203 protein-coding genes, 1 tRNA gene, 1 pseudogene and 1 riboswitch (2 of these 206 cut by a window edge) are annotated in these 230,686 nt (G+C 60.9%); of the genes and pseudogenes, 88 read left to right on the top strand and 117 right to left on the bottom strand.

Annotated features, from left to right (window positions below; translation table 11 throughout):
• A protein-coding gene (locus QQF73_RS14120) for a CidA/LrgA family protein (protein WP_219867862.1) crosses the window boundary here: on the bottom strand, nucleotides 1-179 show its beginning. 187 nt of this gene lie to the left of the window's left edge; the window shows 179 of its 366 coding nt (coding positions 1-179); its start codon is at nucleotides 177-179; its stop codon lies off the left edge, out of view.
• A gap of 75 nt (nucleotides 180-254) precedes the next feature.
• On the opposite strand from QQF73_RS14120, the gene QQF73_RS14115 reads away from it, so the two are divergent.
• On the top strand, nucleotides 255-791 hold the full coding sequence (locus QQF73_RS14115) for a YaeQ family protein (protein WP_285368597.1): 537 nt from the start codon (nucleotides 255-257) through the stop codon (nucleotides 789-791).
• Nucleotides 792-815: 24 nt separating this feature from the next.
• On the opposite strand, the gene QQF73_RS14110 is transcribed toward QQF73_RS14115, so the two are convergent.
• The 13 genes from QQF73_RS14110 to QQF73_RS14050 form a co-directional block, all read right to left on the bottom strand.
• The gene (locus QQF73_RS14110) at nucleotides 816-2,201 is read right to left on the bottom strand and encodes a phosphohexomutase domain-containing protein (protein ID WP_285368596.1); all 1,386 of its coding nucleotides are present in this window, start codon (nucleotides 2,199-2,201) and stop codon (nucleotides 816-818) included.
• 71 nt (nucleotides 2,202-2,272) lie between these two features.
• Nucleotides 2,273-3,763 (bottom strand): mannose-1-phosphate guanylyltransferase/mannose-6-phosphate isomerase, encoded by a 1,491-nt coding sequence (locus QQF73_RS14105; protein ID WP_219867859.1) that lies wholly within the window; start codon nucleotides 3,761-3,763, stop codon nucleotides 2,273-2,275.
• 97 nt (nucleotides 3,764-3,860) lie between these two features.
• Complete coding sequence (locus QQF73_RS14100) at nucleotides 3,861-5,039, bottom strand: alginate lyase family protein (RefSeq protein WP_219867858.1); 1,179 nt, start codon at nucleotides 5,037-5,039, stop codon at nucleotides 3,861-3,863.
• A gap of 29 nt (nucleotides 5,040-5,068) precedes the next feature.
• Nucleotides 5,069-6,505, bottom strand: a complete 1,437-nt coding sequence (locus QQF73_RS14095; protein WP_228743379.1) for an alginate O-acetyltransferase AlgX-related protein — start codon at nucleotides 6,503-6,505, stop codon at nucleotides 5,069-5,071.
• A gap of 14 nt (nucleotides 6,506-6,519) precedes the next feature.
• A complete protein-coding gene (locus QQF73_RS14090; RefSeq protein WP_219867857.1) occupies nucleotides 6,520-7,167 on the bottom strand; it encodes an alginate O-acetyltransferase AlgF in 648 nt (215 codons plus the stop codon).
• 11 nt (nucleotides 7,168-7,178) lie between these two features.
• The gene (locus QQF73_RS14085) at nucleotides 7,179-8,330 is read right to left on the bottom strand and encodes an alginate O-acetyltransferase (protein WP_285368592.1); all 1,152 of its coding nucleotides are present in this window, start codon (nucleotides 8,328-8,330) and stop codon (nucleotides 7,179-7,181) included.
• Nucleotides 8,331-8,339: 9 nt separating this feature from the next.
• Nucleotides 8,340-9,758, bottom strand: a complete 1,419-nt coding sequence (locus QQF73_RS14080; RefSeq protein ID WP_219867855.1) for an MBOAT family O-acyltransferase — start codon at nucleotides 9,756-9,758, stop codon at nucleotides 8,340-8,342.
• Between the two features lie 2 nt (nucleotides 9,759-9,760).
• Nucleotides 9,761-11,311, bottom strand: a complete 1,551-nt coding sequence (locus QQF73_RS14075) for a right-handed parallel beta-helix repeat-containing protein (RefSeq protein ID WP_285368590.1) — start codon at nucleotides 11,309-11,311, stop codon at nucleotides 9,761-9,763.
• A gap of 9 nt (nucleotides 11,312-11,320) precedes the next feature.
• Nucleotides 11,321-12,703 carry an alginate export family protein gene (locus QQF73_RS14070; RefSeq protein ID WP_285368588.1) on the bottom strand — a complete coding sequence of 461 codons (1,383 nt, stop codon included), beginning with the start codon at nucleotides 12,701-12,703 and terminating at the stop codon, nucleotides 11,321-11,323.
• 46 nt (nucleotides 12,704-12,749) lie between these two features.
• Nucleotides 12,750-14,126, bottom strand: coding sequence for a tetratricopeptide repeat protein (locus QQF73_RS14065; protein WP_285368586.1), 1,377 nt, complete (start codon nucleotides 14,124-14,126; stop codon nucleotides 12,750-12,752).
• Nucleotides 14,127-14,140: 14 nt separating this feature from the next.
• Nucleotides 14,141-15,310: an alginate biosynthesis protein Alg44 gene (locus QQF73_RS14060; RefSeq protein ID WP_285368584.1), complete on the bottom strand. Its 1,170-nt coding sequence runs from the start codon at nucleotides 15,308-15,310 to the stop codon at nucleotides 14,141-14,143.
• 59 nt (nucleotides 15,311-15,369) lie between these two features.
• Entirely contained in the window at nucleotides 15,370-16,854 is a 1,485-nt protein-coding gene (locus tag QQF73_RS14055) for a glycosyltransferase family 2 protein (RefSeq protein WP_285368582.1), read from the bottom strand.
• 80 nt (nucleotides 16,855-16,934) lie between these two features.
• Nucleotides 16,935-18,245 carry a nucleotide sugar dehydrogenase gene (locus QQF73_RS14050; protein WP_219867849.1) on the bottom strand — a complete coding sequence of 437 codons (1,311 nt, stop codon included), beginning with the start codon at nucleotides 18,243-18,245 and terminating at the stop codon, nucleotides 16,935-16,937.
• 697 nt (nucleotides 18,246-18,942) lie between these two features.
• On the opposite strand from QQF73_RS14050, the gene QQF73_RS14045 reads away from it, so the two are divergent.
• The 5 genes from QQF73_RS14045 (at nucleotide 18,943) to QQF73_RS14025 (ending at nucleotide 23,811) form a co-directional block, all read left to right on the top strand.
• Nucleotides 18,943-19,019, top strand: a tRNA-Arg gene (locus tag QQF73_RS14045).
• Nucleotides 19,020-19,366: 347 nt separating this feature from the next.
• On the top strand, nucleotides 19,367-20,143 hold the full coding sequence (locus QQF73_RS14040) for a glycosyltransferase family 25 protein (protein WP_219867848.1): 777 nt from the start codon (nucleotides 19,367-19,369) through the stop codon (nucleotides 20,141-20,143).
• The gene (locus QQF73_RS14035; RefSeq protein ID WP_219867847.1) at nucleotides 20,143-20,880 is read left to right on the top strand and encodes a glycosyltransferase family 32 protein; all 738 of its coding nucleotides are present in this window, start codon (nucleotides 20,143-20,145) and stop codon (nucleotides 20,878-20,880) included. The genes QQF73_RS14040 and QQF73_RS14035 overlap by 1 nt, the downstream gene beginning before the upstream one ends.
• Nucleotides 20,873-22,114: an O-antigen ligase family protein gene (locus QQF73_RS14030; protein WP_219867846.1), complete on the top strand. Its 1,242-nt coding sequence runs from the start codon at nucleotides 20,873-20,875 to the stop codon at nucleotides 22,112-22,114. Before QQF73_RS14035 ends, QQF73_RS14030 begins: the two co-directional genes overlap by 8 nt.
• 626 nt (nucleotides 22,115-22,740) lie before the next feature.
• The gene (locus QQF73_RS14025; RefSeq protein WP_219867845.1) at nucleotides 22,741-23,811 is read left to right on the top strand and encodes a helix-turn-helix domain-containing protein; all 1,071 of its coding nucleotides are present in this window, start codon (nucleotides 22,741-22,743) and stop codon (nucleotides 23,809-23,811) included.
• Between the two features lie 9 nt (nucleotides 23,812-23,820).
• Here the strand turns inward: QQF73_RS14025 and QQF73_RS14020 are convergent, their stop codons facing one another.
• The 7 genes from QQF73_RS14020 to QQF73_RS13990 form a co-directional block, all read right to left on the bottom strand.
• The gene (locus tag QQF73_RS14020) at nucleotides 23,821-26,262 is read right to left on the bottom strand and encodes an efflux RND transporter permease subunit (protein WP_219867844.1); all 2,442 of its coding nucleotides are present in this window, start codon (nucleotides 26,260-26,262) and stop codon (nucleotides 23,821-23,823) included.
• A gap of 3 nt (nucleotides 26,263-26,265) precedes the next feature.
• Nucleotides 26,266-27,222, bottom strand: coding sequence for a WD40/YVTN/BNR-like repeat-containing protein (locus QQF73_RS14015; RefSeq protein ID WP_219867843.1), 957 nt, complete (start codon nucleotides 27,220-27,222; stop codon nucleotides 26,266-26,268).
• Between the two features lie 60 nt (nucleotides 27,223-27,282).
• On the bottom strand, nucleotides 27,283-28,638 hold the full coding sequence (locus QQF73_RS14010; RefSeq protein ID WP_219867842.1) for a DUF1329 domain-containing protein: 1,356 nt from the start codon (nucleotides 28,636-28,638) through the stop codon (nucleotides 27,283-27,285).
• Nucleotides 28,639-28,661: 23 nt separating this feature from the next.
• Nucleotides 28,662-30,512: a DUF1302 domain-containing protein gene (locus QQF73_RS14005; RefSeq protein WP_219867841.1), complete on the bottom strand. Its 1,851-nt coding sequence runs from the start codon at nucleotides 30,510-30,512 to the stop codon at nucleotides 28,662-28,664.
• A 135-nt stretch (nucleotides 30,513-30,647) separates the two neighbouring features.
• On the bottom strand, nucleotides 30,648-32,030 hold the full coding sequence (locus QQF73_RS14000; RefSeq protein ID WP_219867840.1) for a WS/DGAT/MGAT family O-acyltransferase: 1,383 nt from the start codon (nucleotides 32,028-32,030) through the stop codon (nucleotides 30,648-30,650).
• On the bottom strand, nucleotides 32,027-33,418 hold the full coding sequence (locus tag QQF73_RS13995; RefSeq protein WP_219867839.1) for a WS/DGAT/MGAT family O-acyltransferase: 1,392 nt from the start codon (nucleotides 33,416-33,418) through the stop codon (nucleotides 32,027-32,029). The genes QQF73_RS14000 and QQF73_RS13995 overlap by 4 nt, the downstream gene beginning before the upstream one ends.
• Entirely contained in the window at nucleotides 33,415-34,422 is a 1,008-nt protein-coding gene (locus tag QQF73_RS13990) for an alpha/beta hydrolase (RefSeq protein ID WP_219867838.1), read from the bottom strand. The genes QQF73_RS13995 and QQF73_RS13990 overlap by 4 nt, the downstream gene beginning before the upstream one ends.
• A 206-nt stretch (nucleotides 34,423-34,628) precedes the next feature.
• Between QQF73_RS13990 and QQF73_RS13985 the strand changes: the two genes are divergently transcribed.
• Together QQF73_RS13985 and QQF73_RS13980 are read left to right on the top strand one after the other, a co-directional pair.
• The gene (locus QQF73_RS13985) at nucleotides 34,629-35,681 is read left to right on the top strand and encodes an NAD-dependent epimerase/dehydratase family protein (RefSeq protein WP_219867837.1); all 1,053 of its coding nucleotides are present in this window, start codon (nucleotides 34,629-34,631) and stop codon (nucleotides 35,679-35,681) included.
• Between the two features lie 46 nt (nucleotides 35,682-35,727).
• A complete protein-coding gene (locus QQF73_RS13980) occupies nucleotides 35,728-36,807 on the top strand; it encodes a zinc-binding dehydrogenase (RefSeq protein ID WP_219867836.1) in 1,080 nt (359 codons plus the stop codon).
• A 47-nt stretch (nucleotides 36,808-36,854) separates the two neighbouring features.
• Here the strand turns inward: QQF73_RS13980 and QQF73_RS13975 are convergent, their stop codons facing one another.
• The 3 genes from QQF73_RS13975 to QQF73_RS13965 all read right to left on the bottom strand — a co-directional run bounded on the left by QQF73_RS13975 (nucleotide 36,855) and on the right by QQF73_RS13965 (nucleotide 40,090).
• A complete protein-coding gene (locus QQF73_RS13975) occupies nucleotides 36,855-37,826 on the bottom strand; it encodes a VOC family protein (protein ID WP_219867835.1) in 972 nt (323 codons plus the stop codon).
• Nucleotides 37,827-37,838: 12 nt separating this feature from the next.
• Nucleotides 37,839-39,464 (bottom strand): AMP-binding protein, encoded by a 1,626-nt coding sequence (locus tag QQF73_RS13970; protein WP_219867834.1) that lies wholly within the window; start codon nucleotides 39,462-39,464, stop codon nucleotides 37,839-37,841.
• Nucleotides 39,465-39,559: 95 nt separating this feature from the next.
• Nucleotides 39,560-40,090 (bottom strand): 2,4'-dihydroxyacetophenone dioxygenase family protein, encoded by a 531-nt coding sequence (locus QQF73_RS13965; RefSeq protein ID WP_137437001.1) that lies wholly within the window; start codon nucleotides 40,088-40,090, stop codon nucleotides 39,560-39,562.
• 166 nt (nucleotides 40,091-40,256) lie between these two features.
• On the opposite strand from QQF73_RS13965, the gene QQF73_RS13960 reads away from it, so the two are divergent.
• On the top strand, nucleotides 40,257-41,318 hold the full coding sequence (locus QQF73_RS13960) for an AraC family transcriptional regulator (RefSeq protein ID WP_219867833.1): 1,062 nt from the start codon (nucleotides 40,257-40,259) through the stop codon (nucleotides 41,316-41,318).
• A 241-nt stretch (nucleotides 41,319-41,559) separates the two neighbouring features.
• Here QQF73_RS13960 and QQF73_RS13955 read toward each other — a convergent pair whose 3' ends face one another.
• Nucleotides 41,560-42,243 (bottom strand): Crp/Fnr family transcriptional regulator, encoded by a 684-nt coding sequence (locus QQF73_RS13955; RefSeq protein WP_219867832.1) that lies wholly within the window; start codon nucleotides 42,241-42,243, stop codon nucleotides 41,560-41,562.
• Between the two features lie 114 nt (nucleotides 42,244-42,357).
• On the opposite strand from QQF73_RS13955, the gene QQF73_RS13950 reads away from it, so the two are divergent.
• The 7 genes from QQF73_RS13950 (at nucleotide 42,358) to QQF73_RS13920 (ending at nucleotide 50,147) form a co-directional block, all read left to right on the top strand.
• Nucleotides 42,358-43,905, top strand: coding sequence for an arylsulfatase (locus QQF73_RS13950; RefSeq protein WP_219867831.1), 1,548 nt, complete (start codon nucleotides 42,358-42,360; stop codon nucleotides 43,903-43,905).
• A 71-nt stretch (nucleotides 43,906-43,976) separates the two neighbouring features.
• Entirely contained in the window at nucleotides 43,977-44,951 is a 975-nt protein-coding gene (locus QQF73_RS13945) for an AAA family ATPase (protein WP_219867830.1), read from the top strand.
• A gap of 11 nt (nucleotides 44,952-44,962) precedes the next feature.
• A complete protein-coding gene (locus QQF73_RS13940) occupies nucleotides 44,963-45,910 on the top strand; it encodes a DUF58 domain-containing protein (RefSeq protein WP_219867829.1) in 948 nt (315 codons plus the stop codon).
• Nucleotides 45,907-46,401, top strand: a complete 495-nt coding sequence (locus tag QQF73_RS13935) for a DUF4381 domain-containing protein (RefSeq protein WP_219867828.1) — start codon at nucleotides 45,907-45,909, stop codon at nucleotides 46,399-46,401. Before QQF73_RS13940 ends, QQF73_RS13935 begins: the two co-directional genes overlap by 4 nt.
• Nucleotides 46,388-47,395: a VWA domain-containing protein gene (locus tag QQF73_RS13930; protein ID WP_219867827.1), complete on the top strand. Its 1,008-nt coding sequence runs from the start codon at nucleotides 46,388-46,390 to the stop codon at nucleotides 47,393-47,395. The genes QQF73_RS13935 and QQF73_RS13930 overlap by 14 nt, the downstream gene beginning before the upstream one ends.
• On the top strand, nucleotides 47,392-48,885 hold the full coding sequence (locus QQF73_RS13925) for a VWA domain-containing protein (RefSeq protein WP_285368574.1): 1,494 nt from the start codon (nucleotides 47,392-47,394) through the stop codon (nucleotides 48,883-48,885). The genes QQF73_RS13930 and QQF73_RS13925 overlap by 4 nt, the downstream gene beginning before the upstream one ends.
• Nucleotides 48,882-50,147, top strand: coding sequence for a BatD family protein (locus QQF73_RS13920; RefSeq protein WP_219867825.1), 1,266 nt, complete (start codon nucleotides 48,882-48,884; stop codon nucleotides 50,145-50,147). Before QQF73_RS13925 ends, QQF73_RS13920 begins: the two co-directional genes overlap by 4 nt.
• A gap of 63 nt (nucleotides 50,148-50,210) precedes the next feature.
• Here the strand turns inward: QQF73_RS13920 and QQF73_RS13915 are convergent, their stop codons facing one another.
• Nucleotides 50,211-51,911 (bottom strand): carboxypeptidase regulatory-like domain-containing protein, encoded by a 1,701-nt coding sequence (locus tag QQF73_RS13915; protein ID WP_285368573.1) that lies wholly within the window; start codon nucleotides 51,909-51,911, stop codon nucleotides 50,211-50,213.
• Between the two features lie 283 nt (nucleotides 51,912-52,194).
• Between QQF73_RS13915 and budC the strand changes: the two genes are divergently transcribed.
• On the top strand, nucleotides 52,195-52,977 hold the full coding sequence (budC, locus tag QQF73_RS13910) for a meso-2,3-butanediol dehydrogenase (protein ID WP_219867823.1): 783 nt from the start codon (nucleotides 52,195-52,197) through the stop codon (nucleotides 52,975-52,977).
• A gap of 34 nt (nucleotides 52,978-53,011) precedes the next feature.
• The gene (locus QQF73_RS13905; protein ID WP_219867822.1) at nucleotides 53,012-54,001 is read left to right on the top strand and encodes an NADP-dependent oxidoreductase; all 990 of its coding nucleotides are present in this window, start codon (nucleotides 53,012-53,014) and stop codon (nucleotides 53,999-54,001) included.
• 96 nt (nucleotides 54,002-54,097) lie between these two features.
• On the opposite strand, the gene QQF73_RS13900 is transcribed toward QQF73_RS13905, so the two are convergent.
• Nucleotides 54,098-56,395, bottom strand: coding sequence for a tetratricopeptide repeat protein (locus QQF73_RS13900; protein ID WP_285368572.1), 2,298 nt, complete (start codon nucleotides 56,393-56,395; stop codon nucleotides 54,098-54,100).
• Between the two features lie 157 nt (nucleotides 56,396-56,552).
• Here QQF73_RS13900 and QQF73_RS13895 point away from each other — a divergent pair, with 157 nt between their 5' ends.
• The 5 genes from QQF73_RS13895 to QQF73_RS13875 all read left to right on the top strand — a co-directional run bounded on the left by QQF73_RS13895 (nucleotide 56,553) and on the right by QQF73_RS13875 (nucleotide 64,306).
• Nucleotides 56,553-57,587 carry an AraC family transcriptional regulator gene (locus QQF73_RS13895; RefSeq protein ID WP_219867820.1) on the top strand — a complete coding sequence of 345 codons (1,035 nt, stop codon included), beginning with the start codon at nucleotides 56,553-56,555 and terminating at the stop codon, nucleotides 57,585-57,587.
• 108 nt (nucleotides 57,588-57,695) lie between these two features.
• Nucleotides 57,696-59,318 (top strand): AMP-binding protein, encoded by a 1,623-nt coding sequence (locus tag QQF73_RS13890; protein ID WP_219867819.1) that lies wholly within the window; start codon nucleotides 57,696-57,698, stop codon nucleotides 59,316-59,318.
• A 155-nt stretch (nucleotides 59,319-59,473) separates the two neighbouring features.
• Nucleotides 59,474-61,078 (top strand): arylsulfatase, encoded by a 1,605-nt coding sequence (locus QQF73_RS13885; protein ID WP_219867818.1) that lies wholly within the window; start codon nucleotides 59,474-59,476, stop codon nucleotides 61,076-61,078.
• Nucleotides 61,079-61,375: 297 nt separating this feature from the next.
• Entirely contained in the window at nucleotides 61,376-62,944 is a 1,569-nt protein-coding gene (locus QQF73_RS13880; RefSeq protein WP_219867817.1) for a parallel beta-helix domain-containing protein, read from the top strand.
• 75 nt (nucleotides 62,945-63,019) lie between these two features.
• Complete coding sequence (locus QQF73_RS13875) at nucleotides 63,020-64,306, top strand: SO2930 family diheme c-type cytochrome (protein WP_219867816.1); 1,287 nt, start codon at nucleotides 63,020-63,022, stop codon at nucleotides 64,304-64,306.
• 64 nt (nucleotides 64,307-64,370) lie between these two features.
• Here QQF73_RS13875 and katG read toward each other — a convergent pair whose 3' ends face one another.
• Nucleotides 64,371-66,599: a catalase/peroxidase HPI gene (gene katG, locus QQF73_RS13870; RefSeq protein WP_219867815.1), complete on the bottom strand. Its 2,229-nt coding sequence runs from the start codon at nucleotides 66,597-66,599 to the stop codon at nucleotides 64,371-64,373.
• A 349-nt stretch (nucleotides 66,600-66,948) separates the two neighbouring features.
• Between katG and QQF73_RS13865 the strand changes: the two genes are divergently transcribed.
• Entirely contained in the window at nucleotides 66,949-67,899 is a 951-nt protein-coding gene (locus QQF73_RS13865; protein WP_285368571.1) for a hypothetical protein, read from the top strand.
• Between the two features lie 106 nt (nucleotides 67,900-68,005).
• On the top strand, nucleotides 68,006-68,323 hold the full coding sequence (locus QQF73_RS13860; protein WP_219867813.1) for a hypothetical protein: 318 nt from the start codon (nucleotides 68,006-68,008) through the stop codon (nucleotides 68,321-68,323).
• Nucleotides 68,324-68,336: 13 nt separating this feature from the next.
• Here the strand turns inward: QQF73_RS13860 and QQF73_RS13855 are convergent, their stop codons facing one another.
• From QQF73_RS13855 to QQF73_RS13830, 6 genes are all read right to left on the bottom strand, one after another.
• Nucleotides 68,337-70,139, bottom strand: coding sequence for an AMP-dependent synthetase/ligase (locus QQF73_RS13855; protein WP_219867812.1), 1,803 nt, complete (start codon nucleotides 70,137-70,139; stop codon nucleotides 68,337-68,339).
• Nucleotides 70,136-70,945, bottom strand: a complete 810-nt coding sequence (locus tag QQF73_RS13850; RefSeq protein ID WP_219867811.1) for an ABC transporter ATP-binding protein — start codon at nucleotides 70,943-70,945, stop codon at nucleotides 70,136-70,138. Before QQF73_RS13850 ends, QQF73_RS13855 begins: the two co-directional genes overlap by 4 nt.
• A 9-nt stretch (nucleotides 70,946-70,954) precedes the next feature.
• Nucleotides 70,955-72,163, bottom strand: coding sequence for an ABC transporter substrate-binding protein (locus QQF73_RS13845; protein ID WP_285368570.1), 1,209 nt, complete (start codon nucleotides 72,161-72,163; stop codon nucleotides 70,955-70,957).
• A gap of 73 nt (nucleotides 72,164-72,236) precedes the next feature.
• The gene (locus QQF73_RS13840; protein WP_219867809.1) at nucleotides 72,237-73,280 is read right to left on the bottom strand and encodes a branched-chain amino acid ABC transporter permease; all 1,044 of its coding nucleotides are present in this window, start codon (nucleotides 73,278-73,280) and stop codon (nucleotides 72,237-72,239) included.
• Between the two features lies 1 nt (nucleotide 73,281).
• Nucleotides 73,282-74,160 carry a branched-chain amino acid ABC transporter permease gene (locus tag QQF73_RS13835; protein ID WP_219867808.1) on the bottom strand — a complete coding sequence of 293 codons (879 nt, stop codon included), beginning with the start codon at nucleotides 74,158-74,160 and terminating at the stop codon, nucleotides 73,282-73,284.
• Nucleotides 74,160-74,972, bottom strand: coding sequence for an ABC transporter ATP-binding protein (locus QQF73_RS13830; protein ID WP_285368569.1), 813 nt, complete (start codon nucleotides 74,970-74,972; stop codon nucleotides 74,160-74,162). The genes QQF73_RS13835 and QQF73_RS13830 overlap by 1 nt, the downstream gene beginning before the upstream one ends.
• Before the next feature lie 208 nt (nucleotides 74,973-75,180).
• On the opposite strand from QQF73_RS13830, the gene QQF73_RS13825 reads away from it, so the two are divergent.
• Nucleotides 75,181-75,975 (top strand): enoyl-CoA hydratase-related protein, encoded by a 795-nt coding sequence (locus QQF73_RS13825; protein ID WP_285368568.1) that lies wholly within the window; start codon nucleotides 75,181-75,183, stop codon nucleotides 75,973-75,975.
• A 25-nt stretch (nucleotides 75,976-76,000) separates the two neighbouring features.
• Here the strand turns inward: QQF73_RS13825 and eutC are convergent, their stop codons facing one another.
• The 3 genes and pseudogenes from eutC to QQF73_RS13810 all read right to left on the bottom strand — a co-directional run.
• Nucleotides 76,001-76,831, bottom strand: a complete 831-nt coding sequence (gene eutC / locus QQF73_RS13820) for an ethanolamine ammonia-lyase subunit EutC (RefSeq protein WP_219867805.1) — start codon at nucleotides 76,829-76,831, stop codon at nucleotides 76,001-76,003.
• On the bottom strand, nucleotides 76,824-78,236 hold the full coding sequence (locus QQF73_RS13815) for an ethanolamine ammonia-lyase subunit EutB (protein WP_285368567.1): 1,413 nt from the start codon (nucleotides 78,234-78,236) through the stop codon (nucleotides 76,824-76,826). Before QQF73_RS13815 ends, eutC begins: the two co-directional genes overlap by 8 nt.
• Nucleotides 78,237-78,273: 37 nt before the next feature.
• A pseudogene (locus QQF73_RS13810) lies at nucleotides 78,274-78,531 on the bottom strand (GGDEF domain-containing protein); the annotation flags it as partial.
• 143 nt (nucleotides 78,532-78,674) lie between these two features.
• Between QQF73_RS13810 and nfsA the strand changes: the two are divergent.
• The gene (nfsA, locus tag QQF73_RS13805) at nucleotides 78,675-79,412 is read left to right on the top strand and encodes an oxygen-insensitive NADPH nitroreductase (RefSeq protein WP_219867803.1); all 738 of its coding nucleotides are present in this window, start codon (nucleotides 78,675-78,677) and stop codon (nucleotides 79,410-79,412) included.
• A gap of 16 nt (nucleotides 79,413-79,428) precedes the next feature.
• Here the strand turns inward: nfsA and QQF73_RS13800 are convergent, their stop codons facing one another.
• The gene (locus QQF73_RS13800) at nucleotides 79,429-80,184 is read right to left on the bottom strand and encodes a putative 4-mercaptohistidine N1-methyltransferase (protein ID WP_285368566.1); all 756 of its coding nucleotides are present in this window, start codon (nucleotides 80,182-80,184) and stop codon (nucleotides 79,429-79,431) included.
• A gap of 120 nt (nucleotides 80,185-80,304) precedes the next feature.
• Here QQF73_RS13800 and QQF73_RS13795 point away from each other — a divergent pair, with 120 nt between their 5' ends.
• Entirely contained in the window at nucleotides 80,305-81,081 is a 777-nt protein-coding gene (locus tag QQF73_RS13795; protein WP_219867801.1) for a crotonase/enoyl-CoA hydratase family protein, read from the top strand.
• Here QQF73_RS13795 and QQF73_RS13790 read toward each other — a convergent pair.
• Nucleotides 81,047-82,027: an Nmad3 family putative nucleotide modification protein gene (locus QQF73_RS13790; protein WP_285368564.1), complete on the bottom strand. Its 981-nt coding sequence runs from the start codon at nucleotides 82,025-82,027 to the stop codon at nucleotides 81,047-81,049. The two genes, QQF73_RS13795 and QQF73_RS13790, sit on opposite strands and share 35 nt — an antisense overlap.
• Between QQF73_RS13790 and QQF73_RS13785 the strand changes: the two genes are divergently transcribed.
• Both QQF73_RS13785 and QQF73_RS13780 read left to right on the top strand, forming a co-directional pair.
• Complete coding sequence (locus QQF73_RS13785; RefSeq protein ID WP_219867800.1) at nucleotides 82,026-82,655, top strand: metallophosphatase domain-containing protein; 630 nt, start codon at nucleotides 82,026-82,028, stop codon at nucleotides 82,653-82,655. The genes QQF73_RS13790 and QQF73_RS13785 overlap by 2 nt on opposite strands.
• Before the next feature lie 31 nt (nucleotides 82,656-82,686).
• The gene (locus QQF73_RS13780; RefSeq protein WP_219867799.1) at nucleotides 82,687-83,679 is read left to right on the top strand and encodes an LLM class flavin-dependent oxidoreductase; all 993 of its coding nucleotides are present in this window, start codon (nucleotides 82,687-82,689) and stop codon (nucleotides 83,677-83,679) included.
• Here QQF73_RS13780 and QQF73_RS13775 read toward each other — a convergent pair.
• A complete protein-coding gene (locus QQF73_RS13775; RefSeq protein ID WP_219867798.1) occupies nucleotides 83,676-84,218 on the bottom strand; it encodes a glutathione peroxidase in 543 nt (180 codons plus the stop codon). The genes QQF73_RS13780 and QQF73_RS13775 overlap by 4 nt on opposite strands.
• Before the next feature lie 151 nt (nucleotides 84,219-84,369).
• Here QQF73_RS13775 and QQF73_RS13770 point away from each other — a divergent pair, with 151 nt between their 5' ends.
• The 5 genes from QQF73_RS13770 (at nucleotide 84,370) to QQF73_RS13750 (ending at nucleotide 88,575) form a co-directional block, all read left to right on the top strand.
• Nucleotides 84,370-84,909, top strand: a complete 540-nt coding sequence (locus tag QQF73_RS13770; protein WP_219867797.1) for a YqiA/YcfP family alpha/beta fold hydrolase — start codon at nucleotides 84,370-84,372, stop codon at nucleotides 84,907-84,909.
• Between the two features lie 140 nt (nucleotides 84,910-85,049).
• Nucleotides 85,050-86,078 (top strand): TRAP transporter substrate-binding protein, encoded by a 1,029-nt coding sequence (locus tag QQF73_RS13765; RefSeq protein ID WP_219867796.1) that lies wholly within the window; start codon nucleotides 85,050-85,052, stop codon nucleotides 86,076-86,078.
• A gap of 107 nt (nucleotides 86,079-86,185) precedes the next feature.
• A complete protein-coding gene (locus QQF73_RS13760) occupies nucleotides 86,186-86,779 on the top strand; it encodes a TRAP transporter small permease (RefSeq protein WP_219867795.1) in 594 nt (197 codons plus the stop codon).
• A 34-nt stretch (nucleotides 86,780-86,813) separates the two neighbouring features.
• Complete coding sequence (locus tag QQF73_RS13755; RefSeq protein WP_219867794.1) at nucleotides 86,814-88,100, top strand: TRAP transporter large permease; 1,287 nt, start codon at nucleotides 86,814-86,816, stop codon at nucleotides 88,098-88,100.
• Nucleotides 88,101-88,134: 34 nt separating this feature from the next.
• Nucleotides 88,135-88,575 (top strand): universal stress protein, encoded by a 441-nt coding sequence (locus tag QQF73_RS13750; protein ID WP_219867793.1) that lies wholly within the window; start codon nucleotides 88,135-88,137, stop codon nucleotides 88,573-88,575.
• Nucleotides 88,576-88,577: 2 nt separating this feature from the next.
• Here QQF73_RS13750 and QQF73_RS13745 read toward each other — a convergent pair whose 3' ends face one another.
• Entirely contained in the window at nucleotides 88,578-90,848 is a 2,271-nt protein-coding gene (locus tag QQF73_RS13745) for a diguanylate cyclase (RefSeq protein ID WP_285368563.1), read from the bottom strand.
• 217 nt (nucleotides 90,849-91,065) lie between these two features.
• A complete protein-coding gene (locus tag QQF73_RS13740) occupies nucleotides 91,066-92,130 on the bottom strand; it encodes a TRAP transporter substrate-binding protein (RefSeq protein WP_219868138.1) in 1,065 nt (354 codons plus the stop codon).
• 186 nt (nucleotides 92,131-92,316) lie between these two features.
• Between QQF73_RS13740 and QQF73_RS13735 the strand changes: the two genes are divergently transcribed.
• Nucleotides 92,317-93,513 (top strand): response regulator, encoded by a 1,197-nt coding sequence (locus QQF73_RS13735; protein WP_285368562.1) that lies wholly within the window; start codon nucleotides 92,317-92,319, stop codon nucleotides 93,511-93,513.
• Here QQF73_RS13735 and QQF73_RS13730 read toward each other — a convergent pair.
• Nucleotides 93,503-95,179 (bottom strand): methyl-accepting chemotaxis protein, encoded by a 1,677-nt coding sequence (locus QQF73_RS13730; RefSeq protein WP_285368561.1) that lies wholly within the window; start codon nucleotides 95,177-95,179, stop codon nucleotides 93,503-93,505. The genes QQF73_RS13735 and QQF73_RS13730 overlap by 11 nt on opposite strands.
• 223 nt (nucleotides 95,180-95,402) lie before the next feature.
• Here QQF73_RS13730 and QQF73_RS13725 point away from each other — a divergent pair, with 223 nt between their 5' ends.
• Nucleotides 95,403-96,755 (top strand): CHAD domain-containing protein, encoded by a 1,353-nt coding sequence (locus tag QQF73_RS13725; RefSeq protein WP_285368560.1) that lies wholly within the window; start codon nucleotides 95,403-95,405, stop codon nucleotides 96,753-96,755.
• Nucleotides 96,739-97,122: a thiol-disulfide oxidoreductase DCC family protein gene (locus tag QQF73_RS13720; RefSeq protein WP_285368559.1), complete on the top strand. Its 384-nt coding sequence runs from the start codon at nucleotides 96,739-96,741 to the stop codon at nucleotides 97,120-97,122. Before QQF73_RS13725 ends, QQF73_RS13720 begins: the two co-directional genes overlap by 17 nt.
• Here the strand turns inward: QQF73_RS13720 and QQF73_RS13715 are convergent.
• Genes QQF73_RS13715 through QQF73_RS13705 form a run of 3 tightly spaced genes read right to left on the bottom strand, consistent with a single transcriptional unit; the run spans nucleotide 97,113 to nucleotide 98,867 of the window.
• Entirely contained in the window at nucleotides 97,113-98,126 is a 1,014-nt protein-coding gene (locus tag QQF73_RS13715) for a DUF2235 domain-containing protein (protein ID WP_285368558.1), read from the bottom strand. The two genes, QQF73_RS13720 and QQF73_RS13715, sit on opposite strands and share 10 nt — an antisense overlap.
• Nucleotides 98,127-98,175: 49 nt before the next feature.
• Nucleotides 98,176-98,385, bottom strand: coding sequence for a DUF3565 domain-containing protein (locus QQF73_RS13710; RefSeq protein WP_219867786.1), 210 nt, complete (start codon nucleotides 98,383-98,385; stop codon nucleotides 98,176-98,178).
• The gene (locus QQF73_RS13705; protein WP_219867785.1) at nucleotides 98,382-98,867 is read right to left on the bottom strand and encodes a YchJ family protein; all 486 of its coding nucleotides are present in this window, start codon (nucleotides 98,865-98,867) and stop codon (nucleotides 98,382-98,384) included. The genes QQF73_RS13710 and QQF73_RS13705 overlap by 4 nt, the downstream gene beginning before the upstream one ends.
• A 112-nt stretch (nucleotides 98,868-98,979) precedes the next feature.
• Between QQF73_RS13705 and QQF73_RS13700 the strand changes: the two genes are divergently transcribed.
• Entirely contained in the window at nucleotides 98,980-99,711 is a 732-nt protein-coding gene (locus QQF73_RS13700; protein ID WP_219867784.1) for a sulfite exporter TauE/SafE family protein, read from the top strand.
• Nucleotides 99,712-99,714: 3 nt separating this feature from the next.
• On the opposite strand, the gene QQF73_RS13695 is transcribed toward QQF73_RS13700, so the two are convergent.
• On the bottom strand, nucleotides 99,715-100,392 hold the full coding sequence (locus tag QQF73_RS13695) for a hypothetical protein (protein WP_219867783.1): 678 nt from the start codon (nucleotides 100,390-100,392) through the stop codon (nucleotides 99,715-99,717).
• A 136-nt stretch (nucleotides 100,393-100,528) separates the two neighbouring features.
• Here QQF73_RS13695 and QQF73_RS13690 point away from each other — a divergent pair, with 136 nt between their 5' ends.
• Entirely contained in the window at nucleotides 100,529-101,917 is a 1,389-nt protein-coding gene (locus tag QQF73_RS13690; protein WP_285368557.1) for a cyclic di-GMP phosphodiesterase, read from the top strand.
• A gap of 9 nt (nucleotides 101,918-101,926) precedes the next feature.
• Here QQF73_RS13690 and QQF73_RS13685 read toward each other — a convergent pair whose 3' ends face one another.
• The 3 genes from QQF73_RS13685 to QQF73_RS13675 all read right to left on the bottom strand — a co-directional run bounded on the left by QQF73_RS13685 (nucleotide 101,927) and on the right by QQF73_RS13675 (nucleotide 104,583).
• Nucleotides 101,927-102,358 (bottom strand): hotdog fold thioesterase, encoded by a 432-nt coding sequence (locus QQF73_RS13685; protein ID WP_219867782.1) that lies wholly within the window; start codon nucleotides 102,356-102,358, stop codon nucleotides 101,927-101,929.
• Between the two features lie 93 nt (nucleotides 102,359-102,451).
• Nucleotides 102,452-103,834 (bottom strand): ribonuclease J, encoded by a 1,383-nt coding sequence (locus tag QQF73_RS13680; RefSeq protein ID WP_219867781.1) that lies wholly within the window; start codon nucleotides 103,832-103,834, stop codon nucleotides 102,452-102,454.
• A complete protein-coding gene (locus tag QQF73_RS13675; RefSeq protein WP_219867780.1) occupies nucleotides 103,831-104,583 on the bottom strand; it encodes a substrate-binding periplasmic protein in 753 nt (250 codons plus the stop codon). The genes QQF73_RS13680 and QQF73_RS13675 overlap by 4 nt, the downstream gene beginning before the upstream one ends.
• A 195-nt stretch (nucleotides 104,584-104,778) precedes the next feature.
• Here QQF73_RS13675 and QQF73_RS13670 point away from each other — a divergent pair, with 195 nt between their 5' ends.
• On the top strand, nucleotides 104,779-105,462 hold the full coding sequence (locus QQF73_RS13670) for a type 1 glutamine amidotransferase domain-containing protein (protein WP_219867779.1): 684 nt from the start codon (nucleotides 104,779-104,781) through the stop codon (nucleotides 105,460-105,462).
• Here the strand turns inward: QQF73_RS13670 and QQF73_RS13665 are convergent, their stop codons facing one another.
• The 10 genes from QQF73_RS13665 to QQF73_RS13620 form a co-directional block, all read right to left on the bottom strand.
• Nucleotides 105,463-105,930: an acyl-CoA thioesterase gene (locus QQF73_RS13665; protein WP_219867778.1), complete on the bottom strand. Its 468-nt coding sequence runs from the start codon at nucleotides 105,928-105,930 to the stop codon at nucleotides 105,463-105,465.
• Nucleotides 105,931-105,975: 45 nt separating this feature from the next.
• On the bottom strand, nucleotides 105,976-107,154 hold the full coding sequence (locus tag QQF73_RS13660) for a benzoate/H(+) symporter BenE family transporter (RefSeq protein ID WP_219867777.1): 1,179 nt from the start codon (nucleotides 107,152-107,154) through the stop codon (nucleotides 105,976-105,978).
• 115 nt (nucleotides 107,155-107,269) lie between these two features.
• Entirely contained in the window at nucleotides 107,270-108,619 is a 1,350-nt protein-coding gene (locus QQF73_RS13655; protein ID WP_218636434.1) for an MFS transporter, read from the bottom strand.
• Between the two features lie 62 nt (nucleotides 108,620-108,681).
• The gene (benD, locus tag QQF73_RS13650) at nucleotides 108,682-109,461 is read right to left on the bottom strand and encodes a benzoate diol dehydrogenase BenD (RefSeq protein WP_218636433.1); all 780 of its coding nucleotides are present in this window, start codon (nucleotides 109,459-109,461) and stop codon (nucleotides 108,682-108,684) included.
• Nucleotides 109,458-110,486, bottom strand: a complete 1,029-nt coding sequence (benC, locus tag QQF73_RS13645) for a benzoate 1,2-dioxygenase electron transfer component BenC (RefSeq protein WP_218636432.1) — start codon at nucleotides 110,484-110,486, stop codon at nucleotides 109,458-109,460. The genes benD and benC overlap by 4 nt, the downstream gene beginning before the upstream one ends.
• A gap of 20 nt (nucleotides 110,487-110,506) precedes the next feature.
• On the bottom strand, nucleotides 110,507-110,998 hold the full coding sequence (benB, locus tag QQF73_RS13640; RefSeq protein ID WP_218636431.1) for a benzoate 1,2-dioxygenase small subunit: 492 nt from the start codon (nucleotides 110,996-110,998) through the stop codon (nucleotides 110,507-110,509).
• Complete coding sequence (locus tag QQF73_RS13635) at nucleotides 110,995-112,371, bottom strand: Rieske 2Fe-2S domain-containing protein (protein ID WP_218636430.1); 1,377 nt, start codon at nucleotides 112,369-112,371, stop codon at nucleotides 110,995-110,997. Before QQF73_RS13635 ends, benB begins: the two co-directional genes overlap by 4 nt.
• A 123-nt stretch (nucleotides 112,372-112,494) precedes the next feature.
• Nucleotides 112,495-113,436, bottom strand: a complete 942-nt coding sequence (gene catA / locus QQF73_RS13630; RefSeq protein ID WP_219867776.1) for a catechol 1,2-dioxygenase — start codon at nucleotides 113,434-113,436, stop codon at nucleotides 112,495-112,497.
• Between the two features lie 69 nt (nucleotides 113,437-113,505).
• Entirely contained in the window at nucleotides 113,506-113,796 is a 291-nt protein-coding gene (gene catC, locus QQF73_RS13625) for a muconolactone Delta-isomerase (RefSeq protein ID WP_218636428.1), read from the bottom strand.
• Nucleotides 113,797-113,830: 34 nt separating this feature from the next.
• Nucleotides 113,831-114,952 carry a muconate/chloromuconate family cycloisomerase gene (locus tag QQF73_RS13620; RefSeq protein WP_285368556.1) on the bottom strand — a complete coding sequence of 374 codons (1,122 nt, stop codon included), beginning with the start codon at nucleotides 114,950-114,952 and terminating at the stop codon, nucleotides 113,831-113,833.
• Between the two features lie 106 nt (nucleotides 114,953-115,058).
• On the opposite strand from QQF73_RS13620, the gene QQF73_RS13615 reads away from it, so the two are divergent.
• Complete coding sequence (locus tag QQF73_RS13615; RefSeq protein ID WP_218636426.1) at nucleotides 115,059-115,961, top strand: LysR family transcriptional regulator; 903 nt, start codon at nucleotides 115,059-115,061, stop codon at nucleotides 115,959-115,961.
• Here the strand turns inward: QQF73_RS13615 and QQF73_RS13610 are convergent, their stop codons facing one another.
• Entirely contained in the window at nucleotides 115,962-116,741 is a 780-nt protein-coding gene (locus tag QQF73_RS13610) for an IclR family transcriptional regulator domain-containing protein (protein WP_218636425.1), read from the bottom strand.
• A 198-nt stretch (nucleotides 116,742-116,939) separates the two neighbouring features.
• On the opposite strand from QQF73_RS13610, the gene QQF73_RS13605 reads away from it, so the two are divergent.
• From QQF73_RS13605 to QQF73_RS13555, 11 genes are all read left to right on the top strand, one after another.
• Nucleotides 116,940-117,755 carry a CoA transferase subunit A gene (locus tag QQF73_RS13605; RefSeq protein ID WP_218636424.1) on the top strand — a complete coding sequence of 272 codons (816 nt, stop codon included), beginning with the start codon at nucleotides 116,940-116,942 and terminating at the stop codon, nucleotides 117,753-117,755.
• Nucleotides 117,755-118,543, top strand: a complete 789-nt coding sequence (locus QQF73_RS13600; RefSeq protein ID WP_219867774.1) for a CoA-transferase subunit beta — start codon at nucleotides 117,755-117,757, stop codon at nucleotides 118,541-118,543. The genes QQF73_RS13605 and QQF73_RS13600 overlap by 1 nt, the downstream gene beginning before the upstream one ends.
• A gap of 8 nt (nucleotides 118,544-118,551) precedes the next feature.
• On the top strand, nucleotides 118,552-119,754 hold the full coding sequence (gene pcaF, locus QQF73_RS13595; RefSeq protein ID WP_285368552.1) for a 3-oxoadipyl-CoA thiolase: 1,203 nt from the start codon (nucleotides 118,552-118,554) through the stop codon (nucleotides 119,752-119,754).
• Nucleotides 119,755-119,769: 15 nt separating this feature from the next.
• Entirely contained in the window at nucleotides 119,770-120,558 is a 789-nt protein-coding gene (locus tag QQF73_RS13590; RefSeq protein WP_218636421.1) for an alpha/beta fold hydrolase, read from the top strand.
• Between the two features lie 238 nt (nucleotides 120,559-120,796).
• Nucleotides 120,797-121,972 (top strand): ABC transporter substrate-binding protein, encoded by a 1,176-nt coding sequence (locus QQF73_RS13585; RefSeq protein WP_285368550.1) that lies wholly within the window; start codon nucleotides 120,797-120,799, stop codon nucleotides 121,970-121,972.
• Nucleotides 121,973-122,057: 85 nt separating this feature from the next.
• Nucleotides 122,058-122,921 carry a branched-chain amino acid ABC transporter permease gene (locus tag QQF73_RS13580; protein WP_218636419.1) on the top strand — a complete coding sequence of 288 codons (864 nt, stop codon included), beginning with the start codon at nucleotides 122,058-122,060 and terminating at the stop codon, nucleotides 122,919-122,921.
• 13 nt (nucleotides 122,922-122,934) lie between these two features.
• Nucleotides 122,935-123,891 (top strand): branched-chain amino acid ABC transporter permease, encoded by a 957-nt coding sequence (locus QQF73_RS13575; protein ID WP_218636418.1) that lies wholly within the window; start codon nucleotides 122,935-122,937, stop codon nucleotides 123,889-123,891.
• A 2-nt stretch (nucleotides 123,892-123,893) separates the two neighbouring features.
• The gene (locus tag QQF73_RS13570; protein WP_218636417.1) at nucleotides 123,894-124,661 is read left to right on the top strand and encodes an ABC transporter ATP-binding protein; all 768 of its coding nucleotides are present in this window, start codon (nucleotides 123,894-123,896) and stop codon (nucleotides 124,659-124,661) included.
• The gene (locus tag QQF73_RS13565; protein WP_219867769.1) at nucleotides 124,658-125,371 is read left to right on the top strand and encodes an ABC transporter ATP-binding protein; all 714 of its coding nucleotides are present in this window, start codon (nucleotides 124,658-124,660) and stop codon (nucleotides 125,369-125,371) included. Before QQF73_RS13570 ends, QQF73_RS13565 begins: the two co-directional genes overlap by 4 nt.
• 95 nt (nucleotides 125,372-125,466) lie before the next feature.
• Nucleotides 125,467-126,465: a porin gene (locus QQF73_RS13560; protein ID WP_285368547.1), complete on the top strand. Its 999-nt coding sequence runs from the start codon at nucleotides 125,467-125,469 to the stop codon at nucleotides 126,463-126,465.
• A gap of 117 nt (nucleotides 126,466-126,582) precedes the next feature.
• On the top strand, nucleotides 126,583-127,392 hold the full coding sequence (locus tag QQF73_RS13555; RefSeq protein WP_285368545.1) for an IclR family transcriptional regulator: 810 nt from the start codon (nucleotides 126,583-126,585) through the stop codon (nucleotides 127,390-127,392).
• Here the strand turns inward: QQF73_RS13555 and QQF73_RS13550 are convergent.
• Nucleotides 127,389-128,345 carry an AraC family transcriptional regulator gene (locus tag QQF73_RS13550; RefSeq protein ID WP_285368543.1) on the bottom strand — a complete coding sequence of 319 codons (957 nt, stop codon included), beginning with the start codon at nucleotides 128,343-128,345 and terminating at the stop codon, nucleotides 127,389-127,391. The two genes, QQF73_RS13555 and QQF73_RS13550, sit on opposite strands and share 4 nt — an antisense overlap.
• A gap of 161 nt (nucleotides 128,346-128,506) precedes the next feature.
• Here QQF73_RS13550 and QQF73_RS13545 point away from each other — a divergent pair, with 161 nt between their 5' ends.
• Both QQF73_RS13545 and QQF73_RS13540 read left to right on the top strand, forming a co-directional pair.
• Complete coding sequence (locus QQF73_RS13545) at nucleotides 128,507-129,235, top strand: MotA/TolQ/ExbB proton channel family protein (protein ID WP_218636412.1); 729 nt, start codon at nucleotides 128,507-128,509, stop codon at nucleotides 129,233-129,235.
• Nucleotides 129,232-130,257: a peptidoglycan -binding protein gene (locus QQF73_RS13540; RefSeq protein ID WP_218636411.1), complete on the top strand. Its 1,026-nt coding sequence runs from the start codon at nucleotides 129,232-129,234 to the stop codon at nucleotides 130,255-130,257. Before QQF73_RS13545 ends, QQF73_RS13540 begins: the two co-directional genes overlap by 4 nt.
• 43 nt (nucleotides 130,258-130,300) lie before the next feature.
• Here the strand turns inward: QQF73_RS13540 and QQF73_RS13535 are convergent, their stop codons facing one another.
• Complete coding sequence (locus QQF73_RS13535) at nucleotides 130,301-131,413, bottom strand: S-(hydroxymethyl)glutathione dehydrogenase/class III alcohol dehydrogenase (protein WP_219867763.1); 1,113 nt, start codon at nucleotides 131,411-131,413, stop codon at nucleotides 130,301-130,303.
• A gap of 245 nt (nucleotides 131,414-131,658) precedes the next feature.
• Between QQF73_RS13535 and QQF73_RS13530 the strand changes: the two genes are divergently transcribed.
• The 9 genes from QQF73_RS13530 to QQF73_RS13490 all read left to right on the top strand — a co-directional run bounded on the left by QQF73_RS13530 (nucleotide 131,659) and on the right by QQF73_RS13490 (nucleotide 140,336).
• The gene (locus tag QQF73_RS13530) at nucleotides 131,659-132,984 is read left to right on the top strand and encodes a DASH family cryptochrome (RefSeq protein WP_219867762.1); all 1,326 of its coding nucleotides are present in this window, start codon (nucleotides 131,659-131,661) and stop codon (nucleotides 132,982-132,984) included.
• Nucleotides 132,981-133,469: a DUF6231 family protein gene (locus QQF73_RS13525; RefSeq protein WP_219867761.1), complete on the top strand. Its 489-nt coding sequence runs from the start codon at nucleotides 132,981-132,983 to the stop codon at nucleotides 133,467-133,469. The genes QQF73_RS13530 and QQF73_RS13525 overlap by 4 nt, the downstream gene beginning before the upstream one ends.
• Entirely contained in the window at nucleotides 133,448-134,071 is a 624-nt protein-coding gene (locus QQF73_RS13520) for a tRNA-uridine aminocarboxypropyltransferase (protein ID WP_324125173.1), read from the top strand. The genes QQF73_RS13525 and QQF73_RS13520 overlap by 22 nt, the downstream gene beginning before the upstream one ends.
• Before the next feature lie 95 nt (nucleotides 134,072-134,166).
• Nucleotides 134,167-134,601, top strand: coding sequence for a YkvA family protein (locus tag QQF73_RS13515; RefSeq protein ID WP_219867759.1), 435 nt, complete (start codon nucleotides 134,167-134,169; stop codon nucleotides 134,599-134,601).
• A 318-nt stretch (nucleotides 134,602-134,919) separates the two neighbouring features.
• Nucleotides 134,920-136,128, top strand: coding sequence for an ammonium transporter (locus QQF73_RS13510; RefSeq protein ID WP_219867758.1), 1,209 nt, complete (start codon nucleotides 134,920-134,922; stop codon nucleotides 136,126-136,128).
• 199 nt (nucleotides 136,129-136,327) lie between these two features.
• A complete protein-coding gene (locus QQF73_RS13505; RefSeq protein WP_219867757.1) occupies nucleotides 136,328-137,761 on the top strand; it encodes a circularly permuted type 2 ATP-grasp protein in 1,434 nt (477 codons plus the stop codon).
• Nucleotides 137,755-138,693, top strand: coding sequence for an alpha-E domain-containing protein (locus QQF73_RS13500; RefSeq protein WP_219867756.1), 939 nt, complete (start codon nucleotides 137,755-137,757; stop codon nucleotides 138,691-138,693). The genes QQF73_RS13505 and QQF73_RS13500 overlap by 7 nt, the downstream gene beginning before the upstream one ends.
• Nucleotides 138,690-139,475: a transglutaminase family protein gene (locus QQF73_RS13495; protein ID WP_285368538.1), complete on the top strand. Its 786-nt coding sequence runs from the start codon at nucleotides 138,690-138,692 to the stop codon at nucleotides 139,473-139,475. The genes QQF73_RS13500 and QQF73_RS13495 overlap by 4 nt, the downstream gene beginning before the upstream one ends.
• 96 nt (nucleotides 139,476-139,571) lie before the next feature.
• Nucleotides 139,572-140,336, top strand: coding sequence for a proteasome-type protease (locus QQF73_RS13490; RefSeq protein WP_219867754.1), 765 nt, complete (start codon nucleotides 139,572-139,574; stop codon nucleotides 140,334-140,336).
• Here QQF73_RS13490 and QQF73_RS13485 read toward each other — a convergent pair.
• The 5 genes from QQF73_RS13485 to QQF73_RS13465 are packed head-to-tail and all read right to left on the bottom strand — an operon-like array spanning nucleotide 140,303 to nucleotide 148,775.
• Nucleotides 140,303-141,388, bottom strand: coding sequence for a lipocalin-like domain-containing protein (locus QQF73_RS13485; protein ID WP_219867753.1), 1,086 nt, complete (start codon nucleotides 141,386-141,388; stop codon nucleotides 140,303-140,305). The genes QQF73_RS13490 and QQF73_RS13485 overlap by 34 nt on opposite strands.
• A complete protein-coding gene (locus tag QQF73_RS13480) occupies nucleotides 141,385-143,670 on the bottom strand; it encodes an FtsX-like permease family protein (protein WP_285368537.1) in 2,286 nt (761 codons plus the stop codon). The genes QQF73_RS13485 and QQF73_RS13480 overlap by 4 nt, the downstream gene beginning before the upstream one ends.
• A 4-nt stretch (nucleotides 143,671-143,674) precedes the next feature.
• Entirely contained in the window at nucleotides 143,675-144,358 is a 684-nt protein-coding gene (locus QQF73_RS13475; RefSeq protein WP_285368536.1) for an ABC transporter ATP-binding protein, read from the bottom strand.
• 14 nt (nucleotides 144,359-144,372) lie between these two features.
• The gene (locus tag QQF73_RS13470; protein ID WP_285368535.1) at nucleotides 144,373-147,537 is read right to left on the bottom strand and encodes an efflux RND transporter permease subunit; all 3,165 of its coding nucleotides are present in this window, start codon (nucleotides 147,535-147,537) and stop codon (nucleotides 144,373-144,375) included.
• Nucleotides 147,534-148,775: an efflux RND transporter periplasmic adaptor subunit gene (locus QQF73_RS13465; RefSeq protein WP_285368534.1), complete on the bottom strand. Its 1,242-nt coding sequence runs from the start codon at nucleotides 148,773-148,775 to the stop codon at nucleotides 147,534-147,536. The genes QQF73_RS13470 and QQF73_RS13465 overlap by 4 nt, the downstream gene beginning before the upstream one ends.
• Nucleotides 148,776-148,859: 84 nt before the next feature.
• On the opposite strand from QQF73_RS13465, the gene QQF73_RS13460 reads away from it, so the two are divergent.
• Complete coding sequence (locus QQF73_RS13460; RefSeq protein WP_219868135.1) at nucleotides 148,860-149,303, top strand: potassium channel family protein; 444 nt, start codon at nucleotides 148,860-148,862, stop codon at nucleotides 149,301-149,303.
• A gap of 27 nt (nucleotides 149,304-149,330) precedes the next feature.
• On the opposite strand, the gene QQF73_RS13455 is transcribed toward QQF73_RS13460, so the two are convergent.
• The 11 genes from QQF73_RS13455 to atpD form a co-directional block, all read right to left on the bottom strand.
• Nucleotides 149,331-152,561 carry an efflux RND transporter permease subunit gene (locus QQF73_RS13455; protein WP_219867748.1) on the bottom strand — a complete coding sequence of 1,077 codons (3,231 nt, stop codon included), beginning with the start codon at nucleotides 152,559-152,561 and terminating at the stop codon, nucleotides 149,331-149,333.
• Complete coding sequence (locus tag QQF73_RS13450) at nucleotides 152,558-153,613, bottom strand: efflux RND transporter periplasmic adaptor subunit (protein WP_228743376.1); 1,056 nt, start codon at nucleotides 153,611-153,613, stop codon at nucleotides 152,558-152,560. Before QQF73_RS13450 ends, QQF73_RS13455 begins: the two co-directional genes overlap by 4 nt.
• 132 nt (nucleotides 153,614-153,745) lie before the next feature.
• The gene (locus QQF73_RS13445) at nucleotides 153,746-154,645 is read right to left on the bottom strand and encodes a F0F1 ATP synthase subunit gamma (RefSeq protein ID WP_285368533.1); all 900 of its coding nucleotides are present in this window, start codon (nucleotides 154,643-154,645) and stop codon (nucleotides 153,746-153,748) included.
• A complete protein-coding gene (locus tag QQF73_RS13440) occupies nucleotides 154,629-156,161 on the bottom strand; it encodes a F0F1 ATP synthase subunit alpha (RefSeq protein WP_219867745.1) in 1,533 nt (510 codons plus the stop codon). Before QQF73_RS13440 ends, QQF73_RS13445 begins: the two co-directional genes overlap by 17 nt.
• Nucleotides 156,161-156,922, bottom strand: a complete 762-nt coding sequence (locus QQF73_RS13435; protein WP_285368532.1) for a F0F1 ATP synthase subunit B family protein — start codon at nucleotides 156,920-156,922, stop codon at nucleotides 156,161-156,163. Before QQF73_RS13435 ends, QQF73_RS13440 begins: the two co-directional genes overlap by 1 nt.
• 3 nt (nucleotides 156,923-156,925) lie before the next feature.
• Nucleotides 156,926-157,213, bottom strand: coding sequence for a F0F1 ATP synthase subunit C (locus QQF73_RS13430; protein ID WP_219867743.1), 288 nt, complete (start codon nucleotides 157,211-157,213; stop codon nucleotides 156,926-156,928).
• On the bottom strand, nucleotides 157,213-157,905 hold the full coding sequence (locus QQF73_RS13425; protein WP_219867742.1) for a F0F1 ATP synthase subunit A: 693 nt from the start codon (nucleotides 157,903-157,905) through the stop codon (nucleotides 157,213-157,215). The genes QQF73_RS13430 and QQF73_RS13425 overlap by 1 nt, the downstream gene beginning before the upstream one ends.
• A complete protein-coding gene (locus tag QQF73_RS13420) occupies nucleotides 157,896-158,201 on the bottom strand; it encodes an ATP synthase subunit I (protein WP_219867741.1) in 306 nt (101 codons plus the stop codon). The genes QQF73_RS13425 and QQF73_RS13420 overlap by 10 nt, the downstream gene beginning before the upstream one ends.
• A complete protein-coding gene (locus tag QQF73_RS13415; RefSeq protein WP_219867740.1) occupies nucleotides 158,188-158,508 on the bottom strand; it encodes an AtpZ/AtpI family protein in 321 nt (106 codons plus the stop codon). The genes QQF73_RS13420 and QQF73_RS13415 overlap by 14 nt, the downstream gene beginning before the upstream one ends.
• On the bottom strand, nucleotides 158,505-158,915 hold the full coding sequence (locus QQF73_RS13410) for an ATPase (protein ID WP_219867739.1): 411 nt from the start codon (nucleotides 158,913-158,915) through the stop codon (nucleotides 158,505-158,507). Before QQF73_RS13410 ends, QQF73_RS13415 begins: the two co-directional genes overlap by 4 nt.
• Entirely contained in the window at nucleotides 158,912-160,303 is a 1,392-nt protein-coding gene (gene atpD, locus QQF73_RS13405; RefSeq protein WP_219867738.1) for a F0F1 ATP synthase subunit beta, read from the bottom strand. Before atpD ends, QQF73_RS13410 begins: the two co-directional genes overlap by 4 nt.
• A gap of 799 nt (nucleotides 160,304-161,102) precedes the next feature.
• On the opposite strand from atpD, the gene QQF73_RS13400 reads away from it, so the two are divergent.
• Both QQF73_RS13400 and QQF73_RS13395 read left to right on the top strand, forming a co-directional pair.
• Nucleotides 161,103-161,750, top strand: a complete 648-nt coding sequence (locus QQF73_RS13400; RefSeq protein ID WP_285368530.1) for a hypothetical protein — start codon at nucleotides 161,103-161,105, stop codon at nucleotides 161,748-161,750.
• A gap of 206 nt (nucleotides 161,751-161,956) precedes the next feature.
• Entirely contained in the window at nucleotides 161,957-162,352 is a 396-nt protein-coding gene (locus QQF73_RS13395) for a phosphate-starvation-inducible protein PsiE (protein WP_228743375.1), read from the top strand.
• Nucleotides 162,353-162,575: 223 nt separating this feature from the next.
• Here QQF73_RS13395 and QQF73_RS13390 read toward each other — a convergent pair whose 3' ends face one another.
• On the bottom strand, nucleotides 162,576-164,582 hold the full coding sequence (locus QQF73_RS13390; protein ID WP_285368529.1) for a TonB-dependent receptor domain-containing protein: 2,007 nt from the start codon (nucleotides 164,580-164,582) through the stop codon (nucleotides 162,576-162,578).
• Nucleotides 164,583-164,710: 128 nt separating this feature from the next.
• Here QQF73_RS13390 and QQF73_RS13385 point away from each other — a divergent pair, with 128 nt between their 5' ends.
• The 3 genes from QQF73_RS13385 (at nucleotide 164,711) to QQF73_RS13375 (ending at nucleotide 168,787) form a co-directional block, all read left to right on the top strand.
• On the top strand, nucleotides 164,711-165,976 hold the full coding sequence (locus tag QQF73_RS13385) for an ATP-binding protein (RefSeq protein WP_345782963.1): 1,266 nt from the start codon (nucleotides 164,711-164,713) through the stop codon (nucleotides 165,974-165,976).
• Nucleotides 165,969-166,502, top strand: coding sequence for a response regulator transcription factor (locus QQF73_RS13380; protein WP_219867735.1), 534 nt, complete (start codon nucleotides 165,969-165,971; stop codon nucleotides 166,500-166,502). Before QQF73_RS13385 ends, QQF73_RS13380 begins: the two co-directional genes overlap by 8 nt.
• Nucleotides 166,503-166,648: 146 nt before the next feature.
• Nucleotides 166,649-168,787: a putative bifunctional diguanylate cyclase/phosphodiesterase gene (locus QQF73_RS13375; RefSeq protein WP_285368528.1), complete on the top strand. Its 2,139-nt coding sequence runs from the start codon at nucleotides 166,649-166,651 to the stop codon at nucleotides 168,785-168,787.
• Here QQF73_RS13375 and QQF73_RS13370 read toward each other — a convergent pair.
• The 8 genes from QQF73_RS13370 to QQF73_RS13335 all read right to left on the bottom strand — a co-directional run bounded on the left by QQF73_RS13370 (nucleotide 168,723) and on the right by QQF73_RS13335 (nucleotide 177,946).
• Nucleotides 168,723-169,382, bottom strand: a complete 660-nt coding sequence (locus QQF73_RS13370; protein WP_219867733.1) for an energy-coupling factor ABC transporter permease — start codon at nucleotides 169,380-169,382, stop codon at nucleotides 168,723-168,725. The genes QQF73_RS13375 and QQF73_RS13370 overlap by 65 nt on opposite strands.
• Nucleotides 169,383-169,464: 82 nt before the next feature.
• Nucleotides 169,465-171,198 (bottom strand): SulP family inorganic anion transporter, encoded by a 1,734-nt coding sequence (locus QQF73_RS13365; protein ID WP_219867732.1) that lies wholly within the window; start codon nucleotides 171,196-171,198, stop codon nucleotides 169,465-169,467.
• 7 nt (nucleotides 171,199-171,205) lie between these two features.
• Nucleotides 171,206-172,072, bottom strand: coding sequence for an MBL fold metallo-hydrolase (locus tag QQF73_RS13360; protein ID WP_285368527.1), 867 nt, complete (start codon nucleotides 172,070-172,072; stop codon nucleotides 171,206-171,208).
• Between the two features lie 78 nt (nucleotides 172,073-172,150).
• The gene (locus tag QQF73_RS13355; RefSeq protein ID WP_219867730.1) at nucleotides 172,151-173,617 is read right to left on the bottom strand and encodes a diguanylate cyclase; all 1,467 of its coding nucleotides are present in this window, start codon (nucleotides 173,615-173,617) and stop codon (nucleotides 172,151-172,153) included.
• 89 nt (nucleotides 173,618-173,706) lie between these two features.
• The gene (locus QQF73_RS13350; protein WP_285368526.1) at nucleotides 173,707-174,327 is read right to left on the bottom strand and encodes a tetratricopeptide repeat protein; all 621 of its coding nucleotides are present in this window, start codon (nucleotides 174,325-174,327) and stop codon (nucleotides 173,707-173,709) included.
• Nucleotides 174,324-175,106: an SDR family oxidoreductase gene (locus QQF73_RS13345; RefSeq protein WP_218636374.1), complete on the bottom strand. Its 783-nt coding sequence runs from the start codon at nucleotides 175,104-175,106 to the stop codon at nucleotides 174,324-174,326. The genes QQF73_RS13350 and QQF73_RS13345 overlap by 4 nt, the downstream gene beginning before the upstream one ends.
• Nucleotides 175,093-177,264: an AMP-binding protein gene (locus QQF73_RS13340; protein WP_285368524.1), complete on the bottom strand. Its 2,172-nt coding sequence runs from the start codon at nucleotides 177,262-177,264 to the stop codon at nucleotides 175,093-175,095. Before QQF73_RS13340 ends, QQF73_RS13345 begins: the two co-directional genes overlap by 14 nt.
• Complete coding sequence (locus QQF73_RS13335; protein ID WP_219867727.1) at nucleotides 177,248-177,946, bottom strand: thermostable hemolysin; 699 nt, start codon at nucleotides 177,944-177,946, stop codon at nucleotides 177,248-177,250. Before QQF73_RS13335 ends, QQF73_RS13340 begins: the two co-directional genes overlap by 17 nt.
• Before the next feature lie 168 nt (nucleotides 177,947-178,114).
• Here QQF73_RS13335 and QQF73_RS13330 point away from each other — a divergent pair, with 168 nt between their 5' ends.
• From QQF73_RS13330 to QQF73_RS13310, 5 genes are all read left to right on the top strand, one after another.
• The gene (locus tag QQF73_RS13330) at nucleotides 178,115-178,798 is read left to right on the top strand and encodes a response regulator transcription factor (RefSeq protein ID WP_219867726.1); all 684 of its coding nucleotides are present in this window, start codon (nucleotides 178,115-178,117) and stop codon (nucleotides 178,796-178,798) included.
• Nucleotides 178,795-180,204, top strand: coding sequence for an ATP-binding protein (locus tag QQF73_RS13325; protein ID WP_218636370.1), 1,410 nt, complete (start codon nucleotides 178,795-178,797; stop codon nucleotides 180,202-180,204). Before QQF73_RS13330 ends, QQF73_RS13325 begins: the two co-directional genes overlap by 4 nt.
• A gap of 95 nt (nucleotides 180,205-180,299) precedes the next feature.
• On the top strand, nucleotides 180,300-181,067 hold the full coding sequence (locus QQF73_RS13320; RefSeq protein WP_218636369.1) for a glycosyltransferase family 2 protein: 768 nt from the start codon (nucleotides 180,300-180,302) through the stop codon (nucleotides 181,065-181,067).
• A gap of 1 nt (nucleotide 181,068) precedes the next feature.
• Nucleotides 181,069-181,737, top strand: coding sequence for a TVP38/TMEM64 family protein (locus tag QQF73_RS13315; protein WP_285368519.1), 669 nt, complete (start codon nucleotides 181,069-181,071; stop codon nucleotides 181,735-181,737).
• Between the two features lie 9 nt (nucleotides 181,738-181,746).
• On the top strand, nucleotides 181,747-183,495 hold the full coding sequence (locus QQF73_RS13310) for an ArnT family glycosyltransferase (RefSeq protein WP_285368517.1): 1,749 nt from the start codon (nucleotides 181,747-181,749) through the stop codon (nucleotides 183,493-183,495).
• A 26-nt stretch (nucleotides 183,496-183,521) separates the two neighbouring features.
• Here QQF73_RS13310 and QQF73_RS13305 read toward each other — a convergent pair whose 3' ends face one another.
• A complete protein-coding gene (locus QQF73_RS13305; RefSeq protein WP_285368516.1) occupies nucleotides 183,522-184,082 on the bottom strand; it encodes a lipid-binding SYLF domain-containing protein in 561 nt (186 codons plus the stop codon).
• A gap of 249 nt (nucleotides 184,083-184,331) precedes the next feature.
• On the opposite strand from QQF73_RS13305, the gene cobS reads away from it, so the two are divergent.
• Nucleotides 184,332-185,096, top strand: coding sequence for an adenosylcobinamide-GDP ribazoletransferase (cobS, locus tag QQF73_RS13300; protein ID WP_285368515.1), 765 nt, complete (start codon nucleotides 184,332-184,334; stop codon nucleotides 185,094-185,096).
• Between the two features lie 13 nt (nucleotides 185,097-185,109).
• Here the strand turns inward: cobS and QQF73_RS13295 are convergent, their stop codons facing one another.
• The 10 genes from QQF73_RS13295 to cbiB all read right to left on the bottom strand — a co-directional run bounded on the left by QQF73_RS13295 (nucleotide 185,110) and on the right by cbiB (nucleotide 195,523).
• Nucleotides 185,110-185,778, bottom strand: a complete 669-nt coding sequence (locus QQF73_RS13295) for a DNA-3-methyladenine glycosylase I (protein ID WP_218636364.1) — start codon at nucleotides 185,776-185,778, stop codon at nucleotides 185,110-185,112.
• A 13-nt stretch (nucleotides 185,779-185,791) separates the two neighbouring features.
• On the bottom strand, nucleotides 185,792-186,490 hold the full coding sequence (bluB, locus tag QQF73_RS13290; RefSeq protein WP_285368514.1) for a 5,6-dimethylbenzimidazole synthase: 699 nt from the start codon (nucleotides 186,488-186,490) through the stop codon (nucleotides 185,792-185,794).
• Entirely contained in the window at nucleotides 186,487-187,962 is a 1,476-nt protein-coding gene (locus tag QQF73_RS13285; RefSeq protein WP_285368513.1) for a cobyric acid synthase, read from the bottom strand. The genes bluB and QQF73_RS13285 overlap by 4 nt, the downstream gene beginning before the upstream one ends.
• 3 nt (nucleotides 187,963-187,965) lie before the next feature.
• Complete coding sequence (cobO, locus tag QQF73_RS13280; RefSeq protein ID WP_285368512.1) at nucleotides 187,966-188,577, bottom strand: cob(I)yrinic acid a,c-diamide adenosyltransferase; 612 nt, start codon at nucleotides 188,575-188,577, stop codon at nucleotides 187,966-187,968.
• Nucleotides 188,578-188,615: 38 nt separating this feature from the next.
• A complete protein-coding gene (locus tag QQF73_RS13275; protein ID WP_285368510.1) occupies nucleotides 188,616-189,395 on the bottom strand; it encodes an ABC transporter ATP-binding protein in 780 nt (259 codons plus the stop codon).
• Nucleotides 189,395-190,366: a FecCD family ABC transporter permease gene (locus QQF73_RS13270; protein ID WP_219867720.1), complete on the bottom strand. Its 972-nt coding sequence runs from the start codon at nucleotides 190,364-190,366 to the stop codon at nucleotides 189,395-189,397. Before QQF73_RS13270 ends, QQF73_RS13275 begins: the two co-directional genes overlap by 1 nt.
• Before the next feature lie 18 nt (nucleotides 190,367-190,384).
• A complete protein-coding gene (locus QQF73_RS13265; RefSeq protein WP_219867719.1) occupies nucleotides 190,385-191,278 on the bottom strand; it encodes a cobalamin-binding protein in 894 nt (297 codons plus the stop codon).
• Nucleotides 191,279-191,332: 54 nt separating this feature from the next.
• Nucleotides 191,333-193,195 (bottom strand): TonB-dependent receptor domain-containing protein, encoded by a 1,863-nt coding sequence (locus QQF73_RS13260; RefSeq protein ID WP_219867718.1) that lies wholly within the window; start codon nucleotides 193,193-193,195, stop codon nucleotides 191,333-191,335.
• 134 nt (nucleotides 193,196-193,329) lie between these two features.
• Nucleotides 193,330-193,547, bottom strand: a riboswitch (cobalamin riboswitch).
• A 15-nt stretch (nucleotides 193,548-193,562) separates the two neighbouring features.
• A complete protein-coding gene (gene cobD, locus QQF73_RS13255; RefSeq protein WP_285368508.1) occupies nucleotides 193,563-194,591 on the bottom strand; it encodes a threonine-phosphate decarboxylase CobD in 1,029 nt (342 codons plus the stop codon).
• Nucleotides 194,588-195,523, bottom strand: coding sequence for an adenosylcobinamide-phosphate synthase CbiB (cbiB, locus tag QQF73_RS13250; protein WP_285368507.1), 936 nt, complete (start codon nucleotides 195,521-195,523; stop codon nucleotides 194,588-194,590). Before cbiB ends, cobD begins: the two co-directional genes overlap by 4 nt.
• A gap of 126 nt (nucleotides 195,524-195,649) precedes the next feature.
• On the opposite strand from cbiB, the gene cobT reads away from it, so the two are divergent.
• Both cobT and QQF73_RS13240 read left to right on the top strand, forming a co-directional pair.
• Complete coding sequence (gene cobT / locus QQF73_RS13245; protein WP_219867715.1) at nucleotides 195,650-196,705, top strand: nicotinate-nucleotide--dimethylbenzimidazole phosphoribosyltransferase; 1,056 nt, start codon at nucleotides 195,650-195,652, stop codon at nucleotides 196,703-196,705.
• 3 nt (nucleotides 196,706-196,708) lie between these two features.
• Nucleotides 196,709-197,335: a histidine phosphatase family protein gene (locus QQF73_RS13240; RefSeq protein ID WP_219867714.1), complete on the top strand. Its 627-nt coding sequence runs from the start codon at nucleotides 196,709-196,711 to the stop codon at nucleotides 197,333-197,335.
• Here QQF73_RS13240 and cobU read toward each other — a convergent pair.
• Nucleotides 197,332-197,877, bottom strand: a complete 546-nt coding sequence (cobU, locus tag QQF73_RS13235) for a bifunctional adenosylcobinamide kinase/adenosylcobinamide-phosphate guanylyltransferase (protein ID WP_285368506.1) — start codon at nucleotides 197,875-197,877, stop codon at nucleotides 197,332-197,334. The genes QQF73_RS13240 and cobU overlap by 4 nt on opposite strands.
• A gap of 154 nt (nucleotides 197,878-198,031) precedes the next feature.
• Between cobU and QQF73_RS13230 the strand changes: the two genes are divergently transcribed.
• Nucleotides 198,032-199,909 (top strand): DUF294 nucleotidyltransferase-like domain-containing protein, encoded by a 1,878-nt coding sequence (locus tag QQF73_RS13230; RefSeq protein WP_219867712.1) that lies wholly within the window; start codon nucleotides 198,032-198,034, stop codon nucleotides 199,907-199,909.
• On the top strand, nucleotides 199,899-200,624 hold the full coding sequence (locus tag QQF73_RS13225) for a 3'-5' exonuclease (RefSeq protein WP_219867711.1): 726 nt from the start codon (nucleotides 199,899-199,901) through the stop codon (nucleotides 200,622-200,624). Before QQF73_RS13230 ends, QQF73_RS13225 begins: the two co-directional genes overlap by 11 nt.
• Here QQF73_RS13225 and msrB read toward each other — a convergent pair.
• The 5 genes from msrB to QQF73_RS13200 form a co-directional block, all read right to left on the bottom strand.
• Nucleotides 200,621-201,796: a peptide-methionine (R)-S-oxide reductase MsrB gene (msrB, locus tag QQF73_RS13220; RefSeq protein WP_285368504.1), complete on the bottom strand. Its 1,176-nt coding sequence runs from the start codon at nucleotides 201,794-201,796 to the stop codon at nucleotides 200,621-200,623. The two genes, QQF73_RS13225 and msrB, sit on opposite strands and share 4 nt — an antisense overlap.
• Before the next feature lie 99 nt (nucleotides 201,797-201,895).
• A complete protein-coding gene (locus QQF73_RS13215) occupies nucleotides 201,896-203,371 on the bottom strand; it encodes a sensor histidine kinase (RefSeq protein WP_285368503.1) in 1,476 nt (491 codons plus the stop codon).
• A gap of 3 nt (nucleotides 203,372-203,374) precedes the next feature.
• Complete coding sequence (locus QQF73_RS13210; protein ID WP_219867708.1) at nucleotides 203,375-204,076, bottom strand: response regulator transcription factor; 702 nt, start codon at nucleotides 204,074-204,076, stop codon at nucleotides 203,375-203,377.
• Between the two features lie 35 nt (nucleotides 204,077-204,111).
• Nucleotides 204,112-204,396: a hypothetical protein gene (locus QQF73_RS13205; protein WP_285368501.1), complete on the bottom strand. Its 285-nt coding sequence runs from the start codon at nucleotides 204,394-204,396 to the stop codon at nucleotides 204,112-204,114.
• Nucleotides 204,397-204,581: 185 nt separating this feature from the next.
• On the bottom strand, nucleotides 204,582-205,559 hold the full coding sequence (locus QQF73_RS13200) for an NAD(P)H-dependent flavin oxidoreductase (RefSeq protein WP_219867706.1): 978 nt from the start codon (nucleotides 205,557-205,559) through the stop codon (nucleotides 204,582-204,584).
• 55 nt (nucleotides 205,560-205,614) lie between these two features.
• On the opposite strand from QQF73_RS13200, the gene QQF73_RS13195 reads away from it, so the two are divergent.
• Complete coding sequence (locus QQF73_RS13195; protein WP_285368499.1) at nucleotides 205,615-206,196, top strand: QsdR family transcriptional regulator; 582 nt, start codon at nucleotides 205,615-205,617, stop codon at nucleotides 206,194-206,196.
• A 121-nt stretch (nucleotides 206,197-206,317) separates the two neighbouring features.
• Here the strand turns inward: QQF73_RS13195 and QQF73_RS13190 are convergent, their stop codons facing one another.
• The 6 genes from QQF73_RS13190 to QQF73_RS13165 form a co-directional block, all read right to left on the bottom strand.
• Nucleotides 206,318-207,733: an aldehyde dehydrogenase family protein gene (locus tag QQF73_RS13190; protein WP_285368497.1), complete on the bottom strand. Its 1,416-nt coding sequence runs from the start codon at nucleotides 207,731-207,733 to the stop codon at nucleotides 206,318-206,320.
• Between the two features lie 15 nt (nucleotides 207,734-207,748).
• Nucleotides 207,749-208,855 (bottom strand): zinc-binding dehydrogenase, encoded by a 1,107-nt coding sequence (locus QQF73_RS13185; protein ID WP_219867704.1) that lies wholly within the window; start codon nucleotides 208,853-208,855, stop codon nucleotides 207,749-207,751.
• 28 nt (nucleotides 208,856-208,883) lie between these two features.
• Complete coding sequence (locus QQF73_RS13180; protein WP_285368495.1) at nucleotides 208,884-210,686, bottom strand: acyl-CoA dehydrogenase; 1,803 nt, start codon at nucleotides 210,684-210,686, stop codon at nucleotides 208,884-208,886.
• Nucleotides 210,687-210,695: 9 nt separating this feature from the next.
• Nucleotides 210,696-211,880 (bottom strand): acetyl-CoA C-acyltransferase, encoded by a 1,185-nt coding sequence (locus QQF73_RS13175; RefSeq protein ID WP_285368494.1) that lies wholly within the window; start codon nucleotides 211,878-211,880, stop codon nucleotides 210,696-210,698.
• Nucleotides 211,881-211,900: 20 nt separating this feature from the next.
• On the bottom strand, nucleotides 211,901-213,994 hold the full coding sequence (locus QQF73_RS13170) for a 3-hydroxyacyl-CoA dehydrogenase NAD-binding domain-containing protein (RefSeq protein ID WP_285368492.1): 2,094 nt from the start codon (nucleotides 213,992-213,994) through the stop codon (nucleotides 211,901-211,903).
• Nucleotides 213,995-214,179: 185 nt separating this feature from the next.
• Entirely contained in the window at nucleotides 214,180-215,007 is an 828-nt protein-coding gene (locus tag QQF73_RS13165) for an IclR family transcriptional regulator (protein WP_219867700.1), read from the bottom strand.
• 274 nt (nucleotides 215,008-215,281) lie between these two features.
• Between QQF73_RS13165 and QQF73_RS13160 the strand changes: the two genes are divergently transcribed.
• On the top strand, nucleotides 215,282-216,211 hold the full coding sequence (locus QQF73_RS13160; protein ID WP_219867699.1) for a 2-hydroxyacid dehydrogenase: 930 nt from the start codon (nucleotides 215,282-215,284) through the stop codon (nucleotides 216,209-216,211).
• A gap of 7 nt (nucleotides 216,212-216,218) precedes the next feature.
• Here QQF73_RS13160 and QQF73_RS13155 read toward each other — a convergent pair whose 3' ends face one another.
• Nucleotides 216,219-217,562, bottom strand: a complete 1,344-nt coding sequence (locus QQF73_RS13155; protein WP_285368490.1) for a hypothetical protein — start codon at nucleotides 217,560-217,562, stop codon at nucleotides 216,219-216,221.
• A 200-nt stretch (nucleotides 217,563-217,762) separates the two neighbouring features.
• Here QQF73_RS13155 and QQF73_RS13150 point away from each other — a divergent pair, with 200 nt between their 5' ends.
• Nucleotides 217,763-218,968, top strand: coding sequence for a 3-oxoadipyl-CoA thiolase (locus QQF73_RS13150; RefSeq protein WP_219867697.1), 1,206 nt, complete (start codon nucleotides 217,763-217,765; stop codon nucleotides 218,966-218,968).
• A gap of 21 nt (nucleotides 218,969-218,989) precedes the next feature.
• Entirely contained in the window at nucleotides 218,990-220,156 is a 1,167-nt protein-coding gene (locus QQF73_RS13145; protein WP_219867696.1) for an acyl-CoA dehydrogenase, read from the top strand.
• Here QQF73_RS13145 and QQF73_RS13140 read toward each other — a convergent pair.
• From QQF73_RS13140 to QQF73_RS13125, 4 genes are all read right to left on the bottom strand, one after another.
• A complete protein-coding gene (locus QQF73_RS13140; protein WP_219867695.1) occupies nucleotides 220,129-220,449 on the bottom strand; it encodes a hypothetical protein in 321 nt (106 codons plus the stop codon). The genes QQF73_RS13145 and QQF73_RS13140 overlap by 28 nt on opposite strands.
• Before the next feature lie 78 nt (nucleotides 220,450-220,527).
• Nucleotides 220,528-221,868, bottom strand: coding sequence for a DUF1329 domain-containing protein (locus tag QQF73_RS13135; protein ID WP_416383214.1), 1,341 nt, complete (start codon nucleotides 221,866-221,868; stop codon nucleotides 220,528-220,530).
• Nucleotides 221,869-221,917: 49 nt separating this feature from the next.
• Nucleotides 221,918-223,810, bottom strand: coding sequence for a DUF1302 domain-containing protein (locus QQF73_RS13130; RefSeq protein ID WP_285368489.1), 1,893 nt, complete (start codon nucleotides 223,808-223,810; stop codon nucleotides 221,918-221,920).
• 118 nt (nucleotides 223,811-223,928) lie between these two features.
• A complete protein-coding gene (locus tag QQF73_RS13125) occupies nucleotides 223,929-226,904 on the bottom strand; it encodes a hypothetical protein (protein WP_285368488.1) in 2,976 nt (991 codons plus the stop codon).
• A 282-nt stretch (nucleotides 226,905-227,186) separates the two neighbouring features.
• Between QQF73_RS13125 and QQF73_RS13120 the strand changes: the two genes are divergently transcribed.
• From QQF73_RS13120 to QQF73_RS13105, 4 genes are read left to right on the top strand one after another with little or no spacing between them, the layout of a single operon-like run.
• Nucleotides 227,187-227,774 carry an RNA polymerase sigma factor gene (locus QQF73_RS13120; protein WP_285368487.1) on the top strand — a complete coding sequence of 196 codons (588 nt, stop codon included), beginning with the start codon at nucleotides 227,187-227,189 and terminating at the stop codon, nucleotides 227,772-227,774.
• Nucleotides 227,761-228,444 (top strand): zf-HC2 domain-containing protein, encoded by a 684-nt coding sequence (locus QQF73_RS13115; protein ID WP_285368486.1) that lies wholly within the window; start codon nucleotides 227,761-227,763, stop codon nucleotides 228,442-228,444. The genes QQF73_RS13120 and QQF73_RS13115 overlap by 14 nt, the downstream gene beginning before the upstream one ends.
• Nucleotides 228,441-228,911, top strand: a complete 471-nt coding sequence (locus QQF73_RS13110; RefSeq protein WP_285368485.1) for a hypothetical protein — start codon at nucleotides 228,441-228,443, stop codon at nucleotides 228,909-228,911. The genes QQF73_RS13115 and QQF73_RS13110 overlap by 4 nt, the downstream gene beginning before the upstream one ends.
• Nucleotides 228,912-228,941: 30 nt before the next feature.
• Nucleotides 228,942-230,261, top strand: coding sequence for a tetratricopeptide repeat protein (locus QQF73_RS13105; protein WP_285368484.1), 1,320 nt, complete (start codon nucleotides 228,942-228,944; stop codon nucleotides 230,259-230,261).
• A gap of 11 nt (nucleotides 230,262-230,272) precedes the next feature.
• Here the strand turns inward: QQF73_RS13105 and oadA are convergent, their stop codons facing one another.
• Nucleotides 230,273-230,686, bottom strand: partial view of a sodium-extruding oxaloacetate decarboxylase subunit alpha gene (oadA, locus tag QQF73_RS13100; RefSeq protein WP_285368483.1) — the final stretch only. Its footprint extends 1,383 nt past the window's final position; the window shows 414 of its 1,797 coding nt (coding positions 1,384-1,797); the start codon falls outside the window, past its right edge; it ends in the stop codon at nucleotides 230,273-230,275.

Raw genomic sequence — 230,686 nt, 5'->3', positions numbered from 1 at the left:
ATCAGCCCCTGACTGGCCGCTGCCAACGAGTCGCTGACACTGCCTTTTACCATCAGGGTCAGGGTCATCCCGATCATACCGAGCACGCCACCACTGACCGGTATCAGAAACACCAGACGCAGGGCTTCACCGAACAGGAAAAACAAAACCAGAATCAAAAAACCGCGCAACATCGGCATGTCATCATGCTCATCCGGGGGAGAATTGCACTACACTAGCGCATACTTATCGCCCCATACTATTCCGGAAGGCTCATGGCGCTCAAAGCAACAATCTTCAAGGCCACGCTCAGCATTGCCGACATGGACCGGCATTACTACGCGGACCACCATCTCACCATCGCCCAGCACCCGTCGGAAACGGACGAGCGCATGATGATCCGCCTGCTGGCCTTTGCCCTGAATGCCGATGAACACCTGGAGTTTACCAAGGGCCTGAGCACCGACGACGAACCCGAGCTGTGGCGAAAAAGCCTGAGTGACGAGATTGAACTCTGGATTGAGCTGGGGCTGCCGGAGGAAGGCCGGTTACGAAAAGCCTGCAACCGGGCGAAGCAGGTCATTCTGTACACCTACGGCGGGCGCGCCGTTCCGCTATGGTGGGAAAAGCATCACCACAAGCTGGAACGCTTTGGTAACCTGACCGTCATCGACCTGCCCCAGGAGTCAACCGCGGCACTGGCCAGCCTGGCCCAGCGCGGCATGTCACTGCAGATCACGGTGCAGGACGGTGTCGTCGGCGTGGCCGACGACACCCAACACGTTCAGGTCGAGCCGGCGCCGCTGACCTAGCGGGACGCCGCTCCGGCGCCGGGATCAGAGCGTAACCGCTTCCCGGTGACCGGGAATGGGTTCCGAGAGCTGTTCGATCTGACGCAGCAATGCCTCGGTTCGCTCCTCCATCAGCGTCTGGTCGCCGCGGCTTTCCACGTTCAGCCGGATGACCGGTTCCGTGTTCGACATCCGCAGATTGAACCGCCAGTGCTCGAACTCCATGCTCAGGCCATCAATGTGATTCACCGACATCGCGTCGCGCAGGTAAATCCCCTCGATAGCCTCGAGAACGACCGAAGGATCGTCCACGGTCCGATTGATTTCACCACTGGCCGGGAATGCCTCGATCCGGGCATCGATCAGTGACGACAGGGTCTGGCCGGACTGGCACAGTCGCTCGGCGACAAGCAACCAGGGGATCATGCCACTGTCGCAGTAGGCAAAGTCTCGGAAGTAATGATGGGCGCTCATTTCGCCGCCATACACTGCATCCTCCTCCCGCATCCGCTGCTTGATGAACGCGTGTCCGGTTTTGCTTTCCACCGCGACGCCGCGGGCGGAGGACACCAGTTCGCGGGTGTTCCAGACCAGACGGGGATCGTGGATCACCTTGCCGCCGCCAGACTTGCGCAGGAACTGATCCGCCAGCAGACCGACAATGTAGTAGCCCTCGATGAAACGCCCTTTCTCGTCGAAGAAGAAACACCGGTCGTAATCGCCGTCCCAGGCGATACCCATGGCGGCATCACTGGCGAGCACGGCCATGGACGTCGCCGAACGGTTCTCTTTCAACAGCGGATTGGGCACGCCGTTGGGAAAGGTCCCATCCGGCTTGTGATGGACCTTGTAGAATTCGAACGGCAGGTGGGGTTCGAGCGCATCGATAACTTCGCCGGCACCACCGTTACCGGCATTCACCACGATCCGCAGTGGCTTGAGGCTGGTCCGGTCAACATAGCCGAGCAGGTGTTCCACGTAGGGCCCGGTGACATCCAGACTCTTCAGGGTCCCCGGGTCTGCCGCATCCGGCAAGTCATCCTGGGCACCGTCGCGGATATCGGTCAGGCCGTTATCGGAGCTGATTGGCCGGGCACCGGGACCGACCATCTTCATGCCATTGTAATCCTTGGGATTATGGCTGGCCGTGACCATGATACCGCCGTCCAACTGGAAATGACTGGTCGCAAAATAGATTTGCTCGGTGCCGCACAACCCAATGCTGTAGACATCGGCCCCCGCAGCCATCAGGCCCTGATTCAGGGCATCGGCAATCTGTGGACTGGACAGTCGGATGTCGTAGCCCACGACCACCTTGCGGGCCCCTGTCACGGCCACGTAGGCCTTGCCAATGCGCTCTGCCATTTCGGCATTCAGTTGATCCGGCACCCGACCACGGATGTCGTAGGCTTTGAAACATTTAAAATCCACCAGATTTCTCCTCTCGGTAACCAAAGCATGGGCACGCCGACGGACCTGAGCCCGGCCCATCGGCCCGAAATTTATCCAACCCGGCTCTCCATCACCGGAATTTCCTCTTCTTCCTGGGGTTCCTGTACCGGCTCCCGCGTGTCCTGTGCCGGTTCCGTTCGTCCATACCGGTCATCAAGGCGCTCGATGTCGTCCTCTCCCAGGTAGGCACCGGACTGGACCTCGATCAATTCCAATGGAATCTTTCCGGGATTGAACAGCCGATGCACCGAACCAATCGGGATGTAGGTGGATTCGTTTTCCGATAGCAGAAAGGTTTCGTCATCCCGGGAGACTTCGGCGGTTCCGCGCACGATGATCCAATGCTCGGCCCGGTGGTGATGTTTCTGGAGCGACAGCCGTTCCCCCGGCTTCACCGTGATGCGTTTGACCTGGAAACGGTTTCCGTTGTCGATGCTGTCGTAACTGCCCCAGGGCCGGAACACTTCCCGGTGGATGCGGGTTTCCGGGCGCCCCTCCGCTTTCAGCTTCTGAACCACACCCTTGACCTCCTGGACACGGTCGCGGGGGGCGATCATCAGGGCGTCCTTGGTATCAACAACCACCAGATCGTCCACGCCCACCATGGCTACCAGCTTTTCCGGGGCATGGATCAGGCAGCCGGAGCTGTCTGCCAGGCAGGCATCGCCATACACGGCGTTTTGCTGTTCATCTTTTTCGCTGATGTCCCAGATCGACGACCAGGCCCCCACATCGCTCCAGCCGGCATCCAACGGAACCAGGGTGGCACGGGTGGTCTTTTCCATCACCGCATAGTCGATGGAATCGTCCGGGCAGTGTTCGAAGATCTCCGGCGGGATCCGGCTGAAGCCGAGGTCTTCCGACAGGCTGCGCGAAGCCAGCAGTGCCGTGTCGTAGATATCCCGGCTGTGCCGTTTCAGTTCCCGAAGGTAGGCATCGGCCCGGAACATGAACATCCCGCTGTTCCAGAAGTAGCCACCTTCGTCGAGCAACCGACGCGCGGTAGCCTCGTCCGGCTTCTCAATGAACTTCCGGACCGGTCGTGGGCCGCCCGGATCATCCTCGCGGCCTGCGGCAGAAATATAGCCGTAGCCGGTTTCCGGGCGATCCGGTGTGGTACCGAACAGGACCAGGGCGCCATCTTTGGCGACCTTCAATCCCTTCGCTATTGCTTCATGGAAGGGCTTGGTCTGGCTGATCGCATGGTCTGCGGGCAACACCAGCATAATGCTGGCGGGATCCTTCCGGGCAATCTGGATCGCCGCAAGGGCCACTGCCGGAGCGGTGTTCCGGCCAAAGGGTTCCAGCAAAATAGACTGCGGCTTCTGGCCAATGGCATCCAGCTGTTCTTTCACCAGGAAACGGTGTTCGTCATTGGCGACCACAACCGGTGCTTCCACGTCGTCTTGTGGCAGTCTGGCCAGAGTCTGCTGAAACATGCTGTCCTCATTAAGCAACGGCAGAAACTGTTTCGGATAGGCCTGACGGGAAAGCGGCCAGAGCCGCGAACCGGAACCGCCTGACAGTATGACTGGTATCATAATCCTGCTCCTTCACTTGCTTGGTTGATGCCCCGGAAACAAACTCCCGGGGGCGGGGACCGTCATGCGCGAGCACGACCATCCTTTTCTGAGTCGTTTAAAAATCGAGGCGAATTTCGCCGGGGGGAAAGGGATCCCGGCCGGTTGGCCAGCGCGGATCCACCCGATACAGAAACTCGATGTCACCGCCCAGCCGGGTGTTCTTGACCGGGCCGTACGCCGTCATGAACGCGTTCATACCGGGTAGATCGCCCCAGATTTCAGTCCAGGGACGCATCCAGGCAAGGCCCCAGGCCGTGTGCAGACCGTCGGTGATCTGCGGGTACCCGGTGATGGCTTCGATGGCGGAGGAATCGTCCAGCCCGGTCACCACATTCTGGGCCAGCGTCGCGAAGCCATTGCCATACTGCTCGTGTACCGAGACACCATTGACCTCGGCAAACACCGCAATCGCGGTGAGCGGTTGCATGGCGTAGTTGAGGTATTCCAGGGCCCGGTCCTGGCGGCTCAGTTCCTTGGGCAGGTAGCCGTCGCTGCTGATCTGGCCCATGGCTTCCTCGAACTTGCTCATGGACCAGTTCCAGTGGTCGCAATTTTCCGTGGCCACCGAGGTGGCCATCACCGCCCAGGCGGCCCAGTAATCGTGGTTATTGACCTTCCGGGGTTCACGGTCGGTGTAGTAGCCGCGAACCCCGTTGGCGACCTCGTCGAACCACGCTTCAATGCGGTTCAGCCGGTCGGTGGCCAGCGCTGAGTCGTCGGAGGACAGCTTGACCCGAAGATAGGCGTTGGCAGCGGCGGCCAGCGCCCACTTGCGCACCGCCTGACCCACGTGGTTGATCTCATCGGGCAGAAGCGCATCCGCCTGGGCCCAGGTATCAAGATTTTCCAGGACACAGTCCCGTGCGGCCGGACCGTCGCCATCCACCTGGTAGTCATCGGCACCGGCAATGACTGTTTTTTCAAAGCCCCGGATGGTCTTGGTGGCATCCAGATAAGCCTGATAGGCGTCCTCGTTGAGTTCATTGCGGGCGCTGTCGCTGCCTTCGTATTTGCTGGTGAAGCTCATGCTGCCCTGATACGGCTCAATCACTTTGCAGTCATACGAGCCGCCATCCCGGGCTTCCGGTATCTGGTAGTAGCCGATCGGTGCGCGTAAGCCGTCCTCGTAGCACTGTGCGGCCTCAACCGAGGCCACTCCCAGGGACGAGACCAGTGCCGTGGACAGTAGGACTCGTCCGGCATTTCCAACCATGTCTGTTTGTCCGATCCTCATACCAACTCCCAATTACGGGTGGGTTTGCTTCATTTGTCCTGGCGACGGCACACCTTGGCCGTCACCGTCAAGCCGTCGCTGACCTGCTCTGGTTCGAGCTCCAGATCGAGCGACATGAACAATTCGTCGTTCCAGCTCTCGCCGGCGGGCAGCTCGAACATGAACCGTCCGGTGGTTTCGACTCGGGCGCCATACTCCAGGTCCACCCGGTCCTTGCGACCAAACACATACCAGATGAAGGCATCGACCTCTTTGACGCCGGGGTCGCTGAACTGCAGTTCAACCAGGTACTCGTCGCTGGGCAGCTCCAGGAATTGGCCACCGCCGTTGTAGAGAACTTCGTTGGTGCCAGCCTTCACCGGCGTGGTTTCCTGCAGAACCGGCTGTTTTCCCTGACAACCGTCGCTCACCATCGGCACGATCTGCCGATAAAATTCAGCGCTGTCCAGGGTGTGGTAGGCGGGTATCTCCCAGATGATGATTTTGGGAGGCGACTGCCTAAAACTGTCCGACATCAGGTACTCGAACATCGAGCCATCGTAGCTGCCCCCGGCGACAGCCACGTTCAGGATTTCCACGCCGAGGAACTCCTGCAGTGAACCCGCAAAGTTGTAATCCTGCGCGCCCTTACTGTTACTGGTGCCGACCAGTGTGATCGGGGGCAGGCTCTCATCACCAAACAGGGCATTCGCCTCGCCAGCGGCGGCATCGCCGGCAAGCTCAGTGCGATACTCATCGACGTACTGGGTCGGCCAGGCTTGCCCGCAGATCCGTTCTGCGGCGTCCTGTAGTGAACCGTTTTTGCGAATCAGGCCGGTGCGCCGAGTCTCGAAGCTCTTTTGCGACAACGACTGATAGGCCGGCATCTGGCGAATGCGGTCAGCTACAATGCGCGCCGTCCGCCGGGCACCGTAGGGCGTCCAGTGGTGGTCACGCTTGAAGTAATACGCCTTCTCCCGGTCAGGCTCGTCCAGCAATGGCCCCAGGTCCGGAACCACCAGGCCCGCCTGGCGGAACTTCGCAAGCGCGTCCAGATAATTGCTGCGGGCATAGGGCCAGGAAAACTTCACTGACGAGTGCTCCGGCAGTTTGTTCGGGTGCACCAGTCCCTTGGTGGGCTGGAACACCAGAACCAGCTCGGTTCCTGTGGTCCGTTTCAGGTGACGGGCGAAGCGCTCAAGGTGCCTCAGCCCCTCCTGAGTCGGCCCGTACTGTTCCGGAAGTTCCGCCTCCGAGCGGAACAACCAGTCATCCTGACCCTGCACCAGTATGTTGAAATTCTTAAGATAACTGGTGTCGTAGGCGAACGACTGCGACGCCATGGGACACAACCGGATCTGCGAATTAACGTCGTACTGCGGGAGCTCCGCTGCCGCGACCGATGCGGTGCCGATGCCGCCAACGAACAGCGCCATGATGCGAGCGTGTCGACCCCAGCGGTGCATTACCGCACTGAACCGTGCCATTGACCCCGTCTCCCTCAAACCGAAGTGTCCACACGGTTTTCAGCCACCAATAGACGCGGGCTTCCGCCGGCATCAATCACGAAGAAGCTGAAAACCTTGCCGCGCTGAAGGTTGACCGGCGGCGTCTGGGCAACGGCCTCACCGCCCGAGAATGCACCCAGCGAAATCTTGACCGCGTTGATTTCCCGATTGCCGACACTGATCGGGTCCAGGGGATCAATCACGGCTACCTTGCCGTCAGCCGTCTTAAGGCTGATGCCACCGTCACCCGTCAGGTTGTAGAACGAGACCAGAGCCTTTCTGGGATTCTTGAAGGTTTTGTCGGACAGGATTTCCAGCTCGCCGGAATCCAGCACGACCGCCGTGTAGAAGCGGTCCTTTTCCATGGTGACCGGCGCAGCCTGGTTCCCGACACTCAGCTCATAGGTGCCGTCCGGCAGGTAGATGTAGGGACTCGCGTCCATCGGAGCGATATCCTTGATAGCCTTGCCACCAATCTCGGCCAGGGGAATGCTTCCGCTGACATCGGCATTCACCACCCGGATGAACGCGGCGCCATCCGGTGCTTCGGCGGCGTAGAGTGCGTCCTCTCCTGCCTGGGCGGCCAGGGGGACAAGCAGACTGAGCAGAACAGCAAACGCGGTTTTGATGGTTAATTGCATGGTATTTCTCCTCAATGGATTGTTTGGTGGCCCTGCTCATTTGCCTGGGCCAACAGGTTTTCCCGGCGGTCAAACCAGGCCAGCGTGTCCTTCGATTTCACAGGCTGGGCGAGGTACCGTTCGGGAAATTCCCAGACCACGAGTTCCGGAGGGTTATCCCGGAACTCGTCGGACTTGAGATAGTCGGTCATGGGTTGGAAGGGCCCCTGCCCCTCGTCCGAGACGTTGATCAGGTCCCGGCCAAGGTGGCGCTTGAGGGCACCCGGGAAATCCCAGAGTGGATTGGCGCTGTAACTGGTGCCGACCAGAACGATGTCGGCCGAGGTCTCGGCAAACAGGCTCTGCGCAGAGGTGTCTCCAGCACCTTCAACGGCCGTTGAACGCTCGGTGAGCCTGTCCGGCTCCGGCCCCAGGGATGGAAACAGCGGTTCCAGAGGCAAGTACGTGAGCAGATCACCTTCGTGGGTTCGGGTTTCACCGAGCGCCGTGACAAATCTGGTGTCGCCCCAGGATTGCCCGTCGAAAGACGCCTTGATCTCACCCGCTGCGTTGCGGGCAAACACTTCCGCGCCCTCGGGCGACCAGTGCGTGTCCGTACGCAGGAACACCTGGTTGCCCTGGTCGCGAGCCTCCGCCAGGTCCGGCATCAGATCCGGAGCCAGTATCTGCTCGGACGACATGCGGTCCAGGAAACGGCCGTACAGAGATTCCATCAGGGGTGCCGGCTCCTGATCGCCCAACTGTCCGGCGTATACGCGGGCTTTGGCGGGCACCACCAGTACCGCCACGGGCACACCTTCCGCCCGGAGGTAGTCGGCCACGGCCACAACCCGGTCGAGATTGGTCTCGACCACGGCGGAACTCTCCGCACCCGGGAACATTTCCTCGTCGGTGAACAACCAGCCCTGCTCGCCGACGGTCACACCGGGACGCCCTTCCTTGAACAGGGTGTAGTTGATCGCAGCCCAGAGATTGGTGCCCAGATCCCGAACCGGGAAGCCGTCGTCGTAGTGACTTTCAACGTCGCGCGCCAATTCTCCGGTTACCGGGTCGAGCCCCTCCTGCGCCCCGTAATCGCCGAAGGAGCGGAGCGAAAGGGCACCCAGGCCGAGCACGATCGCGATGAACACACAGGCCGTCATTTTTCTCGATGTCGCGGTCATAAGGCCCCCTCAGAACTGGAAGTAGAGAAACGGTGAGAAACTTTCCGCCGACAGTTTGAGAACCGCCAGCAAGAAGACCGGCACCAGCAACGTCGGCAACGCTGCCCGCATCCGGTTCACAAAGGCCGGATCGGGTGACCAGGGCAGCCGTTCCCTGAGGCCCATCACCAGTACCACCAGATACGCGAGTGCCAGGATCGCCAGGTTCAGTCCCCGGATTTCCTGCAGGTAGACCGCACTCAGGCTGAAGCCCTCGAAGCTGAACATCGCCTGGTAGAAGCTGAAGGCATCGCCAATGCTCGCAGCCCGGAACGTGACCCAGCCCAACATGACGAACAGGAAGGTCATGACCCAGCGACTGACCCGGAATCTACGGTCACCCGCATCAACACCCAGGACACGCTCGATGGCCAGCAACCCCCCGTGCCATGCCCCCCAGAGCAGGAACGTCCAGTTGGCGCCGTGCCAGAGACCGCCAAGCAACATGGTCAGAATCAGGTTCCGGTAGGTCCCGAAGACACCTTTGCGGTTCCCTCCCAGGGGGATGTAAAGGTAATCCCGCAGCCAGCTCGACAGGCTGATGTGCCAGCGCCGCCAGAATTCGGTAATGCTCTGACTGATGTAGGGCTGGTTGAAGTTCTCGGGAAACCGGAACCCCATCATCAGCCCGAGACCGATGGCCATGTCCGAGTACCCGGAGAAGTCAAAGTAGAGCTGCGCGGTGTACGCCAGGATCCCCAGCCAGGCGTCCGCCGTGGAAGGATCGGAGAGCGCAAAGGCACCATCAGCCAGAGGCGCGATGGAATCCGCGATGAACACCTTCTTGACGAACCCCTGCATGAAACGAGTCGCCCCCTCACCAAACTTCTCAAGGGTGTGGGTCCGGTAGGTGAACTGGTCCGCCAGATCCTTGTAACGAAGCACCGGCCCGGCGATCAGCTGGGGGAAGAGCGCAATGAATGCCGCGAAATCCACGAAGCGCCGGGTCGGCTCGGTATCTCCCCGGTACACATCCACCACGTAGGAAATGGCCTGAAAGATGTAGAAGGAAATTCCGATCGGCAGGATGATGTGCGCCAGCTCAAGCGGCTGGTATCCCAGCGACAGGAAAATCTCGTTGAGGCTGCCCACGCCGAAATTGGCGTACTTGAAGTACCCCAGCGTGGCAAGGTCTCCCGCCACCCCGACACCGACCCACTTGCGGGCCCGCGCGGTACCGATGCCGGCGCGGTGTATGCCAAGCCCGATCACATAGTTCCAGACGGTGACCGCAACAAACAGCAACAGAAAGTCCACCCGCCACCAGGCATAGAAGGCGTAACTGCCCAGCAGGATGACCAGAGAACGATGTCGGAACGGCGTCAGGTAGTACAACCCCAGAAACGCCGGCAGAAACAGGAACAGAAAGATGTTGGATGAAAAAACCATAGTCAGTCTCCGACGGGCGTCAGCCGCACCGCACGATGGTTGTTCAGCAAGGCATCGAAGATTTCGGTCTGGTAGGCACCGAGGACACCGTCAAAGTGAATCCCCACATCGGAACGCGGGAAACGCATGTCGACGTCATAGAGCTCGATGTACTGGGGATTGTCGGTGGACAAGGGGCCACTGGCATTAGAGGCCAACTTGCCGCCAACAACGGTGAGGGACACCGCCTGGTGGTAGAAGTCCTCCTCAAAGTTCCGGTCCGTGGCGGAAAGATCCTTGATCTGGCCCAGCACCCCGAAGGTCCCGTTCAGTGCCGCAATGTTGTGATAGACGCCAACATTGGTGCTGTTGCGTACCCGGATACCGTTGCGCAGGTTGTTGATCAGCCGGTTGCCCCACAACAGGTTGTCCGGCGATTCATACAGCCCGATGCCATCGCCAGCGTTGTCATGCACCACATTGTTGGCCACCACGTTGTTGCTGCTCTGGCGGTCAAGAACGATGCCGGAGAGGCCGTTGTCATGGCTGCGGTTGTTCAGGATCCAGCTGTCATTGACCTCGCGGGAGATGATGATTCCGTGCTTCTCCAAGGTTCCATACACGTGATTGCCGGCAATCAGCAGGTTGCTCGAATAATCGTGGGGATCAATGCCGTAAACGATGTTGTCGCGGTACGTGTTGTTGACGATCGCGACGTCTTCCGCCTCGTAGCAGTAAAAGCCGTAGTAGATGTCCCGGAACGTGGATTCGATCAGCCAGGCATGGGGAGCCGAGCGTTTGAGCCGGGCGTTGTCGTACTTCGAATACTGGGCAATGGAGAAGCCGTAGGACTTACTCTGGTTGTAGCCCAGGCTGGCGAAGTCGGAACCGAGCACGAACGTTTCGCTGCCGCCCCAGCCCACAAAGAAAGGCCGGAAGTTGGACTTTTTCTGGAAGGTCGCCGGGCCGTTCGCCTTTTCCCGCCAGCCGATGATGGTGCTGTCGATCACGAACAGCCAGCTATCATTGGCGAGGAACGCGCCCCGTTCCTCGGACAACCGCAGCGTCTCATCGCGGATTTCCAGAGTCGCGCCGGGGCGCACCACCAGCGGAAGCCGGATGATGTACGAACCATCCTCGTTACGCTCCATGTAGCGGGCATCGTCCACCTGGCGAAACACATCGTCCAGGGTTGCCTTGCCGCTATTGACCAGGATCGCCTGGGGATGGGAATACTGGCGAATGACCCATTCCCGGGCGCGCCCCTCATCCACGAAGTCCCCGAGGGCGCTGACCCCGGCTATCCTTTCAACACTCACATTCGGCCGCTCGTCCGGCCGTTCGGACAGCCGTTCTTCTACCGCTTCGCGGTTGTATTGGGAGACGTCCGGCAGCTCCGGATCCGGCCGGGTGATGGACTCGCCGGAGGCCATCTCGATACCGTAATCCTCGACCTCAAACATCGGCGCTGGCTCGGACGGCTTCAGTGCTTCCGTCAGCCGGGCTTCAACGGTCATCGGCAACGCCGCAATAATGGCGGCCGCGGTTACTGTCAGGACCCAATGGTGTTTCATGGCCACTCCCTAGAAACGTTTGGTCACATCGAGGACAACCCGATGCCGGGCCGAGTCGGCGTCGTCACCGTAGGCGTCGCCAGGAAAAAACACGCCCGCCCGAATCCGGGCATCGATGTCGGACCAGGTGCCGGTATCCCGGGCGCCGTAGTAACCGAGCACCATGTCCACGGATTCCCCCAGGTTGTCACTGGTACCGGTAAAGTCGGGTTCGACCAGATCGGAAATCACGGTCCCCGAGACGTCGCTCACCCAGTACTTGTGGTACAGCAGGTTGGCGGCCCACCAGTCCCGGTCCGTCAGCGCGGTGTAGACGGTCGCGACCTTGAGGTTGCTCCACTCGGGCTGGATTGCCTCGCCAAAGCGGGCCACCTGGGATCGGGTGCCGGTGAACCGTGACCGGTTGCTTTCCATCTGGGTCTGGCGAAAGGCGTCGGACTCTCCGGGCTTCTCCCCGCCGGACGCCATGGCACCGTGCACACCCACCACCCAGCGCGGGCTTTCCACCAACTGGGCCCGCAAGCCGAGGTCCGCCGCCCAGCCGGACACATCACGCTCTTCCCGGGTAAACCCGTTCGCTGCAGCCGGATCCTCGCTCAGCCGCGCATCCGTGCCGGCCACTGCGCCAAACGACGCCAGATACTGGACCGTGCTGCGCGAATGCCAGTCGAAGTAGGCCTGATCTGCCCGAAAACCGACCCAGGTCAGCGATTCCGGAACCCGCGCCGGGGTCCCGCTTTCCGAATCGGGCCTGAGGTCCTCACCGTTGCCGTAACGTTCGGCATGAGTGGTGAGGAAGGTGAGGTAATGATCTTTCCGCCATTGCCATCGGGTGGAGGCAAAGAACCGGGCAATGTCCTGCTCCTCTTTCGGCAGTTCATTGACGTCGGTGCGGGCTTCCGACATCTTGTCGGCAACCCCCACCGTGGTATCCAGCAAGGTGGTATCGAAGATCCAACGCACCAGGGTGATGTCGTCGTCCCACCAGGTACCGGTGCCCTCTTTCAGGCGTTCCCGACCGAAGCGGATCGATTCGCCCGGATAGTCGGTCAAGCCGTTGTAGTCGAACCAGGCTTCCCGAAGCGCGAAGAAGCCGTCGGTCTCGGTGCCGCCGATCTCATCACTGACATCCACCTGACCGGTGGCCGCAAAGGCCTGGAGCCTGAGTTTCGAACGCCAGTGCGGTGACAGTTGCCACACCCACTCCGGTTTGATGTCCAGGCCAACTTCATTGGACTCGGTACTGCGGTCCGTCAGTCCGAGACGACGGTCGCCTTCGCTGATAGCACTGGCCTTGGTGCTGGTCGAAAAGTCCAGCAGTTCCGGGTAGGAAACGTCCTCGGACTCGTCCTGGGCCACCGCCGGCAGTGCCGCCAGGCAACCAACAGCCATCAGCAGTGGCCGCAAACCTGTTGTTTCGTAAAAAACCATTCTGTTCTTACCCCCCTTGGGTGGTGTTCGTTCGGGCGTCGGCGGTTTCCCGCTTCATCAACTGACGTCGGGCGGACAATTCCCGGTTGGCGATGGCCTCGGCTTCGTTCTCCAGAACCTTCGGCATATTGGGCACCATCTCGAGCAGCAGGTCCTTGCCCCGCTGGACGCCACCTTCCAGCGCAAGCAGCGCAAAAGCCCCGGCGTAGGTTTTGTCGACCTTTATGCCTTTGCCCTCCAAAAACATCTCGGCCAGCAGGTAGTCGGCTTTCGGGAACCCGCGCCGGGCGGCCCGGAGAAGGTAATCCCGGGCCTTGTAAGGATCCGACTCACCGAGATAACCCCGCTTGTAGATGCGACCCAGCAGGTAATCCGCCGATGCGTACTTTTCCCGGGCTTCCTCGGCATACTTCACCGCTTTTTCCGGGTCCAGAGGCACAATCCGGCCCCTCTCATAGATCCGGGCGAGCACCAGTGAAGCCTTCAGATCACCTTCCGCCCTTGAGGCTTCCAGCAACTTGATCACCTCCTCGGAATCCGCCAGGTAGGTGTTATCCATGATCAGCCGGGCTCGCCCGGTCATCGCCGGCACGTAACCAGGGATCAGCATCTGGTAGAGTTCGTTGGTGAGGGTGACCTGTTTGGCCGGCGACTCGTCGTCGGACATCCAGCGGGCAAAAAGATAGAGATCGCGGTCGGTGATACGGCCCGCTTCCCAGGCTGACCTGGCCCGGTCAACCAGCGCCTCAAAGGCGTCAGTCCGGTTCTGGCGGAGGTAAACCTGGCCCAGAATCATCAGACACTCGGGCTGGGCTTCCACAATCGGCTCGCAGAGGGATGCGATCTCGCCACCTCGGGCATCCGCCTGCCCCGCCATCAGGTAATACCGGGCCAGCGCCAGGTCACCCGCCGGATCACCCGCCGCACGGGCCCGCTCGATCCACTTGCGCGGCTGTGCGCCGGGAAACTCCTTGGGATATTCGAGGTACAGCTCCACCAGCGGCATCAGGGCACTGTCGTCGCCCTCGGCGAAAGCCTTCTTCAGGTACTGTTCACCCCGGGCCCGCTGTGCCGGACTTCCACCTTCCCGCGCCAGCAATTTCCCCAGCCTTACCCAGGCGCGATCACTGCCTTGCTCAGACGCTTCGCCGTACCAATGCAACGCCTTCTTCAGAGCCACATCGGAATCCTTCTCCGCGTACAGATCGCCCAATTCCACCTGGGCATCGGCGATACCGAAGCGTGCCAGTTCTTCCAGTTGCGCCCGCGCGGCTTCAATGTTGCCGGCCGCGGCTTCCCGTTCAGCGCGCTCGATGTCTGGCACGCCGCTGCAGCCGGCAAGACCGATCATGAGAATGCTGATTACGCCTGCTTTCCGAGACATCACGCCAGCTCCGCTCAATTTCCTGACACGCGGTCGACCAGGCCTTCAACAGCCGCCAGCTGGAAAACATCGACGGTGACGCCGATGGGCCGACCGACCGATTCCATCGGCAACGGCTTTTCTGCCTGAATCAGGGCGTTGATTGAGTTGCCCGGCTGGTTGGGTGTTTCCGAATCCACAAAGAGCGACTCGATTCGGCCGGGCTGGGTGTCACCGCCGGGCAGTCGCAGGGTGACCGACTGCCCTTCCTCGAGCTCCCCGCCGTCGGCGAAGTTGAAGCGGGCAATCACATGGGCGGAGGCATCGGTGGGGGCGACCACGGCCAGTTTCTCACCTTTGCTCATGTACTGGTCTTCAGCCGGCAGCAGGTTCAGCACCTTGCAGTCGCAGGGACTGGTCAGGGTGCCCCGGACGCTCTGGCCCAGAAGTTCCTCAATCTGCTCAACCGTGTAGTTGCCATTACCCACCAGCTCGTTGACATAGGACAGCATGGGCGCGTCAAACGTGGCGATGGCCTGGCCGGCCTCCACCTGCTCCCCGGCTTCCACCAGCGTGGTGACCTTCGCATCTTTGGGCACCCGAACCGGTATGTTTTCGGACGCCACCATGGCGGATTCTGCAGTGGTTACGAAATAGATCTGCCACAGCTGATAGCCCACGAAGGCCACCGCGATGAGGCCAATCCCCATCGCCACCAGGCTGACAATCATGGCCCTGGCGCTGGCAAAGAAACCCAGCGCCTGATTGGTTTTGCCCTTGCGGGACTTGGTGAAGTTCTCCCGGGAAAGGGTATTGAGCACATCCCCGGCAGACACCAGCTCACCGCTGAGAAAGGAGGTGATCAGGTAGCGCAGAACAGACACCTCGTTGGCGCCCAGATTCTGGAATTCGCAGCCGCAACGGTCGCCCTGCCCACCCATGTTCCTGGGCACGAAATCGACATCGACCGCGAAGTCGAAACCGTCGATCTTGAAAACCAGTCGCCCGTTGTAAACATGGCCCTGTCGCAGCGATTCATTGCCGAGATGGATGCTGACGCCGCCGGCAGACACATCCGCTACCGGAAACTTCATCATGGTGCCATCGAGTTTGATGAACAGCTTGGCCGGCATTCGGACCCGGGCATACTGTCGCTGGGCTTCGGATTCATGGACAAACTGCGGTGCTATCGCTGCCGTATTCATTGCTTAACCCTTACTTGTGTGAGTTCTCTGTAAAACGTTCTGCCCTGATAAATGACGACTCAGACGATGAACATCACGGTCGCCAGAAAGACACTGGCGGCGGAGAAGGTCATCACCCGCGACGACCAGCGGTTCAGGCGTTGCTGGAACGACGCCGAATCGGTGCTGAAACTGGTTTTCTGGCGCGTCCACGATTGCCGGTCGAGCCGGAAGAACACGTAGATCTTCATCAGGGACCCGAAGATCTGGTTGAAGTAGAGGATGACCGGGTAGGCCGGCCCCACCGGATGGCCGGACGCCATCAGCAATGCACTCAGCACCAGACGGGTCAGACCAATCCACAGGAGGTAGGCCACCAGAATCACGCCCGAATACTTCAGCGAGGCGACGATGGCTGCGGTCAGGCCCAGGATGCTGGTCCACATGGAGATGCGTTGGTCCCAGAGCACGTACCAGGTGAACCACCCAAGGCGACGGGGCCCCAGCTTGGTGGCCCGGCTGTTCTGGCGGAGGTTGTTGCCGTACCACCGGAACATCAGCTGTCGGGCCGACCGGATAAAGCTCGGATCGGGCGGATGCTCCACGGTGTGAATGGACGCATCGGGCACATAGAAGGTGTCGTAGCCCAGACGCATCATGCTGAACCAGCTGGACTTGTCATCGCCGGTCAGAAACCGGAAACGACCCAGGCGCCAGTGTTTCAGGGAGTCGTATTCGACATCGCCAATGAACTCCGGACGGGTGATCACGCTGGCGCGAAACACGGACATCCGGCCGGTCAGCGTCAGCACCCGGCGGGCCAGCCCCATCGAACACATGTTGATGTGGCGCTGGGCAAAGCGGAGCTTGTGCCACTCCGACATCAGGTAACTGCCATGAACCTCGCAGAACTCATTGGTGGTCAGCGCGCCAACATTCGGCATCAGGCGGAAGTAGGGAGCCGTGGCCCGCACAACGCCCGGGTTCAGAACCGTGTCGCCATCGACCACTGCCGCTACGGCGTTATCATCCGGCACGTCCCGGGAAATGGCCCGGAACCCGTAGGCCAGACCGTCGCGTTTACCGGTGCCGGGAATCCGGACCAGCCGCAGCTTCACCCGCTCGGGCGGATCCAGACGACGCCAAAGCGCCCGCATCAACATCTCGTCTGAGAGTTCGACGATGGACGCCACTACCGTTGTCGGCCAGCCGCAATCAATCGCCTCCTGAATGATGGAGGCGTACACCTTGGCCGTCGTCTCCGCGTCAATCCGGAAACTGGTCACCATGAGATAGACGTGGGAAGGCGCGGCCTCATCGCCCAGCTTCCTGGCCTGGGCCCGGATTCGGGGGTAGGCAACGTGCAGAAAGTACATGCCCCGGACAAAATGGATGATGCCCACCGAATAGCGCCAGAGGCCGATGCCACCCACCAACAGAATAAAGTGCGCCCCGCCCGGCACGATGAACTCCCGCGGCAGCGAGACCGCAAGGGCACCAAGAATGGCCACGTAAAACAGCCAGCCTGCTGCCCGCGACAGGGCGTTATCCGTCATCCACGACATGCTCATGCTCTCCAGATACCTGCATACATCTCATTCGAACCGGTTCCCCGACCCCGCCGGTGCGGGGCCGGGGCGTGCCTTTACCAGCAGATGCCTTCGAGCACGTCATTGGTGGTGGTCTTCATGAAGCCCACCAGGTCCACCACGCGCTTGCCCTCGGGCACGTCCGCGATGATGGTTTCGAACAGCTCATCGTTGTTGCCCACGACGACAACATCGCCGTGCTCCACCACGCCGCGGAGGTCACTGTCCATGAGGTTGGAGAGATGGGGGATTTTCTGGTTGATGTATTCGCGGTTCGCGCCATGGGTGCGGGCGTAATCCACGTTGCGATCGAAGATCTTGAGGTCGTAGCCTTTGCCAATCAGCATCTCGGCCAACTCAACCAGCGGACTTTCGCGCAGGTCATCGGTGTTGGATTTGAAGCTCAGGCCCAGCATGCTGATCTTGCGACGGCCGTAGCCGGTCACAATATTGAACGCATGGGTTACCTGCTCGTCGTTGCTGCTCATGATGGAACTGAGCAACGGATTGCGAACGTCCAGCTGGTTGGCGCGGTAAGTCAGTGCCCGCACGTCCTTGGGCAGGCATGAGCCGCCGAAGGCAAAGCCCGGGCGCATGTAGTAGCGGGAGATGTTCAGCTTGTTGTCCACGCACATCACGTCCATGACGTCCCGGCCATCGACGCCCATGGATTTGGCGATGTTGCCGATCTCATTGGCAAAGCTGACCTTGGTGGCGTGCCAGACATTGCAGGTGTACTTGATCATTTCCGCCACTTCGATGGGCTTGCGGATCAGCGGCGCATCCAGATCCGCGTACAGCTCCGCCAGCAGCTCACCGGAACGCTCGTCCAGCTCGCCAATGACCGTCATGGGCGGCTGGTCATAGTCCTTGATCGCCGTGCTTTCGCGCAGGAACTCCGGGTTCACACACACGCCAAAGCCTTCGCCGGCCCTCTTCCCTGACACCTCTTCCAGAATCGGGATGACCAGGTCACGGACGGTGCCCGGCAGGACAGTGCTGCGTACCACCACCAGGTGCCAGTCAGGCTTTTCCTTCAGAGCCAGGCCGATATCGCCAGCAACCTTCTCGACGAAAGTCAGGTCGAGGTCGCCATTGCTCTTGCTGGGCGTACCGACACAGATCATGGAAAGATCGGAATTCTGGACAGCGTCATAACCGTCCGTGACGCCACGAATGCGACGACTGCGAACGCCCTCACCCAGCAACTCCTCGAGGCCCGGTTCAACGATCGGGGAACGGCCACTGTTAATCAGATCAATCTTCACCGGCGATACATCCACACCGATCACCTCATGACCGCGGCGCGCCAGACTGGCTGTACACACAGCGCCAACGTAACCCAATCCAAATATGCTTACTCTCATCGCACTCGTCCTCTTCTCGTTACATCAACGATTCATGTATTTGACGTCTTTACCGGACCACCGTCTGGTTTCCGTCGTTCTCAGGCTGGAACGCCTGTATTGGCTCGCCAACTCCAACGTGTTGCCGGTAACAGCACACCTTTACACCGGCTGTCTCAGAAAACTCCTGCAGATCGGAACTGACATTCGGCGCACCCGTACTGCGCTTGAAGTCGGGTGTAACCGTTGCGTTACAGTGCAAAAACGTACAGAAACAAAACCTTAAACTCCTGTTACAAAAGGATAATTTTTTTGAGGTGCCGACATTGACATGTCTTCGATGCGGTTCTGGCGTTGAAAAAGACAGACTGGTGCGCAAACTTATGTTTTGAGGGGAATGAACTGTGAAACTGCGCCAGAAACAGTGGCGGTGCTTGCGGCAGATTTTTGACTTTCGAGGGAATCTTTAATTCAAAAGGAATTAGAAAAGCAGAGAACTATGCATAATTGATATTAGGGTGCGGAGCTATCCATTACACACTTGTGGCGGTTTCCAAATCGTCATAAACAAGAAACATCTTTTATTCAGGATTCGGATTTTGCAGTCGACCAACCGTAACTGGTGGAAAAGACGGATCGGCGGGAAGGGCTGGACAGAAGGGAGCTTCGCACGTAAGATTGCGCACTCGAAATTGACGCACTGCCGTCAACTTTCGTTCCGCCCGTAGCTCAGCTGGATAGAGCGCTGCCCTCCGGAGGCAGAGGTCAGAGGTTCGAATCCTCTCGGGCGGGCCATTTTTCACTCGAAAACAACTCACACTCTCCTTTCGCAATAGCGACATTTCCTTCGGCAACTCTCAAACATCTTGGGAAGCCTTCTTGCTGCATGGCATAAAAGAATAAGATCAACGTTCAATCGCAGTGGGCATCATCATAAACTCCAAGCTGCCGATCGGTAGTGACCTTAATCCTGAATCCCCCGGCCCGTCTTGATGCTCTTCCGAATGCTATGCTCTGCGATAAGGAAATCGTTATTTCCGCTCATCGCCCTCTGCTGAAATACACTCTAAAAAGCCGGGAACGGTTAAGCTAGAGGGACCCAAGTCAGCTTGGATTAATCGTACGGAAGCGAGTAAGGCCTTGTGACCAAAATCATCGTAATCAACATCGACGAAGCCAAGGACAGATGGGAGCATATCTCGCGACAGCTCAGCGAGATGGGCCTCGTCGCTGAGCGATTTGCTGCAATTGATGGAAGAAAACAAAATCACCCCCTCTTCGATCGCTATGACGATCGCCTGAGAAAGAAGATAAAGGGTGATTCATTGAGCCTTGGACAGCTGGGATGCTTCGCAAGCCACTTCCTTGTCTGGAAGCGTTGCCTGGAGCTTGGTGAGCCCGTGATTGTGTTAGAGGACGACGTTACCGTAGTCGGCGAAAGACTAGAGGAGTTTCTGGAAGTAGCGGGCAAGCTTGACGATCGAATTGAATGTGTTCGCCTTTTCAAAAACAAGACAAAGCACCATAAGGTTCTCCCCTACGCTTCCTGTGGCGACCTGGCCATCGTCAAATATACCAAGGGCCCGATGAGTGCTATGGGTTACTATTTAACGCCCAAAGGTGCCCACAAGCTCATCTCAAACGCCGACAAATGGTATCTTGCTGTTGATATGTATATGGACCGTTTCTGGGTAAATAATGTGGAATGCTTCGGGACCGTACCCGAATGTATAAAACACGATTATCTTTTCGACTCCATGATTGGCTACGAGGACAAACCGAAAAGAGCCCTTTCAACAAAAACTAGAAGGGAGCTGTTTTCGCTCACTGAAAACACTCGTCGCTTTTTTCATAACCTGAAATTCCGGATCTATCATTCCGGTCACCCCTACCCTGTTCGTAACGAAAGAACCGTTTGATGGCGGAAAAAAAGCAGAAAATCCCGAAAAAACTTCATTTCATCTGGGTCGGTGACGACAAGCTTCGCCCCAACGCCTACATCGAAACCTGGCGAAAAATGCACGAGGGCTTTGAAGTAAAGGTTTGGGATAACGATGATCTTCGTGATACTCCCTGGAAGACGAAGCATTTAATGGAGCATGCCCTGAAGGTCGGGGGGCAATATGCCGCGATTGCCGACCTCATGAGGTGGGAGATTCTTTTGGCTGAGGGCGGAATAGCCCTCGATGCTGACTCGGTATGTTTGGAAACGCTACCTGACTGGTTATTGGAGTGTGACCTTTTTGCAGTCTGGGAAAATGAATATAGCCGACCGGGTCTTGTCGCAAACGGGTACGTTGGATGCGCACCTCAACACCCGGTCATTCAGAGTATCGTCGAGGATCTGTCAGAGCTCGAACGCTGGCCAAGAAGATTCTCTTTCTCAAGAAGGGCGTGGCGTTATTCGCCCGCGTGGAAATTGACGGGACCCGGCGCATTTACAAAAGCCTTGATGTCGTCCACTGACAAGACTGCAACGATTTTGCCGAGCCATTTTTTTATACCAGTTCATTACTCCGGGATAAAATATAAGGGCAATGGACCTGTCTATGCGTGCGAGTTCTTCTCCAGCACACCTCAATCTTCTCAAATGATGGACCTTTCCTTATCCGCTGACGAATTAATTGCAGTAGCCAAAGGCTTGCTTAATGAATGATTTTACCTTGAGGAGGCTGGAGGGGCTTGTCGCCGCAGCCGTCTTGTTGTTTTTCGCATGTTCAATACTATTTCCCTGGGCAGAAATTGCTCGTTTCTTTTTCTTCGGGTTGTCGCTCCCGTTAGCTTTTTATTATGTCTACAAACGAAAACTACCCAGTGAGTTTTTGTCTTTTCCAATACTGATAATGATCGCCCTGGTTGGTTATTTGGTCGTTAACTCTTTCCTTTTAAGTGATGTGAGCGGTTATCAGGATTTTCGTCGGCTTCGTTGGGGATTAGAGATCGCTCTTTTCTTACTCGCGATCACGATAGCTTGCCGTTACTGGGTCGCCAACCCTTGTACGATGGGTCGAAGTTTTGCTTTAACCTCGGGTCTGGCCGCTCTGCTACCTGTTGCGGTCTATGTCGTGGACGGGGATTTTTCTCAGAGGATCACCGGCGCGGGCTTCCTCGATCATCCGATCCGGGGTGCCTCGACATTGTTGGTGTTGTGGGCTTTTGGAGCAATTGGGTTCTTGCTGGCAAAAAATCGAGTGGGGCTACTTGACTGGATTCTTCTGGTTATTTCGGGTGCCCTGGTTTTTTTATTCGTTGTGCTCTCACAAAGCCGAGGCCCGATAGGGTCTGCCGTTCTGCTGTTTGGGCTACTGCTGTTCAGTATTTCCATAAAAACCGCGAACAGAAAGAGTCTTTTCCTCTGGGGAAGCGGTCTGCTGGTGGGGCTTGCCGCCTCGTTATGGTTTTCTGGCGCTTATGAATCGATTGTAGAGAAGGCCAGTGATCGAGGGCTCTCATACCGGCTGGAAATCTGGACGGCAGTCATTCAGCATGCTTCGTCGTTCTGGACATTTGGCGTGGGACAGGCGACAGCCTTCAGCGACACGCTTCCTGGAAAGGATCTGGTGACAAGTGTCGGCGTGACGTTTGATCATACTCATAACATCTTCCTTCAGGCACTATTGGTTGGCGGGGTCCCCGCACTGGTGTTGGTTGTCGTGATTATCGGCTCTTTGATGCTCAGGCTCGCATTAATGAAGCAGGAACCACTGGAGGTGCGCGTGGGGATGTTGGCGCTGGTGCTGTTAGTCGTCTCTATTAACGTAACGGATACCGTCCGTTTCCTATCTTCGCCGAAGCCTGACTGGGTTCTTTTTTGGGCGCCCTTAGCATTTTGTGCGGTGTTCACAGGTGCAGCACCAAAAACGGCCTCAGGGTCTGGCGATCATGATTGATCCATCATTGGACTTTCACCACTATAGTGGGACCATCCGGAGTAGGGTTTTACAAACGAATCTATAGACCATCTAATCGCTTGAATCACCTTGTGGCAGCCCAATTAGAGACTCACTAGAACACCCTAAAAACACCCCAAAATAGAGCCCTCCGGAGGCAGAGGTCAGAGGTTCGAATCCTCTCTGGGGGCATTTTTTTGGATGTGTCCACGGTATTTCCAAGCAGTTCAAATCTTCTGCCAACTCTAACCACCATTGACCCTTCCCCAGCTTGTCAATCGCTATCCGGGAACTCTCATAACTTGAACCTTTTTGTGTTAACAAGCGGTTTTTTGGTAGTCACTTTGCATGTATTTCGTCAGCAAATTCAACGAGTAACAGGCCATAGAAATTCGCAACAAGGCCCGGACCCGCCGTTTATGGGCAAAAGTCTGTAAGTAATAAGTTTTCAATTGACGGTCGGTTCGTGATTTACAGGACAGAAACGAACGAGCCGGGTTTCCGTTTTTGGCACCTACATTTCAATCAGAGCAAAATAATGGACCCGAATCCCCTGCTGTAAAATCTCACGTCTTGCAGTAAGCTCGGCTCACACAACAAGAAATGCGGCACTAGAGGGAAACGTTTTGCTCATCCTGACGGGATTTGGTCTCGGCTGTCTGGTTTGCCTGTTCTTCATTATCCTGCGGGATTTTCGACATCAGCTGGTGGGGCAGATCTTTCTGCTGATTCTTCTCTCCGCCACGGCCTATCTCGTTGCTCCGTTGGTTCCACAGGACTGGCGCTGGATTGCCTCCGACCTCCAAACCGCCATGCCCGGCCTGTTCTGGGTTGTCTGCCAACTCATATTCGCGTCGCGCCCCCGATTTCGCTCGGTCTGGGGATTCCTGGCGCTTTACAGCTTCGTGGTCCCGGCCCTGGCAAGACCCCATGTGATCGCTGGCGAATCTTCTGACCTGGCGGTCTTCTTTGGCTGGGAACTGGGCCGGTGGTTTGAATACATAGTGGTCCTGCATGCGCTCATGCACGTCATCCGACACTGGCGAGCGGATCTGGTGGAGTCCCGCCGACGCGCCCGGCTGGCGTTCCTGCTGATTGTTGGCGGCTCCGTCGGTATCGCGACCGTCAGCCTGAACTTCGGCCTCTACCACGAGTATTCCCGAAGCATCATCGTCAGCTTTGCGGCCCTGACCACCCTGCTCTGTTTCGTGTCCGCCCGCGAGGGCATTCTTGAATTGTCGCCCGAAACCCAGACTGAACAGGCGCAACCGTCAGGACACGCGGTTGCGCCCGCCTCGGGGGCAACCGCCGATTTGGAGAACAACGAGGATCTGACTGCCTTGAACAGGCTGATGGACGAAGGGTTTTACACCACCGAGAAACTGACACTAAAGCGGCTGGCCGAATCCCTCCAAATTCCCGAGTACCGGGTGCGCAAAACCATCAACCAGACACTCGGGTATCGCAACTTCAATGACTACATCAACCACCTGAGAATCGAAGACGCCGCACGACGGTTGGCCCGGGAACCGGAAACGCCCATTCTCAACATCTCTCTTGATGTCGGGTATCGCACCCTCAGTTCCTTTAATCGGGCCTTCCGGGACATCATGGAGACCACACCAACTGAATTCCGCCTGGAAAACCATCCTGACAAAAAAAAGCCACCCCTGGGGGGTGGCAAAGGTCAGAGATAACTCTTCAGGTCAGCTTCTGGAATAGGCTCCGGCCCCCGAGAAACCATCCTGAGCCGTCGAGGTTTCCTTCCGCTGGCTCTGGACGGGGCATTCCGGTTCGTCTGGTTGCTTTGCAAGCGAGCGGTCGCGGAACAACACCGCCGCGATCGCCGGCAACAGCAGAATGGCGCCGAACAGGTTCACCAGGAACATGAACGCCAGCAGGATCCCCATATCGGCCTGGAACTTCAGGTCCGAGAAGTACCAGGTCGCCACGGAGACGGTCATGGTCAACGCCGTAAACGCCGACGCCGTGCCACGCTGCTTCAGTGCTTCGAAAAACGCCTCCTGAATGCTGCAGTCGCGGGCATCCAGCTCGTGCTTCATGCGCTCGAACAGGTAGATGCCGTAGTCGATACCACTGCCCACACCCAGGGCGATGACCGGCAGGGTGTTCACCTTCAGGCCGATGCCCAGCAATGACATGAAGGCGTTGCACAGCAGCGTCACCAGGGCCAGCGGCAGGATGATGCACAGGCTGATCCGGAGACTGCGGAACATGGCCAGACACAGCAGGGTCACCGAGGCGAACAGCGCGCCGTTGACCCACGGGTTTGCCGCGGTTACCGCTTCGTTGGTGGCGGCCATCACCCCGACGTTGCCGGAAGCCAGACGATAGGTCAGGGTGTCGTTGTCATAGACGGACTTGAACTCCTTAATGGCCGTGACAATGCCGGATATGGTCTCGGCCTTGTGATCGCTCAGGAACACCGAAATGGCCATCGCGTCACAGGCGGTGTTCATCAGCGTACTGCCATCGCGGGTCGCAAACGCGACACCCTGGGCTACCTGGGCGCGGTTGCCCGGCACCACGTGCCACTTGGGGTTGGTTTCCGCGTAGTTCTGGGTAACGCCCTTCACAAACCCCGGCAGCGCACCGACAGAAGCCACACCCGGCTGCTGACGAAGGAACAGTTCAAATTCTTCCAACTGCTGCATCAGCTCAGGCTGAACACAGGGCATGTTGTCGCCGTCGGCTTCAACCACGACCTGCAGTACGTCAACACCGACGGAATACTGCGAGGTGACCGCCCTGACGTCCTGGTTGTAGCGGGCGTCATCACGTAGCTCCGGTACGCCGTCCCCGAGATCCCCCACGTGCATCTGGTCCGCCTGGTAGATGCCATAGCCCGTCAGAGCCAGAGCGCAGACAATGGGCACCCACGCTTTCGGTGTGGTTGCCAGTACGCTGAGCTTTTCCCAGAACCAGTAGTGAGAGCCTTTACCCGTCAGTCGGTCCAGTGCGTGCTGATCCATCTTGGTAAACGACAGGAGAGGCGGCAGCACCAACGAGTTGGTGAGAATCATGACGCCAACCCCCAGGGTCGCGGTGACGGCCAGCTCATGCACCATCTGGATATCGACGAATGCAATGACCAGGAAACCCAGTACGTTGGCCGCCAACGCGACCACACTGGGAACCACCAGATCGGTCAGGCTGTCTTCAGCCGCGGTGCGGATATTGGCACCGGCCAGCACATCAAGTTTCCAGGAATTGCACATCTGCACCGCGTGCGACACGGCGATGGCAAAGATCAGGAAGGGCACCAGAATCGACATCGGGTCCAGGCTGAGCCCCAGCAGCGGCAGCAGGCCCAACAGCCAGACAACCGGCAGCGATGCGGTGACCAGGGTGAGCAGGGTCAGGCGCTTCGAGCGGGTGTACCAGTACAGCAACACCGCGATAATAACGACCGCAACGGCGAAGAACACGAGCACACCACGGGCGCCGTTGGCGATATCACCAATGGCCTTGGAGAAACCGATGATGTTGACTTCAAGGGACTCGTTCTCAAGTTCGGAACGGATGTCCTCGAGGTTGTTCGCAACGGCTTGCAGGTCAATCTTCTCACCCGTGTCCGGATTCACTTCCTGAAGGGTTGCGACGACCATTGCCGATCGCAGGTCATTGGCGACAATCTGGCCAACCCAACTGGATTTGAGGGTCCGCTCCCGGATTTCTTTCAGTTCTGCCTGTGTACCGGAGTAGTCGGCTTCAATCAGGTTACCCCCGACAAAACCTTCCTCAACCACCTCGGAGTAGCGAACATTCGGCGTGAACATCGACGTCACAGAGCTTCGTTCAACGCCCTCCAGATAAAACACGGATTCGGTCGCCTGCTTTAACGAGCTCAGGAATTCCTTGTCGAACACCGTGCCATTTTCGTTGCGCAGGGACACCATGATCCGGTTCGCGCCCACAAACTCGCCCTGGTAGTCCAGGAAGGTGCCCATGTACTCGTGACTGAGCGGGATCATCTTCATGAAGCCCGCATCCACGCGCAAATGACTGGCGGAGTAGCCGAGGGCCAGCGTGATGGCCGCCATGACCACCAGCAAGGTAATACGGAATCGGAACACCCCGCGGGCCAGTACTCGGGTCAAGCCCGTTTTCTTCTGCTCTGAATTCATGACTTATTCTCCCTGACCATTCCAAAGGCGAACGCCCGCGGTGCCGGCCACCAGCCACTTGCCGTTGATTCTGGTCGCGGCGGTAATATCACCCGGCAACCCACTGCGTGAAGCAGGCGAGAAATGACGGCCGTCGTCCTCGCTCACCAGCACCTGTCCGCCATTGCCGAACAGGAAGACCTGGCCCTCGGGCCCGGTTTCATGGGCATTGATGGCGGTGGCGAGGTCCACTTTCGCCTTCTTCCAGGTCGCACCGCCGTCTTCGGTACGCCAGATCTGCCCACGCATGCCATAGAGCAGCCAGGCACCATCGGGCGTCTGCAGGCCGCCAAAGAAGGATCCCTCGTACGGCGACGCGAGTTTTTCCCACTGCTCGCCGCCATCGGCGCTGACAAACAGCGAACCGCTCTCGCCGATCAGCAGCCAGTCATCACCCGCCCGGGCGATGCTGTACAGGTGCCGGTCGAAGTAGTCCTCGGAAATGCTCGCGGGCTGCCAGGTTTCACCGCCATCCACTGATTCCATGACCAGTCCGAACGCACCCACCGCCAGGAACCGCCCGCTTCCCAGGTAGGCGACATCCATGAACGGATCCCCTCGCCCATGCTCGGACACATCCACCGGCGTCCAGGTGGTGCCATGGTCAGTGGTGTACAGAATCATGCTGCCGTGGCCGACCACGACGCCCCGGCCATTCTCCCCGAAGGCGATACCCATCACCGAGTCGGTGGCGGGCAGACGTTGGCTCTGCCACGCATCCGGCACAGGCCCGGTGCTGGTCAGCAGAACGCCCCGCTCACCGACGGCGTAATAGACCTGTTCATTGCTCGCGAGGTCGAAGATGGCCACCCGGTCGGCGGAAATGTCGTAAGACAGGGGCGGCTTTTCAGCCCAAACAGCAGGCGCACACGCCCCCAGAGCCAGAGCGACGGCCCCGGCCCGAAAGTTTGAATTAGCCATGAGAGGTTTACCTGATCGGAAAAGAAGAAACGGCGGGCGTTGAACCCCCGCCGTGGTCACTCAGCGCCCGCTACGACGAAGCGCGTCCGGCTGGAACTCAATGTAGCGACCCTTGACACCAAACTCCCAGGGTTCGTCAATTTCGTTGGCCAGGTTCGATACCAGGTAAGAGCCGTTATTCAGATCGTGGTAAATATTGGCCCGGTACCAGGGCACCATGACATCGTAGAACTGGATGAGCGGGTGGATCGCGACGCGCCACAGGTCACCGCGGGTGTCGTAGGCGTCTTCCATCAGAACGTTCCAGGAGTCCTCATCGAGGTAGAAGGTACGCTTGCCATAGATGTGGCTGCTGTTCTCGCGCAGCGTCGCCTCAACCACCCACACCCGGTGCAGTTCATAACGCATCAGATCCGAATTGATGGTGTTGGTGCGAAGAATATCCTTCTCGTAGTTCAGGGACTTATCGCTCAGCTTATAGGCGTTGTAGGGAACGTAGATTTCCTTCTTGCCCACCAGCTTCCAGTTGTAGCGATCGGGCGCACCGTTGTAAGCATCGAACTGGTCGGTGACACGAATCCCCTCGGTACCGTCGTTGGCGTTGTCGTAGGCCAGATCCGGAGCGCGTCGCACCCGGCGCTGCCCGACATTGTAAATCCAGGCAGACCGTACTTCCTCGACCTGGTCAATCGGTTCGTGAACCAGCTGGACCGTGCCTTCCAGCGTCGGTGGCGAGGTGTACTTCGCGGTGTAGTTCAACAGGCGGTTCTCGGACTGACGGTCCATGTTCTCATCGAAAATCCGCTTCTCGAGGAAGCCCACCTTGTAGAAATCGCCGTCGCCCTGCACCGGGAACCAGTGGTACTGACGCTCAACGCCGCCACCCAGGTAACGGACGTTGTGGTTCCAGATTGCTTCCAGTCCGTTTTCCGGAATCGGGAACGGCACGTTGGCGCCATCCAGGTTCTTGATGCCAAAACCCTCCAGCTTCACGTCCGGCGCCTCGGCCTTGATGGTGTCATACACCTTCTGGGGCAAGGCCGCGGTACGGCGGGTTTCGTACACCGGCATCCGGAAGTTGTCGTACTTCTCGAGCAGGGCAATCTGACCGGCGCTCAGCTTGTCACGGTACTGGTCGAGGTTGTCCCCCGTGATGGTGAACTTCACCTCGTCCTGCGGGAACGGATCGATATACCCCTGCTCCGGCTCCCAGCCTTCCGGGGGCGACGTCAGCCCTCCGGTCCACGCCGGGATGGTGCCGTCGTCGTTGGCATTCGGGTTGGCACCCACCGGCGTCAGTTCCGTTCCCAGCTTTGCCACTTCCTCAGGGGAAAGCTCGGCCATGGCGGGAGCGGTAAAGGCGAAGGCGGCAGAAACCGCCAGCGCCCGATACAGTCTGTTTCTGGAAAATTGCATGTCAGTATCCTCGGATTTTTGTTTTAGAAGGTGTAGCTGTAATTGACGGAGGCATAGTCACGGTCGCGCAGATCGTTGTAATCCGCAGAGTCCGCGAAGTGCACGTAGCTTGCGCCAAACTTGTGTCGCTTCAGGTAGGTGAAGTCGGTCGCCAGGGTGGTTGAGATCCGGCCTTCCTGGAACTGACCATCAAGAGAGTTACCCTTGACGTCGTGACCGACGAACAGGGAGGGCTGCACCAGGAGACCCAGACCAAACGGGTTCTGGTAATCCAGCGAGCCGCGCACCCGGTAGCCCCAGGAGAAGTCCGTGACATAGCCCTCGTTCTTGCAACCGGCCGGGGAGGTGTTTGCGCCCACCGAGCAGGGATCGGCGCCATCGAAAAAGTCTTCGTGCTGGCCGAAGCCGAAGGTAAACCCGCGACCATGCCTAACACCGGTATAGGTGTCAGGCACATCGCCGTACTGGAATCCCACCTCGGCAATCAACAGAGCCGTCTGCGCGCCCAGAATGTTGGACCAAAGGTTCAGACCGTTGATCTGGAACTGGGTCTTGTTGTAGCGCCGGAACCCGTCGACACTCTCATTGGCCTCAGCCGTGGCGAAGGTTTCCCCCAGTGGCCCCACACCCTGGGCCGCACCAACAACCAGGTCTGCGCCGTTGAGGATGACAGGAAAGTTCCTGGAATGGGTCAGTTCCGCGCCCACCGACCAGCTGGCGATGTTGGCGGCAGCACTGATGCCGTACAGCTGAATATCTTCCGGATAGACCCAGGAGACATCCCCCGGCGTGGTGCCGAACTGGGAATCCAGCTGCATGGGAATCAGGGTCGCTACGCCGGTACCGGGACCACTGCCGGTATTGATGCCCAGTACCGGCATCTTGGAGTGGTAGTTAATGGCGTAGAGACCGAATTCAGTGCCGATGGCATCGGCCGGGAAGCGCAAGGCAACACCGAACTGGCCCTGGTCACTGGTATCGTTTCGGGCGGCCTGGGGATAATAGGTGCCGCCCTGCAAGTCATCCGGGGAACTGCCCGGTCCCACGCCCACGGCGCTCACGCAGCCACTGAGGTCAGGCGAGATCAGGTTCTCGGTGACCGCCCAGTAATGGCCACAGCCCTCAATCGGGGAATTCTGCCATTCGAACTGATAGTAGGCTTCAACGGACACGCCACTGCCAAGCCCCATGTTCGCGTAGAGCATGTTCGTGGGCAGCAGTACCTCGCGCAGTTCTGTGCCGGGACGGCGGAAGGCGGGCACGTCAATGGGGTTGATCCCCTGGTTCACGCCCTGGATGAACAGGCTTTCACCCCAGTTCACTACCTGTCGCCCCAGGCGAATCTGCAAGGGCTTGTAGTTAATGTCCCAGGTGTTATAGACAAACGCGTCCATGAGCTGGACACCAGAGAATTTCTGGAGATTCTGATAGCCGCGATCCGACAGCGGTTCACCCTGCTGGTAGCCGTTGGCCTGGTTGCCGAAGCGGACATCCTCGTCCTCCAGGGCCTGGTCGTACCAGCCCTTTACCCGGACGAGCGCGCCCATGTAGTCTTTTTCGAGGGAGAATTCGGTCAGAAACTTGGCCACGGTGGAAAACCGGTCGCCCTTGTCGTAGTTCAGGTTACCGCCATCCGACTTGCCACCGGTGCCCGGCTCTTCGCCAACCAGCGCAGCATTCTGTGCGCTGTACAGGGCAGGATCAGGGTCCTGCATACGCCAGCTCGATCCGAACGAAATGGTGGTATTGAGGCCGCCATCCCACTCGCCCGCATCGAAATTGAAGGCGGTCGCCGTATTGGCACCACCGAGGGTCAGCGCCATCACAATACCCGCACTGAGTCGGTTAACCCGGAAAGACTTCGCATTATTCATGTTTTGATCACTCCGCCACACACCCGATGGGATGCATGGAATGTTGTTTTTGTGTTTCAAGCGAGCGTCAGTATTCCGTAGAAATACCTAGGCACGTTTGCTCTTCAGTGCCACAAATTTGGCTTTTAGCGCCAGTCAGGCCGAATGGTTCTCCCCGCGCTTGAGGAGATTGTTTTCGAGCTCCTCCAGGGCATCAACCATGCCCACAGCCAGCCGCTGCACATGGGGCACCCGGTCCCGGCAGGCCACCATGCCGAAGTTCAGGAAATCGCCGTGACTGACGCAGGTGAAGTTCAAGGGAATGCCCGGCATGATCAGGCTGACGGGGTAGACGTGAAGCAATTCAGCACCATCCAGATAGCGGGCTTCGCGCTGTCCGGGGACGTTAGAGACTGTGGTATTGAACAGCTGACGCCCGGCCCTGCCGATGCCAAGCACCACGGACGACAGAAAGGGACCGGTCGAAAGCAGTGAATAGACATTGACGGCATGGGCAGGAAGCTCGTTCAGCATGGCCTTCCCGGCTTGTGTCGACCGTTTGACGTACTCCAGACGAAGGGCTGGATCAGCAATGTTGGTTCCCAGGCTGCCAAATAACAGGCTCACCTGATTGCCAATACTGACGTCACCGGGTTTTCTCGTGGACACCGGCAGCGCTGCGGTGAGCGAATCCTCAGGCAATGCATTTGCCTCGAGCAGGTACTCGCGCAAGGCGCCACCCACAATCGCCAGCACCACATCATTGACCGTGGCTCCTGTCGTCTTCGCCAGCGTTTTCAGCCGTGCCAGTTCAAAGTGCTGGGTGGCCACCCGGCGATGGGCGCCAATCGGGCCATTCAGGATGGTCTCGGGCGTCGATCTGAACGTTGTCAGGGTCTCGTTTTTGGTGCGCAGCTTCAGGGACGCTGCGACACCCGCCTTCAGGTCTGAGAGGCTTGGCAACGCGCCTCTGTCCGACGCTTTGGCCCCGCCCGTGTCGATCTCCGCCTGCACCTTGGCCCACATCGGGGTACTCAGTGAGTCCGCGTCCGTCGACAGGCTGCCCACCACCAGACGGGTGCCACTGATGCCGTCGACAAGCGCGTGATGGATCTTTACGTAGAGAGCAAACCGGTTGTCGGAGAGCCCTTCGATGAAGTGGCACTCCCAGAGCGGCTTTTCCAGATCCATCGGTAATTCGTGAATCCAGGCGATCATGTGGCCCAGCTCTTTTTCACCACCGGGCGCCGGCAAGGACCACTGCCTCAGGTGATATTCCAGGTCCAGATCGTAGACTTCCCGGGTGGCAGGCCTGAGCTGCCAGCGGGTGGGACGCGTGAGCACCTGATTCCAGGGATAGACGACCCGGGTTTCCTCTCGCCAGCGAGCGATCAGGCTACTGACGAACGTTTTGCGTTCGTGATCGGTCAGCGAGGTGGGATAGGAAAAGGTCATCAGCGCCGCAATGTGCATCGGCATGTTCTTGCCTTCCAGTTGCAGGGACGCGGCATCCAGCAACGGCATTTTTCTCAGGGTCATACCGCCTCCTCGACAGCGTGGGCCACCGCCGCTTTCGCTGGCTCACCAACGCCCAGTTTCTCCTCGAGCTCCCTACATGCCTCCTCCATTCCGAGCGCCAGTTTCTGCATGTGCGGAACGGTATCCCGACAGGCGGTGATACCCACGTTGAGGGTTCCCGCATGGCTGTAGCAGGTGAAGCTCACCGCCATCCCCGGGAACACGATGTTCGCCGGATACAGATTCACCAGGCGCGCGCCCCTGAGGAACTTTTCCTCGCTGCCGCCAGGCACGTTGGACACCACCGTGTTGAATAGCGGACGGGTTTTTCCGGTGACACCAATGAGCATCCGGAGCACCGAAGGCATCATGCTTACCAGGGAATAGGGCACCCGCATTTCCTGGGGCAGACCCAGCACCTGCTGTTTGGCCAGGTCGGTGGACTGATGAATCTTCTGCAGGCGCACCACCGGGTCCGCAATGTTGGTTCCGAGAATGCTGAAGATCATGCCCACGGCATTGCCGCAACTCTGATCGCCCTCGGCACGCAGGGAGATGGGGATGGCCGCGGTCAGGCTATCCCCCGGAAGCGCGGTAACGCGCTGCAGATATCGGCGGAGCGTACCGCCGACGAGACAGAGCAGCACATCGTTGAGGCTGACCCCCGCCTGTCGGGCCACGGCCTTGATCCGATCCATCGAAAAGCTCTGGGTGGCGAAACGCCGCTGGGCTGCAATCGGGCCATTCAAGGGCGTGTAGGGCGCCGAGCGAAAGGTGGTGAGCTCATCATCTCTGCCGAACAACTTGAGGACGTTCGCCGCGGTACTCATCAACGCCTGGGCGGAGGGAATCTGGAGTGGTCCTGGCTGGAACGGTTTTTCCGGTGCCGAGTGAACCCAGAACGGCGCCGTTTTATTGTCGGCGCGGCGCTCTGACAGCCCCTTCATCAGCAGGATATTCGCGCTGATGCCATCGACCATCGAATGGTGGAATTTCATGTAGATGGCGAAGCGGTTGTCGGCCAGGCCCTCGATGATGAAGCATTCCCACAGCAGTTTTCTCAGATCCATGGGCTGGCTGTGCAGGCGGGCAACCAACTGCCCCAGCTCCCTCTGGCCACCCGGCTTGGGCAAGAACAGGTGGCGGACATGGTATTCGAGGTCCGGGTCGTGGCAGGTCTTCAGCCTTGGCGCCAGCTGCCACCGGGACGGAGACACCAGTTTCTGGTTCCAGGGGGCCTTGATCCGGGTTTCGTTACGCCAGTCCTCGACCAGCCGGGTCACGAAATCGGCACCGGCTTTTGCCGGCAGCTCGAAGATCATTAATCCGGCCACGTGCATGGGCGCATTGGGGTTTTCCAGCTGGACAAAGGCCGCGTCCAATGGCGTCAATTTCTTATAATTTGTCATCTTCTCTCTCCCGAGCATCCGGCTCCTTTCTGGAGCTGCTCTTTCATAAACGTTGTTATTTGTTGTCTGGCACCGGAGGCTTCCGGAAACCAATCCTCCAGCAGCGGGAAGGCGTGCGGGAGGTGGGGCCACAGGGCCAGTTCGGTAGGAACGCCGGCCGCGGCGAGTCGGCGGGCAAACAACACACTGTCGTCCCTCAGCAGTTCCGCCTCGCTGGCGACGATCAGGGTCGGTGGCAAGCCCCGGCATTCGCCCAGCAGCGGTGATATTTCCGGGTTGGCGCTGTCAGCGCCGTCCAGGTACCAGTCCAGGGCTTGCGCCAGCGAGGCAACTGGAAGCATGGCGTCGCGACCGGCATTGGCGAACCGGGATGGCGAACCGTGCAGACGGCCAAGGTCAAGCGCGGGCGAGACCGCGATGGCACACGCCGGCATCGGCATTCCGCGACCCCGGATTCGGTACAGCAGCGACACCAGCAGATTACCTCCGGCCGACTCGCCGCCCAGCACAATCCGCTCAGCGGGAATCCCGGAATCAAGCAGCAGACGGTATGCGGCCTCACAGTCGTCGAGGGCGGCGGGAAAGGGGTTGGCGGGCGCCAGCCGGTAATCCGGAATAAAGGCGCTGGCCGCCAGGGGGTCACAAAGGCGCTCTGTGAAGGACAGGTGTCCCCTGGGCATCGCCGGAAGAACAAACGCGCCGCCATGCAACCACAGAAGTACCGGATCACCGGTACTGGTAAACGGTGTACCCAGCGAGTGGCCTGCTACCGCCCCGCCCTCACCCCAGTGGTAGTCATAGCGAAACCGCTCCCTCTGACGGGCGCTTGCCCAGCGACCGGCGATGCCAATCTGCGCACGGGCTACGCGTCGGGGGTGCCCGCGCAACAGGTAGGCCATAAACGGCCGCAGCAGCCAACGCAGCACAAGGAGTTTGCACCGAGTCGTGAATGAGAGTTCGAGCGGGCGCGTTGAATACTTGGTGGGGTCAGGGCCTGAATTCATGTAAAGCCAATCCGTTGGGTAATTTCTGCCCACACTATGACCAATTAGTCGTACTTGCTCCTTGGCTTACAACGTCAACAGCTTGTTATTTCACGCCATAAAATAACTGGCGTGTTTTACCTGTAATTTGTCGTGAATTGAAAAATACGGGCATCAAAAACTACGCACGATAGGAACAACACAATAAACAGAACAGGAGCCACCCCATGTCTCTTCCAACTGGTCGGGACGGGCAGAAGCCCTCCCTCCCCTCAAAAGTCTTCATAACCGGCGCCAACGGTTTCATTGGTCGCACCATCTACCGCCGCTACCGCGAGCTGGGCTGCGAGGTCTGCGGCATGGATTTGCAGGCGGATGAAGAGCGCAACGTCATAGCCGGAGACCTGACCAATCCATCAGGCTGGCGCGATCATGCCAAAGGCTGCGACCTCTTTATCAACACCGCGGCGGTGGTGTCGCTGGCCGCCGACTGGGAGACTTATTCCACCACATCGCTGGTCGGCGTTCGCAACGCCCTGGACGTCGCCATTGCCGGCGGTGCACAGCGCTTCGTGCATTTTTCATCCATCGCGGCCATGGGCTACGACTACGAACCCGGAGCGGACGAGACGGCTCCCGTGGTGATTGGTGAACACTACCGCTACGGCGTGGCCAAGGGCGCCTCCGAACACACGGTGCTCGCCGCCCACGCCGCCGGTGAAATCGACTGCACCATCATCCGCCCGGGTGACGTCTATGGTCCGGGCTCCCGCCCCTGGTTGCTGGAACCCTTGAAGATGGCCCGGGCCGGCCAACTGATCCTGCCCAACCGGGGCAAGGGCATCTTTACCCCTGTGTACATCGATGACCTGGTCGACGGCACCCTTCTCGCCGCCGGCCTGCCCGCGGGAAGCGGCCGTATTTTCATTCTCTGGGGCGACGAGCCCGTGACCTGCCGGGAATTCTTCATGAATCACTGGCGCTGGGCCGGCAACTCGGGTTTCCCACCCAGCATGCCTCTGGCAGCTGCCCTGAAACTCACCCAGGGCATCTGGTGGCTGAACCGCACGCTCAAGCGCCCCAACGAGGTCACGCCCGACGCCATGCTGATGTTCGCGCGCAAGGGCGGATTTTCCATTGAGAACGCACGGAAACACCTCGGCTTCGAACCCAAGGTCAACCTCGAAGAGGGGATGAAACGTTCCGAAGCGTGGCTCAGAGAGATGGGCGAGCTGAGCGGAACCGAGAGTCAGTCCTTTGACAAGGAAGCCCGCACCTAACGCGGGCTTCTGACTATGCCACCAAAAAACACCAAGGAGACACCCAATGCGTAGTGCCATCGTTGAAAACAACAACCTGAAGATCGTGGATCTGCCGGAACCCAAACCACGTGAGAACGAGCTCCTCATCAAATCTCTGGTTTGCGGCATTTGCGGGTCCGACCTGCATTGCCGGCACCACACCCATGAGCTAGCCGACAGCTCCCGCGAGGTCGTCGGTAGCGCCATCATCGACGCCGACAGACCCATATTGATGGGACACGAGTTTGTCGGGGAAGTCCTGGAGACTCGGCAAGGCTCGACGTTCAAGGCTGGCGACCAGGTCGTCTCCCTGCCCTTCCTGATGCGGGAAGAGGGTCTTGCCATGATTGGCTTCAGTTCCGCCGACGTTCCCGGGGGCTTTTCCGAGCAGATGCTGGTCGACAGCCGGCTCACCATGAAAGTCCCCAATGGCCTGAGCCCGGACATGGCGGCCCTGACCGAGCCCATGGCCGTTGCCCTGCACGCGGTCAACCGGGGCGAGCCAACCCGGAACCACGTACCCCTGGTCATCGGCTGCGGCCCGATCGGTCTTGCCGTTATTGCCGTGCTGAAGATGATGAAGATTGGCCCCATCGTGGCGTCGGATTTCTCGAGAGCGCGTCGCGACCTTGCCAGAAAAATGGGCGCGGATGTGGTGGTCAACCCGGCCGAGCATTCACCCTATGACAGCTGGAAAGAAGCAGCCCAGACCGCGAATCCGGAAGAGGCCGGCCCGATCTCTCCCCTGTTCGGAGGCGCGGACCTGAGACCCTCGCTGATTTTCGAATGTGTGGGTGTACCTGGCCTGATCCAGAATGTCTGTGCTGGCGCACCCTACGGGGCTCGGGTCGTGGTTGTGGGTCTGTGCATGGAAAAGGACACGATAATGCCATCCTACCCGGTCATGAAAGAAATCGATCTCCGCTTTGTCAGTTTCTACAGCGGTGAGGAGTTCGGAGCGACCTTGAACCACCTTGCCAACGGCGAGCTCGATGCCGGTGGGTTGATTTCCGACACGGTGGGCCTGAGTGATATCGAATCCGCCTTCGACCGATTGGGCAAGCCTGAAAACGACGTCAAGATTCTGGTAAAACCGTCAGAATAAGCCGTCGAATACGACAAAAAAGCCGCTGTTTCCAGCGGCTTTTTTGTTTATTGCTCCCGCCGGGCCAGCCATCGGCGCAGCAACCGGAGGAGCGCGTCCAGGCGAAGGCTCGGAAGAAACCCGGTCACCCGGTAGGCAAATTTTCGGGGGTACAGAAGCTCTATGCTATTACCGTCCGGATCATTGATGTACATGACTTTGAATATGCCCGCCTCCAGAGCCTTTCCATTAGCCCGAAACCCCGACCAGAGGGCTTGGGCATACACCTCGTCCCATTCAATACGGGACTGGGTGTTAAGGGCAAAGTTCATGAAACCGTGCTGGTACAACGGCGGACGTTGACCTCCCGGAAACGGCTCAGCGGTGCGACAGATTTCCACCACAACGCCGCCGCCACGCAGGTACCTCGGTTCTGACAGACCCTGCTTCACCACGGAAAGACGCTGAGCCCACCCCTCGGGCATCTGCACCGGCGTCACGCCAAGTGAGCCAGACCAGGCACGCGCCACGCCTTCGGCATCGTGGGAATTGAGCCGGATCAGCCGCACTGCGCACGGTTGCTTCCGGCCATTCCAGCCAGCGTCCGGCAGCGGATCCCGTTCATAGATTTCCAGCGCGTTACCCTCGGGGTCACTGGCGTACGCCACCCTGCCACCGGTTTCTCCCTCCACGGCCTGCAGACGCTGCTGGGCCGACAGGGCATCAACGCAACACTGGAACCGTTGGCTATAGATTCCGATACAGGCATAACCCGGCATCGCCGGGCTCCAGTGTTCCGGGCGGGGCCGCATTTCCGGCGACCGGAAGTCGAAGAACTCCAGCTGGAACATATCGGCATTGCCATCGAGAGACCAATAGCAGCGCGTATTTACGCCGTCGATTCCCATCACCCGGGTAGACAGCTTGCCCGCATAGATGGTCCGCCCCGACGACACAAAACCGAACAGGGCGCCGTACCAAGACCGGAGGGCCCTGGCATCCTGACACACGAAGGCAATCTGACTGCAGTATGTGCTCATCGGAATCCCACCTCAGACAACGCGCAGATCCTTCCTCAGGATCTTGCCAACGTTTGACTTGGGCAGCTCCTGCAGCACCTCGATTTCCTTCGGAACCTTGTAGGCGGCGAGACTCTGCCGGCAATGTGCCATCACCGCGTCTTTGTCGATCGCTGATCCCTCGGTCGGCGCCACGAACAGGCGGATGCGCTCACCGGTTTTCTCGTCCGGCACACCGATACAGGCCGCTTCAGCAACCTCGGGCAACTCACTGGCAACGGCTTCCACCTCGTTGGGGTAAACGTTGAAACCCGAGACAATGATCATGTCTTTCTTGCGATCAACAATCTCGAACTGACCGTCCGGGTGCATGACCGCCACATCACCGGTTTTGAAAAAGCCATCTTCGGTGAAGGTATCGGCCGTTGCCTGCTCGCGGTTCCAGTACCCCTTCATGACCTGGGGGCCACGGGCACAGAGTTCGCCCGGCGTTCCGGCAGGCAGGGCGTTGCCCTGCTCATCGATGACCTTGACCTCAGTGGACGGTACCGGATAGCCCACTGTACCGCTGAATGCTTCCTTCCCCATCAGGTTCAGGGTGAGGATCGGCGAGGTTTCGGACAAACCGAAGCCTTCCAGGATGTGAGCGCCGGTGAAAGCCTTCCAGGCCTTGGAGGTGCTCGGGAAGATCTTGGAGCCACCCCCAAATGCCACTTTGTAACGGGACAGGTCCACGTCCTTGAACAAGGGATGCTGGGTCATGCCCGCGTACAGGGTATTGACGCCACCAATAACGGTGAACCTGGAATCCTTGATGGCCTTCAGGTAGGCGTCCATGTCACGGGGATTGGGAATCAGGATGGCTTTGGCGCCGATTGCCGCGTAGGCCACGAAAATCATCAGGCCAAAGATGTGATACATCGGCAGTGCCAGCACCAGCACCTCCTCCCCCGGCTCGTTCGCCTCGGGCATGAAGCTCCGGAACTGGAGGCTGTTGGCAATCAGGTTACGTTGAGTCAGTGTCGCGCCCTTGGAGGGGCCTGTGGTGCCGCCGGTGTATTGCAGAAACAGGACATCATCGCCGGACACTGGTACCGCAGTGGGTTTATTACCCGCGTTGCGCGCCAACAGGTCCGCCATGCCGGTAAACTCGCCCAGTTCGGCGGAAACGTCTCCACCCGGAATCGGGAGGCCGGCCCCATCACCGGGATTGACCACAATCACCTGCGAAACGGACGTGGCGTCACGGATCGGGGTCAGCGACGCCACGGATCCCGAATAGATAAACATCGTTTCGGCGCCGGAATCATTCAGCTGGTGTTCCAGCTCCCTCGACGTGTACAGAGGGTTCACGTTCACCTGGATTGCGCCCACCTTGAGAATCGCCAACATGGCCACCGGATAGGCAAAGATATTCGGCAACATAACCGCGACCCGGTCGCCCTTCTTCACCCCGTATTGCTGCTGCAGGGCGCTGGCTAGGGCATCCGAGGCTTCATCAAGCTGGCCATACGTCATGGTGTGACCAAAGCACTCCAGCGCGGCGTGCTCCGGGAAACGCTTGATGGCGTCATTAAACAAGCTGGTAACGGAGGCGTGGGTGTCAGGGTCAATCGTGGGGGGAACATCCGCGGGGTATGAATCAAGCCAGGGTTTCATGGTTTTCTCTACCTTTATTGACTGTTCGGATACAAAAAAACGCCCTACCCGGGAAAACCTGTTTTGGCCGGGAGGGCGCTTCTGTACTGGCTGTCTTACTTGACGTTACGGACCCGGGCATTGTGGTCCGGCTGGGGCGGCGTAATGTAGTTCGCCGGCTCCAGGCCTCGTTCCCGGATCAGGTTGTCCAGCATGATCATGATGTCGCTGGCATCCATGATGCCCAGGTAGTTGCCATCGTCGTCGAAATTGACGTTGGCGCCGTGCACCACCATCAGGGTCTCTGTCGGCCCGGTGTTGGTCGCTGGCGTGGTGAACTGGTGAATGGAACCGCCCGGCTCGTACAGGTAGCAACCGTCGGTCTGGGGATCGTTGGGGTATTCCTTGTATTCCCAATGACCCGAAATCGTGAACAGGTGCACCGTGCCCGTGTGGTAGTGACGGGGCAGCGTCACACCCGGATGGAACCAGACTTTCAGCACCCAGACACCGTTATGCGGATCAAGGAAAAGCGGTTGTACATCAATGCCTGGCACGCCGGGCATGGCGTCTTCATAAACAGGCTGATTCTTGGAATTCACATAAAGCAGTTCGTGGTGCTCAAAAACCTGGTTTGGCGTCGTCATGGTCGACCTCTCTTGTAGATTGTTTTGCCGTTGGCAATACCTGCCAGATTTCATGGTCACCCGATTCCGATGACGGCACATGATAGAAAATGCCGTTTTCTTGTTATTTCCCGCCAATGCAGCTAGCGTTACCCGTTACAATCGTGAACAACAATTACACCTCATTATGGTTACGACAGATCTCACCAGAGCCTCGTCCCTGGCACGACTGGACGAGTTTTGCGCCAAATACGGCCTGGATTACCGGGCGATGCTCCGTGAAGCCAGGTTGCCCGAGGACGTTCTCGAACATCCCGAAAGCCTGATTTCCTATTCCCGGATGGCAACACTGCTCGAAAACTGCGCCAACCGGACAGAGCACCCATTGTTCGGGTTGGAATACGGTATCTTCCAGGGCACGACCATCTTTGGACGTTTGCTTTATCTATTCAAAAACGCCCAGACCGTGGGCGATTCGCTGAACGAACTGATGCAGTATTATCATCTGCACTCCTCCAGCGGACTGGTGACGGCCACCATCGAGGACAAGATGGCCATTCTCAGCTACGAACCCTTGTTGAGCGAGGGGGTCGCCAGCAAGCAGGCCGTGGAACTGGCCATCGGGGTGGGCAAGGCCTTGCTGAAAATGCTGCTTGGGACCCAGTGGCGACCCAGTGGCGTGCATTTCCGACACGGGCCCAGCAGTTCGCCGCAGGCCTACAGCCGGCTGCTTGGCCTGCCTCCCCAGTTCGACAGCACCATCAATGGCTGGGTGTTTGAAGCCCGCCTGCTGGACCTGCCCCTGAGCGATTCCGATCCGAAGCTGCATGCCCTGATGCGCGAGCATCTGGAAAAAATGGATGAACTGTCAGTCCAGGAATTGCCCGCCTACGTTCAGCATCTCATGAAGAATTTTCTGCCCAACGGCCGGGTGACCATTGATCTTGTGGCGGATTACATGATGCTCAGCTCCCGCTCTCTGCAGCGCTACCTGACTGAGGAAGGCACCTCCTTCCAAAAGCTCCTGGACGAGACCCGCAAGAGCATGGCCGAGCGCTACCTCCAGGAATCCGGCATCAGCCTGACCCAGCTTTCCGGGATTCTCGGCTACTCCGACCTGGCAGCTTTCTCCCGAGCCTTCCAGCGCTGGTACGGTGTCAGTCCGCGGCAATGGCGAAAAAATCAGGGAATCCAGTCGTCCCCGCGACTGCTATCCTTGCGGAAAAAAGCACCCGGCTGGCTTCGCTGAGCGAAAAAGACCCCTTCGGCGCGAAGGGGCTGAAAGGGACACAGTTTTGGGCCGAAATGGCCCGGTGCGAAGTGCGCAGACGGCACAAACAGCAAGGGTAGGAACTTCCGCCTGCGGGATTGCCGGAGCAACCCTCTCCTCACCTGCTCGCACTATACAAACCCGCCTGACCGGTTATTTAACTTTAACCGCCAACAACTTAACCTTTTAAGTATTGACCGGGACATTCGGAGCGCGGCCGTTACTCGCGTGCAATGAAGGCTTCCAGACCTTCCCGGTCCTTCAGATGGATAACGCCGTACCGAAACTCGATCAGGTCTTCGCCGAGCAATACCTGGAGAGCCCGGTATGCTGCCTGCCGGGAAATGCCCAGCATGCTGCCAAGTTGCTCCTGGGTCAGTCGAAGCGACACAGGCGGCTCGGGATTGCCATGCTGAAAGGTGGCAATAAACAACAGTCGTCTGGCCAGCCGGGCCGGAATTCCTCGCAGCGCATCATCCTCAATGACCATCAGAGCGGCCCGCAGCCGTTGCCCCAATTGCCTGACAATCACCGGGTAACATTCGGGAAAGGCGTCCAGCAGCCTCGCGAACGTATCGGACCTGAATTCAATCAGTCTGGTGGACTCATGGGCCACGGCTCCATACAGCCGCGGCGTATCTTCCCAGAACACGCCGTCGCCGAACCAGTTTCCCGGCCCACAAATCATCAGGGTCAGCTCCTTGCCGGCACCGCTGATGGCGTTCACCCGGACCGACCCGGATTCAATCACCGCCAGGGTCTTCTGGGAGCTGCCCTTCCTATAAATGGTCTGTCCCTCGGAAAAGCTCCGCACCGTCGCCAGGCGCGCGGCCTCGGCAATCCCCTCCGGTGGCAACCCGGCCAGAAGGTCACAGCTTCCAAGTGTGTCGGGAACATTGGTCATATTGGATTGTTACTCTGGTTACAGTGTTGCCCGAGGCTCCTGCCGTAGACTCGAAGCAAGCGAACAAAGCCAACCTCTGACAATAACGCTTGCGAGCTTCGACAGGAGAACAAAATGACTACCGGAAGCCTCTACCGGAGTGCCACCCGCCTGATCCTGGGCGTTGGCCTGATCAGCCTCCATTTGGCGTCCGCCGCCGCAGAACGCCCCAATATTCTTGTCATCATGGGTGATGATATCGGTATTACCAATATCAGCAAGTACAGCCATGGCATGATGGGATACCAGACGCCAAACATCGACCGCATCGCCAACGAAGGCATGATGTTCACGGATTACTATGGGGAACAAAGTTGCACCGCCGGCCGGTCCGCCTTTATCACCGGCCAGCATCCAATCCGGACCGGGCTGACCAAGGTCGGCATTCCGGGAGCCCCGATTGGCATCCAGCCGGAAGATCCCACCCTGGCAGAACTGCTGAAACCCCTGGGGTATGCCACGGGCCAGTTCGGCAAGAACCACCTGGGTGACCGGGACGAGTTCCTGCCCACCAACCACGGCTTCGATGAATTCTTCGGCAACCTGTACCACCTGAACGCCGAAGAAGCACCGGAAGACCCGGCCTGGCCCAACGATCCCAAGCTTGCCCAGATGATTACCCCACGGGGGGTCATCCGCTCCACCGCAGACGGTAAGGTCGAGGATCTCGGTCCGTTGAATACCACACGGATGGAGACCATCGACGAGGAATTCCTGCAGGCGTCCCTGAACTTCATGGAGAAAGCCCACAACCAGGACGAGCCCTTCTTCGTCTGGTTCAATTCGACGCGCATGCATTACTACACCCACATCAAGGACGAGACTCGAGGCCTGTCCGGCCAGGGTTTTTACAACGATGGCATGGTCGAACACGACAACCACGTTGGCGAATTGCTGGCCAAACTTGATGAACTCGGGGTCGCGGATAACACCATTGTTCTTTACACCACCGACAACGGCGTTCATTACAACCACTGGCCCGATGCCGGCATTACCCCCTTCCGGGGCGAGAAAAACACCAACTGGGAAGGCGGCTTCCGGGTGCCAGCCCTGGTCCGCTGGCCTGGCAAGATCGATTCCAACAGCATTTCCAACGACATCATGTCCCACCTGGACTGGGTGCCGACACTGATGGCCGCAGCGGGCGTTCCCGACGTCAAGCAGGAACTGCTGGAGGGCCACGAGGCCAACGGCAAAACCTACAATGTGCATCTCGATGGCTATAACTTCCTGCCCTACCTCACTGGCGAGGTCGAGGAAGGCCCTCGCAACGAGTTCATTTACGCAAGTGATGGTGGCGATATCCTGGCCTTGCGGGATGGCCCCTGGAAGCTGGTCTTTGCCGAACAGCGCTCACACAAGTTTAACGTCTGGTCCGAGCCTTTCGTGAAACTGCGCATCCCTAAGGTATTCAATCTGCGCCAGGATCCGTTCGAGCGTGCCGATATCGACTCCAACTCCTACCAGGTCTGGTGGGACCGAAAGATCCAGGCCCGCGGCATGGCGACACTGATCAAGGTCAAACAGTTCCTGAACACCTTCAGGGAGTACCCACCCCGCCAGAGACCGGCGACCTTTACCATTGATCAGATGATGGAACAGTTCCTCAACTACCAGCAATGAGAGTCAGGGGGAACGCGGCCCATGGCGGCGTTTCCCCACTTTCCGGGCACGGTTCTTTTACGAGGACGGTTATGAATACCCACGATTCTGTGGTCACCCTGATCGATCGCCTGAAGTCCGATGTGCTGGGTCAGGAGCAGCTGATCGAGCAACTGGTTCTTGCGCTACTCTCCGATGGCCATGTGCTGATCGAGAGTTTGCCCGGGTTGGCCAAGACTCGCACGGTGAAACGGCTTGCCCATCACCTGGAGGCGCAGATGCGCCGGATCCAGTTCACACCGGACCTGCTGCCCTCCGACCTCACCGGATCGGAGGTACTGCATTACACCAACGGCGTGCAATCCCTGGCGTTCGAACCCGGCCCGCTGTTTGGCAATCTGATACTGGCGGACGAGATCAATCGGGCCCCCGCCAAGGTCCAGTCTGCCCTCCTCGAGGTCATGGAGGAACGCCAGATTACCGTTTCCGGTGCTACCCACCGGATGGACGACCTGTTCATGGTGCTGGCCACGCAGAATCCAATCGAGCAGGAAGGCACCTATCCCCTGCCCGAAGCCCAGATGGATCGTTTTCTCATGAAACTGGTGCTGGATTATCCGAGCCACGAACACGAATGCGACATGCTGAGGCTGGTCAGGTCCGAGCAGGACAACGAATCGCCCCAACCGGTGTCGGCACCGGACTTTCAGCCCGGCATTTTGCTGGCCGCCCGCCGGGAAATCGTCCGGCTTTTTGTCTCCCCGAAAATCGATCAGTACCTCGTCAGTCTGGTCCAGTCGACGCGCCCGGCATTGGCACCCGACGCAACACTCCGTGGCTGGCTCGATACCGGGGCCAGTCCACGGGGAGCCATTGCCCTGGACCGGGCCGCTCGGGCTCACGCCTGGCTCCACCAGCAGCCTCACGTCACCCCGGACAACGTGCGCGCAGTCGCCCTGCCGGTTCTACGTCACCGGGTGAGGCTCAGCTACGATGCCATCGCGGATGGGGTCACCGAGGATCAAATCGTTGATCGACTGCTCGATCAGGTTGCGATTCCCGCCTGAGGGGAGCCACCATGATCCAAAGCCGCACTGACAACACCGGCGTCTTCACCACGACAGATCGGCTGATGGCGCTCGAGCCGGAGGGACGACTCCCCGACTTCCATGGCCGCCAGCGTTCAAACAGCCTGCTGGCAGGGCAACACGGCTCAAGGATGCGCGGACGCGGGCTCGACTTCGATGAGCTACGTCGTTACACCAGGGGTGACGATATCCGCCACGTGGACTGGCGTGCCACCCGCAGGGCCGGAACCCCCTTCGTTCGCAGCTTCACCGAGGAACGCGACCGGCCGACCATGATCCTGTGTGATCAACGCATGGATATGCTGTTCGGTTCGTCGCTCCTGCTGAAAGCGACGGCAGCCGCGGAAGTGTCGGCATTGGCAGCGTGGATAGCCTTCCACGCCGGCGACCGGGTCGGTGGCATTGTCTTCAACGATCAGCGCCTTGATACGGTTACGCCACACCGGAGCCGGCGTCGGGTTGCCGATCTACTCACCCGGATAGCCCGTCAAAACCAGGCCTTGCGTGTCGATAACGACGCTCCGCGCAAGGTCGGACAGCTGGACAAGGTCATCTCGGGCTGCCTTGCGAAAGCCTACCATGACCAGACCGTCTGCATCGTCAGCGATTTTGCCGGCATTACGGAACGAACCCTGGGCCTGCTGCAACAACTCTCCTTTCACAATGACGTGCTTGCCATTCAGGTTTACGACCCGCTGGCTGTGACGCTGCCCGACGCCGGAGTGGTAACCGTTGCCGAAGACCAGGTGGAGGTGACCCTCGACCTTGGCCATGCAGGCATCCGAAACAGCGTCACGGATTTTCTAACCGAACGGTTCCGGATCGTCGAGGAGCACCTCACGCGCAGCCGGGTCGCTCATCTGAAAATCAGCACGGGCGAAGCCACTGTGCCCCAACTCCGGCGGGCTCTTGGACTGGTGGGAGCACCGCGTCGATGAGTCTGGTCAGCGATCTGGAACAGCTCCGGGAACTTCCATCCCCGCCCATGCCCTCACTGTGGCCACAGACCTGGGGCTGGGCCCTGGTACTGACCCTGCTGCTGGTCCTGGTCGTGGCCGGCCTGCTTTTCTGGAGACAACGCCGGAAAACCAACGCCTACCGGGACGCGGCACTGGCGGAACTCGACGTCCTGGAAGCACAGTGGCGCCGGGATCCTGTCAGCACTGCGCCACTGAGGGATATACCCGAACTGCTCAAGCGTGCGGTGCTCAACCGTCCGGGAAACCCGGCACCCGAGTTGGCGCGCATGGGAGGCCCGGACTGGCAAGGCGAACTGCAACGCATGGCCGCCACCCCGCTTTCCGAAACCTTTGCCGAATCTCTGGCCGATTTGGCCTACGCCAGTGACGAGACCCTCACGCGCCTGGATGCGGCAGCCGTGATCGCCGAGTGCCGGCAGTGGCTGGAGACCCATCATGATCCAGTTTGATTTTCCCTGGCTCTGGCTGTTGCTGCCCCTACCCCTATTGGCGTACCACGGGTTGCCCGCCTACCGGGCGCCCCATCGGAAACTCCGGGTGCCGTTCACGGTCGCCTTCAAGGATCGGATAGAGCAGAAAGCCAGCCCAATGGCCGCCGGAATCTCCCGGGCCGCCCTCGCCCTGCGTTGGCTGATCTGGGCCCTGCTGCTGACGGCGGCCGCACGGCCGGCCTACCTCGGGCCTCCGATAACGCACATCGAACCCAGGCGCGACCTGGTTCTCGCCATCGACCTGTCCCAATCCATGTCCGAACCCGATGCCACCACCTCGGACGGAGCTGACACCCCGCGGCTGGTCGCGGTCAAGCGGGCCGCCAGCCAGTTCATTAACTGGCGCACGGATGACCGCATCGGACTGGTCGGCTTCGGGGACCGCGCCTTTGCCCTGGCGCCCCCATCCCGGGAACACGATACGCTGCAACAAATCCTGGCAATGACCGAGACCGGCATGGCCGGCGCCAACACCGCGCTCGGCGACGCCATTGGCGTCACCCTGAAACTGCTGGAGCAAAGTGACCGTCCCGACAAACTCCTGATCCTGCTCACCGACGGCAATGACAACCGCAGCCGGCTCGACCCAATACAGGCAGCGCGTATCGCCAACAATCGGGGCCTGACCATCCACACCATTGGCTTTGGCCGGACCGACACAGGGACTGACGATGCCTTGGATGCGCCAACCCTGGCGCGCATTGCAGGGATGACCGGCGGCCAGTCATTTCTCGCGACAGACCGGACGGCGCTGGAGCGGGTCTACAGGACCATCGATGCCATGACACCGCATAACGCGGAAGAACTGAGAGCCCGGCCCCGCCGGGAGTTGTTCTGGATTCCCGTGCTGATCGCTTCGGGGTTACTGCTTCTGCATCTGCTGGCCGACCTGCGGTCATCGCAGGCACAGCCTCAGGCGGGCTGGCGAGAAACGGAGAGGCGCGAGCCATGACGGAATCGATCGCCCAGTTTCATTTTCTGCGCGCCTGGGGCCTGCTGATCACGCTCGCGGGCCTTGCGTTGCTGCCAGCATGCCACATGATCAGCCGCCGCCGGGATGCGCTGAGCCGGATGATTGCGCCGCACCTGCTGCCGCACCTCGCGCTGAACAGCAACAACCAGACACGTTTCCGGCCCCTACATGGTTTCAGCCTGCTGCTGGTGGTAGCCGGGCTGTCGGTTGCCGGGCCCACCTGGGACCGACTGCTGCCGCCCAATTTCGACGACCAGACCCGGGTGACCGTCGTCCTCGACCTGTCCGCATCCATGGCCGACACCGGTACACTGGCTCTGGCCCAGGACCGCATTCAATCACTCGCGGAACGCCGGCCCGGCTGGCACACAGGCCTGATCGGATACGCCCGAAGCGCCCATCGGGTGTTACCCCACAGCCGGGACAGGCAGCTGCTCAGCCTGTATCTCAACTCCCTTGAGGCGGGCATGATTCCGGGCCAGGGACGCAACCTGGCAGCCGCACTGGACCTGGCCACGGCACCATTCGGAGCTGGTGCCGGCCCGCAAACGGTCATCCTGGTTTCCGATAACCTGGCGTCAGCGCAGTTCTCCCCCTCACAAAGTGAGGGTCCGGGTGGACTAAAGGTGCTGGCACTGCTGCCAGAAGAAACCCTGGCCTCCGGCGCAACCCACGCGGTTCTGAACACGCTCTCTGCCGACACCCGAGCCTTCACGACGACGGAGCAGGACGTCCGCTGGCTCGAGCGTCAGGTCCAGACCCATTTCCAGCGTCAACAGAACCTTGATGACACACTCAAGTGGCGCGACTACGGCTACTGGCTGGTCTGGCCTGCCCTGCTGCTGGCCCTGGTGTCCATGCGCAAGGGTTGGAACCTTCAGTGGTGCCTGGTCGCCCTGCCACTGCTGATGGCTCCGGCGCCACCGGCCAACGCGGACGCTCTGGCCAATGCGTTTCTGACACCGGACCAGCAGGGGCGGCTGGCATTCGAAGCCGGAGACTACGCAGACGCTGCGCGACTGTTCCGCGATCCTTACCTGCGAGGCCTGTCGGCCTACCGCGCTGCCGATTTCGAGACCGCCATCGAGAGTTTCAGCCAACTGGATTCACCCCGGGCCTGGTTTTACCTTGGCAACAGTTACGCCCGGCAACTGGAACTGGGAAAGGCCAAGGTCGCCTTTGAAACGGCACTTGAGAAAGATCCCGGGCTGGAGGCTGCCAGGGCCAACCTCAGGCTCGTCGAAAAGATCTCGGAAGATCTCAATGAAGGCCGGACAAAAGCGCCGGATATTGGCGCTGACGCCGTCCGGTTCGACAAGCAATCCGGTCAGGGAGTGAGCACCAGAATCCAGGGGCAGGAGGCCATCACCGACGCGATCTGGCTGGAGAACCTGAACACCTCGGTCACGGACTTCCTGAAACGTAAGTTCGCTGCGGAGCAGCGCAACCAGACCGGAGAACAGCCATGAGAGTGCCGGGAAAGCCGGTACTCGCCGCTATACTCGTTTCCCATCTGGCGGGTCACACTCTGGCCGCGGAAGTGAGGATTGAGACCCGGCTGGTTCCGGATGCCGACATCCGCTCCGGCCAATCGGTCTCCTACGAAGTGGATGTCCTGACCGACACCTGGCTGACCGGTACCCCGGAATTCCGGCCGCTGGAGGTCGCAGGCGCCTTGGTGTCTTTCCAGGGCAGCCAGGGCCGGAGCATTCAGCGCACGATCGAGGGCAAGCGCTATTTCGGCGTCACCTACAGCTATCGCCTGATTCCCCTGGACCCGGGCGTCACGACACTGCCGTCATTTCGCATCAAGGCCCCGGTGGGTCAGGAAGATGCCCCGGTTGCCGTGACCACCCCGGAGCGTTCGTTTGCCGTTCAGCCACTCCCGGCCGTCGAGTCTGCCGACATTTCACTTCTGGCGGCGGACGTCCAATTGAGCCAGAGCCTCAGCACGACCGGCGGCGGCATCGCCGCCGGCCACCCCGTCGTTCGGGAAATTCGGGTACGGGCCCATCAGGCCCTGGCGCTGTCCATCCCTCCCCTGACTTCTTCCTCATCCGGTGAGGCAGTGGGCACTCGCCTGCCGGCAGACATTCGCCCGATCACCGACGAAGGCGGCTCGATCACCGGCGGGGAGCGCATCGAGCGCATCCGCTACAGCCCTGACCAAGCAGGGACTTATAGACTGCCGGCCCTCTCACTCACCTGGTGGGACATTGACGATGACAGGATCCGGCAGTCGACGTTACCGGCTCTGCCGATCGAGGTCCTGCCCGGAGCCGGCCCATCGGAAACCCGGTTTCCGACAAGCTGGCTCCTTGTCATCCTGGCCGCTGGGGCATCGATGGCGATCCTGACAGGCTACCGGCGGACAATCCGCTCGCGCACAGGACACTTAATCAGGCGGGTTCGCCGCCGGTGGCTGAATTCCCTGCCCGGACAAAAGCAGGCCGCCATCCGACAGCTCAGGGGAACGCCCAGAGAACTGACGGAGCTTTTCCGGCTCGCGGACAAACGGACCGGCGCTCATTCTCTGCGCGGCTGCCCCCAGGAGTCCCGGCAGCGAGAAGCCCTGATGACAGGCATTGCCGAATACTACGCCCCCCGCCCGGAACCGGAAACGAGCACCCGCAGACTGATCCCGCTGATACGAAAGATCAAAAGCGACCCCCGGACCGACCGTGGCCCACGCCCCGCGCAACTCCCACCTCTCAACCCCCGTCAACGATAAAAAAGCCCGGACCAAACGGCCCGGGCGAAAAAGGGAGCACAACAACAAGGGGTTCCTTCTGGTTCAACGGCGGTAGTTCGGATCCAGGCACATCAACACACCGGTAAATTCTTCCAGGGCCTGGACCGGAATCGGGTTATTGGTCATGCAGGCCCAACCTTCTTCCGTGAAAGTGACGTCCCGGGTGTAGGTGCCACGCAGGGGTGCCGGGTAGGCGATGAATCTCTCCTGCTCAGGATCAAACCGGTAAATATGGTCTGTCATGGTCTCATTGACCCAGACATCCCCGGTTTTCGGCGCAATGTTCAGGGAATAGGGACCTGGACGGGCGTCCGGCGCAAATTCCGGCATTTCGTAGACCTTCATATCCATGGTTTTGGTATCGATACGCGCGATCTCACCGTGACCGTAACCGGTCTGCCAGAGGATGCCATCCTCGGCAAAACGCAAACGGCGCGGGCCGAACACCGGGGATTCAATCTCGGTCACTTCCAGGGTGTCCGGGTCGATCCGGCCGATGCGGTTACCCCAGAGCCGGCTGTACCAGATCGAACCATCGAGCGTACTGACCGCCACCCCATAGGTCAGAACCGCCGGCGTGATGGCCACCGGGCGCGGCTCCGGCAAATCGATCAGGGTGACTTCCTGGCTTTTTGGATCCAGTCGCCCAATCTGCTCGGTACCAACCACACTGAACCAGAGGATGCCTTTTCTATCCACGCGAATGGTGTGCGGGTAGGGCGCGTTGCCCGGCAGCGGGATCTTCTGTTCCCACGCATTGGTTTCCGGGTTGAACACACCGATGGAGGCGGAGTAGGAATTGGTCACGTACAGCTTGCCATCGTGGCCTTCGGCCAGTGAATGCGGGCCGTGGCGCACGTTGACCTTGTTCATCGCCGGCGGAACACCCAGCACCGTGAAGATGCCACCCAGCGGCATACCTTGCTCCGGATGCGGTACAAACTCCGTCTCGCCCTTCTCCAGGTTGGTAACGTACATGCCATCGGCAAACTGATCCACGGTGTAGACCAGGCCGTTTTCCGAGTGCACATAGGCATCGTGCGGCACACCGGAACTGGGCAACTGGTACTCGTAGACCTTGGTGTGGGCTAACGCGTCATCGAACGGGAATTCCGGTCGCATTTCCGTGGGCTTGCCATCAAACCCCTCCGCAAAGATCTGAGCCCGGCGGCGGTCCTTCTCGGTAATGTCCATGGCGCCCATGTAGGCGTGCATACGCTGCACCGTTTGCTGCCAGGACTCCGCCGGGCGAACGGTACGGGTAAAGGGATTGCCCAGCTGGTGACAGGACAGGCACTCGAGCTGGAACTTATCCCGGGTAAATGGCTCGTCTTCGCCGGTATCGAACGGCAACTCGTTAAAATGATACGACGCCGCCAGACTCTCCGAGACTTCACGATCCGCGTCGAGCGCGGTCATACGGACATCTTTACCAAGGCTTGCTGAAGCATCAGGCAGAACGATCTGTTCCTCGTGATCGGCGAAGTAATGGGCGCGAAACCTCAGGCGGAGTTCGCCTTGCAGGTCCGTTTCCAATACATATTCGCCCCTGGCATCACTGTAAACAGACTCGGAGATTCCCGCTTGCACGTCCGTCAGTCGAATGATGGCACCGGCGATCGCGTCGCCGTCGGCACTGGTCAGTTTGCCGGACACGGTTCCCGCGGACACAGGGGAAGCGGCAAACAGCATGGCCGAGATTACGACCGCGTTCGCGACGGCCTTATTGTTTCTTGTAGTCATAACGCTCTCCGTCAATGGATCTCGAGCCGGGCATAACGAAACCATCGCAGCCCAGATCGCCTTATCCTAGGTCGAAGCGCAATCGATCATTTAACCCATCGCGAACAATTCTTGTTTTTTCACGCCAAACCATACCCTGGCATTTTTTATCAAGCTTTAGGCGCCCTTTATCACTTCTCTGTGTGTTTCCCGCTGTACAACTACCGCTACCCCTATCCGTCCCCCGCTTTGATTCGGGGAGTCCCGGATAACGAATAGTCAAACAACAGATGGGTAAACAGACATGCTTCAAAACAAGAAAACCATTATTACCGGTGGCGCCTCCGGAATCGGAGAACAGGCGGTTCGCCTGTTCCACGAGAACGGCGCGAAGGTGATCATCGCCGACATGAATGAAGACAACGGCACGGCACTGGCTAACGAACTGGGCGAAGGCGTGTCCTTCATCAAGGTCGACCTGAGCATTCCGCAAGAGATCGAGCAGATGATCGCCTCGGCTGTTGAGACTCTGGGCGGCCTGGACATTCTGATCAATAACGCCGGCTTCGGAACCTACGGGCGCACCCATCTGATTGAGCCGGAAACCTGGTACAAGGTGATGGAGGTCAACCTCAATGCCCTGTTCCACACCTGCCGGCACGCCATTCCCCACCTGATGAAAAATGGCGGCAACATCATCAACACCGCGTCTGTCTCCGGCACCCGCGCCGATTACGGATTCAACGCTTATGCCGCGGCCAAAGGCGGGGTAATCAACTACACCCGCAACCTGGCGCTGGATTACGCGACGGACAACATCCGGGTTAACAGCATCAGCCCCGGGCTGATCAAAACGCCGTTGACCGGCCCGCTGACGGGCCAGCCGGACGCGTACCGGGAATACATGCACAACATTCCGATGAGCCGCGCGGGCGAGCCGCAGGAAATTGCCAAGGTGATGCTGTTTCTGGCCTCGGACCTGGCCAGTTTCGTCACGGGCCAGAACATCTGCGTCGACGGGGGGGCTTCCGCCTGGAACGGCCAACCCCGCTTCACCGAGATTTTCGGTGACGTCACCATCCCCTAACGCCGACATCAACGATTTCAGGAGTCCTTCAGACATGACATTCAAAGCGTACAAACTGGCGAAACGCCCGACCGGAAAATTCACCGACGACTGTTTCCAGGCGATTGAACTCGAGACCCCGAAACTCGAGAAAGGCGACTTCCTGGTCAAACAGACCCACATGTCGCTGGACCCGGCCATGCGGACTTGGGTTCAGGACAACGAGGACAGCTACATCGAGCCGGTTCGCCCGGGTGACATCATGCGTTCCTATGGCGTGGGCGAGGTGGTTGAATCTGAGAATCCGGACTATCCGGTGGGTGCCCGCGTCGTCGGCATCACCGGCTGGGCGGAGTACACCCTGGGCGGTGAGGACATGCAGGTGGTCGACAAGTCCGTCGATGTGCAGGCGCTCCTGTCGGTACTTTACGTCCCGGGTTTCACCGCCTATGTCGGCCTGATGAAGATCGGCCGCCCGGTCAAGGGCGAAACCATGGTGGTCAGTGGCGCCGCCGGCTCCGTCGGCTCCCTCGTGGGCCAGATGGGCAAGGCCGAGGGCCTGCGCGTCATCGGTGTCGCCGGCAGTGACGAGAAGTGCCGTTGGCTGGAAGAGGAACTCGGCTTCGACAAGGCTCTCAACTACAAGGATGCGGACCTTGAGGAACAGTTGGCCGCTGCCACGCCGGATGGTATCGACCTTTACTTCGAGAATACCGGCGGTCCGATCCAGCACATGGTGTTCAACCGGATGAATCGCCTCGGCAAGATTGTCGTGTGCGGCAACATCGCCGAGTACACCAACGAAGTTCCGAACCCCGGTCCAAGCTGGGTGGACATCAACCTGAAAGCACTGAGGGTCGAGGGCTTCGTAATCACGGATCACTACGACAAGGTCGATGAGTCCATGGGGGCGATGATGAACTACCTCCAGAACGGCCAGATCAAATTCCGCAGTCATGTACTTCAGGGGCTCGACAGTGCCGTGGAAGGGGTTCAGCTCCTGTTCTCGGGCCAGAATCAGGGCAAGCTGTTTGTCGAGCTCTGATGTGAGGGGATTGACCTAACCTCGGCGATCTGATGACCCCAAAGCCCACCCTCGGTGGGCTTTTTTATTGGCAGCCGGAGTTCCAACGTCTTCCCTTCAGCCGCCAACGCGAGCCGAGAGATCGCGTATCAGCCGATCAACCTGTTGATCATTCGGGTGCGCCGCCTTCAGTTTGCGGGCGAACGCCAGCGCTTCTGACAGATGCCCCTGCTGAAGTTTCAGATAGATCATGGCGCTCAGAAGTCCGTGGTCCTCGGGATGACGCGCCAGCGCCTGACCAAGAACCTGTTCCGCCTCCGGCACCTTGCCCATCTGCGCAAGAACGAGGCCATGGTTGTACGCAACCCGGGGGTTGCCCGGATTAAGCGCACCGGCCTGCTCGAAGCGTGGAAGGGCTTCGGATGGACGCTTCTCTTCGACCAGCGCAAGCGCCAGCAGGTAGGCCAGATGCCCCCGGTCTGCGTCAGGCAGCCCATCAAGCTCCGCCCCCTCCGTCAGCATCTCAACGGCCAGTCCGATCCGGCCCTGTTCGCTGGCAAGCGTCGCCAGGTTGACCCGGGCCGGAACAAACAGCGGATCCATTGCCAGCGCCCGTCGGTACTGGGCGATGGCCTCATCGGGTCGGCCCTCCCGCTGCAGGTAGGTGGCAAGGTTCAGGCGATTGCCGGGCAGCGTCGCCAGCGCTCGCAGCCTCTGCTCATAATCCGCTTTCAGTGCCGCGATCCGGGCCCGGTCCTGGTCCGGAAGGGTCGACAGATCGACACCCGCCAGCGACCTCAGCGCCTGATCCCGCACCGCTACCGCCTGATCCTCTGCCAGCTGTTTACGCAGCCAGTTCACCCGATCGGAGGCAGGCAGTTGTGCCACGCTGTTGGCCGCATACGCCTGGACCAGGGGATCATCGGTCAGCAGACCGGTACGCAGCGCGGATCCGGCCCGTGGCCCGAAGTCGCCGAGATGCTCCGCCGCTGTGGCCCGGGCGATGGCCGGTGCACCGGTATCACGGATCAGTGCCGCCAGACGGATGAAGCCATCGGCTTCGGCCCGCCGGAAGGCGCTCAGGGCGTTGGCGAAATGCGGGGGGCGTCGGGGCGATTCGAACCAGTCATCAATGGCAGCCACCGCCCAGTCGGCACTCTTGTCATCGTGGCAATCGTTACAGGCATTGGGGCTGCCAGTCGTCAGAGTCAGGTCCGGCCGGGGAATCCGGAAGCTGTGGTCACGGCGCGGATCGACCTCCATGTAGGTTTTGTCCGGCATATGGCAATTCACACACTGGGCGCCCTCGGAATCCGCCGGATGCCGGTGATGGCTGCGGTCATCATAATCGCCGGCGGCGAGCTGGGGAAAACGTTCGGGGGGCGAGGCATTGTGGCATTGCAGACACAAGCCATTGCCCTCCACCAGAAGTTCGGTGGTGTGGGGATCATGACAGTCCAGGCAATCCACTCCGGCCGCCGCCATCTTGCTCTGGACAAAGGAGCCGTACACGTAGACCTCGCCCTGGATCTGGCCATCGGCGTGATAGAGATCGGGCCGCAGTGTCGCCGGCAGCGCCTTGTCAAAATAGGGCTCCTGAACGTGCTGGCCATCCTTCAGGCTCTGCCGCCGGCTATGGCAGAAAGCGCAAGTCTCAACCACTTCCGGCCCCGCCAAGGCATCGAAATCAATCTTGAGGCCGTTGCCTTCGTTCCTCGGGTACTCGCCGGGGTCATCAGGTTTCGTCCGTGCCCAATCGACGTGATCCTGGCCGGGGCCGTGACAGCCCTGGCAACCGACATTCTGTTCCTGCCAGGTGGTGGCAAAGCTGTCGGTTTGCGCGTCGTAGTTCATGCTCAGATAGGTGGAGTGGCAGTCCGCGCACATGGCGTTCCAGTTCTGGTAACGCCCGGTCCAGTGCAGGGCATCGTCCGGCGCAAAGCGCTCCCCCGGATACAGGGAAAACCAGCGCTGGCCGCCTTCGTCCCGGGTCCGGGTATCCCAGGCGATGGTTAACGCCTGCAACCGACCGCCGGGAAACGCCACCAGGTATTGTTGCAGCGGGAAATGACCGAAGGTGTAGGCGATGCGGAACTGCCCGGGCTTCCCGTCCTCACCTTCGGTCTCGACCCAGTAGTCGCCATCACGTTGGAAAAAGCGGGCGGTGACGGCGCCATCGCTGAACGTCCTGTCGCCGAAGTCACCAAGCACCGATGTGCTGCTGGCCGGGTGCATGGCCCAGGCGTGGTCGGAGTCGGACCAGGCATGTTGCTCTTTTTGATGACAGCTGGCGCAGGTACCTTCGGCAACATAGCCCTGGTCTTCTGCAGACGGTCCCGGCAAGGCTTCGGAGACAACCAACCCCGGCGTCAGAAGCGCCACGACAATGACAACCAAAACCGAAATGAAGGGCATTCAGCGAATTCCTTTTCAACACCTTGCAGGCAAAGCTAAAGCTCAAGGCTAGCAGATAATTCCGGCCAGCCGGAATAATGATGGGTCTGGCACGCTGGCCTTAGGAATTCCCGCTACCCTGATATATGAGTCTCTCAGCCCCGGAAGGTGAGAACCCATGACTGGAACCACCCTGATCCGAGCCAGTGCCATGATGGGCATCCCGGAAACCATCCGGGAACTGGGCGGCGACCCGAAGTCGCTGCTGGGGCAGTTCAATCTGCGCGAGGATTTGATCAACAATCCGAAGCAGATGATGCCCTACAGCAACCTGACTCAACTGATGGAGCAGGCCGCCCGGGAACTCGACTGCAAGGATTTCGGCCTCAGGGTGGGCCTCCGTCAGGGCATGGGCGTGCTGGGCCCCATCGCCGTGATCGCCCAGAATTCATCGAACACCGAACAGGCTCTCCGGCACATCATCAAGTACATGGCCTACCACAGCCCGGGCGTTCGCCTGGCACTCGATCCGGTGATACCGGGCAACGTTGCCACCCTGCACTTTGACATAGCCCTGGAGCAGGCGCCCATCCGGAGCCAGACCGTGGAGTTGAGCCTGGTCCTGGCCAAACAGGTCATCGGCGTGCTCGCCGGCCCCGGCTTCCGCCCGACGCAGATACGTTTTCGCCATGCCAGGCAGGCGCGCGCTGCCCGGTACCGCTCGATCTTCCAGTGCCCGGTGCATTTCAACAGGCCCGGCAATGCCCTCTGTCTTTCCGCCGACGACTTGCAGCGCCCCATTGAGCAATCCGATGCCGTGCTTCGCCAGGTCATGGAAGATTACGTTCGGCAAACGCTGGCCCAGACCTCGGCCTCCCTCAGCGCCAATGTACGTTCCCTTGTTATCTCACTTCTGCCCATGGGACAGCGCTGCACCATCTCGCTGGTCGCCCGGCATCTTGCTCTCCATGAACGAACGCTTCAGCGAGCCCTGAAACGTGAGGGCGTGGTGTTCGAAGAACTGGTGGATGACATTCGGCGAGAGCTGACGTCGGACTACCTGAGCGAACCCGGCATGGCCATGAGCCAGGTGGCCGGCCTGTTGGGGTACCGCCAGCAAAGCTCGTTCAACCGCGCCTGCTTTCGATGGTTTGGCCAGTCTCCCAGGGCCATGCGTGACTCCCTGACCTCAGGTGACAAAAATCTGTCGTGAAAAGCGAAATTTCTGCGCCTTCCGACGGGCCATTATAACTGCCTGCTCAAGGCAACCTTCCTGACGCTTCTTTCTTCTGACAGATTTGAACAAACACTGGATTTTACGATGACCCAACCCTGGCTCGAACACTACCCAGAGGGTACTCCGCGTTCAATTGATCCCAATGCTTTCGGATCCATCAATGACCTGTTCCGGCAGGCAGTGGCCCGGTTTCCAAAACACCAGGCCGTCGAATGCTTTGGCATGACATTGACCTACCGGGAGTTGGACATCCTGTCGGATGCCGTCGCAGTCAGCCTGCAGCAGGACCTCGGCGTTCGAAAGGGCGACCGCATTGCACTGATGAGCCCCAACCTGTTTGCCTACCCGATTGTCATGCTCGGCATCCTCAAAGCGGGCGGTGTGCAGGTTAACGTCAACCCGCTCTACACCCCTCGGGAACTGGCGCACCAGCTCAACGATTCCGGCGCCAGACACATTTTTATATTCGACGGCGCCACACCGGCCCTGGCGGAAATCCGGGCCCAGACACCCCTGGATTCGGCCATCACCATCAGTCCCGGCGATGGCGCGGGCGCCAGTCTGCTCAGCCCCGGCATCGCAGAGAACCTCGGCCAACACCGGACCCTGCAAAGCCTGCTGTCAAAGTACAGGGGCCAGAAGCCTGAACCGGTGGAGATCAACGCAGAGGATGTGCTGTTTCTGCAGTACACCGGTGGCACCACGGGACCGTCCAAAGGGGCAACGCTGACCCACCGTAATCTGATCGCCAATACCCTTCAGTTCCGGGCCTTTATGCCGGATGCCAACACGCCGGGCAAGGAATGCGTGGTTCTGGCCCTGCCGATGTACCACATCTTTGGCCTGATGATATTCGTGGCCTATGCGGCGATCGGCGCCAAAGCGATCCTGATTCCCAATCCGCGGGATATGGATGCGTTCATTCGAGCAATCTGGAATTCACGCTTTTCCGTGATCGGGGGCGTGAACACCCTCTTTACCAGCATGACCCGGCATCCGGATTTCAAAATCATCGATTTTTCGGCCTGCAAGGCGGCCTTTGGCGGCGGCTCCAAGATTTTCGCCAGCACCTCGGCGCGTTGGAAAGCTGCCTCCGGCAATCACATTGTGGAAGGCTTCGGTCTCTCTGAAACCAGCCCGATACTCACTCTTAACCTGCTTGATAACCTGCAGTTCAGCGGCACCGTGGGGTATCCCGTGCCGTCCACGGACATCAAGATCCTGGGTCCGGATGACCAGCCGCTTCCGCCGGGCGAAGCTGGCGAGCTCTGTGCCAGAGGCCCCCAGATCATGAAAGGGTACTGGCAGCGAGCGGACGCCACCCGCGAGGCTTTTACCGACGATGGCTACTTTCGGACCGGTGATATCGCAGTAATGCACGAGGACGGTCAGTTCGAGATAGTCGATCGCAAAAAGGACATGCTGATCGTCTCCGGTTTCAACGTCTATCCCAACGAAATTGAAAGCCTCGTGTGCGAACTGGACAGCGTAGGCGAGGCGGCCTGCGTTGGTGTGCCGGATGAGAAAACCGGTGAGCGGGTGCGCTTGTTTGTCTCGCCATCCGGCTCAGGCGACTTCAACCTCGGCCAGATCATCGAACACTGCCGGGCCAATCTTGCCGCCTACAAGGTGCCGAAAGAAGTCATTCGGCTTGAGGAGATTCCCAAGTCCAACGTTGGCAAGATCCTGCGCAAGGACCTGCGCTAGCGACCCGCTTCGGTGTCGGTAATACGATTCACTGCTACCCTCGTATTAGTCAGGAATCATACCTTGTATGAGGCGAGGCTCCGTCGCAAGGAGTTCGGCGACCGAGGAGCAGCGCGCAACCCGTCTGTTAAATTGGATTTAATGGAGCGCTTCATATGAACCAGACCCACCGTTTTTGGAATCTCCTGGCGACCTGCCTGGTCGCACTTACCTTGTCCATCCTCTCCGCAGGAGCCGCCTACGCCCAAACCGACCGCCCCAACATACTGGTGATCTGGGGGGACGACATAGGCTGGCAGAATCTCAGTGCCTACGGCCTCAGCACCATGGGCTACAGGACCCCCAATATTGATCGGATTGGCATGGAAGGCATCCGCTTTACCGATCACTACGCCCAGCCTTCGTGTACGGCGGGCCGCGCCGCCTTCATTACCGGGCAGTATCCGATCCGGTCTGGCATGACCACGGTCGGTCAGCCGGGCGATTCCCTCGGGCTGCAGGAGGCATCGCCTTCCCTCGCCGAGGTGCTGAAAGCCGAGGGCTACGCCACCGGGCACTTTGGTAAGAATCACCTCGGTGACCGAAACGAACATCTGCCCACCGCCCATGGCTTTGACGAATTCTTCGGCAACCTCTATCACCTGAACACCCAGGAAGAGGCCGAACAGCGTGACTACCAGCGCTTCGGCGAAGCTTACTCGGGCGACCTGGACGCGTATGAAAAGAAATTCGGGACCCGTGGCGTGATCCACTCGTTTGCCACGGATACTGTGGACGAGACCGTGGACCCCCGATTTGGAAAGGTAGGCAAACAAAGAATTGAGGATACCGGCCCGCTCACCCAGGAACGGATGAAAAACTTCGACGCGGGCGAAGTGATTCCCAAAGCCGAAGACTTCATGAAGACCGCCAAGGAGGAGGGTAAACCCTTTTTCGTCTGGCTCAATACCAGCCGGATGCATCTGTACACCCGGCTGAACGATGAGTGGCGCTACGCCGCGGAAGAGTACACCTCTGAAGCCGACTATCACGGCTCCGGCATGCTCCAGCATGACCACGACATCGGGCTTGTACTCGATTTCCTGAAACAGAACGGCCTGGATGAAAACACCATCATCTGGTATTCCACGGACAACGGCCCGGAACACAGCTCCTGGCCTCATGGTGCCACCACCCCCTTCCGGGGCGAGAAAATGACAACCTACGAGGGCGGCATTCGGGTGCCTTCCATGATTCGCTGGCCCGGCGTTATCGAGCCAGGACAGAAACTCAATGGTATCCAGGGGCACCAGGACATGTTCACCAGTCTTGCCGCAGCCGCGGGTGTGGATGACGTGGCCCAACGGATGATGGAGGAGAAGGAACAGTACATCGACGGAGTGAACAACCTCCCCTACTGGAAGGGTGACGCCGAGCACTCGGCGCGTGATCACATCTTCCACTATTACGAGTCCAAGTTAACCGCCGTGCGCATGGGGCCGTGGAAATTCCACTTCTCCACCAAGGAAGACTATTACGCCAACCTGGTTCCCCGCACGGTACCGCTGGTGTTCAATATCCGGATGGATCCCTTCGAAAGCTATGACAGCCCGGATGCCTATGGTCACCTGATGCAGAAAGTGTCCTGGCTGATTCAGCCCATGGGCGAACTGATGGGGCAGCACCTCAAGACCCTGGCCGAATACCCGCCCGTGCAGGGCGGCAAATCCTTTGACATGTCGAACGTCGTCGAAGATTTCATAAACAAGGGCATGCAATAAAAGCGACAGGCCGGCTGGAAACAGCCGGCCTCCTTCCCCTCTTCTCAACGGCGTCACTCCCGGCAAACAGGCTGAAAGACGCTGGTCAAAACCTGTAATTGCACGATTCGCACACCGTCTTCGGAACGCCCAACCGCTGTGCCCAGCCCTTTGTTTTCGCGGCCTTTCATAGTTTGCACAGTGCCTTCCACGATTCGACCACCTGATTATATGGAACCATTCCCACGGCCCGTTTAGCGTCATGCTGGTGGCTGATTGCGGCCAAAGAATTCAAACAAGAACCGTAGGGAGTTGTTTATGTGGACATTGCCCGGCCGTAAAGGCCTGCTTTCGGTCGCTGTGTTATCTGGCAGCCTATTCATCTCAGGCTGCGGGGACGACGGCAAAGACGGTGCGCCCGGACCTGCGGGCTCGGATGGCTCGAATGCCTCGGCCCAGAGCACGACCACAACCACCTCGGGCTTTGCGATTCCCGGGGACGCTATTTTCGTCGCCGCAGACGCACAGCCCGGCGATGACATTACCGAGGCCCTTTTGCTTGCCCTGTTCAACGTTCCGGACGATGCCACCGTGGTGTTGCCAAAGGGCCGCTTCACCGTTTCTGAAACGATTACCATCAACAGCGCCAGTGGGCTGATTCTGACCGGTCACGGCATCAACGAAACCATCCTCGACTTCTCTAACGCCGACGGCGACGACGCCATCCGCTTCGAGGGCGGTACTGATATCACCATCCGTGACCTGGGGGTGTATGAAGCCCGCAAAAACGGCATCAAGACGATCAGCGCCAACGGTGTTCACATGACCTACACCGCCACCGTATGGGAAGGCGAACTGGCCTCCGACAACGGCGCCTACGGCCTGTATCCGCTGCAGAGCCAGAATGTGTTGCTGGAAAACAACTACGCCTATGGCTCCGCAGACGCGGGCATCTACGTGGGACAGTCCAACAACATCGTGATCCGGGACAACAGCGCGATCAACAACGTCGCCGGTATCGAAATCGAAAACTCCACCATGGCCGATGTGTACAACAACCTGGCGGCCGGCAACACCGGCGGTATTCTGGCCTTTGACCTGCCAGGGCTGGAACAGGCGTACGGCGGCAACATCCGGATCTTCAACAACACGGTCTATGCCAACAACGCCGAGAACGTGGGCAGTGGCGCCGTGGGCATTGTGCCGCCTGGCACCGGTGTTCTTGTTTATGCCACCAGCGACGTGGAAATCTACAACAACCAGATCACCGATAACGAAACCACGGCCATTGCCATCGCCAGCTATTTCCTGGCCGATGACGACGTGGCGAACTACCCGGCCAACTACGGTGCGACCATGACCAGGGGCTGGAGCCCACTGGTGAAGAATGTGTATATGCACAACAACACCATCGCCCGGAACGGCGCGGATCCCCGGGGAGCGCTTATCCAGGACATTGTTGATGGCTATACCCTGATGCTGGGGGAAACCATGCCAGCCATCTTGTACGGCGGTATTGGTGAGCTCCTCTCCAACGCCGGGGCAATCGCAGGCTTTGATGGCCTTGTCGGCCCTGAAGCAGCCGCCGACGGAGTCGACTACGACGCCTATGCCAGTGGCGACCTGATCTGCGCCAACAGCAACGTGAACGGCAACCCAGCCCCGGACTATGAAAATGTGAATACCGGTCTGGTCTACGATCCCACCGGGGCGACGACATCCTACGTGGACGGCGCGCCCCAACCCAGCCTGCTGATCGATCAGATGGTGAACAACACCTACCTGGCCTGTGTCCAGAATCGGCTCCCGCCCGCGTCCGTCAACTTCAAGAACAATATCTACGGTTGTGCGGGTGATGACCTCGCCGAGCACGCCTGTTCGCTCTGATCTTCAACCCATCCGACAACGTGAGGGCCGACTCGTTCGGCCTTCACGGCAAGCCAACGTACGAGAGTCTGTGCGATGACAACCTACAAGAACACACTCAAATACTGGATCACCGGTGTAACCGCTGCCCTGACCTTATCGGCCTGCGGCGGCGGTGGTGGCTCCAATAGCGAAACCGGTGCCGGGACGGGAGCGACCGGCTCGGCCTTGAATGCCGGCGCGGGCGCACCTTCCGGAACGCAGGGGGACTGTAATGCGGATACCCAGGGCGTGAACTGGGATGCCCTGATGACCCAAACCTGCCGAAACCTGTCCGACTACGGATTGTTCCAGAACCCGACCGATCCCACCGCCAACCCCTCGACGGGTGGCGTTCCCTACGATCTGTCGACGGCCCTGTTCACCGATTACACCTCCAAGTACCGGTTTGTGTTCATACCGGAGGGCAAAGCAGCCAACTACACCGCTAACGAGGTTCTGGAGTTTCCCGTTGGCACGGTGATTACCAAAACCTTTGCCCTGCCCGAGAACACAGCCTTTCGCGACGGCGCCGAGACAGTCATCGAAACCCGGCTACTGATCCACCGTGAAAACGGCTGGCTAGCAATCCCTTACTACTGGTCAAGCGGGGAGGATGCGACGATTGCCATCTCCGGCAAATCCATCCCGGACATGACCACGAACCACAACGGCGCGGATATCACTTTTACCTACTCGGTACCAACGGCATCAGACTGCACCTCGTGCCATTCGGTCGTGCCGGTGCTTCAGAGCGCCGACGACAAGCGGGAACCCATCTTCCTTCCGATCGGCCCCAAGGCGAGGTACCTCAACCACGACTATGACTATGCCGGCGCCGTCTACAACCAGTTGGCTTACTGGGCAGAGGGCGGCATCCTGACCGGGCTGCCAGCCGACATGCAGTCCGTGACCAAAGCGCCAGTGTTCAACGATCTGACCACGGTCAGTGCGCTCAACGACGAACAGCTGATGGATACGGCGAAGGCCTACCTGGATATTAACTGTGCCCATTGCCATCGCTCGGGCCTGACGCTGCCGGAAAACTATGCCGGGGCGGCCGGCGGAAGCGGGTTACAGGTTGAGTACAACCGAACGTACGCCGATGATCCCGGCAAGTTTGGTACCTGCAAAACGCCGGTGGCGGGAGGGCATCCGGATTATTCCGCGGATGTGGTTCCCCAGGACGCCGGGGATTCCTATCTGCTGTTCCGGATTTCCACCAATGACAACCGGCATCGGATGCCGGAGCTTGGACGGTCCGTGGTGCATCAGGAGGGGGTCGAGCTGATCAAAAGCTGGATAAACTTCCTGCCCGCGGCGAGCTGTTCGCCACCCGCCTGACGTTCATTGGCGCAAAAAAAGCCCGGCGAGGAAGCTCCCCGCCGGGCTTTGGTTTCAGAGCCGATCAGCTCAGGTCGAACCGGTCCGCGTTCATCACCTTGTTCCAGGCAGCGACAAAGTCCTTCACGAACTTCTCCTTCGCGTCGTCCTGGGCATACACCTCGGCAATGGCACGCAGCTGCGAGTTGGAACCGAAGATCAGGTCGACCCGGGTTCCGGTCCACTTCACGTCACCGGTCTTCCGATCCTTACCTTCGAAGACATCAGCGTCATCCGACGTTGGCTTCCACTCGGTGTTCAGATCGGTCAGGTTTACGAAGAAATCGTTCGTGAGCTTGCCCGGGGTCTTGGTGAAGACACCGTGTTTGCTCTGCTGGTAGTTGGCATCCAACACCCGCAAACCACCCACCAGAACGGTCATCTCCGGTGCGCTCAGGCCAAGCAGTTGTGCCCGGTCCACCAGCATTTCCTCGTCGGAAACGGTAAAGCGAGCGCGGCGGTAGTTGCGGAAACCGTCCGCTTCCGGCTTCAACGGCTCGAACGACTCGGCATCAGTCTGCTCGTCGGTCGCGTCGGTCCGACCCGGCGCGAAATCAACCAGCACACTGTGGCCGGCGTCCTTGGCCGCCTTCTCGACCGCGGCGTTACCGCCCAGCACGATCAGGTCGGCCAGCGAGACTTTCTTGTTGCCCGACTGACTGTCGTTGAAGGCCTTCTGGATACCTTCCAGGGTCTGCAACACCTTGGCCAGTTGCTGCGGCTGGTTGGCTTCCCAGTCCTTCTGCGGCGCCAGTCGAATGCGCGCACCGTTGGCACCGCCACGCATGTCCGAGCCCCGGAACGTGGAAGCTGAGGACCAGGCGGTGTAGATCAATTCGGCGGGCGACAAGCCCGAATCCAGGAGTTTGGCCTTCAGGTCAGCGATGTCCTGGGCATTGATCAGCTCATGGTCAACCGGGGGCACAGGATCCTGCCAAATCAGGTCCTCGGCCGGTACTTCCGGACCGAGGTAACGCACTTTCGGGCCCATATCCCGGTGGGTCAGCTTGAACCAGGCGCGCGCGAAGGCGTCAGCAAACTCTTCCGGATTCTTGTGGAAGTGCTCTGAGATCTTGCGGTAATCCGGGTCCAATTTCATGGCCATGTCCGCAGTAGACATCATGATCGGCACTTTCTTGGACGGATCCTCGGGGTCCGGGGCCATATCACTCTCGGTCAGTCCAACCGGTTTCCACTGGTTGGCGCCGGCCGGGCTCTTGGTCAGCTCCCAGTCGTATTTGAACAGGACGTCGAAGTACCCCATGTCCCAGGTGGTCGGATTGGCGGTCCAGGCGCCTTCCAGGCCACTGGTGATGGCGTCGCGGCCCTTGCCGCTGCCGTGACTGTTCCTCCAGCCAAGGCCCATTTCCTCGATCGGCGCGGCTTCGGGCTCGGGACCTACCTTGTCCGGATCACCGGCACCGTGGGTCTTACCAAAGGTGTGGCCACCGGCGGTCAGAGCAACGGTTTCGTAATCGTTCATCGCCATGCGGGCGAAGGTTTCACGGATATCCTTGGCGGACGCCAGCGGATCCGGGTTCCCGTCCGGGCCTTCCGGGTTCACGTAGATCAGGCCCATCTGGACCGCCGCCAGCGGGTTTTCCAGATCTCGGTCACCCGAATACCGGCTGTGAGGCTTGTCACTGGTCGCCAGCCATTCTTCCTCGGCGCCCCAATAGATATCCTCCTCCGGCTGGTAGATGTCTTCCCGGCCGCCGCCAAAACCAAAGGTCTTGAAGCCCATGGTTTCCATGGCGACGTTGCCGGTCAGGATGAACAGGTCGGCCCATGAAAGCTTGTTGCCGTACTTCTGCTTGATCGGCCACAACAGGCGCCGGGCCTTGTCCAGGTTGCCGTTATCCGGCCAGCTGTTGATTGGCGCAAATCGCTGGTTACCGGTACCGGCACCACCCCGACCATCGCCCATCCGGTAGGTACCGGCACTATGCCAGGTCATCCGGATAAAGAACGCGCCGTAATGACCGTAATCCGCCGGCCACCAGTCCTGGGAATCCGTCATCAATGCGGCAAGATCCTTTTTCACGGCCGCCAGATCCAGCTTCTTGAATTCTTCGGCGTAGTTAAAATCCTCGCCCAGCGGGTTGGACTTGGGAGCATGCTGATGAAGGATGTTCAGATTGAGCTGGTTTGGCCACCAGTCCCGAACGGACGTGCCCTGACTGTCCATCTTTGTCATTGCGCCATGCATGACAGGGCATTTGCCGGCGCCCGGTTGATTCGTTGTTGAGCTCATATCTCTCTCCGGTTCTGCGGTGTTGTTTGGGGATCTATCCAAGATAGACCAAGTTCACGATCCAGAAGGCCAACTCACCTTTTTTTGTGGTTGGGAGCATCCAAACACAGGGGCTCAGCCCGACTATGTATACTTATTTGTAGCAGCAGTTCCGGGTGGTCACTATTTGCATTTTCTAACCGAAGCAATAGTTTTTGGTTTTCGGTCCCATGGGCGGTGATAGAAAGTGCCTCACTCCTGGCAGCAGCGATCGCCCGAACAGGATTTACCTAACCTTTACATCGTGTTGACAGTGTTTTGTAGAGCGCTCTGCAACCATAAACACCAACAACAAATGAAAGGTGGCTGTATGACTGTATGGAAAAGCGTACTACTGACATTGGTTCCCATCCTGCTGACGGGGTGCAAGGTCACCGTCTCGTCTGATCACGATCGGTCGGATGACCACTCCTCCTTCACGCCCGGATTTTTCTTTGACGCCCGTGACACCGGAGACCACTTCCCCGATTCGGACTGGAACCGGGACACCCATGCTCAGGCCTGCATCAGCGAGCCCCTGTACTTTGAAACCGACAGCGGCAGGGTCCGCGTCTACGGCTCGCCGGCGTACAGCGAGACTGATTTCCGGGCTGCAGCGACGGAGCTGGAACGTCACATAGATGGGGTGCTGGGCCGTTTCCAGTTGCGTTGGCACGAATTTGTGGAGGATCGCAGTGCGGCGGCGCCCTATCCCGGCCAGATCCTCGCCTGCCTGACCGATTCCGTTTCCCCGGACCAGCTCGCCGAGGCATCGATTTCAGCCGTCAGCATCAGCCCCCATTACAGTCACTGGCCCTATGGAACCGATTCCATCTTCAGCCACCAACTTGCCCACTTCGTTCAGGAAAACCTGAGTCGGTACAGCGCCCGCTACACCCTTCTGCCCTATTGGTTTGCCGAAGGCCAGGCCTCTGTGGTGGCCGGCGAACCCATCGCATCACCCTACCAGCACTACGACTACGATCCGCTGGACGACGCGACCCTGGCGGATGCCGCCCCCGCCGATTATCGCTTCGAGCATTATGCGCTCGCATACCACTACCTCGAGGAGGCCAACGACCCACTGGCGATGACGATACTTCTCGATCTGATTCAACTGATCGACTGGGAAGGGGGATTCGAGGGATACACAGACAGCGGGGAAAGCTGGGCGTTTGTCGAGGCGTTTAATGCTGCGGGACTGGTAGACCACAGCAATCAGGCGCTCACCTGGCAGCGATACAAGACCGACTACCACTACTTGCTGAGCCACAGCTATTGATCGGGAAGCGGGAAGGGATTCCCGGCACGAGCTGGATTAAAAGTGACCAATCAGGGATAATTCTGGCCGATTTTTTATCAGCTGTAGATTTCGGTAGCCTTAAATCATGACCTTTTTATCGATTCTCCAAGTCGTTATCTTTACCGCACTGCTTTTGAACACTGTACACCTGATGCCGGCCTTCGGCCGGTGTCTGCGAAACGCCGAGTCCCTACTCCGGTCCGGCTATCTCGGCGCGATGCTGACCATCCGTCTGGCGCGCAATGCCCTTGGCCTGATTCTGGTCACCGCCAGTACTGCACCCGACCCGAACATTCACGCGCTGGTCCCAAAGGGTATTCTGCTGTTCCTGGTACTGGCAGTGGTTAACGTTCTGCTGACCCATTATCGGCAGCGCGAGGACATTGAAGGGATCCGTTTCTAGAGCTCCCGGCCTCTCAGGCGTACAAGGACTCAATCACCTTCGTGTACTTCTCATAGATGTTGCTGCGACGCACCTTCATGGTTGCCGTCACCTCATCATCGTCATGGTCCAGTTCCTTGGTCAGCAAATGGAAGCGTTTGATCTGCGCTACCTGGGGCAGCTTGTCGTTACCCTTGTCCACCTCGCCCTGAATCAGAGCCCGAACCCGCTCATGTTCGGTAAGGCTCCGAAACGTGGTGTAGGCGATCCGCTCCTGCTCCGCCCACTTGGCAACGGTTTCGAAATCGATCTGGATCAGTGCCGACACGTACTTGCGAGCCTCGCCAATAACGATACATTCCTTGATGTAGGGGCTCGCCTTAATGGTATTTTCAATCTCGGTGGGTGACAGGTTCTTGCCGCCAGCGGTGATCATGATGTCCTTCAGGCGGTCGACGATTCTGAGCTGTCCGTCCTGCCACTCGCCGACGTCTCCGGTGTGCAGCCACCCGTCTTTCAGGGTCGATACAGTGGCCTCGTCATTTTTGTAGTAGCCCTTGAACATGCTGCCACCACGCATGATGATTTCATTCTGCTCGCCCAGTTTCACCTCCACTCCGGCAACCGCAACCCCAACCGTTCCAAGACGGATATCGTCCACAGGCTGCGCAGTCGCAACACCCGTGCTTTCGGTTTGGCCATAGACTTCCACCAGCGGAATGCCAATGGTCCGAAAGAATTGGAGAATGCCCGTTGAAATCGGGGCTGCACCGGTGAGCGCTATGGTGCATCGACGCAGGCCGATAAAGTTTTGCAGTGCCCTGAATACGAGCCAGTAATATGCACCATAGGTCAGGCGGTCAATCAGACTCCACTGGTTTTCCGGCTTCGTTGCCAAGGGCTCACAGGCCTTCATGGCGTGCTTGAACAAGCCTTGTCGGAACCGACCGGTCTCCTGCATCTTGATGTAAATAGCAGAATGGAGCTTTTCCCAGATTCGCGGCACGCCCAGGAAAAAGCTCGGAGCTATCTCCCTCAGGTCTTCCTGCACAGTGCGCAGGCTCTCCCCGAAACTGACCGTACTCCCCGCATAGACCGGAGCGATATTGGTCAGAGCCTGTTCCGCCACATGGCACAGCGGCAGATAGGACAAGCTGGAACTGTTTTCGTCCACGCGCAGCAGTTCAAACAGCCCGGGCGCAGCCGCGTGCAGGTTTCCCCAGCTGATCATGGCGCCCTTCGGGCGACCGGTGGAACCGGAGGTATAGATCATCAGCGCCGTGTCTTCCATCTGCTGGTTATCCAGCAGCTCATCAATGAGCCCGGGATGGGTTTTCTCGAATTCCCGCCCCCTGGCCTCGATGTCCTGAAACGATGACGGCGGCGCCGGGTAAGAGCTCAGCCCTTTCATATCAATGACGATGTTATGTTTGAGTTGTGGCAGCCGGGGCCAGGCCTCCAGAACTTTATCTGTCTGCTCCTGATCCTCACACACCACCATCTCGGCGTCACCGTGCTCAAGCACATAGGCTACTTCGTTCCATGGGCTGGTGGGATATACCCCCACACAGATACCGTTCACCAGCCCTATCCCCATCTGGGCGATCACCCATTCCACCCGGTTCTCCGAGATGATTGCGACATGTCCACCCTCAGACAGCCCCAGTGCCCGAAGACCCAACCCGAAATGCCGTGCCCGCTCGTAATAATCCTGCCAGGAATACGCCTGCCAGATACCAAAGTCCTTTTGGCGAAGGGCCAGCATCGCCGGACGCTCTTTTGCGTGCGCCCTGAGCATCTGGGTGAGGGTCAGATCACGAACTTCGGGCGTTATCATGACAGCCACCGTTTACGGCGTTTGTAGTGCTTTATATCTCGGTAACTGCGGGCCGCCCCCTCCTTGCCACCGACCCCCAGGTAGAATTCCTGCACATCTTCATTGGCGGCAAGTTTCTCTGCCGGCCCGTCAATTACAATCTTTCCGTTTTCCATGATGTAGCCATAAGAAGCGATCGCCAGCGATACCGCCGCGTTCTGCTCCACCAGCAGGATCGCCGTGCCCTGCTCGCGGTTAATTCGAGAGACGATCGTAAATATTTCCTCCACCAACAGGGGCGCCAGTCCCAGGGAAGGCTCATCCAGCATGATCAGTTCCGGCTGGGCAATCAGTGCACGACCCAGCGCGAGCATTTGCTGCTCGCCACCGGACAGATAACCCGCCAGCTGCTTACGGCGTTCCTTGAGGCGCGGAAAGTAGTTATAAACCAGTTCGTAGGAGTCAGCGAGAGACTGCTTGCGACCACTCAGGGCATATGTGGCCGCAATCAGGTTTTCCTCAACGGTCAGGTCCTCAAACACCCGGCGCCCTTCCATCACATGGAACAAACCGCTACGCACCAGCTTTTCCGGTGCCACTTCCTTTACATTGGCACCGTTAAACCGGACTTCACCCGCGGTCACTTCACCGTCCTCCAGGCTTAAAAGACCGGACACACTTTTCAGTGTTGTGGACTTGCCGGCACCGTTGGAACCCAGCAGCGCCACGATGGCGCCACGGGGTACCCGCAGTGACAGGCCCCGGAGGACCTGCACCGCCTTGTTGTAAACCACCTCGATATTATCGATTTCCAGCAAGGCTTCCATACAACGGCCTCAGTCGAGTTGGATCCAGTCTGATACCGGCTCGTAACGGCCTTCCTCTGCGTTGACCCGCCAGATACGACCGACCGGGAACGACATGTTTTTCGCCGTCACGGGAACACCGATAATACCGCCGGTGTCCCAGTCCTTGATGGAAGCGAGCGATGCAGCCATGTTCTCCGCATTCAATTCCTTACCGGCATCGAGGGTACGCTTGACCACCTCGGTCCAGACCATGGCGTTGAACCAGCCCTGCATGTAGCCCGTGGGGCGATAACCTGCTTCCGGGTCGCTCTTTTCAGCCTGGGCACGCAGCGCATCCAGCATAGGCCCGCTTTCCTGGCTGTCGTAGTAGTTGTAGGGCATGACGCCCATATAACCGTCGGCATCCGCACCCATCTTGTCGATGATCAGCTTGTCAGACGACCAGAAGGTGCCCATGAACTGGGTATCCAGCCCCATCTGGCGCATCTGCACCATGAACTCGTTGATGGGTGACAGCACGTAGCCATGGAACACCACGTAATCCGGGCGCACGCGCCGCAACTTCAGCACCTCTGCAGACACATCCACGCTGCCCGGTTTGGTGACAATTTCTTCCACCACATCAACGCCCAGTTCCGCAGCTTTTTCCTTGCCATTTTCAATGGGGTCTTTGCCGAACTCGGTGTCACTGTAGACAAACGCCACCGTTGGTTTTTCTCCACCCTCACCCTGGGAGGCAATGTATTCCAGGATGATGCCGAACATCTGGCTATAGTTCGGGCCGGGAATGAACTGATACGGGTACTGTTCATTGTCCGTCAGTGCGGTCGCAAAGGAGGCACCGCTCATAAGTGTGGTGCCTCTGCTATTCAGTTCCGAGGCAATTGTCTTCATGAACCCGGTACTATCGCCGTAGTAAACCGGAACCGTGTTACTGCCGGTGATCTTCTTGAACGCGGCCACGGAACGGTCCACTTCATAACCGGTGTCTTCCATCACGTACTTCACCGGATGACCGTTAATCCCACCCTGGCTGTTTATCCAACTGGTGTAATCCGTCAGCCCGGCATGCAGATGCACACCGGCGAAGGCAAAGACGCCGGAAAGGGGGATCGACCCGCCGAATACGATAGGCTCTTTGTCCTGGGCCAAGGCAGGCGCCGCCACCGTCAGTGCTGCGACAAGACTACCCAGACCTGCCAGTCGGCGGCCGCTTTTGAGGATATTTCTGAACATGTTTCTTCTCCTTGCTGCTTTTTGTTGTTGCTGTTGCGTCGGTTCTGTCTGAAACACGAAAAAACGGACTCGTTTAGTTTCTGAAGGGCCACAAACTGAAAAAGCGTCGAATTCGATGCCAGATCTCCGCCAGCCCGTGCGGCTCAAAAATCAGGAAGCCGACAATCAGTGCGCCGAAGATAATCTCCAGCATTGGCGACATAAATACCGGGGCGTTGGGGTAGAAGGGCGTCAGGGCAGCCGTCAGCAATTTCAGAATCTCCGGAATCAGGGTCATGAAGGCGGCCCCGAGAATCCCGCCCAGCAGATTACCCATACCCCCGACGATCACCGCCGCGAGATAGAAAATGGACATGGACAGAGGGAAACTCTCCGGCGTTACGACCCGGTAGAAATAGGCAAAAAGGCCGCCCGCAACGCCCGCATAAAACGAGCTGAGTGCGAAAGACATGAGCTTGTAGCGCAACAGGTCGATCCCCAGGATCTCCGCCGAAATATCTCGATCCCGGATCGCGATAAATGCCCGCCCGATGCGGGTCCGGAAGACATTCCGCGCTGCAAACACCATCAGTACCGCCAGCGGTACGATGATAAAGTACATCCTGAAATCACTCTGGAACGTGACGCCGAACAAATGGGCGGGTTCCAGGCTCAGTCCGCCCATGCCTCCGGTAACGGACTCCCACTCGGCAAAGATAAAATGCAGGAACACGCTGGCAGCCAACGTGGCAATGGCCAGATACAACCCTTTCACCCGTAATGACGGCAACCCCACCAGAATGCCCACGGCGGCAGCCAGCAGCCCTGCCAACAATAGCGTCACCGGGAAGGGCAAACCGGTATTCAGGGAAAACCAGGCAACGGTGTAACCACCCACACCCATAAATCCGGCCTGCCCCAGGGAGATAAGGCCGGTAAATCCGGTCAGGATGTTAAGGCCCGTTGTGCTGATGACTGCGATGCCAACCAGGCAGCCCAGATACAGAAGGTAGGCATTAGCCATGAGCGGAAAGACCAGAAGCGCAAGCAGAAAAAGAGCGAACCAGAACTTCTGGGTCGGGCTGGTCCAGATGGCCTCATCGGCCTCATAGGTTTGTTTTGCGTCACCGATGCGCATCTTACACTCGCTCTATTTCGTGGGTGCCGAAAAGGCCATAGGGGCGAATCACCAGAATCACCGCGAGCACGGCAAAAGTGGCCGGCATCCGGTATTCACCACCGAGATAGGCGCCGGCAACGGTTTCGAGCCAGCCGATAAACACCCCGGCAATCAATGCGCCCAGAATGCTGTCGAGGCCACCGACGATAACGACGACCAGCACACTGAGACCGATTGCGCCGAATTGCGGGCTGAGGCCACCGGTCGCAGCCACCAGAACGCCCGCCAGAGAGGCGGCCAGTGAGCCAAAAACCCAGGCCAGATTAAACACCCGGCGTACATTGATGCCCATGGAGTAAGCGGCCGCCTGGTCCGAGGCAGTCGCGCGCAAGGCAACGCCCCCCCTGGAGAAGCGGAAATACAACAGGTAAAGGATCAGCAGAGCGGCACCAATGAGGAACCCATAGGCAATTTTTGGCGCCAGATACATCTCACCGATAAACACCGGTTCACGAGGCAAAAAGCGGGGAAGCAACTGAGGATCTGCGCCCCAGATCAGCTCCACCAGTCCCACCAGTATGCTGGCAACACCAATGGTGACCATGACCACTGATATTGGCGATTCCCCAAGCATGGGCCGAATCATCACCTTCTCGATCACGCCACCGAGAATACTGCCCCCCAGCACCGCCAGAGGAAGCGCGACCCAGGGTGACATTTCCAGACCACCGGCAAAGGCCAGGAACAGATAAGCCGCGAACATCATGATCTCGCCGATCGCAAAGTTGATGACGCGGGTCGCCTTGTAGATGATCACAAAGCCCAGAGCAATCAGGGCATAGAGGCCGCCCATAGCCAGGCCGGCAAGACTGATTTCACCAAAGAACAACCAGTCCACTAGGCCACCTCCCGCTGGGGATTCAGTTTCTTGCGCAGGCTGTCCATATCGCTGTTGCCGAGGTATGCCTTGATGACCTCAGGGTTGTTCTGGACGTCAGCCGGCAAGCCCTCGGTAATAACCTGGCCGAAATTGAGCACGGCGATGTGGTCGGAGATGTCCATCACCATGCCCATATCGTGCTCCACCATCAGCACGGTCACGTCCCATTCTTCCCGGATATCGAGAATAAAGCGGGCCATGTCTTCCTTTTCTTCCCGATTCATCCCCGCTACCGGCTCATCCAGCATCAGCACTTTCGGGCGCATGGCCAGGGCGCGAGCCAGCTCTACCCGTTTCTGCAGACCATAGGAAAGACTTGCCACCGGCTGCCGGCGAATATGATCAATTTCCAGAAAATCAATGATGTGGCGCTCTACCTCACGACGCACGGCCATTTCTTCCCGGCGGGCCGCCCCGAAATACGCGAGCGAACTCAGCAAGCCGCTCTTCATATGCACGTGGGCACCGAGTTTGATGTTATCGAGCACCGTCATACCCCGGAACAGGGCAATGTTCTGGAAGGTCCGTGCCAGCCCCATGGCTGCACGGGCTGGTGGGTTGACCCCCGCCAACACCTCGCCCTGATAGCGAATGGTGCCCTGTTGGGGCTTGTAGAAGCCGGAGATGCAGTTAAAAAGCGACGTTTTACCAGCGCCGTTTGGTCCGATGACTGTGGTGATCGTGTTTTCCGGCACCCGAAAGCTGACGTCCTGCAATGCCTTCACGCCACCAAAAGACAGCGACAGGTTACTTATTTCGAGGATACTCAATATTCCTCCCCGCACTCCGGGCACAAGGAAGCAGAGCCATGAACGCTCCGTTTTTGCCTCGCACACAAGGAGATTGTGATTATTGTTGTTGTCGTAAACGTCAGGCCAATGTCCTGAGCCACATACAAAATAGTCCAACCCGGCCATAAAAACCAAGGCGGTCTGTCCTATGCTTCATCAAAGAAGCAAAGACGGGAGACAAACAACAATGACAACCCTGCCTGTGACCCCTGCGTTCAATGAGAAAACCGGTGTGGCTACCCTGACCTTTAATCGACCGGAAGTTCTTAACGCCATCGACGTGCCCATGGCTCAGGCCTTTCACCATGCAGTCAAAGACCTGGCTGGCAAACCCGGGCTTCGATGCGTGGTTCTGACTGGTGCAGGACGCGCATTCATGGCGGGCGGCGATGTCGCCAGTATGTCCGGCTCTCCCGTTCAGGCCCGGGAGGCGGTGAACGGAATGCTTGATGCACTGATTCCCGCCATTCTCAAGCTGCGAGCCATGGATGCTCCGGTGATCGCCGGGGTTAAGGGAGCCGCCGCTGGCGCCGGCCTTAGCCTTGCACTGATGGCAGATCTGATCGTGGCCGAGGAAAGCGCCCGGTTCCTGATTGCCTACAATGGGATAGGCACTGTACCTGACTGCGGTGGTACGTGGTTTCTGCCCCACAAGATCGGATCCGCACGGGCCACGGAAATGATGATGCTTGGCCGCACCCTGACAGCAATCGAAGCGAAACAATGGGGTCTGGTGACCGAAGTGTCACCGCAAGGAGAGTTTGACAAAACTCTGGCGGCCGTCGTTCACCGGGTCGCCAATGGGCCAACAAAGGCTTTTGGCGCATTTCGCAGACTGGTGGATGATGCCAGCGGCAGTCCTCTCGAGGCTCACCTGGAGGCGGAGCGACAGGCATTCCTGAAGGCCACGGAATCAGCCGACTTCGCCGAGGGCGTATCGGCGTTTCTCGCCAAGAGGCCAGCAGCCTTTTCCGGCAAATAACTCCCTCGCCTCGCCGTGCGGTTATTCAGCGGGTCAGAAACGTGTTGCTGGCTCGGTCCTGTTCGATCACCACCTCCTCTGTGCGATCCTTCAGCCCCACCCCTGAAAGCCTGAGGCGATCGGCTTCGCGAATCAGGTAGAGGAGGCGTTGGCTGGCGTCGTCAAAACTGAGCCCTGCGGGCCGGACGTTGGAAATACAGTTCCGGCATGCGTCGGAAAGGCCAGGCTCCGGCCCGAACGTGAGGTAGATACCGAGGCTGTCCGGGGAGCTAAGCCCCGGGCGTTCGCCTATCAGCACCACCACCATTCGTGCCCTGAGCAGGTTACCGACCTCATCTCCAATGGCAACCCGACCCTGCTGCACGATTGTCAGTGGCGCCAGTTGCCAGCCCTCACTTGCACGCCCCAGGTCGTTGAGAAAACGGTCCAGAAACGGGACCACGTTGTTCTGAACCGCAGAGGAAGACAACCCGTCTACGATAACGATGGCGAGGTCAGCTGCCGGGGCTTTTGCTTGCCCGGCGGCCACCAGCCGCTCATGCCCCTGCTCGGACAAACGCCGGCCCAGATCGGGCCGCTGCAGGTAGGTGAAGCGGTCCTCAGCCCGGCTGTGCAGCACGACAGGCACGCCAAGCGCCTTCACCTCGCCCAGGCTGTTGAGGGATTCAACCAGCCGGTCCACATCCAGTGGAAAATGCACCGCATCCCGCGCCCGGGCGTGAGCCAATTGGAACGCCAACAATTCGGACGTGGGCAGGCTGATCCCGGCTCGCCCCAGACCGATTCGGGCATCGGTGTAGCGACGCAGGCGCCGCCAGGCATTTTCGGTCACCAGCCCGTTTCGGGAATCAGTCATCTCTGGCCTCCCCGGGCAACCCCTTCAAACTTTTTCGGAACACGTCCGGCAGCAGGGCACTGGGCTCGTGCCGAGAGGTATCCGTGAAAATCTTCATTCGGTCGAGCCAGGCCTCGAACTCGGGCGCCGGCCGCAAGTCCAGCACCCGGCGGGCGTAGAGCGCATCGTGGAAGGAGGTGGTCTGGTAGTTAAGCATGATGTCATCGGAGCCCGGAATGCCCATGATGAAGCTGCAACCCGCCACTCCGAGCAGGGTCAGCAGGTTATCCATGTCATTCTGGTCGGCCTCGGCATGATTGGTGTAGCAGATGTCACACCCCATGGGCAGCCCCAGGAGTTTGCCGCAGAAGTGATCCTCCAGTCCGGCCCGGATAATCTCCTTGCCATCGAACAGGTATTCGGGTCCGATGAATCCGACCACGGTATTCACCAGCAGCGGATCGAACTTCCGGGCGACGGCATAGGCCCGGGCCTCACAGGTTTGCTGGTCCAGCCCGTGATGCGCATCCGCGGACAGGGCGCTGCCCTGTCCGGTTTCAAAGTACATGACGTTCCGACCGACCGTACCCCGATTCAGTGAAAGCGCGGCCTCACGGGCTTCCTTCAGGGTCGCGAGACTGAAGCCAAAGCTCTGGTTGGTCGCCTCAGTGCCGCCGATCGACTGGAAAACCAGGTCAACCGGAGCGCCTTGCTCAATGGCTTCAAGGGTGTTGGTCACGTGGGTTAGGACACAGGACTGGGTAGGAATCTCGTATTTGCTGATGATCTCGTCCACCAGCCGCATCAGACGGGTGGCCTGGGCCACGTTGTCGGTCGCGGGATTGATGCCGATCACGGCGTCGCCACTGCCGTAGAGCAGGCCATCAAGGATGCTGGCCGCAATACCGGTGATATCGTCGGTGGGGTGGTTGGGCTGCAGACGCGTGGACAGCCGCCCGGCCAGGCCTATGGTGCTGCGGAACGCGGTCTCGACCCGGCACTTCCTGGCCACCAGGATCAGATCCTGATTGCGCATCAGCTTACTCACCGCCGCCACCATTTCCGGCGTCAGCCCGGGTCTGAGGGCCGCCAATGCTTCGGGTGTGGCGAGGTCGCCGAGCAGCCAGTTCCTGAAATCGCCGACGGTGAGATGGGAAATGACGCTGAACGCGCCGGCATCGTGATCATCCAGGATCAGGCGTGTGACTTCATCGGACTCGTAGGGGATCAGCGCCTCTGACAGGAAGGTTTTCAGCGGCAGCTCCGCCAACTTCATCTGGGCCACGACCCGTTCTTCGTCTGACCCGGCAATGACCCCCGCCAGGCGATCCCCCGAGCGGGCCGGGGTGGCCTTGGCCATCAGCTCTACCAGGTTCCGGAACTGCCATGTCCGGCCCCCCAGCATAAACGAGTAAGGGTGACGCATCGCATTTCTCCACCAACCGGTTGCCGGTATTGAGCACCGCGGCAAACTCCTCGCCACCAATGCGCCCGACGGTCTCGACATTCCGTAACTCTTCGGCCAGGAGGGCCGCTACAAAACGCAGGGCATCATCACCGACCGCGTGTCCCCAACGATCATTGATCTGCTTGAAGTAATCAAGATCAATCATCAACACCGTGAGCAACTGTCCGCGCTGTCTCGCCTGCTCAAAATCCGGCAGCCCCACCAGGCTGTGGATACCCGCAAGTAACAACAACGGCGACAGGCCAAGGCTCATCAGCTTTGACTGCGCCCGGAGGTATCTGCTTTGTAGTAATTGGTATTATTGTTGTGATCACTTTTACCCGCACAGCAAGACGGATAAGCTCTGATTCGGGTATCGTTCGTACGCTACATCAAAGTCACCGACCGCGAGAAACCATGAACGCCACGATTGACCTCCTGAAGTCTCATCGCTCCATCCGGAAGTTTACCGACGGGAAAATCCCCCGCGAACTGTTGCTCGAATTGATCCGGGCCGGTCAGAGCGCAGCAACCTCCAACCACGTACAGGCTTACTCTGTGATTCACGTGGTCAATGCGGATAATCGCTCGAAAATTGCGGAGTTGGCAGGTGGCCAGGACTACATAGCCGACTGCTCCGATTTCCTGGTGTTCTGCGCCGACATGAAACGCTCCACGGAAGCGGCTGAACGGGCCGGCGCGGACGTTGTCCGCGGCACCACCGAGCAACTGGTGGTTGCCAGCGTAGACACCGCGCTGATGGCCCAGAATGTCGCCATAGCGGCAGAATCGGAGGGTCTGGGCCTGTGTTACATCGGCGGCATTCGTAATAACCCGGCCGAGATCAGCAGCATCCTGAAACTGCCTGAGCATGTTTATCCGGTGTTCGGCCTCTGCCTGGGGTACCCCGACCAGTCCCCCGAGGTAAAACCCCGGCTCCCGCTGGAAACCATACTCAAGGAAGACTACTACCAGGACGAGCAGGACCGGAAACAGGTCGAGTCCTTCGACGCCACCATGAATACCTATTACCGGGAACGCACCGGTGGCAACAAGGACACCACCTGGTCCGAGCAGCTCAAACCGCTGTTCACCACCAAGCTGCGCCCCCATATGAAGAACTTTCTGGAGCGCATGGGCTTTCAAATGAAATAGCCCGCACCGGCTGGATTCAGGCTGGGGTTTTCTGCCAGACCGTGAGCTCGGAGAAACTGTGCTGGAACTTGTTTCGGGTCTCCCGAATCACGAACGGCAGGCTCCGAGGCTCCCCCATCTGGCGGAAATGCGGCCCCAGCATATCCCTCAAACCGTCCAGGGTGGAATATTCCTCGCCATCCTTCATGAAACCGCCAACCCACTCGGCCCGTGGCGTGTACTCCTCCAGCCAGGTGTAGGGTGAGGCGATGACCAGCAGACCGTCGTCGTTGATGCGCTCATGGATGGTGGTGAGAAATTTAGACGGTTGATAAAGACGGTCAATGAGGTTTCCCGCCAGGACCAGATCGTAACCGGCAAATCGGGGGTCGAGGTCACAGGCATCGCCCTGATGGAACGCAACCTTGCCGGCCGTCTGCTCCAGGTCCAACGCAGCCAGTGTTCGCTCGTGATAGCTAACCAGCTCGCCCTCTTCCGGGCGGGCGTAGCGAACCCGTTTGTGTTCCGCCATTTCCTCGCACTTTCGAATAAACGTGGCCGAAAAATCGATGCCATCAACGTGGTCAAACCGTCGCGCCAGCTCGAAACTGGTCCGGCCACAGGCACAGCCAATGTCCAGGGCGCGCCCGAAGGTCCGACCGTCCATGGCATCGATGGCGACGTCGGCCAGTTCTTTCGGGAAATTGGGCTCGCCGTGCCACCGCTCGCCAAAATGGAACTCCGAGTACTGGGCAAGTGTGGTGTCGTTCTCGTAAAACCCGCTGGGCTGCATTTCCCCGGCCTCCGACCCTGTTTGTGAAATGGGTTATGCTCACGGTATCGGGTGAGACTTGTTCACCCATCATACAATGAATACGGCGTTTCCCCGCAAAAGACGCACAGGACACCCACTATGACCGAGCAACCCGTTCTTACGTCACTGACCGAAGGTATCCTCACCATCACCCTGAATCGACCGGGTCAACGCAATGCGGTGGATCGGCCAACCGCGAACGCCCTGCGTCGCGCTTTCACGGAATGTGAGGAGAATGAAGCCGTCAAGGTTGCGGTACTGACGGGTGCCGGCGGCAACTTCTGCGCGGGCGCCGACCTCACCGCCCTCGACGACCCGGACCGACGCAACGAGATTGACCCCCATGGCACTGGACACGGCCCCATGGGGCCCACCCGGATGCAGCTGTCCAAACCCGTGATTGCTGCGGTCTCGGGTTATGCCGTTGCCGGCGGCCTGGAACTGGCGCTGATGTGCGACATGCGCGTGGCAGACAGTTCTGCGGTCTTTGGTGTTTTCTGCCGGCGCTGGGGAGTCCCCCTGATCGATGGCGGCACCGTGCGCCTGCCCCGGACCGTGGGCCATGGCCATGCCATGGACATGATTCTGACCGGCCGCCCGGTCCCTGCCGACGAAGCCCTCACCATGGGACTGGCCAACCGGGTGGTTCCGGAGGGCACCGCCCTGGATGCGGCGCTGGACCTGGCCAGAACCATCGCCGGCTTCCCGCAACGCTGCCTGCTGGCTGATCGGGCCTCAGCCATTCGCCAGTGGGACCTCAGCACCCGGGACGCGCTGGCCACCGAGGGTGCGGCCGGCTACCCCGTCGTTTTCGAGGAGGCCATTGCCGGCGCCCGCAAATTCAAGGCGGGGGCGGGTCGCCACGGGCAGTTCTGACCAGAGCCGCCAACCAGGGTTCCAGCTCCGGATAGGCTGCCAGATCGAGGACGAATTCCTGGCCCCGGGCTGCGCCTTTCAGATAGCACCATGGGGGCGCCAGTTGCCAGCGGTCGGCCCTGGCGTGGTAGCTCAACGGCACCCGGGCGGCGCCCGGATAGAAGCCGGCTGGCAACCGCCACTGGGTCGGCAGACGGGCGTCCGGATCGCTCAGCAACAGGCGCTCATCGAACCGGGTAAAGACACCGCTGCCGGGTAGCACCTGCCGCTGTTCCGGCAACCGGAACTCATTACTGGCCACATACAGAGTATTGCCCGCATCGGGCTGGCCATGAAAATGTGGATGGTACCGGGCCCAGGGCAAGGCGTTCTCCGGGAGCGCATCAATGGAGTGAATATCGGCAATGTGCAACCAGCCCCAGATGGCATGAAACGGCCGTGACCCCGGGACGAATCGCCAGCGTCTTCGCCAGAGCTCGGCCTGGCGAAAGACGGCGAAAAACAGGAACAGATCGCCCGGAGCCACGCCCTGATTGCGCAGGTGGCCCTGGGCCGACCCCGTCTGCCCCAAGACCGGCCGCCACCCGCCCTGACGGGGGTAGGCATCCGCGATCAGATCCGGATCCAGATGGGCACCGTCACCACCTCGCACGCGCCCACCGCTGAGATCCCGAACCAGCTTGCCCAGACGGCGTTCGCCGAAACGCACCTCGTCATAACGGATTCGCGACTGGTCATCCGGAATCGGCAACACGCACAGCGAACTGTCCGGCAGAACCGGGCTGGGGCATCCACCGGCGGAGGAATCGAAGCCTTTGCGACTCAGTATCAGGCGCATGGGGGTCACCATAAATGCGTGGACGGGGCTGGGGCGCCAGATGCTATCGTAGAATACGATGGATTGCCCGATCGAACCGCCATTGTCATCCAGGACACGCCAAACCATGAGAATTGTCTGTATCTCCGACACCCACAGCATGCACCGACAGATCGAGGTGCCGGACGGGGATCTGTTGATTCACGCCGGGGACTGTCTCGGGGTCGGCACCCTGGAAGAGCTCGAGGATCTGGATCAGTGGTTTTCGGAGCTGCCCCATCGCCACAAGATCCTGATCGCCGGCAATCACGACTGGTGTTTTCAGGACGAGCCTGCCGAAGCCCGGGCCCTGGTCCAACACGCCCATTATCTGCAGGACAGCCCACTGGAGCTGGGGGGGCTGAAATTCTGGGGCAGCCCCTGGACACCGGTATTTTTCAACTGGGCTTTCAACCTCGAGCGGGGCCCGGCGATTGCCGAGCGCTGGGACCGGATTCCCGAGGATACCGACGTGCTGATTACCCACGGTCCTCCGGCCGGAATACTCGACCGGATCATTTTACCCACCGGTACGGTCCGACCCGGCTGCGATGACCTTGCCCGAAAGGTTGAAACCCTGTCCCTCCGGCTCCATGTTTTTGGTCACATTCACGAAGACCACGGACAGCAACTCATCGGTGACTGCCTGTATGTCAACGCCAGCACCTGCACCGGCAGTTACAAGCCGTTGAACCTGCCGGTTGTCGTGGATCTCTGACTCACCAACATGCACACCGATCCGGAGCCCCATGCCTAACCGACCCGACTATTCCCTGCTTGAACTCGCCTCCGTTCGTGAAGGCGATTCCGTCAGCACCACGCTGGCCAACAGCGTGGCCTACGCCCAACATGCCGAGCAACTGGGTTACCGGCGTTTCTGGCTGGCCGAGCATCACAACATGGAAGGGATCAGCAGCTCCGCAACCTCGGTGCTGATCGGACACATCGCCGGCAAAACCAACCGGATACGGGTGGGGTCTGGCGGGGTGATGCTGCCCAATCATCCGCCCCTGGTGATCGCCGAACAGTTTGGAACACTGGAAAGCCTCTACCCCGGACGCATCGACCTGGGGCTCGGGCGTGCGCCCGGGACCGACCCGATCACGGCCCGGGCCCTGCGTCGGGAAGGGCTGGGCGCCGAACAATTCCCCGAGGACGTGGCCCGCCTGCAACAACTGCTGGGGCCACTGCAACCGGACCAACCCGTGAAGGCCATACCCGGTGCCGGCACCAGGGTGCCCGTCTGGCTACTTGGCTCAAGCCTCTACAGTGCGCAGTTGGCCGCCATGCGCGGCCTTCCCTACGCCTTCGCCGGGCACTTTGCGCCGCGACTCTACCGGGAAGCGCTGCGGGTCTACCGGGACAATTTCCAGCCCTCCGAGCAGCTCTCCAGCCCCTATGCCATGCTGGCCGTCCCGGCTATTCCCGCCGACTCGATGGATGAGGCAAAGCTGCTCGCGACCACCAGCTACCAGAGGATTCTCGCGCTGTTTCGCGGCCAGCCGCTGTGGATGCGCCCACCGGTAGAATCCATGGAAGGGCTCTGGAATGCCGGTGAGAAGGCGAGCGTGCAGGATTTCCTCACGCTGCAGCTGCTGGGCAACGCCGACGATCTGAACCGGCAACTGGATGAATTGCTCGGGACGATCGAGGTTGACGAACTGATGTTCACGATCGACATATACGACCCGGCCAAACGCCGTCACGCCCTGGATGTTCTGGCCCAGACGCAGCGTTCCTAAAGCACCGATTCAACGGCCCGGATCAGGGCCGGATCGTCCGGTGTCACCCGGCTGGGGAAGGCCTCCACCACCTGGCCATCGCGATCCAGGACATACTTGAAAAAGTTCCAACGTGGTGGCTGGCTCTGATCACTGACGTGCTGGAACACGGGGTTGGCGTCCGACCCCGTCACCGGACCCGGGGCAATCATGGTGAAGGTCACTCCAAAATTCTTGAAACAGACCCTCGCAGCCTCGGCCTCGGTGTCCGCCTCCTGGCGGAAATCGTCACTGGCAAAGCCAACCACAACCAGCCCCCGATCCCGGTATTTCTGGTGCAGCGCTTCCAGGCCCTCGAACTGCCCGGTGTAACCGCAGCGACTGGCGGTGTTCACAACCAGCATAGGCTTGCCCGCTGCCGAACCACACAGATTCACATTGTCCCGGGAGTGCAGCTTACGCAGTTCGTGGTCGAGGAAAGCCGGGCAGGCCGCCGGCTCTGCGGCGTAAGCCCAGCCGGTTGATAAGGCGATAAGGGCGACTAAGACCAGTCTGACCATGGTTGATTGCTCCTGTTTCACTGGGAGTGTCTACGTTATTAACCGCCAAATGGTTTCAGTGACGCCCCCATCACGAGTGGACAGGGCGTCACTAACCCACCATCCTTTCTATAGCTTTCCCATGAGTCTAAAACCTCACAGAGTTCCAGTTATGCCCACACCCCAGCTGTTTGTTTTCCTTTCCCACGGCCTTGAGAGTGGGCCCGGAAGCACCAAGATCCAGGCGATGAAAGACGCGGCCGAGACCTTTCCGAATGTCACTGCCATTGCCATCGATCACCGCAGCACAAAAGATCCGGCAACGCGTCTGACACAGATGGCAGCGGCAATGGACGAAGCAGGGGCAGATCCGGCGTGTACCGTGCTCGCCGGGTCGAGTATGGGAGGCTGGGTGTGCGCACAGACCAGTGAATCACAGCCGGTTCTCGGCTGTTTCCTGCTGGCCCCCGCCTTGGCGATGGCAGGGTACCCCCAGTCCAGCCCCCGGGTTCGGGCCCGGTTCAGCCAGGTGATCCACGGTTGGGCGGACGATGTGGTACCGGTAATGCCGGTTCTTGAGCTGGCCCGTAAACAGGGGCTTCCCACGCTGGTCTTACCGGATGGCCACCGGCTTGAGAACAGCGTCGACCGGGTGGTCAGTGAGTTCCGCTGGTTCCTGGAGATGTGTCGTTCGAATCTGAATGAACCGTGATTTCATGAACTTGCGATACAGGTTCGGCACCGGGTCTGAAATTTTTGTTTTGGCCATTTCCTTGCGAAAACCCCGTTGTTTTGCCAGTCTTTAATAATGTAACAATAATTGTCAGTAAAAAAACGGACGGAGAAAACCCGATGAGTAGCATGAGTAAATTCAAGAAACTGGCCGGAATTTCAGCGTTCGCTTTTGCGGCGATGACGGCCGCCAATTCGGTGAATGCCGCCAACTGGCGCTACGCACACGAAGAATATGAAGGCGACGTACAGGATGTGTTTGCATACAAGTTCAAGGAATACGTCGAGGAAAACTCCGATCACAGCCTGCAAATTTACCGTTTCGGTGAGCTGGGTGAATCCGACGATATCATGGAGCAGACCCAGGCCGGCATCCTCAACTTTGTGAACCAGTCTCCTGGTTTCACCGGCGCCCTGATTCCGGAAGCGCAGATTTTCTTCATTCCCTACCTGATGCCGACCGACATGGATACGGTCATCAAGTTCTTCCGCGAGAGTGAAGCCATCAACGAAGATTTCCCGAAGCTGTATGCCGACAAGGGACTTAAGCTTCTGAAGATGTACCCGGAAGGCGAAATGGTGGTCACTGTTGACGAACCGGTCACCAAACCGGAGGACTTCAACAACAAGAAGATCCGCGTCATGACCAACCCGCTGCTGTCCGAAACCTATGCAGCCTTTGGTGCCACACCGACGCCGCTGCCCTGGGGTGAAGTGTATGGTGCACTCCAGACCAACATGATCCAGGGTCAGGAAAACCCGATTTTCTGGATCGAGTCCGGTGGTCTGTACGAAGTGTCTCCAAACCTGGTCTTCACCAGCCATGGCTGGTTCACCACCGCGATGATGGCAAACCAGGATTTCTACGAAGGCCTGTCCGATGAAGACCAGAAGCTGGTTCAGGACGCCGCCGATTTTGCCTTCGAGGAAATCATTGTCCACATCGATGGCCTGGCTGAGGAAGCCCTTAGCAAGATCAAGAAAGCATCCGACGAGGTTACCGTTACCCGTCTGAACGACGAACAGATCCAGGCCTTCAAGGAGCGCGCTCCCCAGGTTGAGGATAAGTTCATCGAAATGACTGGCGAGAGCGGCAAGGAACTGCTTAACCAGTTCAAGGAAGACCTGAAAGAAGTTCAGAACGACTGATCTGATTGATCAGTGCCCGCCGGCGCCTGCCGGCGGGCCTACCCCTTAACCCCGCCCCGCCGGGGACCTCCTACCGGCCGGGAGCAGAAAGTTCTGGAGCGGAACCCATGTCCGAGAACTCCCCGGATCTAGAAGACGACACTGGCACCTACGAGTCTGGCCTGCCCGGGTTTCTGGGAACCATCGATGTATGGATCAGTAAAGTTGAGGCGGTGATGCTTGCCGTCGGTGTCATTTTGATGGCCGTAAACACTTGTGTGAACGTCATCGCGCGCTTTGTCTTTGGTGAGGGCCTTTTCTTTTCCGGCGAGATCAACCGGATTTTGATCATCCTGATTACCTTTGCGGGCATCGGCTATGCAGCCCGCCACGGTCGCCACATTCGAATGTCTGCGATTTACGATGCCATACCCGCAAAAGGCCGCAAGGTGCTGATGATCTTTATCGCCCTGGTTACCTCCGTGGCGATGTTTTTCCTCTGCTATTACTCGTTCGGTTACATCGAGACGCTTCACGGTCGCGGCCGAATCCTGCCAGCCCTTGGTTTTGAGATTTGGTGGATCTACATCTGGGCACCTATTGGCTTCGCCATCACCGGCATCCAGTACCTGCTGACAGCGATCAAGAACCTCACCAGCAAGGATGTCTACCTCTCCACGGGTGTGATTGACGGCTATTCGGATACCGAATCGGAAGTATGAACCCAGCAGCTGACGCGAGATAAGGAAAAACACCATGGCAACTATAATGATGTTGGTCATGATCGGGTTGCTGCTGCTCGGCTTCCCGATGATGGTCCCGCTGATCGCCGGTTCGGTGGTTGGCTTCGTAATGATGTTTGACGGCTTCGGCCAGATGGGCACCTTTGTGCAACAGATGATGGGAGGCATCCGACCCGCGTCGCTGATTGCGGTACCGATGTTTATCCTTGCTGCCGATATCATGACCCGAGGGCAGTCTGCAGAGCGCCTGATAAACATGGTCATGGCCTTTATCGGTCACGTGAAAGGCGGCCTGGCCATCAGTACCGCCACCTCCTGCACGCTGTTTGGCGCAGTATCCGGCTCAACCCAGGCCACGGTGGTCGCCGTGGGCTCGCCTCTGCGACCAAAGATGCTGAAAGCTGGTTATTCCGATTCCTTCACGTTGGCACTGATCATCAACGCCAGCGACATTGCGTTTTTGATCCCGCCCAGCATTGGCATGATCATCTATGGTGTGGTCTCCGGAACCTCAATTGCGGAGCTTTTCATCGCCGGCATCGGACCAGGTGTCCTGATCCTGTTCATGTTCTCAATGTACTGCCTGATCTACGCCTACAAGAACAATGTGCCCACTGAGGCGAAGTCAACGTGGGGCCAACGTGCCGTGTCGGTACGCGAGGCCCTTTGGCCCCTGTTCTTCCCAGTCATTATCGTGGGCGGCATCTACGGCGGCATTTTCAGCCCGACCGAGGCCGCCGCGGTCTGTGTTCTTTACGCGTTCCTTCTGGAATTCTTAGTATTCCGGTCGCTTAAGCTGGCCGATGTCTACCGGATCGCCAAGTCTACCGGCCTGATTACTGCCGTGGTCTTTATCCTGGTCGCCGTCGGGAACGGCTTCTCCTGGATAATCTCGTTTGCCCAGATTCCACAGGCTATTCTGGCCGCTGTTGGCGTGAATGAGGCCGGTCCTGTGGGCGTCCTCATTGCCATCTGCATCGCATTTTTCGTTGCTTGCATGTTCGTGGACCCCATCGTGGTGATCCTGGTGCTGACGCCCATCTTTGCACCGGCCATTGAGTCCACCGGACTGGACCCGGTTCTGGTGGGGGTACTCATCACCCTACAGGTCGCCATTGGATCCGCGACGCCACCCTTTGGCTGCGACATATTCACGGCGATTGCAATCTTCAAACGGCCCTACCTGGAAGTGATCCGGGGCACGCCGCCGTTTATCTTTATTCTGGTTGCTGCGGCCGGGCTGATCATCGCATTCCCGGACATTGCCCTGTTCCTGCGCGACGTCGCCTTCAGGGATTGACGCGCAACCGCATTGCCGTTTCAAGGAGAAAGCTATGTTCAAACGGATCCTGGTAGCCATTGACGGTTCCAAGACATCCCTCAAGGCGCTGGACAAGGCGATTGAACTCCAGAAGCTGACAGATGCCGAGATCTACCTGATCTGCGTGTACAAACATCACAGCCTGTTTGAGGCGTCACTGTCGATTGGCCGGCCTCCGGGAATGGATATTCCGGACAAGGTCCTTTCGGAGTGGGCCAAGGAAGTGGTCGATCATGCCAAGGAAGAGGCAAAGTCACACGGAGCGAGCAAGATTCGTGCTTTCGTGAAAGGCGGGCGGCCATCCAGCGTAATCGTCAAGTTCGCACAGGATAAAGAGGTAGACCTTATTGTCGTGGGCACCAGCGGCACCCACAGCGACAAGGACGGCATGCTTCTTGGCAGTGTCTCCCACCGCGTGGCCTCCCGCGCCAAGTGTCCGGTGTTGGTGGTCTGACTTCAGGCCGCCTTGCTTTTCGAGATACTGACCCGGTTACGTCCCTCTTCCTTGGCCCGGTAAAGGGCCTGATCAGCAAGACTCAGGAGCTGTTCGGGCGCTTCTCCGGTCTCTGGCCAGCAGGCCACGCCCACCGAGACCGTGATAGGCCCCAGGTCTTTGCCCTGAAATACGACAGAGGCGTCACCAACCGAATCGCACAGGGATTGGGCGCGCTCGGTTGCATCCTCCGTCAATGCCCCCGGCATGATGACCACGAATTCCTCCCCGCCATAACGGCAGACAATATCGCTCTCCCGGAACTGGCGCTGGAGTGTCAGGGCGACTGACTGCAGGGCCCGGTCGCCGGCCTCATGCCCATGGGTATCGTTGAAGTGCTTGAAATGATCGATATCGATCACCAGCAGGGACAGCGGGAGATGACCGCGCTGGGCGACTGCACATTCATGCTCAAACAGCTGATCGAAGTAGCGCCGGTTCTTCAGTCCGGTGAGCGCATCCTCGTAGGAGAACTTCTGCAGTTCCTCCCGCAGGGCAATGCTGGAGAGGGTGATGCCAATCCGCTGGATGGCCTGGTCCAGTCCGGAAAATAATCGCTCCAGGCCATAGTCAGCCTCCTCGGTCCCGCACCGGCCATGGTACTGCAGCAGCAGGACACCCTCTGTCACCACCCCTTCGCTGGCAGACTCTACATTTATCCAGAAGCACAGTGGCCCGGCAGACGAACCGTTTGACGACGCCGGGATCGCCTGCCCGGACCGTACCGGCATGTTCGAGGGCCGAGGCAGACCTTTGCTGGCATCAAGGCTCCGCGGCATGGAACTCTGCTCGCTGCTGTCCCCCCAGCTTGCAACCGGATCGTAGAGGCGGGCCGTGGAACGGCGGTAAAGTACACCTGCCAGAGGGCTGCAGAGGTCCGGTGCAACCCTGCCCAGCAAGGAAAAGGCCTGCCCGAGGGTGATGCAATCCTGCAGTTCGGCAATCATGTCACCCAGAATCCGGTTCTTCTCATTCTCGAACGTGAGCATGCGCACTCGTGCCTGTTCACGGCGGGCCAGGGATTCCGCCCTTGCAGTGCGTTCCGCCACCTTCTGCTCCAAAGAGATCGCCAACCGCTTCAGGGCATTATGGGTCCTGGCGTAATGCCAGAGAGAGATCACAACCACCGCCAGTGAAAAGGCCAGGAGGCCCCAGCTCACGGGTACCCGCTGCCAGGGCAGGACACCGTGCGCCACAGCCATGTCGGCTATCAGGAGGCCGCAGAAGACCCCATAGGTCAGTACAAGCACCTGCTGTTCCCGCAACATATGGCGGAACCGGCGCACCACCGTAGCGCCAATGGCGGCGATGGACACTAGGAACAGGGCGTCAAACACCGGGAAGGTTGACGACAGGTCAACGACGCCGGCGAGGGCTAGACCGATCGCCCCCACCACATAGCCCAGATGGAGTTTCCAGATCAGGTTTATCAACCAGGGACGATGGTCGGCCAGCCATTGCTCCAGCATCAACGCCAGCGCTACCGGCAGCATGTAATAGGAACCGGCCGCCAGATAATCCCACAGTAACGGCCGGTAGGTAATCAGCAGGCTTGCCTGACTCTCCGCCACCAGCATCACCGCGGCGGACAACGCAAACACCGCGATGCTGACAAAGGTCTTTCGTTCGGTTTGCAGCACAGAGAAGACTAACGCAAGCAGGGCAATCAGCGCGGAAAACCCGGCAACGATCAGAGATTTCAGGGAATTTTCCAGGATGAACAACACCAGGTCGGCACGATCCATGATCGACACTTCGCCCCACAACCCGATGTCGGTGTAATCCGAGAACACCCTGAAATAGATCGGCTCGTTCTGATACCCGTCGGGAAGGGGAATCGCATGCCACGGCCAGCCCTCAAAGGATCCCTGCCCCCGGGAATCGAAGGTACCGTACTGATAGATCAGCTCACCGCCGAGGAAGGCCTGAACAATGATGTCGACACTGAAAATATATAGGACTGGCTCCTGCCATTCGCCAGCAGGCAGGGTTACCCGGTACCAGACGTTCTCCCGGCCGTTGCGGGCCGGCGGATTGGAAGGGAATCCAATGCCTTGCCACTGCCCGGTGTCCGTCTCAAGCGTCCAGTGGGGTACGCCGTCATCATTGAAAGTGGAATCGCCCCAGCGGTATTCCCAGCCATCGGTGACCGGCTGGGACGCAGCATGGGTCGCGCCCGGCAGGAAAAACGCCAGCAACAGTGCGACGATCAGGATTGGGCGGAGCACATGCATCAGATGAGCAGGCCTGCAATGTATAAAGGCTGGAGCCAATTATAGGTCAATAGACCACAAACCGGGCCGATGGGCCACTGCAGATGACAAAATTTGATCAACCGAAAATCGGCACCTTGCGTCCCCGGCTCGCCCCACCCAACCAAAAAGGGCGCCGGGATCAGTTGAAACCCCGACGCCCTCGGGCCGGCCTTATCAGCCGGCGCATTGGGCAGTCTTACTCGCCGGCAACGCTGTCCAGGTAGGCCTTGTCCGAAATATTGGTCCACTGGCGAACCTGACGCAGGTACTCGCGCTGGGAGCTGATGATCTCCTTCGCCAGTTCGTCCTTTTCCGCGGCTTCCTTCAACAGTTTATCGGTCGCATCGCGCAGGGCCTCGATCACTTCCGGCGGGAAGGTCTTGTGGGTGACATCCGGATAATCTTCCTTCATCCGGTCCCAGGCCACGCCACTTTCGTGTGTGCTCTGGATGTACATGTCATAGGCGGCTGTGCGCATGGCAACGCGCAGAATTTCCTGCAGATCTCCGGGCAGACTGTTCCAGGTTTTCTGATTGACCAGGAACTGGACTTCGGCGCCCGGCTCCTGCCAGCCGGAATAGTAGTACTTGGCAATCTGGTGGAAGCCCATATTGAAATCGAGCGCCGGACCTACCCATTCAACCGCATCAATGGTGCCCCGTTCCAGAGCGCTGTAGAGCTCGCCCGGCGGAATGTTGGTCACGGCCACGCCCAGCTCGGACATCACCTCACCGGCAAAACCCGGGGTCCGCATCTTGATGCCCTTGAGGTCATCGAGGGAATTAATCTCCTCCCGGAACCAGCCACCCATCTGGTTGCCGGTGTTACCCCCCGGGAAGGACAGCAGGCCATACGGCTCATACACCTTCTGCATCAGCTCCATGCCGTCACCATAGTAAAACCAGGCGTATTGTTCCGGCGCAATCATCCCGAAGGGCACCGTGGTAAAGAACATGGCATTCGGGATGGTGCCCTTATAGTAGTAGGACGCGGTATGGCCCATGTCGTACTGGCCATTCCGAACCAGATCAAAGATACCGAACGGTGCCTTGTGCTTGTTGGAAGCATCAATCTGGATCTGCAGACGGCCGCCGGACATGGTGTCGGCCATCTCCGCCATATGTTCAACGGTTTCCCCCAGAATCGGAGAGTTAGGCCCCCAGGTCTGCGCCAGGCGCAGTGTAAACGTATCCTCAGCGAGGCTGAGTGAACTGACTGAGAACAGCAGCGCGAACGCGGCCATTCTGAACAGGTGAGTCATCATTGTTGGCACCCTTTATCCTATTATTATGTAATGCATTTTTTTGAAGCCATCCAATATTAGCCCGGGAACATCATTAGCGCCAAGACTTGTTCTCATCCACCGGAGGGGCCAAAGTGATTATAGGTTCCACGGGCTTTGGTAACGCTAAGCCCGAACGTCACTGAGGGATGCAGGAAATCGGCGATGGAAAACACCGACGAGTTTGACAGCCACCGGTCAAGGCTGGAGCAGCTTCGGGATAGCTACCTGGAGAAACTGCCGGGACGACTGGACCGGATGGAGTATCTGGTCATGGCCATTCCGGTCGACGGCGATTACCGGGAAGATGGTGGCAAATTGCGCTCCTCCCTGAACACAATCTATCAGGAAGCCCACAAAATAGCCGGCGCGGCGGGTTCTTTGGGGCTTCTGCCTACCTCCCGTGCCGCCAAACAGATGCTGGGCATGGTGGATGCCTGGTTTGACGCTTCAGCCGAGGATCCGGTGTCAAAACAGGAAGCGATCCTGGCCCTGGTCAGAGCCATGCGCGACGTGGAGATCACAAGCGAGCCGGAACTGGGCTCCGTTGCATTGTCGGGCTCACGTTCCATCCACATTGTCGAAGAGGACGACTTGGTTGCTGGTGAGATTCTGCATTGGCTGGAAGAAGCGGGCTTTGATGCCCGGGTATTCATGTCCGCAACCGTTTATGGCGACACCTTCGAGATTCTGCCACCGCCCGACCTGATCATCATGAACATCAGCTTCGGCGACGACGCCTGTGCGGGCCCACGAATTATCCGGTTCCTCAAGCAGAAACTCGGAAACCTGCCCCCCGTGGTGTTTCTGTCGGCCCGGGATGACATGGACACCCGGCTGGATGCCCTGAGGGCCGGGGCGTCCCGCTACCTGACCCAACCGGTTCGCCAGAACGAACTGGTCGACGTGGCCCGGGAATACGCCGACATCGAGCGTGCTCCGGCCTTCAGGGTGTTGATGGTCGATGACGATGAGGCCGTGCTGGCGGTGAATCAACTGGTGTTGGAGCGGGCCGGACTCGAGGTCCGTACCGTTGTCGATCCGAAGAAAGCGCTGGAGGCTGCAAAAGCATTTGAACCGGACGTCGTGATTCTCGATGTGCTGATGCCGGAAGTTTCCGGCATCGAGCTGGCAGCAATCCTCCGTCAGGACAGGTTCTTTGACCCGATCCCCATTCTTTTTCTGACCTCCGACACCCACTCGGACCAGAAAGTCATGAGTGCAGCTCTTGGCGGTGACGATTACATCAACAAGCCCTTCGACCCGGATTACCTGCTGACCACCATCTTCGCCCGGGCACGGCGCTCCCGCCGGCTCCGGGAGCTGCTTCGACAAAGCCAGACCACCGGAATCAGACCTTGAACTGACTGACCAGGCCTCGCAAGGTTTCACCCAGCCGCGCCAGTTCCTGGCTTGCTTCGTTGGTCTGGGTGACGCCGGTGTCGCTGCGCTGGGCGGCATCAACGATGCGCACGACATTCTGGTTGATTTCTTCTGCCACCTGACTCTGCTGCTCGGCAGCAGTGGCAATCTGGGTCACCTGGTCGTGGATCTGGCCAACCGATTTCTCGATAGTGCCCAACGCCCCCGTGGCGTGATTGATGCGCTCAACCGTCTCCGATGACCGATCACGGGACCGGTTCATGCGCTCAACCGCGGAACGGGACTCGGAGACAAACCCGTCAATCATTTCACGAATCTGGTCTGCGGACTCGGCACTGCGCTTCGCCAGCTGACGGACCTCATCGGCAACCACCGAGAAGCCACGACCATGCTCACCGGCCCGGGCCGCCTCAATAGCCGCGTTCAGCGCCAGCAGGTTGGTCTGTTCGGTCACGGCGTGAATCACATCGAGAACCTGCTGGATGTCGTCAGACTTCTCGGCCAGGGCGTCGATGGTCCGGGCGCTGTCCTGGATTTCCTCGGACAGTTTGTTGACCGCGGCCTGGGCATTGGTAATGGTTTCCCCGCCATCCCGAGCCATGCGATCGGCATCTGAGGCCGCACTCTCGACCTCGTTGGCATTGCCGGAAATCTGCTGGATGGTTGCCGCCATTTCATTGATGGCCGAGGCGATCTGGTCGGTCTCTGAACCCTGTTCCTGAACCGACGCTCGGGTTTCATTGGCTACCCGACTCAGTTCCTCGGCGGCCGAGGCGACCTGATCCGTGGTGGCGCCCACTTCCCGGATGGTGTCCTGGATCTTGATCACAAAGGCATTGAAGCGCCGCCCCAACTCGGCCAGCTCGTCGGTGCCGTCCTCCGGCAGACGGTGGCGAAGATCGCCCTCACCGTCCGCGATTTCCTGCATCATGTCGCTCACGCCTTTGAGCGGCCTGGTCACGGTGCGACCAACCAAAAGGCCAACCAACAGTGAAACAACCACAACGATCACCGTCACCATCAGAATGAATCCGAGGGTTGAGGCAATGTTGTCCTGAATTTCAGCCTGCGCAGCGGCGACTTCACGATCGATGTTGGTCACGTACACACCGGCACCAATCATCCAGTCCCAACCCGGAATAATCGTCGAGTAGGAGACCTTCGGCTCTTCATTGCCCGATGCCGGGTTCATCCACTCGTATTCGTAGTAGCCATCGGTCTCGGCGGCATCGAACAGGGCACCCACCAGCTTCCTGAGGGTTGGGTTGCTTGACGGTCCTTCCTTGGAGGGATCGGGGGCATAGGCCAGGTTGTAGACGTCCCGGGTGTAGGCGAAGACGTAATTGGACTTGTCGAACCGGATGGTCCGGAGACGCGATGCCGCTTCGGCCTTCGCCTCCTCTTCGGAGAGCTCAGGGTCGTTCTTTGCCTCCAGAACGACCGCCCGGGCCGCATCGATCAGATTCTTGAGTCCGGCTTTCCGGGACTCCAGCAGACTGGCCTCAAGACGCTTGAGCTCAGCCTCACCACTGGCCTGAATCTGGCTGACCGTGATCCAGGCGATGGTGGCCGCGGTGATGAGGACCAGCACCAATACGGCCAGCAACAAACGGGTGCGTATGCGCAAGTTGTTCAGGAGGTTCATTACAACGATCCTTGGGGACTGGTCAGAGTTGTGAATTATCCACAGAGATGCGTTGAGCACTGTTCCAGTTTGTTAAGGCTATGTTGCGCACGAGACAATGAAGGTCGCCCGCGCTGGCACTAGACTGGTACTGTTCACGCATTTTCAGATAATTGACATATCGGCGGTTCTGCCCCGATCTTGAGCGCGTTCTCGACCAATGTCTTAACACCACGGTTGCAGCATGAAGGACCTCTACCTGATCCGACACGCCAAATCCAGTTGGGCCGACGACAGCCTGCCTGACCGGGCACGCCCCCTGAGTGCCCGGGGGCAGAGCCAGCTGGCACCACTGGGGCGGGCCCTTGCTCGGCATGGCGGTTTCGAGGGCCAGATGTACGCCAGTCCGGCAACCCGGGCGCAGGCGACGCTGGAGGGCATACTGCCCGCCACCGTTTCCCCGGAACGGGTGCATGTCTGCCCTGAGCTCTACACCTTCGACTTCCGACGCCTGGCCAGATGGTTGATGGATCGGGAAGATGATGGCCCGGTCGCAGTGATCGGACACAACCCGGCACTCCTGGAGCTTGCCCAGTGGCTGGTCAAACACCCGCCGACAGAGCTTCCCACTGCCAGTTTCGTACACATTCGCGCACCCGTCCGCCATTGGCGTCAATTAGCGAAGGGCAAGGGCAAACTGGAGACACTCCTGACGCCGAGCCAGTTCAGCTACAGCCATTTTGCCCGCAAACTGAAAAAGCGGGCAGCGACCGACGGCACCCGGCCAGGCCGGGACATTCCAGTCGCACTTCAACACCAGCTGGAGCTCATGCATCAACTGGCACCGGGGGTGATCATCGGGCTGGATGACGAGTTCCTGCACCAGTACCGCATTGCCATCCGTCGCAGCCGCGCCATTGCCGAGTCGGTCCAGGAGGTTACCGGCAACAACCTTCTGGCGAAGCCCGTCAAGGAGCTCAAACGGTATGCCAACGCCACCAGCCGACTCCGGGACCTGCACGTGTTCCTGCAACAGCTGCCGACGCTGAGCGCTGCCAATGACGAGCTGCGTACCGCCCTGCACACCTATTTCGAGAAAGAGGCGGACAACGAGCAACAGCGGCTGGTGAAAAAACTGACGGGCAAGCGCTACCGCAAGAGTCTGACCGACTGGCAGAACCGGATCGAATCCGGAAAACTGGAAAAACTTGCCACGTCATTGAGCCATAAAGACATCCGAAAAACCGCCGGGCGACGTATTGATGAGATCAACAGGCGTTCTGCGGTGCTGACTTGCTCCTCGCCGGACGAGGATTTCCACCGACTGCGTAAGCTGTTGAAGCGAACACGCTATCTGATGGAGCTCGACAGGGCAGGCTGGAAGAAGCCCCTGAAGGTTTTGAAAGAACGCCAGAAACACTATGGCCGCTTTCAGGACCTGCACGTTCAGATTCAGTTGCTGGAGCAGTTCCGGAGCAATGCCCCCGACATTCTCCCGGCGGCCTTGCGAACCCTCGAAGTCAGCCTGGAACAGCAGAAAGCAGACGTTCGGAACCAGATACTGGCCCTTGGAGGACTTGATGGCACCCCGATATGACACCCTTTTCTACGACAGCCACTGCCCGCTGTGTGCCCGCGAGATCCGGACCCTGCGCAAGCTCCAGAACGGCAATTTGATCTTCGCTGACATCCACGAGCAGCATGGCAATAATTCGCAGGTGCCAGGCCACGAGGAGCTGCTGCGCCGTCTGCACTTGCTGGCCTGGAGCGGGGAGTGGGTAACCGGTCTGGAAGCGACTGTGCGCGCCTGGTCCCATACAGCTCTGGGCTTCCTGTTCAAACCCTTGCTCTGGCCCATGGTCTTCCCGATTGCCTCGCGGATTTACGAGAACTGGGCGGACCGCCGTTACGAGCGCAAATACACCTGCGCCCTGGGCGCCAACGACCACAGACATCAGCCCTGAAACCCGATCTGCTCCAGATTTGGTGGGCGATAGTCCGGGTCAAGGCGCCAACGATCCGTCACCGATGGGTGAATCGAGGTTTCAACATCGGCCACTTTCAGGGGCCTGATCAGGGGTGTTGAGAATCGGAAAATGTGCCGCCGGGAATTGTGCAGTTTCGCCCGAGGATCGGGCCTGGCCGCAGCCGGCAGATGTGGCTCGATCTCAAGGCCCGCCGTTCTCGCTTCCTGCACCATCCAGTCCAGCGCAATGTCCGAGGCGAACAGTCCTGCCTCATCCGCCGGATACCCGCCACCGATGTCGCTATGAGACCCTGCGAACCATACCTGTTTCAGATCGAGCCCCGGCCTCGGGTGCCACAGGGTGGGTTCGAAATCCTCCCGGCGTTCATCAATGGCCAGTGCGTGTCGAGCCACCCGGACATTACTGCCGAGTTTGGTGTCGTAAAACTCGTCTTTGCGATCAAACAATCCCAGCAATGAAAACGGCACGCCAAGGGCTCCGACGGTGTCCCACACCCCGACAAAACGAATTTCCCGGGACGGATGGCTGTGCTCAGCGCGGAATTTCAACGACTCCGTTCCGGACGGCGCGAACTCCTTGCCCGCTTTTTTGTAATGGTCGAAGGCTTTCTGGATCAGCCGCGCATCGGGCCGCCTGAGGATGCCACAGTTATTGATCAGGCCGCACAACGAGCGCACCGTGTAGGCGCCGCGACTGAAGCCAAAGAAATACAGTTCGGTTTCGGGCTCATAGTTCTGAACGATGTAGCGGTAGGCATCCATGATGTTCTTGTGAATGCCCTGGCCCGTCGCGCCACCAATCACGGCATTGTAGTAGGAGCCGATGCCCCAGTCGTAAAACACGTGCTGGGGCCAGCCTCTGGCGGTCAGCGGACTGATGGCCCGGGCCATTCGAAGAACATTGGTGGGAACGTCTTTCTGCAGGTCTTCTTCGGGACGATTCCATGTGCCATCGGCACAGATGACGAGACGCTCGACCATGGCAGACTCCTTTGCCATCAGAACGATCAGGGTTTGACCGGATTATAGCTTATGGCTGACGATCCGGCGGCGCGCCCTGATCGCACTTGTTGCAGTCCAGTTCATGGCCCAGCCTGGATTGCCGGCCCTCGGGCGTGATCACCCAGGGCCGGTTAATCCAGGGCGGGTCATGGCGCACGTGCTGGTTATGACCGCACGCCAACTGGGCAACCCAGTGGTTCTCCTCGTCCCGATGGTAGCCGGTTATGGGTTGTTTCATGACCGCGCCTGACCGGTTTTCAAACAACAGGTCTTGTGCTTTTTCCCGCTGCCGCACGGGCAGGGCTCATTGCGGCCGGGTTTCAGCGTCCCTTCGCTGGTGTCACCCGCCACATAGAACCAGCGACCCTGTTCGCGGACAAAGTCCGACTGTTCCTCAAGGTAACCCCAGCCACTGCCCGCGCGGTAGATCGCCCGGAAGTGCACCGTTCCCGCATCGCCGTCCTGCGAACTGCCGAGGATTCGAAGCGACGCCCAGTCCGGCGACGATTCCAGGCTGAGGCTGTCCGGTCGGGTGCTGGCGTGCCAGGTAGCCAACAGGTAATCCGTCAGGCCCAGCACAAAGGCGCAGTAGCGGGAACGCATCAGCGCTTCCGGAGTGCCGGCCGGCTCGCCGAGATGGAGCCGTTGGCAGCAGTTCCCGTAATCCTGGCCGGAGCCGCAGGGACACGGAGTCTGGTCGGGGGAGAGTTGTTCTGTCATCCGCGCTGGTCCGTTGTTCCACTATGGTCTGATTAAGGAGTGACAGTCTATCAGTTCCAACCCGATACCCGCTGTGTTATCAAGGCAGATTCCCCCGGTCCGGTGATTTGCCTTGAACGACATCAGCCTGTTCCAGATCCTGCTTGCCAATCTCGCCCTCCTCGCCGGCGCCTGCCTTCAGGGCGTGGCGGGCTACGGCATCGGAACCCTGTCGGCGCCGCTGTTGTTCCTGGTCAGTCCGCTGTTTTTGCCGGGGCCACTGATCCTGAATGCCACCGTCCTGACCGTGTTTATGCTGGTCCGCAATCGGGGCGCCCTGCAGGTGCGCCAGGTTCGCTTTGCCATTGTCGGCGGGGCGATCGGCACCGTATTGGCTGGGTTGACGCTGCTGGTTTTGTCGCCCAAGGGGTTCGAGCTGATTTTCGGCGTACTGATCCTGGCCGGCGTCGGTCTGAGCATTGGCGGACTGCGCCCGGCGTTGAATGCACGCAACAGCGTCATGGCGGGCGCCGCGTCGACCTACATGGGCACCATCACCGCGGTGGGCGGACCGCCCATTGCGCTGATCTACCAGAACGAGAAGGGCCCTCTGGTCCGGGCCAACATGTCGGCCTTTTTCCTGATGGCCAGTTTCCTGAGCCTCGCCGCGCTGCTGTTTTCCGGCTACCTCGGTCTCCGGGAGCTGAAACTGTTTGGCCTGACCCTCCCCGGGGTACTGGTCGGCTTCTGGCTGTCCGGACGCCTGGTGAACCGCATGCCCTTCGACGGGCTTCGCCCGGTGATACTGGCCATTGCCGCCGTGGCCGGCGCCGCAGCCCTGGTGCGCGGCTTGCTTTCGCTGTAACCGTCAGCCCACCCAGAACCGCACCCGGAACCGGCTCTTTCGCCAGAGCCGGGCCAGCATCAGTGCATGCACGTTTATCAACAGGGCAAAAACCCACTCAAAGGCGTCATCCGTCCGGCTGTAAAACCCGGGCGCAACGCCATTGAGAATGACAGAAAGAATACCGATCGCGAGCGTCAGCTGGCAAAGCGCCAGCAGCCATTTCCCCTCTCCCCGCCACACCGGGTGTTCCCGGAGCGCGGCACTGATGAGCAGCTCGCAGAGAAAGGTCAGGGACAGGTAAAGCACAACGCCGGTTCGACGCATGAGGTTGAAGCCATCCCCCTCATGGCCGAGCGCCACCGTGTAAGCCGCCAGGGCGGCGCTCGCGATCAGCCCGAGCCAGGGTACCCAGACGATGGCTGCCGACCGCACGCCGAGCTGCCTGAGCCAACGGCCATTGAACCACCAGAACAGCAGGCCAAGTAAGGCGGCAGGCAGCATCGCACCCTTGAAAATGAAATAGGACGTGCCGTGGCGCCCGGTCTTGCTGATGCTGGTGCAGCTATCCCAATAGGGGATACAGAACGAGACGTGCCCCTCCAGCACCGAGACCATAAATGTCAGGTGGATGGTCAGCAGCGGTATCAGGCCGGCAGCGAGCGCCAGCCACCAGAGCCGAACACTGTTGGGATCTGTCATGGCGGAAGCCCTTGTGCATTCCCCGTTCAGACACTCGGTTAGCGTATCCACGACGGACGGACTAACCTGATGGGTGTGTGATATTTGACCAGATTTTACAGGCCGAGTCGTTCGTTATGGAGCGATTGCCCTAAAAATGGACCAGAATGTCCTCAGGGATGACCGGGAACGTGTTATGGGTACACCGCACCAGGAAATCGTAGAGACCTGTATCGATGTCGCCGATCTGGCCGTGGGCATGCATGTCGTCCGTCTGGACCGCCCCTGGGAGGAAACCAACTTTCTCCTGCAAGGCTTCGTGGTTCGCGACACGTCCGAGATCGATGCACTGCGCTCACAGTGCGAGTTCGTGTACATCGAAGGCCGCGTCGAACGGCCGGAACCCGCTCCAGCCCCCGAAAACACCAATCGCACCCAGCCTTCCGGGGGCTTTTTCGGTTTCTTCAAACGCGGTAAGCAAACGACGCCCCCCAAGGCAGAGCCGGCCCGGACGGCTCTGCCTCACCGGCGTGTCACCTATATCAACAAGGTGGACCTGGGCACCGAAATGAAAACGGCGGCCATCCGGTTTGAAGATGCTCAGAAAACCGCCAAGTCGATCATGTCCGGTTTGCGGTTGGGACGAACGCTCGACCTGAACAACGCCCGGGCTGTGGTCAACGGCTGTGTCGACAGCGTGCTTCGCAACGAAAACGCCCTGTTGCTGCTCACCAAGATCAAGAACCAGGATGAATATACCGCAGAGCACTCCATCAACGTTTCGATACTGTCTGCGGCGTTCGGCAAACATCTCGGCTTGCTGGAGGGTGAGATCCGCAACCTGGCGCTGTGCGGACTGCTCCATGACGTGGGCAAGGTGAAGATTCCCGAAGAGGTCCTGAACAAACCGGGCGCGCTGACACCCGACGAATTCCAGATAATGCGCAAGCACACCACCCACGGCCGTACCATCCTGATGGGCACCAGCCAGTCTCTGAATTCCGCCGTGGACGTCGCCTACAGCCACCACGAGCGCGTCGATGGCCAGGGCTACCCTCGGGGCCTGGGAGCCCGGCAAATCCCCTACTTTGCCAAGCTCGTCGGGCTGGTGGACACCTACGATGCCATCACCAGCAACCGGATCTACGATACCGGCCGGGCCTCGATGCAGGCGCTGGAAATCATTCACAAGCATCGCGACAGCCAGTTCGACAAAGAACTGGCCGAGGCGTTCATCCAGATGATTGGCGTGTACCCGCCCGGTTCTATTGTGGAAATGCTGAACGGCGAGGTGGCCATCGTGGTGGAGACGCACCGCAAGCACAAACTCAAGCCAAGGGTGCTGCTGGTGCGGGAGGCGGATAAATCCGTGATGATGCCGTCCAGACACCTGGACCTGATGCAGGCCCCCCGGGATGGCGCAGGACACCCCTACCAGATCGCGCGGGAGGTACCGGACGGTACCCATGGCATTGTGCTGAAAGAGTTTGTCGATGAGGGGCTGATTCTCTCAACCCCCGTTCCCGAGGATCCGGACCGGTCGTAACTGCCCTGGCTAGCGCTGCGGGAGCCTGGTCACAGCCATGGTCAGGCGGGAGATACAGGTGGGCTTGCCGTCTTCGTTTTCCAGCCGGATCTCCCAGACCTGCGTGGCACTGCCAATGTGGATGGCTTTGGCGGTTCCGTATACCCAGCCCTTGCTGACCGGGCGCAGGTGATTGGCGTTGATATCCAGGCCCACCGCCACAGTTTCCGGATCCTTCAGGCAGCAGTTCGCGGCCATGCTGCCCAGGGTTTCCGCCAGCAGCACCGAGGCACCGCCGTGGAGGATACCGAACGGCTGAACCGTGCGCTCGTCCACCGGCATCCGGCCCCGGACATAATCTTCACCAACCTCCAGATATTCGATGCCCAGATGGCCGACCGCGGTGTTGCTACTCGCCTCCCTCATGTGTTCAAGGTTCGGGGTCTGAGTCCAGATTGCCATAGTGCGAGGGCCTCCAAAAAACGGTGCGTGTGATTGACGAGGAGTCAGTCTAACCAGATAGGATGCGAACGACTACCAGAATTTGGTCGGTGCTCACTCGACCCGGACCAACGCTTGTTTGTCCCACCCCAGCCGACCGGTCTCGGCAATCTGCCGCCGCATGCCCGGTACCGGACGGATCATAAACAGATCACCGTTGCGACCCACCAGAGTCCTGGGAACACCACAACCCCTGGCGATACCGGCGTGGGTGTCCATGTGTTCGGCTTCCCCGTGTACCGGGATGGCGATGTTCGGGCGCACCCACTGGTACATGGCCCGCAGCTCTTCCTGGGCGGGATGACCAGAGGCATGGATGGGTATCCGGGAATCTTCGGCGGTGATGACGGTGACCCCCAGTTCCCTGAGCCGGCCGATCAGCGTTTCAATCTCCTCCTCGTTGCCGGGAATCGCGCGTGCACTGAAGATGACGGTATCTCCCGCCTCCAGCTCAAAGTCCGGATGCGTGCCTGCCGCCAGGCGGCGCAAGGCGGTGCGCGGCTCGCCCTGACTACCGGTAGCCACCGCCAGCACTTCACCCCGGGGCAGGTAACCCAGGTGGGACGGGGCGATCAGCCGATCGGCAGCATCCCAGACCCCGGCAGCCCTGGCTGCGGCGCTCATATTGACCAGCGACCGTCCGAGCAGGCCCATATAGCGCCCGGTCTCCCGGGCAATCAGACCCAGGGTATGCAATCGTGCGATATTACTGCCGAAACAGGTGACCACGACCCGGCCCTGCGCGGACTGCACCGCCTGCAGGAGCCCTTCGTGCAGGGCCGCCTCAGACACCGAATGCCCGGCCACCGTGGCGTTGGTGGAATCGCACACCATGGCTGCGACGCCCTCGTCCGCCAGGTCAGTGAAGGTCTTGCGGGAATAGCCGTGCCCCACCAGGGGCTGGTCATCCAGCTTCCAGTCACCACTGTGGAAGATATTGCCGATCTCCGTTCGGATCATCAGCGCATTGGGGTCAGGGATGGAGTGGGTAAGCGCCAGCCACTGCACGTCGAACGGCCCGATCTGCCGGCTCTCACCGGTCTCCACCACGATGATCGGGACCCGATGCAGGAGATCGAATTCCGCCAATTTGCGGCGCAATATCTCGGCGGTAAACCGGCTGGTGTAAATGGGGCACTGCAGCAGCGGCCACAGGTAAGGCACGGCCCCCACATGATCTTCATGGGCATGGGTAATGACCAGCCCCGCCAGCTGGTCGCGGCGATCGGCGATAAAGGCCGGATCTGCCATCTGGACCGGCGGCTCGCCGCTGTGATGAATGGTGCCATCGGCTGCCACGCGCCCGGGCCTGGGGAAGGTCACGCCACAATCCACCATGAGCCACTGGCCATCGTGCCCATACAGATTGAGGTTCATGCCGATCTCGCCGGTTCCACCGAGCGGCAGGAACCAGAGGTCGTTGTGATCTGGCGTCATTGGCTCTCGATTTCCAGGTATTTCAGGACAAGATCCTCGTAGATACCTTCCATTTTGATGAGTTTAAAGGCCGCCCGTATGTCGTCGGCATATTCCAGCACGTTCGATTTCTTCGAAACGGCGATGAATGATCGCTCACCCGGCACAAAAAAGGGCGAGATGGAGGTGCTCACCCCGAGTTTGTCAACGGTGTACTTGCCCACCAGCTCCGGAGCAATGACCACGTCTACCCGCCCCCGTTCCATCATCAACATCAGATTTTCGTAACGGGGCGCACGCTCCTTCATCAGCTCGTCGTCCTCGTCGAAACGGGGAAAGTAACTCGACCCGTCCAGGACACCGATCACCCGGCCGTATAGATCGGAATAGCCCTCAATCCGGTGGGTATCGGTCTGGTAGAAAAACAGGCGGCGCTCGGGCGGGAAGGCCGGAGCCACGAACTCCAGGAAGCGCTCCCGGCCCTCCGTTCGCAGTGGACCCAACACAATGTCCACCTGGCCCTCTTCCGCCAGGCGGAGCACCCGACGAAACGGCGCTTCCCGATAGCGCACATTCCACCCGAGCCGGGTGGCGATCTCCTCGAAGATATCTACGTAAAGACCGGTACGCTCACCATTGCGGATGATTCGATAGGGTGGCGCATGATTCACGCCGACTGTGACGGTCAAGGGCGCGATCGTTTCCGTGCCCTGCTGCGCCCATACCGGCATGGCCATGAGCGCAAGCACCATCAGTGTCAATGCTCGCATGCTTGTTGTCCTTCCATGTCGATCTCGCACGTGCCGTCTGAGGTTACCAGACAATACTCAGTATAGCCGCCAACAGATCTGTCTCGCCGCGATCGGCGTACCGAACGGTTGAAATTACTCAGCCCGGCACAACCTTGGGTGACAGGCGCAGTTGAGATTTGCCATTCATTCGTCAATACAAAGGACGGACTTACTATGAAAATTCTGATGGTTCTGACTTCCCATGATCAAATGGGCGACACAGGCCACAAAACCGGCTTCTGGCTGGAAGAATTCACCGCCCCCTATTACGTCTTTAAAGATGCCGGCGCCGACATCACCCTTGCGTCCCCGAAAGGTGGCCAGCCGCCCATCGATCCGAACAGTGAAACGGACGACGCCCTGACCGAGACCACACGCCGGTTCCAGCAGGATGCCCATGCCAAGGAATCGCTTGCCAGCACCAAGAAGCTGAGCGACGTCGACATGAACGACTACGACGCCATTTTCTATCCGGGCGGCCATGGCCCGCTGTGGGATCTGGCCAACGACAAGAAATCCGTTGAACTGATCAAGACGGCCTACGAGCAGGACAAGGTCATTGGTGCCGTCTGCCACGCCCCCGCCGTGTTCCGGGACGTGGAAATCAAACCGGGTCAGAACCTGGTTGGTGGCCGCAATGTGACGGGCTTCAGTAACAGTGAGGAAGAGACTGTCGGCCTGACCAATGTAGTGCCCTTTCTGGTTGAGGACATGCTCAAGGAGAAAACCGGGAGCTATACCTGCGGTGACGATTTCACGCCCCACATCGTGGTGGACGGAAAACTGATCACCGGTCAGAACCCGCCCTCCTCGGAAGGTACCGCCAAGGCCGTGATCCAGGCCCTGCAGGAGAGCTGATCAGCCCTCCTGTACCTGCTCCCCGGCGTGACTGATGAGCACGCCGGGAGCTCCTGCCTCCAACAACCCCCTGATTTTCTCCGGAATCGACACCTTGGCCATCTGCGAGGGCTGGATCATCACGTAGGTGATGTCGGCATCCGCAATCAGCAGGCCATCGCCGTAGCGATGGAACTCCAGGTGCAGGGTGAACGAGGTGTTGCCGATGCGCCCTGCCCGGATGCGGGCCTCCAGCACGTCATCGAATTTTGCCGGCGCCTTCCAGTTGACCGTCAGGCTGACCACCTGAATGTCCAGATCCTGATCCAGCAACCGCTGGTAATCGCCGAACAACGTCCGGATGTATTCGTTGACGGCAATATCGACAAAGTCGCCGTAGCGGGCATTGAAGACAACGCCCTGGGCGTCGCATTCACCGTAGCGCACGCGGAAACGGAAGCGGAATGGCGGATCAAGCTGTTCGGTCATGGTTCACCCGGCACAGAAAATGTGAAGCCAGAGTAACTGATCCGCTCACGATTTTCCGCCAGCCCTGCCATTGAGCACCAGATAGCAGCCATAGCCGATCACCACGCCCCAAAACGCCGAGGACAGCCCGAAGAGGGACATGCCCGAGGCGGTGACGATAAACGCAATCAGCGAGGCCTCCCGGTGGCTGGCGTCTTCCAGGGCCGAGAACAGGTTGCCTGCAATGGCACCCAGCAGGGCCAAACCCGCCAGTACGGCGACAAACGCGGCCGGCAGGGAGGTGAACAGGCTGACGATGGTGCCGGCAAACAACCCGCCCACCAGGTAGAACACGCCGTTGGCGACCCCGGCGATGTAGCGTTTGCCCGGGTCCTTGTGAGCATCCTCCCCGGTGCAGATGGCCGCCGTAATGGCGGCAACGACGGTGGTGATACCGCCAAACAGGGCCATGGGCAGCGACACCAGGCTGGCGACACTGATCACCGGCTTGGCTTTGACGTGGTAGCCGGCCCCGTTAAGGATCGCCATGCCCGGCAGGAACTGTCCGGTCAGGCTGACCAGCACCAGCGGGATGGCCAGGCTCAGGGTCGACCCAAGGTTCCATTCCGGCGCGATGAACTGCGGCACCGCAATCTTCCAGTGCACACCGGAGAGCGAGGCGCCTTCCAGCACCACCGCCAGGATCACGCCGGTGATCAGCAACAAAACCAGCGTGTACTTGGGTAGCAGGCGCCGGAACACCACGTACGCCACCAGCATCCCCAGAGCCAGGGCCGGGGTGGTCTCAATGGAGGTAAACGCCGCGACTCCGAACTGGAACAGGATGCCCGCCATCATGCCCGCGGCGATGCCCTTGGGAATGGCCCTAACAAAGGCGTCGAAGGTGCCGGTTATACCGATGACGAAAATAATAATGGCGGCGGTGATGTAGGCGCCAACCGCCTCGTTCAGGGAAAGTTCGGGAAACAGGGTGACCAGCAACGCCGTGCCGGGGGCAGACCAGGCGGTCACGATGGGCGCCTTGAGCCAGAGACTCAGCACGATGCCGGAGATGGCTGCGCCCATGGAAATCGCCCAGACCCAGGAAGTCATCATTTCCGGCGAGATACCGGCGCTGCTTCCGGCCTGGAAGAAAATGGCCAGCGGGCCGGAATAGGACACCAGCACCGCGAGGAACCCGGCCACCACCGCAGATAACGACAGGTCTTTCATAACATCAGGCATGAAAAATCCTTACTGAGGGCCAATCAAAAATTAAAAAAAGGCCCGGCAAGCATACGCTCTCGGGCCAAAGAGGGGTACGACTGACTGTCTACCCAGACACAACGACAACGCTCAATCAGTTACTCGCAACCGCGGCCGAACGCCGCACCGGCTCTGTGGTTCTGAACCGGGAAGCCTTGCGCCCCACCAGCGCGACGGCAACGGTTGCGATGACGCCCGGAATGGCCAGCGCCAGGAAGTTCATGTGGTGCGGCAGCGCCAGAGCCAGCAGGGTTCCGCCAAGCATGGGCCCGACAATCGCACCGTTGCGGCCGATACCCGACGCCCAACCCAGGCCAGTGGAACGGATACTGGTCGGGTAATACTGGGCCACATAGGCGTACAGCAGGATCTGGGAGCCAATGGTGGTCGCGCCCGCCACGCCCATCAGCGTGTACAGGAACCACATCGGGCTCTCATAGCCGAGCAGGACCAGCGAGCCCGACCCGAGTACAAAGAAACTCACCAGCACCGAGCGCAGGGAAAACCGGTCGGCCAGCCAGCCCCCACCCACGGCACCGATGATCGCGCCTACGTTCAGGACCATCAGGAACATCAGGCTTGAACTCAGGGCATAGCCGGCGTTGGACATCAGCTTGGGCAGCCAGGACCCCAGCGCATAGACCATCAGCAGGCAGCAGAAGAACGCGGTCCAGAACATCAGGGTGCTCATGGCCCGGCCACCCCGGAACAGCTCCAGTACGGGCGCCTTGCTGTCGGTGGTGGCTGGAAAAGTCAGCCGGTCCAGCTCGTTGATGTCCCTGAAGGGTGCAACCTGCTGGAGAATACGCCGTGCTTCATCGTCCCGCTTTTTCGCCATCAGGAAGGCCACGGACTCCGGCAGGAATTTCAGCATGAATGGCAGCATCAGCATGGGCACGACGGCCAGGTAGAACATGATCTCCCACCCGAAGTTGGGCACGATCCAGATACCCAGGCCGGCCGACATCATGCCGCCCACGGCGTAGCCACTGAACATCAGCGCCACCAGCGTGCTGCGCTTGCGCGCCGGTGAGTATTCACTCATCAGTGAGACCACGTTGGGCATCACACCGCCGATACCCAGGCCGGCAATGAAGCGCAGGATACCGAACTGCCAGGGCGTGGTGGCAAACCCGTTGATCACCGTGGTAACGCTGAACAGCACCACACAGGCAATGATCACGTTCTTTCGGCCCAGCCGGTCCGACAGCATGCCAAAGCCCATGGCCCCGAACATCATGCCAAACAGAGCGCTGCTGCCCAGAAGCCCGGCAACATAGGGGTTCAGGCCCCACTGCTCCATCAGCAGCGGCAACACCACACCGTAGATCACCAGGTCGTAGCCATCAAAGATGATGATCAGGGTGCACCAGAAGAGTACCTTCCAGTGGAATCGGTTGAAGGCGGCGTTATCGATAACGTCGTTTACGTCGATGTTTCTCATGATCTCTCACTCCCGCTGTTGTTCTTGTGCGGAGTTAATGGAATGGGTTGATCCGGGCGGTTCTAGCCCAGGTCCCCGCCTGCCACCGGCAGGACGGTCCCGGTCATGTAGGACGAGGCGTCTGATGCCAGAAACAGAATCGGTTCGGCCTGTTCGTCCAGGGTTCCGTAACGGTGCATGAAGCTGTTTTCCGTGGTCTGGTCGACCAGCGTCTGGTACCACGCCTTTTCCTGGTCGCTCTGCTCGCTGGCATTGCGCGGTGTCAGACGCGGTGGCGCCTCGGTACCGCCCGGTGCCGCAGCATTCACCCGGATGTTGTGGCCGGCATACTCATACGCCATGTTCACGGTCATGGCATTGACGCCGCCCTTGGCTGCGCCGTAGGGCACTCGCATCAGCCCCCGGGTTGCCACCGACGACACGTTCACGATTACCCCGCCTTTCTGCTCCAGCATGTAGGGCAGCACGGCGCGACAGCTCCACAGGGTGGTGAACAGCGAGCGCTGGATTTCCTTTTCGATCTGCTCCGGCGTGTAATGCTCGAAAGGCTGGGCCCAGATCGTTCCGCCGACGTTATTGATCAGGATGTCGATGCGGCCGAAATGCTTGTGGGCCTCCGCCATGACGGTTTCGGCGCCGGCCCAGGTTTCCAGGTTGGCCTGGACCGCCACGGTGTCCGCGCCCTGATCACGAAGCTCCGCCGCCACACCCTGGACGTAGTCCGCAATGTCCACCACCAGCAGCCGCGCGCCCTCGGCGGCGGCCAGCTCGGCAACGCGCTTGCCAATGCCCTGGGCCGCGCCGGTGATCACCATCACCTTGTCCGTGAATCGCGCTTTCATGCGACCTTCTCCTCGGCGGCCGGCGCACTCGGGGTGAACTTCTCGTAGTGGAACGAGTTCGGCTGGATGCCTTTCTCCCGGAAGAATCCAAGCACCGAATCCACCATCGGTGGCGGCCCGCACAGATAGACGTCCACATCGCCGTCGTTCAGCGGGGCCTGGTCCATGTGATGGGTGACATAGCCCTTGCGCGGATGATCGCTGTCGTCGCTGGAGACACAGGTGACATAACTGAAGTTGTCCAACTCCCCGGCAAAGCGGTCGAGGATATCCAGGCACACCAGGTCATCCTCGTTGCTCACGCCATACACCAGGTGCGCTGGCAGGTCACAACCATTGGCCTTCATGTGTTCCAGCTTGGCCAGGAACGGCGCCAGGCCGGTACCGCCTGCCAACATCAGGACCGGTCGCTCGATGGGGCGCAGGTAGAAACTGCCCATCGGGCCGGTCAGGGTGACCTTGTCACCGGTGCGGGCCTTGCCCACCAGCCAGGAGCTCATCAACCCGCCCGGCACGTTCCGGATCAGGAAGCTCAGATCCCGGCTGCCGGGTTTGGAGCTGAAGGAATAGGCGCGGGTCTGATCCGTACCCGGCACCTGGATATTCACGTACTGCCCGGGCAGGAACGCGATGTCGTCGTCCGAGGTAATTTTCAGCTCGATGGACGTGGGCGAAATCAGGTTCACCTCGGCCACCGTGCCGGTGACTTCGGCATTGCCGGTCTTGCACAGGGTGGACGCCACCGGGACTTCGACCACGCAATCGCTGGAGGGCACCATCTGGCAGGTCAGGATCATGCCCTGCTCGAGTTCCTCGTCGGACAGCGCCTCGTCGATGTATTCGTCCCCCAGGTCGAAGTTGCCCTGATGGCAGGCACCCTTGCAGGTGCCGCAGACGCCATCGGAACAGTCCATGGGCAGATTGATCTGCGCACGGTAGGCGGCATCCAGAACCGTCTCGCCCTCGTTGCAGGAGACAAACCGGGTAACGCCGTCTTCAAAGTTCAGTGCGATGTTGTAACTCATGATGCTGCTCTCCCCATCAATTACAGGTGGTAAACGTCCACCACCTGATTGATGCAATCGTTGGTCAGAACGATTTTCTTGAACCGGATCAGTGGCTCGCCGCCACGCACATCCAGGGTGTAGAAAGACGTTCCGTAGTATTCCTGGGTTTTCTGGTACCGGTAGGACTTGGTCAGCCAGTTGAACCGGAGCTGCACTTCGTTGTCGTCCTGGGACAGAATTTCCAGGCCGCTGATGAAGTGATTGGTACGCGGTTCCGGCAGGGAACTGGCGCCGGAGCGCTCCGTCTTCAGTCGGTAGACCCGATCCTCAAGACCATCCTTGCTGGGGTAATAGATGAGCGAGATCTCGCTTTGCGGATCCTCGGTCAGCTCGTCATTGTCATCCCAGGCCGGCATCCAGTAGGTGACGTCCTCGTGGTAACACTCCAGCCAGCGGTCCCAGTCGCGATCGTCCAGGTAGCGGGCCTCACGGAGGATGAACTGCTCGATATCGTGGTAGCTAAGGCTCATGCGGACGCCTCCTCTTCGGTCACGGGGATGAAACGGGCACGCTCGGCATCAATGGCACGGATCATCTCGTCCTGCCAGTGCTTGTGATGGTTCACGTACAGGCCTTCGTCTTCGGGCTTGGAGCCACTCATGGTCGGCTTCATGTCCAGCTGGTTGGCATGGTCGTCCGGCCCGTCGATCCAATGAGCGGCGCCCCGGCTCATGTCGTTCCAGCGCGCGTCGCGGGCTTCGTAGCCACTCTGGCAGGCGCGGAATTCCTCCAGGTCGTCCGGTGTGCCCATGCCGGACACGTTGAAGAAGTCCTCGTACTGTCGAATGCGCTTGGTGCGCAGCTCAGCCGGCTCGTTCTTCGGACCGAACGCGTAGATGGTGACCTCGGTCTTGTTCACGTCGATCGGGCGGGTGACCCGGATCTGTGTGGAGAACTGGTCCATCAGGTACACGTTCGGATACAGGCACAGATTCTTGGTGGTACGGACGATGGAATCGGCACGGGCCTCACCGTAGGTTTTTTCCAGTCGCTCCAGCTGGCTGAAGATCGGACGAACCTCAGGGTTGAGCAGGCGCGTCCAGAGCATCATGTGGCCGTTCTCAAAGGAGTAGAAACCGCCTTCGGCCGACCAGCTCTTGGCGTCCACGGCCTCGGTGCCGCCCTTTTCATAGTTGCGCTGGCCCATGGTGGACAGGTAGTTCCAGTGCACGGTGCTGACGTGATAGCCGTCGGCGCCATTCTCGGCGGTCAGTTTCCAGTTACCCTCATAGGTGTAGGTGGAGCTGCCGCGCAGAATCTCCAGACCGTCCTCGGACTGGTCGACGATGTTGTCGATGATCTTGGTGGTCTCGCCCAGGTGCTCCTCCAGGGGCAGTACATCGGCATTCAGGCTGCCGAACAGGAAACCACGGTAATTGCCGAACTTGGGCATCTCTTTGAGATCGTGGGAACCGTCGGTGTTGAACTGTTCCGGGTAGCCGCCCTTCTTCTGGTCCTTCGCTTTCAGCAGTCGACCATCGTTGCTGAAGGTCCAGCCGTGGAACGGACAGGTGAACGAGGTCTTGTTGCCGCGCTTCTTGCGGCAAAGGGTGGCGCCACGGTGGGAGCAGGTGTTCAGGATGGCTTTCAGATCGCCCGCCTTGGTCCGGGTGATGATCACCGGCTGACGCCCGACGGTCACTGTGAAGTAGTCGCCCGGGTTCGGGATCTGACTCTCGTGGGCCAGGTAGACCCAGTTGCCTTCGAAGATGTACTTCATTTCCAGGTCAAACAGTTCGCGGTCGGTGAAGATACCGCGATCGCACTGGTAGCGACCGGTTTCCGGGTCCGCGACCACCGCATTGCGGACCTTGTCTGCGAGTTGTTCAAGTTTGTTGCTCATGTCATCTCACTCCTCTTGTTCTTGTGATGCCCGGTTTCGGGCGTGAGTCTCCCCGGGCCACCCCGTTTTCGGGGTGGCCGATCACAAAAACGATGAACCTTGGGTGTCGGTGGAAGAGGCCGTTCAGGCCGCCTCACCCTCCAGTGCGCGCTTGCGCTCGTGACGGGTCTGGAGCTCCGGCTTGTCGGTCGACACCAGCTGGATATTGAACTCCACCTCGGTGAACGGCGCGTTCAGGCCGAATGCCTCGGCCCTGGCGGGGTCCTCAATGCGGTTGGCGTCAACCACCAGCTCGTCCCGGGTCGCGAAGGCAAAGTCATCGTAGGTGTACTCATCACCAGCCAGGTTGATCTGGGTGGTCAGGTGCTTGAAGCCCGGCTTGGAGATAAAGAAGTGGATGTGCGCCGGACGGTTGCCATGACGGCCCAACAGGTTCAGCAGCGCCTGGGTGGAACCCTCGGGCGGGCAGCCGTAACCGGACGGGATGATGGAGCGGGCGGTGTAACGGCCATTCTCATCGGTGACGATCCGGCGACGCAGGTTGTACTCGCTCTGGGACTGATCGAAGTAGGAGTAGGCACCCTTGGTGTCCGCGTGCCACACGTCAACCACGGCGTTGGTAACAGGCTGACCGTTCTCGTCAGTCACCTGACCGGTCAGGACCATGGTCTCGGCGTTCTCATCGGAGCCATCGTCCATGCGGGCGAAACCGTCGCTTTTGGGCGCACCGGCCACGTACAGCGGGCCTTCGATGGTGCGCGGCGTGCCGCCGTCCAGGCCTGCCTGCTCATCTTCCGCGTCAAGCCGGATGTCCAGGTACTTGTCCATACCCAGGCCCGGTGCCAACAGGGCGGCCTCACCGTTCTGGCCCAGTTCGTTTACGTAGTACACGGCTTGCCAGAATTCATCCGGAGTGACATCAAAGTCTTCGATAATCTGAAAAACATCGTGCATAACCCGGTGAACAATCTTCTTCACCCGTTCGTTCCCACCGTCCGTGTTGAAGCCGGCAACTTTCTCCAGCAGGTCCTTCACTTCCGCAGTTTGCATGGTTTTAACGGTCATTGTTGGTCTCCTCGTACTCTTGTTGTTGTTGCTCAAAACAGCTCTTCGGTTGGCAACGGTGCGTTGGGTTTAACGGTCGTCCTCATGGATCGAGGACGGATGTCGGCACAGGGGCGCGACAGTGATATCCATGTAGGGGAACAGCGGCAGGTTGCTGATCAACTCCTGCAATTCGGCGTTGTCCTCTACATCAAAGATGCTGACGTTGGCGTAGCTGCCGGCCACCCGCCAGAGGTGACGCCACTTTCCCTGGTCCTGCAGACCCTGGGCGTAGGCTTTCTCCCGGGCCTTGATGTCCGCGGCTACGTCGGCGGGCATGTCGTGGGGGATGTTCACCTTCATCTCAACTTTGAACAGCATGTACTTTCCTCCGTTTTCAGAGCGTTCCGGTGCCTCAGGCTTTCCGGCGGTAATGGGCCAGTTTGTCTTCGTCGAGTGCGATGCCCAGGCCCGGGCCTTTTGGCAGGTCGACCCCGTTGTCATGGAAATTCAGGGGCGTGGCCACGATGTCGTCTTTCATCAGCAGAGGACCAAACATCTCGGTACCCCAGTGCAGGTTTTCGAGGGTGGACCAGGCGTGCAGCGACGCGGCGGAACCGATGGTGCCCTCCAGCATGGTGCCGCCATACAGACCGATACCGGCGGCCTGGGCGACCGCTGCCTGCTCCAGGGCGCGAATCGGACCACCGGCCTTGGCAATTTTCATGGCGACGGCGCCGGAAAAGCCGGCTGCGGCCAGGTTGTACAAATCCTTGGCATCTGCGACGGCTTCGTCCGCGAGAATGGGGATATGGAATTTGTCCGACAGGCGCGCCAGGGCGGCGCAGTCTTTCATCGGTGTCGGCTGCTCCACCAGATCAATGCCTGCGGCCTGCAGTTCCGCCATCCCCCTGGCGGCGGTGGCCTCGTCCCAAGCCTGATTCACGTCCACCCGGACACTGGCACTTTCGCCCACCGCATCCTTGATTGCCGCCACGTGGCGCACGTCGTCCATCAGGGCGCGGGAACCGATCTTCAGTTTGAAATCGCAGTGACGACGGGTTTCGATCAAGCCGAGGGCTTCCTCGATGTCCTTGCCGGTATCGCCACTGGCCAGAGTCCAGAGCACCGGAAGGTGCTGGTGGACGGAACCGCCAAGCAGATCGGAGACCGGGCGATTCAGGCGCTTGCCCTGAAGATCCAGCAACGCGGTTTCAATGGCCGACTTGGCCAGGTTGTTGCCCCGGGTCGAGCGGTTTAACATTACCCTCAGGGTATTGATGTTGCCGGCGGGCTGGCCAATCAGTTGCGATTTGAAATAGGTATCAATGGTAAGTTTCACGCTTTCGGGGCTTTCCGGACCGTAGGCCAGTCCACCGATGGTCGTGGCTTCGCCCAGTCCCTCGATGCCATCGGAGTCCTTCATCCGCACGATCACCATGCTCTGAACCCCCATGGTTGTCATGGAAAGCTTGTGAGGGCGGATGGTCGGGATATCGACCAGTATCGCTTCGATGGATTGAATGGTGGCGGACATGGGCTCTCCGAATCGCAAGTTAGAAATCCTGTGATTCGAACAGTACGAAGTTTCACGGATGTGAACCAATATTGATTAAGTAATAACCGATACCCTGGAGGTATGGATGGAGCTGAGACACCTGCGGTACTTCGTGGCAGTGGGAGAGGAAGGCAACCTGACCCGGGCCGCCGAAAAGCTGTTTATTGCACAACCACCGTTGACCCGGGCCATGAAGCAGCTTGAGGAGGAAATCGGGGTCGAGCTGTTTGTCCGCAAACCCAGGGGGCTGGAACTGACCAACGGCGGGGAGTACTTCCTGGAGCAGGCGCGACAGATTCTGGACAAGGTCACCGCAACGGTCGAAGACACCCGACGCATCGCCCAGCACCGCAAGACCATTTTCTCCATCGGCTTCGTGCCGTCGGTGTTCTACGGCCAGCTACCGCTGATGGTCCGGCGTCTGCGCCGGAACAAGAACCTGGAGATTGTGCTGCACGAGCTGAAAACCCGGGAGCAGGTGGAGGCCCTGAAAACGGGCAAGATTGATATCGGCTTTGGCCGCATCAGCATCGAAGATCCCGACGTGGAGCAGGAACTGCTGTTCGACGAGCCGATCATTGCGGCCATTCCGGCCGGCCACCAGCTGACCCGACACCCGCCGTCCATGAAAGAACTGTCGGCCTGGCCCATGGTGACCTTTCCTGCGGGCCCGGGTCCGAACTTCGCCGACATCACCCAGGGCCTGTTCCACCGGCGCGGCCTCAAGATCCACGTCAGCCAGCAGGTCAATGATCTTCAGACCGCGCTGTCCCTGGTCGCCTCCGACATGGGCTTTACCCTGGTACCGGAACAGGTCCGGAAACTGAACCGCGAGGGTGTGGAGTTCATGCCTCTGGAGGACAACAACATCACCACACCGGTCATCGCCTCGCGCCGGCGCGGCGAGAACCCGAATGCTGTCATGCGCCTGGCCAACACTATCCTCGCCGAGCTGGTGGAGAACCGGCTGACTGGACGCTATCCCTGATCAGCGGGTGGTCTGCCGGACCTTCTCGGCAATGGCCTGAAGCCGCGGAAGGTAGACACCCATGAGGGTGTCCAGGGTCACCCTGGCCGCATTGGTGCTGATATTGATCGCCCCCAGCAGCTCGCCACTGCCCGCGAACACCGGAACCGCCACCGACCGCAAGCCCTGGTCCAGCTCCTGGTCCACGATGGAATACCCCTGCTCCCGGGCCTTGTAGATTTCGGCGCGCAAGGTCTCCTTGCTGGTGATTGAGGATGGCGTGAGCGCCTTCAGGTCGACGCGACGGAGAAATTGCTCCAGCTCATCCTCCGGCAACTGGCCAAGCAACACCCTGCCCATGGAAGTATAGGCCGCCGGCAATCGGGTCCCCACGGAGAGCGTGATCGCCATCAGCCGCTGGCGCGCGGCCGAACGCACGACATAGACCACTTCATCACCGTCCAGCACCGCCAGTGACGAGGATTCACCCAGCTCGGCGGTAATGTCCTCCAGGTATTGCTGAATCACCGCCCGGTACTGGTTCGAAGCCTGGTAGGCGTAGCCCAGCTGCAACACCCGGGGCGTCAGCTCGAACTGGCGACCGCTGCGCTTGACGAACCCGAGCGCGTGCAGGGTGAGCAGAAAACGCCGCGCCTTGGCCCGGTCCATGTCCGTTCTTGCGGCCACTTCACTGAGGGTCATGCGCGGGTGCTCGGCATCGAAGGCCTGGAGCACGTCCAGCCCCGAGGCCAGCGCCCCCACATAGTCCCGATCCCCGGGCTTGAGAATCTGTTCGTCCATTCCGGCTCCTTCAATGCCTTGCGCAGTCAATGTCAGCGCATGGTACCAGCTCGTTCGCAGTCCGAACATCCGTGCACTTTTCGAAATTGGTGAAAATTTGTACTTGACGATGCAAATCGAATCGCGCCATTATGTTCGCATATTAAACTTCTGTTCGCATATCGAACTTATCAACCGAGACACGAAGGAGACACTGCGATGGCTGAATTCCTCTCCCTCCAGGAAGCGGTGAGCAAACACATCAACAACGGTGACACCGTGGCGATGGAAGGCTTTACCCACCTGATTCCGTTTGCCGCGGGGCACGAAATCATCCGTCAGGAAAAGCGCGACCTGACCCTGATCCGTATGACACCGGACCTGGTGTACGACCAGATGATCGGTGCCGGCTGCGCGAAGAAACTGATCTTCTCCTGGGGCGGTAACCCGGGCGTGGGCTCCCTGCACCGGCTGCGAGACGCGGTTGAGAAAGGCTGGCCGCACCAGATCGAGATCCTTGAGCACAGCCACGCCGCCATGGCCAACGCCTATGAAGCCGGGGCCGCCGGCCTGCCGCTGGCGGTTCTGCGTGGTTACGTCGGTAGCGACCTGCCGAAGGTGAACGACCAGATCAAATTCATCGAGTGCCCGTTCACCGGAGAGCGCCTGGCTGCCGTGCCCTCCGTTCGCCCGGATGTGGCCGTGATTCACGCCCAGCGGGCTGACCGCAAGGGCAATGTGCTGATCGAGGGCATCGTCGGTATTCAGAAGGAAGTGGTCCTGGCCGCCAAACGCAGCATCGTCACCGTGGAAGAAGTCGTCGACGACCTCGGTGCCTCCGTAAACGCCTGCGTGCTGCCGTCCTGGGCGATCACCGCCATTGCCGAAGCCCCGAAAGGTGCCAAACCCTCCTACGCCCTGGGTTACTACGACCGGGACAACGCCTTCTACAAGGACTGGGATGGCATTGCCCGTGACAGAGACACCTTCCAGGCCTGGCTGAAAGAAAACGTTTTTGAAAAAGGAGCTGCGTGATGAGCCTCGAATTTACCTCTTCGGAAATGATGAGCGTCACGGCCGCCCGGGCGCTGACCAACGACATGACCTGCTTCGTGGGCATTGGTCTGCCCAGCGAGGCCGCCAACCTGGCGCGCCTGACCCACGCTCCGGACGTCACCCTGATCTATGAATCCGGCACTCTGCAGACCAAGCCGGACGTTCTGCCCCTGTCCATCGGTGACGGCGAGCTGTGCGAATCCGCGCTGACCACGGTGTCGGTCCCGGAGATGTTTCGCTATTGGCTGCAGGGCGGTCACATCAGTGTCGGCTTTCTGGGTACCGCCCAGATCGACCGTTTCGCCAACCTGAACACCACCCTGATCGGCGATTACCGGGAGCCCAAGGTCCGCCTGCCGGGCGGTGGCGGTGCACCGGAAATAGCCACCAACGCGAAGGAAGTGTTCATTACCGTCAAGCACTCCAAGCGCACTTTCGTTAAGGACGTGGACTTTGTGACCACCGTCGGCTTCGGTCGGGACGGCAAGGCCCGGGATAACGTCCCTCACATCGGCCGCGGCCCCACCGTGGTGATCACCGACCTGTGTATCCTCAAGCCGGACCCGGAAACCAAGGAACTGGTGGTCACCTCCCTGCACCCGAACGTCACCCGGGAAGATGTGATCGAGGCCACCGGCTGGGACATCCGCTTCGCCGACGAGCTGGTAACCACCCCGGCTCCCACGGCCAGGGAACTGGACGTGCTGCGGGATCTGAAGGCACGCACAAACGCCCATCACTCTTCAACTCAATCTGGCCAACAGTGAGGCAAGTTATGACTGACGTATTTCTCTGCCACCCCCGCCGTTCGGCCATCGGCCGCTTCGGCGGCACCCTTGCCAGCGTGCGCCCGGACGACCTGGCCGCCCACATTTTCAAGGCCGTGCTGGAGCAGGCCCCGGAGCTGGACCCGGCCGCCATCGACGAAGTGATGATGGGCAGCGCCAATCAGGCCGGTGAAGATAACCGAAACGTGGCCCGCATGTCCGCGCTGTTGGCTGGTTTGCCCACTTCCGTACCCGGTACCACCCTCAACCGGCTGTGCGGCTCCGGCATGGACGCCGTGGGCACCGCATTCCGCGCCATCCGCGCGGGTGAAATGGAGCTGGTGCTGGCCGGCGGCGTGGAATCCATGTCCCGCGCCCCGTACGTGATGGGCAAGGCCGACACCGCCTTCTCCCGCGGCCAGAAGATCGAGGACACCACCATCGGCTGGCGCTTCGTGAACCCGTTGATGAAAAAGCAGTACGGCATCGACTCCATGCCAGAAACTGCGGAGAACGTCGCCGAAACGTTCAATATCTCCCGGGAAGATCAGGACCTGTTTGCGTTTCGCTCCCAGCAGAAAACGGCCCGGGCGCAGCAGGATGGTGTGTTCGCCGAAGAGATCGTGCCGGTTTCGATTCCGCCCCGGAAACAGGATCCGCTTGTCTTCGACACCGACGAACACCCTCGCGAAAGCACCCCGGAGAAGCTCGCCGCCCTGCCCACGCCTTTCCGTGACAATGGCAGCGTGACGGCCGGCAACGCCTCCGGCGTCAACGACGGCGCCGCCGCCATGCTGGTGGCCAGTGAAGCTGCCGTGAACAAACAGGGCCTGAAGCCGATGGCAAAGATCCTCGGCATGGCCACGGCCGGCGTGGAGCCGCGCATCATGGGCATCGGCCCGGTACCGGCGGTTCGCAAGCTGCTGGAGAAACAGGGCATCGGCATCGACCAGCTTGATGTAATCGAGCTGAACGAAGCCTTTGCCGCCCAGGGCCTGGCCGTGCTGCGTGAACTGGGCATTGCCGATGACGATCCCCGGGTTAACCCGAACGGCGGCGCCATTGCCCTTGGCCATCCCCTGGGGATGTCCGGCGCCCGTCTGCTGATGACCGCCGCTCATCAGTTGCAGCGCACCGGCGGCCGCTATGCCCTGTGCACCATGTGTGTCGGGGTAGGTCAGGGCATTGCTACACTCATCGAACGGGTCTGAGCCGGGGAGCAAAACATGGCATTTCTCAAACACAACGGCCGTACACTCTGTTACCGCCTGCTCGGCGACAGCGCCAAGCCATTGATTCTGATGGCCCACCCCCTGGGCATGACCCAGGGTGTCTGGGACGACATGCTGCCGTCCTTACTGGGCAAATTCCGGGTGCTGACCTGGGATTTGCCGGGCCACGGCGCAAGCGCCGCCTGGCCGGCCGGTTCCAGCCGGATCACCCCGGACGACCTGGCCCGGGAAGCCCTGGCGCTGGCAGACAACGCAGGGGTCGAGCAGTTTCACTTTGTCGGCACCTCAATCGGCGGCGTTATTGGCCAGCAACTGGTCAGCCAGCACGCCGACCGCCTGCTGTCCGCCACGCTCACCAATACCGGAGCGGTCATTGGCACCGCCGACGCCTGGAACACCCGTTCGGCCAACGTACTGGAACTCGGGCTCCAGACCATGGCCGTGGACATCGTGCCACGCTGGTTCGGACCCAACGCCTGTGAACAACAGCCAGCGCTGGTGGAAGGCTGGCGGGTGATCATGGGGCGCGGTGATAACCGCAGCTATGCCCTGCTGTGCGAGATGCTGGGCCGGGCCGATTTCCGTGAGCAACTCGGGCACCACCAGGTGGCACTGGCATTGATCGGCGGCACTGACGACGTGGCCACACCCCCGGAAACACTTCAGGCACTGGCCCAGTGCAGCGGCGCGCAGGAACCGGTCATCCTGGAAGGGATTGGCCATGTTCCCTCGGTGGAATGCCCGCAAAAATTCAGCCAGATGCTGATTCGTAACCTGGTCTGACCATCGGCCAGGCGAGACCGTCCTGGTGGCGGTGTGTTGTCTTCCCAGGGTCTTCTCCATGTGACCCCTTGCCCAGCGGCTCAGCCCCTGGGCTTTTTTGTGCCCCAATCCACTGAAATCCATCGCTTCCATCCCGGCTCTGCAACCACCGGACACGCCTGTGCAGAAAACGGATATTTCTTAAGCCCCTTCCCGCCTCTAATGACAGAACCCACAACAACAAAATTGAGGTGAGCACATGAACCCCATTAAAACCCTTGCCAGCACTGCCTTGGCAACCACCCTGGCCGCCGGGCTTTCTACCTCTGCCCTGGCGGCTGCCGGCGACCCGGTGAAAATCGGTGTCATGCTGCCGTTCAGCGGCATCTACGCCCAGCTGGGTGAGGCCGGTCGGGACGGCCTCAGGCTGGCCCTGAAACAACGTGTCGACCAGTTGCACGGTGCCGAAATCGAGTTCGTTGAGCTGGATACTGAGGCCAAGCCCTCAAGGGCCCCGGAACTGGCCTCCTCGCTGCTCAACCAGCACAAAGCGGACTTCGTGATCGGTCCGGTTCACTCCGGTGTTGCCATGGGCATGATCAAGATGCTGCGCGGCAAGGACACCATCATGATCATCCCCAACGCGGGTTCGGCCGCCGCAACCGGCCCCCTGTGTTCGCCCAACGTGTTCCGGACCTCCTTCTCGTCCTGGCAGCCGTCCTACCCCATGGGCAAGGTCGCTCTCGATAAGGGCTATAAAAAGGTCTACGCCATCAGCTGGAACTACGGCATGGGCCGCGAGAGCCTGGATGCCTTCGCCGAATCCTTCGAGGCCGGTGGCGGCGAGATCGTTGAGAAGGTCCTGCTGCCCTTCCCGTCCACCAACTTCCAGTCCCACGTCAGTGACATTGCCGACGAGCAACCGGATGCCGTGTTCACCTTCTTCGCCGGCGGCGGGGCTATCAAGTTTGCCAAGGATTACGACGCCATGGGCCTGCGCGGCAAGATCCCGCTGCTGGGTTCCGGCTTCCTGACCGAAGGCACTCTGGAGGCCCAGGGCCCTGCCGCCGAGGGCATCATGACGGGCCTGCACTACGCGGAGCAGCTCGACATTCCCGAGAACCACGAATTCCGTGAAGCCTTCAACACCGAATACGGCCACTACCCCGACATCTACGCCGTGCAGGGCTACGACGCCGGTCAGGCCATCGCCGACACCATCGACCAGCTGGGCGGCGACATCTCCGACAAGCAGGCGGTGATCAGCACCATGGAGAAACTGACCATCAACAGCCCGCGCGGTGCATTCACCTTCTCCAAGGCTCACAACCCGATCCAGAACATCTACCTCCGGGAAGTGAAAGATGGCGTGAACGTGGTGCAGACCGTTGCCGCCCAGGCGCTGGAAGATCCGGCCCGCGGCTGCAGGATCTGAGCAAGGGTTCCGATGACTCCCGGCAGCCGCCGGGAGTTTCCCTCCCCCCTGAACTGACTTATCCGTACAACCGTTGGGTATCGTTATGTCTACCGAACTTTTCTTCGTGCAACTCATTAATGGTATCCAGTATGGGTTGCTCCTGTTTCTGATCGCCTCCGGCCTGACCCTGGTCTTCGGCGTGATGGGAATTCTCAACCTGGCCCATGGTTCCATGTACATGGTGGGCGCCTACCTGGTGTGGTACTTCGTTGCCGTGACCGGCAGCTTCACCGCATCCGCCCTTCTCTCGGCAGCCATCGCGCTCGGTCTGGGCATATTGATCGAAAGGGTGTTGATCCAGCGGCTCTATAACCGCAATCACCTGGACCAGGTATTGCTGACCATCGGCATGATCTTTGTCTTCAACTCCCTGCAGAGCATTCTCTGGGGCAACGATCCGTACGGCGTTGCCGTGCCCGAGACCCTGAGCGGCTCGGTGCCCTTCACCGACAATTCCAGTTACCCGGTGTACCGCATCTTCGCGGCCCTGGTCTGCATTGGCATTGCCGCCGCGCTTTATTTCGTCGTGAGCAAAACCCGCCTGGGCATGCTGATCCGTGCCGGTGAGTCCAACCGGGAGATGGTCGAGGCCCTGGGCGTCAACATCAAAAGCCTCTACACCATCGTGTTCGCCATCGGCGTCATGCTGGCGGCGGTGTCGGGCATCATTGCCGCCCCCATGCGTTCCATCGTTCCCGGCATGGGCGAGAGCGTGCTGATCACCTGCTTCGTGGTGGTGGTGATCGGTGGCATGGGCTCCATCAAGGGCGCCTTCGTGGGAGCTCTGATGGTCGGCATTATCAGCACCTTCGCCGCGGTACTGATGCCCACCCTGTCCAACATGATCATCTACATCTTCATGATCCTGGTGCTGCTGGTGAAGCCCCAGGGCCTGTTCGCCAAGTAAGCGGGAGCCGAACATGATTTTCGAGAAACGCACCGAGCGCATCGTCCTGGCGATCTTCTTTGTCATCGCCCTGTGTCTTCCCCTGTTCCTGGAGGACAATTCCTTCTTCGTGGGCAAAGCCACCACCGTTCTGATTCTGGCCGTGTTCGTCATGTCACTGGATTTTCTGGTGGGGCGGGTTGGCCTGGTTACCCTGGGGCACGCGCTGTTCTATGGCCTGGGCGGCTACCTGTTCGTGATCCTCACGCCGGAGTATGAAGCCGTAAATTTCTGGATCTACGCACTGTACATCCTGGCCGTCAGCGCGCTGACGGCACTGGTCGTCGGGGTTGTGGTTCTGCGGACGTCGGGTATCTACTTCATCATGATCACCCTGGCGATCTCCCAGATGGCCTATTACTTCTTCTTCGATTCCCTGGAGTTCGGTGGCAACGACGGCCTGTTCATTTTCATGAAGCCGGAGACCAGCATTTTTGGCCTGAGCTTCCTGAACCTGGACAACCCCTCGCACTTCTATTACCTGGCGCTGCTGGCCGTCCTGGTGACGTTGCTGGCCATCAAGATCATCCTGCGTTCGCGCTTTGGCCGCATCGTGGAAGCCAGCCGACTGAACCCGGAGCGTACCGAGGCCCTTGGCTACAACATCTTTGCGTTCCGCCTGATCAGCTACGTCATCGGCAGCACTCTCGCGGCTTACGCCGGTCTGCTGTTTGCCCTGCAGTACGGCTACGTGAATCCGCAATTCATGACCTGGGAAATGTCCGGTACCGCCCTGGTGATGTCCATCCTCGGCGGCCTCGGCACTATCTATGGAGCCATTCTGGGCGCCATCACCTACGAGGGTCTGCAGTACCTTTTCGAGCACATGAGCGAGGACTGGATGCTGCTTATGGGCGGCGCCATCATCCTCATGGTCCTGCTCCTGCGCAAAGGCCTGGCCGGTTATCTTGAAAAACTGCTGGAGAAATAATCATGGCCAACGACATCATTCTGGAAACCGAATCCCTCAGCAAACACTGGGGCGGCATCAAGGCACTCGATAACATCTCGTTGCAGTTCCGGGACCGGGAACTGCACGGCGTGGTGGGCCCCAACGGGGCCGGCAAAAGCACCTTGCTGAACATGCTGTGTGGGACCCTGAATCCTACAAGTGGCTGCATTTTTCACAAAGGTGAACGGATCGACGGCATGAAACCCTGGAAGTTCGTGCGTCGGGGCATCGGCCGCAGCTTCCAGAAAACCAATATCTATGCCGAGGTTACCTGTCTGGAAAACTGTGCGGTCGCAGCCCAGCGCCGTTTCACCGGCAGTTTCAACCTGTTTGCCTCGCGCCATGCCAACAAATTGGTCCGGGAAGCCGCGGAAAAGGCACTCTGCCAGGTGGGCCTTGATCGCCGCATCCACACGATTGCCGCTGAAATCTCCTACGGAGAACAGCGACAACTCGAACTCGCGATGGTGCTGGCAACCGATCCGTGCATCCTGTTGCTGGACGAGCCCATGGCGGGCATGGGCCACGAGGAATCCCTGCGCATTATCGAGCTGCTGAACGAACTCAAGAAGACCTACAGCATTGTGCTGGTTGAACACGATATGGACGCCATTTTCGAACTGTCCGACCAGCTGACCGTGCTCGACAACGGCACCCATCTGATCACCGGCACGGTGGACCAGGTGCGCAACGAGCCCCAGGTAAAAGAGGCCTATCTCGGTAAGGAAGAGGAGGAGGAAGCGGCATGACCAACAGCCTTCTGGAAGTGAAGAACCTCAACACGCTCTACGGTCGCAGCCACATCCTGCACGACCTGTCGTTCCGGCTTGATAAAGGGCAATCCATGAGCCTGATGGGGCGCAATGGCATGGGCAAGACCACGACCCTGAAATCAATTCTGGGCATCGTCGGGCCACGCAGCGGCCAGGTTGTTTTCGACGGCCAGGACATCAGCCATCTGCCCACATGGAAACGGATGCGCCGGGACATAGCCTATGTCCCGGAAGGCCGGGGCATGTTCCATAACCTGACGGTCAAAGAACACCTGCAGATGGCCGCCCGCCCGGACAGCAACGGCAAATCCGGCTGGGACTTCGACCGGGTCATGGCGACCTTTCCCCGCCTCCAGGAACGGTTAGCGAACCTGGGCACGGAGCTGTCGGGGGGCGAGCAACAGATGCTGGCGATCGGTCGTGCCCTGGTGACCAACCCCCGGCTGATGATTCTGGACGAGGCCACCGAGGGCCTGGCCCCACTGATCCGCCAGGACATCTGGAACGTCATCGCCACCATCCGGGAATCCGGCATTTCGACCCTGATCGTGGACAAGAACATCAAGGCCCTGAAAAAGCTCTGCGACCGTCATGTCGTTGTTGTTAAAGGAAAGGTTCACTTTGACGGCAGCTCCGAAGAGCTGGACCGGAACCTGGAAGAGGTCGAAACCGCGCTCAGCGTCTAAATGTACAAAATACGGATAACGATGTTCATTTTCGGGATATTTGAGCCTCACTGAATCACCGATAGTTCACTTGCCAAACAACAAGGAGAAGGCAAATGAACTATCAGAAATCACTCATGGCGCTGGCGGTTGCCTCAACCTTCAGCGCAACTCCAACCTACGCCTTTGATCTCGGCACCTACAACGACACCAGCGTCAGCATCGGTGGCTACCTGAAAGCGGAAGGCATTTACGAGGACCCCGAACAGGGTGAATCCCGTTTCTTCGGTCGCGCCAATCAGAGCCGCATCAACCTCAAGACCGTCACCCAGAAACAGGGCCACACCATCGTGGGGTTTGTGGAGGGCGATTTTTACGGTGGGCTCTATCCGGGCGAGAACAACGACCTCAGACTGCGCCACGCCTTTATCAAGGTGGACGATGCCACCGTCGGCCAGACCTGGACCGGCCAGTTCTGGGCCGTCGCCTACAACGATTACCTGGATTTCCTGGGCGGGCCTCGCGGTACGCTGGGTGGTCTTAACTTCCGCACCACCCTGGCCAGCTACCAGTTCAGCGGCTTCCGGATCACGGCCCAGGATCCCGTCAACAACGACGCGGACGTGCCCGACCTGGCCATCAACTACAACCTGAACTTCGACGGCGGCCACCGGCTGATCCTGACCGCCAGCGGCCGGGAAGTGGCCAACGGCGATTTTGTCGGCGGCGGTGCCATCGGTTCCGAGATCAAACTGGGACGCCACAGTCTGACCCTGAACGCCCACCATGGTGACGGACTGGGCGCCTTTACCGGCGTCGGTGTCGGCGGTTCCCTGGCCACCGATGTGGAGAATGGTGATGCGGTCAGCCAGACCGGGTTCAACGCTGGCTTCCGGCTCGTCTTCAACGACCAGTGGCGCGCCAATGTGGCGTACACCATGGTTGAGGTGGATGATCAGGCGGACACCGACTACGAGTCACCGCGCGTCAACCTGATCCATAACATTATTCCGGAGCTGGAAGTTGGGGTAGAGTGGCGCAAGTACAATCTGGCCTTCGGCCCACTGATCCCCGAAGGTCAGCAGGTTGAGGTAATGGCGAAATACTCGTTCTGAACTGAGCACTCAGAATTGGTACCCTTACCGCACGCGGACACAGGCGCCGACCGTCTTCCCGGCACCTGTGTCCGATCCGCGTCCGGAACGATCAAACACTTCATAGCGACCGCCTACATGACAGATGAAAGCCCCAAGCGGCAGGGAATAGGATCTCTCGAGATTGGTCTGCACATCCTGAATTACATTGCCAGTGCGTCCCGACCACCGACGCTGAAGGAGCTGTCCGGCGCACTGGATCTCTCACCCAGCCGGGCCCACAAATACCTGGTCAGTCTGTTGCGCGAAGGCTACATCAATCAGGTCAACCAGACCCAGTACACGCTCGGAAACTCCAGCCTGACCCTCGGCATTTCAGCACTGCGCCGGATCAATCCGATCCAGCTGTCCTACGAGGCCGTGGACCAGCTCAACGAGGACACCGACAAGACCGTATCGGTCACGGTCTGGAATGGATCCGGGCCGCTGATCATCAAGTGGCTGGACTCGAGTCAGCCGATCTCGGTCAACGTGCGTCTGGGCGCAGAACTGTCGCCCCTGAATTCCGCCGCCGGCCGGATCTATCTGGCCAGCCTCCCGGACGAACGCCGGCGACAGATCATCGACCGGTTCTACAAGCAGTCGGCGACGCTGCCGAAGCACAAGGGCAAGGACATCCCGCGGGAGCAGCTTGGGGCCCACCTCGAAGCCATCAGGAAAGCTGGCTACTGCGCATTTTTCAGTGATTACCTGCCAGAGATCAACGTACTGAGCATGCCGGTTCACGACCTCAACGGCTCCATCGTCACCGTCATTACCCTGCTCGGCCTCGAGCGGGACACCGACATCAGCGAAGGTTCGGAACTGTTCGAGCAGGTCAGAAACTGCGCCAGCAAGGTCACCCGGCAGATCTGCGGGCACCAGAAAACCGAGCAGGGCGGGAATTAACCGGCCATGCGCAGGGTCTCCGAAGGCAGCTCCCCGAACATTTTCCGGTAATCGGACGAGAACCGCCCGAGATGGCTGAAACCGTAATCCAGGGCAACTTCCGTTACGTTACGGCACTGGCCCGCCAGCAGGTCCTCCCGTAGCTGCTGCAGTTTCCGCTGTTTGACATAGTATTTCGGGGTGGTGGCAAACCCCTTTGAGAAGGCGTTGTAGATGGACCGGACGCTCATGTTGGAAATCGCGGACAATTCCTCGACATCAATGTTGCGTTTAAGGTTCTGGTCGATGTAGCGAACCATCCGGCACACGGCGGGCGAAAAAGCCGGCTGACCGTCGTCGCTGGCACAGTTGCTTGGAAACACCTTCAACAGCTTCTTCAGGATGATTTCCCGATACGGCAGGGAGACCAGGCCGACCTCTTCGTCCCCGCCCTCCTCCAGCTCGCAGAAGACCGCACTCAGGATATTTGCCAACGTGGGACACAACTTCAGATCCACCGGCGTCCGCTCAAATCGGACCTTCTCTTCCCCATGCCTGACCGGTCGTGCAGACCGGGCCGATTCCAGAACCGGCTCCGGCACCTTGATGATCAGCTTTTCGCAATCCGCGGAATACTCCAGGTCAATCTTTTCATAGGGGTTGACCATCATCGCCTCGCCAGTGCGAAGCCGAAGCCGCTCTCCGGACTGATGCCACACGCATTCTCCCCGGGTAACGATCTGAAAATGGTAGATCGAATCCAGCTCCGGACTCTTCACCCGGACCTGATTGCCGTAACTGATCCGGGAAAGCCCGAACCCGGCAAATTCGCGGAAACTGAGGCTGGCCGCCGCCGTGCTTTGGCCTTTCAGTTCCAGACGGTGATGCCCGATGTGGTCATTCACAAAGCCGGAAACCTCTTCCGGATGGGCGCCATTGAATACTGTGTTGCCGGCGAGCGTTTGTCCAAACATAGCAAGACCCGTTTTCTTTATTGTTAATGCGTTCACTTTATATAAACTGAATCGATCAATCAACAACCAACCGCCGGGCGCGATCTGACCATACCGTCATTTCACTGCGCCCGGGCTGTGCTATGTTTTCCTGATACTTCCATCAAAGACTGGCGATGTTCATGAGCAATCCAAAGCACACCCTTTTCTGGATGACGCTTTTTCTGGCCGTGGTTGTGGTCGTCGGCGCTCTGATCCACAAACCACTGGCGACCGCGTTCATGGCCAACTGGGTCTTCAACCTGTTGATTGTCGGGGTGCTGATCGTCGGGATCGGCCTGACCTACCGCCAGGTTTTCGTGCTGTTCCCGGAGTTGCGCTGGATCTCCCAGTTCCGCACCGGGCATTCCGGGCTCTCCGTCCTGCAGGAGCCTCGCCTGCTCAAGCCCCTGGCGCGCCAGCTCGGCGAGGAGTCGAAGCGCGACCGGTTCAAGCTCTCCACCCTGGCCCTGCGCACCGTGCTCGACGGCATTCACTCGCGAATGGACGAACAGCGGGAAATCACCCGTTATTTCATCAGCCTGCTGATTTTCCTTGGGCTGCTGGGCACCTTCTGGGGCCTGCTCGGCACCATCAACGCGGTGGGAGATGTCATTGCCAATCTCGATATGGGCCAGGGCGATTTCGGTACGGTGTTTGCCGATCTTCAGTCCGGCCTGCTGACGCCCCTTCAGGGCATGGGCACGGCCTTCAGCTCGTCGCTGCTCGGTCTGGGCGGCTCCCTGATTCTCGGCTTCCTGGACATCCAGGCCGGGCATGCCCAGAACCGCTTCTATGACGGACTCGAGGAGTGGCTCACCGGTGTCACCACTCTGGTGGACATCGCTGGCGAAGACGACCTGCAGTCATGATCGGATCAAAACGCAGGGCCCGCACCACCACCAATGTGTGGCCCGGCTACGTGGATGCCCTGTCGGCCCTGCTGATGCTGGTGATCTTCATGCTGCTGATCTATGTCGTCAGCCAGCTCTACCTGTCACAGACCCTGTCGGACCGCAACACCGAACTGGCCCGTCTGAACCAGCGTCTGAACGAGATTTCCCAGCTGCTGGGCCTGGAAAAAAGCCGGTCCGAAGCCCTGGAAAAGCAGATCAGCGCCAGCCAGGAGCGCAGCGACGACCTGCAGCAACGGCTGGAACTCACCCGCAACCAGCTGATGCAGCAGACGGCCACCGCCGAGGCTCAGTCGGAGCGACTGGCGAACCTCAATGACGAGGTGTCGGAGAAGGATGAACTGTCGGCCAGCCAGCAGGCCATGATTATGCGGCTGTCCAACCAGATCGCGTCGCTGCAGGCGCAACTGAAACAGATCACTGCCGCCCTGAAGCTTCAGGAGCAGGAAACCGCGGAGAAAGAAGGCGAGCTGGAGGAGGTCAGCCGCCGCCTGAACACCTTGCTGGCCGAGCGGGTCAACCAGCTGGAACAGTACCAGTCGGAGTTCTTCTCACGGCTGCGGGACATCCTGGCGGACAACGAAAACATCCGGGTGGTCGGTGACCGTTTCCTGTTGCCCTCGGAGTTGCTGTTTGCCTCGGGTTCGGCTCAGTTGGGCGAGGATGGCAAGCGCGAGCTCGACAAACTCGCCGGGGTGCTACTGGATGTGGTGGGATCCATTCCGGAAGACATCGACTGGATCCTGCGGATTGATGGTCACACCGACCTGATTCCCATCAACACGCCCCAGTTCCCGTCCAATTGGGAGCTGTCGACCGCCCGGGCCGTGGCGGTGGTCCGTTATCTGGCCGATCAGGGCGTACCGGAGAATCGCATGGTGGCCGCCGGTTTCGGGGAATTTTTCCCGGTGGCATCGGGCACTTCGCCGGAGGCCCTCCAGAAAAACCGGCGCATCGAACTCAAGCTGACCGACCGCTAGGCGCGCTGCAGGCGGGGAACACCCCGCCTGCAGCGGCCCTGGCTCAGAAGTGAATGACCGAGCGAATGCTCTTGCCCTCGTGCATCAGGTCGAACGCCTTGTTGATGTCTTCCAGCTTCATCTCGTGGGTGATGAATACATCCAGCGGGATCTCGCCCTTCTCGGCCTTTTCCACGTAGGACGGCAGCTCGGTACGGCCTTTCACACCGCCGAAGGCGGAACCGCGCCAGACCCTACCGGTGACCAACTGGAACGGGCGGGTGCTGATTTCCTCGCCGGCACCGGCCACGCCGATGATGGTGGATTCGCCCCAGCCCTTGTGACAGGCCTCCAGTGCGGCCCGCATCAGTTTGACGTTACCCACACACTCGAAGGTGTAGTCGGCACCGCCATCGGTCATCTCGATGATCACGTCCTGGATCGGTTTGTCGTAATCGTTGGGGTTGACCACATCGGTGGCGCCCAGCTGTTTGGCGATGTCAAACTTGCCCGGATTAATATCGACACCGATGATGCGACCCGCCTTGGCCATCCTGGCGCCGATGATGGCCGCCAGGCCAATGCCTCCGAGACCGAAGATAGCCACAGTCGCACCTTCCTCCACCTTGGCAGTATTCAACACCGCACCGATGCCGGTGGTGACACCACAACCGAGCAGGCAGACCTTGTCCAGCGGGGCTTCCTTGGGAATTTTGGCCAGGGAGATTTCCGGCAGAACGGTATACTCGGAGAAGGTGGAGCAGCCCATGTAGTGATACAGCGGCTGGCCCTTGTACGAAAACCGGGAAGTGCCGTCGGGCATAACACCCTTGCCCTGGGTCGCCCGTACCGCGCCACAAAGGTTGGTTTTTCCGGAGGTGCAGAACTTGCACTTGCCGCACTCGGCGGTGTAAAGCGGGATGACGTGGTCACCCACTTCCAGGCTGGTTACCCCCTCGCCCACCGCTTCAACGATGCCGCCACCCTCGTGACCGAGGATGGTCGGAAACAGGCCTTCGGGATCGGCGCCGGACAGGGTATAGGCATCGGTGTGGCAGACACCGGTCGCGACGATGCGCACCAGAACCTCGCCTTTCTGCGGCGGCGCCACATCGACTTCGACAATTTCGAGCGGTTTGTTGGCCTCGAAGGCCACCGCAGCGCGGGATTTAATCATGGGAAAACTCCTCTGCAAAAAAGCACCATTCAGCGGAAACGACACGCACAATCTCAACATTCAAGCAGGTGCCAGACGGATTCGCCAGAAGGCCTCTGGGGGGTGGTCTCTGCTATGCACCCAGGCAATACGGCGTGGATTGGAAGCAGACTATCGCTCGGGCCCGTCCTGCCTCCGGCAATAATCTCTTGCAGAGAGCGGCACGTACACCTCAGCATTAGCAGACTGGAAAGGAACGCGACACCTTGAACACTCTCTACTGGTTCACCCGGGATCTCCGGTTACACGACAACGCGGCCCTGCTGGCCGCCTCCCGATCGGACATGCTCCTGTGTGTCTTTGTGGTGGATCCCCGCTGGTTCTCTCCGGGACAGTTCCAGAGCCGGGCCATGGGTGAGCACCGTTGGCGCTTTCTGTGGCAGAGCCTGATGGCGCTGGAGCGCGGCCTGCGACCGCTCGGCCAACGCCTGCGTATCGCCTATGGAAAACCAGAGACGGTAATCCCGGAGCTGGTGCACGCCCATGGCATTGCCCGGGTCGTGCGCTCCCGGCAGCCTGGCACCCAGGAAGCCATCCAGTGGCAGTCTCTCAAGGAACAACTGCCCGACACGCTCTTCCAGCAGTTTGAAACCCTGAGCCTGTTCACCGAGGGCTCGCTGCCCATGGCGTTGCCCGAGCTCCCCGATACCTTTTCACAGTTCCGCAAGCAGGTGGAAAAAACCGGGGAGCGCTGTACAGAACGCTTGCGGATTCGGACCCTGACCGCACTGCCCCCCCCACCGGGGTTTGCCGACGACAACCGGGGCGAATGCCCGCCAATTGCCAAACCCCAGCATCCGCTCCAGTTTATTGGTGGCGAAGAGGCCGGACTGGAGCAACTTCGGCAGTTCCTGTTCGTCAGGCATGGCATCGACAATTACAAGGAAACCCGCAATGCCCTCGACACATGGGACGCGTCATCCAAGTTTTCCCCCTGGCTGGCCAACGGGTCGCTGTCGGTCCGGGAGGTCGCAGAGACCATTGCCGAATACGAACGCAGTGACACGAAGAACGAATCGACCTACTGGCTCTGGTTCGAACTGCTGTGGCGAGAGTATTTCCACTGGTACGCCCTGAAACACCGCGCCAGCCTGTTTCGCCGCGACGGCGTTCAGCGCAAGCGCCGACCGGCCACCTTTTACGGACACCGGTTCATGGCCTGGTGCCAGGGCAACACTGAATACCCGCTGGTAAACGCCGCGATGAATCAGCTTCGGGAGACCGGCTACATGAGCAACCGGGCCCGACAACTGGTCGCCAGCTGCTTCGTCAACGAGCTGGAACTGGACTGGCGCTATGGCGCGGCATGGTTCGAGCAGCAGCTGATCGACTATGATGTAGCCAGCAACTACGGCAACTGGCAGTACCTGGCTGGCGTAGGGGCTGATCCCCGCGGACTGAGACAGTTCAACTTGGAGAAGCAGGCGAAACAGTACGACCCCCTCGGCACCTTTGTGGACCGCTGGGGTGGACACGCCGACCAGCCCGTGGGATTACACACAGTGGACGCAGCGGACTGGCCCATTTTATGACGACGACTGGCAGCCCCCGGGAAATACTCGCGCGCATCATCGACTCGACCCAGCCGGAAACACTTCTGTGTTGCGGCAGCATTGCCCACGAAGTGGCCGCCATTTGGCAGCAGCATAAGGGTAATGCCCGTGTCCGCAGCCTCGACACCACCGATCCCAATGCCGCCTTGCCGCTCGACACCGTGCAGGACCTGGCCCTGATCTCGGATACCCTGGAACACCTGCCCCACGACGAGGGTGCTCTTCTTCTGGGCCAACTGCGAAATTATGGCACTCACCAGATTGCAGTGCTGGTGGGCGATACCCCGGACTGGGCGTTTACCGATTTCATTGGCCTGGGTTTCCGGCGCCATGCCGAAGTGCAGGGCGACCACGGCATACTCACCCTGTATACCTACAATCTGGACACCTATAACCATAAGCGAGCCTGGAACAATCCGGACAACTGGGCCAACCCGGAAATGTGGGGCAAGGCCTGGTGGTAAGCCAACGCGTGCCCAGACACCTATGCCGCCGCTGCCACCTGCACCCCAACATCTGCGTCTGTGACCACTGCAGCGCCGTGCCAAACCAGACCCCGTTGACCGTATTGCAGCACCCCTCGGAAGTCGGCCGGAGCAAGGGAACCCTGAGAATCCTCGAGCAGTGCCTGACAAGGCTCCAGGTCTTTGTCGGTGAGACCCCGGCAGAATTTCGCCAGGCCGGATTGGGCGACAACATCCCCCTGGCCGGTACCGCGGTACTGTTCCCGGGGCCAGACAGTCAGGCCCTCGAAGAGGCCGACCTGCAAGGCATCCATCACTGGGTTCTACTGGACGGCACCTGGCGGAAGGCGGCCAAGATCCTGCACCTGAACCGGCGGATCGGCGAGCTGCCGAGGTATCACTTTGCCGCACCGCCGCCCTCCCGTTACGTTATCCGCAAGGCTCCGGGGGACCATCACCTGGCAACCGCCGAGGCCGCCGGCCACCTCCTCCAGCACCTGGAACCGGGCCTCGACACCGACCCCATCCACGCCGCCATGGCGGCGCTGGTGACCAGACAACTGGCCCAGATCCCGGCGCCACTTCGGGATCGCTACCGGTAGCACCGGAAACCTGAGCGGTTGGCAATACACGCAGGCTTGAGCGATCATACGACCTGACAGACGTGACACTCAGCAAGCGTATAGGACACCCGTTTATGGCCCTGTTCAGTCAGAAGAACGCCGAGGAACAACTGAACGCCGAATCCGCGAAGGTGCATCGGGCCGATCTGGAGACGGTGCTCGAACGCCAGCGAGCCATCGAGGAAAAGGTGAAAGGCAGTGGCCGGCTCAAGCGCTTCAGTGCCGACATAAAACTGATGTTCTCGATGATCCGGGACTACTGGTACGGCAACTACCGCAGTGTCCCCTGGAAGACCATCGCCGCAGTCGCCGGCGCCCTGCTGTACGTGCTCAACCCGCTTGATGTCATTCCCGACCTGATCTTTGGTTTTGGTTTCCTCGACGACGCCGGTGTTGTCGCCCTGTGTCTGAAACTGGTCGAATCGGATCTGCACCGCTACGCGGCGTGGAAAGAACAACAGGAAAACCAAAAGCAGGAATCGGATCCCGGATTTACACAATCAAATTGATTGAAAAATAAACCAACGGGAAGGTGTGCTGGTTTTAGAAGACCGGGAAGTCGGCTCGCCGTTTCTGGCCCGGTCACCGGCGACAGCATCACCTGGTAACCCCACCAGCACCGACCAATACGGTGCATCTTTCCCATTTATGCACCGTATTGGTGCCATTTCTGTTCATTGCCCGCACCAGAACTCCAGCGAAGGACTTACAACTGACCACCACTCCTAATTTTGCATTGTTTTGGAACACCTCTTGCTTATGTGCACACCCACAATGCACAGAAAGCCCGACAGAGGCTGAAACACACCATCAGGAGCGAAAAACCCGTGGACATCACGAGTGCAGTACATACCCTGACCGAGAGCGCCAACACGCTGTTCATTCTCATCGGTGCCATCATGGTACTGGCCATGCACGCCGGCTTTGCCTTCCTCGAAGTGGGCACCGTGCGACACAAGAACCAGGTCAATGCCCTGGTCAAGATCATGACCGACTTCGGCGTCTCCGCCGTCATGTATTTCTTCATCGGCTACTACGTTGCCTACGGCAGCCACTTCATGTCCGGTGCTGCCGAGCTGACCGCCAGCAACGGCTACGAGCTGGTCAAGTTCTTCTTCCTGATGACCTTCGCGGCAGCCATACCGGCGATTGTGTCGGGCGGTATTGCCGAGCGGGCGAAGTTTTACCCGATGCTGATTGCATCCGGCCTGATCGTCGCGTTCATCTACCCCTTCTTCGAGGGCCTGATCTGGAACGGCAACTACGGTTTCCAGGCCTGGCTTGAGAGCCAGTTTGGTGCATCCTTCCACGACTTTGCCGGCTCCGTTGTAGTGCATGCGGTCGGTGGCTGGATTGCCCTGGCGGCGGTGCTTCTGCTTGGCGCCCGTAACGGTCGCTACCGCAATGGCCGGGTGGTCGCCTTTGCCCCGTCCAACATTCCTTTCCTGGCCCTGGGCGCCTGGATCCTGACCGTGGGCTGGTTCGGCTTTAACGTCATGTCGGCACAGACCCTGGATGGCATCAGCGGTCTGGTGGCCGTCAACAGCCTGATGGCCATGGTCGGCGGCATTCTCGTGTCCATGCTGCTGGGCCGGAAGGATCCGGGCTTCATCCACAACGGACCACTGGCCGGACTGGTTGCTGTTTGTGCAGGTTCCGACCTGATGCATCCTGTTGGTGCACTGATCACTGGCGGTGTCGCCGGCGCCATCTTCGTTTACCTGTTCGAATGGGCCCAGGACAAGATCGAGCGCCTGGACGATGTTCTGGGTGTATGGCCCCTGCACGGCGTGTGCGGTGTCTGGGGCGCAATCGCCTGCGGCATCTTCGGCCAGGCGAGTCTCGGCGGCCTGGGCGGCGTCAGCCTGATGTCCCAGATCATCGGCTCCGTTGCCGGCGTTGCCATCGCCTTTGTCGGCGGCCTGATCGTATACGGCGTGATCGGCGCCATCTCGGGGCTGCGCCTGACCGAGGAAGAAGAGTTCAACGGCGCGGACGTCAGCATTCACCGCATTGGTGCGACGGCCGTAGAGTAAGCTCCCCCTTCCAACAACAGGCGGCCATCTGGCCGCCTGTTGTCCTTCTATACCCCCCGAATTGACAGACGCCCGGTCTTCTCCTTTCTTTAAATCAAGGCAGTTTTCCAAAAACGACAACTACTGGCCCACCTTTTGCTGCCGATTACCTTACCGTGTGCCATACGCGCCGGCACCGCCCTAGGAGATGTACGGAATCATGCTGATTCAGACACCGGACCAAGGCCTGTTTGACGAACTGTTCGACCGGGACAACAAAGTACGACCGCACTGCCGAATGCTGGAGCAGTGGTTGATCAACTCGGATGAAACCCTGATTGCTGAAAAGCGTCGAGAAGCGGATGTGCTGTTCCAGCGCCTGGGCATCACCTTCAACGTCTACGGTGAAGACCAGGGCGCCGACCGGCTGATACCGTTCGATCTAATTCCCCGGGTGATCTCCGCCAGCGACTGGCACAAATTGCAGAGCGGTCTGCGCCAGCGGGTGCAGGCACTGAACCGCTTCCTGTTCGATATCTACCACGACTACGACATCGTCAAAGCCGGCGTGATCAGCGCCGAGCAGGTTTTTGCCAACCCGCAATACCAGCCCGGCATGCAGGCCCTGAAACTGCCGCGCAATCTGTATTGCCACATCGCCGGGATTGACCTGATTCGTAATAACGACGGCGACTTCTACGTCCTCGAGGACAACCTGCGCTGCCCCAGCGGCGTTTCCTACATGCTCGAGAATCGCCGCATGATGATGCGTCTGTTCCCGGAGCTTTTCGCCCACTCACCGGTGGCGCCCGTTGAGCACTACCCCAATCTGCTGGGTGAGACACTGCGTGCAGCCTCTCTCAAACCGGACCCGACCGTGGTGGTCCTGACTCCCGGCCGATTCAACAGCGCCTATTTCGAGCACGCCTTCCTCGCCCGGCAAATGGGCGTGGAACTGGTGGAAGGCGCCGACCTGTTCGTGCACCAGAACAAGGTGTTCATGAAGACCACGGTCGGCCCCCAGCAGGTCGACGTCATATACCGCCGCATCGACGACGACTTCCTCGACCCACTCGCGGGCAATCCCGACTCCATGCTGGGTGTGCCCGGACTTTACTCCGCCTACCGGACCGGCAACGTGGTGCTGACCAATGCCATGGGCACCGGCGTCGGGGATGACAAATCCATCTACCCCTACGTGCCCGACATGATCCGCTTCTACCTGGACGAGGAACCGATCCTGAAAAACGTTCCCACCTGGCAGTGCCGCAAGAAAAAGGATCTCCAGTACGTACTCGACCACCTGCCGGAGCTCGTGGTCAAAGAAGCCCAAGGGGCCGGTGGTTACGGCATGCTGATTGGCCCGAAGGCCAGCAAACAGGAACTCGCCACCTTCCGCAGCCTGCTCAAGGCCCGGCCCCAGGATTACATCGCCCAGCCTACCCTGAGCCTGTCCACCTGCCCGACCTTTGTCGATGAGGGCATCGCGCCCCGCCACCTGGACCTGCGACCGTTCGTGTTGTCGGGCAAGAAAATCCAGATGGTGCCCGGCGGACTGACCCGGGTTGCCCTCAAGAAGGGCTCACTGGTGGTGAACTCGTCCCAGGGCGGTGGCACCAAAGACACCTGGGTACTGGAGGATGACTTATGCTGAGCCGCGCCGCCTCCAGCCTGTTCTGGATGGCCCGTTATCTGGAACGGGCCGAAAGCCAGGCCCGACTGCTTGATGTCAGCCTGACCATGGCCCTGATCGACGTGCCCGAAGACCGGATCGAACAGCTCTCCGTTCCGCTCCTGGTGTCGGGCACACGGGAGATGTTCTTTGAATACTACAACGAAGTAACGCCCCAGAACCTGATCGATTTCCTGGTACTGGATGATCGCCATCCCGCCAGCGTGTACACCATGATTCGCAGTGCCCGCGACAATGCACTGCATGTCCGCGGCAACCTGTCCGCGGACGTCTGGGAAAGCATCAACCAGGCCTGGTTCGAAATGAAGGAGTTGCGCCAGCGGGGCGTCAGCGAATCCAATGCCAGCACGGTGTTTGACTGGGTCCGGGAACGTTCCCACATGTTCCGGGGTGCGGCCTACGGCACGCTGCTGCGCAACGATGCCTTCCACTTCCTGCGCCTGGGCACCTTCCTCGAACGCGCGGACACCACCGCCCGGGTCCTGGACATCCGTTACGTGATGGCCATGAAAGCGATGGAAGAACATCCCACCCAGTCGTTTTTCGAATGGACGGCGGTGCTGCACTCGCTGGCCGCGTTCGAAGCCTACCAGAACACCTACGGGCACAACCTGGACCCGATGAACGTCGCCGAGTTGTTGATCCTCGAGCCCGATGTTCCCCGTTCGCTGCGCGGCTGCCTGCAGGAAATCGCCAGCCTGCTGGAGGAGATCGAGAGCGACACCGCCCGGCGCTCCCGCCGACTGGCCTCCAGCCTGTACGCTAACATTCGCTACGGCGACCGGGAGTACATCGCCGAACGGGGCCTGCATGAGTATCTCGTGGATTTTCTGGAGCGCATCCAGGGCATTGCCGGGCAGATCCGGAACGACTTCATGGGGTGGAAACAATGAGACTCACGATTCAGCATGAAACCCGATACACCTACGAAACCACGGTCCAGAACAGCATCCAGTACATCCGGCTGATTCCCAGGAATACGCCCCAGCAACGGGTCCACGACTGGCACCTGCACACACCGGGTGAAACCAGCCAGATGATGGACGGGTTTGGCAATCCGGTGACCATCATGACGCTCCACGACGCGGTCCCGGAAATTGTCCTGAGGGCGGAAGGCGTGGTCGATCTGACCGGCAAGCCACTGACCCGGGACGACTCGCCCTTCCCGCCCCAGGTCTTCCTGCGTCATACGACGCTGACCGAGACCGACGAAGCCCTGAAGGATTTCGCCAGCCAGTACTCCGCCAACAAGCGCAGCCTGGTGCGGCTCATGAAACATCTCCGTGAACACATCACCTTCATGCCGGGTGCCACCACGGTCACCCACTCGGCCAGCGAAGCCTTCAACCTGGGGGCCGGTGTCTGTCAGGATCATACCCATATTTTCCTGGCGTGCTGCCGCCACATCGGCGTCCCGGCCCGGTACGTCAGCGGTTACATTCATTCCGCGAACGACGATCATGTGGCCACTCACGCCTGGGCCGAAGCCTGGATCGGCAGCAACTGGCACACCTTCGACGTGGTCAACACCCTGAACGTGGCCGAAAGCCACATCAAGCTGGCCGTGGGCCTGGACTACCTCGATGCGGCACCGGTCCGGGGCGTTCGCAGCGGCGGTGGAACCGAGCACATGCAGACCACCGCCTGGGTCACCAAGGCCACCGGAAGCCAGTAACAAAAAACTCAAAAATGCGACAAGAAAGCACTCACACCTCGCCGGATGTTGAGATTAGACTACGCTGCTGAAGAAGGGCCTTATCAGGAGGGCTTCATGACCTATTGCGTAGCGATGCGTCTGGCTGACGGGCTGGTGTTCGCATCGGATTCCCGGACCAATGCCGGCTTTGACCAGATTTCCACCTTTCGCAAGATGCACGTGTTCGAGCAGCCCGGAGAACGCGAACTGGTCCTGTTGTCCGCAGGCAACCTCGCCACCAGCCAGAGCGTGATCAGCCTTCTGGAGCGCCGCGTCGGCACCGATGCGGCGAACGTGCTGAACACGGCCTCCATGTTCGAGACCGCCGAAATCGTCGGCCAGACCATGCGCGAAGTGATCCGGCGGGACAACCCGGACGGCAAGCTGAACCACGTGGATTTCAGCTGCTCACTGATCCTGGGTGGTCAGATCAGGGGCGAGGCGCCGCGCCTGTTCAACATCTACCCGGAAGGCAACTTCATTGAGGCGACCGAAGAGACCCCCTATTTCCAGATCGGCGAATCCAAGTATGGCAAACCCATCCTGGACCGGGTCATCAATTTCCGCACCCCGCTGGACCGGGCCTACCAGTGCGCGTTGATCTCCTTTGATTCCACCATGAAGAGCAACCTGTCGGTGGGGATGCCTCTCGATATCGCCATCTACAGGAAGGACGCCCTCAAGCCCTGCCTGACCGAGCAGGTCGAAGAGCACTGCGCGTACTTCGAGACGCTCAGGCAACAGTGGCACCAGGGCATCCAGGATCTGTTTGTCGGACTCGAGCCGCCGGCGCTCAGCAAGACGGATTACTCCCCGCCGTACCCGGTCAGCTCCATGTAGCCTTCGCCGGAGTGGCTGCCGGTGACACTCACCGGACTCTCCCAGTAGGGGAACTGCCCGCGGTTCCGGTAGTCACCCGGCGGAGCCTTCACCGACAGATCCACTCCATAGTCCGGCACTTGCAGCCGCCACCGGGTCGGCATATCGCCCCGCAAGCTTCCCGGCGTCAGCATAAGGTCGCCAGGGCCCAGTGCTACGGGTTCACCAGCCGCCGGAATCCATGTGCCGGAGACAAACCCACCCTCGCCTTCTCGCAACCGGAAGGCCATGAGCTTGTCCCCGGAATCCAGATGCAGGGCAAACCAGTCCCAGCCCTGCTGCCCGGCTTTCAGCAACTGGCTGCTCCATTCCCGATCAAACCAGCCCTTGCCCCTGACCGACAGGGTTTGCCCATCAACGGTTACCGTTCCTTCAATCGCGATATCGACCAGACTGAAGTACATGGACCCCTCGCCACTGGCAGACTTGGCGCTGAAACCGGCCTCACCATGGGCGACCGGCTCACCCTGCACCCGTAATGACAGGTCGTAGGACCAATCCGCAGCCGACACCTGCAAGCGCCATGCATCACTGCCGCCCTCACTGGTCAGTTGCCAGTCATCCAGCCAGACCTCGAATGGCTCGGCCGTCGCTCCGGCGTGGCCAACGTCCCCCCGGGCCAGCTTCTCGGCAAAACGGTGCTGCCCCGTCCAACTGACCGCGCCATGGGCCTTCCAGGCCGCCTGCAGCGGCCAGCGCGAAGGGGGCGGTGGTGCCTGCGTGGGCGGTCTCGGCTCCAGGGTCTGGCGGAACTGGGTCCACTGCAGGCCGAGAGGCTCACCCCCGGAGGTTTCCAGGTTCGCGGTCAGGTACCACCATTCAATACGGTGCTGCGGGTGGGGGCCAAAATCCTCCGGGAAGGTCAGGCGGTCACCCGGCTCCGGCTGCAGAAACGGCACCGTCGCCGGACTCTGCCCGGACTCCGCGAGTCCGGCAAAGCCGGCTTGCTCAGGTGGCTCGGAACAGCCCGCAACCAGTAGCAGAAGGGCCGCGACAATCCGGCGGGATCTCATCGTTCACCCCCGGACAGGCCACTGGCGGACACCGGCATCGCCGCCGGCTGCCGAAGCTGGCGGCGCATGAGGGCGGCAATACTGAGCCCGATAATCAGGCTGAGCCCGGCCAGTTCGAACCAGAACTCCGGGTACACCGCCATGGGCAGGGACCAGCCAAAGGCCTGGGGGTTGACCCGATGCACCAGCGCCCAGGTCAGCCAGATGCCCAGCGGCAGCGCCAGCACCGCGATGCTCATGGTCAGGGTCACCGACAGCCGGACCAGTTGTCCGGCCACCTCACGCGGGCCCATCCCCCACACCGCCAGCAACCGGTAGTACCAGACCCGGGTCGTGAAAAACACCCAGCCCATGATCAGCAGCGCCATCGCTGCCAGAATCAGGGTCAGGACGGTCATGGAGCGGGTCAATAGAAAGGTCTGCTCGAAGACGGAGTCGGCCAGGGCCCGTATCCGCCCGTTGTCGCGAAGGGACAACGTCTCGGTCTGCCAGACCCGCTTCAGGCCGGAGGTCACCGCATCCAGATCCGCCGTGTCGGGACTGATGGCGAAGCTTTCACCGTCCGGACGGAAGCCCGCCGGCAGTTGCGCGGCGTGGATCAGCACCTCCCCGGCGGGCCGCCCGTAATCCGGATAGACTGCCAGCACCGGTGCTGTCCAGCGTTCGCCAGCCAGGGCCAACGTCAGGCTATCCCCCACGGACAGCTGCCTGCGCCGGGCCAGCTGCTCGTTGACCATAATCCCCTGCCCCCGGGAGAACGCCTCCCAGGGGGCATCTATTGCCGCCTGCAGACGCCAGGTCCCGAGCATGTTGCTGACGGGCCCGAGAGCAAACAGATCCACGGTCTGCCCGGGCCACCCGTCGACGGCCGGCAGGATGGCACGGCCCCGGACCACCCGGTGCCACCGCCCGCTCCCGGCGAGTGGCGATTGGGTTTCCAGCCAGTCAGCGGCGGCCAGGCTGTCAGCGCCGGCAGGCACCTCGATGAAATAGTCCGCCGCCAGACGCTGGGAAAGCCAATCATCAAAGGTGGCCTCAAACACCGTCACCAGGGCCTGGACCGCCAGCACCATGGCCAGTGCAAACTGCAAGGCGACCAGTGGCAATGCCAGCCGGCGGGCAAGCACGCCAATTTCTGCACACTGCCAGCGGGTGAGCGGGGCCGCACTCGCCCGGCCACACCGTCGGGCCAATTCGCTTATGAGGCCGGGGGCCAGTACACCGGCACCGGCAAACACCAGCGCGATGGCCACAAAGGTCAACGCCAGGGACGAGGAGACAAACGCAAGCGCCAGCCCAGCCACCAGGGTGAGCAAGGTTACCCGGTAACCCTGGCCGGCAAGCCTCCTGATGACCTGACGCCCCGAGAAATGCAATTGATCGGCCAGGCATACAGCCAGCACCACTGCCATCATGGTCAGCACCGGCGTCAGCCAGCTGCTTCCCTGACCGGCGAAAAGCGGAACATCAAACAGGCTCTCCAGCGCCTGACCAAACCCGCTGCCCAAGCCACCGGCCAGCAGCCTGCCCAGTGCCACTCCCGGCACCACACACACCGCCGCCAGCAGGACAATCTCGATGACCAGAGCCCGCCTAACAGCCGGTTCGGGCACGCCAAACCGGTGTAACAGGGCAAAACTGTCCCGGCGCTGGGCCAGACCCAGCTGATGCACGCTGCGCAGCAACAGGGCGGTAATCAGCAATACCAGAACCCCGAGGGCGTCCAGGTTCAACAAAAAGCTTTCGCCCAGCTCCCCGGTATCGGGGCCCAGGGAAAAGGGCGCCCGGCGATAGGCCTCCGGCAATGCCGGTTGACCCGGCGGCCCCGAGAGCAACAGCGACAAGGTCGCCCGGGCGCCATCTTCGGCGGCCGCAAGATTCTTCGCCTCCCGGATATCAAGGAAGGGTTCGCCATTCAGCGGCTGGTCCCAGCCCCGGTAGGACTCTGCAGGCTGTCCGAAGCACGCGGCCGCCAGGGGATCGATACCCACCACCCGGCCTGTTGAGGCCGGACGTTCCACCTCCAGCCAGGGCATGACACAGTGCCCGGCCCGACGCAGGGCGACAAAATCCGCCACCGTCACCGGCATGCCGTCCACGCGTTCCACCTGGGCACGTTCCGCCACCGCCCGTTCGCTCTGGCCCAGACTGGCGCGGGCCTGACTGGTCAGGTGGCTAACACCGGTCCACAAGGCGCTGGCCACCACCATCATGGCGGCCAGCGCCAGTAACTGGAGCGGGTGTCGGCGATAGTGGCTCAGCAGCGCAGCGAACAACTTCATGGGACTAGGCCGGAGCCGTATGGGCAAGGTCCAGGCGCTGTTCACAACGGGCAGCCAGCTCGGCATCGTGAGTCGCCAGAATCAGGGCGCAGCCGGTTTTTGCCTGAAGCCGGAACAACTCATCGGCGACGTCGTCCGCGGTGTGCCGGTCGAGGCTGCCGGTGGGTTCGTCGGCCAGCACCAGGGCGGGCTGCATGGCAAACACCATGGCGAGGGCTGCCCGCTGGCGCTGGCCACCGGAAACCTGGTCCGGATACCGCCCGGCGAGCTCGCCAATCTCCAGACGCTCCAGCCAGGCCGAACAGTCATCGGGGTCCTGACCCGCCAGGCCAGCCCTGAGGCGCACATTATCCAGCAGCGACATGGCAGGCATCAGGTTGGCTTCCTGAAACACCACGCCAATGTGCCGGCAACGCAGGTCCGCCCATCGCCGGCTGTCCCCGCGCCCGTTCCGGGGCTGCCGGCCATTAAAGAGTTCGCCACACACCGAGATCACGCCGGCGTCCGGTTGCTCCAGTCCGCACAGCAGGTTCAGCAAGGTACTCTTGCCGGAGCCCGAGCGACCCATCAGGGCCAGGGACCCACCACCGCCCAGAGTCAGGTCGATGTCCGAGAGTACCGGCACCAGTTCGGTCCCACTGTCAAAATGCTTGGCCAGTCCACGAACTCGTAGCAGTTCATCCTGCATGCATCATTCCGCCCTCAGTCTTCTGCCCCCAGAGGCGTTGCCGTCTCGCCATGCCGCTGCGCCCGCCATTCCCGGAACTGCTCCATCCACGACAGCAATGCCGGAATGACCAACAGAACCAGCAACGTCGACAGCCCCAGCCCAAAGGCGATCGAGGTCGCCATGGGAATCAGGAACTGGGCCTGCAACGAGGTTTCAAACAGCAGCGGCAACAGCCCGCCAATGGTGGTCAGCGAAGTAAGCAACACAGCCCGGACCCGCTGCACCGCCGCCTCGTTCAATGCGTCGGTGATGCCAAGCCCTTTCTGCCGCTGCTGATTGTAGAAGGCTACGAGGATAATCGCGTTATTGACCACAATTCCGGACAGACCGAACAACCCGAACAGGGACAGGATGGTGAGCTGGAGCCCCATCAGCCAGTGGCCCAGCAAGGCGCCCACGAGGGCGAAGGGAATGATGGCCATCACGATCAACGGCAGGCTCCAGGACGCAAACACCCAGGCCAGCACCACGTACATCAGGCCGAGACCAATCGTCAGCCCGGTCCTCATGTCGGCCAGGGTTTCCCGCTGATCCGCGGCCCGGCCTTCAAAGCTGTACCGGACATTGAAGCGGCTGGCGATGTCCGGAAGGGCTTCGGCCTGAAGGCTGTCCAGAATCTGGTCGGTGGTACTGACCCGGGTGTTGAGCCCCGAGGTAACCTCCACCGACAGCTTGCCATCGGCGTGCCGGAGCGCCTGAAAGCCCTGCCGGTGATCGAGGTTCATAACCTGGGACAGGGGCACGAAACGGCCATCCGATACCCGCACCGTCATCCGCGACAGGGTGGACAGGTGCTCCCGCTGGTACCGGGGCAGCTGCACCCGAACCTCGACTTCATCCCGGCCGTCCTGATAGATCTGCGCGATGCGGCCGTCAAAGGCTGCTCGCAGCTGCCGGCCGAGTTCGGCGGTCGTCAGCCCGAGCGCCTCGCCATAGGCGCTGACCTGATAGATCAGCTGTTCCCGGCCCCAGGGCATGTCATCTTCGACATCGAGCACACCGGGCAGGGTGGCCAGCGCCTGGGACAGTTCCTCGGCTGCCGCTTTCAGACTCTCGGCATCGTCACCGGTCAGACGCACGTTCACGTCCCGGCCCGGGGGCCCCGCCTGCCGCTCCGAGATGCTCAGGTTATCGAGGCCGGCCGGCAGACGCAGGCGACTGCGCCATTCGTTGATAAATTCGGGGTTCCGGACCGAGCGCTGGCCGGAGGGCACCAGCTCAATCATCATGGCACCGAGTTCATCGCCGTTCCGGGACCGGCCCTCGGCCCCCAGGGTGGCCCCGCGTGTGGTCACCGCATGCAGGATCAGGTCGCCGCCGAGGGCGGACTCGGTGTCGTTCAGGGCTTTGCGCATGTCCGCCAGGAACCGATCCACCGTGCCCTGGTCGGTACCGGCAACAAAGCCGGCGTTGGCGTAGAAAATCGAGGGTTCGGGTGTTGGAAAGAAATTGAAGCCAAGGCGACCGCCGGCCAGTAGCCCAACGGTCAATAGCGACAACGCCAGCGCCCCGGCCAGCGTTATGCCCCGGTGCTTCAGGCTGAGCAGGGAAAAGCGGCGAAAGCCGCCTTGCCGGAACTGGTCAAAACGCCGTTCGAAGCCCGCCCGCAGCCGGGCAACCGGGTTTCGGGCCGGAGCGGCTGGCTCGGGGGTCCGGGATTTGGCGGGCCGCACGACAAAGGCATGACGCAGATGCGCGGGCAGAACGATGAAGCACTCCAGCAGCGAAGCCACCAGGACACAGATCATCACCGTAGGGATGTCCCCCAGAATGTTCCCGATCACACCGCCGACCACCAGCAGGGGCATGAACGCCGCCACAGTGGTCAGCGAGGACGCCAGCACCGGCCACACCATGCGTTTGGCCGCGCCTTCGGAGGCATAGATGGGGTCCTCGCCCACCCTGGCGTGGGCGTCGGCGTCTTCGCCCACCACGATGGCATCGTCAACGATCACCCCCAGCGCCATGATCAGCGCAAACAGGGAGATCATGTTGATGGAACCGCCGATGCCCCAGAGCACCGCCATGGATGCCAGGAACGCCGTGGGAATACCGATGGCCACCCACAGGGCCACGCGCCCGGGAAGAAACAGGTACAACAGGCACACCACCAGCACCAGGCCGCCAAGACCGTTTTTCACCAGCAGTGAGATGCGATCGTTCAGCAGCTGCCAGGTCTGGTCGTACACTTCCAGTTCCAATGAAGGCGGCAGGGTCGGCCGGGTTTCCCTGATCCACTCATCCAACACCTCGGCGGCGGCCAGCGAATTGCCGTTCTCGGCCCGCTGCAACAGCAGTTCCACGGCCGGATGGCCGTTCCGGGTAAGGGTAATCTGATTGTCCCGCGTCTCCTGCCGGATGATGGCGATATCGCCCAGCCGCAACTGGACCCGGTCGCCACTGAGCACCGGAATGCTCTCGAACGCCTGGGGCGACCGCCGCTGTTCCACCGCCCTCAACTCCCGGGTGGCGTCCTGCTGCGCCATCATCCCCGCCGGCAAGTCCCGGGAGATGGAGGCCACCCGATCGGCAACCTGCTCCAACGAAAGGCCCAGGGTTTCCAGGCGCTCCACGGGAACGGCGATGCTGATCTGCTGTTCCGGCAGCCCGGTGATTGCCACGCGGTCTATGCCGCGTTCCAGCAACTCGTCTTCGTACCGGTAACTCAGCGCCCGCAATTCACTGCGCGCGACATCACCGTAGACGAGCAACCGGGCCACCGGTTCGTAGCGTTCGACCCGGGTAACCTGGGGCTCCTCGGCATCGGCCGGCAGGTTGGTGAATTCGTCCACCTTCTGGCCCACATCGTCCAGGGCCTGTATCGGGTTGGTGCCCTCGTGGAATTCCAGGGTGATGGAAGCTATGCCCTGGGCTGAGGTGGAGGTCATCTTTTTCAGACCATTAATACTGCGCAACCGCTGTTCGAGCGGGTCGGTAATTCCCTGCTCCACGTCCTCGGCCGAGGCGCCGCTCCAGACCACGCGGACACTCACCACGTCCAGGGCAAAGGTGGGGAAAAACTGGATATTCATCCGGGTCAGCGCCAGCGCGCCACCGAGCAGCATCATCAGCATCACCAGGTTTGCAGCCACCCGGTGATGGACGAAGAACCCGATGATGCCCTTCCTGCGCCTCATGGCGAGGACTCCTCCCGACTCTCCGCCAGCTCCACTTTCAGACCCGTCACCGCGTTGGGAAGGTGCGTGGTGATCAGGCGCGCGCCCGGCTCCAGAGCATCACCGGCAACGAGCAGCCAGCGTTCGCCATTCTCGGCCCGGGCCTCACCGATGCGCTGAACCACCGCGCGTTCCATCCGGTTATCGCGGTTCATCAGATAGACGGCATCGGCCCCATAAAGAGCGCTGAAGGGAATGGCAACCGTCTGGTCGCGTTCGGGCCGCTCCAGCCGGACCGGCAGCAATTCACCCGGCCGCAGACCGGCACCGGGGCCCAGCAGCGAGAGAATGGCTTCGGTCCCGGCCGGGTCAGCCGTGCCGGCAAACCGGGACAATTGAAATCGGTGGGCGCCGTCTTCGCTGGACGCGATCAGGGTTTCGCCCCGATCCAGGGCCTCCAGCAACTCCGCGCGAAACACGGCGGGTACCTGGGCCCTCAATTCCAGCCCACGATCCGGGTACAACGACAGCAGCGGGGCATTACGGGCGACCTGATCCCCGGGTGCAACCTGTACGTCCGTGACAACGCCGTCAAAGGGCGCTGCCAGCCGCGACCGCTCCGCATCCCGCCGGATGATGGCCAGATTGGCCTCAGCCTGAGCCAGTTTTGCCTCAAGGCTCTGCAACCGGGCGGGGTGTTCCTCAATGGCACGTTGACGGGTTTTGACGGTCAGTTCAGCCCGGGCCAGGGCATCGGTGACCGCTTCCAGATTTTCCTGGGAAGCCAGATTACGTTTGACCAGTGACTCGGTGCGCTCCAGCTGTCGCCGGGCGTTGTCCCGGATGGCCAGCTCGCTGCGAATGGCCGACTGATCGTTGCGATAGCGCACCGCCTCGGCCTGCAGTTGGGCCTGCAGGTCTGCCACCTGGGCCTCGGCCTGGCTCACCACCGGGCCGATGTCCGCGTCGTCCAGAGCCACCAGCAGGTCTCCAGCCTTTACCCGCTCCCCTTCGGACACCGGGCGTGTGCCGATGCGGCCGGCCAGAGTGGCCGTGACAGTGAGCTGTTCAGGTGCTACCACCTGACCGTATAGTGGCAGCAGCGGTGTGTGGGTCCCCGGCTCGATGGTCTGAACATTCACACGCCAGCTGCGCTCGGTGGCACTCACTTCCGCCGGCTCCGGCCGGGTCATCTTGAGGACCAGGAAACCGAGGACGCCAACAGCAAGAATCAGCAGGGGAAAGAGTCGTTTGGACATTACTTCGTGGCCAGCTAAGGTGAATGGAACCCATCCTGTTAGGGCGTAAATCTACTACACAACCGGAGAAAACCACAGTTGGCCATGAACGAGCATGTCGTCCTGATCAACGTTACCGTCATCAACGCCCTGATTGTGGCGGCCGTCGTTCTCATCCACCACGAATCGCTGATTCGCCTGAGTGGGCTGCTCTCCAGCATGCGGCAAAGCCACCACTTCCGCATGATTGTTGCTGTTTTCGGCATCCTCGTGGCGCACACGGTCCAGGTCTGGATTTTCGCCGCAGCCTACTACGGGCTGCACCACGGTGAGGGCTGGGGCGAGCTGGTTGGCAATTTCAGCGGCAGCCTGCTGGATTGCGCCTACTTCTCGTTCACGACGTTCACCACCCTCGGATACGGCGACATTGAAGCTTTGGGCCACCTTCGATACCTCACCGGCATCGAAGCACTGACCGGCCTGGTACTGATCACCTGGAGCGCCTCGTTCCTGTTCGTGGAAATGCAGCGCTACTGGCCCACCCGCTAGCCCGGGCCTCCGACGAAACACCTTTGGTTACAGCCAGTTGCAGCGTGCCAGCGTGTAGTACAGTAGCGGTACCACCACGACCGTCAGCAGGGTCGACATCGCCAAACCGAAGACCAGCGAAATCGCCAGGCCATTGAAAATCGGGTCGTTCAGGATGAAGTAGGCTCCGACCATGGCCGAGATCGCGGTCAGGGCGATGGGCTTGATTCGTACGGCTCCGGCCAGCACCACGGCCTCGTCCAGTTCGATGCCCTCCTCCAGCAACTGCCGGATGAACACCACCAGCAAAATGGAGTTGCGCACAATGATTCCCGCCAGGGCGATCATGCCGATCATACTGGTGGCGGTAAATTCCCGGCCCAGCAGTCCGTGCCCGGGCAGGATACCGATCAGGGTCAGGGGGATGGGCGCCATGACCACCAGGGGCAACACGTAGGAACGGAACTGCGCCACCAGCAGCACGAAGATCATGAACACCCCGACACTGTAGGCCGCGCCCATGTCCCGGAAGGTCTCGTAGGTGATCTGCCATTCACCGTCCCATTTCAGGGCGCCCTTCTCCGGCAAGGGTGGCTGGCTGATGAAATACTGCTCCGGAGCACCCGGTTCCTGTTTCAGACGGTCCACCATGGCGAACATGCCATACAGCGGCGAATCGATTTCCCCCGCCATGTCAGCCGTGACATAGGTCACCGGCAGCAGGTCCTTGTGATAGATCGCCCCCATCCAGTCCGCTTCGCGGACCTCGGCAATACTCGCCAGCGGCACCAGCTCGCCACCGCGGCTGCGGACCTTCACCGACAACAGCGCGGAGGGCTGGGCCTTGTCGCCCTCACCCAGGATGATCCGGATCGGCACCGGGTACTTGGCGTGATCGTCGTGCAGGAAGCTGACACCCCGGCCACCCAGCGCCGTCTGCAGCGCGCCGACCACCTGGGCCTGGGACACCCCGAGACGCGCCGCGCGCGGCCGGTCAATCACCACCTCCCACTGCCGGATCGGGGCTTCGAGGGTGGTGTCGATATCCACGAGTCCCTGCACCCCGGTCATGCCTTCGGCCACCCGGGTTGCCAGTTCGGCACGTCGCTCGTTATCCACGGCATAGATTTCCGCCACAACCGGTGAGAGCACCGGCGGGCCGGGCGGCACTTCGACAATCTTCACCTTGGCGCCGTGGCGCTCGCCGATGTCGGTCAGGGGTTCCCGCAGAGACTGGGCAATGGCGTGGGATTGCCGCTCCCGGCTCTCCTCGGCTACCAGGTTCACCTGGAGATCCCCATGGTAGGGTTCGCTGCGCAGGTAGTACTGGCGCACCAGTCCGTTGAAGTTGATCGGGGATGCGGTCCCGGCATAGGTCTGCCAGTTGGCCACCTCGTCCACCGTCTCCAGGTAATGCCCCATTTCCAGCAGGACCTGCTGGGTTTTCTCCATGGGCGTACGCTCGGGCATATCCACGACGATCTGCAATTCGGATTTATTGTCGAAGGGCAGCATCTTCAGGATCACCACCTGGAATACCGGCAGCGAGGCCGCCGCTCCGGTCAGCAGCACGACACCCAGGGCCAGCGACCGTCGCCGCCAGGAATGTTCGCCCAGGAACGGCGACAGCAGGGTGCGGAAAATTTTCAGGGACACCGGGCTCACGCCATCGGCGGAACTGGAGGCTTCGGCCGCCTCCCTGGCCGCCTGCCCCTGCTTGTGCCGCAGCAACCGGAACGCCAGCCAGGGCGCGACCACAAAGGCCACGATCTGGGAAATCACCATACCAGCGGAGGCATTGATCGGAATCGGGCTCATGTAGGGTCCCATCAGGCCACTGACAAAGGCCATCGGGATCAGGGCCGCCATGATGGTGAGGCTGGCCATGATGGTGGGGGTGCCGACTTCGTCCACCGCTACCGGAATAATGTCCTTCACCGCGCGGCGGGAGTTCTGGATTCGTCGGTTTATATTCTCGGTGATCACAATGCCGTCATCCACAAGGATGCCGATGGAAAAGATCAGCGCGAACAGCGATACCCGGTTGAGGGTGAAGCCCCAGGCCCAGGAGAACACCAGCGTCAGCAGCAGGGTAATCAGGACCGCAATACCCACGATCAACGCCTGCCGCCAACCCATGGCGGCCAACACCAGAATCATCACCGCCAGCGTGGCCGAGACCAGGTCCGTAATCAGCTTGCGAGCCTTCTGGGAAGCGGTATCGCCATAGTCCCGGGTGACCAGGACCTCCACGTTCGCCGGCAGGGCCCGGTTCCGGAGCATGTCCAGGCGTTCCTGGATGGCCGTGGTGATGTCGATTGCGTTCTCACCGGGCTTCTTGGCCACCGCGAGGGTCACCGCCGGGAAGACCTCACCGGGTTTTCCGTCTGTACCGGACTGGGTTCCGGGGCCAAAGCCGGTCATCACACTCTGATCCACCACGGTGCCGCCCCGGCGAACCTCGGCCACGTCCTCCAGGTGCACGGCCGCGCCGTTGTGCATCCCGACCACCAATCGTCGGATGTCCTCCACCGACGCCAGCAGGGTGCCAACCTGCACCGGTATCGACAGGTTATTGCGGGTAACACGGGATTCCTGGCTGCTGGTGTTGGCCGTTTGCAGGGCGTTCTGGATATCGCCGACGGTGAGCCCGAAACCGGCGAGCAAGGCCGGGTCAAACCGGACATCGACCCGGTCGGGAACGCCGCCCACGGTGTAGATGTCGCGGGTGCCCGGCACCCGCTTCAGGGCCACTTCCAGCATGTGGGCCAGCCGGGTGAGCTCCTCGCCGGTGTGACCGTTGGCCGGGTCATACAGGGTCAGGGTCATCACCGGCACATCGTCAATGCCCTTGGGCTTGACCACCGGCTGCGTCGTCCCCAGATTCGCCGGCAACCAGTCCTGGTTGGAATACACCTGGTTGTACAGGCGCACCAGGGCCTCCTGCCGGACCACGCCCACGTCAAACTCAACGGTGATAACCGCCTGCCCCTGGCGCGCGACGGAGTAGACATGCTCAACGCCCTGGATCTCGCTCATCACCTGTTCGGCGGGCGTGGCAATGGCGCTTTCGACCTCCCGGGCGCTGGCGCCGGGAAAACCCACCATGATATCGGCCATGGTGACGTCAATCTGGGGCTCCTCTTCCTTCGGCGTCACGATCACCGCAAGCACACCGAGCACGATGGCCATCGCCGCCAGCAGGGGTGTCAGCTTGTTATCCTGAAAAACCCGGGCAATGGCTCCGGAAGGCCCGACCTTCGGCAGTTCATCGCTCACCGGCTTTCCTCCCCGCCGGCTTGCGCTGACTCGGGCCGACTCAGGCGATCACTGCCCACTAGTGCCGCCGGGTTCACCACCACGCGCTCGCCCTCATCCACGCCGGCGAGGATTTCCAGACGATCGCCGTCGCGGACACCCGTCCGCACCTGACGCAAACGGGGGCGGTCCTCGTCATCGAGAATGAACACAGCCCTGAGCTCGCTGCGCTGGATCAGGCTGCTGGTCGGCACCCACAGGGACTCCCGGGTGCCCACCGGGACACCAACCTTCACGAGCATGCCCGGAAACAGTGAGCCATCGGGCTCATTCAGCCGCATCCGCAACCGGAAGGTATGAGTGGCCGGATCGGCATAGGGGTAGAAGGTCATTTCGCGGGTCGCCAACACCCGGCCATCCGCCAGGGTGACGGTCGCCTGACGCCGGGAACGGGCCAGGTCGGCGTATTTCTGAGGCAGATCCACCACAACCCGCAGCTGCTCCAGGGAAAGCCCGCTCAGCAACGGCTGACCGGGATTCACCGATTCACCGATTTCCACATGGCGCTCGGTGAGAATGCCGCCATAGGGGGCAACGATGCGGGTGTAACCCAGTTGTTCTTCCGCCTCGGAAACACCCGCCTGGGCCCGCTCAACCCGCGCCCGGGCGGCCGCCAGGTTATTCCGGGCCTGATCAAATTCCTGACGCGATACCAGCCCCCGTTCCCGGATGGCGGAGATGCGATTGAAGGTCTGCTGTGCATCTTCTGCCCCGGCCCGGGCCTCATCCAGCGCCGCCTGGGCCTGACGCAGGCGCGCCTGTTGTTCGCTGTCCTCCAGCTGGACGATCAGGTCACCGGCCGTCACCGAATCGTCGACGTCGAAGGGCAGCGCCTCAACCGTCCCGCTGGTCTGCGCGGACACGGTGCTTTTCTGCACGGCCTCGATCACCCCATCGAGCTGAATTCTTTCCTCCAGCGTCTGGCGCAGCACCGGAGTCGATGCCACCGTGTCCTCTGCTGAATCCTGGGCCAGGGCCGTCGACGCCAGCAGCCAGCCGATCGCAGTGATCATGAAAATCCTAGCCATTGTTAATGCCCACCGTAATTTCTAAATGGTATATACAAATACCTTTAAAGCATATTAAAACCTTCACCGAGCCGGACATCAACACCCACGACCCCAATGAATCGAGCACCCCCGGGTTCATGACCGTCGTTCCCTGCCCTGCAAGGCTTCAAAACCGATGATGACGTCCAGCAACTCGGTGGTGATTTCTTCCTGGCGAACGGACCGCATCTGCCCTTTGACCTGCTCCAGCTGGTCATCCACGGATCGTTCTGCCTGCTGCATTCGCGCCAGTCGTGCCGCGTTTTCAGTCACGATGGCCTCTGCAGAGGCCCGAAACACACTGGCAAAGATATGACTGCGTAAAAGAGCGGCGAACACCTGATCGGATGACAGACTGTGGATGGGCAGCGACCGGGATACCCACGGGCGTTCAGCGAGTTCCGCAACCAGCGACGGTGCCAGCGGCAGCAGACGGGTTACCGCTGGCCGCTGCTGGCCGTGATCGGCACGCTGCATGAAGGCCAGTGTGGCCACCAGCCGGTTATGGGGATCGCCACGTCCGATCGTGTCCAGCCGGGTCACGATATCGCTGGCCAGTCGACCGATGCCGGCGGCCGAGGCCGGCGGAAGGAGGACGGCCTCCGGGGTAATCCCCAGACCGGTCAGGGCATCGTTCATCTGTGCCCCCACACACAGGATGCGCAAACCAGGATGCTCCGCGGCGAGAAGCTCCGGCGCCGTCACAACCGCCTGGGCCACGGTTTCGTTATAGCTTCCACACAGGCCGTGATCAGACCCGAACACCACCAGCACCTTTTCCTCTGGCTCCACCGAGGGCAGCGCAATTGGTCCGGTCCCCGCCAACAAAGCCTGCAAGCCGCTCAGTATCGTATTGTGGTAGGCCTCAATGGATGTCGCAGCACGCTCATAGGGCACCGCGTTGATGGCCGAGAGGGTTTTCATGGTGTGCACAATGCTCCGGATACCGGTCAGGGTATCGTCGTGGTGAGACAGGGCTTCAAACGTCTGTGCCATCGCCGCCACCCTCGTTCCCCAGGACCTTACCCGCCAGTGCCAGCATTGCGCTGAGATCAGACTCGCTCAGGGGCTGATTCTGGCCTATCTGTTTTGCCAGCCCCGGGAGTTCGTCGGTCGCCGCCGCCCGGAGCTGATCCATGGCAGCCAGCACCCGTGCTTCCGGTAAGTCATCGAACACTCCCTCCATGGCCGCAACCAGAATCACCAGCTGCACCACCGCCGGCACCGGAGCGTGCTCGGGCTGGCGAAGCGCCGCCCGCACAGCCGCCCCGCGCACCAGCCGCGCCCTGGTCGTGTCATCGAGCCGGGTACCGAAGCGGGCGAAATCCTCCAGTTCCTCGAACTGGGACAGGGTCACCCGCAGATTGCCGGCCACGTCCCGAAACGCCCGGTACTGCGCCTTGCTGCCAACCCTGGAGACCGACACGCCCAGATCCACGGCTGGAAACTGGTTTTTCCGGACCAGCCTGGGCGACAGGTAAATCTGGCCGTCGGTGATGGAGATCAGGTTGGTGGGAATGTACGCCGACAGGTTCTCGGCCTGGGTTTCCACCACCGGCAGCGCGGTGATCGAACCACCCCCGGCCTCCGGCGAAAACTGTCCGGCGCGCTCCAGCAACCGGGCATGAACGTAGAAAATATCGCCCGGGAACGCCTCCCGGCCGGGGGGCCGGCGCAACAGCAGCGACAGCTCCCGGTAGGATTGGGCATGGTGGGTGAGATCATCGAACACCACGAGCACGTCGCAGCCCTGGTCGGCAAAGTACTCGGCCATGGTCATGGCGGAATAAGGCGCAACGAACGACAGACCCGGGGTATCCTCATCCCCCGCGGCGACAACGATGGTCCGGGACAGCTGTCCGCTACCCCGGAGTGTCTCGATCACGCGAGCCACGGAATCGCCCCGTTGGCCTACGGCGCAGTAAATACAGAGTATCTCCGAGCTGGCCTGGTTGAGGATGGTGTCCAGCGCAATCGACGTCTTGCCCGTCTGCCGGTCACCAATGATCAGTTCACGCTGCCCCAGCCCTACAGGTACCGCCGCATCAATGGCCTTGATGCCGGTGGCCAGGGGCCGGGTGATGGGCGAGCGACAGAGAATCCCTGGCGCCGCGACCTCAATAGGCCGATCAGCCACCGCCTCAATCCGGTTCCTGCCATCCCTGGGTTGCCCGGTGGCGTCCACCACCCGCCCCATCAGCCCCGGTCCCACCGGCACACTGATAACCTTGTGGGTGCGCCAGACATCCTCACCGGCGGCGATCTGGTCCGCCGGTCCCAGTAACACGACGCCGAGCCGATGTGGCTCAAGGTCCAGCACCATGCCCCGGACGCCGGAGGCAAATACCAGCAACTCATCGGCAAGGGCCCGGTCCAGCCCCGACACCAGCGCAATACCGTCGCCCACCTCGGTCACTTTGCCAACTTCCGCCAGCACCGGAGACGGCGCAGGGCTGTCCAGCAACGAATCGATCAGCGATTTTACGCCTGGCTGGAGCGGTTCATCCGTCATCACTCGCCCCCCCGACCCAAGGCGCCTGTGGCCAGCCGTTCGGTTAACAGCCCGATCAGTTCCTCGGTGTAGCTGTCCACGGTCCAGGCCACCTGGGCACTGCCGATACGGAGCACCAGGCCGGGAGCCTGGTCTTCGTCCACCAGAAAACGGAGCGGAACGTCGGGAATCAGCGCTGCCAACTCCCGATTCAGGGTGGCCCGGGCGCCCTCCGACAGCGGAATGTGGGTGCTGACAATGGCTTCCTCCGCGGTGCCGGCGGCGACGAGCAAGTCCGGCGCCATGGGCTCGAGTTTGGCGGTCACATGCAGGGCAATGCGTTCTTCGAGCTGTTCGTCCGCCAGATCGCGAAGCGCCTTGCGTACCAGCTGATACAGGGTATCTGCCCCGGCCCGATACAGCTCTGCGGTGAATTTCTGCTGCTCCCGTTGCAGGTGCCTCTGCCAGTCCTTCTGTTCCTGCTCCAGCTTCTGGTGCGCTTCCGCCAGCAGGGCGTCACGCTGGCGCTCTGCCTCCTCATGGGCGGCGTCAACGATGGCCGCGTCCTCCGCCAGCAGTTCCTGTTTGCGGGCAACAAAGTCCGCCTCGGCCGCTGCCGCCTTCGCCCTGGCCCGCTCCGCCTCGCCCATTCGTTCAGCAATCTCGGCTTCGCGAGCGTCGATGCCATTGAGAATCGGCTTGTAGAGAAATCGTTTGAGCAACCAGACCAGAACCAGAAAATTGGCAATCTGGGCAATGACCGTAATCCAGTCAATCGACATGGTTTAGCCCGCGGCCGCCGTGGTTGCCTGCAGGATCGTGTCCCAGAAGGGGTTGGCGAACAGCACGATCATGGCAACGACGAAGCAGTAAATGGCGGTGGATTCAATCATCGCGAGGGAGACAAACAGAGTCCGCGACAGCGCCGAGGCCGAATCCGGCTGCTGGGCAATCGCGTTCAGCGCGGCCGCGGCCGCCCTGCCCTCCCCAAGCGCGGGGCCCAGGGCGCCGAAAGACACGGTCAGCCCCGCCGTGAAAATGGAAACAACGGCAATCCAAACAAGATCTGTCATCAGTCGCGCTCCTTTTTCACCGGCTCGCCCGGTCGGGTCGTCGCCAGCGAGATATACACGGTCGCCAGGACCGCAAAAATGTATGCCTGGATCAGGCCCGTCAGCAGCCCCAGCACGTCCATGACCACGGGAAAGAAGAACGGCGCCAGACCCAGCAGAATCCCCGCGATCACCGCACCGCTCATGACATTTCCATAGAGGCGTATGGACAGGGAAACACCCCGTGAGAACTCACTGATGAGGTTGAACGGCAGCATAATTGGCGAGGGCCGAATGTAGATCTTCAGATAGCCACCCAACCCCTGCCTCGAGATACCGAACAGGGGCACGGCAATCAACACCGACAGGGCCAGGGCAGCCGTCGTCGATAGCGAAGCGGTCGGTGGCGAGAAACCAGGGATCACCAGCAGCAGGTTCGAAGTGGCGATAAACAGGAACAGGGTTCCGGAAAAATACAGAACGTGCCGGGAGGCCTGCCGGGAGATGTCCTCGATCTGGCGCTGGATGCCCGTTACGATCACCTCCAGCGCCGTCCGCCAGCGACTGGGCGGCACATCAGGCCGCAGGTTTCGGGTAATGAGGACCGAGGTCCCGGTCAGGATCGCCATGACCACCCAGGTGTAGACAATGGTTTCGCTGAAACCGATGCCCCCAATTGTAAAAACGATGACTTCATCCGGCGTCAGTTGCATCGGTCCTCCTTCGACTGGGGCAACCGGGCAATCCCCGTGGCGATGAGCCGCACCAGGAAAAAGGCCGCGACATAGCCGACGAACGCCCATCCGTCGCCGCCTGCCCCGGTAACCCACCAGCCCACGCCGAGCAGCAGGGCAATCCTGGCCGCAGCACTGGGCAGCAGAATGAGGCCGGGGCGGCCGGTGCGAAGCGCCCAGCGCACGCTCACGGCGAGGCCGGCGAAGAACACGGTGCTGGCCACCATTCCGATCCAGAAACCGGTGTACAACGCCACCCAGTCAACTGTGATCATCGTTGCTATCCCCGTCGTCGCTGTCGTCCTGACCTTCCCTGCTGACCCAGGCCCAGGCAATGAATCCGCCCAACACCACGCCCCCCAGGATCAGGGCGATGGTCCATGGAAACGCCTGTGGCAGTGTGCGGTCCAGCCACATGCCCAGGAAGGCGCCGCCCACCGTGGGCACCGCCACCGACCAGCCAATCATGCCGAAGGCTCCCAACCCCCGAAGCGGGCTCATTCCGGGGTTATCCCGGGCGCGCTTGAGGCGCCGGGCCTGCCGGCCAATATCCTCTTCAGGGGTATAACGCCGGCCGGTCATGGCTGGGGCTTCTGTAAATCGGCAAACCGGCGGACTATCCCCGCCTCCAGACGGGAAAGGGCCGATCGGGCCACACGTTCATCTTCATCCACGGCAATAAAGTTTCTGTAGACCGTATCTTTGATCGACGCAAGATCCTCGCCCCGGACACCCCGCCGAACCGCAACATCGACCTGATGCCCCTTCTTGACCAGGATGCCCTCGTCAATGCCGAAGATCAGTTCCTCGCCGCCGGTGGCAATGACAATGAACACCGAGGGCACCAGCGCGGTGACGAAATCTATGTGGTTCGGCAACATCCCGAACGCGCCGTTTTCCGCCACTGCATAAAGCCGGCTCGCCGTGCCCTGATAGAGGGTTTGCGTCGGCAACCGCACAGACACCGTCATTTCCGTCGCCATCGTCATGTCACCGCCTCCAGATCCGCCAGGCCGCCGATCATATAGTAGTCGCCTTCGTCCCGATCAAAATGGGTCTGATTGAGGATGGCGTCGCAGCCATCGAGGGTGTCGGCAATCGCCACCCGTTTGCCGGCGGTGCCGGTAAACGAGCCGGTGGTAAAGAAGGGCTGGGTCAGAAACCGTTCCAGCCGGCGGGCGCGGGCGACGGTCAGGCGATCGGCGGCGGACAACTCCTCGATGCCCAGCATGGCAATGATGTCCCTCAGCTCTTCATATTCCGCCAGCGTCCGTCGAACCGCCCGGGCGATGTCGTAATGCCGTTGCCCGACCACCGACGGGGTCAGCATCACCGACGACGACGCCAGCGGATCGATCGCCGGGTACAGGCCTTCGCTGGCTCGTTTTCGGGACAGCACCACCGCCCCGGACAGGTGGGAGAAGATGTGCGCGGCGGCCGGATCGGTAAAATCGTCGGCGGGCACATAAACCGCCTGGACCGAGGTGATTGCTGCTTTGCGGGTGGAGGCAATGCGTTCTTCCAGTTCCGCCAGCTCGGTGGCCAAAGTTGGCTGATAGCCCACCCGGGAGGGCATGCGCCCCATCAGTCCGGATACTTCCGCGCCCGCCTGCACGAAGCGGAAAATGTTGTCGATCAGCAACAGCACATCCTGGTGCTGGTCGTCCCGGAAAAACTCCGCCATGGTCAGCGCGGTTTTGCCAATCAGGAAGCGTACGCCGGGCGCTTCGTTCATCTGGCCGAACAGCATGACCGTCTTGTCGCGAACACCGGCCTCCCCCATTTCCCGGTAGAGTTCCTCGGCCTCCCGGGAGCGCTCGCCGATGCCGCAGAACAGGCTGACGCCCTTGTGGTGATGCACGGTGTTGTTGATCAGCTCGGTGATCAGCACGGTTTTGCCGACGCCGGCGCCGCCAAACAGACCGGTCTTGCCGCCCCGCTCCAGCGGCGACAACAGGTCGATGGCCTTGATACCGGTTTCCAGTATGCTGCTGCGAACCACGCGCTCTTCCAGCAGCGGCGGCGCATGATGAATGGAGCGCAGATCCTCACTCACCGGCGCGGGTTTCCGGTCGATCGGCGCACCAAAGACATTCAGCATACGCCCCAGCACGGCATCACCGACCGGCACCCGGATCGGCGCACCGGTTGCCCGCACCGCCATGCCCAGCCCGAGACCTTTTACCGGCGCCAGTGCCATGCAGCGAGCGACGCCCTCCTCCCGGAGTGACGAGACCTCCAGGGCAATCGTGTCGACGTACAGGAGTTCACGAATCTGGGGTACCGGATCGCTAAACCGGACATCCACCACGCCGCCACGAATGGCGATGACCGTGCCATCCCCTCGGCGGGGCTGAGCATGATTGTCTCGCGGCATTCTTTTGCCTCCTGGGGCCGATCATCGCACCCGGCTGGCTAGCTCGTATCAGCCCAGAAAATCCGTTTACGCCCCTGCGGATATGCTTTGTGGCGATTCAATAAAGCATAGATGCTGAATCCGGAAACCATGTTGACCAAGGACAAAATGTATCGAGATGACGTCTGGAATACTGATGGTTTCACCTTGGGTAAACACGATAGGGAGTTTGCGAGGTTATTTTTCGCGCGAATGACCGCGCAGATCACAGACGTCAAATGGTTCCATGGAACGGGGGACTGCACTGGGCTAAGCTTCTGCAATCACAAAGCGCGTTGTCTAATTGCTGTTAAGTGAAAGTAAGGGAAGCCGACATCGAGAAGTTGCTCAAATCTAAACATCTCAAAGCCATCAGCTGGATTTCCATTGTCAGTAGCTCTATCTCTGTTGTGACTCTGATTTGGCTTGTTGTGGTTTCTTATCTTCCTCAGTTGATTTCATTGTATTCCCAGTCCTTTTTCTATTCGCTTGCGGCCGGCATTTCGCTCACTATCACCATAAGCACTCCCAATGGGACTGCTATTGGTTTCTATCGTTTCGCCTTGATAATGATGATCCTTTGTATTCGGATGCAACGGGAGCACAAGCACTTAACCAGTAGCGCCGCTCGGACGCCCTGAAGTGCGCCTGTGGTTATCTGGTTCAGCATTGCCAAGCACTCAACTGGCAGATTTGGTCGTCATTTCCGAAGTTCGAGGGTTTGCCAGAGTGAGCTGCGGTGAAGGGCAGCAGGAACATCAAACACCAGGGAGAGGTACTTTTGGCTAGTGTCAGTTTTGATTTTAAGTTCAGCGTGCCCCAGTCAGCTGCCATGCGGGCGTTGTTGAAGCAGTTCCTTGGCTACACAGGCTATTTTATGACTGCTGTGTCCGCAGCTGTCTGGATGGCGTTGGGTCTGCTTGTCGTTGCTCTATTCTCACAAAACGCAGTTATCGTCATTCTGGAACTGTTGGTGGAATGGGGTGGTGATGTCTTTGCGCCTATGAAAGAAGGGGGACAGTTGGTTTTCAGTACCGACATGACCCAGCGGGGCGAAAACGACGTGGATGGCTTGCAAGCAGCGCTATCGGTCGTGGCGAGAGTGTCCCTGGTACTTTATGTTCTGGGTGCCGTGGGAAGGGCAATCTTTGGGACGAAACTGACTTTGACCCGGTCCGTGAAGCTCGCTTTTGTTCGGCGAGCGTCTCTCGTTGTGTTCGTGGCAATTCCGCTCAGTAGCGTCTTGCAGTTCGAGTCCGGTATAGGGCCAGATTCTTTCTTTATTGCCGCATTTCTCGCGGTCTTTATCACACCTGTGCTGTTACTCATTGGGTACTGGTCCGTTTTCTGGAATCACATGGTGATTCAGGCGATTCGCTATGTGGATGAGGGTGGTGTGAATGTACCCACGCTACAGGTAGAGCGCTGAAGTGGCTCTGGAGCCACTACGAATCATGCATAACCAGCCTGCTGTTGCCAGACAATTTTCCACCGCTTCGCGGCTCCCAAGTGGCCGCAAAGCTCCGAGTCATATATCGCTGATGGCGGTGAGTATCAGTTTCCCGGGCTTTACTGAGAGACTCGACTGGCGGGTAGACTATCCAAAAAATGAATCATAACAACAAGGCGAACAAGATGGATACTTCCGAAAAGAATGTGGCGCTCAGTATTTTTCAGATGATTGAGCGGCTGTTGCTGATCATCGTTGTGGTAATGACCCTCGGGGGCGTGGCATTCGAGCTTCACTCACTGTATGTCGCCCGGAGCATCAATCTTGCGGACATTCTGCTGATGTTTCTGTATCTGGAAGTCATCGGCATGGTTGCCGTGTTCTACTCAGACCGGCGGTCTGCTTCGGTTTTCCCGATTTTCATCGCCATTACGGCACTGGCCCGACTGATCATCCTTCAGGGCAAGGACATGGCACCTGAGAACATCCTGTTTGAGGCCATTGCCATCCTGATCCTCTCCATCGCGGCGTTTGTCATGACACGCCTGAACCAGGTGAGAAAAGGGGAGTCCGACATCTGATCGGTTGAAGACCAGGTACCTTCCTCTAGAACGAACAGAAAGCACTCTAAAAACCCGCTAGAATGCGCCCCATGGAATGGCTCACCCACTCACAAACCGGTTTCCGTCAGGCGGCGCGCTACCTGCTGAGCATGCGCCATGTCACTTTAATCGAGCATAGATGCTGAATCCCGAAATCATATGGATCAGGGACAAAATGTGGCCAAATGACGCCCGGTCCACCTCACCATCGAGCCGTCAGTGCCGCGCGGAGCGTGCGACCGGGTTCGTTGACCCGCACCGCTTCGGGGCTGAACGGATCCGTGTTGGCGCGACTGACGTGGCGGGCCCAGGTCTTATCGAGCAGGTTATCCATGGCCCAGGACAGCGTCAGGTAATCCGTCATTGCGTGGCTTCCCGACAGGTTGAGGACGCCATGGCCCGGTGAAGTGGCGGCGTCCAGTCCTGAGGCCAGATCCACCCGATCCTGCCGGCGGGCAACCACCCACTCCAGCGTCAACTGGTGCCCCCGGTACTGCCAACCGACTGTCTGCACAAATTGCAGCGGGGGAATCTGCGGCAGCGCCTGGTCGTCGTCCCGGTTTTCCCCCCGGACTGCGGCCAATGCGCTGTTCGAGCGCCAGGTTCCGTTGCTCCAGCCCAGTTCCGCTTCGACACCGAGCAGGCGCGCATCGATGTTGCGATAGATACTGACCTGATCGCCATTTCGGGTGCGCAACACGTAATCGTCTACCTGATCCATCCAGACCGCAGGGCGCCAACGCCAACCGGAGCCCTGCCCCGGCAGAGCAACCTCCAGCTTGTGATGCTTTTCGGTATCCAGGGCCGGATTACCGACCCAGCGCATGGCCGGCATCATGCTCCAACTGGCAATGTAACGCTCGGTCACGCCCGGGCTGCGAACACTGCGAGAGGCATTGACTTCCAGCGACTGGCGCGATGAAAAGCGCCAGTCGCCGGTGATAAACCCGCTGACATTGTCATCCGTCGCTTTGGTATTGGCCGTGTCATACAGCGCCCGGTAGATGCCCGCCGCGGACATCGCCATCATCCCGCTGCCAAAGGTTTTGTCTGCGGCGTCTGCGTCCATTGCCACGCGGTCATAGCGCACCCCGGCACCGACCTGCATCGCCGGGGTCAACCGTTGGAAGGCTTCGGCGAACACGCCGAAACGGTCCCGATCCACATCCGGCCACAGTACCGACGTCAGCGTATCCAGCCCGGGGCCACCCAAACGCTCGGCGTCCCAGTTGTTGGTCTCAATGTCGGTGCCAATGGCCCAATTGGTCTGCGTGCCCGGGTTCTGATCCAGAGTCAGCCGGACTCCACGGGTCCGGGTTTCAGAGACCGTCAGCATGTTCATGGTGGCCGGGCGCAGGCTGAAGTTGTCCATAATGTGGTCCACGTCCGCGCTCCACGCCAGAAGCTTCCAGTCACCGTCAGCAACCGGCGCTCCCAGCTCCAGCCGAGCGATATCGGTATCGGTTTTCGGGGCATCCATACCCGAGCCGGCGTATTTCACATCGCGCTCTTCCTGGCGGCTGACCAGTCCCTTGAGGAAAAGGCCATTGTCCGCCTTCCAGGCGGCATCCATCCGCCCTTCCGTGTTCCGGTAAGCGCTACGTACCTCGTTACCGTCGCCATCCTCGTAATCGTCGGCTTCATCGTGGCCGCCCGCCACCCGGAACCAGCCGCGATCGTTGCCAATTGCTGCGCTGCCATTGACCAGCCGACCATTGCCGTTATCTGCGCCTCCGGCCGTCAGATGTCCGGTCGTCAAACTCTCGCCAAAATCCGGATCCGGCGTGGTGGCAATGACCTGCCCGCCGGCTATGGCGCCCCAGCGCAGGGTCCGGTTGCTGGTCCGAACCTCCAGTCCGGGCGCAAGTGCCGCACTGAGCCGACTGGTTGGCGGGTCCATTCGATTCGGGCACGCCCCCTCCACCCGGATTCCGTCCAGCAGCACATCCACCCGCTCCTGGCCCTGGCCCCGGACAACAGGCTCCAGGCCACGACCGCCCATTCTGGACAATGAGACCGAAGGCTCGTTCGCCAGTCTTGCCACCGGCTCGGAGGCAAGCGCCTCACTGCCCCTGTCCTGGCGATGACCTTCCGTGACTCGAATCAGCAGCGCTGACCCGGACGTTTCCTCCGCCTGGAGGGCCATCGGCCAAGCCACACTGACGGCGACAAAAGCCAGTGCAAACCGGCCTGCTTGCGTTTTCTTCATGAGTTAACACCCTGAACAAATGGAATTTTCGGCCAATCATAATAGCCTCGGCGCAACGGCGCCTGAGGCAGAATGCCGCACTCCAAAGTCGCCATAGCGGCATGTAGGGCCCGGAAAAACCCGCTAGAATGCGCCCCATGGAATGGCTCACCCACTCACAAACCGGTTTCCGTCAGGCGGCGCGCTATCTGCTGGGCATGCGCCTGTCCATTGCCGCCATTCAACTGGTCGCCCTGGCGATAGCCGAGACCATGATGGTGCTGACGTATCGGGCCGAGGCCACGCTGATCAGCCTGCTCTACGCCGTACTGGCGACACTCGGCTGGCTTTGGTTCACACGCCGGCCACCGAAGGCGGCCCTGACAGTGAGCGCCGGCCTCGCCCTGGATCTGCTGATGATTGGTGGCTGGCTGCTGCTGACTGGCGGCTTCACCAACCCGTTCACCTCACTGCTCCTGTTGCCTATTGCGGTGGCCATCCTCCTTGTACCGCTCAGCCAGAGCGTCGCGCTCACCGGTTTCGGCATTCTGGTCTATACCCTGCTGGTGGTCTGGCACCTACCGGTATCAAGCGGCCCACACAGTACCGACATGGCGCAGCTGCACCTGTTCGGCATGTGGGCCACCTACGCACTGACCTCCGCCATACTCCTGCTGGTGGTCGGCTCCCTGGCCCGCCGCGTCCAGAGACAGCAGGCCCAATTGGCGAACATCCGGGAAACCCGTTTGCGGGATGAACAGATCATTGCCCTGGGCTTGTCGGCGGCGGGTATTGCCCATCGCCTGGGGACACCACTGAATACCTTGACGCTGCTCGTTGAGGAATTGCGCCACGCGCCCAAGGAGCAAGATGTGACAGAGGATCTGAACCTGATGGGTCAGCAGCTGAGTCTGTGCGCCGATCACCTTCGCCAGCTGTCTGATGCGGCGGTCAAGGCGAAAACGGCACAACCGGAAACCGTCAGTGTGAGTGACTGGCTGATGCGCCTTCGGGAGTCAGCAACCCTGCTCTGGCCCGCCGGCATTATCGAGTGGCAATCACCTTTTCCCGAAACGCCCATCAAGGTTGACGCAACGCTGGATCAGGCGGTCCTGAACCTGCTCGCCAATGCCCTGACGGCCAGCCCGCAGTGGGTGGGTGTCAGGGCAAGCGACAGCGGCAACGGCACGGTGGACGTGGTAGTCGACGACCACGGCGAGGGTTTGGCACCAGAGCGCAAAGACACCCTTGGTGACGGCGTGGTGTTTTCCGAATCCGGACTGGGCGTGGGCCTGTTCCTGTCGAACGCCACCATTCAGCGTTTCGGCGGCACCCTGAAGGCCCGCGCGGGCCAGACCGGCACCACCATGATCATCTCCCTGCCCCGGGCCAAAGACGGAGAAATTGATGGCTGACCCCACGACGTGGCTGCTGGTCGATGACGACGAGGCCTTCCTGCAAGTCCTGCAACGCTCTTTGGGGCGCCAGGGTATCGGGGCAACCGTTGTCAGATCGGGCACGGACGCCCGGCAATGCCTTGAACGCCGCCGATTCGACCACTGTGTGCTGGACCTGAACCTGGCCGGGGAGAGCGGCCTGCAACTGCTGCCTGATTTACTGGCCCTGCAGCCGGACCTGAAAGTCCTGGTCTTGACCGGGTACGGCAGCATTGCCACCGCCGTGGAGGCCATGCGCCAGGGCGCCGTGAACTACCTCTGCAAGCCGGTTACAGTCGGCCAGCTGGTCACCGGCTTTGAGCCCCCGGGGTCAGCACCGGCCCTGCGCCCGGCACCGCCTTCGGTCGAAGAAATGGAATGGGAGCACATCCAGCGCGTGCTGAATGAACACGAGGGCAACGTATCCGCCACGGCACGTGCCCTGAACATGCATCGCCGGACGCTGCAGCGAAAACTTCAGAAACACTCCCAGTGGCGGCACTGAGCCCCGGCTGCGACAAAATCCCGCCGAAAAATGACTTCCGTCAACCCGACGCGACCAATTGGGCATGAGTTTGCGGCGGCCGTCGAGTAGCATCCTTCGCCATTGACTAGATGCCGTTTTTTTCGGGATAGGAATGCGACAGATCGATGCCAACAGCCCCGGCCCTGCACCCAACGATTTCTGACCCTCTCACCGACCGACTTGCCAGAGTCGCCTCGATAACCCGCAACATGGTGATCCTGCTCGACAGCGCCGGAGTCATCGAATGGGTTAACCTCAGTTTCGAGGAACACACGGGGTACTCGTCGAGTCAGGCCATCGGACACACACTGAGCAATTTGCTGGCCGGCCCCGACACCGATCCGGAAACGATCAGGCGTATCCGGCGAAAGCTCTATCAGGGTGGCATAGCAGAGGAAGACGTCCTCAATTACAGCAGGTGCGGTACGCCGTTCTGGGTAAACCTGTACTGCGCGCCCCTCGACGACGATGGCCAGCAAGGCTTTATTGTTGTCCAGACCAACGTTTCCGACCGCAAACAGGGCGAACGCAACCTGCGCATTGCCGCCAGCGTGTTTGATCGCAGCCACGAAGCCATCCTCATCAGCGATTGCAATAACCGGATTCTGGACGTTAACCCGGCCTTCTCCCGAATTACGGGATATGGACGTCATGAGGTGCTTGGGCTGACCCCGACCATCCTGAGTTCCGGGCGGCACTCGTCAGAATACTACCGCTCCATGTGGCACGCCCTTGAACAGACCGGCCATTGGCGCGGCGAGATCTGGAACCGGCGCAAAAACGGCGAGGAATACATCGAAATGCTGTCCATCAGCCGGGTGCAACTGGACGAACCGGGCACGTTCTACCACGTTGCGGCGTTCTCGGACATCACGGCCCTGAAGAACCACGCCCGGGAACTGGACCGGGCCGCCAACTACGACAACCTGACCGGGCTGCCCAACCGGCAACTGCTGACCGAGCGCCTTCGCTCCGCGTGCCTGCACTCCGACCGGCAACAACGAGGCCTGTCGGTCTGTTGCCTTGATCTGGACGGTTTCAAGGAACTCAACCAGCGCCTGGGGCAGGCCGCGGGCGACCAAGCCTTGCGGACCATTGCCGAACGACTCACCCACGCCGTTCGCCGGGGCGATACCGTTGCCCGGATCGGGGGCGACGAGTTTATTCTGCTGATCCAGAGCGACTATCCCGAAGGCGTATACCAGCGCATTCTGGATTGCGTGAGGGAGCCGCTCGAGATCGCTGGCGACGCTGTTGAGGTTACCGGCAGTATGGGCATCACCCGGTACCCGGCGGACCGGACCGATGCCGAGGGCCTGATCCGGCATGCGGATCAGGCCATGTATCTGGCCAAGGAGATGGGCCGCAACCAGTTTCACTTCTTCGATCCCGGCCTCGACGAGTATCGGCGACAACGCCGAAATCAACTCATGGAGCTCACACGGGCGCTGGAGAACGAAGAGTTCGAGCTGCACTTCCAGCCCCAGATCCGGGTCTCTGACTCAAAGCTGGTCGGCCTGGAAGCACTGATTCGCTGGAACCACCCCGTGCGAGGCCAGCTGACGCCGGGCGACTTCCTGCCAATGCTGGACAACAGCCATCTGGAGGTACCTTTGGGGCAATGGGTGGTCAAGGAAGCGATCCATCAACTGAACGTCTGGAAAACTGCCGGCGAGGATTTTGCCGTCAGCATCAATATCAATGCCCAGCACCTCATGGACCGAAGCTTTGCCACTTACCTGGAGAGCTACCTTCACAGCCACGCGGAACTCGATCCCGGCCAGATCACCCTCGAAGTCCTGGAGTCCACAGCGCTCGAGGACACAAAGCGCGCCAGCAATGTGCTGGCCACCTGCCGGAGCCTGGGCCTCAAGGTCGCACTCGACGACTTTGGCACCGGTTTTTCATCACTGACCTATCTGCGCACTCTGCCGGTGGACCTCATCAAAATCGACCAGACCTTTGTGCGCAACATGCTGGCGAATGCCCATGACCGGGCGATCGTCGAGAGTGTGATCTTTCTGGCCCAGCGCTTCTCGCGGCCCGTCCTGGCCGAAGGTGTCGAAACCGCCGAGCATGCCCGGGCCCTGCGGGACATGGGCTGTCAGTTTCTCCAGGGTTACGGGATTGCCCGCCCGATACCCGCCCGCCAGGTTCTGGACTGGGCACGGCAATGGCGGCACCACAGCGATTGCTGGCTCAGCGGTAGCGGCGCTGGTCCAGTGTGGTCAGGCGATCGGGATGGAACACCATCAGGCCGGTGACGAAGGTACCGTTCACGAAGCCCTCGGGGATCATGAACAGGGGCAGGTAGCGGATGTACTCGTGCACCAGCTCCCCGAACTCGTACACGCCGCTGCTCCAGAGCATCAGGCACATCACCGTTCCGGCGGCCGCCACCGAGATGCCGGCGCCGAAAAATCCGCAGAAAAAGATGTAGGCAAAGAAATTCCGGAAGTTCCGCCGGCGCTCCCAGAGCATGATGCCGTGACTGACCAGCGCCGGCACCATCACCGTGACCAGGCCGTTGGCCGCAAACATCAGCAGGGGTTCCCGGCCCGTGATCACGGTGATCAGCAACGCCAGTAATCCAGAGAGCACCGCCAGCGCCCACCCCAGCATCAGGGTAATCACGGTGATCCCAAACACATGGATGGCCAGGCCGGGCGAAATGCCCGCACGCATTTGCCAGAGAAACCCCAGCACGACGGCTGCTCCGAAGAACGAATGCTGCAGCGCGTTGTCGCGTCGGAAGGCCTGCCAGTCAATGGTGCGTACCGCCCGAATCAGGATCAGCAGGAACAGCACCAGGGTTGTGAGCCACTGGCCGGTCGATAGCAGGTTTTCAGTCATGCCCATAATGAACGTGCCACCGTCTGAGCTCCGGGAAATACTCCCATGATACCGGCCTTACCCATCATATGGGCAAGCCGGCCGTGCGTCAGACAGGGATACGCTGGGGTACTCGGTTGCCGATCAGTCGCTGCCAGGCTTCGAAGGTGCTGAGGAAGACCTCCCCGCTGAGCTTGGCCAGCAAGTCGGTTCGCTTGAGCCGGTCCATCACCGGCCCCTTCACCTCCGACAGATGCAGAGTCACGCCGGCATCCCCCAGCCGCTCATTGATGGCCTCCAGGCTCTCCAGCGCCGAGGCATCAATGAGGTTGACCGCCGGACAGACCAGAACCAGATGCTTGAGTTCCGGCTCTTCGGACACCAGATCCATGACCCGCTCCTCCAGAAACCGGGCGTTGGCAAAGTACAGGCTTTCGTCCACCCGCAGGAAGGTCACCTTGGGGCACAGCTCCACCTCATGGCGAAGCACATTGCGAAAATGCTCGGTACCCGGGACACGGCCAACCACAGCGCTGTGGGGCCGGCTGGTACGGTACAGGAAGAGTCCGATGGACAGGGCCACCCCGGCGATAATGCCCGCCTCCACACTGTGCACGAGGGTCGCCAGGATGGTCGCCAGCATGGCCCCGAAGTCCGGCCGAGAATACCGCCAGGTCCGGCCCAGTGCCGGCAGGTCGATCAGCGTGGACACGGCCACGATGATGGTCGCCGCGAGTGTGGCCTGGGGCAGATAGGCGATGGCCGGGGTCAGGAACAGGGTCGCCAGGGCGATGCCCACCGCCGTGTAGGCACCGGCTGCGGGCGTCTCCGCGCCGGCGTCGTAGTTGACCACCGAACGGGAAAACCCGCCCGTCACCGGCATGCCGCCGGACAGGCCGGCGCTGAGGTTGGCGGCGCCAAGGCCCACCAGCTCCTGATCCGGATCAATACGCTGGCGTCGCTTGGCCGCAAGCGTCTGACCCACCGACACGGATTCAACAAAACCGACCACGCTGATCAACAGGGCACTGACCGCCAGCTGTTGCCAGAGCTCCCAGTCCAGACTCGGCAGGGTTAACTCGGGCAACCCGGCCGGCACGGAGCCAACGAGCCTGACACCGGCTGCCCCCAGGTCCAGTTGCCACGCCACCACCGTGGTCACCAGCACGGCCAGAATCGGCGCCGTCTTGGTAACGATGTCGGCCATTCGCGACGGCAATCCGGCGGCCATTAGCCAGGTTTTGAGATATCGGCGCGCCAGCAGCAGAAACACCAGGGCCCCGGCTCCGATGGCCAGTGTCGCCAGGTTGATCTGGTCAATCGACTGCACCAGGGAATGGATGATTTCAAGCAGGTTATGGCCGGACGCCGGGATCCCGAACAGGTGCTTGAGCTGGCTGGCAGCGATCACGATGCCCGAGGCGGTAATAAACCCCGAGATCACCGGGTGGCTGAGGAAGTTCGCCAGGAAACCCAGCCGCATCAGGCCCATGGCCATGAGCATCAGCCCCGACATCACCGCCAACAGAATCGCCCCGGCGACGTACTCGGGCGTACCCACGTCGGCCAGCGGCGCCAGCGCCGCCGCCGTCATCAGGGAGGCGACAGCCACCGGACCCACCGAGAGCGTACGGCTGGTTCCGAACACCGCGTAGACAATCAGCGGCAGGATACTGGCGTACAGCCCGACCTGGGCCGGCAACCCTGCCAGCAGGGCATAGGCCAGTGACTGGGGAATCAGCATCACGGTGACAATCACCGCAGCCACCAGGTCACTGGTGGCCTGACTCCGACCGTAGGACGGCAACCAGTTCAGCACCGGCAGGTAGCGTTTGATGTCCATGCCCGCCTCAGAACCGGTTAATCGGTACTTTCAGGTACACCTGTCCGTTGTCCTCTTCCGGCGGCAAATGGCCCGCCCGCATGTTGACCTGGACCGACGGCAAGATCAGCCGGGGCATGTCGAGAGTCTCATCGCGCTCGGTGCGCATCTTCACGAATTCGTCTTCGGAAACGCCTTCGTGGACGTGCACATTGGCTTTGCGCTGCTCGGCGACGGTGGTCATCGGTTCAAACCGGTCCCGGCCGGGTGCCTTGTAATCGTGGCACAGGAAGATCCGGGTCTCTGGCGGCAGGGCCAGCACCTTCTGGATCGAACGATAGAGCGTCCGGGCATCGCCGCCCGGGAAATCGCAGCGGGCGGTGCCGTAATCCGGCATGAACAGGGTGTCGCCGACGAAGGCGGCATCGCCGATCACGTAGGTCAGGCACGCCGGCGTGTGCCCGGGCGTGTGCAACACCCGGCCCTCCAGGCCGCCGATGCTGAATGTATCGCCTTCGCGGAACAACCGATCGAACTGACTGCCATCCCGGGCAAACTCGCTGCCGGCATTGAACGCCTTGCCGAAGATTTCCTGGACGTCGCGGATGTGCTCGCCGATGCCGGTCCTGCCACCCAGCTTGTCATGCAGATAGGGCGCCGCTGACAGGTGATCCGCGTGGACGTGAGTCTCCAGAATCCACTCCACCGTCAGGTCCTGCTCACGAATGAAGGCGATGATGTTGTCGGCTGAGTCATGCGCGGTCCGCCCCGCCGCATAGTCAAAATCCAGCACCGAATCGAGGATAGCGCAGGACCGACTGTCCGGATCCCGGACCACGTAACTGAAAGTGTTGGTGGGCTCGTCAAAAAAGGGTTGGACGATGGGGTTGCTCATGGGTTTCACCTCCGGAGCGAATCTATATTTGATTCTAAGGATATACTATTAAGTAATATGGGGTGAAATGCTGATTTTTTATATACGAAGGACTCCTGATATGTCGACGGCACAATCGCGGCCGGCCTGCTTGGCCAGATACAACCGATGATCGGCGCGCCCAATCACGGTGTCCACAGAGATCATGCTGTCGTCCCGTTCCCGTACCGACGCCAAACCGGCGCTTACCGTTAGCGGGATCTCACGCCCCTCGAACACGAACCGGCCGTGCCGCACCGCATCGAGAATTCGGCTGATCGTCTGGTGCACGGTGGCCTGCTCGGTATCGGGAAACACCACCATGAATTCCTCACCGCCGAAACGGGCGACCACATCCGTCGACCGCACCAGATCAATCAGGATGTCCGCAAACCGTCGCAGGGTATAGTCGCCACCGAGGTGGCCAATGGAATCGTTGATCTGCTTGAAATGGTCAATATCGAGCATGGCAACGGTGAAATTCTCGTCGTAGCGCTCGGCCCGCTCGACCAGCTCATTGAGCCTCGGCATCAGATACCGCCGGTTGTGCAGGCCGGTCATGGGGTCGCGGATGGACTGGCTCAGCAGTTTTTCTTCCAGGATATGCCGTTCGAGGGCGCCGGACAGCAGACCGGAAACGATGATCAGCAGGTCGGACTGGTCTTCGCGCCATTTCCGCGGGGCCAGCGAATCCAGCCCCATGAAACCAACCACCTGGCCCTGAACCCTAACCGGCACGCAGAATACGGATGCCGCCTCACTCGTGGCTTCAATGAACACCACTTCGTTTTCGTCAACCATCTCAAGCAGCTTCTGCCCCCACTCATCCTGGTCATCCAGGGGCACCGACTGGTCTTCGTCGATCACGGACCTCACCCCGTCACGGCACCACTGGTGGGTCTTGGTTGCGGAGGTGTGATCGTCGTTGAAGGCGTAGAGGTAGGTCCGGTCCGCGGTGAAGAAAACACCAACACTTTCAAGCAGTTCAGAAATGCAGTCGTCTATCGTGCCAAATCCGACATTGATGAACTGGGCCGACAGGCGCGCAACCAGCTTCTGGAATCCAGCCTGGAACGAGTACTCGGCTTCGCTGTCACGAAGCTCCTGTTCCAGTTCCTTGTAGTGCTGGATGTTGTGGAACTGGCCGTACCAGAGCGTGCTGCCATCAGCCTGGCGCTCTGGCCTGGAATGGGCTTCGTACCATTGATAGCTGCCATCCTGCAGACGCAGGCGGGCCCGGTATTGCCAGGGCTCCAGCGTACGGGCCGACTCGAAGATGCTGTCCTGGAGGCCGCCGGCATCATCGGGGTGGACAATCGCGAGCACGGCATCCGCGTTCTGTTTCAAAGCCTCGGGGTCTAACCCGAAGCGTTCCCGGATCTGTTCACTGACGTAGGGGTAGCAATGGGCGCTTTTGTCGGCGCTGAGCCAGTAGGAAAAGAGAATGCCCGGGACCGCCGACGCCAACTTGTAAAAGAAATCTGCGGATGGGGCTTTTGTCGACGGTGAAGCCTTGTTGGTCGCCATGACACGCACTTTTCCTGGTCGAGGGCCTCCCGCCCTCTTTGCCCCAAGTGTAGTCCACGGTGACGGGTGCAGCGAGTAGCCGCCCGGCCTCAGAGCGTCTGCAGGAGCTGCCTGGCCTCGTCCCGTCGGCCGGTATCCGCCAGTTCACGCCCGGGCCGGGACGGCGCTTCCAGCACTTTTTCCAGGTAGCGACGGGCCTGCTCCGGCTGGTCCTGCTCCCTCAGGAAGTCGCCGTAAAAAAAGTTGGGATCAATGCCGTCGGGATTGATCGCCAGGGCTTTCTCCAGGTATTTCCGGGCCTTGTCGTCGTCACCGAAACCCAGGGGCCAGCCCGGCACCTGGTAATAGAGACTGCCAAGCGAGGTGTAGGCCGAGCCCTCCAGCGACCGGGGATCAATGGCCAGGGCGGCTTCAAGGGATTCCTTGGCATCCTTGACCAGCCCGAGTGCTCCCAGCCCGCCCTTGGCCCCGGCGTAGGTACTCAGGACAATGCCCTGCCAGATCAGCGGTTCCGCGTGCCCCGGATACCGGGCGACAAATGCCTCGGCGGTGTCGGCCAGGGCCTCAAAGGCTTTTTCTTTCTGATCCTCGGGCACCTGGTACTGGATTTCGGCCCAGCGCTGCTGGATGTCGGCGAGCTCCGCGTTCAGGTCAGCCGCCAGGGCCGGCACAGCAAGCAGCCCGGCCAACAGGAAAATGATCGCCCTCATGACAACACCTCCGAATTGAGAAAACGCCGGATGACCGGCAACTGTTTCAACATGGCCTTGTCCACAATGCGCGGCAGGATTCCGTTGATCACGACGAACAACTTTTCCGGCCAGCCCAGAAAGCGGCGAAGGTCGTCGTTTTCCATGGCCTTGAGGATCTGGGCAGCCACCGCTTCGGGCGCGTCCATCTTGTTGCCGAGAGCGTGATTGAGCTCGTTTACCGCCTCCGGATTCATGGCCGTGGCGGTGGCCCTTGGCGCCACGTAGACCACCTGCACGGGGGTATCCGCGAGTTCCCGGCGCAGGGCCTCGGAAAACCCGCGCACACCGAACTTGGTGGCACAGTAGGCGGTGTATCCGGGAAAGCCGATGCTGCCGAAGGTGGAACCGACAAAGACCAGCGCGCCGTAACCGGCGGCCTCGAAACGCGGGGCAAAGTGCCGGGCGACCAGCATGGCACTGCGGAGGTTGACCATCAGTTGATCGTCAATGGCCGTGACCGGCAATTCCCCCAGACTGGCGAAGTAGTTCTGGCCTGCGCAGTGAATAACGCCGTCGATATCCGGATAGGCCTCGCTCAGCCGAACAAGCTGATGCTCCAGGTCCGGCGCCGCCAGGTCCAGGTGCACCGCCGACACCCCGCTGAGTCTGGCCAGTCCCTCCGGTTGGCGGGACGCCACGATCACCTTGGCACCGGCGCGAATCAGGGGCTCAACCAGGGCCTTGCCAATGCCGCCAGTCCCGCCGAGCAACAGGAACACCCGATCATGCAGCCTCATGTTGCGACTCCTTGCGACCGGTCTGCACGGGGATGCTGTGCAGCATGTCGCCGTATAACCGATAGACCATCCGGGCCGACTCGATAATGGCCTGCTGGTCATCTGCATCGGTGATCTCGTTCATCAGCTTTCGGAAAAACTCGAAGTGTTCCTGGTCCAGCGCACCGTGGGAATACAGATAGCTGAAGGCCTCATCCGGCAGGCCCAGTTGCTTCTGGATCTGCTCACCCAGCGGCGTCGCCAGCTCAATGGAGGTCCCCTCAAGCACCTGCACCATGCCGAAGAAGGCCGCCGGGTTGCCGCGATCGATCTGGTCGTACAGGTAGGCCACCATCAGTTCGATCGAGGTGTCCGGCTTACCCTGACGGATGCTTTCCCTGTCGGCGCCACAGGCTTCGAGATCGTCCAGGATCCATTCGTGATGGCCGTACTCCTCTTCGATGTACTCCACCAGAGCCTTGCGCACGAATTCCAGCCGTTCCGGCAGGCGCCCGCCGCAGGCCATCATCAGCGGCACCGTGTGTTTGACGTGGTGGTAGGCCTGGGTCAGGAACCAGATGTAGCTCTCCAGATCGAAGCGGTCCTCCTGGATGGCCCGGATCACCGGGGCCTCGGTGACGTGTTTGCGGGCGTCTTCGGTTTCCTGCTGCAGTCGGTCAAAAAATGCCATGTGAAATCCTCCTGGCGGGTTCATCAGTGAAAACGTCATATCAATGTGGGTGGCGTCGGCCAGCAACGCCGTCAGATCGGTTTGAATCCGGGACCGGACTGGCCGCCCGTTTGCGGTAATGTGGCCCTCGGCCTGGCAGAGCAACTGCTCGCGCACGTAAACAGTCGCCAGTCGCGCGTAATCGGGCAGGCGATCGTTCAGTGCGCTCAATGCATCGGCGATCCGTGCCGGCGACTGGTCCTGGGTGACGGTGATCAGGGCACGCAGATGCGGCTCACCATCCCCAAACACGACCGCCTGGCGGGCGCCAACCGCCTGCACCAATTCGCTTTCCAGCCATTCCGGGCTGACGTTGCGTCCGAAGCTGGTGATCAATAAGTTCTTGGATCGGCCATCGACCCGGAGAAAGCCGTCGCTATCCAGCCGCCCCAGATCGCCGGTGCCCAGGCTCTCGTCCGCCCGCAGCGGATCCCCGAGATAGCCCAGGTGAGTGTTGCCGTGAACACGGATTTGCCGATCGTCATCCAGCGCAACCCGAACGTGGGCCAGTGGCTGGCCCACGGTGCCCGGCCGATCCTGACCCGGTACGTTCAGGGCCACCACCGAGCCGCACTCCGACAGGCCATAGCCCTCGAACAGAGGCAGGCCCGCACGGCGGCCACGGGCGAGAAGATCCGGAGACACCCGGCCACCGCCCACCGCAAGAAAACGGAATCGGCCAGGTTCAAGATGCCCCCGCTCGGCAGCGTCGACGAGCAGGCTCGCCAGCTCCGGTACGAGGATGACCGAATGCGGTCGGATCCGGTTCAGGCCCGCCATCAGCCTGGCTCCGTCAACGCCGCTGCTTCCGGTCATTCCGAGGGTCCCCAGCGGGGCCAGCTCGACCGTGGCGCCCATCAGCAGGGGCAGGTAAACGCCGGCAATGTTTTCCAGCAGCGTGGCCAGGGGCAAAATACACAGGTGATGGCGCAGCTCGAGACCGCCAAGGCGCTCGCGCAGGGCCTCGGCGGTAGCCGCCATCTGATCGGCAGAGAGGCACACGCCTTTGGGCGTACCGGTACTGCCAGAGGTAAAGGTGATCTTGGCGGTACCCGCGGGCACCCGCACAGCAGCCGCGGTCACCGGCAGGCTTTCCAGCCAGACCCCCTGCCCCAGCTCGTCGCGGCCCGGCCCCGGTTCCGCCCACAAAAGACCATCAAGGCCGGCCCGAGCGATCAGATGATCGGTCTGGCTACGGGAGAAAAATCCGGGCACCGGGACGCAAACAACGCCGGCCATCAGGCAGGCCAGATCGGCCAGCACCCAGGCCGAGGTGTTGTCACCGGTCAGACCGACCGAGGCCACGCCCCGCGCTTCAAGCCTTGCAGCGAGCCCGGCAGCGGCGGCGTACAGATCGCGAAACGTCATTTCTCCTGCCGGTGATTTCAGGGCGGTCCGCTCGGGTGTACGGCCCACCTGGGCCGCCAGCATGTCAGGCAATGCAGCCATACTGGTTTCCTCTTTCCGCGTCATTGCCGTTTACCGGAAACGTGACCTTGAGCAGACCGGCGGCCTTCAGCGCCGCCAGACTTTCGGCGACGCTCACCGCCATGACTACCGGGTGATGGTCGTAGTAGCGGCCCCAACCGGCACCACCGTCGGCAAGCCGGGCCGGATCGGCGTCGGCCAGAACGTGGGTATCGATCCCGAGCCGGCGGAAACTGTTCCGCAACTGGTCGGTGCCCGTGCACACCACCCACTGATAGCCAGCGCCATCCAGCCACACCGCCAGGCTGGCAAACAGGTAACGGCTGACACCGGCTTCAACGCCGGCAAGGTGGGCAATCTCGGCAATCGCCTGGCGACCGGGACCGGGCTCCGGCATGCGGTTTTCAACCGGTTCACCGAGGTAATCTTCCAGAAACAGGGACTCACTCGCGGCGTTACGCACACCTACCGCCGCCAACAGTGAGCCGTGGGCGGTGGTCAACACCAACAGGTCGGGAATACGCAGGCTCGGCTGGGCACCATAGGCCAGCAGAAACCGACGCCGGATAAACTGGCCGACCTCTGCCGCCGTTCGGGTGTCTGCGTCAACTCGGCACAGCCAGCGGCCGGCACATCGGATGACGGGTTCCACCTCGTCGGAATCCGGTGGGCAACAAGCGGACATCATGAGTGGATCTGACATAAGCGGTCTCCAGTAAGTGACTGGCAAGGCCTGATAGAAGGCAGTGCAAACTGAAGGTCAGATTAGGGAGGCAGCCTTAATCCAGGCTTAACCGTTGCCGCGAGTTTTCTTAAGCCGGCCTTAAGGTTTTTGTGCCAGACTTGTATCGTTTTCCAGGTCGGGGCCACCATGCGAATACTGCTTGTAGAAGACGATCACCCACTCGCCAATACCATGCTCGACATGCTGCGGGACGACCAGAACACGGTTGACTGGCTCGATGACGGCCTGCAGGCGCTGAACGCTCTCTCGAATGAGCAGTTTGACCTGGTTATTCTGGATCTGACCCTGCCCCGGGTGGATGGCCTAGACATCGTACGGCGCGTTCGACAGCAGGGCGTTCAGACCCCCGTGATCATACTGACCGCCCGTACCGAACTCGGGGAAAAGCTGCAGGGCCTCGACTCCGGCGCCGATGACTATCTCACCAAACCCTTTGCCATGGCCGAACTCAAGGCCCGAATCCGGGCCGTGACCCGGCGCGGTGCTACGACATCGCACAACGGACTGGTGATCGGCCGGCTGATGCTGGATACGGACGCCAGCCAGCTGACGGTCGACGGGGAACAGTTCAGCCTGCCCCGCAGTGAGTTCCAGATACTGCATTACCTGATGCGCCATCCGGATCAGGTCGCCACCCGCCGGCGGCTTGAGGACCAGCTCTATGGCTGGGAGCATGGGGTGGAAAGCAACGCCCTGGAAGTACACGTCCACCATCTCCGGCGCCGGGTCGGCAAGGCCACCATCCGAACCGTAAGGGGGGTCGGCTACCTGCTCGACAGTCAGGCCGCCGCTTCCGGAGCCCAGGAATGAGCTTGACCCGCACCCTGACCGTTATGGTCGCCACCATGGTCCTGCTGATCACGCTGATTACCGCAAGCTGGGGCTTCTATGTCAGCAACCATCAGCTGGAAGAGCTGTTCGACGCCGAGCTGGCCCAGAGCACCCGTATCGTGCAGGGGCTGGTCCAGCATCTGTCCGACACCCAGTCCCGGGAACAGCTGGCCACCATACTGTCCAAAACCCTCAAGCTGCCCGAAAGCGCGCTCTCTGAATCTGAGGAAGATGAAATCCTGCCGGACGGCTCCGGCCACAAGTATGAGAAAAAAATCGCCTTTGAAGTCTGGTCGCCGGAGCAGGATCCCCTGCTCAACACACTGCGGGCCGATGACAAACTGGAACTGCAGCCGGGATTCGCCTGGACCGAGGTCAGCGGCTTCCTGTGGCGAACATTCACCCTCCGGGATCCGGCCACGGGTTTCTGGATTCGTACGGCCCAGCGCGAGGACGTGCGCGAGGAACTGAGCGAAGAACTGGCCCTGGGTAACGTCCTGCCGCTGTTGCTGGCCCTGCCCTTGCTGGTGATCGCCGTGATTGTGGCGGTTCAGGTCGGCTTCCGCCCATTGCGGCGCCTGGAGCAGCCCGTGCGTTATATGGCTCCCGAACGCATTCACCCGCTTGACGAACGGCAGGCTCCCAAAGAAGTCGCCGGGCTGGTCAATGCAGTGAACGGCCTTCTCAGACGGCTGAACCAGGCCCTGGAACGGGAGCGGCGGTTTTCTGCTGACGCCGCTCATGAGCTGCGCACCCCGCTGACGGCCCTACGCCTGAATCTCGAGAAGGCCTGTGAGAAGGCCCCGGGGCAGTTTGAAGGCCTGACCCAATCGGTCGACCGGATGGTGTACCTCGTCGAACAGATGCTGTTGCTCAACCGGGTGGATGCCGGAACCGACTTCTCCCCTCAGTACCATAACCTGTCTGCCATCGTGGAACAGAGTATTGCCGATGTGGCGCCACTGGCGCTGAAAAAGGGTATTGAGCCGGTGCTCGAGGACGATGACGGCCAGGCCATGGTGTACTGCAACAGTGCCCTGATTAATACCCTGATGCGTTCCCTGCTGGCCAACGCCATCCAGTACAGCCCGGAGCACACAACCGTGCTGACCCGACTGGTTGCCTCCGGGGAGGGCTACCATGTGGTCGTCTGCGACCAGGGCCCGGGCATTGCGCCCGAAGAACGGGAGCGCGCGCTGAGCCGCTTTGTCCGGCTTGATCAACGCCAGGGCGGGGGTGCCGGGCTCGGTCTCGCCATCGCCCGACGCATTGCCGAGCTCCATGGCGGCCAGCTCACCCTTGATGATCGACCGGACGGCCAGTCCGGACTCTGCGTACACATCTGGCTGCCGGCCCAGCCCGCCGCATGGAGCCGTAAGGTTTAAGCTTTATTTAAGGTTACTTCCCGACAATTCCCGTCAGAGTGCTGGCAGATCCTGCCTGCCCCAACTGATTCGAGCAACATCGAGGGAGGTGAACTGTGAGTCGGGAAAAGTCATTGTCACTGGTGATCCCAGCCAGGGACGAAGAAGAAAACATTGCCAGCCTGGTGACTGAGATCTTCGCTGTGATGCGGGACTATCCGAATTTTGAGGTAGTGCTGGTGGACGATGGCAGTGCCGACCAAACCCTCGAGGCCGCCATTCGAACCGCGCGGTTGATGAACGGCCACCTGGTGGGAGTGCGTCACGACCGGAGCGTTGGCCAGAGTACAGCGCTGGCAACCGGAGTTCGGCAGGCCCGCGGCCACCTCATTGCGACCATGGACGGGGACGGCCAGAACGACCCGTCCGACATCCCCACGCTGCTACAGAAGACCTCCGCCATCACGGTTCCCGATTTCTGCATCGCCGGCTACCGGAAAAACCGCAAGGACACCGCCTGGAAACGCTTCCAGTCACGCCTGGCCAATCGGGTCCGCAACGCTTTTCTGCACGACGGTGTGCCCGACACCGGCTGCGGACTCAAGCTGTTTCCGAAGGCGACATTCATGAAACTGCCCTGGTTCGACCACGGCCACCGCTTCATTCCGGCCCTGGTCAAAGGCCTGGGGGGCGAAGTGGCGGTGGTGGAAGTAAACCACCGCCCGCGGGGCGGAGGTACCTCCAAGTACACGGCCTGGAATCGGGCGTGGGCGGGCATTCTCGATCTGTTCGGCGTGATGTGGCTCCTGCATCGAACCCGGACCCCGGTCATTGCCGACATCGTCGAGTCGGAAAGCCGGGCGCCCGTTGCAAAGGCCTCCTGACATGGGAAACTGGTTACGCTGGCTGGTCTTCGGCGTGCTGGCCGTCGCCGGCTTCGTCGCGGTTCAACAGGGCTGGCTGGGCTTTCTGTCGGATAAAAACCTGGTCGCCAGCTATATTCACAGCCATGGCGTGGCGGGGCTGATGGAGATCATCCTCTCGGGCGCAGTATTCACCGGTGTCGGGGCGCCGAGGCAGTTACTGGCGTTTGTTCTGGGGTATGCCCTGGACGGGCTCAATGGCACCCTGCTCTCAACCCTCTCGACTGCCCTGGGTGCCACCGGCTGCTTCTTTACTTCCCGGTGGCTGCTGCGAACGTCGCTGACCGAGCGCTTCGGCCAACGCATGCGCCAGTTCGACGACCTGTTTCGCCAGCAGACGCTTCTCAAGGTCCTCATGGTGCGGCTGTTGCCGGTGGGCAGTAATCTGGTAACCAATCTGGTCGCCGGCTGTTCGGAGATTCGCTTTGCCCACTTTCTGGCGGGCAGCACCCTCGGTTACCTGCCCCAAATGCTCGTATTTGCCCTCGCGGGCGCCGGCGTCGGTCAGGCCGATCATTACGAACTTCTGCTGAGCATAACCCTGTTTATCATTGCCTCCGCCATTGGCGCCTTTTTGTACCACAGCCACAGGGCAAAAGCGCTCGCCAGCCCCGTCTCCAGCCAGTCCTGAGACCCGAACATGCCCGCATCGCCCTATTTCCGACACCTCCCGGACTCGTTGCTCCACCTGTCCCGCAACCGGCTATTGCTCCTGCTGCTGGCCTTTGCTGCCGTCATGATTGCCACCGGCATTGGCCTCCGTTCGCCCTGGCCCGCCGATGAGCCGCGCTTTGCCGAGGTCGCACGGGAAATGGTGGCGTCCGGCCAATGGCTGATCCCCATGCGCGGCGGCGAGTTCTACCCCGACAAGCCGCCGGTGTTCATGTGGAGCATCGCGTTTTTCTACTGGCTGACCGGTAACCTGAAAGTCGCTTTCCTGCTGCCCAATGCCCTGTGCAGCCTGTTAACACTGGGATTGGTCTACGACCTCGGAACCCGGCTCTGGAACCAGCGCACCGGCGCCGTTGCGGTGCTGCTGATGATGCTGGCACCACAATTTCTGGCCCAGGCCCAGAAGGCCCAGATTGATGCCATGGTGGCCTGCTGGATCACCGTTGCCTGCTATGGCCTGATCCGCCACTTCTTTACCGGGCCGGCCTGGGGTTGGTATTTCGCCGCCTGGGCGTTCATGGGGCTGGGGATCATCACCAAGGGCGTGGGTTTCTTGCCCGCATTGATGCTGGTGCCTCTGCTGGCGCTGAACTACCAGGATAGGGCGCGTTTCCATGGCGCCATGACCTGGCGCTGCGCCCTGGGCCCCCTGGCCATGCTCGCCGTGGTGGCGGCGTGGCTGGTGCCCATGGTGCTGTATGTGAACAGCGTGGGCACGGACGAGGCCCTAGCCTACAGGAACAACATCCTGTTCAAACAGACCGGCGAACGCTACGCCGATTCCTGGGGGCATCTCCAGCCCTGGTACTACTACCTCACCAGTGTCATTCCCGCCCTCTGGTTCCCACTGCCCCTGGTTTTCCTGGCGCTGTTCCGGCCGCTGACCGATGCCATCCGGCACCGTCCGGTGATTCTGGTGCAGCTGGCCTGGGTGGCCCTGGTGGTCCTGTTCTTCAGCATCAGTCCGGGCAAGCGCGGCGTTTACCTGTTGCCGGCACTCCCCATGTTCGCCCTTGCGCTGGCCCCGGTACTGAGCACGCACCGCCCGGCCCGGTGGTTTCCGCCGATACTCACCGGCCTGCATATGCTGATCGCGGTGGCGCTGGTCACCCTGGGTGTCCTGGCCTGGAATGATCACCCGAAACTGGTTGAAAAGGTCAGTGACTACAGCCGCGATCCCGCGCGGTTGCACGAGGCGGGGAGCCTGGTGTTCACGGTGGGACTGGTATGGCTGGCGAGCCTGCTCGGCCTGTGGCGTTCCCGGCCGCTGGGGCGCCTGTTCCTGGCCATGATGCTGAGCTGGCTGCTGCTGTCTACCTGGGGCTACCAGATTCTGGACCCCCTGCGTACACCACGCAACATTCTCGCAGCCGCTGAACAGAACGTGCCGGCAGACGCCCAACTCGGCATGATCGACTTTCGCGAGCAGTTCCTCCTGTTCTCGAAGCTCGATTTCGTTCACTTCAGTTTCTTTTCCAGCCTGCGGGACGAGGAACGCAACGCCTGGCGCTGGATGGGCGAGGGAGAACATCGCTTCATCCTGGTACAAGACAAGCTCGACCTGGACTGTTTCAGCCTGGATGGCGCCCGGGACCTCGGCGTCGCCCATCGGGAGCATTGGCTGCTGGTGGGCCCGGATCAACGGCTTCCGGACTGTGCCCCACCATCGAGAGTGCGCCAGTTCACCACACCAAGCCCGGGCGCCTGGCTGGATTGAACCGGCTCTCACCGACGCCCGGGGACCTATCGCTGGATGCGGGAAATCTTCGTACCTTCAATACTGACCCCGGCCATCAAGCCCTGCTGGCTGAAAATAAAGGCGTAGGCATCGTCCTTGAGTGACGACGTCGACAGGTTCTTGGCCACGCCTTCGTCAACCATCACGACCGTGGGCCCGACTCCAACCTCCCAGCCGTCTGACTTTTCCAGGTAGCTGACGGCCTCGTCGGTCATCAGGAACATGGCGTAGGCATAGGACTGGGCGCCGGCCTGGAATCCGAAGGTTCCAGCCACGGAGTTGTAGTAATCGACAACCTCCGAATCTTTCATCAACACGCCCTCACCATAACTGCCGCCAAAGACCAGCCCGGCTTTTACGATGTTCGGGAAAACCAGGACTGCCCTGGCGTCTTTGGACAGTGACTTGGCGACGGCATTGGTGTCGTAGAGCCTTTCCAATGCCTGCCGGGCATCCCGGTGCAAATCCTCGGCGGTTGCTGCCAGGGCCTGATGCCCGACGACCGTCAGAACCATGGTAGCCAGCGCCAATATGGTTCCCTTTAACAAACTTGGTTTACTGTTCATGATGCCCCCTCTTCCCGGTTCCAGGAGCCAGAACCGCGATATGGAATGGTGTTTCGGGGTCGAGACGAGACAGGCGCCACCGCCTGGCCCCTTACAAGACTGACTGCGGATCGAATGGTGACTGCTGTTCAGATGGGACGGCCAACTACCGGAGCATCTTTACCATGCGCCTGTTGGTGAAATTATAGTCCAGCTCGGAAAGAACCATGCAATCCGACTACAATGGCTCCTCATTTCAGGAGGTGCCAGGTGACCGTTTCGACACAGCATTTGCAGCGGGAGTGGCAAGCGTTCTGGCTTGCCGTCGGGTTCCTTACCCGAATTCCCATGATGATCCACATTGATTATTCCCAGCGGCTGATGAACCAGAGCAGCCTGTATTTCCCCTTGGTCGGTCTGGTGCTGGGTTGCCTTTATGCCGCCACCTACGGTGCCCTCACGCTGGCGTTCAGCCCTACCGTGTCGGTCATTCTGGTGGTCAGTCTGCACCTGTTCGTCACCGGTGCCTTCCACGAGGACGGTCTGGCCGACAGTGTTGATGCCCTGGGGGGCGGGTATACCGTGGAGCGGCGCCTCGCCATCATGAAGGACAGCCGTATCGGCACCTACGGCACAGTGGCGCTGGTCATGTCCCTGGGACTGAAAGTGGCTCTGCTGCTGGACGCGTCCGAGATCTGGCTGGCCATTCTGGTGGCGCCGGCGATAGCGCGGCTGGCGCCGCTGCTGATCATGTGGCAGTTGCCCTACGTGACCGATCGGGACAAGAGCCGGAGCAAACCGGTGGCCGACGGTTTTTCCCCTCGACGCCTGGGACTTGCCGCCGCGTTTACACTGGGCATTGCCCTGATCGCCGCGACCTGGGTTCCGGCAGCCATCACCGGCGCCCTTGCCGCGGTTATTCTCGTGGCGATGTGCTGGGGAAACTACATCCGCAATCAACTGGGCGGCTACACCGGCGACACCCTGGGCGCCAGCGTCGTGCTGTGCGAACTGGTGCTGCTGATGTTCCTGTAGATGCTACCGGTGCTCAGCTGTCGACGGTAAAGGAGAGTATCCGGGACAGATGACAGTAGGGCAGTCCGGTTTCCTCGTGCCAGTCGTTAAAGGCGGCCTGAGCCTGCATCAGCGCTTTCTTGCTGCCCGGCGAGGCGTCCAGCAGGTCGGCCCGGCGCAGGGCGGTCACCACGTCCGATGACAGGATGAAGCCGTCCCATCCTACCCGGCGCAGGAAATACTGAGCGCTGTTGCCCCCCAGCCGGGCACCATTGCGCTTGAGCCAGAGCAGCAAACCGGCCTGATCGTCTCTCGGCCACTGCTCGAGAAACTGCCCGAAACTGCCGTATTCTCGCGCCGTATCGACAATCATCCGGGCGTTCTCCGGTACCGTCCGGATCTTCTGCATGTTCCGAACAATGCGTTCGTCCCGGGCCAGATCCTCCAGCACATCGGGCGACACCTGTTGCCAGTACAGAGGCACAAAACCGTCGAACGCGGCCTCGAAATCCGGCCACTTGTTCTCGATAACGCGCCAGACAAAGCCGGCCTTGAACACACACCGTGTGAGTTCGGACAGGTATCGGTCGTCGGGTCTGGCCGCCAATTCACCAGCCTCCGGAACACGCGGCAGCAGCGCCCGCATGGCCGGCTCGCCACCCTTCAGGTTCAGGGCCCGCTCATAGATCTCTGAAAAACGCATAAGGCCTCACGGGTTACTGTTTCAGTTCTGCCAGGAGTGACTCGTCCTCCAGCGCCTGCCCCCAAAGATTGCCATGCACCAGGCCATTCAGGGGTAACCGAGACCGCCAGCCTTTGGCCTGGAGCTCCGGCTGGTCCAGAAACTCACTGACGTAACCGAGGCAGAGGTAGGCGAGCGGATAGACATTCTCCGGCAGATCCAGGGTTTTTGCCAACTGGTGCTGGTCCAGGATACTGACCCAGCCAACCCCAATGCCTTCGGCCCTTGCCGCCAGCCACAGATTCTGCACCGCCAGGCAGGTGCTGAACAGGTCGGTTTCGACAATCGAGTTCCGCCCCAGCACATGGGCACCACCACGGCTGCGGTCGCAGGTAATGCAGAGGTTCAGCGGACTCTCCAGAATGCCCTGCAGTTTCAGGCTGCGGTAGGTGTGCTGGCGATCGCCCTGATAGTTGTGCGCCGCCTTGTCATTTTCCGCGTCAAAGATCGCCAGCACCCGGGCCCGGACCTCGACGCTGTCGATGACCAGAAAGTCCCAGGGCTGCATGAAACCCACGGAAGGAGCATGGTGCGCGGCCCTGAGAAGACGGGCCAGGACGTCCGTTGGAACGGGGTCCGGCAGGAACTGGGAGCGAACATCCCGGCGTTCATGAATGGCGCGGTACAGACCGCGGCGCTCATCGTCGCTGAAGGGGCGGTTCGGATCGGTCATAGGGGGTTCCCGTTGGTCAGTCCCAGAAGCTGGCGCAGCCAGTCGGTATCCAGGCATCGTTCGACCTGATCCGCCAGACGGTCCAGCTGCTCCAGGCGATGCTGCTGATAGTCCACGGCAGCCTGGTTGCCGCGCAGTCCCGCCCAGGCGAGTATTGCGTGGCAGGCTTCCGGTTCGTCAAAGACACCATGGACGTAGGTACCCATGATCTGGCCGTCGGCACTGACGGCGCCATCGGCGGTTCCGCCAAGGTCCGCGAACGGTCGGTCCAGGGCCGGCCCCTCGGTCACGCCATTGTGCATTTCGTAGCCGCTGATACCGGCGTCCTTGCCCCCCGGCGCCCGCATCCTGCCTCGGACATTGCGTAACTGCTTGCCCGCAACCATTCGGGTGCGCATCGCCAACAGCCCCAGCCCCGGGGTGTGCCCCGGATCACTCTCGAGGCCGTCGGGGTCGCCCACCCGTTCCCCGAGCATCTGAAAACCACCGCAGATGCCGAACACCCGGCCGCCATAGCGCAGGTGACGCCGGATCTCGGTGGCCCAACCCTGGGCGGTCAGCCAGTCCAGGTCGTGGCGGGTGTTCTTGCTGCCCGGCAACACGATGAGGTCCGCCGGGGGAATGGCTTCGTCCGGACCGATGAACCTCAGGTCCACCCCGGGGTGCAACCGCAAGGGATCGAAATCGTTGTGGTTGCTGATTCTCGGCAGTACCGGCACCACCACCTTCAGGGCGCCGGCCTCGCTGGTGCCGCTGGTCCCGACGCTGTCCTCCGCGTCCACGATCAGTCCATGCAGATAGGGCAACACGCCGACGACCGGCTTGCCGGTGCGTTCGGTCAGCCAGTCCAGCCCCGGCTCCAGCAGACTGATGTCGCCCCGAAACCGGTTGATGACAAACCCCGCCGTGCGGGCACGCTCGGTACCGGAGATCAGCTCGAGCGTGCCGACCAGCTGGGCGAACACGCCGCCACGATCGATGTCGCCGACCAGCAACACCGGGCAGTCCGCCGCTTCGGCAAAGCCCATGTTGGCAATGTCGTTGGCCCGCAGGTTGATTTCGGCGGGACTGCCGGCGCCCTCGGCAATGATCACGTCGTACCGGGTACTGAGGTTGCGCCAGGCATCCATCACTGCGGCTTTCGCCTCGGCCTTGTAGGCATGGTAGTCGAGGGCATTCATGTTGCCGTGCACCTGGCCCCGAAGGATGACCTGGGCGCCACAATCGGTCTGCGGCTTCAGCAGGACCGGATTCATGTCGCTGTGCGGGGCCAGACCGCAAGCCAGTGCCTGCAGCGCCGTGGACCGCCCGATTTCGCCGCCATCCACGGTCACTGCGCTGTTCAGCGCCATGTTCTGGGGTTTGAAGGGGGCCACAGACACACCCTGCCGGGCCAGCCAGCGACACAGGGCCGCCACCACGGTGGTCTTTCCGGCGTCCGAGGTGGTTCCCTGAACCATCAGCGTCGCCATGGTTTAGAGCTCGACCCCTTTCTGGGCCTTGACGCCCTGGTCCTTGAACGCATGCTTGACCACACCCATTTCGGTGACGGTGTCGGCGAGATCCACCAGTTCGTGCGGGGCGGACCGGCCGGTCACCACCACATGCTGCATTTCCGGGCGGACCTGCAGGTCATCCAGCACCCGGTCGAGGTCCAGGTAGTCGTATTTGAGCGCGATGTTCAGCTCGTCCAGCAGCACCAGGTCATAGCTGTCATCACCGAGCATCCGGGCGGCGACGTTCCAGGCACTGGCCGCGGCAGCCACGTCCTGGTCACGGTTCTGGGTGTCCCAGGTGTAGCCCTGCCCCATGACGTGGTAATCCACGTTCGGCAGATCCCGGAAAAAGGCTTCCTCGCCGGTGCTGAACGCGCCCTTGATGAACTGGACGATGCCTACCTTCATGCCATGGCCCAGCGCCCGCGCCACCATACCGAAGCCGGAACTGCTCTTGCCCTTGCCAGGGCCGGTCAGGACCAGCAACACACCCTGCTCCTTCTGGGCCCGGGCAATGCGTTCCTGCATGATTTTCTGTTTCGCCGCCATGCGGCGGGCATGACGTTCCGGGTCTTTGGCGCGTTCACGCATGATCGAGTCCTCCAGACGGGTTGGATGCAACGGGTTTCCTAGTCCATACCGGACCGGGCGGGCACGAATACCGGGGCACCATCGGCCTCCACGGTAATCAGTTTCTGGCCGTAGAGGCTTTCCAGGGCCTCGGGCACCAGCATGTGGTCGGCCGGGCCCCAGCAGGCGTCGCCACTGGGGTACAACAACAGGATATGGTCACACCAGCGGGCCGCCAGGTTCAGGTCGTGCAAACACATGAACACCGCACGGCCGGCGCTGGCGAGCGATTTCAGCAACTGCATCACCGCCACCTGGTGGTGCAGGTCAAGATGGTTGGTGGGCTCATCCAGCAGCCACAGGGACGGATTCTGGGTCAGCACTGTGGCAATGGCCACGCGCTGGCGCTCACCGCCGGACAGGGTATTGACCAGCCGGTCGGCGAGATGACCGACATCCAGTTGCTCGAGGGCAGCCCGGGCGCTGGCCAGGTCCTCACCGCTCTCCATCTGCCAGGGCGACAGCCAGGGATGCCGACCGATCAGCGACGTCTCCAGCACGGTGGCCGGAAAGCCGTCCTGGCGTTCCTGGAACACCAACCCCAGCTGTTGCGACACCAGCCTGCGCCTCAGATCCGCCAGCGGCTGATCCCCCAGGTACACCTGGCCATGGCGCGGGGGACGCAGGCCAGCGAGGGTGTGGAGCAAGGTGGTCTTGCCGGCGCCGTTCGGCCCGAGCACGCCCCACATCTGCCCGGGAGCGACGGTCAACCCGAGCGGGCTGCCATCGGCCCGATCCGGAATATCGATCACCAGCTCGCGGGTGTGCAGGGCTCTCATCAGCGGCTCCGGTAAAGCAGATACAGGAAAGTGGGCACCCCAAGCAGCGCGGTGATTACCCCCACCGGCAGCTGCTCGGGGGCAATCACCACCCGGGCCAGGGTATCCGCCAGCACCAGCAGCGTGCCGCCGGCCAGGGCACAGGCTGGCAGGATCAGGCGCTGGTCATTGCCGAACACGAGGCGAAGCATGTGCGGCACCACGAGACCCACGAAGCCGATACTGCCGGCGGTGGTCACTGCAGTCGCCGTCAACAGGCTCGCGACAATGTATACCAACCACTCCAGCGGACGCACCGACACGCCAAGCACGGCCGCCTGAAGGGGGCCACGAGCCAGCACATTCAGGCTCCGCCCCAGCGGCACCACCAGGAAACAGGCGCCCAGCAAGAGCAGCAATGCCGGGGCGGGAGAGCGCGCGTAAGACACATCCCCCATGAGCCAGTACAGCATGCCCGGCAGTCGCTGGGCCGGACTGACGGCGAGAATCAGCGTAATGATCGCACCCCAGCCGGCCGCTACCACCACCCCGGTCAGCAACAACCGGGACGGTGTCCAGCTTCCGGTCCCGTGGGCGAGGCCGAAGACCAGGAAGGTCGCGAGCAGGGCGCCGGCAAAGGCGGAACCGGACACCAGCATGCCGCCCACTCCGGCCAGCATGGCCAGCAAGGCGCCGACGGCAGCCCCCCCGGACAATCCCAGTACATAGGGGTCCGCCAGCGGATTGCGCAGGAGCACCTGCATCAGGGCACCGGCCACGGCCAGCAGCCCGCCGGTGGCGAAGGCCGCCAGGGTCCGCGGCAGGCGAAGATCAAGAATCAGCGTTTGCTGCAGGTCGGTGCCCTGGCCGGCTAGCACGGCCAGAAGGTCCGACAGCCCGACGCCGACACTGCCGACGCTGACCGACAGACCGATGGCTGCCAGCCCGGCCAGGGCCAGCAACCACAGCGGACGTGAGACCGAGCGGGTCATGGCCGGGGCTCCCGAAGGCTACCGACGGGCACGGGCAGTCTCCAGTTTCTCACAGAACAGACGGCTGCCCTCCAGCATACGCGGTGTTGGCCGCTGAATCAGGGAGGGCGGCACGAAGAACAGGTTGCCCTGTGCGGTGGCGCGTAACTCGGGAAAACCGGCCCAGCGCGTCAGCCAGTGGCGGTTCTCCTCCCCCATTCCACCGGCCAGTATGGCTTCCGGGTTGGCCGCCAGCACCGCTTCGGTGCTGATCCGTGGCACCAGCCGGTCGAGGTCGCCAAAAACATTGCGACCGCCGCACAGGGTGATCACCTTGCCGATCAGGTGCTGGTCATTGACCGACATCAGTGGCTCATCCCAGACCTGATAAAACACCGGAACCGGCGATGCCTGTTGAAAGCGGGTGCGCAGGCTGGCCATGCCCTTCCGGAAGGCGTCTGCTTCGGCAAACCCCGTGGACTCGGTGCCGGCCAGCACCGCCAGTCGCTCGATGGCCGACGAGACGCCTTCGAACGTTCGAGGCTCGATCGCAAAGACCGGCAGGCCGAGGTCGTCCAGTGCATCCAGCTGTTCGCCCGGATTGCCCGTCACCCAGCCAATCACCAGGTCCGGCCGCAGGCTGATCAGGGCCTCAAGGTCGAGCCGGGTATGACTGCCCACGGACGGCACCGTTTTCGCCATTTCCGGGTAATCGCTGTAGGCCACCACAGCCACCACCTGGTCACCGGCGCCTGCCGCCCACACCAGTTCCGTCGCCCCCGGAGACAGGGCGGCAATGCGCTGGGCCGGCTCGGGCAGACAGATCCGGCGACCGGTGTCGTCCACGGCGCAGACCTCGGCGCTGGTAAGCGCGGGCATTAGCCACGCCAGCAGCGCCAGTGTCGTTACCCTGAACCACCTGATGGTCAGCATGTATGGTTTCACCTATCGAGTCTGGCCAGCGGCCATGTTGTCATCCGGTCCGGATCAAAGCTCATACCGTATCGACGCCATCGCGGTTCGGCCAGCCGACAGGTACTGGCGGCCATCGAAACGCTCGGCGGTCGCGTAGGTCCGGTCGAACACGTCGGTAACACTCAGCTTGCCGGTCCAGTCCGGTGCAAAGCGCCAGATCGCGCGCAGGTCCAGTGTGCCATAGCCCGGCAGCCGCTTGGTGTTGGCCGCATCGTCGTAACGGTAGCCCTCGGCCACCAGGGTGCCGCCGAGGGTCCAGGTGTTGATATCACGATCGATGTCCAGTCGTGCGCCCTGCCCACTGCGACGGCGCAGCCGATTGTCGGTGCCGGCATCGCGGGCATCGGTCAGTGTCAGCGCCAGATGAGTCCGCCAGCCGCCCCGTTCGAAACCGGCCCCCAGCTCCAGGCCGCGGATCTCCGCCTCGTTCACGTTTTCCGGGCGTAGATTGCCCGCGCCATCGTCGGAGAGCGCAATCAGGTTATCAATGTCCAGTTGATACGCCGCCACGTCCCAGAACCAGTCCGGATAGCGCCCGCTGAAGCCCAACTCCACGGCGCTGCTTTCCTCGGGTTTCAGGTCGGGATTACCGGCGTAGGAGCCGCCGAAGGAGTAGGTTTCCAGGGGGTAATAGAGATCATTGAACGTGGGCGCACGGAACGAGGTGCCGTAACTGACCCGAATCCGGTGCGAACGGTCGAACGCGTGCCCGAGGGCGACCCCGCCGGTTTCCTCCCGCCCATAGGCTTCGTTGTCGTCGCCACGCAGACTGACCTGGACGTCGGTCGGCCCGAAATTCAGGCGCAGCTGACCGAAGAGCGCGGCGTTGTTCCGGCTGTTTTCGTCGAAGCCCGTGCTCGATTTGACCTCATCCGAGGAGAGCTCGCTGCCTAGGACCAGCTCATGCACGTCGCGGGTGAAGGTATTTTCCCAGCGCGCGGTGCGGGTGCGGGTGTTGAATACCGAATCGGCGAAGGCATCGTTCGCGGTTTCCTGCTCGTCCCGTGCCTCGTTCAGGTCAATGCGGGTGCGCCAGTAGTCGCTCAGCGGCGTGTCCAGGGAAAAACCAACCGCCCGGAGCGTGAAATCGGTGTTTCCGCCCTCAAACTCGGTGTTGCCCCGGGATTCGAACACCGACACTCCGGCTTCGCCGCCATTGGGCAGCGTATGGCTCAGGCGGGCGACACCCGCACTGTTGCGGAAACCGCGATCCTCGCCACCTTCGATCAGTTCGGTACCGTCGGTGTTCTTGTGTACGCCGCTCACACTGAAACTGGTGACACCATCGCCCAGGCTTACGCCCGCCGCCCCTTTGCGGGTATCAAAACTGCCACCACCGGCTTCAACCCAGCCGCGCGGGCCCGCTTCCGGCCTCAGGGTAAAGGCCTGGATCACACCGCCAACCGCATCCGCACCGTAAAGACTGCTGCGGGGGCCCCGCACAATCTCGACCCGCTCAATCAGCTCCTTGGGCACGAACTGCCAGGGCGCACCGCCGCTGGTTGCCGACCGGATCCGGATGCCATCGAGCAGCAGCACCGTGGAATCATTGGAGGTACCGCGGGTATACACACTGGTGTTCTTGCCGAACGCCCCGTTGGAGACCACCGTCACACCCGGCTGGCCCCGGAGCAGGTCCGCAAACTCATTCGGAGCCTGCTTTTCGACGGTGTCTTCATCCAGCACGGTCACTGACGACAGGCTTTCACCCACGGTTCGCGGGCCGAGGGTGGCGGTAACAACAATCGGATCAAGCTCGGTGGCATCGCCGGAAACGGAGGACTGTTCGGCCATTGCAAGACCGGAAACCAGGGGCAGGGAACTCAGGATAACGCCAGCCCCGACGTTGGGCAGACTGTCTTTCAGGAAACTCATAACCATACTCACTCACACGCCGCACGCACCCGTGCGGGGGATTCTTGTCGTGTTGCGCGGGGCAGGTCTGGCGGGTGGGTAAGAGTAGTCACGGGCCCGGGAGGCAGTTCACCCACCGCCGTCGCCCTCCGCAACGTCTGGTGTGTAGACAGGCCGGTCTCCGGGCTTATGAGCGGTGCGGCCAAGCGCACTGCGGTGATCGCCTTCCCATGCCTGGGCACAGTGGCGCACTCGATCACCGTTAACTCACATACCGTTGCGGGGGCAGCGCCGGACTCTCACCGGCTTCCCGTTTCACCCCTGCGATGTCGGCAAAACATCGCATCGGGGCACCTGAAAACGAGCGGCAAGGCTAGCAATCGGTCACTCACTGGTCAATGACAAATGACATGCCCTCGAGACCCCGGGCAAGTCTTTGCCAGTCCGATTCGGGCCCCGGGAGACCAAGCCGAAGCGCCGCCGGTCGGTCGAAATGCCGCACCAGAATGCCTTGCCGGGCCAGCTCCGCGTGCAGGTGACCGGCTCCGGGATGCGGGAGGTATCGGAACAGGAGCGTACCCTGGGTGCCGGGCAGGCCCAGTCCGGCCAGAAGTTCGCCCAGGCGCTGCGATGCCCCACGCAGGTGGCTTTCGGCGCTGTCTTGCCAACGGGTGTCCTGCAGCGCCCGAGCCATCAGGAAGCGGGCAGGTCCGCTGAGCGCCCATGGGCCAGTCACAACCCTGAGCCCCTCGCCGATGGCGGCGTCGGTCAGGACCGCACCGGCACGCACCCCCGCCAGGCCGAAAAACTTGCCAAGGGACTTGAGAACCACCAGCCCGGGCTGGCCTGACACGGCGGCAAGACTGGCACTGTCCCCCGCGGTCAGGAACGCCTCGTCGACAACGAGCCAGCCCCCCCGCGCCTGCAGACGCGCCAGCCAGCCCAGGAGCCGGTCGCGTTCAAGGCGTCGTCCGGTCGGATTATTGGGGTTGATCCAGACGACCACATCGAGCGCATCAAGCCAGTCATCACCGGCCGCCAGATCGGCATCGGTTACCGGCACCACGACGTGGCCCGCAGAGGCCCAGCAGTGGGCGTGTTCAGCGTAACCGGGCTCAGGCACACCGACCCGGCAGGCCCGACGCAGGCGGGGTAAGGCCTGTATCGCGGCCTGACTGCCGGGTACCGGGACACAGACTGATGTCGCGGGCGCGCCGCACCAGTCCCGAACCACAGCCTCCAGATCGTCGTTGTCCTCCGGCAGACGCTGCCAGACCGACGCGGGAATGTCCGGCACCGGCCAGCCCAGCGGATTGATGCCGGTGGACAGGTCCAGCCACTGATCGACCGGTCGGTTCCAGCGCCGGGCAGCCTCGGTGAGCCGGCCGCCATGGGCTAATCGAGACGGGTCGGTCACCACAGCACCTCCCGGGCGCCAACCAGCACAACCAGGGCAGCAAGCCAGAGCCCGACACCAAGATGAACCAATCGGATGGCATCACGAATGGTTCCGGCCTCTGGCTCGGCGCCGCTGCCCAGCCACGGGCGATCCTTGATTCCGGTGGCATAGGGCGCGGGGCCACCCAGCCGGACACCCAGAGCACCCGCACCGGCAGCCATGACCGGTCCGGCGTTCGGACTGTCCCAGAGCGGCGCCTGGGTACGCCAGCAGCGCCAGGCGCGGCGGGTGTTGCCAAGGCAGGCGTAGGTCAGTGCCGTCAACCGGGCGGGCACCCAGTTCATGGCATCGTCCAGTCGGGCGGCGCAGCGGCCGAACCGGCAAAATCGGGGGGTCCGATAGCCCCACATGGCATCAAGGGTATTGATCATCCGGTGCAGCACAACCCCGGGTACCCCGGCCACGAGAAACCAGAACAGACTGGCAAACACCGCATCCGCCCCATTCTCGAGCATCGATTCGGTGGCGGCAGCCGCCACCCCGCGTTCATCCAGCGCGGCCGCATCCCGGCTGACAATCCGGGCCACCTGTGTGCGAGCCTCGTCCAGCCGGTGTCCGGCCAGCGGGCGGGCGACGGCCAGACCGTGCTCGGCGAGACCACGCAACGACAACGCCAACCAGAGCGTGAGAACTTCCAGGACCAGCAAAAAGGCTGGCGACAGCATCCCGACCAGCAACCAGAGCGCCAGGGTAACGGGAACCACCAGAGCCAGCACCGCCAGGACACCCCGGCCAATGCCCGCCGGCCGGGACCGGTTGACCTGATGCTCAATCCAGCCGGCGAGTTGCCCAAAGCCGACCACCGGGTGCCAGCGCCGGGGCTCACCCAGCCACCGATCCAGCACCAGCGCTACAGCACACACCGCCACCGATTCCAACACACCGTCCAAAAATAGGGCTCCATAGCTCTCAGGTTCCGTCAGGAGCGACAGTCTACTCGACCCAAAGCCAACCTTGACACCGTTTCAGCCTCGGTGGAGTATCGGGCGCCTGTCTCACCCGACTGGAATCATGCCATGACCCTGCCCGACTGCTGGACCCGGCCTCTGCCCCGAACCGACGAACATTGCCGCGAACAGGCCCGCCAGAGGCAGTCTGTGCTGACCAAACCGCCCGGCTCCCTCGGCACGCTGGAGCAGATCGCGATTACCTTGAGCGGCCAGCAGGCAACCGCAACGCCGGCCGTCGACCGGGTTCACATCGCCGTCTTTGCCGGTGACCACGGTGTCTGTGCGGAGGGCATTTCTGCCTTCCCGCAAGCGGTGACGGCCCAGATGATTGCCAACTTTGCCCATGGCGGCGCCGCGATCAGCGTTATGGCACGGCACCTTGGCGCGTCACTGGAGGTGGTCAACCTGGGAACCGTGGGTGAGGTGCCAGACGGACTCAGCGGTGTGGTGGACGCGACCATCAGGCCGCAAACAGGGAACCTGGCCCAGGAACCGGCCATGACCGAAAGCGAGGTCGGCGCGGCCCTGACGGCAGGGGACCACGCCGCCCAGCGGGCGGCCGAGGCAGGAGCCCAACTGTTCATCGCCGGGGATATGGGCATTGGCAACACCACCGCAGCCACGGCGCTGGCCTGCTGCCTGCTGGGTCAGAATCCGGATGCGCTATCCGGGCCCGGTACCGGCCTCGATGCCCGGGGCGTCTGTCACAAGGCGGAGGTCATCAAACGGGCGCTGGGTCGGCACGGCGAGGACCAGTCGCCAATGGGCGCTCTCGCGTCGCTGGGGGGACTGGAAATTGCGGCCATAGCCGGCGCAATCCTGGGAGCCGCGGGCCGCCGGATTCCGGTGTTGATTGACGGCTACATTGTCTCTGTCGCAGCGTTGGTGGCGGTCCGTCAACAACCGGAACTCGGCCAGTGGCTGTATTTCGGACACCAATCCGCCGAGCCCGGCCATCGTCGGGTCCTCGATGCGCTGGCGTCCTCGCCCCTGCTATCGCTCGGGATGCGCCTGGGGGAAGGCAGTGGCGCGGCGGTGGCAGTTCCTCTGCTGCGTTCCGCCTGCGCCCTCCACAACGGCATGGCCAGCTTTGCCGATGCCGGCGTCAGTGACAGGAGCTAGATCATGACCCGGGACAGTCAGCAGCCAACCGCCGACACCTCGTTCCTCGACCTGATCCGCCACGGGGAACCCGAGGGCGGCCCCATGTTTCGTGGCAGCCAGGACGATCCCCTGAGTGAGACCGGCTGGAAACAGATGCGCGCTGCCATCTCCGACAGCGACTGCTGGGACGCGGTACTGACCTCCCCCCTGCAACGCTGCCGCCAGTTCGCCGAGGAAGTTGCCGATACCCGAAACCTGCCGCTCTTCGTGGAGCCGGATCTGCGGGAAGTGAGCTTTGGCGCCTGGGAAGGCCGGACCTCGCAGCAGATCCTGACCGAATACGGCGACCAGCTGAGCGCGTTCTGGGACGATCCGACGGCCATTACCCCGCCCGAAGGCGAGCCCATTGACGCGTTCTACCGGCGAGTGACCCGCGCCGGAGCGCTCTGGCAACGCCGGCTGGCCGGCCAGCGGATTCTGGTGGTTTGTCACGGCGGCGTGATCCGAATGTTGCTCGCAGATGTCCTGCACATTCCGCTGTCGCGCTCATTCGCGGGTTTTGCCGTCCCCTACGCCTGCCGAAGCCTGATCCGGTTCGACCGGAGCGAGCACGGACTGTTACGGAGCCTGCTTCGCCACGGCGGCTAGAATCCGGACCCTTTCAGGATCTGGGGCAAACCGGCCAGCGACAGCACCACACGGTGACAGCGGGCGGCCAACGCCTGGTTCAGCCAACCCAGCTCGTCGGCAAAACGTCGGGTCAGCGGGTCCATGCCAATCGTGCCCAACCCGACCTCGTTACTGACGATCGCGACCGGACCGGGGTAATTGGCCAGGCTGTTCAGAAACCGGGCACGCTCGGCGGCGAACACCTCTTCACCGGCAAACATCAGGTTACTGACCCACAGGCTCATGCAATCGATCAGCAGCCCGGGCGGGTGCGTTGACCGCGCCTGGGCCTGCAGGACCTCACCCAGGTGCAACGGTTCTTCAATCAACCCCCAGTGCCCGGGGCGACCGGCCCGGTGACGGTCGATCCGGGCGGCCATTTCGTCGTCGCCGGCGGTCGCTGTCGCGACATAGGTGACCCGGTCCCAGGCCGTCGCCACGGTTTCCGCCAGGGCGGTCTTGCCGGACCGGATTCCTCCCAATACTAGAGTGTGGTCCGTCGCCTGCGTTCCTGTGTTCATACTGCGGATTCCTTCGAAGCATCGGTCATCGTTCGCGAAATCATGTCACGGAGCCCGGTTTCAAAACCAGACGTTTTACCGGATGGTTACTGTTTGCCCCCCCTGCTATATTCGATAACCAAACCATTGCCTTAGCCAGTTATCAGGGAGCGTCATGCAGGCCGAGCTCATCGACATTCGCAATCACCTCGCCAACTTTCCGCCCTTTGACGAGATGTCCGAGGAATTGCTGGACCGGGTTGTGTCCAGCATTGAGGTGGAATACTTTCGCGCCGGGAGCCCCATTCTCGAGTTCGGCAGCCCCAATCACTGGCTGTACTACATTCGCAGTGGGGCCGTGGAGATTTTCCGGCGTTCCGGCGAACTCTACAATCGCATCACCGAGGGCGACATCTTCGGCCAGTTTGGCCTGTTGATGCATCAGAAGGTCCGCTTTCCGGCCAAAGCCCTGGAAGACACCCTGGTCTATCGAATCCCGGAAGAAACCTTTCGGTTCCTGTTCGAAGCCGATGACAACTTCGCCGATTTCGTGGAGGTCGAGGATAAATCACGCCTGCGCTCGGCCCTGTCCCGCCGGGAGAAGTCCAACGAACTGATGACCTCCCGGGTGACCCGGCTGATCTCCCGGGAGCCGATTTCCGCCCCGTGCACCGTACGCCTGCAGGAAGCGGCCCGGATCATGACCGACCACGGCGTTTCCGCCCTGCTGTTAATGGAAGACCACGGCGATCACCCGCGTCTCAAAGGCATCATTACCGATCGCGACCTCCGAACCCGCGCGGTGACCGAAGCCCTGCCTTCGGAAACCCCCGTCTGTGAAATCATGTCCGAAGACCTGATCACCATCCGCGCCAGCGCCTTCATCTTCGAGGCCATGCTCACCATGCTGCACAACAACGTGCACCACCTGCCGGTGATGGACAAGAGAGAGGTCCGCGGGGTGATCGCCCTGGCCGACATCGTCAAGTACGAGAGCCAGAGCAGCCTGTACCTGGTGAGCAACATCTACCACCAGCAGGATGTGGCCGGCCTGAAAAAGGTCAGCCGGGATGTGCCCGACAGCTTCGTCCGCATGGTCAACGAAGACGCCAACTCGCACATGGTCGGCAGTGCCATGGCCGGCATCGGACGCAGTTTCACCCAGCGCCTTCTGGAGCTGGGGGAAGAGAAACTTGGACCGCCCCCGGTTCCCTACTGTTTCATGGCCCTCGGTTCCATGGCCCGGGACGAACAGCTGGTGGTGACCGACCAGGACAACGCCATGATCCTGGACGACAGCTTCGTGCCGGATGAGCACGACGATTACTTCCGGGCCCTGGCCAAATTCGTCAGCGATGGCCTGGCCGAGTGCGGCTACAGCTACTGTACCGGCGACATCATGGCCACCAACCAGAAATGGCGCCAACCCCTCAGCGTGTGGAAACAGTATTTCACCGACTGGATTGAGAATCCCAAGGCCGAGGCCCTGCTGAACAGCAATATTTTCTTCGACCTGGACGGTATCTATGGCAAGACCGACTTTGCCGAAGAACTCAAGACCCTGGTGGCCGAGAAGGCCAGCAACAGCCAGCGTTTCCTGACCATGCTGGCCCGCAATGCCCTGAACCGGACGCCGCCGATCGGGTTCTTCCGAAGCTTTGTGCTGGAGGAAGGTGGCCAGCAGCGCAAGACCTTCAACCTCAAGCGTCGGGGTACTGCTCCGCTGTCTGACCTGATCCGGGTTCATGCCCTGGCCTGCGGGTCCCGGGCCCAGAATTCCTTCGAGCGGCTCAAGGCGATTGGCAAGACCAAGCTCATCCTCGACGACGACCTTGGTAACCTGCGCGATGCCCTGGAGTTCATCGCCATCGTCCGGATCCGCCACCAGGCCCTCGCCATCGAGGAGGGCCGTGAGCCGGACAACAACGTGCGACCGGAGGACCTGTCACCGTTCGAGCGCAGCCACCTGAAAGATGCCTTCCAGGTGGTAAGCAACGCCCAGAAATTCCTTCGATTCCGCTACAACGCGGGGGTGGGCCGGAATGTCCAGTAAACCCGTCAGCGATACAACGGACCCTGGCAACTGGCCCGAACGATACCGGGCGCTGGCACAGGACGCGCGCAACCCACTGCTCAAGGAATTCTATGAGGCCGGGTGCGTGGCGCCGGATACGCCCCTGGCAGACGTGCCGATGGTGGCCCTGGATTTTGAGACCACCGGTCTGGACCCGAGTCAGCACTCAATCGTCAGCGTGGGAATGGTGCCCTTCTCCCTGAACGGGATTCAGCTGGGCGCCGCCCGGCACTGGGTGGTTCGCCCGAAACTCCCCCTGCACCAGGCCTCGGTCGAGATTCATGGCATTACCCACGCCGACATCGCTCACGCGCCGGACCTCTCGGAAATTCTGGAATGGATTTTCGACTTGCTGAAGGGGCGGGTTCCGGTGGTGCACTACCGCAACATTGAGCGCCAGTTTATGGACGTTGCCCTGAAATGGCGGTTGGGGGAAGGCATCCAGTTTCCCGTGCTGGACACCATGGCCATCGAAGCGCACATCTACCCGGAGCGGCATCCGTCCCGGTGGCAGCGACTGCTGGGCAAGCGACCAATCTCGATCCGGCTCAGCGACAGCCGCTCCCGGTACGGGCTTCCTCACTACGCGGCCCATAATGCCCTGATCGACGCCATCGCGACGGCGGAGCTGCTACAGGCGCAGATTCACCACCACTTCAGCCCGCAAACGCCGATCAGGGAACTCTGGCTCTAAATGTTCTGGCCGTCGGTCACCTCGTCGATGTACTCGCCGTAGCCACGGGCCTCCATTTCTTCCAGCGGGATGAATTCGAGGGCCGCCGAGTTCATGCAATAGCGCAGACCGGTCGGTGCCGGGCCGTCATCGAACACATGCCCCAGGTGCGAATCGGCATAGCGGCTGCGAATCTCGGTGCGGGTGCTGAAGAAGGATTTGTCCTCCCGCTCGACCACAGCGTCGTTGCTGATTGGCCGGGTGAAGCTGGGCCAGCCAGTGCCCGACTTGTACTTGTCCCGGGAGGAAAACAGCGGTTCACCGGAGACAATGTCCACATACAGCCCCGGTTGCTTGTTATCCCAGTAGCGGTTGTTGAACGCGCGCTCGGTGCCGTCCTCCTGGGTAACCTCGTACTGGATATCCGTGAGGCGTTGCTTGAGTGCCGCCTGGTCCGGCTTCACAAAGCTTTCCGGATCAAAGCCATCGCCCGCCTTGCCGGCCTTCATCGCGCCCGGCTGAAACCGGGAGAAATCCAGCTCGTAGTCCTCGCCATACACCTTCTCGATGAACTGGTAGCGGCCGGAATTGAACGTGTAGAAGTTGTAGCGCAGGGGATTCTTCTTGTAGTAGTCCTGGTGATACTTCTCTGCCGGGTAAAAGGCGTCCAGCGGCACGATCTCGATAACGACCGGCTTGTCATATACACCGGACGCCTGAAGCTCGGCCTTGGCGGCTTCTGCCAGACGCTTCTGCTCCGCATCGTGATAGAAGATGGCCGGACGATACTGTTTGCCCCGGTCCACGAACTGGCCATTGGCATCGGTCGGATCCATTATGCGCCAGAGTCCCTGCAGCAACCCTGCGTAGGTCATCTGATCCGGATCGTAATACACCTGTACGGCCTCGGTATGGCCGGTGGAACCGGACGACACCTGCTTGTACGTCGGATTCGCCTCGTCACCCCCAGCATAGCCGGATACGGCTTCCACCACACCCGGGATTTTTTCGTAGCCGGCCTCCACACACCAGAAGCAGCCACCGGCAAAAGTCGCGACGGCCAGATCCGGATTATCCGGTGCATATTCGCTGGTTTGCGCGGCGTGCTTGTCCGCCGTGGCGTAGGCCGCAAACAGTGCGCCCGCAGAGCCGATAACCAGAGCGGTGGCAATTCCTATCATCTTGCGTTTCATTGGAAGTCTCCTGTGAATGATTCCATGCTGCCAGCGTATCGCCGTGGCTTCACGAAAACGTTCAAAGACTATTACGAATCTATAACGGCGCGGATTTATTCATTGCCCGGGCAGCCAGACCCGGAATTCGGCGCCGGCCGAGGCTCCGTTCTGTACCGAGATGCGGCCTTTCTGGAGTTCCGCCATGCGTTGGGCAATGGCCAGCCCCAGCCCGGCATGGCCCGTACGGGCAGCGCCCGAGGCCTGGTAGAAGGGTTCAAACAGGTGCTCCAGGTCGTCGGCGTCGATGCCGGGGCCGGCGTCGGTGACGGCAATGCAGGCACCCCCGTCGCTGCGTTCCACGGCCAGGGTGACGCGGCTGTCCGCCGGGGCGTGACCTATCGCGTTGCTGATCAGGTTGTCGAGGATACGTTCGGTCATGGCAATGTCTGCGTTCACCATCACCGCGTCGGCGCCGACAATCTCGAGGGATACCGCCGCGCGCTCCGCCTCGGGCTGGTGTTTCTGGACCACGTCGTGGACCAGCTCGGCAATCATGCAGGGTTCCGGAGCGGGCTGCTTTTCCCGGGCCTCGAGGGCCGCCAGCTCGAACAGTTCATCTACCAGGCGGCCCAGCCGATGGGTTTCGGCCAGCGCCACCTTGAGGAAACGCCCCCGTTCTGTGGGGCTCAGGTCCGCCTGCTTTAACTGCAGGGCTTCGAGGTACCCCTGAATCGACGCCAGGGGCGTGCGCAGGTCGTGGGAGACCTGGGCCACCAGCTGGCGCCGCTGATGGTCCTTGTCCTTGAGCAAGTCCAGCTGGGCGGCAATGCGACGGGCCATCTGGTCAAAGCGTTCGGTCAGGTAATCAATGTCATCACCCCGCACCGGAACCCGATCGGGCGTCTGGGCCACGACCACATCCGCATCGCCGGCCTCAAAACTCTCGACCCGCTCTGTCAGTCGCGACAGCCGGCGTGTGAGCAGCCGGAAAAACACCAGCCCCGCCAGCAGCCCCACAAACAGGCTTACCGCGAGGGCACCGGCACCCATCTGGAGCAGCCGGTCGCTGTGCACCATGCTCTCGGCGGTGTCATATTCCTCGCCGCGCAGCACCACATAGAGATAACCAGAGGGATTCACGTCGGACGGCACCGGCGTCACCGAGAAGACCTTGCGCCGGTCGTGGCTGCGCGGATCGTCCCCCGGCAGCGGGTAGGCCGTCGGGTCGGAAAGCAGGGTCTGGATCGGCGCCAGAGATACCCGGTTGCGTTTGATTTTGTCCGGATCCGCGGAGTAGGAGAGGATCCGCCCCTCGCGATCGAGCAGGTAAATCTCAATGCTGGGGTTGATGGTCATGTAGAGATTAAACAACTCTTTAAGGGCGTTGCGATTGAGCTTTCCATCGGTCACCAGGTTGCGGTCAGAGACCAGGTTGCTGGCCAGATCCCGGTTGAGTTCCTGATTGACCGCCGCGGTGTACTCCCGCACCGAGTACAGGCTCAGCACGGTAAACAGCCCGCCGACGATCACCAGCAGCAGGAACAGGCCCAGGGCCAGCCGGGCATAGAGGGTTCGGAAAACCGACAGCGCCATGGTTCAGTCCATGAACCGGTAACCGACGCCCCAGACGGTCTGGACGTACCGGGGTTCGGCGGGATCAGCCTCGATCTTGTTCCGAAGCCGGTTGATGTGGGTGTTCACGGTGTGCTCGTAACCTTCGTGGTTGTAGCCCCAGACCGAATCCAGCAACTGGGCCCGGCTGAAGACCCGGCCCCGATGGCGGGCGAAGTGCCAGAGCAGGTCGAATTCCCGGGCGGTAAGCTCCACCTCCCGATCATCCACAAACACCCGGCGACGCACCGGGTCTATCCGCAACCCGTCCACTTCCAGCGGCTCGGCCTCGGCCGGGATATCTTCGCGGGCAGACAGGGCATCCACACGGCGGAACAGGGCCTTGATGCGCGCCGCCAGTTCGGCCACGCTGAACGGCTTGGTCAGGTAATCGTCGGCGCCCATTTCCAGCCCCAGCACCCGGTCCAGCTCGGTGCTCTTGGCGGTCAGCATCAGCACCGGGACATAGCCGGGGCTGGACCGGATCTCACGGCAGACCGCGAGACCGTCCATCCCCGGCAACATCAGATCCAGGATCACCAGATCGATACCCCCCTGGCGAAAACGTGCAAGGCCCTCATCCCCGCGATCGACAAGAATAGCCGCCATCCCCAGATCGGTCACCTGCATGCGCACAAGCTCACCGATGCCCGGGTTGTCCTCAATGATCAGTACGGTTCGTGTCATGATCTCCTGGCTCTGGTCCGGCGCTCGAGCACCCGTTACTGCATGGTGTCCTTATCGTCCATGGTGTCGTCATCCATGGTGGTGTCGCTCATGTCGTCTTTTTTCATGTCGTCCATGCCCCCCGAGTCCATGGTGTCCTCTTTCATACCGTGCCCCATGTCCTCGGCCGTGTCACCCTTTTCCATGCCAGGGTCGGACATCCCCTGCTCCATGGTGTCGTCCTTCATCATGCCCTCCTCGTCCTTCATTTCCTCGGCGACAGCCAACAACGGCGCCAGGCTCAGACTGGCAATGGCAAGCATTCGGGTCAGGTGTTTCATTGTGATCTCTCCGTGTTGTTCATAGGGTTTGCGCCGGCACTGCGCACCGACAACACAGACAGGATGCCAAGCCGGGCTCACGGTCGGATCACGACTCGGTAAAGAGTGTATAGCGGAAATATCACAAAACCATCACGCCCGCGCAGGGAGCAGCGGGCGCGGGCGGACTGGCACCCCGGCCGGCATCAGGCCAGGAAACCGGTGAGCCGCTGCCGGACGATGGCCTCGGCATCGGCCATGATGCGGTTGATCAGTTCCTCGCAGGTGGGGATGTCATGGATCAGGCCCGCCACCATGCCACAGCTCCAGGCGGCCTCGTCCATCTTGCCTTCCTGCAGCACCAGCCGGCCCTTCACGCCGGTAACCAGGTGCCGGATGTCGTCGATGGTCTCGGCGTCGCCCTTCTCCCGCTCGATGCGGATGATTTCCTCCACCGCGGCGTTGTTCATCACCCGCTCGGTGTTGCGCAGGTTGCGCATGATCAGCCGGGTCTGGAGCTCATCCGCCTCCAGGATGGCCTGCTTGACGTTGTCGTGAATCGGCGCGTCTTTGGTTGCCAGGAAGCGCGTGCCCATGTTCATGCCCTCGGCACCCAGGGCCATGGCCGCCACCAGGCTGCGGCCGTCGGCCATGCCCCCGGAGGCCACGAACGGAATACTCAATTCCTCGGCAGCGCGGGGCAACAGAATGAAGTTGGGGATATCGTCCTCACCCGGGTGGCCACCGCACTCGAAGCCGTCAACACTGGCGGCGTCGCACCCGATGGACTCGGCTTTCAGGGCATGGCGCACCGAGGTGCACTTGTGGATCACCTTGATGCCCGCGGCCTTGAGCTGGGGCATATACTTCTCGGGGCTGCGGCCGGCGGTTTCCACCGCCTTGACCCCACCTTCGATAATGGCGTCAATATACTCGGGATAGGGGGGCGCCTTGAAAGAGGGCAGAAACGTCAGATTCACTCCGAACGGGCGATCGGTCATTTCGTGACAGCGGGCGATTTCCCGGGCCAGGTCCTCCGGCGTCGGTTGGGTGAGCCCGGTGATCATGCCGAGCCCGCCGGCGTTCGACACCGCCGACGCCAGTTCCGCATAGCCGACGTGGTGCATACCGCCCTGGATAATCGGGTAACGGGTACCGAACAGTTCGGTGATTCGGGTGTTCATAGCGGGTTTCCTGTTTTGTCGTTAGAATGAATCCAAACTCCGGCACGAGGTTTCAGTGACAGAGAAAACAACAACCAGAGCGACGCCGGCCGATGCCTTCAAACGGGCCCGGCGCATGTGGCTCAAGGGTGAGCGCATTCACCTGGCATCCTTGTCTGACGAACTCAACATCGGTCGTGCCACACTGTTTCGCTGGGTCGGAAACAAGGATCTCCTGATCGGGGAAGTGCTCTGGTCGCTTTACGAGCCCTTGCGCTTGGAAGCGCTCTCGTCAACGCCCGGGCAAGGCGTCGACTTCGTCGTTGGCGTATACCGGCGCATCAATTCCACCATCCTGCACTTCGAGCCCCTGCGCCGGTTTATCAACCAGGATCCGGAATACGCCCTGAAGATCCTGACGTCCTCCCAATCCACGTTGCACAGCCGGACCGTGGAGGCCAACACCCGGACCCTGAAGGACCAGGTCGCCTCCGGTTACATCAGCCCGCCGATGAACATCGAGAGCCTGTCCTACTTCATGGTGCGGCTGGCCGAATCCTGCCTTTACAGCGACATCATCGGCGGGCGCGAGCCCCGGGACGAAGAGCTGGAAGATGCCTGCACGGCTGTTCGGATCCTGCTTGGCGGCAAGGCCTAGGTTCGGAGTCTGGCCCTTTGGGCGCGGTACCTTTTCTTATGGAAAAACAACTCGCTTCGCTCAGACATTTTTTCCCGGCAGAAAAGGCACCCCACCCCAGGGGCCGAGCTGACTTCGGGTGTTAAAGCTGGAGTGAGCGCACTTCCAGGAATTCCTCCAGGCCCCACTTGCCGAATTCACGGCCAATGCCGGAGTGGCCGAAGCCGCCGAACGGTGCCTGCGGATTGAAGGCACCGCCGTTGACCGTGACCTGCCCGGTACGCAGCTTGCTCGCCACCTTCTTCGCCTTGTCCTGATCCGCCGACCAGACCGCACCCGACAGCCCGTATTCGGTGCCGTTGGCGATGCGAATGGCGTCGGCTTCATCCTGGTAGGGAATGATGCTCAGTACCGGCCCAAAAATCTCTTCCTGGGCAATGCGGCTGTCCGGTTTGACGTTGCCGAACACCGTGGCCTTCACAAAGTAGCCCTGGTCACAGCCGTCTGGGGCTTCCGGGCCGCCGGCAACCAGAGTCGCGCCTTCCTCGATGCCGAGACGGATGTAGTCGAACACCCGGTCTCGCTGTTGTTCGGACGCCAATGGCCCGAGACGGGTGGTTTCCTCGAGCGGGTTACCCGGGGTCATTTTTGCCACCGCGGCTGCCGCCAGTTCACAGGCTTCGTCGTGCTGGTCCGCCGGGACCAGCAATCGGGTCAGCGCCGTGCAGGTTTGGCCGGAGTTCAGCAGACAGTTGTTCACCGTGCCTTTCACCGCGGCGCCCAGATCGGCATCGGGCAGCACCACCGAGGCCGATTTACCGCCCATCTCAAGGGCAATACGCTTGAAGTCGTCCGCGGCAGCGTGGGCAATGAGGCTGCCGGTGCGGGTGGAGCCGGTGAACGACACCATGCGCACGTCCGGATGCTTGATCAGGGTGTCACCCACGGTCTGACCCAGACCACAGACCAGATTGAAGACCCCTTTCGGCAGATCCGTACCATCCAGGATTTCGGCCAGGATGTAAGCGCTCTGGGGCGCGATTTCCGAGGGCTTCAGCACCACGGTGCAGCCGGCAGCGATGGCCGGCACAATTTTCAGGATGACCTGGTGCAGTGGGTAGTTCCATGGCGTAATACAGCCGACCACACCCACCGGCGCATACTGAACTTCAGAGTTGCCGGATTGCTCGGTGAATGGGAAATCCGGCAACAGTTTCAGGTAGGATTTTGTCATGGTCGCTGGCATACCGGCCTGAATCGCGGTCGCCAGCTTGATTGGCATCCCCACCTCCCGGCAGATGGTTTCGGCGATTTCGCCACTGCGCTCTTTCAACCCGACATGAAGCTGTTCGAGCACCTTGATGCGCTGCTCCAGGGTGCTTTCCGACCAGGAGTCAAAGGCGCGATCGGCGGCGGCGATGGCCTGTTCCATTTCTTCCCGGCCAGAGGAGGGCACCCGGGCAATGACCTCGCCGGTCCCGGCTTCGTGGACGTCCAGAGTGTCGCCGCTCCAGTCCACCCATTGCCCGTTAATGTAGTTCCTGCTCAGATCGTTCATACGGTTCCTCCTGACTCAGTCAAAGACAATCACGCCGCGGGCGTTCTTGCCTGCCACCATATCATCGAAAGCCTGGGCGGCGTCTTCGATCGGGTAGGTGCGGGTGATAAGTTCGTCGAGCTTCAGTTTGCCGGCCTGGTAGAGACCCAGAATGCGCGGGAAATCATGCTGGGGCCGGGCCGAACCCAGCCAGCTGCCCTTCAGGGTCCGTTCGTCGGCGGGCAGGGTCAGCGTGGTCACCGAGGTTTTGTCCTTGGGATCGGCAACGCCCACCACCACCGCGGTACCGCCGCGGCCGAGACTCTTGTAGGCCTGTTCCACCACGGGACCGGCACCGACGCACTCGAAGGCGTAATCGACACCACCGGTCAGCTTCTTGACCGCGCGGGCGGGATCATCCACCTCGTTGATGTTCACGGTGTGGGTGGCACCGAACTCCCTTGCCATAGCCAGTTTCCGGTCATTGTTGTCCACGGCCACGATCATCTCGGCGCCGGCCGTGGCGCATCCCTGGATGGCGTTCAGTCCGACACCTCCGATCCCGAACACGGCCGCCCGGGAACCCGGCTCCAGCTTGGCGGTGTTGAACACCGCCCCCACGCCGGTCATGACCGCACAGCCCACCAGGGCAGCGTTCTGCATCGGCACCTTGTCGTCCACCTTGACGCAGTTATCGACATGCATGGTGGCGTATTCCGCCATCACGCCGCAGGCCCCGAACACGTTGAGTGGTTCGCCCTGGCTGTCTTTGGTGCGGACAGTACCGTCGGGCAGGGTAAACATGGCCTTGCGGGCGTGTTCGCAGAGGACCGGGCGGCCCCGGACACACTGGCGACATTTGCCGCACATGGAGATGAAGGAGCTGACCACATGGTCGCCTTCCTGGAAATCGGTGACGCCCTCGCCCACTTCGACCACCACGCCGGCGGCTTCGTGACCGAGGACCAGGGGTGGCGGATACTGGATCTTGCCCGTGGTCGCGGAGAGATCGCTGTGGCAAACCCCGCAGGCGGCGATCTTGATGGTGATTTCACCCCGTTTCGGGCCTTCGACGGTGATGGTCTCGACCTGAACGGGCTGCCCCCATTCCCGGCAGACCACGGCCTTCGCTTGTCTATCCATTCGCTTCAAACTCCCGTGCTAGTGCGTGTCAGAACTGTTCGTCCACCATATCCAGCGCAGTGGTATCCACGGCCTGCAGCAACTCCGCCGTGCTGATCACGTTGGGCAATTCGTACCGGGTAAAGTAGTCGCAAACCCTCACTTTACCCTCATAGAATTCCGGCGTCTGCTCACCTTTACCGGCCAGACCGGACAGGGCCCGGAGAGCCTGGCGCAGCCAGAGCCAACCCACCACCACATGGCCAAAGGCGTCGAGGTACAGGGTGGCGTTGGCCAGGGCCTTCTCGGTGTTACCACGTTGTTTTTCGCCGTTGATGGCGTCGGTTGCCGCCGCCATGGCACGCATCGCCACGTCGAGCCGATCCGCCGATCCCGTCAGCCGGGCATGTTGCCGGGCCTCAGCCAGGCTCGCCTCCATGCGACGCATGAGTTCGTGGTAGTGCTCACCGCCGGCCATGGAGACCTTGCGACCAAGCAGGTCCAGCCCCTGAATGCCGTGAGTGCCCTCGTGAATCGGGTTCAGCCGGTTGTCCCGGTAGAACTGCTCCACTGGGTATTCCCGGGTGTAGCCGTAGCCGCCATGAACCTGAATGGCGAGGCTGTTGGCCTCCAGGCAGTAGCGTGAGGGCCAGGATTTGATGACCGGTGTCAGCAGGTCCAGCAGGCCGGCGGCCTGCCGGCGCTCGGCGTCGGTGGCGGCGTGTTTTTTCTCGTCCACCAGCATGGCTCCCTCCAGGCACAGGGCCAGCCCGCCCTCGACGTAGGCCTTCTGGGCCAGCAGCATGCGACGGATATCGGCGTGGCGGATCAGCGGCACCTGGGCGGTGGCCGGATCCTTTTCGCCGACCGGCCGGCCCTGTCGGCGCTCCCGGGCATAGTCCAGGGCGTGGAGGTAGCCGGTGTAGCCAAGCATGACCGAGCCCAGCCCGACCCCGATGCGGGCCTCATTCATCATGTGGAACATGGCGGCGAGGCCCTGGTGAGGCTCGCCCACCAGGTAGCCGACGGCGCCGTCCCGTTCGCCAAAGTTGAGCATGGTCGAGGTGGTGCCCCGGTATCCCATCTTGTGGATCAGACCCGCCAGGGCAACGTCGTTGCGTTCGCCGAGACGGCCATCCTCGGTGACCAGGAACTTGGGCACCAGGAACAGGGAAATACCCTTCACGCCTGGTGGCGCGTCCGGCAGACGCGCCAGCACCATGTGAATGATATTGTCACTCAGTTCGTGATCGCCGCCGGAGATGTAGATCTTGCTGCCGAACAACCGGTAGCTGCCGTCGGCCTGGGGCTCGGCGCGGGTGCGCAGATCCCCCAGGGAGGAGCCGGCCTGGGGTTCGGTCAGGCACATGGTGCCGAAGAAGCGACCGGCCATCATCGGTTCGGCGTAGCGTTGCTGCTGCGCCTCCGAGCCCTGCACCATGATCAGGTTGGCGGCGGCAATGGTCAGGCCGGCGTAGCCCTGGGTGCCGACGTTCGCCCCCTTGAGCAGACCGACGCACATCTGCGCGACGGCCGCCGGCAACTGCATGCCCCCGCGCTCGTAATCCTGACTGGCGGCCATCAGGCCGGTGTCCCGGAGCACATCCAGTGCCCGTTTGACCTCGGGCCGCATCACCACCCGGCCCTGCTCGAACCGGGGTTCTTCCTCGTCCACCAACCGGGCGTGGGGCGCAAATTCCTCGGCTGCAACTTTCAGGGCCAGGTCGAGGGCGGCCTGCAGGGTCTCCCGGCTGTGATCGGCATAACGATCAAACCCCAGAACCCGTTCGACGTCGTGCAGCTCAAACAGCTGGAACGCCAGATCCTGAGGGTTGATGATCTTCTGCTGCATGGAGCCCCCTTACACCACCTCAAACAGGCCGGCCGCGCCCTGGCCACCGCCAATGCACATGGTGACCACCACGTACCTGGCTCCGCGACGCTTGCCCTCGATCAGGGCATGGCCGGTCAGACGGGAACCGGTCACGCCATAGGGGTGACCGACCGCAATGGAGCCGCCGTTGACGTTGAGTTTTTCCATGGGAATGCCAAGCCGGTCGCGGCAATACACCACCTGGGACGCAAAGGCCTCGTTCAGCTCCCACAGGTCGATGTCGTCCATGGTCAGGCCATTGCGCTGCAGCAGGCGCGGAATCGCGAATACCGGGCCGATGCCCATTTCATCCGGTTCGCAGCCGGCGACCGCGAAGCCACGGAAAATGCCCATGGGTTCGATGTTGTTCTTCTCGGCGTAGGTGCTGTTCATCACCGTACACACCGAGGCGCCGTCGGACAGCTGACTGGCGTTGCCGGCGGTGACAAACTGCCCCTCCCCGCGCACCGGATCCAGGCCCTGAAGACCTTCAAGCGTGGTGTTCGGCCGATTACACTCGTCCCGGTTCAGGGTCACGTCTTTCTGGCTGACCTCACCGGTTTCCCGGTCCTTCACCAGCATGGAGGCATCGAAGGGCACGATTTCGTCATTGAAACGGCCAGCCTCCTGGGCGGCCGCAGTGCGCTGCTGGGACACCAGGGCGTACTCGTCCTGGGATTCCCGGCTGACCTTGTAGCGCTGGGCCACGATGTCCGCGGTTTCGATCATCGACAGGTACAGCTCCGGCTTATGCTTCATCAACCAGTCATTGGTAGCGTGGAAGCTGTTGAGCTTGTCGTTCTGGACCAGGGAAATGGATTCGACCCCGCCGGCCACCATCGCCGGCACTTTCTCCGACACCACCCGCTGGGCGGCAATGGCAATGGACTGGAGCCCGGAGCTGCAGAACCGGTTGATCGACAGGCCCGCCGTCGTCACCGGCAGGCCGCCGCGGATCGCGGCCAGGCGTGCCATGTTCTTGCCCTGGGCCCCCTCGTGAAAGGTAGCGCCCAGGATTACGTCTTCAACCACGTGCGGGTCAATGCCGGCGCGCTCAACGGCGTGGCGGATCACGTGGCCCGCCAGGTCAACGCTGTGGGTGTTATTGAGGGCGCCACGAAAGGACTTGCCCAGACCCGTGCGGGCGGTGGAAACAATCACTGCATCAGACATAACTACTTACCCCAATAGATTTACAGATCTCCGAAGGACTTGCCCTCGGCAACCAGTTTTTTCAGCAGAGCCGATGGTTTCCACTGGTCACCTCCGAGTTCGTCGTAATATTTCTCCACCGCCTGGAGAATGGTATCCAGGCCAAGCTGGTCGGCCCAGAACATGGGGCCGCCCCGGTAGGCCGGGAAGCCGTAGCCATAGATCCACACCACATCGATATCCAGGGCCCGGTCCGCGATCCCCTCTTCCAGAATCTTGGCGCCTTCGTTGATCATCACGAACATGCAACGCTCCAGGATTTCCTGATCGCTAATCTCGCGCGGCGTGATGCCCTGCTCCTTGCGGAAGTCGGCGATGATGGCGTCCACCTCCGGGTCGGGAATCGGCTTGCGGCTGCCTTCTTCGTATTTGTAGACCCCGGCCATGGTCTTCTGCCCCAGGCGATTCTGCTCCACCAATTTGTCCACCCAGCTCGCGGGCACATTTTCACCGGCGTTGCGGCGTTCCTCACGGATGCGGTAACCCACGTCAATGCCGGCCAGATCCGACATCGCAAACTGACCCATGGGGTACCCCAGATCGGTCAGGACCTTGTCCACTTGCTGGGGCGTGGCCCCCTCGTTGACCAGCGACATGGCCTCGGCGCCGCGCTTGTGCAGCATGCGGTTACCGACAAAGCCGTAGCAGTTGCCGACCAGCACACCCACCTTTTTGATCTTCTTCGCCACCGCCATCACCGTGGCCTTCACCTCATCGGAGGTCTTGCTGCCACGGACGTTCTCCAGCAGCTTCATGACGTTGGCCGGGCTGAAGAAGTGCATTCCGACCACATCTTCCGGACGCCCGGTGGCCGAGGCGATCTCATCGATATCCAGGGTCGAAGTATTGGATGCGAGAATGGCGCCGGGCTTACACACGGCATCCAGTTTGGCGAAGATCTCCTTCTTGATCGCCATGTTCTCGAATACCGCCTCGATGACCAGGTCGACCTCTTTGAAGTCGTCGTAGGTCAGGCTGCCGGAGATCAGCGCCATCCGCTCTTCCACCTGCTGCTGGCTGATGCGGCCCTTCTTGGCGGAGTTCTCATAGTTCTTGCGGATAATGCCCAGGCCCTTGTCCAGAGCCTCCTGCTTGACTTCAACAATGGTGACCGGGATACCGACGTTGGCGAAATTCATGGCAATGCCGCCGCCCATGGTGCCGGCGCCGATAATGCCCACGCTGTTGATGTCGCGAACCGGCGTATCCTTGGCCAGACCCTTGACCTTGGACACCTCCCGCTCGGCGAAGAAGGCGTGAATCAGGCCCGCCCGCTGGGGCGACTCCATGCATTCGGTGAACAGTTCACGCTCGCGCTTCATGCCCTCGTCGAAGGGCAGCTCGAACGCGGCCTGAATCGCATCGACACACTTGAATGGCGAGAACAGGCCCCGGGCCTTCTTCTCAAGGCTGGCACGGAACTGGTCGAACACGTCGCTGCCCTTGTCCGCCTCCAGTTTTTCGGTCAGATCGCGTACCCGACGGACCGGCTTGCCCTCATCGGCAATTTTCTGCGCGAACGCCAGGCCGGCGGCCTTGATGTCGTCGCCGTCGTCCACCGCATCGACAATGCCCAATTCCAGGGCCTCGCGGGCATCGACGAACTCACCGGTCGTGATCATTTCGAGGGCTTTTTTGGCACCGGTCAGGCGCGGCAGGCGCTGGGTGCCACCGGCACCGGGCAACAGGCCCAGCTTCACCTCAGGCAGCCCCACCCGGGCACTGCTCAGGGCAATCCGGTAATGACACGCGATGGCCGTCTCAAGACCGCCACCCAGAGCCGTGCCGTGGATAGCCGCCACCATCGGTTTGTCACTGTTTTCGTAGTGGTCCATGACCTCCGGCAACCCCGGTGACTGCATGGGCTTGCCGAATTCGCGGATATCCGCACCGGCAATAAAGGTGCGCCCCTCGCACACCAGCAACAATACCTTGGCGCCGGAGTCCTTTTGCCCCTGTTCCAGTGCGGCCACGAGGCCGGAACGAACCGCGTGACTGAGGGCATTCACCGGGGGATAGTTCACCGTAATCACGCCAACGGTGCCTTCACGGTTGTAAGTTACGACCTCAGACATAATTTCTCCTCGCCTAATATGGAATGTAGTTTTAACAAGCGAAACATGGGTACGATTTAATAGGAGTTTTTCCGACGTTTCAACCACCAATTAAAGACCAGACACAAAAAAACCGCAGAGTTTCCTCTGCGGTTTCTTGGTAAGACCCCGTGGCTAAGGCACTTCAGTGGTGCCGGCCCCGGCGCTCAGACGCCCAGGGATTCGATATCGCTGGCCAGCATGGCCAACTGGTGGGCAATGGTTTCGCGCAGTTTCTCGCCCGGCACCAGGTAGGAGGGGGCGGCACAGGTCAACGCCATGATGGTGCCATCCTGCAGCTGGATCGGAACGCCGGCGGAGTTGATGTTCCGGTCCCACTCACCGAGCGACAGACAGAAACCATACTTTTCATAGTCTTCCTTGGCGCGCTCAAGCCCTTCCTTTTTCTCCGGCCAGCCTTCGGGGCCGTATTTGGCCTCCATGGCGTCATCAATCATTTTCCGGGCCTTGTCACTGATGGCACAGTAATACGCGCGACCGGCGGAGGTGGTGGCCATCGGCAGCTTGAGCCCGATGTCCATGCGCAGCAGAGAGGCTTCCGGCGGCAGGCGATTCTCCACATAGATCATGTGCAGGCGGTCACGGCAGGTCAGGCCAACCGACATGTTGGTCTGGCGGGCAAACTCGTCCATGTAGGGTTTGGCGAGCTGGCGAACCTTAAGGTTGGAAACGTAGGCATACCCCAACGCCAGCACACCGGAACTGAGCTGGTATTTTTCCAACTGCACGTTGTAGCTCAGGTAGCCCAGCTTGGTGAGGGTGTAGGTCATCCGCGAGACCGTGGGCTTGGGCAGACCGGTAATCCGGGCGATGTCCTGGTTGCCCAGGATCACCGAACCCTGGCTGAAGGCGCGCAGGACATCAAGCCCGCGCGAGAGTGCCTCGACGAATTTGCGATCCTTCTCCGGCTTCACCGGTTCACCATCACCAGAGGCAACCATCAGTTCCGGTGAAGTGGTTTGTGCTTTCGACATAGTGAGGCGTCCTCCGACAGCTTCGCCTGATCCGGTGTCCGGGATATAAGTCCCATGCATACAAAAGATGCGGTATTTTAATCGCTGATGAAATCAAGTACCACAAGGTCTTTTCAAAATCTGTGCCGAATATGAAACACTCTTCCCGAATGTTTCATAAATTTAATGCTAACGGCTGGCTGAAGGCCGTATTTGGTGATTTTTTTCGGCATTTCGTTTTACTCAGTAAAATAGCATAACCAGATAACCCTGATATTTCGAGCGTGGAGCCGCCATGAAAGTAGTTTTTGTCGCCGGTGATCCGAAACCGGAGCGCTGGACCGCACCAATCAGAACGCTGTTACCCGAGGCGGAAGTGTTTACCTGGGATCCGGACGGCCCCGCCGTCGAGGCAGACTATGCGATCGTCTGGCAGCCCCCTGCGGCACTGTTCGAACGGGAGAAGAACCTGAAAGCGATCTTCAACCTGGGGGCTGGCGTGGATGGCCTGATGGCTGTTTCGGCCCTGCCCCCGGAGCTTACCGTCGTGCGCCTTGAGGATGCCGGCATGTCCGTGCAGATGGCGGAATACGTCCTGCATCAGTTGGTGGAGGCCAGCCGTGACATGAACCGCTATCGGGAACAGCAGCGACAGTGCACGTGGAAGATCCATCGCCCCATCCGACGTAACGAATGGCCGGTCGGCATCATGGGCCTGGGCCAGATCGGCCAGCGGGTCGCCCGCACCCTCACGGCCCTGGACTACGAGGTCAACGGCTGGGCCCGGGGCGAACACAGCCTGGACGGCGTCACCACCTATGCGGGCTCCGGCCAACTGGGGCAATTCCTGAACAGGACCCGGGTACTGGTCAACACCCTGCCGCTGACCGATGCCACCCGTAATCTGATCGACTATCCGCTGCTCAGCCAATTGCAGCCGGGCGCGGTGGTGATCAACGTGGGGCGGGGGGAATCCCTGGTTGAGGAAGACCTGCTGCGCGCTCTGGACGAGGGCCAGGTGGCCCGGGCCTCGCTGGACGTGTTCCGGGAGGAACCTCTGCCGGCGGACCACCCGTTCTGGCGCCATCGGGGCATCACCGTCACGCCGCACATCTCGGCACGCACGCTTCGCGAATCCACCATCGAACAGATCACCGGAAAAATCAGGGATCACGCCGCGGGCATGCCGATCAGCGGCGTGGTCGACCGCTCACGGGGTTACTGACCCCCGATCAGCGCAGGATTAACGCCAGGAACGCCAGCAACAGCGGCACCGCGATCAGCACGAACACCCCGTTCCAGCGGAACGCCACCTTCCAGCGGGATATCTGCCCGAAGCGCGACAGCAGCATCACCGACGGACCAAACGGCGACAGCATCATCGCCAGCGAGAACCCGATGACCAGCGCAACCGCAATGGGCAGCGGGTCCACGCCCTCGGCAACCAGCTGGGGCAGGAATCCGGCCTGGATGCTGAGCACAGTAATCGGAATGATGCCGATGGCCGACAGCAGCGGCAGCATCAGCAGGCCGGCGGCGGCCAGCACGAACACGCCGCCGGCCTGAGCGGCCAGGCCGCTCAGGGCATCCCCTGGTATAACGGCGGACAGGGTCACACCGAGAATGGCCGAGGCGGCAAAGATGGCCATCTCGTTGCTCATTGCGGATATCTGGACCGACGACTCCCGGGCAATGGTTACCGGGGACCGGTCCAGCCACAGCATGTAAAGCAGGGTAATGGCCGGCACTGCCAGCATGGCCGCCGCCGACACCTTCAAGCCGGTGAGCGCCACCAGCGTTGCCATCACGGAGAAGACCACGAGGACCAGAACCAGCAGCCTGACCGTGCCGGCCGGCCACTGGTCCAGCGCAACGCGCTCAGTGCTGACCTGCCGGAAACGGCGCTGTTCAAGCAGCCATCCCAGCAGAACCAGGGCAACCGCTGCGGTCGCACCGAATGGCAGCAGCATGGACCAGCTCAAGACCGGTAGTTCCCGGGTCAGGATCGCCACCGCCACGCTCGTGGGGGCAACCAGAGGCACCAGGGCAAAGCCCCGAAGCGTACTGATCAGCACACTGCGCAACCATCGCAACCTGGACTGACCGGTGATTCCGCGTTCGCTCAGCGTCTCCGACAGGGTGCCGCACAAGAGATTCATCATCCCGAAGCTCAGTACGGACGCAATCCCACAGCTGACGAGGGCGTATTTCGGGTACAGCCAGACCGGGCGACCGCCCAGCAGCACGTCGTGGATGCGCCGCAGCACCTCGAACCGCCGGACCAGGCACTGCATCATGCCGAGGCTGCCGAGAAACGCGGCATAGAACGCGGCATCCGCCGATGCCTTGATGAGCTGGGGCGTCGTCAACTCGCCCTTATAGGTCAGCCACGCGGTGACCGCCAGCGCTACCACCAGAAGGGCCCGGGAGTAGGCTTGCAGGCGCTTACCGGCCCACAGAAACCCCACCAGAAACAGCACGCCGGCCAGGGCACTCAACGACTGGCTGGCCAGGCACATGGCAACCAGTTCCAGGACAACCGCAATTGGCAACAACCCGCGTTCCACTGCCGTCATGATTCAACCGGCCCGAAAGGGATGGTCTCTGCTTGCATTTCAAACACACCCGGATTAGTCTTTCGTGAACTCATTACAAAACTGTGTTTCGCTTAACGAAACTATACTAGCATAAATGACCAGGCAGACCCGACAGCTTTCTTCGCCGGGCTCTTCAGCTCACAATGACATCTGGTCCCCTGTATATAGAGGAAGCAGCCATGAGCGCTTATATCTATGACGGACTGAGAACTCCCTTCGGCCGTCACGCCGGCGCCCTCGCCCCGGTTCGCCCCGATGACCTGCTGGCCAGCGTGATCCGGGCCCTGGTTGAGCGCAATGCCTTCGCCCCCGAGACCTATGAGGACGTGATCGCCGGCTGCACCAATCAGGCCGGCGAAGATGCCCGTAACCTGGCGCGCCATGCCGGGCTGTTGGCCGGCCTGCCGGTTGAGACCGGCGGCTTGACCGTCAACCGCCTGTGCGGCTCGGGACTGGCCGCCATTATTGATTCCGCCCGTGCGGTCAGGTGTGGCGAAGGCGACCTGTTTGTTGCCGGCGGTGCCGAGAGCATGAGTCGCGCGCCGTTCGTGATGGCCAAGAGCGAGTCCCCGTTCAGCCGGGATTTCCGAGCCTTCGACAGCACCATTGGCGCGCGCTTCCCGAACCCGGCCATCGAACGGGCGTTTGGTGCGGATACCATGCCGGAAACCGCCGACAACATTGCCCGGGAGCTGAATCTGGACCGGGACCTGGTTGACCGGTTTGCTGCCCAGAGCCAGGCCCGCTTCGAGGAAGCCCGCCGCGCCGGCTTCTACACCGACGAGATCCTGCCCATCGAGGTGCCGCAGGGGCGTAAAAAACCACCAGTCACCGTCAGCGAGGACGAGCATCCGCGCCCGCAGTCCACGGTAGAAGCCCTGGCCGGTTTGCGGCCGCTGTTCGAGGGCGGCGTGGTCACCGCCGGTAATGCCTCCGGCATCAACGACGGCGCCGCGGCCCTGATTATTGGCTCCCGGGAAGCCGGCGAAAAAGCCGGCATGCAGCCCCGGGCCCGGATCGTGGCTTCCGCCATCGCCGGCGTGGCTCCCCACGTCATGGGCTATGGCCCGGTTCCCGCCAGCGAAAAAGCGCTGGCCCGCGCTGGCCTGAGCCTCAAGGATATAGACGTTATCGAGATCAACGAGGCCTTTGCCGCCCAGGTTCTCGGTTGCACCACCCGATTGGGCATTGACCCGACCGATTCCCGGCTGAATCCGAACGGGGGCGCCATTGCCGTCGGCCACCCCCTCGGCGCATCCGGGGCACGAATTGCACTCACTGCCACCCGCCAGCTGGAACGCAGCGGCGGACGCTACGCCCTGATCAGCATGTGCATTGGCGTCGGCCAGGGCATTGCTGCTGTTATTGAACGGGTTAACCACTGATTTTTACCGAGGAGAAACACCATGGCTTCCGCACCCTGGGATGATTTACTGCAACTCGATACACAACTGGATGAAACCGAGCGCCAGGTTCGCGACAGCATCCGCTCTTTCTGTGACCAGCGCCTGATGCCCGGCATTATCGAAGCCAACCGTCACGAGAAGTTCGATCGCACCATCTTCAACGACATGGGCGAGCTGGGCATGCTTGGCGCCACGCTGCCGGAAGAGTATGGCGGCCCGGGCCTGAACCATGTCTGCTATGGCCTGATTGCCCGGGAAGTGGAGCGGGTCGATTCCGCCTACCGCTCCGCCCTGAGCGTCCAGTCGTCACTGGTCATTCACCCGATTCACGCCTTTGGCCAGGAAGCCCTGAAAAAGCGCATCCTGCCGCAACTGGCCTCCGGCGAAAAGGTGGGCTGCTTCGGCCTGACCGAGCCCAACCACGGATCTGACCCGGGCAGCATGGAAACCCGCGCCAAGAAAGTTGACGGAGGCTATCTGGTCAGCGGCTCCAAAACCTGGATCACCAACTCCCCCATTGCCGACGTGTGCGTGGTCTGGGCCAAACTGGACGGCAAGATCACCGGCTTTGTGATCGAGCGCGGCGCCAAGGGCCTGGAAACCCCGAAAATTGAAGGCAAGTTCTCCCTGCGGGCGTCCGAGACCGGCTCCATCTTTATGGACGAAGTCTTTGTCCCGGACGAGAACAAGCTGGACGTGGAAGGTCTGAAAGGCCCGTTCAGCTGCCTGAACAAGGCCCGTTACGGCATCAGCTGGGGCTCCCTGGGCGCCGCCGAGTTCTGCTGGCACGCGGCCCGCAACTACACGCTGGAACGCACCCAGTTCGGTCGGCCCCTGGCGGCCAACCAGTTGATTCAGAAAAAGCTGGTGGATATGCAGACCGAAATTACCCTGGGCCTGCAGGGTGCCCTGCAACTGGGTCGGATGATGGACGCCGGCAACTACTCAACCGACGCCATCTCTCTGATGAAGCGCAACAACTGTGGCAAGGCACTGGACATCGCCCGGGTTTCCCGCGACATGCATGGCGGTAACGGTATTTCCGACGAATACCACGTGATCCGCCACGTGATGAACCTGGAAGCGGTCAACACCTACGAAGGGACCCACGATGTCCACGCCCTGATTCTGGGCCGTGGTCAGACCGGCATTGCTGCCTTTAGCTGACCCCGGGGCGCGTCAGGAGTCAGGGCCTCGAGGTCTGCGCAAATATCGCAGTGAGGTTCCTGACACCGGGCGACGGAATGCTGGACAAACGCCCGGGCCAGCCCCGGCTCACCCCGTGTGAGCCGACCGGAGCATACGGCAACATGGCGGTACAATCCCTCCACCGCCTCCAGGCGTGAATCGTAGGGGCCGAGCTCCGGGATTTCCCGGGTCCGGACCAGCCACCGGCCATTCCGGTAGACCAGTCGCTGCTCGATTTCGAACAGCAGTGTGGTTTGCATCAGTTCCAACATGACGTCCACTCCTTTATCCGGGGCTCGACTCCGGGCCAGTCGTCGCTGCCCCGGAGCCGGAACCCGCCAACCGGCGCCCTAGCGAACACCTGCCCGACGCAGTGCCGCAGGGGTGTACTCCCGCGAACTCCGCTCAGTGCCGTACTCGTAAGGGTTGTCCTCCTCGTTGGTCATGCCCATGACCAGGTACCGGCCAGACAGCAGATCGTAGAGGGTTTCGAACGCGTACGCGGGAATGTTGGCGTCGTAGATCTGCATGGCGTGCGCTTCGGCGACGCGCCACAGATTGCCGCGGCCATCGTAGTGATCGACCAGGGCGATCTGCCAGGTGTCCTCATCCAGATAGAAGTCCCGAACCTCGTACACGTGCCGCTCTTCATCCTTGAGGGTGGCCTTCACATGCCAGACCCGATGCAGCTCGTAGCGGGCCAGGCTCTGGTCAATGTGACCCGGCTTGATGATGTCCTCATAATCCAGCTCGCCACTGGCCAGACGGTAGGAGTTGTACGGGATGTACATCTCTTTCTTGCCCACCAGTTCCCAGTTGTACTTGTCCGGCGCACCGTTGTAGAGATCGAGGTTATCGGACGTCCGCTGACCGTCCGCCGCGGTACCCGGTCCGTCGTAGGCAACGTTCGGGGCGCGGCGCACCCGGCGCTGGCCGGAGTTGTACAACCACGCCCGACGGGGCTCCTTCACCTGGTTAATGGTCTCGTGCACCAGCAGTACGTTCCCGGCCAGTCGCGACGGCGCGGTGATCGCCTGCTTGAAGTAGAACATGACGTTCGGATCCTCCGCCGGATCGTAGTCTTCCAGCGCCACCCGCTCGGTGAACGACTCGGTAAATTTCACCGGACTGAAATCGCCATTGGGTTGCGGTGTCACCTGGGCGACGTTGCGGGTGAACGAACCGCCACGGTAGCGGGTGATGTGATTGAAGATCGCCTCCAGGCCATTCCGGGGAATCGGGAACGGTGTCGCGGTCTGGTAGTTCTTCAGGCCATTGCCGCTTTCCACCAGTTCCACCTCGGTGGCATTTTCCATGGTCTGCTGCTGGACCGCTTCCGGGTAGGTAGCCGTCCGGCGAGTCTGGTAGACCGGGAGGAAGTAATCATCGTGGGACTTGATCATGGCGATCTGGCCGGGGCTCAGCTTGTCGGCGTACTGGTCCAGATTGGCCTGATTGATCCGGAACAGCTCGTTGTCGCCGGCGAACGGGTCTACGTACCGGCCGTCGCCCTTGTACGCCGCCGGCGCCTCGGTCAGACCACCGGTCCAGGCCGGGATTTCGTCGCCATTGCCCGCCTGCTTCGCACCCATCGGGGTCAGGGTGTCACCCAGTTTGGCCGCTTCCTGCGCGGAGACCGCGGCAACCGCAGACCCGGATGTCAACAAGGCACTGGCCACTGCGCCATACATAAGGGTTCTGATCGTGTTCATGGATTGCTCCTGTTACGTCACGCGTTGATTAAAAGGAATAGGAAACTGAGGCAGCCACAAAATCACGGTCGTTCGTGACGTTGTAATCGCCGCCAAAGTAAGTGGTGTAACTGAGGTTCGCCTTGTAGGCGTTCTGGTAGGTGGCTTCGAGGCCGAGCCCGATGGACTTGTTGCCTTCGCTGAAGTTGCCGCCCGGATCCGGTGCGTAGCCTTTTACATCGTGGGTCCAGAACAGTTTCGGGCGAAGATTCACGCCTGCCACCGCGTCCGGGTAATCCCAGACGAACAGTGTTCGGTAGCCCCACGAGAACGAGGTGGTGAACCCGTCGCCTTTGCAGTTGGTCGCGTTGATGTTCAGGCGTGGATCGCTGTCCGTGCCCTGGCTACAGAAATCGCCGGAGAAACTGGGGCCATCCAGCGGTACCGGCCCGACCCCGTAGATGCCCGAGCGGCCATAACGGGCCTGGGATTTGCCGGGGAAATCGTGGATGTAGGTGGCGCCCACCTCACCGACGATAATGAAGCGGGCCGCGCCCATCACCCGGTCGATAAAGTGAATCGCGGTCGCCTGGGCCTGGGACACCTTGAACCGGTCATAACCATCCACGGCATCACCGGCATAGTTGCCGCCGCTGGCCCGTTCCCGCTGCTCCAGCTTGCTGACCACCTGGCCGTCAGGGCCACGCTGTTGCAGGCCACCGTAGATCAGTTCGAAGGTGTTCCACTGGATCGGCAGGTTGGGCCGGAAGCTGTATTCCGCGCCAAGCGAGGTGCCCGTGGGCAGCGTGGTGTTGATGCTCAGGCCGAACAGGTCGATGCCCTTGGGATACTCGATGAAGTAACTCGGGAACCGGGAGAACGGCTTGCTCGGATCGTTGAACTGGTTGGCCTCCGGTGACTCCGGATTATTCACCACTCCACTGATGTAGGGCAGGCGGCTGTGGTAACGGGTGTAGAACAGCCCGAGTTCGGCATCCAGGTCGGTGATGAACCAGCGGGCGGCCATGCCGAACTGATCCTTGTCGCCGGGCTCCCTGTCCCCCAGGCGGGGTGCGATGAAGCCTTCCTCGAACGCCTGGGAATCGGGCACCTGGCCTGCCAGCAGAACCGGCCCGCAACCATCGGCGGCGACGTCCGCGGAGGAGAAGAAGGTACCGCAGTCATCAATCCGGAACGGCTCCCAGTCGGTCTGCACAAAGGCCTCGATGGTGACTTCCGGGGTAATGCCGACCGAGGTGTACAGCATCTCCACCGGCAGGAGGACGTCCTTCAGTTCTGCGCCCGGCGCCCGGAAGGCCGGCACGTCAATTGGGTTAATGGCATTGATGCCACCGAGGATGAAGGTGCTTTCGCCCCAGTTGACGACCTGGCGACCGTAGCGGAGGGAGACCGGGGTATCCCCGAAATACCAGTCGGTGAAAACGTAGGCATCGAGCAGGTCCGCCCCCGCTGCGTTGTCCTTGGCTTCCTCATTCAGTTCCCGGCGCTGCCCGACCGGATCGACCGCCCGGGGATTGTCCTTGAGCTCGTGATCGTAGTAGTAACTGCCGCGCACGAGCGCGCCGACCCGGGTAAGCACGTCGCTGTCGGGGGCGTAGTCCAGGAACAGCTCACTGCGACCGCGCAGGATCTGGGAATAGGGTTCGCCCTTTTCAAAATTGAGGTTGCCGTCGTCGAAGTTATTGGACGACGCGCCGGTGTCACTGAACGCGAATTCCGGCCCCAGGTTGCCCTGGGAGATCAGGTCCTTGTCCTGGTCTTCAAGACGATAGGCAATGCCGGCGGTCAGAGTCGTACTCAGGGAGGCGTCGATCTCGTAGATGTCGAAATCGAAGGCCGCGACCGATGTGGAAAGGCAGACCAGTTGCACCGCCAGCGCCAGACGGGTCGTTCCGGGGAATGGGGAGTTTGTTGTTGTCATTGCGTTTGCTCCGCAAGTTTTGGGCAAAGCCTCCCCGTGTGGCGAGGCTAACGCCATGATTTACCGTGTATCTGAAGGATTTCAGACCGGTCCCGGCATCCCGGGACCGGTCTCGGGATCAAATTGGCAGGCCACCATCCAGGAGGCCGCCACCGCCGCCTCCGGTGCCACCGTCTCCGCCGGATCCACTACCGTCACCGGAATCGGTATTGCCATCGGCCGTGCAATCGGTGCCGGTTGTATCCGCATCCTTGACGACGCAGGGGTTGTTGACGGTGACCGGATCGTTGCCGGTAAACAGGGTGAGCATCTGGAACACCATTTCGTCGAACACGGCCCGGGAAGAAAAGCTGTCTGCACTCTTCTGACCGGCGGAAATCGGGTTGCCGTGGGAGCCTTCCAGATAGCGGGTGATGTAGGGCAGGTCGGTACCCAGCGGCGTGGACTCCGCCGCCATGGCCGCGGCCAGGGGATCTGTTCCGGCCATCGGCATGTTCTCGCCCTCAATCACGAAGCCGGTTTCCGGAATCGTGGTGGACAGCGGTCCGAGCGCGTAGAGCAAGGGATCGGCGGCGTTGGGAATGGTGTCATCGGTGGGCCGATCAACATCGTCGGGCACCCCGACAATCTCGGTCAGAAGCACAGGTTTATCCCGGTACAGCGGCCCGAACGCGGTCGGATCCGCGGAATCCAGCAGGCCCTGGAACACATTGAAATAGATGTTCAGCTCGGTGCGCCCCTGAGTCAGGAGGCCAGCCGAAGCGGCATCCAGGCCTGGCAGCACCCGCGGCGCGATGGACTGGGAGTTCTCTGCCAGACGGGTAAAGCCGCCGCCGGTGTTCAGGAAGTTCGAGGCCGTGATCGGGCTCAGACTGGCGTTACCGGCTTCGATGGCCGCGTTGTTGACGTGGGGAAACGCTGCGCCGCCCATCCCGCTCAGGGAATGGCTCAGGAAGTAGACCCGATCCGGATCCAGGTTCAGGGACTGCGGGCAGTCGGCACAGGCGTTGATCGCGTCCTCGATCGCTTGCAGTGACGCACTCACGTTCAGCAGGTCCAGCGCCCCCTGACGCATGTTGTCACGGGTGTTGGCGTAATTGGCGAAGTTCAGGAACAGGCTGCCGGACTCCGGCGCTTCCAGCTCCCCCGCCGGCACGGGGCTGAGGTCGGCGCTGGCGGCAAAGCCGAAATGGCGCTCAGTGGCGTCCGCCGAGGCACCGTCCTGGGTGGTGATGGGATTCAGGCCCACGATGCCCTCACCGAAAATACCGTGCAGCGGCTGATCAATGCCAATGGTCACAAAGCAATCGTGGCTGTTGGCAGGGTCCGCACACAGCAGCCCGGCCGCCGTGGCCATCGGCAGGATGGCGGAACGGTCGGTGGTCACCGCATGCTGGTAAATGATGACCGGATAACCTGCGGCCGGCTGCTGGCCGGCAATGACCAGGTTATCCGTGTCCGGGGCCGCCACCACAAGGGGTACGGTGGTGTCGGCAACCTTGCGCGCGAACGGAAACCGGTAGCTGATCCGGTCAGACGGTGCGGCGCTCAGTGTCTCGTCGCCGGAAAAATCGGCGGGCAGCCAGCTTTCCGTGGTGAGCGGGGAACCATCCCCTTCCGCCGGCAGGGCCTGGAAGTAGGGCAGCGTGATCTCGCCCTCATAGACATGAACGTTCAGCGGCGTGCCGGCGACCTCCTGGGCGAGTGCCGGATTAACATCGCCGCCGTCGCGCTGACTGAACACGGAGACCGTGCGGGGTTTGGGCGTATCCACCACAGCTTCGGCGGCCGACGCCAGGCTCTGGGCCCTGGCCTCGACATCGATATTGGCATCGGTCGCCAGGGCGGTTGCCACCTGCACGATGTGTGCGATCCGGCGATCCGAACCGGCATCGGCAACCACGTCGGCATAGAGAACGGGGGTGTCACTGGCGTTGGCGTCCATCAGGATGGTGGCCAGACTGTCGTCGTAAAGACGGAACGCGGGATCTGTCAGGGTGGCGTAAAGCGCCGAGTTGAGGTTGGCCTCTTCGCCGTTTGCACCCTCGCCAAGGGGCTGGTCACTAAGGTTGTAGAAACCGTCAACCAGTTTGCCGAGTTCCTCCTGGCGCTGGGCGCTCGCCAACATGGAACGGTAGTAGGTAAACGGTGCCGCGTTGGCGAGGATCACATCCTCCACCGCGGTGGTGGTGATCGCGGTTGCGTATACCACGTCATCAAAGCCGGACCGGAAACCCGCGGATTCCTCAGATTCCCGCTTGAAGTCGAAATAATCGGTCACGAGCCTGCGGGCCGGCAACATGGCGTCCCGGAACGGCTGGAACGCCGCGTTCGACAACGTACGCTCGGGATCGGCAACGGACTGGTACACCGGAGAGCCGACCAGTGGCTCGCCACTGGCATCCACTATGTCGTTGGTCAGCGCCAGCACGTACTGGGTCTTGGCCGCCAGCGGTGTCAGTGGCAGCACCCGAACCAGGTTGTTCTGACCACCGTCGATGTCCAACAACTCCACCCGGACCTTTTCCGCCAGCAGGTCGCTGAAAATGGCGTCGGCACCGGCGGTGTCACCCTGCGCCTGCAGACGCCGGGCCTGACGATAGCGTTCCGCCGGCGTCAGCCCGGGGGCTTCCGCTTCAAGCGGCCGGAGGGCATCGCCGCTGGCGTACTCGACCGGGACCAGGAACACATTCTGTTCGGGATTCGGGACCACCGCGCCGTCGATCTCGACGAAGTCGCGGGCATCCAGTATCTGCTGGTCATCGAGACTGGCGCTGATCTTGACATCGATGGGCGCCAGTACCGAGGCGCCATCGAGGAACCCGATACCCTGGGTAACCTGATTGGCCGGATCGGTGCCGTTAAGCATGGTACCGTCGTCGATTTCACTCAGAAAAAACAGGGCATCGCTCGGAATCACGAACTCTGTTTCCAGTGGATCGAAGAGTGGATGGGTCCCACGTTCGATCAGGCCGCTGTTGATCCGATAATCGGGATTGGCGTTTTTCTGGGTCTGGCTGCTGCTGTCCAGGCAGCCGGTCAAACCAACGGCGGCTGCCGATATGGCTGTGAACAATACGTTGCGGATAAGCATACTCTGTCACCTTTGGGTTTCTTGTAGTTCGGCGCTTCCATCGCCATTAGCTGCCCACCACGTAGGTCTAATTGCAAAGGTTCCAAAGCCACCCGGAGATTTTCCGAAAAAACTCCGCATACCAGCCTTAATATTTTGATTTTGTTGACATTACCGCCGTTCTTTTTTTTACAATACGGACATACCCGCAGAGGCCCGGGGCTGATAGACTGGGCACACGATAAAAATCAGAAACGTCCTGCAGCACTCTGATAGTGCGAGATGTTTATCAGGGGTATCCACTTGGCCTTGCTTCCGTTTCGCCAATCCAAGTCAAAACGCTTTGAACGCCTGGTCCATCCACACCTCAGGCCGCTGCATACGTTTGCCTACCGGCTAACCGGCAGCCAGCACGATGCCGAGGATCTGGTTCAGGATGTGGTCACCAAGCTGTTCCCCAAGGTGGACGAACTGGAGCGCGTCGAGGATCTTCGCCCTTGGCTGCACCGGGTTCTGTACCGACAGTTCGTGGACAACGTCCGCAAGCGACCGGCAGGGCGAGAGGTCAGCGAAAACGCACTGGGCCCCAAGGACCAGCAGACCCCGTTTCTGGAAACCCTGTCAGGCACCGAACCCGATCCCCTCACCCACACGGACAACGACCGACGAAGCGCCATACTGCACCGACTGATTGGCGAACTGCAGCCCGACCAGAGAACCCTGTTGCTGCTGCATGACTCCGAAGGCTGGCGCCAGGAAGACATTGCCGAGATTCTGGACGTGCCCCTGGGCACCATAAAATCCAGGCTGCATCGGGTACGGGCGCTGCTCCGGACGAAATTGCAGGAGGAGATGGAACCTTTTGAGGAGCAACAACGTGGCTGCCAGTGAGGTGAATGCGATGAACTGCATTGAATTCCGAAAAGACGTGGATGCCTGGGCCGCCGGCGAAGTGTCCGAGACCACTGAGGTGGCCATGCGCGAGCACGTCAAATCCTGCGAAGCCTGCTCCGTGGCGCTGGCGACGGCGACGTATATCGTCCAACAGGTTGCCGCAGACCGGGCGCCTGAGCCCGACCCCGACTTCGAGTCGCGGATACTCGGCCGGGCCATGGCAACCGATCAGCAGACCCCGAAACGACACTGGACCACGTCCGTCTGGAGTGGTGCCGTTGCCGCGGCACTGGTGGTCGGCGTGTTCATTGGCACCCAGTTCAACCAGGCCCCTCAACCGGGGGCAGAACTGGCTGGCACCGCAGAGCCCTCGGCGGTAACCGCTGACCCGACACAGAAAACCGTCCGGCTGGCATTCACGTCTACCGAAGCTCTGGAAGACGTGACCCTGACCCTGGAGCTGCCGCCGAACATGGAACTGGCACCCTTCCCGGGACGACACCGGGTAAGCTGGAAGGTAAACCTGAAGCCCGGCGACAACCTGCTGGCCCTGCCGGTGAACATTCTGTTCCCGGGTGAAGGCACGCTGGTTGCGCACCTGGGCGAAGGCACCAAACGCAAAACCTTCCGTACGGACATCGGCAAGGAAACGGAACCATCGTCATGAAAGTAACAATTCCCGGCCAGGTTCGGCTTGTCTGGCTTCTGATTGCAGGCTTCTCGCTCACGCCGACTCTGGCGGTAGCAGAGGAGGACTATGGCGTTACCATGAGAATGGTGGCGGATGAAGAGGCTCTGGATAATTCCTTCGTTCAGGAAATGGAAATCCCGGAATCGATCAACGAGCTGGACGACGAACAGAACTGGGATGAACTGGATGCCAACGAGCTGTCCAGCGAAGCCTGGAGTCGCGAGGAAGACCTGAGCTTGCAGGCTCGCGAATCCCGCGATGCGTTCGATGCCGAGCTGCCGGGCGAGGAACTGCTGGATGCGCCGACCGTCGAACAGCCGGGACTGGACACCCCCGAACTGGACCTGCCGGGCACGGACTTACCGACGGACGATCTTCTGGATCCCGGACTGGATTTACTCAACAACACCGGGTCCACGCTGGACAACACAGTGAACCAGTAAACGTCCCCTGTCGGAGCAGTTCGAAGAAATATGCTGTCGCCCTACCGACTGATAACGATGCTGCTGATTTGCCTGTGCGTTCCGTTCGTGGTCGCGGCAGAAACCGACTCTTTGTCATCGCCGAAGCAAAAGTTCCGGGCCGGCATCGAGGCATTCCAGAACAATAACCTGGAGCGCGCCCGCGAACTGCTTGAGGCCGCGGCCGAAGACATGGAATCCCGCGCGCTCACCTACAATCTCGGCGTCCTCTATTTCAAAATGGGTGACTACGTCAGCGCGGAGGAGATGTTCCGAAGGCTGCTCGACACACCCCAACGGGCACTCGCCTTCTACAACCTCGGCCTGATTGCTCTCGCCCAGGATCAAACGTCAAAGGCCCGCCAGGCATTTCGTGAAGCCGCGCTGGCAAGCAGTGAGGACAATCTGAGCAAGCTCGCCCGGGGCCAGCTTGCCAAGCTGGGAGCGCCGCCCGCCCCTGATCGATGGCAAGCCCTGCTGTCGCTGTCCGCCGGGTACGAAGACAACATCGCCCTGTTCCCGGACAGTGCCGCCAGCTCCCTGGACGGCGCTTTCTTCGAGTCGGTCAATGCCATCTCCGGCTACCCATTCCGATCCGGCGATCAGTCGATCAAGACCGACCTGCAGCTGTATGGCCGCGAATACACCACTCAGGAAGACTTCAACACCCATCTCGTCCGCCTCAATGTGGCGGGCGTCCATGCCCCCGGTAACTATCGACTGAGCCTGGGCATTGGCGGGGATCAGGTCTGGCAAGGGGGCAAATCAAGGGAAAACCGGGCACGCCTCAGTTCCGGACTCCGGAAATCGGGTTGTACCCTCGGCAGCGAAACCGCCGTCTGCTCGATTTCTGTCGACGCGGAGCAGGTCAACGCGGCAGACCGTTACCGGGCCTACGACGGTCAGCATTACCGCCTGGACACGCGCTACCAGGCGCGACGCCATTCCTGGCGGGCAAGCGTGAAATACCAGGTGGACTACGATGACCGCCGCAATCTCGATACCGGCACCGAGTACTACAGTGTTTCTCCGCTGGGCCAGACCCTGGCACTGGGACTCGGGTACGCCCTTACACCGGCCCTGGAACTCGGCACATCTGCCAGTTACCGGTTCAACTACTACCGTACTCCGCACCGGCTCGAGGTCCCTGAGGGGCTACTGATCATCCGCCGGGAGGACCAGCGGCTGACGTTCTCGATTGACGGGGAGTACCGGGTCAACACGACGGTGTCCCTGCTGCTGAACCTCCAGCAGGTTCAGAACGACAGCAACATTGCCCGGTACGATTACGATCGGCGAACAGCAACACTCGGCGTTGCTGTTCGCCTCTGAGCCCTGGCCGGCTACTCGATATCCACCAGCACCTCACCCGGCACCACGCGGTCGCCCTTGGCAATGGAAACGCCCTTGACGGTTCCGGCGATGGTGGCCTTGACCTCGGTTTCCATTTTCATGGCTTCGATGATCAATACCGGGTCTCCGGCAGCGACCTGATCGCCCTCCTTGACCAGCACATCCACAATGTTGCCAGGCATACTCGTGGTCACATGACCTTCCTTGGTAGCACCGGCCCGACCGCCGCTCTTGCGACCGCCTTCACTGCTGTCGCCCTGGGACTCCAGGTGAATTTCCTCCGGCACGCCATCCACCGTCATGTAGAAACGGCGCTCGTTCTCACCCGTCGGATTGGCACCGGTGACGTCGATGTCGTAGCTCTCACCGTGCACGGTGATCTTGAACTTGGACGAGACGGCGCC

Origin of the sequence: Marinobacter albus, from assembly GCF_030238305.1 — a bacterium.
GTDB lineage: Bacteria > Pseudomonadota > Gammaproteobacteria > Pseudomonadales > Oleiphilaceae > Marinobacter > Marinobacter albus.
Note: the sequence above shows the minus strand (reverse complement) of the source record. Positions and strands in the feature narration are given on the sequence as shown.

Coding starts and splice junctions, on each gene's coding strand:
- QQF73_RS13435 (WP_285368532.1), bottom strand. CDS start 156,922: ATGTCGATTGACTGGATTACGGTCATTGCCCAGATTGCCAATTTTCTG.
- QQF73_RS13880 (WP_219867817.1), top strand. CDS start 61,376: ATGTGGACATTGCCCGGCCGTAAAGGCCTGCTTTCGGTCGCTGTGTTA.
- QQF73_RS13685 (WP_219867782.1), bottom strand. CDS start 102,358: ATGGCAATCTGGACTCAGACCCCGAACCTTGAACACATGAGGGAGGCG.
- QQF73_RS13365 (WP_219867732.1), bottom strand. CDS start 171,198: ATGGACATCAAACGCTACCTGCCGGTGCTGAACTGGTTGCCGTCCTAC.
- QQF73_RS13670 (WP_219867779.1), top strand. CDS start 104,779: ATGAAAATTCTGATGGTTCTGACTTCCCATGATCAAATGGGCGACACA.
- QQF73_RS14055 (WP_285368582.1), bottom strand. CDS start 16,854: ATGTCGTGGATGACGGATAACGCCCTGTCGCGGGCAGCAGGCTGGCTG.
- QQF73_RS13470 (WP_285368535.1), bottom strand. CDS start 147,537: ATGAGGCGCAGGAAGGGCATCATCGGGTTCTTCGTCCATCACCGGGTG.
- QQF73_RS13750 (WP_219867793.1), top strand. CDS start 88,135: ATGTTCAAACGGATCCTGGTAGCCATTGACGGTTCCAAGACATCCCTC.
- QQF73_RS13770 (WP_219867797.1), top strand. CDS start 84,370: ATGCCCACACCCCAGCTGTTTGTTTTCCTTTCCCACGGCCTTGAGAGT.
- QQF73_RS13775 (WP_219867798.1), bottom strand. CDS start 84,218: ATGGTCAGACTGGTCTTAGTCGCCCTTATCGCCTTATCAACCGGCTGG.
- QQF73_RS14050 (WP_219867849.1), bottom strand. CDS start 18,245: ATGAGAGTAAGCATATTTGGATTGGGTTACGTTGGCGCTGTGTGTACA.
- QQF73_RS13310 (WP_285368517.1), top strand. CDS start 181,747: ATGCCCGCATCGCCCTATTTCCGACACCTCCCGGACTCGTTGCTCCAC.
- QQF73_RS13485 (WP_219867753.1), bottom strand. CDS start 141,388: ATGAGATCCCGCCGGATTGTCGCGGCCCTTCTGCTACTGGTTGCGGGC.
- QQF73_RS13415 (WP_219867740.1), bottom strand. CDS start 158,508: ATGACCGGCCGGCGTTATACCCCTGAAGAGGATATTGGCCGGCAGGCC.
- QQF73_RS13635 (WP_218636430.1), bottom strand. CDS start 112,371: ATGAGCAACAAACTTGAACAACTCGCAGACAAGGTCCGCAATGCGGTG.
- QQF73_RS13545 (WP_218636412.1), top strand. CDS start 128,507: ATGAGCAATCCAAAGCACACCCTTTTCTGGATGACGCTTTTTCTGGCC.
- QQF73_RS13335 (WP_219867727.1), bottom strand. CDS start 177,946: ATGTCAGATCCACTCATGATGTCCGCTTGTTGCCCACCGGATTCCGAC.
- QQF73_RS13355 (WP_219867730.1), bottom strand. CDS start 173,617: ATGGCGACCAACAAGGCTTCACCGTCGACAAAAGCCCCATCCGCAGAT.
- QQF73_RS13395 (WP_228743375.1), top strand. CDS start 161,957: ATGGATACTTCCGAAAAGAATGTGGCGCTCAGTATTTTTCAGATGATT.
- QQF73_RS13955 (WP_219867832.1), bottom strand. CDS start 42,243: ATGACCAATGTTCCCGACACACTTGGAAGCTGTGACCTTCTGGCCGGG.
- QQF73_RS13930 (WP_219867827.1), top strand. CDS start 46,388: ATGATCCAGTTTGATTTTCCCTGGCTCTGGCTGTTGCTGCCCCTACCC.
- QQF73_RS13150 (WP_219867697.1), top strand. CDS start 217,763: ATGAGCGCTTATATCTATGACGGACTGAGAACTCCCTTCGGCCGTCAC.
- QQF73_RS13585 (WP_285368550.1), top strand. CDS start 120,797: ATGAACCCCATTAAAACCCTTGCCAGCACTGCCTTGGCAACCACCCTG.
- QQF73_RS13350 (WP_285368526.1), bottom strand. CDS start 174,327: ATGAGGGCGATCATTTTCCTGTTGGCCGGGCTGCTTGCTGTGCCGGCC.
- QQF73_RS13205 (WP_285368501.1), bottom strand. CDS start 204,396: ATGAAACACCTGACCCGAATGCTTGCCATTGCCAGTCTGAGCCTGGCG.
- QQF73_RS13900 (WP_285368572.1), bottom strand. CDS start 56,395: ATGCCCTTCATTTCGGTTTTGGTTGTCATTGTCGTGGCGCTTCTGACG.
- QQF73_RS14065 (WP_285368586.1), bottom strand. CDS start 14,126: ATGTCTCGGAAAGCAGGCGTAATCAGCATTCTCATGATCGGTCTTGCC.
- QQF73_RS13965 (WP_137437001.1), bottom strand. CDS start 40,090: ATGACGACGCCAAACCAGGTTTTTGAGCACCACGAACTGCTTTATGTG.
- QQF73_RS14115 (WP_285368597.1), top strand. CDS start 255: ATGGCGCTCAAAGCAACAATCTTCAAGGCCACGCTCAGCATTGCCGAC.
- QQF73_RS13920 (WP_219867825.1), top strand. CDS start 48,882: ATGAGAGTGCCGGGAAAGCCGGTACTCGCCGCTATACTCGTTTCCCAT.
- QQF73_RS13540 (WP_218636411.1), top strand. CDS start 129,232: ATGATCGGATCAAAACGCAGGGCCCGCACCACCACCAATGTGTGGCCC.
- QQF73_RS13160 (WP_219867699.1), top strand. CDS start 215,282: ATGAAAGTAGTTTTTGTCGCCGGTGATCCGAAACCGGAGCGCTGGACC.
- QQF73_RS13135 (WP_416383214.1), bottom strand. CDS start 221,868: ATGTATGGCGCAGTGGCCAGTGCCTTGTTGACATCCGGGTCTGCGGTT.
- QQF73_RS13495 (WP_285368538.1), top strand. CDS start 138,690: ATGAGACTCACGATTCAGCATGAAACCCGATACACCTACGAAACCACG.
- QQF73_RS13345 (WP_218636374.1), bottom strand. CDS start 175,106: ATGAGGCTGCATGATCGGGTGTTCCTGTTGCTCGGCGGGACTGGCGGC.
- QQF73_RS13780 (WP_219867799.1), top strand. CDS start 82,687: ATGCCTAACCGACCCGACTATTCCCTGCTTGAACTCGCCTCCGTTCGT.
- QQF73_RS14005 (WP_219867841.1), bottom strand. CDS start 30,512: ATGAATAATGCGAAGTCTTTCCGGGTTAACCGACTCAGTGCGGGTATT.
- QQF73_RS13295 (WP_218636364.1), bottom strand. CDS start 185,778: ATGCGTTTTTCAGAGATCTATGAGCGGGCCCTGAACCTGAAGGGTGGC.
- QQF73_RS13130 (WP_285368489.1), bottom strand. CDS start 223,810: ATGACAACAACAAACTCCCCATTCCCCGGAACGACCCGTCTGGCGCTG.
- QQF73_RS13315 (WP_285368519.1), top strand. CDS start 181,069: ATGGGAAACTGGTTACGCTGGCTGGTCTTCGGCGTGCTGGCCGTCGCC.
- QQF73_RS13565 (WP_219867769.1), top strand. CDS start 124,658: ATGACCAACAGCCTTCTGGAAGTGAAGAACCTCAACACGCTCTACGGT.
- QQF73_RS13560 (WP_285368547.1), top strand. CDS start 125,467: ATGAACTATCAGAAATCACTCATGGCGCTGGCGGTTGCCTCAACCTTC.
- QQF73_RS13980 (WP_219867836.1), top strand. CDS start 35,728: ATGCGTAGTGCCATCGTTGAAAACAACAACCTGAAGATCGTGGATCTG.
- QQF73_RS13225 (WP_219867711.1), top strand. CDS start 199,899: ATGTCCAGTAAACCCGTCAGCGATACAACGGACCCTGGCAACTGGCCC.
- QQF73_RS13210 (WP_219867708.1), bottom strand. CDS start 204,076: ATGACACGAACCGTACTGATCATTGAGGACAACCCGGGCATCGGTGAG.
- QQF73_RS13170 (WP_285368492.1), bottom strand. CDS start 213,994: ATGTCTGAGGTCGTAACTTACAACCGTGAAGGCACCGTTGGCGTGATT.
- QQF73_RS14035 (WP_219867847.1), top strand. CDS start 20,143: ATGGCGGAAAAAAAGCAGAAAATCCCGAAAAAACTTCATTTCATCTGG.
- QQF73_RS13915 (WP_285368573.1), bottom strand. CDS start 51,911: ATGACTACAAGAAACAATAAGGCCGTCGCGAACGCGGTCGTAATCTCG.
- QQF73_RS13460 (WP_219868135.1), top strand. CDS start 148,860: ATGAACGAGCATGTCGTCCTGATCAACGTTACCGTCATCAACGCCCTG.
- QQF73_RS13475 (WP_285368536.1), bottom strand. CDS start 144,358: ATGCAGGATGAACTGCTACGAGTTCGTGGACTGGCCAAGCATTTTGAC.
- QQF73_RS13720 (WP_285368559.1), top strand. CDS start 96,739: ATGGCACCCCGATATGACACCCTTTTCTACGACAGCCACTGCCCGCTG.
- QQF73_RS13430 (WP_219867743.1), bottom strand. CDS start 157,213: ATGACAGATCTTGTTTGGATTGCCGTTGTTTCCATTTTCACGGCGGGG.
- QQF73_RS13815 (WP_285368567.1), bottom strand. CDS start 78,236: ATGCGTCACCCTTACTCGTTTATGCTGGGGGGCCGGACATGGCAGTTC.
- QQF73_RS13660 (WP_219867777.1), bottom strand. CDS start 107,154: ATGCCTGATGTTATGAAAGACCTGTCGTTATCTGCGGTGGTGGCCGGG.
- QQF73_RS13370 (WP_219867733.1), bottom strand. CDS start 169,382: ATGGGCATGACTGAAAACCTGCTATCGACCGGCCAGTGGCTCACAACC.
- QQF73_RS13165 (WP_219867700.1), bottom strand. CDS start 215,007: ATGTCGAAAGCACAAACCACTTCACCGGAACTGATGGTTGCCTCTGGT.
- QQF73_RS13215 (WP_285368503.1), bottom strand. CDS start 203,371: ATGGCGCTGTCGGTTTTCCGAACCCTCTATGCCCGGCTGGCCCTGGGC.
- QQF73_RS13695 (WP_219867783.1), bottom strand. CDS start 100,392: ATGACAGATCCCAACAGTGTTCGGCTCTGGTGGCTGGCGCTCGCTGCC.
- msrB (WP_285368504.1), bottom strand. CDS start 201,796: ATGAAACGCAAGATGATAGGAATTGCCACCGCTCTGGTTATCGGCTCT.
- QQF73_RS13515 (WP_219867759.1), top strand. CDS start 134,167: ATGGCCCTGTTCAGTCAGAAGAACGCCGAGGAACAACTGAACGCCGAA.
- benD (WP_218636433.1), bottom strand. CDS start 109,461: ATGAAAGCGCGATTCACGGACAAGGTGATGGTGATCACCGGCGCGGCC.
- QQF73_RS13385 (WP_345782963.1), top strand. CDS start 164,711: ATGCGCCCCATGGAATGGCTCACCCACTCACAAACCGGTTTCCGTCAG.
- cobU (WP_285368506.1), bottom strand. CDS start 197,877: ATGAACACAGGAACGCAGGCGACGGACCACACTCTAGTATTGGGAGGA.
- QQF73_RS13260 (WP_219867718.1), bottom strand. CDS start 193,195: ATGAGTTTCCTGAAAGACAGTCTGCCCAACGTCGGGGCTGGCGTTATC.
- QQF73_RS13500 (WP_219867756.1), top strand. CDS start 137,755: ATGCTGAGCCGCGCCGCCTCCAGCCTGTTCTGGATGGCCCGTTATCTG.
- QQF73_RS13555 (WP_285368545.1), top strand. CDS start 126,583: ATGACAGATGAAAGCCCCAAGCGGCAGGGAATAGGATCTCTCGAGATT.
- QQF73_RS14010 (WP_219867842.1), bottom strand. CDS start 28,638: ATGCAATTTTCCAGAAACAGACTGTATCGGGCGCTGGCGGTTTCTGCC.
- QQF73_RS13875 (WP_219867816.1), top strand. CDS start 63,020: ATGACAACCTACAAGAACACACTCAAATACTGGATCACCGGTGTAACC.
- QQF73_RS13765 (WP_219867796.1), top strand. CDS start 85,050: ATGAGTAGCATGAGTAAATTCAAGAAACTGGCCGGAATTTCAGCGTTC.
- catC (WP_218636428.1), bottom strand. CDS start 113,796: ATGCTGTTCAAAGTTGAGATGAAGGTGAACATCCCCCACGACATGCCC.
- QQF73_RS13790 (WP_285368564.1), bottom strand. CDS start 82,027: ATGGTTTGGCGTGTCCTGGATGACAATGGCGGTTCGATCGGGCAATCC.
- QQF73_RS13895 (WP_219867820.1), top strand. CDS start 56,553: ATGACTGGAACCACCCTGATCCGAGCCAGTGCCATGATGGGCATCCCG.
- QQF73_RS13745 (WP_285368563.1), bottom strand. CDS start 90,848: ATGCATGTGCTCCGCCCAATCCTGATCGTCGCACTGTTGCTGGCGTTT.
- QQF73_RS13575 (WP_218636418.1), top strand. CDS start 122,935: ATGATTTTCGAGAAACGCACCGAGCGCATCGTCCTGGCGATCTTCTTT.
- QQF73_RS13860 (WP_219867813.1), top strand. CDS start 68,006: ATGACCTTTTTATCGATTCTCCAAGTCGTTATCTTTACCGCACTGCTT.
- QQF73_RS13940 (WP_219867829.1), top strand. CDS start 44,963: ATGATCCAAAGCCGCACTGACAACACCGGCGTCTTCACCACGACAGAT.
- QQF73_RS13690 (WP_285368557.1), top strand. CDS start 100,529: ATGGACCAGAATGTCCTCAGGGATGACCGGGAACGTGTTATGGGTACA.
- QQF73_RS14085 (WP_285368592.1), bottom strand. CDS start 8,330: ATGACCGCGACATCGAGAAAAATGACGGCCTGTGTGTTCATCGCGATC.
- QQF73_RS13710 (WP_219867786.1), bottom strand. CDS start 98,385: ATGAAACAACCCATAACCGGCTACCATCGGGACGAGGAGAACCACTGG.
- QQF73_RS14015 (WP_219867843.1), bottom strand. CDS start 27,222: ATGGCTAATTCAAACTTTCGGGCCGGGGCCGTCGCTCTGGCTCTGGGG.
- QQF73_RS13610 (WP_218636425.1), bottom strand. CDS start 116,741: ATGGACGAACAGATTCTCAAGCCCGGGGATCGGGACTATGTGGGGGCG.
- QQF73_RS14100 (WP_219867858.1), bottom strand. CDS start 5,039: ATGAGGATCGGACAAACAGACATGGTTGGAAATGCCGGACGAGTCCTA.
- QQF73_RS13655 (WP_218636434.1), bottom strand. CDS start 108,619: ATGAGAAACATCGACGTAAACGACGTTATCGATAACGCCGCCTTCAAC.
- QQF73_RS13705 (WP_219867785.1), bottom strand. CDS start 98,867: ATGACAGAACAACTCTCCCCCGACCAGACTCCGTGTCCCTGCGGCTCC.
- cobO (WP_285368512.1), bottom strand. CDS start 188,577: ATGCGTGAACGCGCCAAAGACCCGGAACGTCATGCCCGCCGCATGGCG.
- QQF73_RS13440 (WP_219867745.1), bottom strand. CDS start 156,161: ATGACGGATGAACCGCTCCAGCCAGGCGTAAAATCGCTGATCGATTCG.
- QQF73_RS13180 (WP_285368495.1), bottom strand. CDS start 210,686: ATGCAGCAGAAGATCATCAACCCTCAGGATCTGGCGTTCCAGCTGTTT.
- QQF73_RS13605 (WP_218636424.1), top strand. CDS start 116,940: ATGGCTGAATTCCTCTCCCTCCAGGAAGCGGTGAGCAAACACATCAAC.
- QQF73_RS13420 (WP_219867741.1), bottom strand. CDS start 158,201: ATGATCACAGTTGACTGGGTGGCGTTGTACACCGGTTTCTGGATCGGA.
- QQF73_RS13570 (WP_218636417.1), top strand. CDS start 123,894: ATGGCCAACGACATCATTCTGGAAACCGAATCCCTCAGCAAACACTGG.
- QQF73_RS13985 (WP_219867837.1), top strand. CDS start 34,629: ATGTCTCTTCCAACTGGTCGGGACGGGCAGAAGCCCTCCCTCCCCTCA.
- QQF73_RS13325 (WP_218636370.1), top strand. CDS start 178,795: ATGAGCTTGACCCGCACCCTGACCGTTATGGTCGCCACCATGGTCCTG.
- QQF73_RS13725 (WP_285368560.1), top strand. CDS start 95,403: ATGAAGGACCTCTACCTGATCCGACACGCCAAATCCAGTTGGGCCGAC.
- QQF73_RS13990 (WP_219867838.1), bottom strand. CDS start 34,422: ATGAATTCAGGCCCTGACCCCACCAAGTATTCAACGCGCCCGCTCGAA.
- QQF73_RS13525 (WP_219867761.1), top strand. CDS start 132,981: ATGACGACGACTGGCAGCCCCCGGGAAATACTCGCGCGCATCATCGAC.
- QQF73_RS13935 (WP_219867828.1), top strand. CDS start 45,907: ATGAGTCTGGTCAGCGATCTGGAACAGCTCCGGGAACTTCCATCCCCG.
- QQF73_RS13465 (WP_285368534.1), bottom strand. CDS start 148,775: ATGTCCAAACGACTCTTTCCCCTGCTGATTCTTGCTGTTGGCGTCCTC.
- QQF73_RS13715 (WP_285368558.1), bottom strand. CDS start 98,126: ATGGTCGAGCGTCTCGTCATCTGTGCCGATGGCACATGGAATCGTCCC.
- nfsA (WP_219867803.1), top strand. CDS start 78,675: ATGAACGCCACGATTGACCTCCTGAAGTCTCATCGCTCCATCCGGAAG.
- QQF73_RS13305 (WP_285368516.1), bottom strand. CDS start 184,082: ATGAACAGTAAACCAAGTTTGTTAAAGGGAACCATATTGGCGCTGGCT.
- QQF73_RS13885 (WP_219867818.1), top strand. CDS start 59,474: ATGAACCAGACCCACCGTTTTTGGAATCTCCTGGCGACCTGCCTGGTC.
- QQF73_RS13535 (WP_219867763.1), bottom strand. CDS start 131,413: ATGATTAAATCCCGCGCTGCGGTGGCCTTCGAGGCCAACAAACCGCTC.
- QQF73_RS13760 (WP_219867795.1), top strand. CDS start 86,186: ATGTCCGAGAACTCCCCGGATCTAGAAGACGACACTGGCACCTACGAG.
- QQF73_RS13970 (WP_219867834.1), bottom strand. CDS start 39,464: ATGAAACCCTGGCTTGATTCATACCCCGCGGATGTTCCCCCCACGATT.
- QQF73_RS13580 (WP_218636419.1), top strand. CDS start 122,058: ATGTCTACCGAACTTTTCTTCGTGCAACTCATTAATGGTATCCAGTAT.
- QQF73_RS13945 (WP_219867830.1), top strand. CDS start 43,977: ATGAATACCCACGATTCTGTGGTCACCCTGATCGATCGCCTGAAGTCC.
- katG (WP_219867815.1), bottom strand. CDS start 66,599: ATGAGCTCAACAACGAATCAACCGGGCGCCGGCAAATGCCCTGTCATG.
- QQF73_RS13270 (WP_219867720.1), bottom strand. CDS start 190,366: ATGACCCGCTCGGTCTCACGTCCGCTGTGGTTGCTGGCCCTGGCCGGG.
- pcaF (WP_285368552.1), top strand. CDS start 118,552: ATGACTGACGTATTTCTCTGCCACCCCCGCCGTTCGGCCATCGGCCGC.
- QQF73_RS13550 (WP_285368543.1), bottom strand. CDS start 128,345: ATGTTTGGACAAACGCTCGCCGGCAACACAGTATTCAATGGCGCCCAT.
- QQF73_RS13125 (WP_285368488.1), bottom strand. CDS start 226,904: ATGCTTATCCGCAACGTATTGTTCACAGCCATATCGGCAGCCGCCGTT.
- QQF73_RS13925 (WP_285368574.1), top strand. CDS start 47,392: ATGACGGAATCGATCGCCCAGTTTCATTTTCTGCGCGCCTGGGGCCTG.
- QQF73_RS13190 (WP_285368497.1), bottom strand. CDS start 207,733: ATGAACGATCTGAGCAGGAACTACATTAACGGGCAATGGGTGGACTGG.
- QQF73_RS14070 (WP_285368588.1), bottom strand. CDS start 12,703: ATGGCTGTTGGTTGCCTGGCGGCACTGCCGGCGGTGGCCCAGGACGAG.
- QQF73_RS13950 (WP_219867831.1), top strand. CDS start 42,358: ATGACTACCGGAAGCCTCTACCGGAGTGCCACCCGCCTGATCCTGGGC.
- QQF73_RS13615 (WP_218636426.1), top strand. CDS start 115,059: ATGGAGCTGAGACACCTGCGGTACTTCGTGGCAGTGGGAGAGGAAGGC.
- QQF73_RS13680 (WP_219867781.1), bottom strand. CDS start 103,834: ATGACGCCAGATCACAACGACCTCTGGTTCCTGCCGCTCGGTGGAACC.
- QQF73_RS14090 (WP_219867857.1), bottom strand. CDS start 7,167: ATGCAATTAACCATCAAAACCGCGTTTGCTGTTCTGCTCAGTCTGCTT.
- QQF73_RS14020 (WP_219867844.1), bottom strand. CDS start 26,262: ATGAATTCAGAGCAGAAGAAAACGGGCTTGACCCGAGTACTGGCCCGC.
- QQF73_RS13740 (WP_219868138.1), bottom strand. CDS start 92,130: ATGACTCACCTGTTCAGAATGGCCGCGTTCGCGCTGCTGTTCTCAGTC.
- QQF73_RS13905 (WP_219867822.1), top strand. CDS start 53,012: ATGACATTCAAAGCGTACAAACTGGCGAAACGCCCGACCGGAAAATTC.
- benC (WP_218636432.1), bottom strand. CDS start 110,486: ATGAGTTACAACATCGCACTGAACTTTGAAGACGGCGTTACCCGGTTT.
- QQF73_RS13175 (WP_285368494.1), bottom strand. CDS start 211,880: ATGTCTGATGCAGTGATTGTTTCCACCGCCCGCACGGGTCTGGGCAAG.
- QQF73_RS13840 (WP_219867809.1), bottom strand. CDS start 73,280: ATGCGCATCGGTGACGCAAAACAAACCTATGAGGCCGATGAGGCCATC.
- QQF73_RS13390 (WP_285368529.1), bottom strand. CDS start 164,582: ATGAAGAAAACGCAAGCAGGCCGGTTTGCACTGGCTTTTGTCGCCGTC.
- QQF73_RS13140 (WP_219867695.1), bottom strand. CDS start 220,449: ATGTTGGAACTGATGCAAACCACACTGCTGTTCGAAATCGAGCAGCGA.
- QQF73_RS13110 (WP_285368485.1), top strand. CDS start 228,441: ATGAAAGTAACAATTCCCGGCCAGGTTCGGCTTGTCTGGCTTCTGATT.
- QQF73_RS13590 (WP_218636421.1), top strand. CDS start 119,770: ATGGCATTTCTCAAACACAACGGCCGTACACTCTGTTACCGCCTGCTC.
- QQF73_RS13105 (WP_285368484.1), top strand. CDS start 228,942: ATGCTGTCGCCCTACCGACTGATAACGATGCTGCTGATTTGCCTGTGC.
- QQF73_RS13995 (WP_219867839.1), bottom strand. CDS start 33,418: ATGACAAATTATAAGAAATTGACGCCATTGGACGCGGCCTTTGTCCAG.
- eutC (WP_219867805.1), bottom strand. CDS start 76,831: ATGACTGATTCCCGAAACGGGCTGGTGACCGAAAATGCCTGGCGGCGC.
- QQF73_RS13825 (WP_285368568.1), top strand. CDS start 75,181: ATGACAACCCTGCCTGTGACCCCTGCGTTCAATGAGAAAACCGGTGTG.
- QQF73_RS13380 (WP_219867735.1), top strand. CDS start 165,969: ATGGCTGACCCCACGACGTGGCTGCTGGTCGATGACGACGAGGCCTTC.
- QQF73_RS14095 (WP_228743379.1), bottom strand. CDS start 6,505: ATGGCACGGTTCAGTGCGGTAATGCACCGCTGGGGTCGACACGCTCGC.
- QQF73_RS13445 (WP_285368533.1), bottom strand. CDS start 154,645: ATGGCACAGACGTTTGAAGCCCTGTCTCACCACGACGATACCCTGACC.
- QQF73_RS13505 (WP_219867757.1), top strand. CDS start 136,328: ATGCTGATTCAGACACCGGACCAAGGCCTGTTTGACGAACTGTTCGAC.
- catA (WP_219867776.1), bottom strand. CDS start 113,436: ATGACCGTTAAAACCATGCAAACTGCGGAAGTGAAGGACCTGCTGGAG.
- QQF73_RS14030 (WP_219867846.1), top strand. CDS start 20,873: ATGAATGATTTTACCTTGAGGAGGCTGGAGGGGCTTGTCGCCGCAGCC.
- cobT (WP_219867715.1), top strand. CDS start 195,650: ATGACCCTGCCCGACTGCTGGACCCGGCCTCTGCCCCGAACCGACGAA.
- QQF73_RS13975 (WP_219867835.1), bottom strand. CDS start 37,826: ATGAGCACATACTGCAGTCAGATTGCCTTCGTGTGTCAGGATGCCAGG.
- bluB (WP_285368514.1), bottom strand. CDS start 186,490: ATGACCGATCCGAACCGCCCCTTCAGCGACGATGAGCGCCGCGGTCTG.
- QQF73_RS13275 (WP_285368510.1), bottom strand. CDS start 189,395: ATGAGAGCCCTGCACACCCGCGAGCTGGTGATCGATATTCCGGATCGG.
- QQF73_RS13285 (WP_285368513.1), bottom strand. CDS start 187,962: ATGGCGACGCTGATGGTTCAGGGAACCACCTCGGACGCCGGAAAGACC.
- QQF73_RS13730 (WP_285368561.1), bottom strand. CDS start 95,179: ATGAACCTCCTGAACAACTTGCGCATACGCACCCGTTTGTTGCTGGCC.
- QQF73_RS13620 (WP_285368556.1), bottom strand. CDS start 114,952: ATGTCCGCCACCATTCAATCCATCGAAGCGATACTGGTCGATATCCCG.
- QQF73_RS13665 (WP_219867778.1), bottom strand. CDS start 105,930: ATGACCGAACAGCTTGATCCGCCATTCCGCTTCCGTTTCCGCGTGCGC.
- QQF73_RS13450 (WP_228743376.1), bottom strand. CDS start 153,613: ATGATCACTGCGATCGGCTGGCTGCTGGCGTCGACGGCCCTGGCCCAG.
- QQF73_RS14000 (WP_219867840.1), bottom strand. CDS start 32,030: ATGACCCTGAGAAAAATGCCGTTGCTGGATGCCGCGTCCCTGCAACTG.
- QQF73_RS13340 (WP_285368524.1), bottom strand. CDS start 177,264: ATGGCTGCATTGCCTGACATGCTGGCGGCCCAGGTGGGCCGTACACCC.
- QQF73_RS14105 (WP_219867859.1), bottom strand. CDS start 3,763: ATGATACCAGTCATACTGTCAGGCGGTTCCGGTTCGCGGCTCTGGCCG.
- QQF73_RS13960 (WP_219867833.1), top strand. CDS start 40,257: ATGGTTACGACAGATCTCACCAGAGCCTCGTCCCTGGCACGACTGGAC.
- QQF73_RS13490 (WP_219867754.1), top strand. CDS start 139,572: ATGACCTATTGCGTAGCGATGCGTCTGGCTGACGGGCTGGTGTTCGCA.
- QQF73_RS13330 (WP_219867726.1), top strand. CDS start 178,115: ATGCGAATACTGCTTGTAGAAGACGATCACCCACTCGCCAATACCATG.
- QQF73_RS13425 (WP_219867742.1), bottom strand. CDS start 157,905: ATGCAACTGACGCCGGATGAAGTCATCGTTTTTACAATTGGGGGCATC.
- QQF73_RS13145 (WP_219867696.1), top strand. CDS start 218,990: ATGGCTTCCGCACCCTGGGATGATTTACTGCAACTCGATACACAACTG.
- QQF73_RS13375 (WP_285368528.1), top strand. CDS start 166,649: ATGCCAACAGCCCCGGCCCTGCACCCAACGATTTCTGACCCTCTCACC.
- QQF73_RS13845 (WP_285368570.1), bottom strand. CDS start 72,163: ATGTTCAGAAATATCCTCAAAAGCGGCCGCCGACTGGCAGGTCTGGGT.
- QQF73_RS13410 (WP_219867739.1), bottom strand. CDS start 158,915: ATGACGATGGCGACGGAAATGACGGTGTCTGTGCGGTTGCCGACGCAA.
- QQF73_RS13865 (WP_285368571.1), top strand. CDS start 66,949: ATGACTGTATGGAAAAGCGTACTACTGACATTGGTTCCCATCCTGCTG.
- QQF73_RS13200 (WP_219867706.1), bottom strand. CDS start 205,559: ATGAACACCCGAATCACCGAACTGTTCGGTACCCGTTACCCGATTATC.
- QQF73_RS13265 (WP_219867719.1), bottom strand. CDS start 191,278: ATGCTGACCATCAGGTGGTTCAGGGTAACGACACTGGCGCTGCTGGCG.
- QQF73_RS13735 (WP_285368562.1), top strand. CDS start 92,317: ATGGAAAACACCGACGAGTTTGACAGCCACCGGTCAAGGCTGGAGCAG.
- atpD (WP_219867738.1), bottom strand. CDS start 160,303: ATGCCGCGAGACAATCATGCTCAGCCCCGCCGAGGGGATGGCACGGTC.
- QQF73_RS13230 (WP_219867712.1), top strand. CDS start 198,032: ATGCAGGCCGAGCTCATCGACATTCGCAATCACCTCGCCAACTTTCCG.
- QQF73_RS14060 (WP_285368584.1), bottom strand. CDS start 15,310: ATGAATACGGCAGCGATAGCACCGCAGTTTGTCCATGAATCCGAAGCC.
- QQF73_RS13240 (WP_219867714.1), top strand. CDS start 196,709: ATGACCCGGGACAGTCAGCAGCCAACCGCCGACACCTCGTTCCTCGAC.
- QQF73_RS13185 (WP_219867704.1), bottom strand. CDS start 208,855: ATGGATAGACAAGCGAAGGCCGTGGTCTGCCGGGAATGGGGGCAGCCC.
- budC (WP_219867823.1), top strand. CDS start 52,195: ATGCTTCAAAACAAGAAAACCATTATTACCGGTGGCGCCTCCGGAATC.
- QQF73_RS13155 (WP_285368490.1), bottom strand. CDS start 217,562: ATGACGGCAGTGGAACGCGGGTTGTTGCCAATTGCGGTTGTCCTGGAA.
- QQF73_RS13795 (WP_219867801.1), top strand. CDS start 80,305: ATGACCGAGCAACCCGTTCTTACGTCACTGACCGAAGGTATCCTCACC.
- QQF73_RS13755 (WP_219867794.1), top strand. CDS start 86,814: ATGGCAACTATAATGATGTTGGTCATGATCGGGTTGCTGCTGCTCGGC.
- QQF73_RS13675 (WP_219867780.1), bottom strand. CDS start 104,583: ATGCGAGCATTGACACTGATGGTGCTTGCGCTCATGGCCATGCCGGTA.
- QQF73_RS14080 (WP_219867855.1), bottom strand. CDS start 9,758: ATGGTTTTTTCATCCAACATCTTTCTGTTCCTGTTTCTGCCGGCGTTT.
- QQF73_RS13785 (WP_219867800.1), top strand. CDS start 82,026: ATGAGAATTGTCTGTATCTCCGACACCCACAGCATGCACCGACAGATC.
- QQF73_RS13600 (WP_219867774.1), top strand. CDS start 117,755: ATGAGCCTCGAATTTACCTCTTCGGAAATGATGAGCGTCACGGCCGCC.
- QQF73_RS13480 (WP_285368537.1), bottom strand. CDS start 143,670: ATGAAGTTGTTCGCTGCGCTGCTGAGCCACTATCGCCGACACCCGCTC.
- benB (WP_218636431.1), bottom strand. CDS start 110,998: ATGAGCCTTAGCTACCACGATATCGAGCAGTTCATCCTCCGTGAGGCC.
- QQF73_RS13800 (WP_285368566.1), bottom strand. CDS start 80,184: ATGCAGCCCAGCGGGTTTTACGAGAACGACACCACACTTGCCCAGTAC.
- QQF73_RS13360 (WP_285368527.1), bottom strand. CDS start 172,072: ATGAGCAACCCCATCGTCCAACCCTTTTTTGACGAGCCCACCAACACT.
- QQF73_RS13850 (WP_219867811.1), bottom strand. CDS start 70,945: ATGGAAGCCTTGCTGGAAATCGATAATATCGAGGTGGTTTACAACAAG.
- QQF73_RS14075 (WP_285368590.1), bottom strand. CDS start 11,311: ATGAAACACCATTGGGTCCTGACAGTAACCGCGGCCGCCATTATTGCG.
- QQF73_RS13855 (WP_219867812.1), bottom strand. CDS start 70,139: ATGATAACGCCCGAAGTTCGTGATCTGACCCTCACCCAGATGCTCAGG.
- QQF73_RS13890 (WP_219867819.1), top strand. CDS start 57,696: ATGACCCAACCCTGGCTCGAACACTACCCAGAGGGTACTCCGCGTTCA.